Source organism: Cupriavidus sp. 05N38 (assembly GCF_056397345.1).
In genome coordinates this window covers 1-230,686 of the sequence record NZ_JBFTNF010000029.1, presented here as the reverse complement: position 1 = coordinate 230,686, position 230,686 = coordinate 1, and the positions used below count along the sequence as shown (strand labels likewise).

The following is a 230,686-nucleotide window of genomic DNA, read 5'->3' as shown; positions in this document are numbered from 1 at the left end:
CGCCCGCCGGCGTGGCCCCTTGCCGCGCCGGGCGGCCGGCTTTCCATTGCTTCCGTCCGTATCACAAAGGAACCCCGACATGCCCAAGAACGACATCCTCGACACCCTGTTCGGCAACGCCCGCAGCCAGAACGGCTGGCGCGACCGCTCCGTCTCCGACGCGCAGCTGCGCGAAATCTACGAGCAGATGAAATGGGGCCCGACCTCCGTCAACTGCTCGCCCGCGCGCATCGTGTTCGTGCGCACGCAGGACGCCAAGCTCAAGCTGAAGGACGCGCTCGCCCCCACCAACGTCGACAAGGTGATGAACGCACCGGTGGTGGCCATCGTCGGCTACGACACCAACTTCCACCAGGCGCTGCCCGAACTGTTCCCGCACAACCCGGCGGTCAAGGCCTGGTTCGAAGGCGAGGAAAAGAGCGCCTTCCGCGAGACCACTGCGTTCCGCAACGGCACGCTGCAGGGCGCCTACCTGATCCTGGCCGCGCGCGCGGTGGGGCTGGACTGCGGCCCGATGTCGGGCTTCAACAATGCCGCCGTGGACGCGGCCTTCTTTGCCGGCACCGCCATCAAGTCCAACTTCATCTGCGGCCTGGGCTACGGCGATCCCGCCAAGGTCTTCGCACGCAGCCCGCGGCTGTCGTTCGAGCAGGCCTGCACGCTTGCATGAGCGCGCAGTCCGGCCAATCGCTTCCTTACCGGTCCCCCAACGCAGGAGAAATAACCATGCGCAATCTCGACCAAGACACCATCACGCAGGCGGTACTCGCGCGCCTGACCGATACCCCGGATCCGCGCGTCAAGGAGATCGTGACCAGCCTGGTGCAGCACCTGCACAGCTTTGCGCGCGAGGTCAGGCTCACCGAGGCCGAATGGCTCAGGGGCATCCGCTTCCTCACCGACACCGGCCACAAGTGCGACGACAAGCGCCAGGAGTTCATCCTGCTGAGCGACGTGCTGGGGCTGTCGATGCTCACCGTGTGCATGAACAACCAGAAGCCGCCCGGCTGCACGGAGGCCACGGTGTTCGGCCCTTTCCATGTCGAAGGCGCGCCGCAGTTCGAGGATGGCGCCGACCTCGCCAACGGCGCCAAGGGCGATCCTTGCGACGTGCATTGCACGATCCGCGACCTGGATGGCAAGCCGGTGGCCGGCGCCACCATCGACGTCTGGCAAGCCGATGCCCAGGGCAACTATGACGTCCAGTACGAGGGGCTGGACGCGGCGCAGGCACGCGGCGTACTGCAAGGCGGAGACGACGGCAGGTTCAGCTTCAGCACCATCGTGGCGCAGGCCTACCCGATTCCGGACGACGGCCCGGTGGGAGAGCTGCTGCGTGCCACGGGCCGCCATCCGTGGCGTCCCGCCCACCTGCATTTCATGATCAAGGCACCCGGCTACGAAACCCTGGTCACGCATGTGTTCCGCAAGGGCGACCGCTACCTGGACTCCGACGCGGTGTTCGGCGTGCGCGAATCGCTCGTGGGCGAATGGGTGCCGCAGCCCGACGGCCGTCACCGGCTCGACTTCGACTTCGTGCTGCACCGCGCCGCCGCGGCATAGCCGCGGCCGCAGGCCGCCCGCCCGCGGCGCGCCGCACCGGCCGGTTCAAGTTGTTGTTCCCCTCTTGCAGACAACCAGGAAATCTTCATGGAAAAACGACTTGCCGGCGCCGGTACGGCGCCAGCCTGCGCGCGCGTGCACCGCTCCCCGGCGCTGCCCCGCCGCGGGGTGGACATCGCGCTGGCCGCCACGCTCGCGCTCGGCAGCGCAGCCGCGCTGGCCACCGAGGGCGGCGGCAGCTCATACCCCGTCGGCGTGGAGACCAACTACAACGGCATGATGCTGCCCGAGGGCTTGCACGCCTTCTTCTACTACTCGTACTACAAGGCCGCCCGCTCCAAGGACGACAACGGCCGCGACAACAGGCAACTCGCAGACTTCAGCCTGGAGGTCAATTCAGTCGCCGCGCGGGTGAGCTACGTATGGCACCTACGATGCCAGCGCGCGCGTCAACACCGGGCGCAACTACTACCAGTTCGCCCCCTTCTTCGCCGTGACCTGGTTCCCGCTGCCCAAGGTCGATGTGAACGCCAAGTTCCGCTACGGCTTCAACACCCGCAACAACGCCACCAACTACCAGTCCGGCGACGAAGCCACGATCGAATTCAGTGCCGGCTACCGGCCCGTCGCGCCACTGCAGTTCGGCATCAACGGCTACGTCTACCGCCAGACCACCGATGACCGCCAGAACGGCCAGGTCGTCAACGGCAACGGCAACCGCGGCCGCGTCAACGCACTGGGCCCTTACCTGAGCTACAACATCACGCCGGCCATGCCGCTGATCCTAAAGCTGCAGTTCGAGTTCGATGCCCACGACCGGCCCAAGGGCACGCGGCTGTGGCTGCAACTGAAGATTCCCCTGTAAGCGGCCGCGAACACCACCAGGATCGCCGCCCTCTCCTTCTCACCCGAAGCAACTCGAACCACACTGCCATGAGCATCGAATTCCGCCACGCCCAGCCACGCGGGCACGCCGACCACGGCTGGCTGCGCGCCCGTCATTCTTTCTCCTTCGGTTCGTACCACGATCCCCGCCATCTGCGCTTCGGCCCCATCGTGGTCCTCAACGAAGACCGCATCAGCCCCGGCATGGGCTTTGGCGAACACGCCCACCGGGACATGGAGATCATCTCCTATGTCATCAGCGGCGCCCTTGCGCATCGCGACAGCATGGGCAACGGCTCGGTGCTGCGCTATGGCGACGTGCAGCGTATGAGCGCCGGCCGCGGGATCGCGCACAGCGAATTCAATGCCTCGGCCAGCGAGGAGGTGCATTTCCTGCAGATCTGGATGGAGCCGCGCGAAAAAAGCCTGCCCGCAAGCTACCAGGAGCAGCACTTCGATGCGGCGTCCAAGCGCGGCGCGCTGCGCCTCATCGCCTCGCCCGATGGCCGCGACGGCTCCGTGCTGATCCATCAGGACGCCTGGCTGCGCGCGGCCATCCTCGACGGCGCCGACAGGGTGGAGTACCAGTGCGTCGCGGAGCGCCAGGCCTACCTGCAGGTGGCGCGCGGACACCTGCGCGCCAACGGGCACCAGCTTGACCAGGGGGACGCGCTGAAGATCGCCGGCCCGTGTGCGCTGACGCTGGACGAGGGCCGGGATGCGGAAGTGCTGCTGTTCGACGTGGCGCGCGTCTAGGAAAATGGGCCGCGACCGCCGCCTCCCGCCGCCGTCGCGGCTGCAACGCAGGCGGCAAGCGCGGCCGCGTGCCCGGCTAGGCGGGCTGGCCCAGCAGGAAGGATTCCAGCGCCGCGCTGGTGGCGGCCGGCGTTTCCAGCAATGGGTAGTGGCCCGCTCCGGCCAGCACCTGCACGGTCGCGTCGCGGTACCACTGGAGTGTAGTGGCGCGCGCGGCCGCCTCGGTGTTGACGGCGTCATGCTCGCCCACCAGCACCAGGATCGGGCGCTCGCTGCCTTCGACCTGCTGGCTGATGTCGGTACGGCTGGYATCGCGCGCATAGCTGGCGAAGGCGGCGGCATCGATGCTGTCCCAGCTGGCCTGGACCACGGCCCGCGCAAAAGCCGCGGCATAGCGATTCGCGGTGCCAGCCGCCACCAGTTCCGCGCGCCGCTGCGCCGACTCGGCCGCCGCCTGCAGCGTCTGCAGGCGCTGCGGATCGTTGCTGCCGCCGCGCGCGTTGAGCCCGGCGATCGACACGATCGCATCCACGCGCTGCGGCAGCGCCACCGCAAGCATCTGCGCGGTCAGCGCGCCCAGCGAGTGCCCCGCCACGGCGAACTGCCGCCAGCCCAGGAAATCGGCCAGCCGCGTGGCATCGATCACGGCCTCGCGCAGGGTCATCAGCCCGCGTTCCTTGCGTGCCTGCCCGTAGCCGCGATACTCCACCGCGACATACTGGAAGGCGTCGAGGTCGGCCCAGCGCAGCATGTCATCGAAGGCGTCGCGCGTGCCGAGCAGGCCGGGAAACAACATCACCTTGCGCGCGCCGGTGCCGGTCAGCTTGAACGACATCATGGCGTCACCTCCGAGGCCGCGCGCGGCAGCCATGCTTGCAGTCCTGCTTTGTTGCGATCAGACATGGATCGGGTCCTCCTTCTGCATTTGCTTGCGCAGGTCCTCGTGCGAGACGTTGAACTGCGGCGAGATCTTCAGCTCCGTGCCCAGCAGCGCCTCTTCCTCGTCCATCTTGAAGCCGAGCGACTTGGTCGCCTCGAACATCACGCCACCCGGGGTGCGCACGTAGACCGATTCGAAATAGCCACGGTTCTTGCGGTCCGAGAAATCGGTGAAGCCCATGCCCTCGGTGTCGAACTTCACGCGGGCCTGGCTATCGTAGTCCGCCACGTCGAAGGCGCCGTGGTGCACGATGCCTTCGGCCAGCGTCCAGGTGCCCTGGCGCAGGTCTGGCGCGTGCAGTACGTCGATGCGGCGCCCGGCGCCGCCCTCGCCCGCCTCGTAGCGCGTGAAGCTGCCGTCGTCCGCCGTCTTGCGGAAGTACCAGGCGCGCTCCATGAAGGTGTCCATGTCCTCCAGCTCGCGCACGGTCACGGTCCAGTTATGGAAGCCGCGCACCGCGTATTGCGCCGGCACGTGCCCGGAGCGCCACGGCTTGCGCGTATCGGCGGGATCCTCCACCACTTCGAAGTCGATGCCTGCATGCACCACGCGCAGGTACTTCTCGCCGAAGCGCTCCGACTCCTGCGCAATGGCGATGCCGTTGCGGCCGAAGTGCTCGCGCCAGAAATCCAGCGAGCCCGCCGGCACCGAGTAGGCAATGGCTGTGAACTGGCCCGATCCCTTGCGCCCGACGAGTTCCGTGCGTCGCATCGGGAAGGTGGTCATCACCGTGCCGGGGGTGCCATCCTCGTCGCTGAAGTAAAGGTGGTAGATGGGTATGCGGCCATCGTAAAAGAGCGTGCGCTTGATAAAACGCTGCCCCATCACCTTGACGAAGAAGTCGACATCGCCCTGGGCCGTGCTGGTGCACAGCGTGATGTGATGCAGACCACGAATGAGATTGCCTTGCGTATTGTCCATACCGTCTCCTTGACTGCCCGCGCAACCGGTGCATGCGGGCCTGGCAGAAGTATGGAAGGGCACCCGGCACGCGGCCATAGCCGCAAAGGCATAGACCGAATGCCAAAACGGCATCCGGGGGCGTCAGGCGGAGCGGGCCCCGTCGCCGCTTTCACCCCCATCGTCCGCGTGGCCGTGGTCGGCCAGCAGGGAGTGGATCAGGTCGCGGAACCACTTGTTGGCGGGATCCTTGTGGAAGCGCTCGTGCCAGAACTGGCGCACCACGAAGCCGGGGATGCGCACCGGCAGCTCCATCACATGGGCGCCGACCAGCCTGGCCACTTCCTCCCCGGCCCGGCGCGACATCGTGAACAAGGCGTCGGAGCTGGGCAGCGTGGTGAGCACGGTCAGGAAGTTCGGCAGCGTGACCACGAAGCGCTCGGCGCAAATGCTGTCCAGCAAGAAGCGCTCGAGCGCCTCGTAGCCGATTGGCAGCGGTGCCACCAGCGCATGCGAGGCATTGAGATAAGCCTGCTCGTCCAGCACGCCCTGCGCGGCCGGATGGCCGGCGCGCGCCAGGCAGACATAGTCCGAGGCGTAGAGCCGGCGCTGGTAGAACGGGGAGCGGCTGATCGCGAAGCTGCCCAGGGCAAGGTCCGCCTCGCCCTCCTCCAGCATCTCCTCCACGCCATGGCGCGGCGCTGCAATCGCCCGCACGCGGATGCCCGGGGCATGCTCCGCCAGGTGGCGCAGCAACCGCGGCAGCAGGAAGGCCGCGCCGAAATCGGTAGCGACGAAGCTGAAGCTGCGGTGCGACAGCGCCGGATCGAACTGGTCGGGGCTTTCTATCGCCTCCTGCATCAGCTGGATCACGGTGGCGATGCGCGGCGCCAGCTCACGCGCGCGCGGCGTGGGCGACATGCCGGCCGTGGTACGCACGAACAGCGGATCGCCGAAGTACTGGCGCAGCTTGCTCAGCGACTGGCTCATCAGCGGCTGGCTCAAGCCGAGGCTGTCTCCGGCCTGGGTCAGGCTGCGCTTGCGCAACACCGCGTCGAAGACAATCAGCAGCCGAAGGTCGAGCGAGGCGGCGAAACCGGCATTCTTTGCCATGAACAGAATTCCTGTGTGGACTGTGGCGCACTGCCTGGCGGGAGCGAACGCCAGCGCCGCGGCAGGCTTCCTTGTACCCGAACCGCGCGCGCCCGTGTGGCCGGCGCGCATTCAAGTTCCGAATGGCGCCGATGCGATTGTGCGTATCGACACCCGCCGGGCCGGCCGGTACCTTGCACACGGATTCTAGGCGACGCCGATCCAAACAAGGAACCGAACATGTCATACGATGAACGAATTGCGATTATCGGGGCCGGCCCCGTTGGCCTGACCACCGCACTGACGCTGGCGCGCCGCGGCGTGCCCTGCGTCGTGTTCGAGAGCGCGGACGAGATCGCGCGCGAGCAGCGCGGCGCAGCCTTCCATCCGCCCACGCTGGAGATCTTCCGCGAGCTCGGCGTCGAGGCGGCGCTGACGCGCATGGGCATCCGCATCCCGGTCTGGCAGATGCGCGACCGCACCGAAGGCGTCTATGCCGAGTTCGATCTCGGCACGCTGTCCGCGCTGACGGATTTCCCGTTTCGCTTCCACCTGCCCCAGCACTACCTGTCCAGCCTGCTGGTCGAAGAACTGCGCACCTTGCCCGGCGTGGAGCTGCGCTTCGGTGAAAGCCTCGAATCGGCCACCAGCGACGGCGAGCGCGCCACGCTCCGGCTGCGCAGCAAGGACGGCTCGCGCGCGTTGCAGGTGCCATGGGTGGTGGGCGCCGACGGCGCCCGCAGCATGGTGCGCAAGAGCGCCGGCTTCGCCTTCGAGGGCTTTACTTGGCAAGAGAAGTTCCTGGTGACCAATGTGGCCATGCCGATGGAGCCGCTGGGCTACACCGGCACCGCCTACGTCTCCGACCCGGACCACTGGGCGGTGGTGCTGAAGCTGTACGACGATGCCCGCCCCGACCTCTGGCGCGTCGCCATGCCGGCCGACCCCGACGTGGACGACGCGGTGCTGCTCGAACCCGCCAATGTGCAGGCCCGCCTGCGCGAGACGCTCGGCGTGGACATGCATTTTCCACTGGCTTACTCCGGCACCTACCGCGTGCACCAGCGCGTGGCGGACACCTTCGTCAAGGACCGCATCCTGCTGGCCGGCGACGCGGCCCATATCAACAACCCCATCGGCGGCTTCGGCCTGAACGGCGGCGTGCATGACGCCTTCAACCTCGGCAACAAGCTGGCCGAGGTATGGCACGGCCGCGCCGGCGCCGGGCTGCTGGACCTCTACTCGCGCCAGCGCCGCACCGTGGCGGTGGAGGTGGTGCAGAAGAACAGCATCCGCAACAAGAAGGCCATGGAAGAGCGCGACCCGCAGGTGCGCCGCCAGAACCAGCAGGCCATGCACGCGATCTCGCTCGACCCGCGCAAGACCCGTGAATTCCTGCTCGACAGCTCGATGATCGCTTCGATACGCCGCGCCGATGCCATCGCCTGAGGCGATGCCATGGGCGCGGCATGACCGCGGCTCCGGCCGCCACCACTGGGAGACACCACACATGATGCAAGACCGCTTTATCTACTCGCCCCTGCCCGCGCGCGTGGTGTTCGGCGCCGGCTCGCTCGCGGCGCTGCCGCGCGAGCTCGACCTGGTCGGCGCGAAGCGCGCGCTGGTGCTGTGCACGCCCGAGCAGACCGCGCTGGCGGACCAGGTCGCCGCGCTGCTGGGCGATCGCCATGGCGGCACGTTCCCGGGTGCGGTGATGCATGTGCCCATCGAGGTCGCGCGCCAGGCGCGCGCGCTGGCCGCGCGGCTGGGCGCCGACTGCGCGGTGGCGGTGGGCGGGGGGTCCACCATCGGCCTGGGCAAGGCGATCGCGCTGGAGTCGCCCATGCCCATCGTGGCGGTACCCACCACCTATGCCGGCTCGGAGATGACACCGATCTACGGCATCACCGAGAACGGCGAGAAGAAGACCGGGCGCTCGGTGCAGGTGCTGCCGCGCAGCGTGGTCTATGACCCGCGGCTCACGCTGAGCCTGCCGCCGGCGATGTCCGCCACCAGCGGCCTGAATGCCATCGCGCATTGCGTGGAAGCGATGTACGCAGCCGACGCCAACCCCGTCACCACGCTGATGGCCGAAGACGGCATCCGCGCCCTCGCCGGCGCGCTGCCCGATGTCATGGCACGCCCGCATGACCTGGCCGCGCGCACCGCCTGCCTGTATGGCGCCTGGCTCTCCGGTTCGGTGCTCGGCAGCTGCGTGGTGGCGCTGCACCACAAGCTCTGCCACACCCTGGGCGGCATGCTCAACCTCCCACATGCCGAGACCCACGCCATCATCCTGCCGCATGCCGTGCAGTACAACGCGGCCGCCGCGCCGCGGGTCATGGCGCGCATTGCCAGCGCGCTCGGCGGCGACGACGCCGCGCGCGGCCTGCACCGGCTGGCGCGCCGCCTGCAGGTGCCGCTGGCGCTGGAGCAACTTGGCGTACGGCACGCAGACCTGGCGCGCGTGGCCGACCAGGCCTTGCGCGCGCCCTACCCCAACCCGGCGCCGCTCACGCGCGAAGGCATCTTGCACTTGCTGGAGAACGCATTCGCGGGCGTGGAGCCGAACTGACCAGGCGCGCTGGCGGTTGCCTCCCGCAGCCGAAAGAAAAACGCGAAGGGCCGGCAGGAATTTCCGCCGGCCCTTCGTGCATCCGGCCAACCCGGTGCCGCAGCGATACCGGGGCCGGCGCAGTGCCATCAGAATACGTGCTTGATGCCCACCATGGCGCCGAGCTGGGTGGCRCCCGGCGCGGGATTCGCGCCAGGCTGGCCGTTGCTGACCGACAAGGCCGACTGCCCGCCGTTGTTGATATAGCCAGCGGTGGCGTAGACCGAACTGCGCTTGCTCAAGGCATAGGTGGCGCGTGCGGCGAACAGCCAGGCTTTGTTGCTGCTGTCATGGAAACGCAGGTAGAACGCTTCGCCGTCCACGCTGAAGGCCGGCGTCACCGCGTAGGAAACCCCGCCGTACCAGAGATCGCTGCGCGGCGTGGGGCTGCCCTTGTTGTCGCGCCGCACCAGCCCCAGGCCCGCCTTGGACTCGCCGAAACGCACGAAGCCGTTGAGCGAGAGGCGGTCGTCGCGCAGGCCGCTGCTGGTCAGTCCGCCGAAGGCGCCCGGCCCGCCGCGCAGCGAATCGTAGGCGGCGTTGACCACCCACGCCCTGGCGTCATACTGCAGCAACGCGGACCACTCGCGGCAGGCACGCGGGTCGGCCGGGTTTTCCCCGCCGCAGTTGGTGCCGGCCGGGCTGGGGCCGGCATTGGCGCCGTCACGCCCGAAGCTGTAGCTGGCGCCCATGGTGAAGCCGCCGAAGGTGCCCTTGTAGGTAATGGCGTTGTCGGCGCGCGAGTTGGCCATATAGCTGTCCAGCGAGGCCGAGCCGAAGGTGTTTGGGCCGAGCATGTCGGCTTCCAGGTTGGCCCAGAACGTCATGGTGTACTGGCGGCCGAGCCCGAGCTGGCCCCAGTTGCCCGCCAGCCCGACATAGGCCTGGCGCCCGAACAGCCGGCCGCCCTGGTTGGATACGCCGTTGTCGGGCGAGAAGCCGGACTCCAGCACGAACACGGCCTTCAGGCCATGGCCGAGGTCTTCGTTGCCGCGCAGGCCCCAGCGCGACGGCACGGTGCCAGTCAGGCCCGGCATGCGGGCTACGTGGTCGCTCGCCGCGCCGACGTGGTTGATGTACTCCACGCCGGTATCGACCACGCCGTACAGCGTGACGGCCTGTGCGGCCGCCACGCACGGCATGGCCGCCAGCACGGCCAGGGTGGCTTGCGTGGCTTGTGCGGCTATCGTGAGCTGGCTTGGTTTCATGGGATGTCTCCTCCGGTACTTGCTGTTGTTGTAGTGAGGCGCCGGCGCAATGCGCGGGCACGCGCGCGCAGGCAACGCGCGAGGCAGGCACCCGCAGGGATGGCGTCGGCGCAGAGTCTCGGCCGTAACCAGCCCCGCGCAGGGGCGCAGGGCAGCGCGCGCCGGCTGCTGCGGCGCGCGCGGCGCGGCGAATGCAGCCGGGCGCTATTCCACCGAGGCGCCGGTGGCGCGCGCGATGTCGGCCCACCGGGCCGCATCGCTGGCGATAAAGCGCTTGAACTGCTCGGGACTGGACGGCGCCAGGTCGACGTTGAGCGCGGCAAAGCGCGCCTTGACGTCGCTCGAACGCAGGGCCTTGAGCACTGCGTCGTTCAGCCGCGCGATGACCTGCGGCGGCGTATTGGCCGGCGCCAGCAGGCCAAGCCACGACATGCTGGCAAAACCCGGCAGGCCCGACTGAGCGATGGCGGGCAACTGCGGACGCGCGGGCGATGGCCGGGCGCTGCTCAGGCCCAGCGCGGTGAGCTTGCCGGCCTTGATGAAGCTGTCGGCCGCGGCCAGGTCGGCGAACATGACCTGGGCGTGCCCGGCCACGACATCGTTGAGGCCCTGCATGGTGCCCTTGTATGGCACGTGCTTCATGTGGATGTGCGCGAGCTGGTTGAAATGCTCGGCACCCAGGTGATTGGACGTGCCGGCGCCGGACGAAGCGTAGTTGACCTGCTCCGGATGGCGGCGCGCGTATTCGATCAGTTCGCCGGCGGTCCGCACCGGCAGGCCCGGGGTGGCCACCAGTACCTGCGGCACTTCTGCCACCAGCGAAATCGGCGCGAAGTCGCGCACCGGGTCGTACCGCACCCGCCCCTTGGGATACACGGCCGGCGCGATGGTCAGCGAAGACGCCGCCATCAGCAGCGTGTAACCGTCAGCATCGGCGCGCGCGACGTATTCCGAGGCGAGCATGGTACCGGCACCGGGCCGGTTCTCCACCACCACCGCCTGGCCGAGCGAATCCTTGAGCTTCTCGGCCAATACGCGGCTCATCACATCGGCGATGCCCCCGCTGGTCAGTGGCACCACCAGACGGATCGGGCGCGTGGGGAATGGCACGGTGGCCGTATCGGCACTGCGGGCGGCGCCGCACGCGAGCAGCGCGCAGGTGGACAGCAGCAAAGCGGGGCGCTTCATAGGGCATTGTCTCCATCATCGTTATCGGCAGCGGTGCCGGCCGGCCCGCTGCGCCTGGTTTTCGATGCATTAGACAATGCGTTGATGGCGGGCGACAGGCCCAATGGCTAATGGATGGCATAAGCGGCTTGCATGCGCGCGCATGCCTCGCATACCCTGGATGGGCGCCTTGCTAGACCGCGGGCTGATCCGCCTTGCCCGCGGCCCAGGCCAGCAGCCAGATGCCCAGCAGCCCGGAATAGATGGTCAGCCCCACGCCCGCGACGCGCTGGTCGGCCAGCAGGTAGCTGGCGCAAAGCCGCTGCTCGCTGTCGATGAACAGCAGCCCGATGGTGAGCCCCATCCAGACATAGTTGCCGCCGAAGAACAGCACCAGCGGCCATGCGCCGGCCCCCACGCCGATATGCGCCGCCATGCCGGCCGCCAGCACCAGCACGTACTTGGCAGCCAGCGTGGCCGGTTCCAGCCGGCTCAGGTCCAGCGCGATAGGCAGCATCCATGCGCCGTAGGCCAGCAGCGCAAACGCCAGCAGGCTCAGCAGATAGGGCCGCAAGGCCGCCGCGACGCGCTCGCGACGCGCGCACGGCAGCAGCCAGGGCAGCGCCCAGCCGGCGCCGGACAGGCCCGGCAGCAGCACCAGCATCTGTAGCGTCATCGAGCCTTCGAGCAGCGCATGCACGCGCGGGATGCACAGCGCACCGCCGGCCAGCGCCAGCGCGGCGGCGAGCCAGGCGCGGCCCGGCACGCGCGCGGCGAGCTGGCGCAGCCAGGGCACCTGGGCGACCGGCGCGGTCATCGCACCCTCCCGCGTGCGAAGTCGTAGGCTTGCTGGTAATCGGCCAGCGCGTAGACGGCCAGCACGCGGCCCCGGGCATCGGTCACGTGCAAGCCGCCGTTGTGCTCGAAGCCGCCCAGGCCATCCGGGATAGCGATGACATCGGCATCGTGCAGCAGCGCCCGCATGGCAGGCGCTGCGAGCGGGGCCGCTACCTGCCAGCCGGGCAGTCGCGCACGGTGTTCCCGCGCGTAGCCGGCCAGGCTGGCGGTATCGTCGCGCGCGGGATCGAATGAGAGCGAAACCAGTCCGATGCGGCCCTCCATGCCGTCGGCGCGGATGCGCGACTGCAGTTGCGCGAACTCTGAGCCGAGCGCGCGGCACACGCTCATGCAGCGTGTGTAGATGAAGTCGACCAGGTAGAGCTGCGCGCCCTGCCCTGGCTGCACGCCCGCGCCGAACAGCCGCGTGGTCTGGCCGAGCTGGTTGCGCGTATCGATGGCGGGCAGCGCCAGCGCGTGTTGTCCGATGCGCTCCGCGCGGCGGTCATCGAGCGTCCAGGCGGTGAAGCCGAAGGTGAGGTAGTGCAATCCCGCGACGGCCAGCGCCAGCACCAGCAACAATGCCAGTGCCGGCCCCGCGGCTGCCGGCCGTGCGGGCGACATCATGTCAGCCGCCCGGCGCGCCCAGCCCGGCGTCGCCGTCGAAGGGCGCTGTCATGGCGGCGGTTTCGGCGCGCGCGGCCTTGACCGTGTCTGCCGTCACCGGCGGCGCGCTGTTGCCCCACTGGCCGCGCACATGCGTGAGCACGGCGGCAATCTCGGCGTCGTTGAGCTGGTCGGCGAAGGCCGGCATGGCGCCGTTGTACGCGCTGCCCTTGACGGTCAGCTTGCCGGTGATGCCGCGCAGGACGATCGCGGCTGCCTTGGCATCCTTGCCGTTGACCCATTCCGAGCCGGCCAGCGGCGGGAACACGCCGGGCAAGCCCATCCCGGTGGCCTGGTGGCACGCCACGCAGCGCCCCTGGAAGATGGCGGCGCCGTCGACGCTGCCGCCGGCCGGCTTGCCGCTGCCCTGCAGGTCGGCGACGGTGCGGCGGTCACCAAACTCCGGCGGCTGGTCGATCGGCGCCACGGCGATATACCAGGCGCCCCAGGCCACCAGCCCCGCCACGATGGCCAGCACCACCTTGGGAATCGGCGTGCGGCTCTCGTGGGGATCAGGGTTCTCGCGCGAGCGGGCTGCCGCGGCCTGGCGCTTTTCCGATGGGTTGTCCATCTGTGTATTCTCCGGGACGCGGTTACTGGGCTGGCTTGGCGGGCGCCGGCGCCGGCAGCACGGCGCCGGTACGGTTGAGCGACTGCAGGTAGGCGACCAGGTCGAGCGCGGTCGCCGTGGCCACCACCACCTTGCCGGGCGGGTTGAAGGCTTCCGGCAGCGCGACCACCTTGTCGCCCTGCTCGGCCTTGTCCTTGATGTCGAACATGAAGGGATAGCTCGGCATGATGCTGCCCGGCACATAGGCGCGCGGCTGGTACAGGTGGCCCAGGTGCCAGTCGGCGCTGGGCTGGCGCGCGCCGATATTCATCAGGTCGGGCCCGGTGCGCATGGTGCCCAGCAGGTGCGGCTTGTCGTAGTAGTAGTCGCCGGCCACCGCCACGCGGCCCCAGCCGCGCTTGGCGTCCGGTGCGAACGAAGCGTCGCGCGGCTGCTGCGAATGGCAGTAGACGCAGCCGTTGGCGATATATACCTCACGCCCGCGCAGCTGCGCGGCGGAGTACGGCTTGACGCCTTCGGTGGGTTTCACATCCCTGAGCTGAAGGTAGGGAATCACGACCAGGGCGCTGGTTGCCAGGGCAAGCATGACCATGCCGCCGGCCAGCAGGGCTCGTTCATTGTTCACGTTTCAAGCTCCCAGTGCCCGCTTGCGGCCTTGATGGAACAGAGCGGGCCGGTCCCGGTTCGGTCCCAGGCCAAGAATTGCGCATACGAAATTGGTGACGAAGAAGAGATGGCCGAGCAGCATCATGCTGCCGCCGAGCGAGCGCACCTTCAGGTAGGGGATGGTGACGCTCACGGAATCCATGAATGGCCTGGCGGCGTCCAGCATGGCCGTGCCCTGCAGCCAGCCGCCGATGGACAGTCCCACGAAGTACACGCCGATGCCGCCCGCGGCCAGCCAGAAGTGAGCGTAGATCATCCAGCGGTATGGCCATTCGCGGCCGGTCACGCGCGGCACCATGAAGTAGATCGCGCCGAAGAAGGCAAAGCTGACGAAGGCGTACAGCCCCAGGTGGGCGTGCGCCACGGTGTAGTGCGTGAAGTGGGTCACGCGGTTGACCGAGCGCAGGGCCTCGAACGAGCCCTGGGCCGAGCTGAGCGTGTACATCATGCCCCCGAAGGTCATGAAGCGCAGCGTGGGCGAATCGATCAGGCGGTGGAAGTTGCCGCGCAGCGTCTGGTGCTGGTTGATCGAGAACGCGATCACCGGCACCAGCATCATCATGCTCTGCACGATGGACAGCGTGATCAGCCAGCCAGGCACCGGGCCGCCGATCAGGTGATGCCCGCCGACCTGGCCGTAGAAAAAGGCCAGCGCCCAGAAGCCCAGCAACGACAGGCCGTACGACTTGACCGGCTGGCCGATGATCTTGGGCAGGAAGTAATAGATCGAAGCCAGCGCCAGCGGCGTGTAGAACAGGCCCAGCACGTTGTGGCCGAACCACCAGTTCATGGTGGCCTGCTCCACGCCGAAGTGCAGGCCGGGGAAATTGGCCACCAGGAACAGCACCGGGAACCAGAACAGCGCACAGCCCATGTACCAGACCGAAACGTAGAGGTGGTCCACCTTGCGGTTGACCAGCGTCAGCACCAGGGGCATGCCGACCAGCGCGCCGCCCGCCACCAGCAGGATGTCGACCTGCCAGGGAATCTCCAGCCATTCCAGGCCGTCGGAGATGCCGGCGGCGATGCTGCCGATGCCGGCGATCAGGCCCGCGTTCCACAGCGCGGCGCCCAGCACCGCGTATTTCGCGCCCTGCAGGCGTGTCTTGAGCAGGCGCGGCAGCAGGAACAGCGCGATCGACAAGCCTGCCATCGGTGCCCAGCCGTAAGCCACGGCATTCAGGTGGATGGTGCGGATGCGGCCGAAGGACAGCCAGGGCACCTGCGCCAGCAGGTCGGGCTCGTGCAGCTTGACCGAGGCGGTCAGCCCCGCCATGGACGCGACCACCAGCCACACCATGGCGCAACAGATAAACAGGAAGACCACGGGTGCCGACGATTCATCGGCGATATCGCGCGACGAATCGTGCTCCGCCTCGTGGGCAGCCCTGTACGCGTGCGCGCCCGACTGGTCGGAGGCAGGGTCTTCCGACTGCCCCGCCTCCCCGCGGTCGAAGATCACGTTCGCCGCGGCCGGCGAGGTATCGAACAGGCCCTTCTRCATGCTCCAGATAAAGGCCGCGAGCGCGACCACCGAGAGCAAGAAGGCGGATAGCAGGATAGCGATGGTGTTCATGGGACGATCGGTTGCTGCCGCACTTAGCGTATGGCGACGGTTGCCGGGCATGCGGATGCGCCCGCCCTGTGGGTGGCAATATTGCGGACATGCAGGCGGCGCCCGGCGGCAGCCTGCCCTCCGTTAATTCATCCCGGCATGCAGGCATGCGCAGACGATGATCAAACTTGGTTCTTTTTTTGCGAAAGGGCTGGCACAGGCGGGAAACGGCTACGCCTGGGTGCGCCACAGGCCCCGTCCCGTGCAGATTAGGTCCTCGATGGCTTGGCCGCCATAGCCAGTTTTCGGATTTTTCTGGTAACCACCTGTGGGGCCGCTTCGCTGCAGTGCTTGCTGGCATTGCCGGGAATGGCTTGCCCGGCAATGCCGCGGCGGATCGTCGCGCCCGCTGCCTGCCAGTCCTTTTGCATGGCCCGATTCGCACGCCGTTTTTTATGTTGCATTTGAAATGCTTGTTTTATAGAATCGTTGTCAGGTTGCTGCGCCGCACGATGCAAAGACACCGCGTGAGCCCGCCGCAACCGCGATAAATACGACAAGGAAGAAGCGCAATGACCTCGCTGATCGACACCATGCTGGACGAGCACCAACGCATCTTCGCCATGCTCGACGAACTCCATGCCCTGGGCATCGGCTCGGATGCCGGCAAGAAGAAGCTCGTCGAGCTGCGCCAGCTGGTGGTAGCCCACCTGGCGCGCGAAGATCGCCGCCTCTATCCGCCCATGCACCGCCATGCGCAAACCCAGCCGATCGCGCAGGAATACGAGGCGGAGATGCATGTCATCTCGCGTGAGGTGCTGGCCTTCTTCGATAGCTACCGGCAAGGCGGCGACAAGCTCGAGTTCGCACGTGCGCTGGGTCGCACCGTGTCGCGCCTGCGGGCCCGCATGACGCGCGAGGAGATCCGCCTGTACCCGGCCTTCCGCAAGCATTGCGAGGAAGCCGCCACAGCCTGAGTTCCCCGGCATCCCACGGGGATACGTAACCCGACATTCTGCGAGGCGCCCATGCAGCCCCTGCTCCAGACCCAGCCACCCGCCAGCCGCTCCCCTGCCGGTCCCGGCGGCCATCCCGTGCTCGCTCTTGCTTTCCGGCCCTTCTACCTGCTCGCGGCTGCCTTCGCGGTGGTCTCGGTGGGCCTCTGGGCGGCCATCTACCTGGGCTGGTGGCCGGGCGGCGCCGCGCAACCGCCCATGGGCGGCATGCTCTGGCATGCCCATGAAATGGTGTTCGGCTTTGCGGCGGCGGTGGTGGTAGGTTTCCTGTTCACGGCGGGCAAGAACTGGACCGGGCTGCAAACACCGCGCGGCGCGCTGCTGGCCGCGCTGGCGGCCGTCTGGCTGGCGGCGCGCGTGCTGATGTGGACCGGACCGGCGCCGGCCGCGGTGGTGCTGGACCTGGCTTTCCTGCTGCTATGCGCGGCCAGCTTCCTGCATGTATTGGTGCGCGCCGGCAGCAAGCGTAACTACGGCCTGGCCGGCGCCATGTTCCTGCTGTGGGCGCTCAACCTGGCGTTCCATGTGGCCCTGGCGCGGGGTGCCGCGCACGTGGCGCTGCAAAGCGCCGACGCCGGCATCGGGCTGGTGGTGGTGTTCATCACGGTGATCGGGGGGCGCGTCATCCCCATGTTCACCGCCAATTCCGTACCCGGGGTACGGATCCGCCGCTCTTCGCTGGCCGAGCGTAGCGTGGTGCCGCTGACGCTGGCCGCGATGGCCGCCTGCGCGCTGGCCCCGCAAGGCATCGCCACCGCCGCGATCGCGCTGCTGGCGGCCCTGGCCCAGGCGGTACGCCTGGGCGGCTGGGGCTCGCGCCATACCCTGCGCACGCCGCTGACCGCCATCCTGCACCTGGCCTACGCCTGCCTGCCGCTTGGGCTGGCGCTGCTGGCCGCCGCCGCGCTGGGCTGGGCGGACCGCTCCACCGCGCTGCACGCGCTCACCGTGGGCGCCATCGGCTGCGCCATCATGGGCATGATCACGCGCACGGCGCTGGGCCACACCGGCCGCAAGCTCGAAGCGCGCGCCATGGAAACGGCCGCCTACGCTTGCATCGCCGCGGCGGCCCTGCTGCGCGTGGCCGGGCCGCTGCTCTTGCCGCAGTACAAGGCGTTCTGGATCGGCTCGGCGGCGGCAGCCTGGATGGCGGCATTCGCCCTCTACCTGTTCAAGTACGCGCCGTTCCTGACGCGGCCGCGCGCCGACGGGCGCGAGGGCTGACGCCTGCCCCACGGCCAGGGAATCTCCGCACTGGAAGTACGTCAGTACGCAAGCAAGCCGCCCCCATGTCCCACGAACCGCTCCACCCGCCAGCGGCCGGCATCGCGCCGGCCTGTGCCGCCAACGAACCCGCCGTCCCGCACGCTGCCGCCATGGCGCCGCCGTTGCCGGCCGCGGCCTTCAGCATCGTGCTGGGGCTGGCCGTGATCGGCCGCGCGTGGCGCCACGCCAGCACGCTGTGGCAGATGCCGCATGCCATCTCCGAGACGATCCTGGCCTGCGCGGCACTGCTGTGGGCGGGGCTGCTGGTGACCTATGCCGCGCAGCTCCTGCACCGGCGCGGCGCCCTGGAAGCAGAATTCGCGCATCCGGTACGGGGCAGCACGCCGGCCCTGCTGGCCATCGCCACGCTCCAGCTGGTGCCGGCGCTGCTGCCGTATTCGCCGGCCGGCGCGTGGCTGCTGGCCGTGGCCGGCATCGGCTGGCACCTGGCCTTCGCCCTCTGGCACACCGGCAGGCTGTGGCAAGGCGGCCGCGATCCGCGCGACACCACGCCTGCGCTCTACCTGCCCACGGTGGCCGCCAACCTGGCCAGCGGCGCCACGCTGGGCGTGCTCGGCCACGCGGACTGGGGCTGGTTGTTTGTCGGGGCGGGGACCTTGTCGTGGCTGGCGCTGGAATCGCAGGTGGTTGGCCGGCTGCTGCAGCACGAGGGCATGCCGGCCTCGCAGCGGGCGCTGCTGGGCATCCAGTTCGCGCCGCCCATGGTGTGCGCGGCCGCATGCCTGGCCGTAGCCCCGCAATCGGCCCACTCGCAGTGGATCCTCATGCTGCTGGGCTACGGCCTGTTCCAGATGCTGCTCGGCCTGCGCCTGTTTCGCTGGCTTGGCGAACAGCCCTTCCACCACTTCGGCTCGTGGTCGTACACCTTCGGGCTGGCCAGCGCCGCGGTCGGCGTGCTGCAGCTGGCCCTTGCCGGCGTGCCGGCGGCGCGCGCGCTGGCCGGGCCGTTCTTCCTGGCATGCAACCTGGTCATCGGCTACCTGGCGCTGCGTACGGCGGGCCGCTTCGCCGGCAGCCTGGCGCCGCGCGCCGCCGCGCCCGCCGGCGCGGGCAGCGCTGGATGAAGCACAAACGACGATGCCCGTCCGGGGCAAGTGGAAAGCGTCCGGACTGGCTCGTAGAATCTACGAAATTCCTTGCGCCTCAGGTAACCAGTAAATGGATGTCCATTTGAATATTCACGGCCGGCAAGGGCTGGCCGGCCAGCTCTACCGCCAGTTGCGCGCGGGCATCGTCGACGGCCGGCTGGCGCCGGGCGAACGGCTTCCGTCCACCCGGGATCTCGCTACCAGGCTCGGCGTTTCGCGCAAGACCACGCTCGATGTCTTCGAGCGCCTGATCGCCGAAGGCTACCTGCGCTCGCGCGCCGGCGACGGTACCTTCGTGGCGCCCGAGATGAGCCGGCTGGCGCATCCACCTTCGCCGGCATTCCCGAGCCCGGGCTCGGGCTCGATCTGGGAAGAACTGCCGGACGCCCTGCCGCACACGGCACCGGGCGCGGCGCCTGCCTTCGACTACGTCGGCGGCGTGACCGACAAAAGCCTGTTCCCCTTCGACAAATGGCGCAGCTGCGTGGGGCACGCACTGCGGGTACAGGCACGCGGACGAGGCGCCTACCGCGACCCCGCCGGCGAGCAGGAACTGCGCCTGGCGGTGTCGCGCTACCTGGCTTTCAGCCGCGCGGTGGTCAGCAACTGGCAGGATGTCATCGTCACGCATGGCGCGCAGCAGGCCATCGACCTGCTGGCCCGCGTGGTGAGCCGCCCGGGCGACGTGGTGGCCGTGGAAGACCCCGGCTACCCGCCCGCGCGCATCGTCTTCTCCGCCGTGGGCGCACGGCTGGCTTATGTGCCGGTGGACGCGGACGGGCTGGTCGTGGACGCGCTGCCGGACAATGCGCGCATCGTCTATGTGACGCCCTCGCACCAGTTCCCGCTCGGCATGGCGATGAGCCTGGAGCGCCGGATGGCGTTGCTGGAATGGGCCCAGCGGCGCGGCGCGCTGGTGGTGGAAGACGACTACGACGGCGAATTCCGCTTCATGGGCCGGCCGATGGAGTCGCTCAAGAGCCTGGACAACGCCGGCGTGGTGGCCTACGTGGGCAGCTTCTCCAAGACCATCTTCCCCGAGCTGCGGATCGGCTACGTGATCCCCCCGGCCCCGCTCGGCAACGCCATGCGCCGCGCCAAGCAGGCGGGCGACTGGCACAGCTGCACCATGACCCAGACGGCGCTGGCCAAGTTCATGCTCGACGGCTACTTCGCCAAGCACCTGCGACGCATGCACAAGGAATACGCCGCGCGCCGCGAGGCCCTGCTCGCGCACCTAAACGGCCCGCTGGCGCCGTGGTTCACGGCCCATGCGCCAGCCGCGGGGATCCACCTGRCCGCCCACCTGAAGACGGGCGAGGACGAGCGCGCGCTGATCGTGCGCGCCGCGGCGGCCTCGATCGGCCTGTACGGCATCTCCGGCATGTACGCCGGGCGCCAGGCCGAGCCGGGGCTGCTGTTCGGCTATGGCGGCATCGGCGTCGCCGACATCCATGCCGGCATGGAAAAGCTGGCCGGCGTGATGGCGGCGTGATGGCGGCGTGAGGGCGGCCGGCACGTGGTCCGTGTACCGCCCGGCCGCGCCACTGGTTACCTCAAATTACAGAAAACTGGCTCTTTTGAATAGCCAGTACGCGTCCTAATCTTGTTCCTGTCGCGCCCCATCCCGGCGGCGCAAACGAGGAGCAAAGCATGGAACAACGTCTCGACTTCTACAAAGCCAGCCCCGCCGCCATCAAGGCCCTGATCGGCCTGGAAGAGCGCATCGCCAAGAGCGGGCTGGAAAAACCGCTGGTGGAACTGGTGCGCCTGCGCGCCTCGCAGATCAACGGCTGCGCCTACTGCGTCGACCTGCATACCACCGACGCGCGCAAGGGCGGCGAAGACGACCGCCGCCTGGCCACCCTGTCGGTCTGGCGCGAAACCCCGTTCTTCAGCGAGCGCGAGAAGGCCGCGCTGGCCTGGACCGAGGCCGTCACGCTGGTCTCCGAAAGCCATGTGCCCGACGCTGCCTGGGACGCCGTGCGCCCGCACTTCGACGATGCCGAACTGGTCGACCTGACACTGCTGATCTCCGCCATCAATAGCTGGAACCGCTTCGCCATCTCGTTCCGCAAGCTGCCGGCCTGAGCGGGAGACGCCGATCATGACCCGTTCGAACAGCGGGCGGGCGATGCCCCGCCTCATCATCGCCGCCTTCGTGCCGGCCATGCTGGCCCTGGCCGGCGCCGGCCAGGCCCGCGCCCACACGCCGGACGGCAAGCCCGGCCACGCCGAGGAAAGCGTGCAGCCGGTAATGAAGCAGGCGATTCCGGAAGCAGGCGGCAAGAACGTGCTGCTGGCCACGGTCACCTTCGCGCCCGGCCAGGAATCCACGCCGCACGTCCATCCAGGCTCGATCTTCGCCTACGTGCTCGAAGGCTCAGTGGTGTCGCAGCTCGGCGGCGAGCCGGCCAAGACCTACGCCAGGGGCCAGAGCTGGTACGAGCCGCCCGGCGCGCAGCACCTCGTCACGCGCAACGCCAGCAAGACCAGGCCGGCCAGGTTGCTGGTATTCGCCATCGCCGCCGAAGGCGAGCCGATCAAGCGCCCGCTACCTCAGTAAGCCGCGGGAACGGGCTGCGCGCGGGGGAGCCGCCGTCCGGCCCATCACGCCCGCGCATCGCTTGCCTGCCGCCCTCGCCACGCCTAGGCGGGCGCGCGGCGGAACGCGATACCGAAGCGGTTCAGGCTATTGACCGCCGTGACCAGCAAGGTCAGGTCCACCATCTCCCGCTCGGAAAACTGCGGCCGCACCGCATCCCAGACCTCGTCCGGCACATGCGTGTCGGCCACGCGCGTCACCGCCTCGGCCCACGCCAGCGCCGCCCGCTCGCGGTCGGTATAGAGCGTCGTCTCGCGCCACACTTCCAGCAAATCGATCCGTATCGCCATCTCGCCGTCCTTGCGTGCTCGCGCGGAGTGCAGATCGATGCAATAGGGGCAGCCGTTGATCTGCGATACCCGCAGGCGCACCAGGTCCGCCAGCGAATGCTCGAGCCGGTAGCGCTCGCTGCGCCGGTCGAGGCGAAGCAATAGTTCGGTGCTGGTCCGGTTGGCCCGGTAACTGTCGAGGCGCAATGCCATCCCTGTCTCCCCTGCGCGGCCCGGCCGGACGGCCGGACCCATGGCACAGCCTAGTTTCGGCTGGCCGCGTCGACAATAGCCATTTGGTGGCCATTTGGTGGCCATTTGGGGTAGCCAGTGCCAGCTGCCCGCGGCACCGCCGCCCGGCAGGCGGCGCCGGCTAGGCGGGACCGTTCTCGCCGGGCACCGCCGCCCGGCAGGCGGCGCCGGCTAGGCGGGACCGTTCTCGCCGGGCACCGCCGGCGCGGCGCGCGCCTTGCGCGTCACGCTCTTGACGGGAATGCCGACCACCGTGTCCGCGCCGTCGGGGCCAAGCGCCCGGCTCAGCGCCGCGGGCTTCTCCACCAGGTCTTGCAGGCTATAGGAGTCCAGCACTTCGAAGTAGGCCCGCAGCGCCGCGGAAAGCACCCCGCGCAGGCCGCACACGCGCGTGATCACGCAATGGTTGTCGTCGCCCTGGAAGCACTCCACCAGGCTGAAGTCCGACTCCATGGTGCGGATCACCTCCCCCACGTTGATCTCGGCCGCGGGCCGGCCCAGCTCGATGCCGCCCGCGCGCCCGCGCACGGTGTGCAGGAAGCCAGCCTGCCCAAGCTTCTGCACGATCTTGATCAAGTGGTTCTTGGGAATGTCGAACGCATCGGCGATACGCTGGATGGTGACGAGCTCGCCCGGGTAGACCGCGACGTAGATCAGGGTCCGCAGACTGTAGTCGGTGTAGTCGGTCAGTCTCATGGAAAGTGCTCCTCCGCCGTGCGGATCGTGATGCGATTTGCGTGGCAGCCAGGAAGCGCCTGCTGCGGGCGTTGCGCCCTCGGGTGACGGCAGGCGCAGTCTAACATGGACACTTCATGCATCTTTTGCAATGCCGCAAATTTATGTTGCACAGCAAATGCATGTTTAATAAAATGGGTTCCAGGGCGTCGCGAACAGATCGAGATCGCACGCCACCACCGCCCAACGTTGCGGACCCATTCGTCTTATTTGTTGCATTAACTGTATATCTTTGGAGGTTGCCGTGCTGTCCGAAAAATCGAGACCCCTGATCGATGCGAGCGTACCCGTCCTGCGGGAACATGGCCTTGCCATTACCACCACGTTCTATCGCAATATGTTCGCCGACAGGCCCGAGCTGACCAACCTGTTCAACATGGGCAACCAGGCCAATGGTTCGCAGCAGCAATCGCTCGCCTCCGCCGTGTTCGCCTATGCCGCCAACTATGGCGACAACAGCGCGCTGGCCCCCGTGGTCAGCCGCATCGTGCACAAGCACGCCTCGGTCGGCATCAAGCCCAGCCACTACGCCGTCGTCGCCCGCCACCTGATCGGCGCCATCGGCGAAGTGCTTGGCGACGCCGCCACGCCCGAACTCGTCGCCGCCTGGGACGAAGCCTACTGGCTGCTCGCCGCCGAACTGATCGCCGCCGAGACCCGCCTGTACGAGCGCGCCAACACCGGCCCCGACCATCGCCAGCCGGTACGCATCATCGCCCGCGAAGAACAAAGCGCCGACATCACATCCTTCACCTTCGAAGCCGTCGGCGGCACCACGCTGGTCGACTTCCTGCCCGGCCAGTACATCTCCGTGGTGGTGGAACTGTCGCACGGCGTCTTCCAGCAGCGCCAGTACAGCCTGTCCGACGCGCCCAACGGCCGCACCTGGCGCATCTCCGTCAAGCGCGACCGCGGCGACGGTGCCGACCTGCCCGCCGGCGCGGTCTCCAGCTGGCTGCACGACAACGCCAAGGTAGGCGACGTCCTGATGGTCAGCCAGCCCTTCGGCGACTTTGCGCCCAGCATCGAGCCCAGCACCCCGATCGTGCTGCTCTCCGCCGGCGTCGGCGTCACGCCCATGATCTCGGCGCTCAACGCCGTCGCCCAGCGCAACCCCGCCCGCAAGGTCGTCTTCGGCCACGCCGCGCGCATGGTCTCGCACGTCGCCCATATCAAGGACGTCAGGCACGCCGCACGCCAGTTGCCCCAGTTGCGCACGCACTTCTTCCTGGAATCCGGAGAGCAAGCCGAGTTCCTGGCCCAGCCCGCCCTGCCCGGCCGCATGGACATCGACGCCATCTTCGCCGGCGACGACCTCGCCGACGCGGACTTCTACCTCTGCGGCCCGCTGCCCTTCATGCAGGCGCAACGCGCCGCGCTGGAAGCGCGCGGCGTGAAGGCCGAGCGCGTGCACCGCGAGGTGTTCGGGCCGGATCTGCTGGACGGGTTGTTGTAAGGGGATGGCCCGGGCCGATGCTGGCGATGGCCGGCTACGGCGCGCAGGCAATTTTCGGAACGATCCAGGCGGCGAATCAAAATTTTCCGACCATCTGCCCGGGGCATCCAGCATCTAATCGGGAGACCAGAGGACACCAAGCCAGATCTCCCGATGCGAACACTTACCAGACTTGAGAACTACCAGGACGACGCCGGCAACACAGTACGCTACGAGAAGACCTTGGATCGCGGCGTCAAGGTCCTGTTCAGGGGACAGCACAATACGCTGGTCGTCAAACCTGACGCCCTGCTGCCGGGTCTGACGATCATGTTTGACTGCGATCATGGGTACTGCGAAATAGGCAACAACGCATTCAAAGGAACAATCCGCGTCGGACACTACAGCAAGGTCGCCATAGGCGACCACGTCACGTGTACTTCGGACTGCTATATCTCGACCGCCGAGTATGCAACCGTTGCCATTGGCAATGACTGCATGCTCGCCTCCGGCATCGAGATCCGGGCCGACGACGCGCACCCCATCTTCGATGTCGATAGCGGCGAGCGTATCAACCTCCCGCGCCCCATCCACATAGGCGACCATGTGTGGCTGGGCGCGCGCTCCGTGGTTCTGGGCGGCGCGCAGATCGGAGACGGAAGCGTCATCGGGCTGGGTAGCGTGGTCAAGGGCACGATCCCGAACAACTGCGTGGCGGCGGGTATCCCCGCCAAGGTCATTCGCCGCAACTGCGCCTGGGAGCGACCCCACCTGACCCTAAGCAAGCCGTACTACAAGCCGAATGTGCATGCCGTCGACAAATCTCCATAGTGGCATCGCACCAAGGACGATTGAGGCGGGCGCCGTTGTCCTTCTTACGGCGTGCCGGCCAGCGGGGTCTTCACCAAATGAACCAGGCCCCCGCTCGTGAACAGGCGCAGCAAATGCGTACCGGCGGGTCCTTGCACATCGACCTGCGCAGCCGACATCATCGCGCTGGTTCGCGTCACGCCCTGGCAATGGATCCGCAGCGACACCCTGTATTCGCCCGCAGGCACCTCCGCCAAGTCCACGCCCTTGTGCTGGTAGGTGCAGAACCAGCCCTTGTCGTAGTTGACGAAGCCGCCATCATAGAGTTCGCGTGTCAAGCCCGGCCGATTGGCCTTGGCAAGCGGAATCTCGATGTCGCCAGGGCCGCCGTGGAGTATCAGAAAAGAAGATATGTCCTGGTACTCGCCACAGCTAAGGCCACGCAGCACGGCGACACCTTCGGGAAATAACCTGCCGCCCTCGATGCGGACGCGCCGCAGCGCGGCGATCGGCGTCACCTCCGGATACGTCGGTGGCCCGGCATCGTCTCCGATCATCTCCGTATAACCAAAGCGCGGTACGGCGCCCGCCGCCAGGCTGTAGAAGATGCCGAGCAGCAGCGGGACATTATGCTGGGTGACCTGGTTGTGCTCGCGCACCAGGCGCGAACGCGAGACCAGCAGGTTGAAGTTCGAGCATCTGACAAAGCCGCCCAGGTTCGGCACGATTTCCGCGGCGAACTGCGGGTCGGACGGCGAGGTCAGCAGGTAGACGTTCTTGTTGTCGCAGGCGGCGCCGGCGAGCGCCTCGGGCAGCAGGCGATCCAGCACCCGGACCTTCTCCTCATCCGCCTCCCCCATCATATGGGCGGCCACGACGGGCCAGTTGCGCGCGATATACGACCCGATCCGAAACTGCGGCACGGTGGCAACAATGTTGTCGAACCCGTGCTTCATGCCGAAGTACAGAGCGGCTGAGCCTCCCTTGGAAAATCCCGCCAGCGTGCACTGGTTCTTCGTGAGCCCAAGCTCGTCGAGCACGGCGTCGATCAGCGCGAATACCGCCGCCTCGATGCTGAAATCCATGTCCTTGCACACGTAGTACGCACAATGGCCGTCAAACTGGTCCTTGATCCACAATACGTCGGCCGGACAGTCCTGCAACGCGTGCTCGAAATCATAGGTGAACTCGCCAAGCCCGAAGCCGGAAAACACCACGATGAGATGCCTGGCATCGTACTTGCGGCGCTTGCGCCTGAAGGTGACCTCGATGCCGTCCACCATGCGCTTCTGCTCTTTCATGTCCTGTCCTCGCAAAGTTTCCAGTTCCTCCCACAATTCCACTACGCCGCCATCCCGGCTCGCACGCTCTGGCGGCCGCTGCCGGATCGAGTCATCCCGCGGCAGCGCCTCCCGGCTGCCGGACGCTTCCCGCCCCGGACTTGCGCCATGTCGCCTTCACGCCCGTTTCATCGCGCTCAACAGGTTGGAGGCGTTGAGCTGGTCCCAGCTGTGCGCGGGTGCCTCGTCGGCGTGAAACCTGAGCAAGGCAGACCAGCTTGCGGCCGCTTCGCTCCAGTTCCTCGTAAGCTGAGCGACTTCCGCGCGCAGCAGCCACTCCTGCGCGCAATTCGGTCCCCGCACTCCGCGCCGGCGCAGAACCTTCATGGCGTCCTCCACGCGACCGGTCATGCGGTATGCCCGCGCCAGCCGGTACGGTGCCACCTCGGGCCCGTCGAGCAGCGACTTCCAGACCGCGACCGCACGCTCCCAGTCACGGCGGGCGAGAGCGAGTTCGCCGTCCTCCATCTGCATCGCCGCGCTATCGGGATAGTGCGCCAGCAGAATCGACAGCACCGCCCGCGCCTTGTCGAACTGATTCTGATAACGCAGCGCCCGCAGATAGGCACAGGCAACGGCTTCCGGCATTACCGCCGCGTCCGGGAACGCTTGTTCGAATCCCGCGACGGCCTTCGACCATGACTTGCGGTCGAATGCCAGCATCGCGCTTTCCAGCTGGCACACGGCGTCGCCCGGGGACTGTCTCTCGCCCGCCAGCAGCTGTGCCTGTGCCGCGTCCGGATCCCCCATGTTGCGGTAAGCCCGCGCCAGCAGCCCACGCAAGCCGAACGATTTGATCTCTGCATCGGCAAGCCCGTCGATCTCATTGCGCAAGCACGCTATGAGCGCGGGCCAGCGCTGTTGCTGCGCAAGCACACCAGCCTGGTTGCCAATCCGGAACGCCAGCGGCAAGCTCTCTGCGATCCCTGGCTCCCCCATCAGGCACGCCCAGCGCTCGCCACCGGGCGGAGCCAGCCGTGCCACCAGCCGCCATTCGTCCAGCGTCCGAGCTCGCGTGGCCTGCGGCGCGGCCAGCGCCTTCCATGCCTGCTCCGGCTTCCCGCCGGCCTCGTACGCCTGCGCCAGCCTGCAGGCAACGTCTTCCACGTCCGACTGCACCGCTTGCCAGGCCTCGACCGCCTCGTCCCAACGCTGCGCCGCCATGGCCACCTCGGCATGTTCGACACGCAGTGCGGCACTGTCGCGGCGCCGCGGCAGCAAGAGCGCCACTGCTTCACGCGCGGAATTGATCTTGCTGCTCTTGCGCAATGCCTGGACGTAGCGCACGGCAAGGCTGAGCGGCATGTCAGCAATGTCGGGGAAAGCCAGGGCGATCTGACGGGCAGCTTTCTCCCAGTTGCCCCGCACGCTGGCCAGGCGGGCGATCTCGCAGCGGCAGGCCGGATCGCTCGCGGTATGCTTTTCGTAGGCGACCAATTGCTGATGCGCGCGGTCGAAGTTCTTCTCGTGCCGGTAGGCCTGCGCAAGCACCAGATGGGGTTTGTAGCGCCGGAGTTCCGTGAGCGAGAATGCCGGCATTGCCGATCGCAGGGCCTCGGCCGCCTGCCGCCAGTCACCGCCCGCCGCGTGGGCCAACGCGCGGCACAGCAATTGCATGTGTGCAGAAAGCTGGCCATAGGCCGGGGAAGACAGAAGCCGGGCCGCCTCATGCCCCCGGCGTTGCGGCACATGGCAGATCAACAATCCGGCCAGTGCCGATGCATCGTCTGCGACCAATGCCTGCCACGCCTGCGCGGCGGACGCCCAGTCGTGTTCGGCGGTAAGCAGTTCCGCCCGCTCGCGCCGCCCGGGCGCTGAATGGATGGCATCGCCGGCGGAATCGGCCTCGATAACCGCTCGTGCCCGGCCCAGCTTGCCTTGCTCCCTGAGCGCCTGCGCCAGCGCTAGCCGTGCGGCGGCGCGCATGCTGCCGCAGTCGTGCTGTAGCAACGCCGACCAGCGTTGCTCGGCCAACCGCCATCGCCTGCCTGCGCTGGCCTGCGCGGCATAGCCCCGCAACGTGTGCGGATCGGCCTGCGCTTCGTCATAGGGCTGGTCCAGCGCCACCACCGCCTGATAAGTCCGCTCGCAGTTGCGGCCGTCCCGAAACGGAAAGGTCGCGTCGATCCGGGCGCTGACCTCCGGATCCGGCCGGCATCCGCTGGCCAGCATCCGTCCCAGTGCCTCAAGCAGCGCCGCCTCGCTGACGGCCACCGGGCCGAAGCCGTCGCGCCGATAGTCGAAGTAGCCCGGCGCATAGGTATGCAGGCCGGAAAATATCTCATCCTCGTCGAACTGGTAGTAGATGGTGGGCTTGCCCTGTACCGCCATGTCGAACGCGACCGAGGAATAGTCGGTGATCATGAGCGACGCCGCACCAAGCAATGGCTGGATGCCGGCGGCCGCATGCCCGATCACCTTGACGAAGGCGGGTATGTGGAATTGCGCCATGTACGGCTGGATATTGGCATGCGGGAAAAACACCACGGCGTAGCCATACTGCTCGCTGAGCCGGCGCAGCGCCTCGCTGCGCAGCAGGCCGCCCCATGCCCTGGCAAAGCGTGTCTCGGAAAAATCGTGATTGAGGCCACGCGCGCTGCCGGCCACGGTGGACTGGCCCACGACGCTTTTGCGCCAGGTCGGCATGATCAAGATCATCTTGTCCTCGCGCGCGCAGGACAACAGCTTGTCATGGCGCGGCAGCCCGGTCAGCACCACTTCCTTGCGTCCGTACTTATAGCGAGAGCCATCCCCGGCGATGGACTCGTACTCGAAGCGGCTCGTGGTGACGAAGCAGTCGATCCTGCGCTTGCGGTTCAGCCAGCCCGACAGGTCGTCCTTGATGACACCGTGCTGGAGAAAGACGAAATGCTTGCCGTCCAGCGTCTTCGGCCCGAGGTAGTCGGTGACGTAGACATCCGCGTGGGAACTGATCAGCTTGGCGCAAGTGCGCAGCGCCCGCTTGTGTTCCTCGCTGCCGAAGGCCAGGAGCCGGAACCCGTCCTGCTGCAGGCGCCGCCAGTCGTGCGAGTCCTTGCGCAACACGAAATAGGCTTCGCGCTCCGGGCGCGCGTGCAACAGATAACGGTAGAAATGCTCGGCATTGTCATCGGCCTGAATGTCCCGGTCCATCACCAGCCAGGCCCCGGCATAGGCGTTGCCGCTATCCGGCTTCGCCGCAGCCGCCGCGAAATGCTCAACGATGGCGCTTGCCGGCACGCCGTCGCGGTGCTGCGCACCAGCCAGGTTGATGCGCGCCTGCTGGTCGCCCACATGCAGCCTGAGCGTACCCGTATCCCGAGGCAGGTGGATCCACAACCGCCGCTCGCAAACGAAACTGCTGTTCACGAAGTCGTGCCCGACGGACTTGGCGAAGGCCGGAATCCGCTCCACGCCGTCCAGCGTGACGATCTCGACATCCTGCGCATGGCAGAAGTAACGGATCTGGACCTGCCTCTTGGGGGCATCGAACGATTCGACATAGGCGATCTGTTGCTGGGGCGGCAAGCCCTTGAAGCACGCAAGCATGCCCACCTTGTGATAGAACCAGCAGCCGGCCAGCTCGAAATCCTGGATGGTCTTTCTGTCGATATGGCGAAATACTGCGCGGACCAGTTCCTCGAAGCGCGATTTCTGCTCGGGCGAGAGGAACCCGACGACGTCGGGTCGATCGACTATCTGGCGGACATACCAGACCATGTCGTAGACGATCGTCCTCTGCACATGGACCGGAACATGGCCCAGTTCCCGCATGCAGGTTTCCAGCAACTTGAGATAGCCGTTCTGGAGCACGGCTCCGTAGCGGCCGGGATGGGTCCACGAGGAATCCAGCGTGGAGCTGCCGTCCTCGCGCTTGCGATAGTAGTAGATCGCTTTCGGCAGGAATCCCACCGTTCCTTGTCGCAAGCTGGCGAGGAACAGCCCGATAAAGAGGCCGTCCTCGAAGTTCGGCCTGACGGACTCGTCGAACGCCAACCCGGCTTTCCTGATGTCCTGTACCGAAAAGATCGACGAGCTTGCCGACAACTGGAAATTCTTCTTCAGGTCATGGTGGTCCAGTATCTGCTCGCCTGCGGCGAAGCGGTAGCGCAGCGGATGCGTGTCGCTGTATTGCTTCCCGCTCTCGTGATAGAAAACCAGGTTGCACGCGACCATCTTCACGCGGCTGTTGCGATGGCGGTGCAGAAAATCATCGGCTTCGAGAAAGAAGCGAGAATCGACGAAATCATCCGGATCGAGAAACGTCACCCAGTCCGTCCGGACATGCTGAAGCCCAAGGTTGCGGGCCGAAGCCTGGCCGCCGTTTTCCTTGTGGATGTAGCGGATGTTGCCCGGATACCGCCTGCGCCATCTTTCGATGCTCGTGGCGGAGTCGTCGGTCGAGCCGTCGTCCACCACGACCACATCGATATGGCGGATGAAGTCGAGTTCCTGATTGACCAGGCTGGCGAAATACTCGTCCAGGTACTTGCCCACGTTGTAGACCGCCGACACAACGGTGTACCGGTCGTGCCCGGGCTGGCGCCTCGGCTGCACGAGCCCGAGGTCCCGCATGTACTTGCGCATGCCGCGCGCCCGCTTCAGATACATGTCGACGAAAAACAACCTCGGGTCCCGCCGCAACTTCCTCAGTTTCCTATTGATCATTTCTCTTACTCAAGTCTTTCTGGCTTCCCCGCCGATGCCGAGCCTCGCTCGGCTCCCCGTCCCGTTTCCAAATTCCCGTGCCGGGCCGCGCGGCTATCCGATGCCGGGCAGGATCTCCCTTGCCGGCCCGCTCAGCAGATCCAGTATCAGCAGGCTGGCCAGGCACCCCAACTGCGCGCCGAGCCGTCTCGTCCGGGCGGCGGGCACCGCGTATTCATCCAGCGTCGTGTCCGCGTAGAACGAGGAATTGATCTGCGAGGCATAGGCCACGTATCCGCGCAGCCGCTGGCAGGCGGCCACGTCGACCTGCCTGGACGCCGACCAGAACTGGTCCAGCGCGCCCTGGAAGGTCACGCCCTCTTTTGCATAGAAGCAGCGCCCCAGCGCGATCACCGGCACACCGTGGAAAAGCGCCTGCAAACCAGTGGTCGAGTTGATCGTCACCAGTCCCCGGCAACGCTGCAGCAACGTCGGCAAGTGCGCATCATGGACATAGCGCACCCGCCCTTCCACGCCAAAGCGGCGCGCGCAACTGCGGATCGTGCCCGCATAGTCCGTATGGCCACGATCCATCGGGTGATGCTTGAAGACGAGCACGCTGTCCCGCGGCGCATGCCTGGCGAACGAGAACATCGTCCACTCGATAAAATCGCCTACGCGCCGCCACGGACTGGCGGCGCGGATCTGGCTGTCGTTGTAGACCTGCAGTGCCACGACGAAGAATGGCTCCGGTTCGCCCGAAAACAGGTGTCGCACCTGAGGCCGCTCAAGCCACCGGTACGCATGCTTGCGGTATCCGGCCCTTATCCAGCAAGCCAGTTCCCTGATGCCAAACGGCTTGTGATGGCGGTAATGCGGATAATTCGCGGAGGCGACCACGCCGGCGGCGAAATACCAGAACGAGTACCAGGCCATCCAGGCGAAGGCATGGCGGAAGTGGCGTCCCGCAGCGGGCATCCGCACGGCCGGCATCTRCTGCGCCCGCATCGGCGCCAGCCCCGAGCGCGCGTTGACGCCACCGGCTTCGAGCGTGATGTGGTCCGGCCGGATATAGCCTTCTTCGAACACCCAGAAGGCAATGCCTGCCTGCGCGGCAGCGCGCGCGGCGATGCGGTGCGGACGCCGGCAGTCACCGAACGCTATGACGGCATCGATGCGCTTTTCCCGCAGCGTGGCTTGCAGGAAACCTGCCAGCGACGCCATGGCCCCGCGGAAGCGAAGGACGTTGCGGCCGCGGTAAAAGAGGTCGTCGCCACCGTTGAAATTGACTTTCCAGACTTCGCAGCCCGCAGCGGCGAGTTGATCCCGCAAGCGCGCGAAGAACGGCCCGTTCGGTCCCTGCAGCAGCAGGATGCGACGATACTGCGCCAGCCGCTGGAAGGCAGCCCGGGCGGGCTGCGCCTGCGCACCGCCTGAATATTCTCTCCCTGACCGAGATGCATACATAGCTTTACTCCCCATACTTGCTGCCACCGGAATCCCGCACCGGCTACCATCCACCGCGATAGGCAAACCTGAATGTCTTCGCCAGTTCACGTGCCTTGCGGCACTGCCGCCAAAGCCAGTGGCTGCCGATCGCCCGCGGGCCCCGCGAGCGCTCCGCCAGGTGTGCGACCACGTCCTCGGCCGCGCAGAAGCCGTCGATGCCGGGCAGGCGATAACGCGGATAGCAGCACAGCGCGACATAGACCAGATGCTCCACCGACAGGCGGCGAGACCGCCGGGATATCGCCAGCCTGTCCACCGTCAAGCCCCAGCCTGCATAGAACGGCTGCCCATGGCAATGCACCTCCTTGCCATGCAGCAGGGCTTCGAATCCGGCCAGCGATGTCATGACATGCACGGCGTCCGCTGCCTGGATGCAGGCATTGATGCTTGCCTGCGCGGCGGTCTGATCGGCCAGCGCGTGCAGTTCATCGGCATCGATGCGGCCCGGGCGATTCCCGGCCACCACATCGGGATGCGGCTTGTAGACAATCCACGCCTGCGGGTTTTCCGCGCGCACCGTGGCCAGCAGATCTCGATTGCGCTGGATCGCCGGCGATCCGTCCAGCAGCGATGCGTCGCCTTCCACCTGCCCGGCCACGAGCAGCACCTTGCGTCCGGCGCTCTGCGGGGTCAGGGAGAAGCCCCCGCCCACGTTGTACTTGCTGATACCTTGGCGCACCAGGCTTTCACGCAAGCGCATCGCCCGCAGCCACTCGGCCTCGCCGAGCGCGACCGTGGCCAGCATGGTTTCGAGCAGGCACGGCTCCCGCGGGTCGTAATGGATGCCCGGCCCGTCCAGCGCCAGCGATAGCGGGCCGTGCAGGTCGGAGCCGAGCCCGGCGGAACGGACGAAACCATCCTCCACGCGCAATACGGGAATGGCCGCCGCGGCCGCATATGCCCGCAGTGCGGGATTGCGGCTGCCCCACACCACAAGCCGCGCGCCGGCCGGCAAACGCGCAATCTGATCTTCTGCAAGATCCCGGGCAAACTTCAGCCGGCTCGACGGCGTATCCAGGAAGCGCCGGACCATGGCGCGCTTCCACGCGCTCATGCCGACGCAATAGAACGTGCCCCGGCACTGCTCGTTCGCAGCCTTGTTGCGCGCCAGCCATTCGATGGCGTCGAACAGCGTGGCGGGGCGGCCGCTGACAGGATGGGCATAACGCGCGTAGCGCAGGTAGGCCGCCAGGAACAAATGCGCGAGCGGACGCTGTCCGTCGCGGCCCGCGCGCCGCGCGCGCAATGCGGCGCCCTCCGGGTGCCGGTCGTCCGTGAGTCCCCAGCCCGCGTACCACGGCTTGCCGAAGCAGACGACGGATTTTCCGAGCATCAGGGCCTCGAAGCCCATATGCGATGTAACGACATAGACGCGGTCGAACTGCTCGATCAAGGAGAGCGGACAACAATCCCGCGCCAGCCAGCGTATCCGCGAATTCTCGCTGCTGCCTTGTGCGAGATAGCCTGCCTTGTGCCCGGAGACGACCTCCGGATGGGTCTTGACCCAAACCTCTGCCCCCGGGTCGTCGTCGAGCGCCGCCCGCAGCATGGCCGCAAACGTCTCGGCATCCGCGCCGCCCAGCAACACGGACATGTCGCCATGCGTCTGGTCCACCACCAGCACGCGCCGCGACACGCTGCGCGGTGGCAGGGAGAACACCGGCGCATGGTTGTACTTGGAAAGCCGGTGGCGCACCACCAGGGCAAGGCCGCGCTGCGCCTCGGCCAGCGCCGGCTGGTCTGGCGCGGTGTCGCGGATCAACAGTTCGAGTTGCGACGGCTGGCGAGCGTCGTAGTAAATGCCGGCCTCGTCCACCACCAGCGACAAGGGCGCCTCCCGGCTGCCCGGCGCGACCGAACGCAGGAAGCCATCCTCCAGCGCCAGGTATGGCAGCTCCAGTTCCCGCGCCAGCCGCACCGCCCGCTGCGCGCTGGGCCGCCTGCCCCAGCCCGCTACCGCGGCGAGCGCGCCGGTTTCGTGGCGCCGGCGCAGCACGGCACGGCATGGCTTGCCGAGAAAAGCCGCCAGGTGGGGAATCATGAGAATCCCGGGCGAAACGATGCCCACGCTCTCTCCAGCCCTGCCTTCCCATCCGCCAGTTCCGCCCATCGTTCCTCTCCCATCGGCGCGTCCACGCTGTCGGCGGCGCAGCTCGACATCCATCAGTGAAATCCCAGCAGGTACCTGGCCCGGTCCATCCAGCCGCCGAGCCGGTCCACATGCCCAGGGCGAGTGTCGAACAACACAAAAAAATCCTGTGCCGCGAGACCTCGCTCGCCGCAGCATGCAAAGAACTCCTCGATCAGGAAATGGCCCGCCGCCGTGTCGGTGACATTGCCGCCGCCCACCCACGCCCTCAGCTTGCCCAGCAGCCGTTCGGCATTCTCGGCGCGGGCGTGGTAGTAGGCGTCGCCGCGCGGCTTGTCGTGGTAGAGGTGAAACACCACCTGCCTGTCCAGCAGGCGCGGCAGGCTCAGCCTGCCAAGGTATTTGCGAAAGCCCTCTGCCAGCAGCGGCGCACGAAAGCTCTTGTTCTTCAGCAGATCCTCCGTGCGCGGAATCAGCTCGTGGCGCATCGCCAGGCGCAGCATGAAATCGAAATCCTCGTAGCCATGCCCGTGGAAGGCCTCGTCGAAGCCACCCAGGTCCCGGTAGTCCCTGGTACGCAGCACTACCACCGACGACGGATTGGCCATGTGCTGGAAATACCGCCGACGGAACGACAGATAGCCGTCCAGGATCGTGCCGGGCGTCTCTCTGCCGGCTTGCAGCCGGCTGCTCGCCCATTTCGTCAGGTACAGGCACGGCAACACCACCAGCTTCTCGGCCCCCGATGCGACGAGGCGGGCGCTATCGAGGAACAGGTCGGGAAGCGGATACAGATCGGCGTCGAGCAGCAACATCGTGGCCGAATCGACGTGCTCGGCGGCACGGTTGCGCAGCAGGCCGCTATTGACAGCGCCATCGTGGAAGGCGCGCGATACCAACGTGACATGAGGAAACGCCGCCAGCTTCCGGACCAGCGTCCGGTCGTGGCGACTGCCACGATCGTTATGCGCGACCACCATCCTCAGCTTTGCCATGCCCGGATGCCGGGCCAGGTCCAGCACCCTGCCCTTCAAGCTCGCGGGCCGGCGTAGCAGATCCACCGGTATCACCGCGGAGAGCAAGGAATCGGCGCTCTGATGCTTTTGCATGACCTCCATCACAACCCCAACACCACCTTGGCCGAAATCGCCAACTGATAAAGAATCTGGAACACATCCTTGGCAAACTGCCGCGTCTTCATGTCCACCCTCGGCAGCACCAGGATCTCGTCGCCGGAGCGCACCTGCGTGCCCCACTTGCTTTCCGTAAAGCTGCCGTCCCGGTGGGCGACGATCACGCGGGCGCTGTCGGCGTTCTGCGAGTAGCCGCCTGCCTGCTCGATATAGTCGGCCACGCTCATGCCGGAATCGAAGGCGACGGCGTTGGGGAACAGGACTTCGCCGTTGACGATGACGAGGCCGTCCCTGACCGGCACGCGCAGGATGTCGCCGTTCTCCAGCAGCAGCTGGTCACGCGTGCCGGACTTGGCGATCAGGGTCTGGCCGGTGGGTTCGATCTTGCGGGCGCGTTCCACCCATTGCAGCACGAGCGCGGCTTCTTCCTTGCGCAACTGGGCTTCGTCGGCGGTGCCGGAGCGGGCGGTGAGCACGCTGGACTCAAGGCTGCGCAGCGCGGTGCCGAGCAGCACTTTCTGGCGGGCTTTGACGCTGAGTCGGTAGAGCTGGATGCTGTCGGCGTCGGACTGCGGCGTGAAGGCGACCTGGCTGAGCAGCTCGCCCATGCGGCTGCCGTAGGGCAGCACGAATTCCTGCGGGCCGGCGTGCTCGCCTTCCACGCGCACGGTGATGGTGCCGGGGCGCTTGTCGGCGGTGAATTCGATTTCGTCGCCGTCGTGCAGGATGATTTCCTGGTCCTGGGAGATCGGGAAGTATTCGACATTGCGGATGGTGCCGGTGTTGCGCACCACGCGCACGTTGGTGGCCTGCGGCAGCGGCTTGGCCAGGCGGGCGATCTGGTCGAGCCGGGCCTGCTCGCCCTGGAATTCGAAGCGCTTGGCGTTCTCGGCCAGGCCGCCGACCTTGACGGTGCGCTTGCGCGGCTGGACGAAGATCACGTCGCCATTGTTGAGCTGGCGGGTGGCGAGTTCGCCCTTGAGAAGGAAGTCGTAGAGATTGACGACGGCGAGGGTCTGCGTGCCGCGCTTGATGGCGACGTCCAGGAAGGAGCCCCGCTCGGGGTCGATGCCGCCGGCCTGGTCGAGGTAGCGCAGCACGCTGTCGCTGGACGTGCCGTCGTACATGCCGGGTCGATAGACGGCGCCGGTGACGTAGACGCGCACCGGCTGCGCGGCCAGCAGGCTGGCGTAGATGGAAACGCGGCCGGCGAACACGCGGCGCAGCGCCGCGGTGACGGCGGCCTGCAGGTTGGCGTTGGTGATGCCCTGCACGCGGAACGGGCCGATCTCGGGCAGCAGGATGTTGCCGCCGGCATCCACCGCGAGCACGGTGTCGAGGTTGTAGCCGTTCCACATGCGCAGCTGGATGCGGTCGCCCACGGAGATGACGTGGCTGGGGTTGAAGACCGCTGCGCTCTCGCGGCTGAAGGCGCCGGTGAAGAGCTGCGCGCCGAAGGCGTCGCTGGCGAGGTTGGCACCGTAGTCGGCGTTCTGCGGCGCGCTGTCGGGCATGGCTTGCGCGGGATGCGCCGGTACCATGGGCGTGGCGGCTTGCACCGGCATGCCGGTGGCGCCCGCCGGCGGCAGGCCGCCCTGCGCGGCCATGGCGGCGAAGCCGGGCCCGGTGTCGACGCGCGTGCCGGACTGGGCGTGCGCGCCTTGCATGGCCGTGGCGAGCAGAAGGACAAGGAGGAAACGATGCATGGCTAGTCCCGGTGATCGCGAATGATGGCGCCGAGCAACTGGAGCACGCCGGCCAGCATCAGGGCGCCCAGCACGAACACGACGATGTTGTAGAGGCGGCGCGGCTGCAACGGGTATTCGGGCAGGGTGGGGTTTTGCACCACCGCCACGTTCTTGAGCTTGCGCGTGGATTCCATGCGCGCTTTCTCCAGCACGCTCAGCGCGGTCTTGTAGAGGTCCTCGCTGAACCCGGCCGCCGCCTGCAGGCGTTCCTGCTGCTCCGCTACCCGGTTGAGCGCCTTGCCGCTCGACGAGGTCATGCGCGCGCGCTGGGCACCGATCTGGGCCTGCACGGCGACGATCTGCGCGTCGAGCTGCTGGATGGCCGGCGACTGCGGGGTATAGACATCCTTGAGCGCGGCGCGCTTGACGCGCAGGTCCGCCAACTCGGACTCCGCGGCCGCCACCACGCCGGACAGGCTCTCCACGTCGCCGCGCGGGGAGACAATGCCGTTGGCGTTCTGGTACGCCAGCAGGGCCTGGCGGTCGGCCTTCATGCGCTCGCCCTGCGTGCGCGCCTGCCGCTCGATATAGACGACCTGTTCCTCTGCCACACGATGCGTGAGGTCGTTGATAAAGCGTTCGCCCTCCTCTACCAGCGCACGCGTCACTGCCTGCGCCATCGCCGGCGTGAAGGCCTGCGCGCGCACGACCAGGGTGCGCGAGTAGTCGTCATACTCGACGCTCACCCGGCCGAGGTAGTAATCGTGGAAGCGTTCGAGCGACGCATCCGCCGGCCACAGGCGAGACAGCGCGTCGCGGCGCGGATCGCTGTAGTGGCCCTTGAGCGCGAGCGTCGCATCGAGCTTGTTCAGCATGTCGACGGACAGCAGGTACTCGCGCAGCAGCAGGAGATCGCGCGGCGGCGCATTGGCGCCCAGCAGCGAAGCATAGAAGTCGGTCGTGGTGGCGCCTACCGCATCGCTGCGCTCGACCACCACCTTGGCTTCGGACACATAGCGGTCGGCGGCAACCACGCCCCAGTAGACGATCGCCAGGATGGATGCGGCGATGGCGATGCGCCACGGCCAGCCGCACTGCCTGATTTCCCTCAACAGCTTGTTCACCTTGTCATGCTCTTCTTGTATGCCCGCATGGCTTCGTCCACGCTGTCGAAGCGGTAGGCCTGGCCCTCGTGCAGCCAGATCGCGGAGTCGCAAAAGCCGCGCAAGGTCGATTCGCTGTGCGACACCATCACCAGGCCCGCGCGGCCCGCGAGCGCTTCGAAGGCCTTGCGGGACTTGGCGTTGAAAGCGGCGTCGCCGACCGCGGTCAGCTCGTCCACCAGGTACACGTCGAACTCGAACGCGATCGACAGCGCGAAAGCCAGCCGCGAACGCATTCCCGAGGAGTAGGTCTTGACCGGCGCATCGAATGCCGCGCCCAGCTCGGCAAAGTCCCGCACGAAGGCAAGCTTGTCTGCCAGGCCTGCCCGCCCGCCATGGATGCGGCAGACGAACTTGGCGTTCTGCCGCCCGCTCAGCGATCCCTGGAAGCCACCGGAAAGCCCGAGCGACCACGACACCCGGCAGCGCCGGTCGATCTCGCCGCGGCTGGGCGTGTCGGTCCCGCCGATCAGGCGCAGCAGCGTGGACTTGCCCGCGCCATTCCTGCCGATCAGCGCGACGCGGCTGGACCTGGCAATTTCCAGCGATACATCGTGCAGGACCCAGGCGTCCGCCGCCGCGCCGCGATAGCGCTTGTGCAAGCCGGATATCCTGATCATTGCGCCACCAGCCGCGCTGCGAAGCGGCGCTGCAACGCAAGCCCACACAGGACCGAGCACAGGGACCAGGCCGCGAGATAGGACAGGCTGGCGAAGTCCTGCCCCCGATAAGCCGAGAAAAAGCCGCCGCGCATGGCTTCGAGCCCGTGCAGGATGGGGTTCAGCAACAGCCAGTCGCGCACCGGACGCGGCACGCTGGCGACCGGGTACATCACCGCCGAAACGAAATACAGCGGCGCGAAGAACAGGCCGACGATGCGGCCGAACTCCGGCACCAGCGTGCCGAGCACCGACAGGCTCAATGCCAGCCCGGCGCCCAGCAGCCACAGCAGCGCGGCGGCCAGCAGCACTTGCAGCGGATCGCGCGGCAGCGCGTCCACCCCGGCCAGGCTGCACGCCGCCAGCAGCACGGCGAACACCAGTCCGTAGAGCAGGCCTTCGAGCGCGGTACGCACCAGCACCGTATCGACCGGCCTTACCTGCCGATACGCGAACAACGCGGCATTGGCCTTGACGGCCTCGGCGCCCCGACTGGCCACGTTGCGCACGAGGAAGAACCCCAGGATGCCGATCATGATGAACAGGCTGGCCGCGATACCCGGAATCAGCACGTGACGCACCACGCCGAACAGCAGCATCAGGAAGCCGATATGGATGACGGGCTCGAGCAGCAGCCACAGCCATGCGGCGCGGCCGGTGGCCAGGCGCGCATTGGCCTCGCGCAGGAACAGCGCGTGCCATACCGAGATGGCGACGGAAAACCGGGAACGAAGACGAATTGAAGGCATGCCGACTCAAGAATGACCCCGGACCGAATGGCGGCCAGGAAGGTTTCCCGGAAGAATGCCGCGGGAGCGCGCTAGCCTTCGGCGCAGGGGGACGGTGCGTCGGGAAATGCCTGCGGCGCGCGGCAAGCTGCCGGACGCCCGGTGGACTTCAGTAGCTAAGACGAAACGTTGCTTCAGCCTGGCGCAAGAGGCGCCCGGCTTCGTCACCGCGATCTTCCGGAAATTCGCCACGGCAATCACGCGATGGCGACCGAAGAAATGGTACAAGCGCGGAGGCCGTCTGAGGGGCGGAAACGTCCGAACGAGATATGGCAAGTTTCCCGCAGACCATACGGCATGGTCTGATAGGCAGGATCGCGCGAGAGCTGGTGGCGGCCCGGCGATGGCGCGGCAGGGAATGCGTCAGGGGCGCGCGGGAGGACGCATCAGGGACGCATCAGGGACGCATCAGGACGTCTCAGGACGTATCAAGGCCGCCCCGGGCCGGTCGGCAGCGGACTGGCGAACGACCGGTGCGGGAAAGGAACGCGAGATGCGCGCAGGGCCCGGCTGGCCCGCGGGAACGCGGAAAGCGCCTATGCGGTGGGCGAAGCGGGCGGGAAATGCAGCGCAAAGCGCAGGCGTCCCGGCGCGGGACAAGTCGCTTCGGCCTGGCCGCCGTGGAGGGTCATGATGGCCTTGACGATGGCGAGTCCGAGTCCGTTGGATTCGGCCACCTGGCTGCGTGCCACGTCGCCGCGGTAGAAGCGGTCGAACAGGCGGTGCAACTGCTCTTGCGGAATGTCGTCGCCCTGGTTCTCCACGGCAACGACGGTGCCACCGGCCTGGTGCACGCCGCTCAGACGGATGACGGTGCCCGGGGTGCCGTACCGCACGGCGTTGACCACCAGGTTGTTGATGGCCCGGCGGCACAGCAGCGGATTGGCCCAGAGCGTGCCCTCCGCCGCGATCTCGAAGCGCATGCCTTTTTCGTCGGCCGGGCCTTCGAAGTACTCCGCGATCTTGTTGAGTTCGGCCTGCAGCGGCACTGCTGCATGCTCGATGGTCAGGCGCGCGTGGTCCGCCTGCGCGAGGAACAGGATGTTCTCGGCGATATTGCCGAGGCGGCTCAGTTCTTCCAGGTTGGATTCGAGCAGTTCCTGGTATTCCTCGGGCCGGCGCGCCTTGCTCAGCGTGACCTGCGTCTGCCCGATCAGCGCGCCCACCGGCGTGCGGATCTCGTGCGCGAGGTCGGCGGAAAACTGGGAGAGGCGTTCGTAGCCTTCACCCAGCCGGTCCAGCATCGCGTTGAATGCCCGCACCAGGCCGTGCAGTTCCGCCGGCGCGCCGTGCTCGTCGAGACGAACGGTGAAGCTGGCGGGGCCGATCTCGGCGGCCCGCGCGGCAATGCTGCCCACCGGCCGCAGCCCGCGCCGGATGGCAACGACGGCCAGCGCCGTGGCCGCCAGCATGCCCACCAGCGTGCCCAGCAGCACGCGGTCGCGGTAGGCGGCGAGCATCTGCACTTCATTGCCCAGCGGATGCGCGGCGATCACCTCGACCACGCTGCCGTCTTCGTTCGAACGCGCGCGCGCCGCCGCCCAGTGGATCGGCACGCCGTTGGCCAGCCGCGTGCGCAGGATGCTGTCCGGCGTGAGGCCGACGCCGTCGCCCGGCATCAGCGGGCCCAGTTCCGCCGGCACTTCGAGCCCATCCGGGTTGACGTGGATGAACGGCGGCTCGCCCGGCTTGCGGAAGATCAGCACGTCGCGCTCGGCGCCGAGCATGGTCTCGAACAGCAGCGGACGGTCCTTGAGTTCCGAGACCGTATAGACGTTGCTGGCCAGCCGGCGGAAATGCGTGACACGCCCGATCAGCTGGAGATCGGCGCGCGCTTCCATCGAGGTCTTGACGGACTGGTAGAAATAGGCGCCCAGCGCGCCGATCACTACGCAGGCGATCAGCGCGAACGACAGCGTGGTGCGCGCCGTGAGCGACGGCGCCCGCCTGGGCCGGGCGTTCATGCGCTGTCGCCGAAGGTGTAGCCGATGCTGCGCACGGTATGGATCAGCTTCTTCTCGAAGGGCTGGTCCACCTTGGCGCGCAGCCGCTTGATCGCCACATCGACGACGTTGGTGTCGCTGTCGAAGTTCATGTCCCAGACTTCCGAGGCGATCAGCGTGCGCGACAGCGCCTCGCCCTGGCGCTTGACCAGCAGGTGCAGCAGCAGGAACTCCTTGTTGGTCAGCGCGATCTCGACGCCCTGGCGGGTGACCTTGCGGCGCATGACATCGAGCTTGAGGTCGGCGAACTCGAACAGCTCGGCTTCGCGCACCACGCCGCGCCGAAGCAGCGTGCGGATGCGCAGCACCAGCTCGATGAACGAAAACGGCTTGACGAGATAGTCGTCCGCGCCGAGCTCGAGGCCGTGGATGCGGTCATTGACATGATCGCGCGCGGTCAGAAAGATCACCGGCAGGTCGCGCCGCGCGCGCAAGGTGCGCATGATCTCCCAGCCATCGATGCCGGGCAGCATCACGTCGAGCACGATCAGGTCGTAGGCGTGCTCCAGCGCCATGTGCAGCCCGTCGGTGCCAGTGCGCGCGAGGTCCACGGCATAGCCACTTTCGCGCAGCCCTTTCCTGAGGTAGTCGCCGGTCTTGGGATCGTCTTCGATGACGAGGATGCTCATGATGCGCAAATCGGTTCGGCTGGTGTGCTGCCATTCTAGCCACCGCGAGCCCGCCGCTGATGACATTTTTGTCATCAAACGGTCACTCGGACGACCGCTTTCGAGCCCTAATCTGGCCCGCACCTTTCACTGCACGGAGTGCCAGAATGAAGATCGTTTCGAGCAAGTTGACGCGTACCGTACTGGCCGCCGCCATGCTGGCCGGCGCCGCGATTGCAGGCGCCCCCGCGGCGCTGGCCCAAGCGGCCCCGGCCGCCGCCCCGGCCAGCGCGCCCACCGGCGTGCGCGGCACCGTGACGGCCTTTGCCGGCGACACGCTGAAGGTGCGCACCCGCTCGGGCCAGGAGCTCGACATCGGCCTGGGCAAGGACACCGCGGTGCGCGGCGTGACCCTCGCCAAGATCGACGAGATCAAGGCCGGCAGCTATATCGGCTCGGCCGCGGTGCCACAGGCCGACGGTTCGCTCAAAGCGCTCGAAGTACACGTGTTCCCGCCCAGCATGCGCGGCAGCGGCGAAGGCCATCGCGCATGGGACCTGGGCAAGAACAGCAGCATGACCAACGGCACGGTCGGCAGCGTGGTGGTCAGCAACGGCCGCACCATTACCGTGAAGTATCCCGAAGGCGAAAAGCGCATCGTGATCCCGGTCGACGTGCCTATCGTCAATCTCGAACCCGGCGACCGCTCGCTGCTGGTGCCGGGCACGCATGTCGTGCTGTTCGCCGCCAAGGCACCGGACGGCGCGCTGACCGCGCGCTTCATCTCGGCCGGCAAGAACGGCGTCGTGCCGCCGATGTAAGGTCACCGGCCATGCACAAGCCAACCCCCGCCCGCGCCGCGCGGCGTGCCATCGTCCACCCGCTGGCCGTGCGCGCCGCGCACTGGATCAACGCCTTCGCCATGACGTGCATGGTGATGAGCGGCTGGGCCATCTACAACGCGTCGCCCTTGTTCGCCTTCCGCTTTCCTGCGTGGGCGACGGTGGGGGGGTGGCTGGGCGGCTCCATCGCCTGGCATTTCGCCGCGATGTGGCTGCTGTGCGCCAATGCCCTGCTCTACCTCGGCCATGGCTTCGCCACGCGGCACTTCCGCCGGCATTTCCTGCCCCTGAGCGCGCGCGCCGCGCTGCGCGACGCGGGCCTTGCGCTGCGCCTGCGCCTGCCGCACCGGCCCGGCGTGTACAACGCGGTGCAAAGGCTGATGTACGTGGCGGTGCTCCTGCTCGGCGCGCTGGTGGTGGCCTCCGGCCTGGCGATCTGGAAGCCCGTGCAGCTGTACTGGCTGGCGAACCTGTTCGGCGGCTTCGATACGGCCCGCTATGTGCACTTCGGCGCCATGGCCGGGATCGTCGCCTTTGTCGTGGTGCACCTGGTGCTCGTCATCGCGGTACCGTCGACCCTGTTGCCGATGTTCACGGGCCGCGCGGGGCGCGGTCATCATGGAGAAGCCGAAGCATGAGCGAGCCGTCCGGAAAGACGCGGATCGCGCGTCCCGTTACCCAGGATATCCCCGCCACCGCGCGCTCCGCAGGCGAACCGCGCGCGGCAGGCGCCGCCATCGCCACGCCCTCGCGGGAGCGCATCAGCGCGGCGGATTTCAAGCCGCGGCTGCAGCGGCGCATGTTCCTGCGCTCATCGCTTTCGCTCGGTGCCGTATCCATGCTGGCCGGCTGCACGCTGCAGGACGGCGACACCGTGGACAAGGTGCTATGGTCCATGTCGCGCTGGAACGACCGCGTGCAGGCCTGGCTGTTCAGCCGCGACCGGCTGGCGCCCACCTATGCGCGCAGCCAGATCACGCAGCCCTTCCCCTTCAACGCCTTCTACCAGGAGTTCGACGTACCCGAGGTAGACGGCAACGACTACCAGCTGGAAGTCTCCGGCCTGGTCGCCGACAAGCGCAGCTGGAGCCTGGCGCAATTGCGCGCGCTGCCGCAGGCTGGCCAGATCACCCGCCATATCTGCATCGAAGGCTGGAGCGCCGTCGGTGAATGGCGCGGCGTGCCGTTGCGGACCTTCTTGCAGCGTATCGGCGCGGACACCACCGCGCGCTATGTCGGCTTCAAGTGCGCGGACCGCTATTACTCCAGCCTCGACATGGAAACCGCACTGCACCCGCAGACCATGCTGGCGCTGGATTTCGGCAGCGAACCGTTGCCTGCCAGGTACGGCTATCCGCTCAAGCTGCGCGTGCCGACCAAGCTCGGTTTCAAGAACCCCAAGCATATCGCCGCGCTGTTCGTGACCAACGAGAATCCCGGCGGCTACTGGGAAGACCAGGGCTACAACTGGTTCAGCGGGATCTGAGAGAGCCTGGCCCAGGACCTGGCCCGGACCTGAAAAAGTGACTAGCGGCAGGTGACGCACAGGCGGTTCCCCGCGCCAGACAGCCACGCGCCCGCCGCCAAATATGGCGCTACGCACACATTTATCACCAAAGACACGCCGTCCGGGGCCAGCAAGGATTCCCAGCGCGGTCACTCGTGCGTAAGATCGAGAGCATCCGCCCGGCCGCCGCCGCTCGATGCGCGCACGGCCGCGCATGGCTCACACCCGCACATCACCTCCCGCCGCGGGCCCCGCAACAGACGAGGGAGACCATGGCATCAGGCAGCGCATCCCGGCAACTCTGGCATATGACTTCCGAAGGTTGGGGCTACTGTGCGCTCGGCACCTTCAGCCACGACGGCCTGCCGCCCGAGTGGCGGGCCGTGCTGCCCATGCTTCCGCTACGCGACCGCTACTCCCCCGTGAAGGCCGCGCGCATGGTGCTGGTCACCATGCAGCTACGCGGCGCCGCACCCGACGCGGCGCAACGCTCCGATCCGCAACGACCGCTCTACTACGTCTACCAGGCGTGGAGCACGCTGGCCGGATGATTGGCCGCCGGGAATGAAAAACGGGCCCCGAAGGGCCCGTTTTGCATGTCGTCGACGCGCGAGCGGATCACCCCACCCACTTGCGGGCATTCCTGAACATGCGCATCCAGGGGCTGCCGCCATCGGGGATCTGCTTCCACGCATCCGGCGCCCAGCTCATCGTGGCCGTGCGGAACACGCGTTCCGGGTGCGGCATCAGCACGGTGAAGCGGCCGTCCACGGTGGTCACCGAGGTAATGCCTTCGGGCGACCCGTTCGGGTTGAGCGGGTAGGTCTGGGTGGGCGCGCCGTGGTTGTCCACGAAGCGCAGCGCCACCTGGGCCTGCTTCTGGTCGCCCTGCTGGGAGAAGTCGGCAAAGCCCTCGCCATGCGCCACCACGATGGGGATGCGGCTGCCTTCCATGCCGGCGAAGAAGATCGACGGCGAGGACTGCACCTCCACGGTGACAAAGCGTGCTTCGTACTGCTCGGACTGGTTGCGCGTGAACTTCGGCCACGCGCCCGCGCCCGGGATGATCGGGGCGAGGTTGCTCATCATCTGGCAGCCATTGCACACGCCCAGCGCGAAGGTGTCCTGGCGGTTGAAGAAGGCGGCGAACTGCTCGGCCATCTGCGCGTTGAACAGGATGGTCTTGGCCCAGCCTTCGCCGGCGCCCAGCACGTCGCCGTAGCTGAAGCCGCCGCAGGCAACGAAGCCGCTGAAATCGGCCAGGCTGGCGCGCCCGGCGATCAGGTCGCTCATGTGGACGTCGTGCGCGTCGAAGCCCGCGCGGTCCATGCTGTAGGCCATCTCGATCTGCGAGTTGACGCCCTGCTCGCGCAGGATGGCCACACGCGGACGGGCGCCGGTGGCCACGAACGGCGCGGCGATGTCCTCGGCCGGGTCGAACGTCAGCACCGGCGAGATGCCGGGGTCGGCGGCGTCGAGCAGGCGGTCGTATTCGCTGTCGGCGCAGGCGGGGTTGTCGCGCAGGCGCGCGATGCGCCAGCTGACTTCGCTCCAGTTGCGCTGCAGCTCGCCGCGGGCGGCGCCAAACACCTTCTTGGCGTCGCGGTAGATCTCGATCTGGTCGGTCGTGTTGGGCTTGCCCACCACGTGGCTGCAGGCGGACAGGCCGGCTTCGCGCAGCACGCCGAACACGGCGTCGCGCTCTTCCAGGCGCACCTGGATCACCGCGCCGAGTTCTTCCGAGAACAGCGCGCGCAGGGTCTGGTCGTTGCGGCGCTCGCCGATCTGCTGGGCCCAGTTCTTGGCGTCGCCGTAGTCCTGCTCCTGCTGCGGGTCCAGCGCCAGCATGTCGACGTTGAGCGACAGGCCGCAGTGGCCGGCAAAGGCCATTTCCGCCAGCGCCGCCAGGAAGCCGCCGTCGGAGCGGTCATGGTAGGCCAGCAGCCTGCCTTCGCGGTTCAGGCGCTGGATGACGTTGAAGAAGTTCTTCAGGTCTTCGGCACTGTCCACGTCCGGCGCGGCGTCGCCCACCTGCTGCGTGACCTGCGCCAGGATGCTGCCGCCCAGGCGGTTCTTGCCGCGGCCCAGGTCGATGGCGATCAGCACGCTGTCGCCGGCATCGGTGCGCAGTTGCGGCGTCAGGGTGCGGTCGGTGTCGTCCACCGCGGCGAAGGCCGAGATGATCAGCGAGACCGGCGCCACCACTTCCCTGGCGATGCCGTTCTCTTCCCACTTGGTGCGCATGGACAGCGAATCCTTGCCCACCGGGATGCTGATGCCGAGCGCCGGGCACAGTTCCATGCCCACCGCGTGCACGGTGTCGTAGAGCTTGGCGTCCTCGCCGTCCACGCCGCACGCGGCCATCCAGTTGGCGGACAGCTTGACCTTGCCCAGGTCCATGACAGGCGCGGCGGCCAGGTTGGTCAGCGCCTCGCCGATGGCCATGCGGCCCGAGGCCGGGGCGTTGATCACGGCCAGCGGGGTGCGCTCGCCCATGGTCATGGCTTCGCCGGCGCGGCCCTTGTAGTCGAGCGTGGTCACGGCCACGTCGGCCACCGGCACCTGCCAGGGACCGACCATCTGGTCGCGCGCGTTCATGCCGCCCACGGTGCGGTCGCCGATGGAGATCAGGAAGGACTTGCTGGCCACGGTGGGGTGGCGCAGCACGTCGCGCACGGCTTGCTCCAGCGCGATGCCGGTCACGTCCACCGGCGGCAGCGCCTGCTCCACGTGACGGACGTCGCGGTGCATGCGCGGCGGCTTGCCGAGCAGCACTTCCATCGGCATGTCGACCGCGTAGTGTTCCTTGAGCGAGGCGTCGACGTGCGCGTCCACCAGCTGCAGCTGTTTCTCTTCGGTGGCCACGCCGACCACCGCGAACGGCGAGCGCTCGCGCTGGCACATGGCCTGGAACAGCGGGAAGGAATCCGGCGCGATGGCCAGCACGTAGCGCTCCTGCGATTCATTGCACCAGATCTCGGCCGGGCTCAGGCCGGACTCTTCCAGGTGCACCTGGCGCAGGTCGAAGCGCGCGCCGCGGCCGGCGCCGTCCACCAGTTCGGGGAAGGCATTGGAGATACCGCCCGCGCCGACGTCGTGGATCGACAGGATGGGGTTGTCGTCGCCGAGCTGCCAGCAGGCGTTGATGACTTCCTGCGCGCGCCGCTCCATTTCCGGGTTGCCGCGCTGGACCGAATCGAAGTCCAGGTCGGCGGTGTTGGTGCCGGTGGCCATCGAGCTGGCGGCGCTGCCGCCCATGCCGATGCGCATGCCCGGGCCGCCCAGCTGGATCAGCAGGGTGCCGGCGGGCAGCGGGTTCTTGTGGGTATGGCTGGCATCGATCGCGCCGATGCCGCCGGCGATCATGATCGGCTTGTGATAGCCGCGCACGGTACCGCCCACGTTCTGCTCGTAGACGCGGAAGTAGCCACCCAGGTTGGCACGGCCGAATTCGTTGTTGAAGGCGGCGCCGCCGAGCGGGCCTTCGGTCATGATCTGCAGCGGCGAGGCGATGCGGTCCGGCTTGCCGGTGACCGCGGGCTTGTCGTCGGGATTGCGGTGTGCCACCGGCTGGGCGGCATCGCGCGCGTTTTCCCAGCTTTCGACGGCATCCGGCAGCATCAGGTTGGAGACCGTGAAGCCGGTCAGGCCAGCCTTGGGCTTGCCGCCACGGCCCGTGGCGCCCTCGTCGCGGATCTCGCCGCCGGCACCGGTGGAGGCGCCGGGGAACGGCGAGATGGCGGTCGGGTGGTTGTGGGTCTCCACCTTCATCAGCGTGTGCGTGAGCGCCTCGTGGCGGCCGTACTTCTGCTCGCTGCCGCGCGGGAACCAGCGCTCCGCCACGCCGCCTTCCATCACCGCCGAATTGTCGGAGTACGCCACGATCGACCCTTGCGGGTTGAGCTGGTGCGTATTGCGGATCATGGCGAACAGGGACTTGTCCTGCTGCACGCCGTCGATGGTCCAGGTGGCGTTGAAGATCTTGTGGCGGCAGTGCTCGCTGTTGGCCTGCGCGAACATCATCAGCTCGACGTCGGTCGGGTTGCGGCCCAGCCGGGCGTAGGCGTCCACCAGGTAGTCGATCTCGTCTTCCGACAGCGCCAGGCCCATCTCGGTATTGGCCTGCGCCAGCGCGGCGCGGCCACCCGAGATGTCGATGAAGCGCAGCGGCTTGGCCGGCAGTTCCTGGAACAGGCCGGCCGCGTCTTCGCGCGCGGCCACCACGGCCTCGGTCATGCGGTCGAACAGATGGGCGGCCACGGCGGCGCGCGTGCCGGCGTCCAGCGTCTTGCGCCCGCGCAGCAGGCCCTTCTTGCAGATCACGGTGATCTCGATGCCGCGCTCGATGCGGTGCACGCTGGCGAAGCCGCAGTTATGCGCGATATCGGTCGCCTTGCTGGCCCACGGCGAGATCGTGCCGAAGCGCGGGATCACCACGAAGCGGTCGCCTTCGGCCTGTGGCTCGAACGGCGCGCCGTAGGTCAGCAGCGCGCCGATGCGGGCACTGTCGTCCTGCGACAGCGGCACATCGGAATCGACGAAGTGCAGGAACTGGCCGTGAACCGACTCGATGTCGGCGTCGATCTGCTTGAGGGCGGTGAGCAGGCGTTGCTGGCGGAAGGCAGAAAGGGCCAATGCGCCGGGGAAGCACGAGAAATGCGCCATGGTCTGAGCGGTCGGGAGGGCAGGAGGTAGGGGCTGCTACCGGCCGGCGCCGCTGGTTGGGGCGCCGTGCTGGCGGGAAACCGGCATTATACCTTGTCGGCGGACCTTTCCCGCGTTGCAGCAGAGCCGGCGACGCCCCGGCTACCCGGCTACCCGGCTACCCGGTTGATCTGGGCGCGAAGCGGCGCCGGGACCACTCACGGCCCGCGACACCACGCGCGGGCCGCTTCGGCGGCCCGCAACGCGGCACGCTCAGGCCTCGCCGAAGCCCCCGCCCCCGGGCGTTTCCACCACGAACAGGTCGCCCGCCTCCATCTCGCAGCGCCCGACGTGGCCGAGCGCCTCTTCCCGCCCGTCGCGCCGCACCACGTAGTTGCGCCCGGTGGCGCCGGGCGCGCCCCCGGCCATGCCGAACGGCGCGTGCAGGCGGTTGTTGGAGAGGATCGACGCGGTCATGGGCTCCAGGAAGCGCACCCGGCGGATGCCGCCGCTGCCACCGTGCCAGCGCCCCGCCCCGCCCGAGCCCGGGCGGATCTCGTAGCTTTCCAGCCGTACCGGGAAGCGCCATTCCAGCACTTCCGGGTCGGTCAGCCGCGAATTGGTCATATTGGTCTGCACCACGTCGCAGCCGTCGAAGCCGTCGCCGGCCCCGCTGCCGCCCGAGATGGTCTCGTAGTACTGGTAGCGCGCATTGCCGAAGGTGAAGTTGTTCATGGTGCCCTGGCTGGCCGCCACCACGCCCAGCGCGCCATACAGGGCGTTGGTGATGCAGGACGAGGTCTCCACATTGCCCGAGACCACCGAGGCCGGATAGCGCGGGTTGAGCATCGACCCCTCCGGGATGATGACCTTGATCGGCTTGAGGCAGCCGGCGTTGAGCGGGATGTCCTCGTCGACCAGCGTGCGGAACACGTAGAGCACTGCCGCCATGCACACCGCGCGCGGCGCGTTGAAGTTGTTGGGCAGTTGCGCCGAGGCGCCGGTGAAGTCCACCACGGCTTCGCGCCGGGCCTGGTCCACCGTCACCTTGACCTGGATGCGCGCGCCGTTGTCGAGCGGGTAGTCGTAGCTGCCGTCCTTGAGCGCGGTGATGACGCGGCGCACGGCTTCCTCGGCGTTGTCCTGCACGTGGCCCATATAGGCGCGCACCACCGGCAGGCCGAACTGCGCCACCATCTTGCGCAGCTCTTCCACGCCCTTGGCATTGGCCGCCACCTGGGCGCGCAGGTCCGCCATGTTCTGGTCGATATTGCGGGCCGGGTAGCGCCCGTCGGCCAGCAGCGCGCGCATGCCGGCGTCGTCCAGCACGCCGGCCGTGACCAGCGGGAAGTTGTCGATCAGCACGCCCTCTTCTTCCACCACGGTGGAGTCCGGCGGCATCGAGCCCGGCGTGATGCCGCCGATGTCGGCGTGATGCCCGCGCGAGCCCACGTAGAACAGGATCCCGGCGCCGGCCTCGTCGAATACCGGCGTGATCACCGTCACGTCGGGCAAATGCGTGCCGCCGTTGTAGGGATCGTTGAGCACGTAGACGTCGCCGTCGGCCATGCCGCCGGCATTGCGTGCGATCACGGTCTTGATGCTCTCGCCCATCGAGCCAAGATGCACCGGCATGTGCGGCGCGTTGGCGATCAGGTTGCCGTCGGCGTCGAAGATGGCGCAGGAGAAGTCGAGCCGCTCCTTGATGTTGACCGAGTAGGCGGTGTTCTGCAGCCGCTGYCCCATCTGCTCGGCGATCGACATGAACAGGTTGTTGAAGACCTCCAGCATGACCGGGTCGGCATCGGTACCCATGGCGCGGCGCTGCGGGCGCGGCACCGCGCGCGTCAGCACGAGGTGGTCGCGCGCGGTCAGCTCGGCCTGCCAGCCGGGCTCCACCACGGTGGTGGCGTTGCGCTCGGCGATGATGGCCGGGCCGGGCAGCACGTCGCCGGGGCGCAGCGCGTCGCGCGGGAACAAGCCCGTGTCGTGCCAGGAGCCGCCGCTGAACATGCGCACCTGCTCGGCCGGCACCGGTCCGCCGCTGCGCGGCAGCGGCTCGGGCAGTTTTTCCGCGGGCGGCTCGCTGCTGCCGATGGCTTCCACCGACACGGCTTCCACGATCAGCGGCTTGCCCTGCATCAGGAAGGCGTAGCGCTGGCGGTAGGCGGCGTCGAACGCGGCCTGCATGGCCGGCAAGGTGCCGAACGGCACCACCAGCGCGGAGTCCGTGCCCTCGTAGCGCAGGTGGGCGCGGCGCACCACGTCGATCTGCGCGTCGGCCACTTCCTGCTCCAGCAGTTCGTTGCGCGCTTGCTGGGCCAGTGCGTCGAGCGTGGCCTGCAGGGCCGGCAGGGCATCGGCGTCGAGCCGCGCTTCCACCGCGCGCTCGCGCATCGCGGTGCGGTCGGCCAGCCCCATGCCGTAGGCAGAAAGCACACCGGCCAGCGGGTGGACGAAGACGGTCTGCATGCCGAGCGCGTCCGCCACCAGGCAGGCATGCTGGCCGCCGGCGCCGCCGAAGGTGGTGAGCGTGTAGCCGGTCACGTCGTGGCCGCGCTGCACCGAGATCTGCTTGATCGCGTTGGCCATATTGCCCACCGCGATCTCGATAAAGCCTTCGGCCACCTGTTCGGGGCTGCGCGCGTCGCCGGTGGCGGCACTGACGGCCCGCGCCAGCTCGCCGAAGCGGGCCAGCACGGCGTCGCGGTCCAGCGGCGCGTCGGCGCGGGGCCCGAATACGCTCGGAAAATGGCGCGGCTGGATCTTGCCCAGCATGACGTTGCAGTCGGTCACGGCCAGCGGGCCGCCGCGCCGGTAGCTGGCCGGCCCCGGGTTGGCGCCGGCCGAATCCGGGCCCACGCGGAAGCGGCTGCCGTCGAAATGCAGGATCGAGCCGCCGCCGGCGGCCACCGTGTGGATGCTCATCATCGGCGCGCGCATGCGCACGCCCGCCACGCTGGTCTCGAACACGCGTTCGAAATCGTTGGGATGGCTGCCATTGAAATGCGACACGTCGGTGGAGGTGCCACCCATGTCGAAGCCGATGATGCGCCCGAAGCCGGCGCTCTGCGACGAGCGCACCATGCCGACGATGCCGCCGGCCGGGCCGGACAGGATGGCGTCCTTGCCCTGGAACCGGTGCGCGTCGGTCAGGCCGCCGCTGCTTTGCATGAACTGCAGCCGCACGCCCGGCATCTGCTGCTCGACCTGCTCCACGTAGCGGCGCAGGATCGGCGAGAGATAGGCGTCCACCACCGTGGTGTCGCCGCGCGAGACCAGCTTCATCAGCGGCGACACCTGGTGCGAGACCGAGATCTGCGTAAAGCCGGTCTCGCGCGCGATGCGCGCCGCGGCCCGCTCGTGCGCCGGCTCGCGGTAGCCGTGCAGGAACACGATGGCGATGGCGCGGGTGCCGCCGGCGAACACGCGCTGCATGTCCGCGCGCAGCGCGGCTTCATCGAGCGGCGTGACCATATTGCCCTGGGCATCGATCCGCTCGCCCACTTCCACCACCTCGCGGTAGAGCAGTTCGGGCAGCACGATGTTCAGGTCGAACAGGCGCGGCCGGTTCTGGTAGGCAATGCGCAGCGCATCGCGAAAGCCCCGCGTGATGAACAGCGCCAGCGGCTCGCCCTTGCGCTCGAGCAGCGCGTTGGTCGCCACCGTGGTGCCCATCTTCACCACCTCCACCAGCGCCGGCGTCACCGGCTCGCCGGGCGCCAGGCCCAGCAGGTGCCGGATGCCGGCCACGGCGGCGTCGCTGTACTGCTCCGGATTCTCGGACAGCAGCTTGTGCGTGACCACCGTGCCGTCGGGGCGCAGCCCGACCACGTCCGTGAAGGTGCCGCCACGGTCGATCCAGAATTGCCAGCGGCGGCGGTCCGGGACGAAGGCGGCGGAGGATGGCTGCGACATGCGGTGGCTTCCTTGTTTATCGTGGTGGAAATGTCGGGTACGCGGGCGGCACGCCGGCAGCGCAAGCCGCCGTGCGCGCAGGAGCGCTCGCTGGCGGCCGGGGCTACAGCGATGTGGCCGAGCGCGCGGCCTGCTCGTACAGGCCGGTAAGCACGCGCAGCAGCCGTGCCAGCTCGCCGATCTCGATGTTCTCCGCGCTGCCCGCCGTGAAGTTGCTGGTCAGGCATTGCTCGCGGATCTCGCGATAGCGGGCACAGGCCTGGGTGCCGGCCGGCGTGGTGGTGTAGGTCGCCTCTTTGCCGACCCGTTCGCCCTCGACCAGCCCGATGCCCTGCAGCTTTTTCAGCGCATAGGTCACCAGGTGCGTGTCTTCCACGTTCAGCACGAAGCAGATATCGGCCAGCCGCTTGGGCCGGGCGCGGTGGTTGACGTGATGCAGCACCAGCACGTCCAGAAAGGTCAGGTCGCGCACGCCGGAGGCGCCCATGCAGCGCACCACCCAGCGGCTGTAGGCGTTATAGGCCGTATTCAGGCCGAACTCGAACTCGGACAACTCGGGGCTGCGCTCGGACACCAGGTGCGAAGACGAGACGATATTGGGCCCGAGCGCGCGCGGCGGCGCGCCCGCTTCCGCCCTGGCGGCGCCCTGCTGCCCGGCATTGTCGTGCTCGGCCGGTACCTGGCCGGCGGCTGGCTTACGAGCCATGTCTTCACTCCTCTCTCGTTGTTGATTCCATGAGCCGGCGTGACACGGGCAATCCGGAGCGACTAGGTATATCCCCGATGGCCTCGCGCACAGATTTGGCTTGACAGTTTATTAACAAATTATGAGGATAAACGCCAAATAAATCCAAGCAAAACATCGGGGACGTGGCAGTGGATTCTGCACGAAGAGAGGGCAGGCAAAACCGTTTACGCACTATCGCGGGGACAACGGACAACCCTTGCGCAGCCTGGTTGCGCCGCGCCGGCGCACTGGCTAGACTCGATCCGAACCCTGCCAAGCGCAACTGATCGCGAGCCAAATGCCCACGGATATCCATACATTACAGACAAAACTTCGCGACGGCACCGCATCGCGTGCCGGCGTGATTGCCGAAGCCGCCCATCTGGCGCGGCAACCCGCGGCGCAAGCCGTCCTGCTCCACCCCACCTTCGACACCGCGGCCGAGACCGCGCGCGCGGCCGATGCCGCCGCGCAGGCCGGCCAGCCATTGCACCCGCTGGCCGGCCTGCCGGTGTCCGTCAAGGATCTGTTCGACGTCACCGGCCAGACCACCCGCGCCGGCTCCCCGGTGCGCGCCGACGCGGCCCCGGCCACGGCCGATGCGACCGTGGTGCGCCGCCTGCGCGAGGCCGGCGCGGCGCTGGTGGGGCGCACCAACATGACCGAGTTCGCCTTCTCCGGCGTCGGCATCAACCMGCATTTCGGCACGCCGGTGAATCCGGCCGATGCCGGCGTGGCGCGCATTCCCGGCGGCTCGTCGTCGGGCGCGGCGGTGTCGGTGGCGCTGGGCCTGGCGGTTGCCGGGCTGGGCAGCGACACGGGCGGCTCGATCCGCATTCCGGCGGCGCTCTGCGGGCTGACCGGCTTCAAGCCGACCGCCCGGCGGGTGCCGCTCGACGGGGCCTTCCCGCTGTCCTATACGCTCGACACGGCCTGCGCGATGGCCCGTTCGGTGCATGACTGCGCGCTGGTGGACAGCGTCATCGCGGACCAGGCCGTGGTGCCGGCCAGCAAGGCCCTGGCCGGCATTCGCCTGGCCGTGCCGCGCCAGTACCTGCTGGACGACCTGGACACCACCGTGGCGCGCGCCTTCGACCGGACCCTGGCCCGCCTTTCCGCGGCCGGCGTGCGGATCGAACAGATCGACCTGCCGGAGCTGGCCGAGCTGCCCGCGATCAACGCGGCCGGCGGCTTCACGGCTGCCGAGGCCTACGCCATCCATCGCGGCACGCTGGCCAGCCGGCGCGAACAATACGATCCGCGCGTGGCCATGCGCATCGAACGCGGCGCCGCCATGGGCGCGGCCGACTATGTGGACCTGATGCGCGTGCGCGCCGGCTGGATCGCGCGCGTGCTGGCGCGCATCGACGGTTTCGACGCGGTGGCCTGCCCCACGGTGCCGATGGTGGCGCCCGCGATCGCGCCGCTGGCGCAAGACGACGCGCTTTTCTTCCGCACCAACGCGCTGCTGTTGCGCAATACCTCGGCCTTCAATTTCCTCGACGGCTGCTCGATCTCCCTGCCCTGCCACCAGCCGGACGAACTGCCGGTCGGGCTCATGCTCTCGCACGGCGCGCTGCGCGACGCGCAGTTGCTGGGCACGGCAATTGCATTGGAGAACATCGTCAAGCCGGCCGCCTGAGGCGCCCGCACCGTGACAAGGCGCTTGCCCGCGTGGCCCCTGAGCCAGTCCGCGCGGGCAAGACAGAGACAGGACAACGGGAAGACAAGGCAAAGACAAGGAAAAGACAAAGGCCCTGCGCGCACGGGACTTGCGCGAGGCGCGCGCAGGACAAGGCAGCCCCCGAAGGCAGCACCCGAAGGCAGCACCCGAAAGCAGAACCGAAGCAGAGCCGAAGCAGAACCGAAGCAGAGCCAAAGCAGAACCCAGGTAGCACCGAAGCAGCAAAAAAACAGAACGAGCCGCAACGACAAACCAGGAGAGATCGATGCAAGGGAAGGCAACACTGAAGTACATGCTGCTGGGCGGGGTGCTCGCCACCGCGTCCATGCTGGCCCCCGTGGCGCAGGCGCAGACCAAGTGGGACTTGCCGACCGGCTACCCCACCAACAACCTGCACACCGAGAACCTGCAGCAGATGGCCAGCGATGTGGAGAAGGCCACCGGCGGCAAGCTCAAGATCGTGATCCATCCCAACGGCTCGCTGCTCAAGGCCAACGAGATCAAGCGCGGCGTGCAGACCGGCCAGGTGCAGATGGGCGAGATCCTGATGTCGCTGCTGGCCAACGAGAACCCGGTGTTCGGCGTGGACGCGGTGCCCTTCCTGGCCACCAGCTACCAGGACTCCTACAAGCTGTGGCAGGCGTCGCGCGCGGTCACCGACAAGGTGCTCGACAAGCAAGGCATGAAATTGCTCTACGCCGTGGCCTGGCCGCCGCAAGGCATCTACGCCAACAAGCCGATCAACGCCGCGGCCGACATGAAGGGCCTGAAGTGGCGCGCCTATAACCCCGCCACGTCCAAGATCGCCGAACTGGTGGGCGCGCAGCCGGTAACCATCCAGGCCGCCGACCTGGCGCAGGCGCTGGCCACCGGCACGGTCAACTCGTTCATGTCCTCCGGCGCCACCGGCGTCGACACCAAGGTGTGGGAGAGCGTGAAGTACTTCTATACGGTGGACGCCTGGCTGCCAAAGAACATGCTGGTGGTCAGCAAGAAGGCCTTCGCCGCGCTGGACAAGCCGACACAGGACGCCGTGCTCAAGACCGTGGCCGAGGCCGAGAAGCGCGGCTGGCAGGTCTCCGAGCAAAAGACGCGCGAATACCTGGCCGTGCTCGGCAAGAACGGCATGGCCGTGCAGCCGCCCTCGCCGCAGCTCAGGCAGGACATGCAGAAGGTTGGCCAGACGATGGTGGACGAATGGGCCAGGAGCGCCGGCGACGACGGCAAGGCCATCCTCGAAGCCTACAAGAAGTAAGCCGGCTTCCGGCGACAAACCAGCGGGCAGCGGCGCAACGGCAAGCGCCCCCCATGTAGCCGCGGCAGCGTTCCAGCCGCCGCGGCCCGCGTCTCTTTTCACCGCATCATCCCTCCTCACCCGCCATGGAAGCTCCTGCTGTCAACAAGCGCTGGCTGGACCGGCTGCTTGACCTGCTCGCCGTGCTCGGCGCGCTGTGCATCCTCGGGGTCTGCATCGTCATGATCCTGATGTCCTTCTCGCGCGAGACCACCATCATCTTCAAGGGCGGCGACGACATCGTCGCCTGGCTTTGCGCCGCCTCCGCCTTTCTCGTGCTCGGCCAGACCTTCCAGCACGGCGGCATCGTGCGCGTGGAAATGCTGCTCGAAGCCGTGAGCCCGCGCCAGCGCTGGTGGCTCGAACTGCTTTCGCTGACCATCTGCGCCGCCTTCGCGGCCTATGCCACCTGGGCCTTGTTCAGCTTCGCCTGGCAGAGCTGGGAAATCGGCGATGTCTCGCAGGGCCAGATCGTGGTGCCCCTGTGGATTCCGCAGAGCTTTGCCGTGCTGGGCTGCGCCGGCTTCACGCTGGCCGTGCTCGACGAGTGGCTGCGCGTGGCGCGCCGCCAGAAGCCCCGCTACCAGCTGGCGCAGGAAGCCAAGCTGGCCGCCGGCGATTTCGGGGAGACCGTCTGATGAGCACCATCCTTGTTTCCCTGGTCCTGCTGGTGGTGATGATCGTCTTCCTGGTGATCGGGGCGTGGATCCCGGTGGCCATCGCCGTCACCTCCTGGGTGGGCCTGGTGGTCTTCGCCGACCACGATGCGCTGGTCAACCTGGCCAACTCATGGTGGTCGTCGAGCGCCTCCTACACCCTGGCCTCGCTGCCGCTGTTCGTATGGATGGGCGAGATCCTGTTCCGCACCAAGCTGTCCGAGCAGATGTTCAACGGCCTGTCGCCATGGCTGAACTGGCTGCCCGGGCGACTGATGCACGTCAATATCCTGGGCTGCGGCATCTTCGGTTCCGTCTCGGGCTCGTCGGCGGCCACCTGCGCCACCATCGCCAAGTCCGCGCTGCCGGAACTGACGCGGCGCGGCTATGACGAGCGCGTGACGCTGGGCTCGCTGTCGTGCGCCGGCACGCTCGGCATCCTGATCCCGCCGTCGATCACCATGGTGGTCTATGCGGTGTCGGCCGACGTCTCCATCATCCGGGTGTTCCTGGCGGGTTTCCTGCCGGGCTTGCTGCTGATGCTGCTGTTCTCCGGCTATATCGTGGTGTGGGCGCTGTCCAACCCGGACAAGACACCGCCGGCCGAGCGCTTCGACTGGCGCTCGCGCCTGGCCTCGGTGCGCCAGCTGATGCCGTGCATGATCCTGATCGCCTTCATCACCTGGATCATGATCACCGGCTATTCCACCGCCACCGAGGCGGCCGCCTACGGCGTGGTGGCGTCGCTGGGACTGGCGTGGATGGGCGGCTCGCTGACGCGCAAGGCGTTCTGGGAAAGCCTCATGTCGGCCACGCGGCTGACCGCCATGATCATGTTCGTGCTGGGCGCCACCTCGTTCCTGTCGGTGACCATGAGCTTCACGGGGATCCCGCGCGCGCTGGCCGAATGGGTGGCTTCGATGCACCTGTCGCCGTGGTCGCTGATCGCCGTGCTGACGGTGATCTATATCCTGCTGGGCACCGCGCTGGACGGCATTTCCATGATCGCGCTGACCACCGCCACGGTGCTGCCGATGGTGCAGGCCGCGGGCTTCGATCTGGTATGGTTCGGGATATTCATCGTGCTGCTGGTCGAGATCGCCGAGGTCACGCCACCCGTGGGCTTCAACCTGTTCGTGCTGCAGAGCATGACGGGCAAGGACAGCAACTACATAGCGCGGGTATCGCTGCCGTTCTTCATGATGATGGTGGTAGCCATCGGCATCATCACCGTGTGGCCCGACCTGGTCACATGGCTGCCCGACGTGGTGATGCAGAAAGAACTGAAGTGACGGCCGCCCCGCGCTGCCGGCAGCATTGCAATGCAGCGGGGGCCGCGGCCCCCAACGGAGTGCCATGCATGTGATCGTCATCGGCGCCGGCGTGATCGGCGTCTGCTCGGCCTGGTACCTGCGCGAAGCGGGCTTCGAAGTGACCGTGGTGGAGCGGCGCGCCGCACCTGCGCAGGAGTCCAGCTTCGGCAATGCCGGCGTGATCGCGCCGGGCTATGTCACGCCATGGGCCGCGCCCGGAATGCCGGGCAAGGTGCTGCGCAACCTCTTCGCCAGCACCTCGCCGGTACTGTTCCGGCCCAGCGCCGATCCGGCCATGTGGCGCTGGATCCTGCGCTGGCTGGGCGAATGCACGCTGGAGCGCTACCGCGTCAACAAGGTGCGCATGCAGCGCCTGGCCTTCTACAGCCGCGAGTGCCTGCACAAGCTGCGCGGCCGGCTCGAGATCGACTACGAGCAATCGCAGGGTTATCTGCAACTGTTCCGTACCCGCCGCGACCTGGACCTGGCAGGGCCCGCCCTGGCGCTGCTGCGCGAGCACGAGGTCCCGCATCGCCTGGTCGATGCCGCGGGTTGCCGGGGCATCGAACCCGGGCTGACCACCGACACCCCGCTGGCCGGCGGCCTGCACCTGCCCGAGGACGAGTCGGGCAACTGCCCGATGTTCGTGCGCCGGCTGCGCGTGCTGGCCGAAGCCGCGGGCGTGCGCTTCGTCATGGACAGCGACGCCGCCGCCCTGCGGCCGCTGCCGGGCGGGCAGCTCGCGCTGGACTTGCGCGATGCCGGCGGCGGCGCCGGCAGCATCAAGGCCGGCGGCGTGCGCGAAACGCTTGCGGCGGACCGCGTGCTGGTGTGCGCGGGCGTCGCCAGCGCGGCGCTGCTGCGCCCGCTCGGCCTGCGCATTCCGCTCTATCCGGTCAAGGGCTACTCCGCCACGGTGCAGGTCAGCGACGAGCTGCAGGCACCGCTGGCCGCGCTGATGGACGAATCGTACAAGGTGGCCATCACGCGCATGGGCAACCGCCTGCGCATCGCCGGCACGGCCGAACTCGGTTCGCGCCGCCTCGACCTGCGCCCCGCCGCCATCAATACCTTGCTCAAGGTCGCGCGTGACTGGTTTCCCGTGGCCGGCCACTACGGCAGCGCCACGCTCTGGGCCGGCGCGCGGCCCATGCTGCCGGACGGCCCGCCGCTGATCGGCGCGACTGCCGTGCCCGGGCTCTTCCTCAATCTCGGCCACGGTTCGACCGGCTGGGCCATGGCCTGCGGCTCGGGCCGCGTCGCCGCCGACCTGATCGCCGGCAACCGCCCCGCCATCGACCTGGACGGCCTGACGCCGGCCCGCTACGGGCTCGGCCCGCGCTGATCATGCAGACACCTTTGCCATTGCCCTCCCGGCCGGCCGATGCCTGGCTGGCGCTTGACGCCGCAAGCCACGGCGAGATCCCGCTCTACGACGTGGCCGCCATCCGCCGCATCGAGGCCAGCGCCATGGCCACGCTGCCCGCATTCGAGCTGATGTCGCGCGCGGGCGCGGCCGCGGCGGACTGGCTGGCGCGGCAAGCGCCGGACGGCCCGCTGCTGATGCTGGCCGGCCCCGGCAACAACGGCGGCGACGCGCTGGTGGCCGCCACCCGCCTGCACCTGGCCGGCCGCAAGGTCCAGGCATGGCTGACAGCCGACCCGGACCGCCTGCCCGCCGATGCGGCACGCGCGTGGCTGGAGGCGCGCGCGGCCGGCGTGCCGCTGCATGCGGTGCCCGAATCCGCCTGCCGCGGCGGCTTGCCGCCGTTCCCCGCCGACACCCGCGCGCTGGTGGACGGCTTGCTCGGCATCGGCCTGAACCGCGCCGCCGACGGCTACATGGCGCAGTGGATCGTCCAGGCGAACGACGCTGGCTTGCCGGTATTCGCGCTCGACATCCCCAGCGGCCTGTTCGCCGATACCGGCGCCGGCGCGCCGGCGGTGCGGGCCTGCCGCACGCTGACCTTCATCGGCGCCAAGCCCGGCCTGCTCACGCTCGATGGCCGCGACTGCGCGGGCGAGGTCGACATCGCCCCGCTGGGCCTGCCCTACCCGCCGGCCGAAGCGCCCTGCGCCATGGTCGGCCTGCCGGCATCGTTCGCCGCAGCGCTGCCCGCGCGCCGGCACGCCACCAACAAGGGCAGCTTCGGCTCGCTGGCCGTGATCGGCGGCGGCATCGGCATGACGGGGGCGCCCTTGCTTGGCGCGCGCGCCGCGCAGCACCTCGGTGCCGGGCGCGTGCATATCGCCTTCCTGGCGCAACCGGCCCCGCTGCTCGATCCCGTGCACCCGGAGCTGATGCTGCACCCGCTCGCGGATATCGAGCTGGCGAACATGTCCGCGCTGGTGATCGGCCCCGGCATGGGCACCGGCGCCGCGGCCCGCAAGCAGTTCGCGCAACTGCTGCACGGCTGCGCCGCGGCCACCGGCGCGCCCGCGCTGGTGCTGGACGCAGACGCGCTCAATATGCTGGCCGCCGACCCCGCGCTGGCTGCCATGCTGGCGGCCAGCCAGCTGCCCCGCGTGATGACGCCGCACCCGCTGGAGGCGGCACGCCTGGCCGGCCTGAGCGTGGCCGAGATCCAGCGCGACCGCCTCGCGGCGGCGCGCTCGCTGGCGGCGCAATGGCAGGCGGTGGTGGTGCTCAAAGGCTCTGGCACGGTGATCGCGGCACCTCCCGACGCAGGGAGCACCCAGGCCCTGTCGATCAATCCGACCGGCAACGCCGGGCTGGCCACCGCCGGCACTGGCGACGTGCTGGCCGGCATGATCGGCGCCCTGCTGGCGCAGGGCATGCCGCCGCTGCAAGCCGCGCAGGCAGCCGTATGGCTGCACGGGCGTGCCGCCGATTTTCTGGTGGCCGAGGGCACCGGCCCCGCGGGACTGACCGCCAGCGAGCTTTACATACCGCTGCGCAGCCTGTTCAACGCCCTGCTGCGGGAGCCGCGCCGCGCATGAACAACGCCACCGATCGCGGCGCACGCCTGGCCCCGCCGGCTCCGGCGAACTCCCCGGCCCGGCGCCAGCTGCTCACCGGCGTTGCGCTGCTGGTGCTGGGCCAGTGGATACTGAGCCTGCTCGACGCCAGCAGCAAGACGCTGACCCATCAGGGCGTGCCGGTGGTCGGCGTGGCCTGGGTGCGCTACGTGGGGCATGTGGTTGCCATCTTCCTGCTGCTGGGGCCGGCACGCTTTCGCGCGCAATGGCGTCCGGTAAAGCCGGGCCTGCAATGGCTGCGCGGCGGGCTGATGCTGGTTTCCACGCTGGTGTTCTTCAGCGTGCTCAAGCTGATGCCGCTGGCCGAGGCCACCGCGCTGAACTTTTGCGCGCCGCTGTTCGTGGTGGCGTTGTCGCCGTGGCTGCTGGGCGAGCGCCCCGGCATCCATGCCCGCGCCAGCCGCTGGACCGGCGTGGCGATCGGCTTTGCCGGCATGCTGGTGGTGGTGCGCCCCGGTGGYGAGCTGAGCGCGACCGGCATTGCGCTGGGCCTGCTGTCCGCGCTGGTGTTTGCGCTGATGCAGATGCTCACGCGGCGCATCGCCGCGCATGACGCCCCCATGACCACGCTGATCCAGAGCGGCTTCACCGGCGCGGCCCTGACCACCGTGCTGGTGCCCTTCTTCTGGTTCGACGCCGCGCCCACGCCGCTGCAGGCGGTCTTGCTGCTGAGTACCGGCATCACCGGCTCGGTCGGACATTACTTCGTCATCCGCGCGTTCCAGTATGCGGATGCGTCGTTCCTCAGCCCCTTCCTGTACCTGCAGATCCTGTCGGCCACCACCATCGGCTACCTGGCCTTCGGCCAGCTGCCGGACTGGATCACGGCACTGGGCGTGGCGGTGATCTGCGTCGGCGGCGTCTGCGTGGCCGGCGGCGAATCGGCGCTGCGCGCGGTGGCGCGGCGGCTTGGACGCGCGCAGTGAGTGTCAGCCAGGCGCCGACAGCGCGCCATACCCCCATTTGGTAGTGTTTCCGAATCCGCAGCAATGCTGTCTATTCCCGCTATTTGCCAAAGCCGCGTCAAGCGGGAGCGCTATACTTGAAAGCGGCTTCCGCCGGCCGGTCTCCGTACTGCATACCCAAGAATCTCCAGAGAATCACGCACGCATGCCCACCGATCTCCACGCCTGGCACTCTCTCCTGCAGCATCATGAAGCGATCCGCGAAACACCGATGCGCGACTGGTTTGCGGCCGGCGATGCAGGCCAGCGTGTCGCCCAGTTCTCACTGGAAGCGGCCGGCCTGTATCTCGACTATTCCAAGAACCGCATCACGCCGCAGACCGTTGCCCTGCTGATGCAGCTGGCCGACGAGGCTGGCGTCCCCGGGCGCCGCGACGCCATGTTCGCAGGCGACCACATCAACGCCACCGAAGACCGCGCCGTGCTGCACATCGCGCTGCGCGCCGAATGCAACTCTGCGTTCAAGGTCGACGGCAAGCCGGTGATGTTCGCGATCCATGACGTACTCGAGCGCATGCGCGCCTTCTCCGGGCGCGTGCGCAGCGGCGAGTGGACCGGCGCCACCGGCAAGCGCATCACGGACGTGATCAACATCGGTATCGGCGGCTCGGACCTGGGCCCGCGCATGGTGTGCCGGGCGCTGTCGCACCTGGCCGGCGGCGGGCCGCGCATGCATTTCGTCTCCAACGTGGACGGCACCGAACTGGCCGAGACGCTGGAGCGCCTGGACCCGGAACAGACCCTGGTGATCGTCTGCTCGAAGACGTTCACCACGCTCGAGACCATGGCCAACGCCAACAGCGCGCGCGAGTGGTTCCTCGCGCGCGGCGTGAACCAGGCGCAACTGGCCAGCCATTTCGCCGCGGTGTCGACCAATGTGGAAGCGGTGCGCGCCTTCGGCATCGACCCGGCCCATATGTTCGAATTCTGGGACTGGATCGGCGGGCGTTTTTCGCTGTGGTCGTCGGTGGGGCTGTCGATCGCGCTGGCGGTCGGCTTCGACGCCTTCGCCGACCTGCTGGCCGGCGGCCGCGCCATGGACGCGCATTTCGCCAGCGCGCCGCTGGAACGCAATATGCCGGTGGTGCTGGGCATGCTCGGCATCTGGTACCGCAACTTCTTCGGCATGCCGACCAGTTGCATGGCGCCCTATTCCACTTCGCTGGAACTGTTCCCCGCCTTCCTGCAGCAACTGGAGATGGAGAGCAACGGCAAGTCGGTCCAGCTGGATGGGCGCAATGTGCGCGCGCATACCGCCCCCGTGGTCTGGGGTTCGGCCGGCACCAACGGCCAGCACGCGTATTTCCAGCTGATTCACCAGGGCTCGCAGATCGTGCCGGTGGATTTCGTGGCGCCGCTGCGGCCGCCGCGCGAGCTGCCCGGCCACCATGCCAAGCTGCTGGCCAACTGCTTCGCGCAAGGCGAGGCGCTGATGCGCGGGCGCAGCGCCGAGGAATTGCGCGCCGGCGGCATGCGCGACGAGCTGCGGATCGCGCATATGGTGTTCGAGGGCAACCGGCCCAGCAATACGCTGCTGATCGAAGACATCACGCCACATACGCTGGGCGCGCTGATCGCCCTCTATGAACACCGCACCTTCGTGCAGGGCGTGGTCTGGAACATCAACTCGTTCGACCAGTGGGGCGTGGAGCTTGGCAAGATCCTGGCCAAGCCGATCGAGGCAGAGCTGACAGGCACCGCGGCCGCGCCGGCGCAGCACGATGCCTCCACCAGCAACCTGATCGCTCGGGCGCGCGCCGCGCTGGGCCAGCCCTAGCCCGCGCCTGCCGGCCGGCCTGCGCGCGGCGCGGGGTCAGACCGGCGCGCTCATCCATTCGTCCCTGGCCACGCGCCCTGCCTCGATGGTCAGGATGCGCCCGCAGCGCGCCGCCACCGAGCGGTCGTGCGTCACCAGCACCAGGGTCGAGCCGGCGTCGCGGTTCAGCTCGAACATCAGGGCGATCACAGCCTCTCCGGTGGCCGTGTCGAGGCTGCCGGTGGGCTCGTCGGCGAACAGGATATCGGGCCGCGCGACGAAGGCGCGCGCAAGTGCAACGCGCTGCTGCTCGCCGCCGGACAGCGTGCGCGGATAATGGGAAAGCCGCCCGCCCAGGCCAACGCGTTCCAGCATGTCGGCGGCGCGTTCGCGCACGCTGGTGGTTTCCCCGCGCAGTTCGAGCGGCAGCATGACATTCTCCAGCGCGTTCAGGTGGCCGACCAGCTGGAACGACTGGAACACAAAGCCCACATGGCGTCCGCGCTGCGCCGCGCGCTGGTCTTCGTCGAGCTCGAACAGGTCCTGCCCGTTGAGCCTGACGGTGCCCGTGGTGGGCAGGTCCAGGCCAGCCAGCAGGCCCAGCAGGGTCGACTTGCCCGAGCCGGAAGCGCCGACGATGGCCAGCGTCTCCCCGGGCGTGACGGAAAACGTGACGTCATGCAAAATCGTCAGCGAACCGGTCGTGTCGGCAACGGTCTTTCCTAGTGACTCGACAGCAAGAATGGAAGAAGACATGAGCAAGAAGTTCTGGTGCGGTTGGCGCAAGCTGGCGCTGGCGCTATGTGCTGCCACGGTGTTGCCCGTCACCGCATCGGTGGCGCACGCGGCAACGCAGGCGCCGGCCATCCTGGTGCTGGGCGACAGCCTGTCCGCCGAATACGGCATCGCGCGCGATGCGGGCTGGGTCAAGCTGCTGGAAACGCGGCTGCGCACAGAGCGTCTCGATTATAGCGTCGTGAATGCCAGCATCAGCGGCGAGACCACCGTGGGCGGCAAGACCCGCCTGCCCGACCTGCTGGCCCGGCACCATCCGGCCGTGGTGATCGTCGAGCTCGGCGCCAACGATGCGCTGCGCGGCCTGCCGCTGCAGACCACCGAGGCCAACCTGCGCAGCATCGTCAGCGGCGCGCAGCAGGCCAAGGCCAGCGTGCTGCTGGTCGGCATGCGCATCCCGCCCAACTACGGGCCGGACTATACCGAGCGCTTCTTCGCGCTCTATCCCAGACTGGCCAGCGAGTACAAGACGCGGCTGGTGCCATTCCTGCTCGAGCACGTGGTGAGCAAGCCGGACTGGTTCCAGCAGGACCGCATCCATCCCACCGCGCAGGCCCAGGGCACCTTGCTCGATACGGTGTGGCCGCAGCTCAGGCCCCTGCTCAAAGGGCCCGCGGCGCGCACCGCCGGACGCTAGGGATTGCCGTGGCATCGGGCCTGCGCGCAGCGCCGGGCCGCCTGAAACGAGAAGAGGCGCCACATGGGCGCCTCTTCTCGTTTGCTGCGATGCCGGTGTTACTGCGCGGCGGCACCGCTGGCTGAACCTGCGTCCGCGGCCGCCGCGGGCTTGAGGACCTTCACCTTCGCACGGGCCTTCAGGCTGTCGTAGAAGGCTTCCAGTTCGGTCTGGCCGGCCATCTGGGCCAGTTGCTGGGCTTCGCCCTGGCGCTGCGCGGCGTCGGCCTGCGCGGGCTGGCTGATCTTGGTGATGCGGTAGATCGCATAGCCATCCGCGCCCAGGTCCACCCCGACCAGCGCGGGCAGCTTGGCGACATCGGCGCGCATCACGGCCTCCAGCGCCTTCGGCTGCAGGCCGCCGGCCTTGGCACGCGAGACCGTGACCGCGGCGCCGAAGCCCTCGGCGCTTGCGCTCTTCTTCAGCGCCTCGAGGCGGGCCGCGCCTTCCTTGTCGGCCAGCTCGGCTGCCTGCTGCGCGATATAGCCTTCGCGCACCTTGGCCTGCACCTCCTCGAACTTGCGCGTGGTGGCCGGACGGTAGTCGACGATGCGCGCCGCCACCAGGGTGTTGGGCGCCACCTGCACGGCTTCCGTATTGCGCTTGCTCTTGATCGAGTCGTCGCTGAACAGGGCCTTGAGCAGCTTCTCGTTGTTGAGCGGGCTCTGCGCACCCAGCGCCGGGTTGGGCTCGCGCGTCACGTTGTCGGCGCTCTGGATGGCCAGCTTGAACTTCTCGGCCGCCGGCTTGAAGCTGTCCGACTGTTCATAAACCGTGTTGCCGAACGAATCGGCCAGCTCGGTGAACTTCTTGGCGGCCAGTTGCTTGCGCAGTTCGGCTTCCAGTTCGGTGCGGACCTGGTCGAGCGGCTTGGTCTCGGCCGCCTTGATGCCGGTGAGCTTGATGATGTGGTAGCCGTAGTCGGTCTCCACCACGTCGCTGATCTGGCCGTCCTTGAGCGCGAACATGGCGTCCTCGAACGGCTTGACCAGCGCGCCGCGGCCCATGAAGCCGAGGTCGCCGCCCTTCTCCGCCGAGCCCGGGTCCTTCGATTCCTTGCGGGCCACGTCGGCGAAGGATTCGGGGTGCTTGCGCAGGTCGTCCAGCAGCTTGGTGGCCTTGTCCTTGGCGGCCTTGCGGTCCGCCGCCGGGGCATCCTTGGCGGCGGCGATCAGGATATGGCTGGCGCGGCGCTGCTCGTCGGTGCGAAAGCGCGCGATATTGCTGTCGTAGTAGGACTTGAGCTCATCGGGCGTGACCGCCAGCGACGCGGCCAGCGCATCGGCCGACAGCACGAGGTAGTCGACCTTGGCCTGCTCGGGCACGGCGAACTGGGCCTTGTGGCTTTCGTAGAACGCCTTCAGCGCGGCATCGTCCGGGTTGACCTTGGCGGCGAAGTCGGCGGGCTTGAACTGCAGCACCTGCACATCACGCTGCTGGTCGCGGATGGCGATCAGGCGGTCGAGCAGTGACTTGGGAACGAAGGCGGTACCGCCGATCGAGCCGCCCAGCTGCTGCGTGGCGAGATCGAAACGCATGCGCGCGTCGAACTGCTCGGGCGTCATGCCCTGCTGGGCCAGCAGCGCGACGTAAGCCTTGTCGTCGATGGTGCCGTCCTTCTTCTTCGGCAACTGCGCGATGGCCGGGATGCTGCTGATGCTCTCGAACAGGCGTTCGTTGGAGACGGTCAGGTGCTTGCTGGCGACCTCGTTGGCCACCACGCGTTGCAGGATCAGCTGGTCGAGCACCTGCTGGCGGGCCTGCGTGCCTTCGAACTGGCGCGGGTCATAGTTGGTGCCGAGCACCTGGCGCATGCGCTCGCTCTGGTCGCGCACCACGTTGTCGACTTCCTGCGTGGTGATCGCGCGGCCGTCGACCTTGGCTGCGTCGTGCGAGCTGTCCATGAAACGCGAGTAGCTCTCCACGCCGAAGAACACAAACGACGGGAAGACAAGCACCAGCAGCAGCAAAAGCATCAAGCGCCGGTTGTTGCGAACGAAATCAAGCATGCTGACTCAGGAAAAGGGTTGGTACGAACGGCAAACTCCGGGATTCTATCAGGAGCGGCAGGCTTCACGTGATTTGCGGGTGCCGCGCTCGCCTGGCGCATCACGGCAGCGCGCGGCGAATGGAGGTTTGCGCGAAGGCGGCAGGCGCAGAAAAGCAAAACGGGCCGCGAAGGGCCCGTTTTGCTGACTGCGTATATCTGGCGGAGTGGACGGGGCTCGAACCCGCGACCCCCGGCGTGACAGGCCGGTATTCTAACCAACTGAACTACCACTCCTGGATTCGGTGCGGCTGCATGCGCCGGTGGTGTGGCTTGTCTTGCGGCAGGAGCGATGGTGGGTGCTGAGGGGCTCGAACCCCCGACCTACGCCTTGTAAGGGCGCCGCTCTACCAACTGAGCTAAGCACCCGCTCGTACCGCAGCCACACTGCATGCTGCAAGCATCGCCGCGCACATATCAGAGCATTTACTGCTGTTTGCGTTGCGAGGCCGCAAGTGTAATACAGGCTTTGGCCTTTTGCCAAGCATTCTTCGCGCTAGCGTCGAACAGCGCGAAGGCCGCATGAATACCCCTGAAAACAGGGGTCGGCGCGCAATGAAAAAACGCCGCGGGCGTGACCCGCGGCGTCTTCCATTGCTGCCATCCTGCGAGGCCCCGAACGGCGAGCCCCGGCGATCCCGGTGAGATCTCAGTGGTGGATCATCTCGACTTTGGCAGCAGCCTTGTCCGCCACGTCGGCGGGCTTGGCCACATCTTCGGTCAGCGGCTCGGGCTTGCGCTCGAGCGCGAGTTCCAGGACCTTGTCGATCCAGCGCACCGGGACGATCTCGATGGCGTTCTTGACGTTGTCCGGAATCTCCGCGAGATCCTTCACATTCTCCTCGGGGATCAGCACCAGCTTGATGCCGCCGCGATGGGCCGCCAGCAGCTTCTCCTTGAGGCCGCCGATCGGCAGCACTTCGCCGCGCAGCGTGATCTCGCCGGTCATGGCCACGTCGGCACGCACGGGAATGCCCGTCAGTACCGATACCAGCGCCGTGGTCATCGCACCGCCGGCCGAAGGACCATCCTTGGGAGTGGCGCCTTCGGGCACGTGGATGTGGATGTCGCGCTTCTCGAACATCTCGTCCGTAATGCCCAGACGACGTGCCCGCGAGCGCACCACCGAGCGTGCTGCCTCGACCGATTCCTTCATCACGTCGCCCAGCGAGCCGGTGCGGGTGATGTTGCCCTTGCCCGGCATGATCGCGGCTTCGATGGTCAGCAGATCGCCGCCCACTTCCGTCCACGCCAGCCCGGTCACCTGGCCCACCTGGTTTTCCTTGCCGGCCAGGCCGAAGTCGTACTTGCGCACGCCGAGGAATTTGTCCAGGTTCTCCGAGGCTACCTTGACCGTGCCCGATTCCTTCTTGAGCAGCAGCAGCTTCACCACCTTGCGGGCGATCTTCGACACTTCACGCTCGAGCGAACGCACGCCCGCTTCCCGCGTGTAGTAGCGGATGATGTCGCGCAGGGCTTCTTCGCTGACTTCGATCTCGCCTGCCTTCAGACCATTGTTCTTGATCTGCTTGGGCAGCAGGTAGCGCTGGGCGATGTTGACCTTTTCCTCTTCGGTGTAGCCCGAGAGGCGGATCACTTCCATGCGGTCCAGCAGCGGCGGCGGGATGTTCAGCGAGTTGGAGGTCGCCACGAACATCACGTCCGACAAGTCGAAGTCCACTTCGATGTAGTGGTCCTGGAACGTGTGGTTCTGTTCCGGGTCCAGCACCTCGAGCAGCGCCGACGACGGGTCGCCGCGGAAGTCCATGCCCATCTTGTCGATTTCGTCGAGCAGGAAGAGCGGGTTGCGCACGCCGACCTTGGACAGGCTCTGCAGGATCTTGCCCGGCATCGAGCCGATGTAGGTACGGCGATGGCCGCGGATCTCGGCCTCGTCGCGCACGCCGCCGAGCGCCATGCGCACGAACTTGCGGTTCGTGGCGCGCGCCACCGACTGACCGAGCGAGGTCTTGCCCACGCCGGGAGGCCCGACCAGGCACAGGATCGGCGCCTTCACCTTGTCCACGCGCTGTTGCACTGCGAGGTACTCGAGAATGCGTTCCTTGACCTTCTCCAGGCCATAGTGGTCTTCGTCCAGCACGCGCTCGGCGTTGGCGAGGTCGTTGTTGACCTTGCTCTTCTTGCGCCACGGCAGGTTGACCAGCGTGTCGATGTAGTTGCGCACGACGGTGGCTTCGGCCGACATCGGCGACATCAGCTTGAGCTTCTTGAATTCGGCGTCGGCCTTCTTCTTGGCTTCCTTCGGCATGCGCGCAGCCTTGATGCGCTTGTCGAGTTCTTCCAGGTCGGCGCCTTCTTCGCCCTCGCCCAGTTCCTTCTGGATGGCCTTGACCTGCTCGTTCAGGTAGTACTCGCGCTGGCTCTTCTCCATCTGGCGCTTGACGCGGCCACGGATGCGCTTCTCGACCTGGAGGATGTCGATCTCGCCTTCGAGTTGCGACAGCAGGCTTTCCAGGCGTTCGGTGACGTTCACCATCTCCAGGATCTTCTGCTTCTGCTCGAGCTTGATCGGCAGGTGCGCGGCGATGGTGTCGGCCAGGCGGCCAGGCTCGTCGATGCCCGACAGCGAAGTCAGGATCTCGGGCGGGATCTTCTTGTTCAGCTTCACGTACTGGTCGAACTGCGACACGATGGCGCGACGCAGCGCCTCCGTCTCGGCGGTCTCGACCGGGCCCGGCGGCACGGGCACGGCTTCGCACATGAAGTGCGAGTCGTCTTCGCTCACTTCGCGGATATTCGCGCGCTGCGTGCCTTCCACCAGCACCTTGACGGTGCCGTCGGGCAGCTTGAGCATTTGCAGGATATTGGCGATGCAGCCTACCTCGTAGAGGTCGTCGGCGGTCGGCTCATCCTTGGCCGCCGTTTTCTGGGCTACAAGCATGATGCTCTTGCCCGACTCCATCGCAGTTTCAAGCGCCTTGATGGACTTCGGACGTCCCACGAACAGTGGGATCACCATGTGCGGAAACACCACCACGTCGCGCAACGGCAACAGTGGGAGGCGAATCGGCTCAGCCGGGAGGAGTTGTGTTCCGGACATCATTTTCCCCAGTCAGTCATTTAGGCGTAAATTGGGTCGCATGAATCGATTGCAAGACAGGCGTCGCCAACGATTCATGACCCCGTGCAAATGCTGCTTGCCTCACTTGCAGGACCCGTCCAAACAGCATACCCCCGTTTCCTCCCCTTCGTTTTACGAAAATGAAGAAAAAAAGCCGCTCGCTTTTCGCGAGCGGCCTTTCGGACTCGCTGCCGGCCTGTGATTCAACATCAAGCCGGCGTCCGCGTCAGTTCGAACCAGCCACCTTCGGCTGATCCTCGTACATCAGCAGCGGCGGAGCATCCCCGGTGATGGTGTTCTCGTCGATCACCACCTTCTGCACGCCCTTGTAGTTGGGCAGGTCATACATCACATCCATCAGCGACTGCTCGAGAATCGAACGCAGGCCGCGCGCACCGGTCTTGCGGCGGATGGCCTTGCGGGCGATCGCCGACAGCGCCGCCGGGCGGATTTCCAGCTCGACGCCTTCCATCGCCAGCAGCTTCTGGTATTGCTTGATCAGCGCATTCTTGGGCTCGACCAGGATCTGCATCAGCGCGGCCTCGTCCAGCTTGGCCAGCGTGGCGACCACCGGCAGGCGGCCGATCAGTTCCGGGATCAGGCCGAACTTGATCAGGTCTTCCGGCTCGGTCTGCGGCAGCACTTCGCTGGCGTCGCGTTCTTCCTTGCTCTGCACCTGCGCGGCAAAACCGATGCCRGTCTTGTCCGAGCGCTGCATGATGACCTTTTCCAGGCCATCGAATGCACCGCCGCAGATGAACAGGATATTGGTGGTATCCACCTGCAGGAAGTCCTGGTTCGGATGCTTGCGGCCACCCTGCGGCGGCACCGAGGCCATGGTGCCCTCGATCAGCTTGAGCAGCGCCTGCTGCACGCCCTCGCCCGACACATCGCGCGTGATGGACGGGTTGTCCGACTTGCGCGAGATCTTGTCGATCTCATCGATGTAGACGATGCCGCGCTGCGCCTTCTCCACCTCGTAGTTGCAGTTCTGCAGCAACTTCTGGATGATGTTTTCCACGTCCTCGCCGACATAGCCGGCCTCGGTCAGCGTGGTGGCGTCGGCGATCACGAACGGCACGTTGAGCAGGCGCGCCAGCGTCTGCGCCAGCAGCGTCTTGCCGGAGCCGGTCGGCCCGATCAGCAGGATATTGCTCTTGGACAGTTCGACGTCGTCTTTCTTGCCGAGATGCTTCAGGCGCTTGTAGTGGTTGTAGACCGCTACCGCCAGGATTTTCTTGGCTTGCTCCTGCCCGATCACGTATTGATCCAGGCTTTCGCGGATCTCGTGCGGCGTGGGGAGATCAGACTTGGCCGCGCCACCTGCATCCTTGTCGGATGYGGCTGCCTCGTCGCGGATGATCTCGTTGCACAGGTCGATGCATTCGTCGCAAATGAACACCGACGGGCCAGCGATGAGCTTCTTTACCTCGTGCTGGCTCTTGCCGCAGAACGAGCAGTAAAGGAGCTTCTCGCTCGATGAACCTTTTTTATCCGCCATAGGAATCAGTCACATTAGCAGTGTGCGTGCCGCAGGGCCAAGAGCGCTGCGGGGATACGCTTCAAACGCATCATACGCCAAAACAATTGGCGCGGCGGTGGAACCCCTACGCTGTGGGGCAAAAGCAAAAACGAGGCGCCAGGCCTCGTTTCTGCATAGCCTTCGTCATTCCGCCGGCCCCGGGTTCCCGAAGGTCCCGGTCCGGCACCGCCCGGCCGCCAGCGCGCCCGGGACGGCTTATCAGCTACGGCGGGCGATGACCTTGTCGATCAGGCCATAGTCCACCGCCTGGTCGCCGCTCATGAAGTTGTCGCGATCGGTATCGCGGGCAATCTTCTCGACAGACTGGCCAGTGACTTCCGACAGGATGCCGTTGAGCCGCTCGCGCAGGTACAGGATCTCGCGCGCCTGGATCTCGATATCCGAGGCCTGGCCGCGCGCGCCGCCCAGCGGCTGGTGGATCATGATGCGCGAGTTGGGCAGCGCCGAACGCTTGCCCTTGGCGCCCGCTGCGAGCAGGAAGGCGCCCATGCTGGCGGCCATGCCCATGCACAGCGTCGACACGTCGGGCTTCACGAACTGCATCGTGTCGTAGATGGCCAGGCCAGCCGACACCGAGCCACCCGGCGAGTTGATGTAGAGCGAGACGTCCTTGTCGGGGTTTTCGCTCTCCAGGAACAGCAGCTGTGCCACTACCAGGTTAGCGGTCTGGTCGTTGACTTCGCCCACCATGAAAATCACGCGCTCCTTCAGCAGGCGCGAGTAAATGTCATAGGCGCGCTCGCCCCGACCGGACTGCTCGACCACCATCGGCACCAGCCCGAGTCCCTGCGTTTCCAGGGCGGAGGCCTGCGTGGTGGCCAGACGGTCAAGCAAATCATTGCGGGTCATGCAAGTTCTCCTGGAGTTCGGTGAGAGACAAGGCCGCGGCCGGTGCGCACGCTGGAAGCGGCGCGCCGGCCATGGGCCAGGCTCAGGCCTGCTGGGGCTGGTTGCCTTCGGCAGTCAGTTCCTCGAAGGACACCGTCTTGTCGGTGACCTTGGCCTTGTCGCACACGAAATTTACCACGTTGTTTTCCAGCACGTAGGCCTCCATCTCGGCCAGGCGCTGCTGGTCGCCGTAGTACCAGCGCATGACTTCCTTCGGGTCTTCGTAGCTCTTCGCGAAGTCCTCGATCTCGGCCTTGATCTGGTCAGCCTTGGCGTCCAGGCCGTGGGCCTTGACGATCTCGGCCAGGATCAGGCCCAGCTTGACGCGGCGCTCGGCCTGCTGGGTGAACATCTCGGCCGGAATCGGCATGTCCTTGGCGTTCGGCATGCCGCGTTGTTCCAGGTCGCGGCGGGCCATTTCGACCAGGCGCTCCTGGTCTTGCTCGACCAGTGCCTTGGGCACGTCCAGCTCGCTGGCCTTGAGCAGCGCGTCCATCACCTGGTCCTTGAGCATGGCGTGGGTGCGGCGCTTGACTTCACGCTCCAGGTTTTCGCGGATGTCGGCACGCATCTTCTCGACGCTGCCGTCGGCGATGCCGAGCGTCTTGGCGAACTCGTCATTGACTTCCGGCAGGTGCGCCCACTCGATCTTCTTCAGCGTGACGGTGAACTCGGCGGTCTTGCCGGCCACTTCCTTGCCGTGGTAGTCCTCGGGGAAAGCCAGCGGGAAGGTCTTGCTTTCGCCGACCTTCAGGCCCAGCGCAGCAGCCTCGAACTCGGGCAGCATGCGGCCTTCGCCCAGCACGAAGGCGAAGTCGTCCGCCTTGCCGCCGGGGAATTCGACGCCGTCGATCTTGCCGATGAAGTCCAGCGTGACGCGGTCGCCGTTCTGGGCCGCCACTTCGCCGCCGCCGTCGCCGTGCTCGCCGGCTTCGCCGCGGGTGTGGTAGTGCACGCGCTGCTTGCGCAGGATGTCGATGGTCTTGTCGACTTCGGCATCGGYGATGTCGGTCTTGGTGCGGGTCACTTCGGCRKYCGMCAGGTCACCGAKCTTGACTTCCGGGTACACCTCGAAGGTGGCGTCGAAGGCCACCTGGTCTTCGGCGATGCCGTCGGTCTTGACTTCGAACTTGGGCTGGCCAGCGACCTTGACGTCCTGTTCCTTGGTGAGGTCGAAGAACTTGCGGGCAGCCTTGTCGTAGCGCACTTCGAACTCGACTTGCTGGCCGTATTGCTTTTCGACCATCTTCATCGGCACCTTGCCGGGACGGAAACCGGACATCTTCACCGTCTTCGACAGGCGAACCAGACGTTCCAGCTTTTCCTTTTCGACTTCGGCCTTGGGAATGGCCAGGGTCACCTTGCGGTCCAGTTTGCCAAGGTTTTCAATGACATTCGACATGGTCGTTGATCCAATCCAGAGATGTTGTTGTGTTCGTAAGCGCACTCCGCTCGCGTGCCCGGCATCACTTGGGCAATGCGCAGCGGCGAGCGCCGGTGCCAGTGCGAAGCTCTGCATGAAAACCGCCGGCACGCGCTGAGAACCGCGCCCCGGGAGCTTCCGGGCATAGGCCCCGCGCAAACGGAAAACGGGGATTATCGCACGGTTTTCGTTCGGTTCCGGCAGTTTTTACCCGGTAACGGGCTCGGAACCGCGCGTGCAGCCCGCGCCGGCGTCCGCCGCCAGCCCTTGCCGCAAGGCGCGAACCAGCAGCCGCGCCGGATCGACGGCCTCGGYCAGCTCGAGTTCGAGCGGCAATGGCTCCCCCTCGATCTGGCTGGCCAGCAATTCCGCCCCCAGTGCGGCCCATGTGAGGCCACGCGAGCCATATGCAAGGGCCGCATAGAGACCGGGCAGGCGCGGCACGTCGCGCAGGCGCGCGCCGCGCAAGGCGGATGCGTCGCGCGCAGCCCGGGCCTCGTCGGCAATGCGCCCGATCAGCGGCAGGCGATTGTGCGAAACGCTGCGCACGCCGACATAGCCCGCAAGCGCAGCCGGATCGAGCGCGGCCGCGGCCCCGGCCAGCCCGGGCAGCAGGACACCGAGCTTGGCCAGGTTCTCGGCATGCACTTCGGTGCGCTCGCGCAGATCGCCGGCATCCTCGCCGGCAGGTTCATAACTCGATCCGAAGCGCGCGCTCCCGTCCCCGGCGCGTGGCAGCAGGTAGCCGGTCCCGGTCACCACGCAGTCGGGCCAGGTGCCGAGCTGCGCCACCTGCGCCGGCGCGAGCGTGGTCAGCTGGCCGCGCACCCGGTCGATCGTCATATGGCGCAGCGGCAGCAGGCGCAGCGCCTCGTGGGCGTTGGCGAGCACCACCACCGGCGCCCGCGCCAATACCGCGCCGGCCTCGTCGAGGGCCTGCCAGCCATCGCCCTCGCGCGCCAGCCGCGCCACGCGGCAGCCGAAGCGCGGCGCCACCGCCGCGCCGGCTCGCGCCAGCTGCGCGCCGCAGATATCGGGCGGCGCCGCCCAGCCGCCCTGCTCGAACCATAGCCCGCCCAGGGGCACCCCCGCGCCATGCCGGCGCGCGGCCTCCCCGGCGGGCATCCAGCGCGCGAACGCCTCGGGAAACCCGAGCGCGGCGAGGGCCGCCTGCTGGATACGCGCATCCTCCGCGTCCGCGCCGGTCTGCAGCACACCGCAGCCGTGCCAGCGCGGTGCGTGCCCTGYCGCGGCCAGCGCCGCCCAGTTGCGCAGCGACTCCAGATTGCCGGCCCGCGACAGCCGCGACAGGATGCTGTCGTCCGAGGAAAGATGCGGATGCATGGCTGCCGCGCGGTGAGCCGAGGTCTGCCGCGCCGGGCCGTCATGCGTGTCGAACAGGGTCACCTGCCAGCCGCGCGCGGCCAGGCGCTCGGTCACCGCGCAGCCAGCCAGCCCGGCACCGATCACGATCGCATGGCGTTCGGGCCAGGCAGCCGGCGCGGGCGGCGGATGCCGGCGCTGGCCGCGTTCGGCGGGGAAGCGCGCCACCGTCATATGCCATTTGCTGCCGTAGCCCGTGGCACGCTTGGCCACGAAGCCGGCCGCCTGCAGTCCGCGCCGGAAAAAGCCGGCCGCGGCGTAGGTCGCCAGCGTGGCCTCCGGCCGTGCAAGGCGCGCCAGCCGCTTCATCAGCTGCGGCTGCCACATCTCCGGATTGCGGTCGGGCGCGAAGCCGTCCAGGTAGAACGCATCGACGCCCGCCACCAGCCGCGGCAGCATGCTGTCGACATCGCCGAAGGCAAGGGTCAGCACCACCGCGCCCTGCTCGAACTCCATCCGGTGCAGGCCCGGAAGCGCGAGCGGCCAGGCCTGGCGCAACTGCGCAGCCAGCGGACCCAGTTCGTCGGCGCCGGGCATCTTCTCGTGCACGGCAGCCAGGCCTTCGCGCGTAAACGGATGCTTCTCGATCGAAACGAAATGCAGCCGCCCGCAGCGCTGTGGATCGGCACGCCAGGCCTGCCACGTGGCCAGGAAATTCAGGCCCAGGCCGAAGCCCGTCTCCAGGATCACGAACTGATCGCGGCCATCCCAGGCCTGCGGCAGATGGTTTCCGGCGAGGAATACGTGGCGGGCCTGTGCGAGCCCGCCCTCGTCGCTGTGATAGACATCGCCATAGCGCGCCGAATAAGGCGGGCCGGTATCGGAAAAGACGGGCTCGGCGGGATCTAAGGCGCGGGACATGAAACGAAGGGACGTCGGCAATGGGAAGGAGAAGCGAGGATCCCGGGAGTACCGCCAGGGCAGGCAGGCGGCACCGGACGCGGGCGATGGTAGCATAGCGCCCTGCGCCGCCGGCCGGCAGCCGCACGCCACATTCCCGCCTTCCCCCCTTCTCATGTTCAGCTACCGTCACGCCTTCCACGCCGGCAACCACGCCGATGTCCTCAAACATGCCATCGTGGTCCAGTTGCTGGAGCAGATGACCCAGAAGGACAAGCCGTTCTGGTACATCGACACGCATGCCGGCGCCGGCCTGTATGCGCTGGACCATGCCTACGCGCAGAAAAAGGGCGAGTTTGAAACGGGCATCGCCCGCCTGTGGCAGGCCGCCGCCGCCAAGCGGCCCATGCCCACGCTACTCGAGGACTACCTGGAACAGGTGCGCACCCTCAATCCCGACGGCAACCTGCGGCACTACCCCGGCTCGCCCTGGCTTGCCTGGCAGATGCTGCGCGAGGCCGACCGCCTGCGCCTGTTCGAGATGCACAGCACGGAGATCCAGGTGCTGCGCGACAACTTCCGGGGCGCCGGCCGCCGCGTCATGCTGTACGACGGCGACGGCTTCACCGGCATCAATGCCATCCTGCCCCCTGCGCCGCGCCGCGCCGTGGTGCTGATCGACCCCTCCTACGAAGACAAGCAGGACTACGCCCGCGTGGTGCGGACCGTACAGGATGGCCTGCAGCGCTTTGCCACCGGCATCTATGCGGTCTGGTACCCCGAAGTGCAACGCCGCGAATCGGTGCAGTTGCCGGTGCAGCTGAAAAAACTGCCGCTCAAGAGCTGGCTGCATGTCTCCCTCACCGTGAAGCAGCCGGTCGCGGGCGGCCTGGGCCTGCACGGCAGCGGCATGTTTATCGTCAACCCGCCGTGGCGCCTCAAGGAAAACCTGGAAGCAGCCATGCCCACCCTGGTCACGCTGCTGGGCCAGGACGCCGGCGCCCGCTTCACGCTCGAAGCCCAGGAAAGCTGAGCCACCGTCCCGCCATTGCCTCCTGCGCCCGTGTGACCCCAACGGCATGGCGGCGGAGCCTGACCCCCTCCCCGCCCGCACTGTGCCGGTGTCAGCACCATGACAAGGGCAGCCGCGCCAAGGCCCGTAGACATTACGCGACATAGGCGCCGGGAAGACCAGATCTAAGCATCTTCTACTTGGCCCGGACGGGGTAAAACCGTACGATCTTTCCCCAAAACCTCGACGCAAGGCTGCCGGCTCAGATGCACCCAAGCGCACGAGGTTGCATCGGCATGGCAGGCCGCCAGGTCAGCGCGGCCACCATGCGCACGGACAGGACCGGAAACCACAGGACCGGCCGCCGGAAATCGATACAAGGGTCAAAGGGGTCATATGAAGACATTGAGCGGAGCCCGCGATGGCTGGGCAACGGACGCCGACACGTCCGACCGGGGTATCTGGAAGAACACCATCGCCGCCGCCAGCCATGCACTGGAAACCGTCGCGCTGATCGAGCACGGTGTCGGCATGACACTGAAATTGCAGCGCAAGGTACGGGACCTGCGCGAACGCCTGCGCACCACCCAGGCCGAACTCGATCGCTATCGCGACCTGCACGCCCATGCGCTCGAAGCGCTGCGCAATGTCGAGCGCCCCGCGCCGGAAGACACCAGCAAGCTCCGCGCCGACGGCGAGGCCCTGCGCATGCGACACCGCGCCTACAAGCTCCTGATCGAACACTACGCGCGCGCCGGGTCGCCCATCGACCTGGCGGTCTTCGCCGCGCAGCGCCGCCAGGTGCTGCAGCACATGCTGTTCCAGCAACGCCGGGGCGTGCCGGCAGCGCAGATCAGCGTCGACGATATCGGATTCCTGCTGCGGTAAGCGCCGCTCCGGCGCAGCCTCGGACCGCTGTCAGCGGGCGGTGGCGAGCCGCGCGCCGGCTGCCGCTGGCCGCTTGTGACAACCGACCGCCGGCCCGGCCGATGTCCGCGCGGGTGGCGCGCACCGTCTTGAGAATCGTCGCATTGCGCTTGCAGGCAAAATGAAAGCGCGTTCGCCGGCGGCATCGATGCCCGGCGCAGAGTTCGATATACTGTATATGCATACAGTTATCGCGACACCCCGCCCCGGCATGGCCGGATGGAGGCGTCGCCAATCCCTGCCAGCCGACAATGCCTTCCGCAACTCGCCGCATCGCCCACCTGGACATGGACGCGTTCTACGCTTCCGTCGAACTCCTGCGGTACCCGGAGCTGCGCGGCATGCCCGTGGTGATCGGCGGCGGACGCAACGCCGTGCCCGAAATCCTGCCGGACGGCAGCCGGCGCTTCGCCCGCCTGCGCGACTACGCCGGCCGCGGCGTCGTCACCACCTCCACCTATGAAGCACGCGCGCTCGGCGTCTTCTCGGCCATGGGCATGATGAAAGCCGCCCAACTCGCGCCCGACGCCATCCTGCTGCCCACCGACTTCGACTCCTACCGGCACTACTCCCGCCTCTTCAAGGCCGCCGTCCACACCTTCACCGACCAGATCGAAGACCGCGGCATCGACGAAATCTACATTGATCTCAGCGAAGTCGCCGGTGAACCGGCCGATCTCGGCGCGCGCATCAAGCAAGCCGTACGTGAAGCCACCCAGTTAAGCTGCTCGATCTGCATCGCCCCCAACAAGCTCCTGGCCAAGATCGGCTCCGAACTGGACAAGCCTGACGGCCTCACCCTGCTCGGCGCCGACGACATCCCCCGTCGCATCTGGCCGCTGCCCGTGCGCAAGGTCAACGGCATTGGCCCCAAGGCGACCGAAAAGCTCGCCGCGCTCGGCATCGCCACCGTCGGCGACCTCGCCAGCGCCGACCTTGGGCTGCTGCAAAGCCACTTCGGCCGCAGCTACTCAGCCTGGCTGGCGGAAATCGCCCAGGGCCAGGACGACCGTCCCGTCGTGGTCAGCTCCGAACCGAAGTCCATGAGCCGCGAAACCACCTTCGAACGCGACCTCCACCCCCGCCAGGACCGCCAGGCCCTCTCCGAAATCTTTACCGCCCTGTGCCAGCGCCTGGCCGAGGACCTCCGCCGCAAGGGGTACGTCGGCCGCACGATCGGGGTAAAGCTGCGCTACGACGACTTCCAGACCGTGACCCGCGACCTGAGCATGCCCGCGCCGACGGCCGACGCCGTATTGCTGCGGCGGGCGGCGACGGAATGCGTGAAGCGTGTCGCGCTGGACCGGAGGATCCGGCTGCTGGGCGTGCGCGTCAGCACCTTGACGATGGCCGGCGGGGAAGATCTTGCCGTGCTCCCGGTGCAGGGCGAGTTGCCGTTCGGGGATGGCGAATAGGCTGGGGACGATGGCGGCGGTGCGTACCCGTACCTAGTCGTAGGTTTCCCAGAAAAAGCCCCGGGCGAGGTCCCGCTCGAACTCGGCAGTCCAGGACGTGCCGCTTGCCGCGGGATAGGACTGGCGAGCGCCGGTCAGGTTGGCCTGGACCGCCACCTTGCGGGGAATGGGACCCACCGCATCCCGGGGAGGGGCCTCCTCATCAAGGACGACCGTGAATTCTTCGCGGGTCCGGCCATGCTTCCTGCAAGCGGCCTCGAAGTCTGCGCGCTCGTCCGCCGGCAATGCTTCGAAGAGCTTTCCCATGACATCCCCCACGACTCGCGCGATGCCAAGTATGCGCCCATTGCGTGCGAGTTCGCGCCGATGCCTGCCCGGGGTGCCCGCGCCCCGGGCCACATGGCCGCGCTTCAGGCGCGCTGGTGTGCCGGACAACTGCCGTTCCTGCCGCCAGGCGATGCGGGGATCCCGGGCGGATTGGCTGGACAGCCGGGACGGCCTGCCGGCCCGGGTCGCCGATGAGCGATTTCCTCCGACTGTCCGACCGGCAAGTACTCGGCAAGTACTCGGCAAGTACTCGGAAAATGGAGAAGTTTCCATTTCATCTTGGGATGTTTCCGCACCATCGAATCACTGCCGCGATGGATTCTGACTTGCCGGCCTCCATGGCTGGCACATACCAATCGGCTGTTTCGCAGAGACTCCATGCTGGAAATAAAATCGTCGGAAACTTCATCAGCGACACCCTTTTCCTTCATCGCCACGGGGCACTGGCTGCGCAAACACTGGATGTGGCTGCTTATCTTTGTGCCCGTCGTCTCAGGCATCTCGTTCTCCATCCTGTTCGCCGCCAGCGAAAATTACAGGAGCGAAGGCTTCCTCAGGGCAAGTCGAAAACTGACGGAGTACAACACCCAGCGCTCCGCATTCGCGGACAAAGGCGCGCTACGCCGCTTTCTCGGCCACGAACAACTGGGAGGTGACGCCAACGGGCAATATCTGGCAAATGCCTTGCAGGAGAGTTTTCTCCGCAAGCACGTGACACCCGTGCTGCCTTATTCAAAAGCGGAACTGGGATATCTCAACAACAGCAAGACGCCCATCGACATGGATATCCTTGGCTTCGCCATCTCCTTTGCCGCGCCATCGCCTGCGCAAGCGACAGCAAGGGTAAGAATCCTGGGAGACTTCCTCAAGGACACCATGCTGCGCCAGGAACTGACGGAGATCGTGCACACGAAGGCCGCCGAGTTCAAGGCCAAGAAGCAGAGAATCGACAACCAGCTCATTTCGAAACGGCTCGAACTCCGCCAGGAAACCGCGCGGATGAAGTCCCTGAAGATCATAGCCGGCAGGTACCCCGGCGCATCGAAGCTCGAATCCAGGCAACTGCTGTCATCCGATGCCGGAAGCTCGAAATATCTGTCGCCGGTGGCGCAGCTTGTCGGAACCGAATCCCTTATCGTCGATCTTCGCACGGCGATCGATTCGCTTGAGCGGGAAGCCGCCCAGAATACGCTGCGCGAAGCATTCTTCGCTCGCGCGGAGGCATCGAGGGACCCTGCCAACTCGGGCAAGGCCATGCTCGCCGTCTACCTTGCGCTGCAGAAAAACATGTTCGACGGCGCCGATCTGAAAGACGACGACATCCGGGAAGTCTTCAACGACATCGGCCTGATCGCAGAGGAACTCCGAACGAAGCACCTCGTCAATACGCACTTCGCCTCGGGGCCAACCGTGCCCGAGCGTCGCGCCGGGCACGGGACGCTGGCGATAGCGGCATTTTCCCTGCTGAGCGGATGCGTCATGACGGGGATGGCGCTTGTCGGTCTTGATTTCGTCAGGCGAACGAATGCCGACGGTATGAACCGATGATGGCGCGGGGTTGGATTCATTGATTGACCGACCGCCAGTTCGTCAGGCAGGAAGAGGCCAGAGACGGCCCGTCGCGAGCAAGCCTCCCCAGCTCGCAGGCCTATTCCTCGAATAGCATGAGGACCATGAACAATGCGTTCACCACCAGCAGGCCGCTCAGGATGAGCGTGGTCACAGGCATGCTGCGGATCCGTCGGTAAATGTCCGGCACGCCCGGGAACCGCTGGCCCAGCCTGCGCGTGAACAAGCAGGCCGAACCCACGCCGAGGATCCCTAGCCATGCCAACCCGCCAAGCGATCCCACGCGGTAGGCAGTCCGCTCTTGCGCGAGAGGCGCCTTGATCCACCTTGGCTCAGCCTCTGAAGGTGCACCGGACATGGGGGCCAGCACGGGCGGTTGCGCACTGGTCTGCGTGTAGATCCGTTGTGGAGGCGCGCTCGGTTCCCGCGTCGATGTCATCGACCACTTCGCCTCACCGCGTCTCGGCCTGCCTCGCGCCGCCTTATCCTCCGGCGTGTCACCCGCAGACGCGGCAAGCGGCTTTTTCGGCTGGACGGTATCTCGTGCTGCCTTCTTCTGGGCAGCATGCTGTTGCCAGCCGGCGAAAAGCTCGTCAAGGCATTTCACCGAACCACATGCATCCCGGGTCTTGCGCCAGGCAGTGATGTCTGCCTTGCGGATAAGACCCGCACGCAACATCCGAAGCTGGCTGGCGTAAATGCGCTCATACCCGATATTGAGCAACGCGTAGTCGCAGATCAGGTTCTCGGCATGCGGACGCTTGTTCGCCCGCTTCAGGCAGTTCTGGCCGCCCGCCATCGCATCCTCGCAATGGACGGAAGCCGCGCGCAGCGACGTCTTGCAGGCGATATCCGACGCCTGCGCACTGAAGGCGAAGAAAAGCCCCAAGGCAATGAGGGCGGCCAGATGGCTCATGAGCCTTTTCATCGTCTTCTCATGGAATTAGAGAATTCGGCGCCGGGATCCTATGCGGATCAGCCCTGTATTCTGCTACCGCGCCTCGCGAATGCGGAGTGCGATACCACACATATCCCGGTGCGCGCTCGGACAAAATGCAGTCCTGAACGGCCACGAGCGTGATCGCGACCATGCTGACGAGGATCCCCGATGACTGCGGAGTTCCGCGGCAGGCCGCCGCCGGCGATGGCCACCTCTGCCGACCTCTGCCGACCTCTGCCGACCTCTGCCGCTAGACTCTCCTGATTCCACCCACTACGCTGAGTTCACGACTGAAGCCGATTCCAGGGAGCCAGAATCCATGACGCCACGACCATTTGCGGTGACCCCGGACACGTACGCGCGCCCGCTCGATGTGGTGGGAGAAACCAGCCATACCGGCAATGCCGCTCAACTCTTTGCGGCGATCGACAAGGATATCCCCGCGGGAGCCCCGGACATTCCCGCGCTGATCGCGATTGCCGGGAAATGCGGAGTGACTGTCGCCGGTTGATGCTCCCGGGGGCGCCACCCTGCTTTCTTGGCATGGCGGCGTTTCCGTTCAGGGCCAGGCCGGGTCAACCCAGGTAAGCGCAGCACTGGCGCACCGGTCACCTGGCGAGGATAAAGATCAGAACGAGTCCGTTCGCAACCAGCAAGCCACTCAGGATAAGGAGCGGCACCGGTATCCTGCGTCTCGGCCGGTAGATGCTTCTGCGTCCGCGCCCGTAGATGCCTGGCGCCCCCGGAAACCGATGGCGCAACCTGCGGTCCCACAGGTAAGCCAGGCCGCCGCAAAAGATCCCCAACCATGCCAGCACGCCAAGCGATCCCCAGCCGCCGGCAGTCCGCTCTTGCCTGGGAGCGACGCTGACTCGATGAGGCTGCGCCACTGGCGGAGCGACAGCGATGGGCGCAAGCACTGCCGGCTGCGAGACCGTCGTGGCAATCACCTGTGGCGGCGCAGTTCGATCCTGCGTCGGCGTCACGACCCAACTCACATTGCCAAGTCTCGGCCTGCTGCGAGCGGACTTGACTGCCGGCGTGCGACGCAACGATGCGGCCAGCGGTTTGCCCGGCTGGGCGACGGCTTGCTCCGGCTGCGTCCTGGCCACGTCCTGCTGCCAATTGGCGAAGGCATCGTCAAGGCACTCCACCGACGTACAAGCATCCCGGTTCCTGCGCCACGCAAGAACACCTTCATGCTGGATGGCGCCCGCCAGCAGCATCCGATCCTGGTCTGCGTAGATGCGCTCATACTCGATATTGAGAATCGCGTAGTCACAGATCAGACTCTCGCCTCGCGGGCGCAGATCTTCCTGGCTCACGCACCGTTGGCCGGCTGCCAGCGGATCCTCCTCGCAGCGGATGAAGTCCGAGCGCAGCATGGTCTTGCAGGCGATTTCCGACGCCTGCACCCCGGCGGCGGAAAAAAGACCCAATGCAATGACGGCGGCCAGATCGCTCACGAGCCTTTTCATCGAGTCTTCCCCAAGGAGGTAGAGAATCCGGCGCTGTGGTCCCGGCGCGGATGCGATTTGTATTTTGCGATGACCTTGCAGGCGCGAGGCGTGCGATACCCCACTTATTCCCGCACGGTTTCGGACAGAGTACCGGCTTGATCCGCCGCTGACCGGGCCTTCATGGATGGCTGACGCGTGTTCGAACCGGGATTATCGCGGGCGGCTGCATGGGCAAATGAAGACCCACCGCGCCCGGGGCTGGACGCCGCTCGAATCGGAGCACCGGCGGGCTTTTTGCTGTTCGTCCTCCGAGTCCTACACTGAGTGTGTGGTCATCCCAAAAGGAGGCGCCATGACAGTAGCTATCGTATTCACCGTTGCAATTGTGCTCTTGTATGTACTCGCGGTGAGGGCCGAATTCTTCCACAAATCCCCTCTCTATCCCGAGCACGCGCACCCTCTCCACTACTGGTGGAATCGATTGATTCACCACAAGCGCTAGACGGCGCCACCCGCCCATCCGGCGGGTTTTTTATCGCCGTACGCGTCGCCCGGCTATGCGGCATCGAGCCGCAGCCAGGCAGGAAAGCGGCCGTCGAACTCCAGCGCCGAAATATCGCCCAGGTGCGAGCAGGCATCGGCTGGCAGAGCGATGCTGAGTTCCTTGTGCCAGACCACGAAGCCGGTGAGCCGGACTACACGCATGCGCTCTTCCCTGGGAACCGGGTATTGAGCGACATGCGTGGGCAAGGGCACCAGCGAAACGCGCCTGCGCACCTCATAGGTGAGCCATCCCGAGGACTCGCGCCGCACCAGCGCCAGGCCTGCCACCTGGTGGTGCAAGTAGAACGCCCGGAGGGCAGAGACGACCAGAATCAGCACCAAAATCTGCAGCATGGGTAGCCTCCCTTCCAGTGCAGCTACAACCATGGCCAGAACCGCTGGCCTCACAGCAAATGTGACAGATCGCACACCTTCCGTGCATCCGGTCTTCTACCGACAACCGCCACGCCTGGGTTCAGTGCCTGCCCAGCAACTGGACACAAAGATAGGCCGCGGCGGGGAGCAGCAAGCAAGCCGCCAGACGCAGGTAGTAGCCCTTGCCGTGGCGCGAATGGACGGAGTGGAAATCGTGGATCAACGGCTTCATGATGGCGCCCCCTTTGCGAATGCAGCGAAGAACCGATCCCCTGTCTGGATTGTAGGTCTCGGTACGCCGTTATGAAGCAAGGGATATGCCGAGTCTCTCAGGTCAGAAATCGGCTACGTCACTGCACGTTCATTGGCAGCAACACCATCTGCTTGCCCTGCAGGTGCAAGCGCTCTTGTATTTCGGCCGGGGTCTGGTTGTGGAGCCACGCTGTCAGGAAGTTGACGTGACGGAAAATCAGCTTGCTGGCAAAACAGACGCTATTGGGATACTCGGTCATCACACTGTCGACCAGCCGCATGAACTCGGCGACGGGATTGGTGCCGAATGCGGCCCGGGAGTCGGCCGCGGCCCCGTGCCGCTGGCACGTAGCCACGTAGTAGCGCAATGCCTCCCCGACGGTCGTCTGAAGGTGGCGCAGCGTTTCCTGCCCCTCGTAGCTCTGGGCATCGACTTCGCCCACGGCGACGAAAATGAAGTTCTTGAAGTGCCCGGGAAACAGTCGTTCCACCCAGAGCAGTGCGTGCATGCTGACGCCGCGATGTTTCCCGACCAGAACGACGGCTGTCGGCTGGGCCGGGTCGACCGGACGGATACGCGCGGGATCGACATGCGGAGGGGCGCCCGCGAACGTCTCGTCGACGCGTGCCAGCTCGGTCCGGGTAGCCGAGTAATGGCGCTTCACCAGCGCGCAGAGCGTGATGACAATACCGGTAACCAGGATGGTGAGCCAGCCACCTGAGGTGAACTTCTCGACCACGGTGATCACGAGTATCGTTGACGTCACGGACAGGCCCAGGAACGACAACCCAAAGCGGACGATCCAGCGCGCTTCGACCCRGTGCCGCCACCAGTAGATGCAAAGGCCGAGCAAGGAAAGGCTGAACGTCAGGAATACGTTGATGCTATAGAGCACCACCAGCAGCGCCACCTTGCCTTGCGTCCAAAGCAGGATCAGTGCGCTCGCCACACCCATCACGATAATCCCGTTCTGTCGTACCAGGCGGGCGGAGAGGTCCCTGAAATGTCGTGGCACCCAGTGATCCGCCGCCATGTTCGACAACACAGCCGGTCCATCAAGAAAGCCCGTCTGCGCGCCGACCAGGAGCAGGCCTGCCTCGAACGCCAGCACTGCCACCAGCAGGGCACCACTGGCAAGTGGCGAGCCTAGCCGGAGGCTGTCGATGATGTGGTTGAAAACCACCGCATTCAAGGTCTGGCCTTCCACGGGCGCGGCGTGCCAAAGCATGTAGAGGAGAATGATCCCGCCTGCCGTAAAGGCCAGGGAAGTTGCCATATAGAACATGGTCCACTTGCCATTCAGCACGCGCGGCTCGGCGAGCATGTTGACGTTGTTGGAGACGGCCTCCAATCCCGTGTACGTACCGCCGCCAAGGGAGAACGCACGCATCAGCAGCGCCATGACGACGACCGGTCCCATCGCGTGCGACATCGTCGATGCCTCGCCCGTTGCGGCCGGAACCACGCTGGCGAGATTGTCGGCATGCGCAACGATGCCATAGGTGATGAGCCCCAGATGCAGGACTACAAAGCCCATGAAGATTGGCAGCATCACCAGGATGGATTCCTTCATGCCGCGGAAATTGAGTGTCGTCATCATGACGACGATGGCAACTTCGGTTGCCAGCTTGTAGTGCTGCGCCGCCAGCGGGAGCAGACTGAAAAAGGCGTCGACGCCGCTCGCCAGCGAAGTGGCCACGGTCAACACGTAGTCCACCAGCAAGGCCGCGCCGGATACCAGGCCCGGGCGCGGCCCCAGCAGCGCGGTGGCGACACGATAGCCGCCACCGCCGGTGGGAAACAGCTCGATGACCTGGTTGTAGCCGACAGCAATGATGAACACCGTGCTGGCAGTCGCCATGGCCAGGAACAGCGCCAGCGGCGTATGGCTTCCAAGCGCCAGGAAGGCTTCCTCCGGGCCGTAACAGGACGACGACAGCCCGTCGGCGCCAAGTCCGACCCAAGCCAGCACAGGGGCGACCGCGATCGCATGGCGCGTCGCCGGCGCGAGCGGATCGAGTGGCTTCCCGGCCAGGTATCCCAACCACCTTGATCGCCCCGCCATAGTCATCCCCCTGCAGGCCACCCCCGTGTAGGGTGGCCTGCACCAGGTTCGTCGATAGTGCCCCCCCGGAAGCGGCACATCCGACCATGTGACTAATGTAGGCGCAGGCGAGAGGGGGAATCATCGCCACGAGAATTTTTATGCCTTTTTTATACGGCGCCGGCGGCTTTTTGATGCCCGCTGTATGTGGCACCGCATAGTCTTGAAGCGTGGGAACCTGAGCCGCGCGTCTCCGCGCGCATCGCCGCCTCAGCCACCATCCAGGGAAGCCATCAAGATGATCAGGATACTTGTGCCGGTAGATGATTCGGAGTGTGCTCTGGCGGCTGTCCGGCATGCAGCCTTTCTTTTCCGGGAGGGAAGCGCGTCGGAGGTCGTACTGCTGAACGTACAGCCCGCCCTTGAACGCAGCCGGGCCGGCGCATTCCATTCACTTGCCGAATTGCGGGAGCTTGAATCCAGGCTGGGAGAGTCCGCACTCTCAAGGGCGATGGAGATTCTCGATGATTCCGATGTGCGATACGTGGCCTTGATCGGGTTGGGCCGCACGGCGAGCACGATTGCCATTGCCGCAGATGCCAACCGTTGTGACGGCATTGTGCTCGGCGTTACGATCTGGTCGCAGTTCAAGGCCTGCTTCGGAGGCGGCATGCCCGCAAAGATCATGCGGCGATCAAGCGTGCCGGTGACCGCCGTCAAGGCCTCCAAGGCGCAGCCCGCAGGGAGCATGCCCGCACAGCCACAACCGCAGCGGACGCACCCTCACCCGCGGCTTGTGGTCTATTCGTCTGCATTCTGAGTGGCCGTTCTGGCTGTTGGCTGAGAGCGTTCATACATGCTCACCGCAGCTTTCCAGGATTTCATCGCGCTCACATGGGCGGGAAAAAGCGAAGAGCGTATCAGGCCAGTGGTGTGTCGTGCGCTCAGCAGTGACAACACCAGGTGCATGACCGTTCCACGCGCACGCGGCACGCTGGCGGCATGGACACCACCGGACTCATCCGCCGCCCAACCGTCAGCCGTTGCCCCTCTCGGCCCAGTCACCGCCAAACGTGCTCTCGGTCGTGGGCCGCGTCTCATCTGATCGCACCTTGCGAAGGCAGAAGTACCCCAAGGCCAGGAATACCCCGACAGCCAATACAGTGGCCACGCCAGCGACGCACGATGCCGCATCGCAACCCGCCTCTTCGTTTTCGGCCATCCTGGTCTCCTTGGACGTTGTCATAGGCAACTGCAAATGGATCTTAGCACCACCGGAGAAGCGGCCATCTCAAGGAGTCCGCGAGCGGGAGAAATACAAGACAACGGCTTCCGAAATCGCCCGGAAAGCCTTGCTGCACAAGGGAAAACGCATGCCATTGGGGTGACGCAGAAAAGTGGCCAAGCAGGACTCTGGCGCAATGAAGCGGAAACGCAAACGCCGAAAATCAAGAGCTTGCGCCACGCATTGGCAATGATGCGGGTAGCTATCCCTCATGGCGTTTCCTGACGCTAACTCCGCCACCCACGGCGAACGCCATACGCTCCACCCGCCTGCCTCGCCATCGCGAGTCCGACAAGGTTGGCGGTGCGAACCATCAACCTACGTCCTATAAATGAAGTTCGATGACCACCGTCGATATGGCACCGTACTCGCCGTACTCGCCAAAATGGGCAGCCGACGTCGGCGTGCCGCGCCAGAGTGGTGCGCCGCTTTCTCACTGATTGGCAAAAGGAGTTAGCCAAGATGGCCAAGAACACGATCTGCCTGTGGTACGAACACGATGCCGAAGAGGCCGCGCGCTTCTACGCCAAGACCTTTCCGCAAAGCAGCCTCGGCGCTGTCCACCGTGCGCCGGCCGACTATCCCGACGGCAAGACGGGCGACGCCCTGACTGTCGAATTCACCGTCGTGGGCGTACCCTGTATCGGTCTCAATGGCGGCCCGCGGTTCAAGCACAGCGAGGCCTTTTCCTTCCAGATCGCGACTGACGATCAGGAAGAGACCGACCGGTACTGGAACGCGATCGTCGGCAATGGCGGGCAGGAAAGCCATTGCGGCTGGTGCAAGGACAAATGGGGCATTAGCTGGCAAATCACCCCGCGCGTGCTGACCGATGCACTCGCCAAGGGTGGCGACGCGGCCAAGCGTGCGTTCGAGGCGATGATGCCGATGAAAAAGATCGACGTCGCCGCCATCGAAGCGGCCGTGCGCGGCTGAGCAATACCGTTCCCATTCGGCTGTCCACTGTGGCCAGCCGAATAATCGCGCATCTCAGCCTCGTCCGGGCCGTGGACCAGCGCAATCGCCTGGGGCGGCTTACTTGGCCACGGGCATCGCGAATTCCGCACCTTTGGCGATGCTGTCTGGCCAGCGCTGCATGACGCTCTTGTAGTGCGTGTAGAAGCGGACGGCCTCCTCGCCGTAGGCGTGATGATCGCCGAACAGCGATCGCTTCCAGCCCCCGAACGAATGCCATGCCGGCGGCACCGGACTCGGCACGTTGATGCCCACCATGCCGATCTGAATCTGCCGGGAAAATGCGCGCGCCGCGCTGCCGTCGGATGTGAAAAGCGATACGCAGTTCCCCAGTTCGTGCGCGTTGACGAGTGCGATCGCACTCGCGAGATCAGGCACGCGGACAACCGACAGGACCGGCCCGAAAATCTCTTCCCGATAGATGCTCATATCAGGCTTCACGTCATCGAAGAGCGAGCCGCCGAGAAAGAAGCCCTCTTCGTGGCCGGCCACGGTATGGCCGCGACCATCGACCACGAGCTTGGCACCTGCCGCGACGCCCGCCTCGATATAGCCCAGCACCTTGGCGCGATGCGCGGCGCTGATGAGCGGCCCCATGTCCAGGTCGGGCTCCATGCCGCCGCCGATCTTGAGCGAGCGCACGCGCGGCGCAAGACGCTCGATCAGCTCGTCGCCAATATGCCCCACCGCCACCGCGACCGAGGTCGCCATGCAGCGCTCGCCGGCCGAGCCATACGACGAGGCAATCAGCGCATCGACCGCTTGATCGAGATTGGCATCGGGCATGACGACCAGATGGTTCTTCGCACTGCCCAGGGCCTGCACGCGCTTGCCGCGCTTCGCGCTTTCGGTGTAGATGTATTCAGCGACCGGCGTCGAGCCGACGACGGATATCGCGGCCACATCGGGGTGCTCGATCAGCGCATCGACGACGGCCTTGTCGCCATGCACGACATTGAAGACGCCTTTGGGAAAGCCCGCCTCGAGGAACAGCTCGGCAAGCCGGATCGATGCCGACGGTGTGCGCTCCGAGGGCTTGAGCACGAAGGTGTTGCCGCACGCGGCCGCCATCACAAACATCCAGCACGGCACCACCATCGGGAAATTGAACGGGGTGACGCCCGCAGCCACACCGAGCGGCTGACGCAGATTCCAGTTGTCGATGCCGCCGCTGATCTGATCGGTGAAATCGGTCTTGAGCAGGTTCGGAATGCCACACGCGAATTCGACGATCTCGATACCGCGCACCACCTCGCCCTTCGCGTCCGAAAACAGCTTGCCGTGGTCGCGCGTAATGAGCTCGGCGAGTTCGTCCTGATGCGCCTCGAGCAGTTCCTTGAACTTGAACATCAGACGAGCGCGCTTCAGCGGCGCGGTTTCGCTCCAGGCCGGGAACGCGGCTTTCGCAGCGGCGACGGCGGCATCGACTTCAGCTGTGCTTGCGACCGGCACGCGGGACGTCACGCGGCCTAGCGCCGGATCGAATACATTGCCGAACCGCCCGCTCGCACCAGCGGCGCGTTCACCGTCGATGAAATGACTCAGCTCGCGCACAGCGCCTTGATTTGCTTCGCTCATACCTTCTCCTATGGGGGGATGCAGGTGCCGCCCGCGCCATGCCTCCTCATGTCTTCGAACATTGGTTTTTCGGCTTCAACGCCGATCGGCCCGACGGCTCCAATAGACGCAAATATAGGCGCTTTGCTCTAATTTCGAACACCCGCATCGGACACAACAGTCTTGCGCGTCGGGAACGAATCGCAATTTAACGAAAGGCTCTCCGCCTGCGCTCAACGGTGATTTTCCGCACATCGCAATGACCAAAGACGCGAAGCCGGATCCATGTACGAACGCACCGTGCACATCGAGAGCGGCAGGCAAGCATGGCGGCCAGGACAAGGCGATATCCGAGCGTATGACGCGGGCAAGAAGGTCGTCGGTCGCCGCGTCGTCGGCTTCATCGCCATGGATGCCGACGGCAACGGCATGGCGCGCGACGCCCACCTGCGCTCCTGAGGGATTCGTGCCCGCCCTCGCGCCCGCATTCCTGCAAAGAGGCTTCTTGCCAACGCCGGCAGCAAGGCGGTAGGTCGCCTTGCCCATGCACCGCCCCGGGAGCGCCTCAAGCGGCACTCTATTGTGATCGATTCAATCAAAACTAGGGTAAACATCGACTGCATCAGTCAATCCAAACCCTATAATGACCCAATCGATCAGATGAATCCGTCTATTTTGACTGATTCAGTCAGACAAAATCCCCGTCATCCAGATCGTCGGCCTCCATATGGGGGCGCCGCCGGGACGAGCGACCAGCAAGAAGGAGCAAAGCATGGCAGTGCAGTTCAAGGGCATCATCCCCGCCCTCATTACCCCGATGACCGCCGACGAAGGCGTAGACGAAGACGGCCTGCGCACGCTGGTCGACCGCTTGATCGACGCCGGCGTCCATGCGCTGTTCGTGCTCGGCACCAACGGCGAGTTCATCGCGCTGAACGAGGAAGAGAAGCTGCGCATTGCCCGCATCACGGTGGAACACGCGCGCGGCCGGGTACCGGTGATCGCCGGTACCGGCGCCTATGCCACCCGCGACGTCATTGCGCTGAACAGCAAGATGCTGGACCTGGGCGTGGATGCCGTCTCGGTCATCACGCCCTACTTCAACGGCGCCACCCAGGCCGAGCTGTTCACCCACTACAAGCAGATCGCCGAGTCCACGACGCTGCCGGTCATGCTCTACACGATCCCCGCGAAGGCCGGCATCACGCTGACCATCGACACCGTGCGCCGCCTGGMCGAGATCCCCAATATCCGCGGCATCAAGGACAGCGGCGGCGATTTCGACCGCCTGCTGCAACTGATCAACCTGCGCCGCGACGACTTCGCGGTGTTCACCGGCACCGACTCGATGATCCTGTGGACGCTGATCGCCGGTGGCGACGGCGCGGTGGCCGCCACCACCAATGCCGTGCCGCATGTGGTGATGTCGATCTGGAACGAGTTCCAGGCCGGCAACGTGCCCGCCGCGCGCGCCGCGCAGGAATCGCTGCGCGCACTGCGCGACGCCTTCGCGCTCGGCACCATGCCCGTGGTGCTGAAGACCGCCGCCGAAATGCTGGGCATGCCCGCCGGCCCGGCCCGCGCGCCCGCCAAACCGCTGGACCCCAAGACCCGCGAGCGGCTGGCCGAGGCGCTGTCCATCTACCGCGCCGCCGGGCAACAGTGACCGGCCGCCCCTCATCGACACCCCAAGCAAGCTGCCCATGACCAACACCTACCACTTCCAGACCGTCAAGCATATCGTCCACGGCGCCGGCAGCCTGGCCCTGCTGCCCGAGAAGCTGGCGCTGCTCGACCGTCCCGTGTCGCGCATCGCGCTGATCACCCAGCCCGTGATGGAAGAGAACGGCGTGATCGGCCGCGTGGTGGCCGCGCTGGCCGAGCGCGACGTGGAAGCGCGCATCGTGCGCGGCGTGGAGCCCGAGCCGACCATCGAGAACGTGGAGACCGTGTTCCGCGAGCAGATCGCGCCGTTTGCCCCGCAGGCGATCCTGTCGATCGGCGGCGGCAGCGTGCTCGACGCCGCCAAGCTGTTCGCGGTGCGGCTGACCAACGACCAGCCCCTGCGCGAATGGCTGGGCATCGACCTGATCAAGCAGCCCGGCGTGCCGATGATCCTGGTGCCCACCACGGCGGGCACCGGCTCCGAGGTGACGCCGAACGCCATCGTCACGCTGCCTGACGAGGAACTGAAGGTTGGCATTGTCAGCCGTCACCTGCTGCCGCAGCTGGTGATCCTGGATGCCGAGCTGACCTTCGGCCTGCCCCAGCCGATCACCGCCGCCACCGGCGTCGACGCGTTCGTCCACTCGCTCGAATCGTATATCTCGACCAAGGCCAATCCGGTCAGCGACATGTTCGCGATGGAATCGATGCGGCTGATCGGCGCCAACCTGGTCGAGGCGTACCGAAACGGCAGCTCGGTCAAGGCGCGCGAGGCCATGATGCTGGGCTCGATGTACGGCGGCCTCGCGCTGACCGCGGCCGGCACCGCCGCCGTCCACGCGCTGGCCTACCCGCTCGGCGGCATGTTCAATATCACGCACGGCGTGGCCAATGCCATGCTGCTGCCCCACGTGATGGCCTTCAACAAGGACGCCATCGTCGGCCGCCTTGCCACCGTGGCGCGCGCGCTCGACGTCTGCGGCCACGGCGACGATGACGAGTCCGCGGCGCAGAAGCTGATCGACCGCCTGGCCGAATGGACCGACGTGCTGCAGATCCCGCAGGACCTGCGCGCGTTCGGCGTGTCGGAAACGCACCTGGACGCGCTGGCCGAGGCCGCCGCCAAGGTCAAGCGGCTGCTCGGCAACAACCCGAAGCCGTTGAGCCTGGCGGATATCAAGGCGATCTACCAGCGCCTGCTGCCGTGAACACCGTCGTCCACCGCGGCCCCAGGCTGCTGATCCTCGCCGACGACCTGTCCGGCGCCGCCGACTGCGCCGTGGCCGGCGTGCGCGCAGGCCTGCGCAGCACCGTGATGCTGAGCGCGGACGCCGGCGCCCCCGGCACCGCCGATACCGCCGATGCCGCCGATGCCGCCGATGCCGGCTTGCTGGCGGTGGACACCGATTCCCGCCGCGCCAGCCCGGCCGATGCCGCCGCGCGGCAGGTTGCCGCCTGGCGCAGGCTGGCCGGGCCCGCCACGCGCCTGTACAAGAAGATCGATTCGACGCTGCGCGGCAACGTGGCAGCCGAAATTGCCGCCCTGGTGCCGCTTGCCGGGCTGGCCATCGTCGCGCCGGCCTTCCCTGCCGCCGGCCGCACGACACGCGACGGCCGCCAGTGGCTGCGCGGCGTGGCCGTGGAGGAAACCGAGGTCTGGCGCAACGAGTCCATCGCCGGACGCGCCGACCTGTGCCACATGCTATCGAGCCACGGCCTGGATACCGCCCTGCTGGCGCTGGCCGACGTGCGCGCCGGCGCCACCGCGCTGGCGGCCCGGCTTGCCGCGCTGCAGGCAGGCGGCACCCAGGCCGTGGTATGCGACTGCGAGACCGACGCCGACCTCGAACGTGTCGCCGACGCCTCGGCGCGGCTGGCGCACGCGTTCTGGGTCGGCTCGGCCGGCCTGGCGCCCGCGCTGCTGCACGCGCTCGGCCTGTGCGACGCCAATGCAACAACGACCGCCACGCCGTTGCCGGCCATTGCGCAAGCCAGCACGGGCGGCCCCGTGCTGACCGTGGTCGGCAGCATGTCCAGCGTGTCGCACCGCCAGGCCGAGCACCTGAAGGCCGCGGCGGGTCCCGCCCTGCTTGTCCTGGACCTGGACACTGCCACGCTGGGCACCGCGCAGCCAGTGCTCACGCGCACCGTCGCCGACGCCCTGCGCGACGGCCGCCACGTGCTGGTCACGCTGAGCCAGGCCACGCGCGGCGACAGCGCCGACGGGCTGCTGTTCTGCCAGCGCCTGGCCGCGCTGCTGGCCCCTGTCCTTCCCCACGCCGGCGGCCTGATCGCCACCGGCGGCGAAACGGCGCGCGCGCTGCTGGCAGCCGCCAGCGCCGGCGCGCTGCAACTGGTCGACGAGATCGAGACCGGCATGCCGCTGCTCCATGCCTCGCTTCCCGGCGGCATGCTGCCGGTCGTTACCAAGGCCGGCGGCTTCGGCACGCCCGGCTCCCTCCATGCCGCCTGGCAACGACTTGCCGGCGCCGCACCGCGCCATCTATCTAGAGGAATCCCTGCAATGTCCTATCGTCCTGTCATCGGCATCACCATGGGCGATGCCGCCGGTGTCGGTCCCGAGATCATCATGAAGGCGCTGACGCACCGCGACGTCTACGAACAATGCCGCCCGCTGGTGATCGGCGACACCGCGCGCCTGCGCGATGCCGGCAGCCGCGCCGGCGTCAAGCTGGAGGTGCGCTCCATCGCCCGGCCCGCCGAGGCCGAGTTCCGCTTCGGCGTGGTGGACTGCATCGACCTCGGCCTCATTCCCGCCGACCTGCCCTACGGCAAGCTGTCCCCGATCGCGGGCGACGCGGCCTACCAGTTCATTGCGCGCACCGTCGAGCTCGCGTCGGCCGGCGAGCTGGACGCGATCTGCACCGCGCCGCTGAACAAGGAAGCGCTGCACGCCGGCGGCCACATCTTCCCCGGCCACACCGAGATGCTGGCGCACCTGACCGGCATCGAAGAAGTCTCGATGATGCTGGTCGCACCCAACCTGCGCGTGATCCACGTGACCACGCACATCGGCCTGCTCGACGCCATCCGTCGCATCGAGCCTGGCCTGGTCCAGCGCACCATCGAGCGCGCGCACGCCACGCTGGTGCGCGCGGGCATCGCCAATCCGCGCATCGGCGTCTGCGGCATCAACCCGCATGCCGGCGAGAACGGACTGTTCGGCTACGGCGAGGAAGAGGAAAAGATCGTGCCCGCGGTCGAGCTGCTGCAGGCGCGCGGCTGGCAGGTGGAGGGACCCCTGCCCGCCGACACGCTGTTCTTCCGCGCCGGGCGCGGCGACTTCGACGTGGTGGTGGCCATGTACCACGACCAGGGCCACGGTCCGGTCAAGGTGATGGGGCTGGAAGCCGGCGTCAACGTCACGGTGGGCCTGCCGGTGATCCGCACCTCGGTCGACCACGGCACCGCCTTCGATATCGCGGGCAAGGGCATCGCCGACGAACGCAGCCTGCTCGAGGCCTTCCGGCAGGCGCGCGACCTCGCCGCCCACCGCGACGAACCGGCCGCGGCACGCGCCGCCTGACACCCACAAGGCAAAGCGCCACAGGCGCGGGCCGGACCGGGCGGATACACGCCGGGCTGGCCGCGGGCAATCACGCTCAAGCATCAGGAGACAAAGATGACTTCGTTCTCGTACTGGGACACCGTCACGATCATCGCCATGGTGGTGGTCTACATCATCGTGACCAGCATCGCCAGCATCCGGCTGCGCAGCCGCAATACCGAACAATTCATGGTCGCCGGCCGCTCGATGCCGGCGGTGGTGGTGGCGGTCCTGCTGATGTCCGAGTACATCGGCGCCAAATCGACGGTCGGTACGTCGCAGGAGGCCTTCAATGTGGGCATCGCTGCCTCGTGGTCGGTGATCTCGGCCGCGATCGGCTTCCTGCTCTTCGGGCTGTTCATGGCCAAGCGCCTGTATGCCTCGGGGGAGTTCACCATCTCCGGCTTCATCGCCAGGAAGTACGGCCCCACCACCAAGCTGGTGGTCTCGGCCATCATGATCTATGCGCTGCTCCTCGTGAACGTGGGCAACTACGTCAGCGGCGCCGCGGCGATCTCCACGGTGATGCACATCAACCTGACCACCGCGGCGGTCATCACGGCCATCATCAGCACGATCTACTTCGCCTGGGGCGGTCTCAAGAGCGTGGCCTGCCTGACCATCGTGCACAGCGCGGTCAAGCTGCTCGGCATCGGCATCCTGGTGGCGGTGGCGTGGAAGCTGTCCGGCGGCATCGCGCCGATGGTGCAGACCATGCCCGAGCACTATTTCACCTGGAAGGGCGCGCTCGGCGGCGGCACCATCGGCGCCTGGATCATCGGCTCGGCCGGCGCGATCTTCTCCACCCAGTTCATCATCCAGGCCATCTCCTCGACCAAGAGCCCGGCTGCCGCGCGCCAGGCCTCGCTGATCGCGGCGGCGCTCTGCGTGCCGATCTCGATCGCGCTCGGCTTCATCGGCGTGGCGGCGAAGTTCCTGTACCCGAACATCAAGAGCCTGTATGCGCTGCCGGTCTTCCTCGAGCACATGCACCCGCTGCTGGCGGGCGTGGTGACCACCTCGCTGGTGGCATCGATCTTCGTGAGCGTCTGCACGGTGGCGCTGGCCATCGCGTCGCTGGTCGTCAAGGACTTCTACGTGCCGCGCTACCAGCCGACTCCCGAGCAGGAATTGCGCGCCACGCGCTGGATCTCGCTGGCTGTGGGCGTCCTGCCACTGGTGTTCGTGCTGTTCGTGCCGCAGATCCTGGCGCTGTCGTTCTTCACCCGCGCGCTGCGCCTGTCGGTGTCCATCGTGGCGCTGATCGGTATCTACCTGCCGTTCTTCGGCAGCAACCGCGGCGCGGTCAGCGGCCTGATTGCGGCGGCGGTGGCCACCACGGCGTGGTACCTGCTGGGCAATCCGTTCGGCATCGACAACATGTACATCGCGCTGGTGACGCCGGCGCTGGTGCTGGTGGTCGACAAGCTGTGCTTCCGGTCCAGCACGCCCGCCAGCGGCACGCCGGCCGGCGGCGCACCGGCCAAGCACGCCGCGCACTGAATCAACCCGATTTCAAGAGACAAGACATGACCAGCACCCAACCGGCCCCCGCCAGCGACGCAGTGCAAATCGCCTTCGACCCGCACGTGTATCCCGCGCACACCGACGCCAGCCGCCGCGAAGCCTACCTGCCCACGCCCTGCGTGCAGAACCATGCCGCCAACCTGCATGTCCTGCCCAACGGCGACCTGCTGTGCGTGTGGTTCGGCGGCACGCAGGAAGGTATCCCCGACGTGTCCATCTACATGTCGCGGCTGCCCGCCGGCGGCGACGCGTGGCTGCCGGCCGTCAAGCTGTCCGATGACCCCACCCGCTCCGAGCAGAACCCCGTGCTGTTCAGCACGCCACAGGGCCAGTTGTGGCTGATCTACACGGCGCAGTTGTCCGGCCACCAGAACACGGCCATCGTGCGCCGCCGCATCTCCAGCGATGGCGGCCTCACCTGGGGGCCGATCGACACCCTGTTCGACCATGCCGGGACCTTCGTGCGCCAGCCGCTCGTGGTGTTGCCCGACGGCGCCTGGGCGTGCCCGGTGTTCCTGTGCCGCACCAGGCCAGGAGAGCGCTGGGTCGGCAACGACGACATCAGCGCGGTCATGGTCTCCAGCGACCAGGGCCTGACCTGGCAGGAGCACACGGTGCCCGACAGCGTCGGCTGCGTGCACATGAACGTGCAGACGCTGGCCGACGGCAGCCTGCTGGCGCTGTATCGCAGCCGCTGGGCGGACACGGTCTACGCCAGCCGCTCGCGCGACGGCCGCGACTGGAGCGCGCCGCAACCCACGGCGCTGCCGAACAACAACTCGTCGATCCAGTTCGTGGCGCTGCGCAACGGGCACCTGGCGCTGGTCTACAACGAAAGCGACGCCTCCCACAGCACCGGGCGGCGCACGTCGCTGTACGACGACATCGAAGACTCCGAAGACAGCGGCGAGCTGCGCGACCAGCCGGCGTCGGCGCGCGGCGCTGCGTTCTGGGGCGCGCCGCGCGCGCCGATGTCGCTGGCCATCTCCGAGGACGGCGGCAAGACCTGGCGCCGCCGCCGCAACCTGGAGATCGGCGACGGCTTCTGCATGACCAACAACTCCGCCGACCAGCGCAACCGGGAGTACTCCTACCCGTCCATCGTGCAGGGTGCGGACGGCGCGCTGCATATCGCCTTCACGTACTTCCGCCAGCGCATCAAGTACGTGACGGTGGACGAGTCCTGGGTGCGCGGCTGACGGGCCGGGCGGGCAAGCGCCAGATGCGTGGCATTCTTTGCTACATTTAGCGCTCGTTGCATGCCGCACCCTGGCATGCGCCCTGACACCGTCCCAGGACCAGCAGACATGAAAGTGACCAAGCGCCGCGAGGCAATGCACCAGGCCGTGCTGAGCGGCATGACCGATGTCGCCACGCTGTGCGAGCACTTCGGCATGTCCGAGGCCACCGTGCGGCGCGACCTGCGCGCGCTCGCGTCCGACCGCCGCATCCTCCGCACCTATGGCGGCGCGGCGGCAGTGGGCTCCCACGAGCCCGAGGCCCCGCTGGAGGAGCGGCGCGTGAGCGGCCGCGAACAGAAGGACGCCATTGCCCGCGTGGCCTGCACCCTGATCGCCGATGGCGACACCGTGTTCCTCGATGGCGGCACCACCACCGCGGCGCTGGCGCGCCATCTCCCCGGCAAGGCCGTGCAGGTGGTGACCAACAACCTGCTGGTGGTCGCGGCGCTGGCCGCGAGCGGCCTGCCGGTGACGCTGGTCGGCGGCGACGTGCGGCCCTCCAGCATGAGCACCCTGGGGCCGCTGGCCCAGCTGTCGCTGAGCCGGATCAGCGTGGACAAGGCCTTTCTCGGCGCGGACGGCGTGGTGGCGAGCAACGGCCTGTGCGAAGCCTCGGCGGACCAGGCCTACCTGAAGGAATGCGTGGTCAGGCAGTCGGCGCAGGTGTTCGTGCTGGTCACCGCCGACAAGGTCGGGCGGGCCAGCCAGCAGCACTGGACGCCGCTGGAGCGCGCATGGACGCTGATCACCGACGATGCCGTGACCCCGGACCAGTTGAGCGCCTTCACGGCGCATGGCGAAGTCACGGTGATGACGGCCTGACCGTCGCCCGCCCAGGGGCGAGGCCGAGCGCAAGGCCGGCGTGGTCGATAGCTAGATCGACGCCAGGGAAATCACGTCAGCCAGGTGCTGCTTCTCGCGAGCCAGCTCCCCCGCGACGATCTCCGCCATCGCCGCCAGGCTGGCCTGGACGATGGCCGCGGCATCGACCTCGAAATAGCGGCGCAGCGCCGCCCGCGAATCGCTTCGCCCGAAGCCATCGGTGCCCAGCGTCACATAGCGGCGCCCCGGCGGCACGAAGGCACGCACCAGCTCCGGCAGCGCGCGGACATAGTCGGTCGCGGCGACGATCGGACCGCTGCCCGCCCCGAGCTGCCGCCCGAACCAGCTATCGACTGCGGCAATGGTGCCATGGCGCCACAGGCGTTCGCGTTCCACCCCTTCGCGCGCCAGCTCGATATAGCTGGTCACGCTCCAGACATCGGCGGCAATGCCATGCACCTGCTCGAGCAGGCGCGCCGCCTTCAGGACTTCGCCCATGATTGCCCCGCTGCCGAACAACTGCACGCGGTGGTCGAACGCTGCGCCACGCCGCAGCAGGTACATGCCCCGCACCACGCCTTCATGCGCGTCGGCTGGCAGGCTCGGGTTCTCGACGCTTTCATTGGTGACGGTGACGTAATAGAACTCGTCGGCCTGTTCGCTGGCCATGCGCCGCATGCCATGGTCGACGATGACCGCCAGTTCCCCCGCAAAGGCCGGATCGTAGGCGCGGCAGTTGGGAATGGTCGATGCCGCCAGGTGGCTCGTGCCGTCCTGGTGCTGCAGGCCCTCGCCGCCCAGGGTGGTGCGCCCCGAGGTGGCGCCGATCAGGAACCCGCGTGCGCGCTGGTCGGCGGCGGCCCAGATCAGGTCACCCACGCGCTGGAAGCCGAACATGCTGTAGTAGATATAGAACGGCAGCATCGTGACGCCATGCGTGGAATAGCTGGTGGCCGCCGCCGTCCACGACGACAGCGCGCCGGCCTCCGTGATGCCCTCCTCCAGTATCTGCCCATCCTTGACCTCCCGGTACGACAGCATCGATGCCGAATCCTCCGGCTGGTAAAGCTGGCCGAACGGCGCGTAGATGCCGACCTGGCGGAACAGGTTCGCCATGCCGAACGTCCGCGCTTCGTCGGCGACGATCGGGACGATCCGCGGGCCCAGCACAGGATCCTTGAGCAAGGCGCCGAGGTACCGCACCAGCGCCATGGTGGAGCTCATGGCCTTGCCATTGGCATGCAGGGCGAACGCGGCGGTCTTGTCCAGCCCGGGCACCGGCAACGGGCCGGCGCCGGGATGGCGCGCGGGAAGATAGCCGCCGAGGGCGGCGCGCCTGGCTTGCAGGTAGCGAATCTCGGGGCTGTCCTGCGCCGGGCGGTAGAACGCGGCCTGGGCCACCTGTTCGTCGGTCAGCGGCAACTGGAAGCGGTCCCTGAACGCGAGCAGATCCTCGGGGCCGAGCTTCTTTTGCTGGTGCGTGGTCATCCGGCCTTGCGCGATGGCGCCCATGCCGTAGCCTTTCATGGTCTTGGCCAGTACCACGCAGGGACGCCCGTTGCGCCTGGCGGCGTCGGCAAATGCCGCGTAGATCTTCACCGGATCGTGCCCGCCCCGGCGCAGGCGGTCGATCTCGTCGTTGGACAGATGCGCCACCAGCGCGCGCAGCGCCGGCGTCTTGCTGAAGAAGTTCTCGCGATTGAACGCGCCATCGTTGGCCGAGAGCGTCTGGAATTCTCCATCCACGGTCTGCGCGAACGCGCGGCTGATGGCGTGATCGTGGTCACGCGCCAGCAGCGCGTCCCACTCCGACCCCCACAAGCACTTGACGACATGCCATCCTGCCCCCGCGAACAAGGCCTCGAGCTCATCGACAATGCGCCCGTTGCCGCGCACCGGCCCGTCCAGGCGCTGGAGATTGCAGTTGATGACGAACGTGCAGTTATCCAGCTTTTCCCGGGCGGCTAGCGTCAGTGCTGCGATCGACTCCGGCTCGTCCATTTCGCCATCGCCGAAGAAGCCCCAGACCCGGCGCTCGCTGGTCGCTTTCAAGCCCCGGTTTTCCAGGTAGCGCATGAAACGCGCCTGGTAGATGGCGTTGAGCGGGCCGATGCCCATCGACCCGGTCGGAAACTGCCAGAAGTCCGGCATCAGGTATGGATGCGGGTAAGAACTCAGGCCGCGAATCCCTTTGCCTTCTGCAACGATCTCTTGCCGGTAGTGGCACAGCGACGCTTCGTCCAGCCGGCCTTCCAGGAAAGCACGCGCATAGACGCCGGGCGCCGAATGCGGCTGGAAAAAGACGAGGTCCCCGCCTTGCGCGGCACCGGGGCCGCGGAAGAAATGCTGATAACCCACCTCGAACAGGTCTGCCGCCGAGGCATAGCTCGCGATGTGGCCGCCGAGCTCGCCATGCGCCTGGTTGGCGCGCACCACCATGGCAAGCGCGTTCCAGCGCAGGATCGCCGACAGGCGCCGCTCCATCGCCAGGTCGCCGGGATAGGCCGGTTGCGCTTCGACCGGGATCGTGTTCAGGTACGGCGTGGCCTGTTCCGGCCGCCACTGCAACCGATGCTTGCCGGCATGCGCCAGCAACGCATCCAGGATGGCGCAGGCGCGCTCCCTGCCCTGCTCCGGGCCCCAGGCCGACAACACGCCATCGAGCGCGTCGCACCACTCCTGCAGCTCCTGCGGATCCGCCTGCACAATCGGAGCGCTCGCCAGGATGGCGCCGAATCGGTTACGAGATGCCATCTTCAAACCCTCCCGCCGGCAACCGCCCGGCTCAATTTGCCTGGATGCCAGCCTTCTGGGCAATGGCCCGCATGCGCGGCAGGTCCTTGTCGATCATGGCGCTGACCTGCTCCGGCGTTGCATAGGAGGGCTCCAGGCCGTTGGCCACCAGTTTTTCCTGGATCTCGTGGTCTTTCATGGTCTGCGCCAGGGCCTTCTCCAGCCGTGACCTGACATCGGGCGGCAAGCCGCGCGGGGCCGCGATCGCCACCCATGAATCCGCATCGAAGCCCGGGAAGCCGGTTTCCGCGACGGTGGGCACCTCCGGCAGCAGCGTCGCGCGCCTGGCGCCCGCGACCGCGATCGCCTTGATCTTGCCGCTGCGGATATGTGGAAGCGATGCCGCGATGGTGTCGACCGAGAAGGGGATCTGGCCTCCGATCAGGTCGGCAATGGCCGGGGCGCTACCCTTGTAGGGGATGTGCTGGAGCTGCATGCCTGTGGCGCCCAGGATCATCTCGCCCGCGAAATGGCCGGTGGTGCCATTGCCGAACGAGCCGTAGGCGTATTTCCCCGGCGCGGCCTTCACCGTCGCCATCATCTGCTTGAGGTTGTCCACCGGGACATCGCGATTGGCCAGCAGGATCAAGGGCACCCGCGCGACCAGGCCGATCGGCTCGAAGCTTTTCACCGGATCGTATGGCAGATTCGCATTGATGGCGGGATTGACCGTGAAGGTCGAGCCTGAACTGATGAACAGCGTGTAGCCGTCGGGCGCGGCCTTTGCCACATAGCCGGCGCCAACGATGGTGCCGGCGCCCGCGCGGTTCTCGATGACCACGGGCTGGCCGAGGCGGTCGCCCAGCTTCTTGCCAACCAGTCGTCCCATGATGTCTACCGCCCCGCCCGGCGGAAACGGCACGACCAGCACGACAGGCCTGGCGGGATATCCCTGGGGCTGCGCATGCGCGGCGCACATGGCGATGCCCAACAGCGACAGCGCCTTCACCGCCATCGAAACGCTTCGTGAAACGACGTTCATGCGCTACTCCTGTGATTGAGCGACGGGGGGCAAACGGGGGGCAAACAGGAAGCTGACAGGGAGCAAGACGAGACCGGGGGCTTTGCCGGACAAGCGCCCCCTGATGCCGGCGTTGCACCACCGGCATCAGGGTGCAGCCATCGTGCCGGATCAGCCGTTCCGGAACAGGAAGCTGTAGGCGCTCAGCGCCGGAGCGCCACCCAGGTGGGCGTAGAGCACCTTGGAGCCTTCCGGGAATTCGCCGCGGCGGACCAGGTCGATCATGCCCTGCATCGATTTCCCTTCGTAGACCGGGTCGGTCATCATGCCTTCGAACTTGGCGCTCATCCGGATGGCTTCGAGCGTCTCTTCGGAGGGCAAGCCATACTCCGGCCCGCCGTAGCGCGTGTCGAGCACCACGTCGTCGTCGGTGATATCGCGGCCCAGGTCCACCAGGTGCGCGGTGTTCCTGGCAATGCGCAGGATCTGCGCCCGGGTCTGCTCCGGCTTGGCCGATGCGTCGATGCCGATCACGCGGTTGGCCCGGCCATCGGCGGCGAAGCCGACCACCATGCCGGCCTGCGTGCTGCCGGTCACCGAGCAGACCACGACGTAGTCGAACTTGAAGCCGAGTTCCGCTTCCTGCGCGCGCACTTCTTCCGCGAAGCCCACGAAACCCAGGCCGCCCAGCGGGTGCTCGGAACACCCCGCCGGAATCGGGTAGGGCTTGCCGCCCGCCTGGCGCACGCTTTCCATGGCCTCTTCCCAGCTCTTGCGGATCCCGATATCAAAGCCATCGCTGACCAGGCGCACGTCCGCGCCCATGATGCGAGACATCTGGATATTGCCAACGCGGTCATAGACGGCATCGGAGTAATTCACCCAGTCTTCCTGCACCAGCACGCACTTCAGGCCGAGATGCGCCGCCACGGCCGCCACCTGGCGCGTCTGGTTCGACTGGATGCCGCCGATGGAGACGAGCGTGTCGCAGCCCTGGGCAAGCGCGTCCGGAATGATGTACTCGAGCTTGCGCGTCTTGTTGCCGCCGAACGCCAGGCCGCTGTTGCAGTCTTCGCGCTTGGCATAGAGGTCGACCTTGCCGCCGAGATGCGCGCTCAGGCGCTTGAGCGGTTGGATGGGCGTGGGGCCGAACGTCAGTTGGTGGCGGGGAAAGCGCTTGAGATTCATGCTGGCAACTCCTTGGGTTTCTGGTTTTCCTGGGACAGGGGCGGGAATCCATGCATCAAGGCTGGCGAAGAACACGGGCATGTGGAACCACCTTTCGTTGATGCTGCGACGGACTCAATCCTAGAAAAAAATGCACGAAACGTGGTTGCAAAAATAGCCATATTTGTGCACGATAAAAAATATCAACAGCCGATTTTTGTCGCTTTATTTTTTGTAAACCATCATGGACGAAACAAAACTGCGCACCAAATCCGAGCATCTCGTGCCACTTTCCGAGGCATTGGATCGCACCGATAAAGCCATCCTGCGGGCACTTCAGCGCGACGCGTCCATCTCGAACGTGGCACTCGCGGCCAAGGTCAGCCTGAGCCCGCCGGCCTGCCTGCGTCGCGTGGAGCGGCTCAAGGAACTCGGCCTGATTCGCGGCATCGTGGCGCTGCTGAACCCGGCCGCGCTGGACGCCGGCATGCTGGTGATGATCGGCGTGGTGCTGGACCGCTCCACGCCGGAATCCTTCTCGGAGTTCGAGAAGGCTGCCCAGAAGGTGTCGGGATGCATGGAGTGTCATGTCGTCACGGGTGAGTTTGACTACTTCATGATGCTGCGCACCAAGGACAGCGAGAGCTTCAATCGCCTCCATGCGGAGCAGCTGCTTTACCTGCCGGGGGTCCGCCAGATCCGCTCGTTCATGGTGCTCAAGCAGGTGCTGTCGACAACGCAGTTTCCGATCTGAAGCGCCACGGGCGCGGCAAGGCGCGCACCGGCCGCCGCCGTCCCCTCACGCGCCGCGCGGCCGGCTGCCGGCAATGGCGCCGCCGCCTTCGGCAAGATCCCAGAACACCCCCGCCATGACCTGCAGCGCCTGCCTGGCCACGCTACCCAGCAGGTGCTCGTTGGGCGCATGCTGGCTGCAGGCGGGATACGAATGCGGGAACCAGAGCGTGGGCAAGCCCAGCACGTGCGCAAACACATCGTTGGGCAGCGACCCGCCGAAGTTCGGCAGCAACGCCGGCGGCTCGCCCGTGGTGCGCTGCACGGACGCCAGGGCCCACCGCACCCAGGCATCGTCCGGATCCAGGCGGGTTGCCTGCATCGGTTCGCCATCCGGCCGGACCTCCACATCCTGGAAGCCATGGGCGTCCAGGTGCTCGCGCAGGTGGTGCATGAAGCCGGCACTGTCGCTGCCCACCACAAAACGGATCTGGCACAGGGCGAACGCATGGCCGGGAATCGCCCCCACCGGGGCATCGGGATTCCCGGTCTTGAAGGCCAGCACTTCGAACGTGTTCCATCCATACACGCGTTCGGCAGGCGACAAGCCGGGCTCGCCCCAGCCGGGATCGATCCCGGGATCGGCCGGGCCACCACCAACCTCGATGGTGCACAGTGCCGCCCGGACGTTGTCCGGCAGCCCGTCGGGCAACAGCCCGCGCACCAGCACCCTGCCCTTGGCATCCACCACGCTGGCGATCGCATGCGCAAGCCGCGTGCCGGCGTTGCTCAGCAGGCCGCCCCAGTTGCCGGAGTGATGCGCGCCTTCGCGCAGGTTGACGGCAAGCCGGAAGTTGCAGAACCCGCGCGACCCCAGGAAGATCGTTGGCCGCCCGGCGGCCACGCGCGGCCCGTCCGAGGCGATGAACACGTCCGCCGCCAGTTCGTCCGCGTACGTTGCGCACACTTCCCGCAAGCCAGGCGAGCCGGTTTCCTCCCCCATCTCGAGGATCATCTTGACGTTGTAGCCGAGCCTGCCCTCGCGCAGCGCCAGCACCTGGGCCAGCGCGGCCAGGTTGATGGTGTGCTGGCCTTTGTTGTCGGCCGTGCCGCGGCCATACCAGCGGTCACCGTCAAGCGTCACCTCCCAGGGGGCAAGCCCGGGCCGCCATTGCGCATCCTGCCCGCGCACCACATCGCCGTGGCCGTAGGTCAGCATGGTGAAGGCGGCCTCGGGTTCCAGCCGGTGCGCCAGCATGAACGGCCCCCCGCCGGGGACGGGGTTGTCGACGAGCTTCCACGTGAAGCCAAGGCGATCGAGCTGCGGCCCGATCGCATCGGTCAGGTAGACCGCAAGGATGGCGGCACTGGCGGGATTCTGGCTTTCCGTGCGCATCGCCACGCGTTGGCGGAGCACCTGCTCGAAGCTGCCGTCGTCAAAGTAGCGGGCCGCGAGTTCGACGGCTTGTGTTCGGCTCATGTCTGTGCATTCCTTCCAACGTTGCGCGAATCGCTCGCACCGGGTGCCTTCCCGGGCGGCGACGTTGAATCCTAGTGCCTTGCAAACATTGCGAAAAGCATAGAATTCAGATGCCTGGTTTGCCTTTTTCGCAAACCATGCAAACCGCGCAAACCGTGCAAGCCGCGCAATCCCATCCATCCAGCCGGAGAACCCGTGCCCCAGTCCCATCGCTTGCAGAGCACTGCGCTGCGCTATTTCCTGGAAGTGGTCCGTTGCGGCTCGATCAGCGAGGCGGCGTCGCACCTGAATGTCGCGGGCTCCGCCGTCAGCCGCCAGATTGCCGGCCTGGAGGAAGCCCTGGAGGTGGTCCTGTTCGAGCGCCGGCCGCGGGGCATGGTCCTCAGCGCCGCGGGCGAGCTGCTGGCCGCGCATGCCCGCAAGGCCAGCTTCGAGGCAGAACGGGTCGTGGCCGACGTGCTGGCGTTGCAAGGACTGGGCTCCGGCCATGTCCGCATCGCCAGCTCGGAAGGCTTCGCCATCCAGTTCCTGCCGAGCGTCATCGAGGCGTTCCGCGCAAAGTATCGCGGCATCCGCTTCCAGCTCTCGGTGGATGCGCCGGCCGAAGTCACCCGCCGCGTGCGCCAGGGCGAATGCGATATTGGCATGGTCTTCAACTACAGCCGTATCGGGCAGAAGGATGTCAAGGTGGAGCATCGCCAGCCGGCCCCCGGCCTTGCCATCATGCGCGCCGACCATCCCCTGGCGAAGTCCAGGCAGGTCACMTTGTCCCAGCTGCAGGGTTATCCGATGGCCCTGCCCGACACGGATACCACCGTGCGCCAGGTGTTCGACATCGCCTGCATCCGGCAGCGCGTGACGGTCGACCCGATACTCACCAGCAACTACGTCGAGACCCTGCTGAACTTCGCGCGGCTCAACGATGCCGTCACGCTGGCGAGCGAAGTCTCGGTGCGCCTGCTGCTGGAGGAACGCGGCTTGTGCGCCATTCCCATCCGGGACCGGGCGATGAGCGAGCGCAGCATCGAAGTCCAGACCTTGCAGGGCAGGACCCACGCGGAAGTGGTGCGCGTGTTCCGGGATTTCCTGATCGCGATGCTATCGAGCCCCGGTGGCATCGGGTGCGAAGCCCTGGGTGCGTTGACAACCGGCAAAGCCGGATAAATGCGGCGAGCGCAGCGAATGATGAGAAGCCTCGGCCAGCAGGCRCCCCGTCACTTGCGCCAGCAGGAGGTCGCCGAAATTCCGGCGGTCGAAGACGCCGGACAGGATGGCGGGAGAATCGGTATTCATCGAGGCATAACCGGTGGTCGGCACGCGGTGGTCGGCACGCGGTGGTCGGCACGCCTTCTTTATTGGCCTCCCGCGGGGCCTGGCCTATCGCATCAGATAGAGGGAAAACTGCCCGCCGTTCATCGGGAAAGCCGCGGCAACATCATCCATCATCGCACTCGCGCCACCCATCGATATGCTGCCGGCACAGTCCACGCTCCTCCCGGCGTCAGTGCAGGCAGCGAGAAGCGCCAGGGCTGCGAGCCCCGCGCAAAACAGCTTGCTCATGAACATCTCCTCGCGATTCCGGCAGGCAAGGGAGCGGGAGTCGCCGGGAATCAGGGCGGCGAGTCCCACAATGCTTTCAGCAGTCGCAACCTTCGGCCCACCCTCAGGCGGGCCTGATGTTCTGGTTCACGCGGAACAGGTTTGCCGGGTCGTACTTGCGCTTGATCTCCGCCAGTCGCACATAGTTGTCGCGATAGGCCGCCTTCACGTTGTCGTTGCCTTCGTCCATCATCATGTTGATGTAGCCGCCGCCAGCCGAGTGCGGATGCAACGCCAGCCAGTAGTCCCTGGCCCACTGCACGATGCGGTCGTTGTTGGCCGGGTCGGGATCGACGCCGACGATCACGCTGGCGAAGCTCGCATCGCGGTAGCTGAACGCGGTGTCACCGGGGCCCGCGCGATGCGCCGCGCCGTTGATGGGATACAGGTGCATGGTCGAGTGCATGGACGGCAACTGGTGCCCGTACTTGATGTGCAGGTCGATGGCCTTGTCGCTGAGGTCGCTCACGAAGTCGGCTTTCCAGTACCACTGCAGGCCAGGCGGATACAGGGCGTCGAACAGGCTCTGCAAGACCGGCCATGGAATGGGCCCGGCAAAATCCACCGCCGGCGGCATGGCGTCGCGAATCGGCTTGAAGCGCGCTTCGGCCTGATCGAGCGGGCCCGTGTAGCACCACACCACGGCGCACATCTTCTGCAGGTGCACGGACTCGGGGAACGGCGGCCCGGGCGGCACCGTCACAAAGCCGAACCAGCCATTGATGTCCTGCGGCGCCGTCAGGATGAAATCGCGCCACCACTTCATCAACGCTCGCGCCTGGTCCATCGGCCACAGCATCGGGCCGCCGTAGACCGTGCCGACGGGATGGGCCTTGAACTCGAACGAGGTGACCACGCCGAAGTTGCCGCCACCGCCGCGCAGCGCCCAGAACAGGTCCGCGTTCTCGTCGCTGCTGGCGTTGACCAGTCGCCCGTCGGCCAGGACGACCTCGGCGCTGAGCAGGTTATCGATCGTCAGGCCGTAGGCGCGGCTAAGGTAGCCGATGCCCCCGCCGAGCGTCAGCCCGCCTACGCCCGTGGTCGAGATGAAGCCGCTCGGCGTCGCCAGTCCATAGGCGCTGGCGGCGTGGTCCACGTCACCCCAGGTGCAGCCGCCACCAACCCGGATGGTGTTGCGCTTCGGATCGACAAACACGCCTTTCATCGGCGAGAGGTCGACCACCAGTCCGCCATCGCATGTCCCGAGCCCCGCGCCATTGTGCGCACCGCCACGCACAGCCAGCAGCATTGCGCCGTCGCGCGCGGCGTTCACCGCCGCAATGACGTCCGCGACATCGGTGCAGCGCGCGATCAGTGCCGGACGCTTGTCGATCATGCCGTTGTACACCGCGCGTGCCTGCTCATAGGCCGCATCGCCAGGCTGAATCAGTTGCCCGCGGAAATGCGGCTTCAGCGCGGTGGCGACGGTTTCACTCAGAGCCCCTTCCATGGTTGCCTCCTGTCCGGTTGGTATGCAGGAGTTGTATCAACCTCGGCGTTTGGAGGGCGTTAGGCGCGCCGTTATATGCGCCAGTCTCCGGCGCGGCTGGCCCGGACCGGCCAGACCATGACTAACGCGCCAGTAACGCGCGCGCCCGCACGATGTCAGGCTGGTCGAAGCCTTCGGTGAACCGGGCGAGCGGCGACTCGACCACCCGGCGCGCGCCGATACCCTCCCGTGGCTCGCGCAACGCCGCCAGCGACAGCGCGGCGCGCAGCTCGAGCGGGCGCGCCCGCTGGGCGGCAGCGATCTCGACCGCCTTGATCAGCGACGATTCGGCTTCGCCCAGGTTGGCGCTGCGGTGCAACAGCAATTCGCCACGCAGGCGATAGAGCTCCGCGTCCAGCCAGTGCTCGCCAGTGTGCTGCGCATGGTCGAGTGCCTGATCCAACGCCGCAAGCGCGGCCTCAGTCTCGCCCACGTCACCCAGGCATTCCGCCAGCATGCCGAGATACAGCGGCAGCCGCAGGCGCGCGCCGGTGGCATGAAAGCCCTCGATCGCCACCTGCATGGCCGCCACGGCGTCGGCGCCGGGCGCCTGCTTTGCATTGGCCCAGGCGAGCAGCACGTCAGCCCAGGCGAGGTAGTAGCCGACGTGGTACTGAGCGGCGATCGAACGAGCCTGGCGGGCGTAGTGAAGCGTGAGCCCGTGCTCCCGGCGCAGGGCATGCTGCGTTGCAAGATAAGACAGCGCCAGCGCCTGGGAGAACGGATGTGCCAGCCGGTCTGCCACCTCCAGCGCTTCGCGCCCACGCCGCAGGGCTTGATCGGCGAGCCCGCCGAACCAGAATCCATGGGCCGACCACGCCGACGCCAGCACGCCGAAGTTGCCGCCCATCATCGACACATGCTCGGCGTGCTGGGTTTCGTCATAGGCGCCGAGCGCGCTTTGATACGCTGGCTCCGCCGCGACCCAGTCACCCTGCTGGATCAGGCTCCCCATGACGTTGGTCCATGCCATCGACGCGTAGGTACCCCACCCCGGCGTGCCCAATCCCGCGATGAGTTCCTCGCTCAGGCTCCGCGCCTGGGCAAGCTCCGCACTGACGACGAGAAAGAAGGCAAGGCTGACCTGGGCGCGCGCCTGCTGGCCGAGGTCGCCCGCCTGTTTGCTGAGCTCCACAGCACGCCGCAGCGGCGTGTCGAGCTCCGGTGCCGCCCAGCCACGGGAAATCCGGATCGGCGGCGCAAGGTCGAGTTGCAATGCCAGCGACTGCCGGGCGCGCTCCTGCGGATCGACGATCTGATCGGCTTGCGCCAGCCCGCGCTGCAACAGCGCAATCGCATCGTCATAGGCGTACACGCTCTGCGCAACGCCGGCCGCGCGCCGATAGAAAGCGGCCGAGTCGGTTGGCAGGCCGGCCTGCTCGTAATGCGCGGCAATCTGCGCGCTTGCGGCGTCGAGTTCATCGCCCGGCGCCTGTTCGAGCGCGCGTGCCACGCGCTGATGCAGGCCGCGGCGTTGTAGCGGACTGACCTCGGCGTACGCCACGTCACGGATCTTGTCGTGGCTGAAATCAAAGGCAAGGCCCCCGCTGTCCGGCTGGCGCACGATGCCTCGCTGCCAGAGTTCGTCCAGCGCTCCCGTGAGGGCATGCTCGCGCACGTCGCTCGCCTGGGCCAGCACATCGGCGGTGAACGCGCGCCCGATGATCGCCGCGACGCCGACGATATCGCGCGCGGCGGGCGACAGTTGCGCCAGCCGGTTCGAGATCACCGTGTACACCTTGGGCGGCAACTTCGCGACCGGGCCGTGCGGCGTCCCGCCAGCCGTCGCGGTATCGAACCGGGCGCGCATCATCTCGACCGTGAACAAGGGGTTGCCTTCGCTTTCCTCGAACAGGCGGGTTGCCTCCGCATCGGCCAGCGGCCGATTGATGATCTGCGCCGCGATCTTCGCCGTTTCGGCGGCATCCAGTGCGCCCAGCAGCATCTCCGTGAGCTGGTCGTCGCGCCGCAAGGCGTCAAGCAGCCGGCTCACGGCGTGCAATGGCGTGATGTCCTCATGCCGCGCCGTAGCGACAACGAGGAGCTTCGCGCTCACGTCGAAGCGCATCACTTCGAAGAAGCGCTGGCGCTGCCAGTATTCGGTGAGCGGGGAAGGCGGAGGCAGGCCGGGTTGCTGCGTCAGCAGTTCCGGCAACAGGCGCGCGACTTCGGTCAGCCATAGCCTGTCGAGTCCGCTCATCGCCTCGTGCAAGGCGGGGCTGCGCAGCCAGCCGGTGACCGGCGCGAACGCGACCTGCCCCTCGGCCGCGTACGCGCGCGAGTGCGCCGTGGTAAAGCCCTGGCCCGAAAGGTGCACGAGCAATTCCTCCGCCAGGCGCGACTTGCCGATGCCGGCCTCGCCCGAGATCAGCGCGAACTGCTTGTCGCCAAGCTGGCCGCGCTGCCACACTTCGAGAAGCCGCCGCCATTCGTCGTGGCGTCCGATCATCGATAGCATGGGGGCCCGTGGGCGTCGACGCTGGGTTGGCGCAGCCTGGGCAGCAAGACGCGCATAGGCCGCGCGCAAGGCTTCACCAGGCACGATGCCCAGCTCGCGCGCGAACGTTTCAACGCAGTTGCGATAGGCGCGCAGCGCGGATGCATGATCGTGATTCAGGGCATGCAGGCGCATCAACGCCATATAGGTGGGCTCGCGCAACGGGTCGAGCCGCTGCAACTGCTGCGAGTGCTTCAACGCCTTGGCGTAGTCGCGCCTGTCCTCGCTCAACTGGCTGAGCCGCGCGAGCGCCGCGATGCACGCTTCGCGTAACTGCTCGCGCTGCGGCGCGATCCATTCATCGTAACAACTGGCTAGCAGGTCGCCCCGATACAGTTCCGCGGCACGCACCAGGAACTCCTCCTCGGTGGCCGCGTCGTTGTTGCTTGCGGCCCGCGCCGCGGTGGCCAGGGCCGACTGAAACTGCGCAACATCGAGATCGAACGCGGAATCGGGCAACCATCGCACCATTTGCGCGTCGGCGTGGACGAAACTGGCTGCGTGCGGCCAAGACTTGCGTAGATGAAACAGGAGCTGACGCAATGCGTTGCGTGCCTGCGCCTGCGTGGAATCGGGCCAGAACAGGAAGGCGAGCTGCTGGCGCGACTGCGGCACGTCCCGATGCAAGATCAGATAGGCAAGCAGCGCCTGCAAGCGGGGAGAATTCGCGTCAGGCATCGGCGCGTCGGCGCCGTCGAGATGGAACTCGCCGAACAGGCGGACAGAGTAGCGAGTTTCAGGCGCCATGCTGGTCACCGGTGATCCAGGCGACTTCGGCGGCGTCGTGGAGGCCGGCCCACGCGTCACGGTACGCCGGGCTGCCGATGGCGGTGCGCACGCACCCGGCAAACGTGCGTAATCGCGCAGGCACGCACCGGACTTCCGCGTGGGCGATGTCGATGGACTCCGGAGGCGGAGGCGGCGCGCCATTCCGGGTAGGCGCCAGCCGTCGTGTCGTGCGTCTCAGCAGGGTCGCTCCCAAAGAATTTTTTCCCAGATGGCAGTTCTGCGTTCTTCAGTCTAGTGCGAACTACGCTCGCCGCCGAAGCTTGTCGCACCGGGACGAAAGCGATATCGGCCGATGAATTCGCGGCCTGACAGGTGCGCTAGACGCCTCAACCCCAACGCTGTGTGTGCGCCGCATCATGGGATCAGAATGGCGCGCAGCTCACGCTTCAAGATCTGCCCGCGCCGGATAGCGGCAGCGCCTCGCGGAACGCAACCGTCTTCGGACACCTGTAGCCTGTGATGTATTGCCGGCAATGTTCCCTGATCTCCCCACCCATATCGGGTTGCATGCTGCAGGAGCTTCCCCGGCCGGGGCCGACCGTTCCTATAATCACCCAGCCCCGCGCAGGGCAACACGTACCGCCGTCCGGCTTTCCCCGAGGATTTTCTGTCATGGCCCCAGCCGCATGCGTGACGGACACGCCGCCCCAGACGGCTCCCGTCCCGCCTCCCATTGCGCCAAGCAAGCTCACGCCACCGCGCAGTGCCCGCCCCCTGATGCCGCGTGCGCGTCTCACCGCGCGGCTGACCGAGGCGCGCGGCCTGCGTTGCGTGACAATCCAGGGGCCGGCGGGCAGCGCCAAGACCAGCAGCCTGGTCGCCTGGCGCCAGTCGCTTCTGTCACTGGACTACGATGTCGCATGGCTGTCGCTGACCCACGATGACGACGATGCGGTCAGCTTCTTCGATGCGTTGCTCGCCAGTCTGGCCGCGGTGGACCCAGTCCTCGTCAGCGATGCCCAGCTACTCGCGGGCCGCGACGGCACGCCAGGCGCCGCCGAGCATTGCGTGATCACGCTAGTACGCGCCATTGCCATGTACCGCCGCGAACTGGTGCTGATGCTGGACGACGCCCACGTTCTGCGCGATCCGGGCGCGCTGGCCGTACTGCGCTGGCTGCTCGACTATGCCCCGCCTCAATTGCATATCGCGCTGGCTTCACGGCTGCCGCTGCCGGAACCCGTGTCGCAGTCGCTGGCCCGACTGGAGGCGCGCGGGATGGCGGCGCGCTTCGACCTGCGTGACCTGCGCTTTTCCGGAGCCGAGTCAGCGCGATTCCTGCTTGACCAGCTTGGCGCCGTCACCCCGCAGGATGCCAGCAGGCTCCACGAGCTGACAGACGGCTGGCCCGCCGGCCTGCAACTGTTCGCGGTGGACATGCGGACGCGGCAGGGCGGCGCCTACGTACCGGTCCATGTGCGCGACGCCGAAGGCTTTGCCAGCTATTTCGAGCGCGAGGTGCTGGTGCGACTGGCCCCGGCCGACCGCCACCTGCTCACCTGCCTGGCCGCCTGCGACCGCTTCTGCGGCGCCCTTGGCGCGACGCTGCTCGACACGCCCGACACCGGGCCGGACATCGCCCGGCGTCTTGCCGGTCTCGCGCTGGACGGGCTGTTCCTGGTCCGTATCGGTGACGGCACCGGCGACGACGCGTGGTATCGCCTGCATCCCCTGCTGCGCGAAGTCCTGCATGCGCACGCCGCGGACCTGCCTGCGGAGGCGCGCGAGGCCATCCACACCGCCGCCTGGCACTGGTTTGCGGCAAAGGGACTGGTGGAAGAAGCGGTAGCCCATGCCGTTGGGGCGGGCGCCCTGGAAGCCGCGGCCGACATGGTGGAACGGCGCGCCATCGAACGGCTCAGGATTGGCGAACTGAGCCAGCTTGCCACGCTGCTGCGCCGCTTGCCGCCCGCCACCATCGCCGCCCGCTTCCGCCTGGAACTGGCGATGGCCTACCTGCACATGTACGCCGGTGAAGCGGATGCCCTGGAAGGCAGCCTGCGGCGGCTGGAAGCGTGGCCCGATCAGCCCGAGATGTCCAGGGCGCGCCGGGCCTACATGCTCGCCATCCTTCGTGGCGGCATCGCGCTTGTGCGCGATGACCCCGACGCCGTCGCCGCCCTCTTGCCCACGCTGCACCGCGTGCCCCGGGACGCCGACGATCTCACGCTCACCGGGCGCGGCAACATCCTGTCGTGGATGCACATCTATCGCGGCGAATACGGCGAGGCACGCCGGGTGATCGAGGATGGCGCTCCCTGCGGCGGCGCGCCGCGCGGCCTCCTGCTGGGCCGCTGCATGGCGGGCATGACGCACGCTGCCGAAGGCGAAGTCCTGCTGGCCGAGCGCATCCTGCGCGACGTGCTGGCCGAATCGGAGCAGCAGGGCCGCACCTACGCGGGTGTCGCATGCATGGCCGCAGCGTTGCTGGGCGAGGCGCAGTACGAGCTGAACGACTTCGACGCCGCGGCACAGATGCTCGCCGGGCGCATCGATGTGCTGGAGCGCATCTCCATTCCGGACACCGTATTGCGCGCGCTGCAGACACTGTCGTGCGCCGGGTGGCTGGCCGGACGCCGCCAGGAAGCGCTCGCCTGCCTCGATCGGCTCGAACGCTACGCGCAACGTCGCCAGACGGACCGCTTGCTGGCCACTGCCTGGTGGCTGCGCGTAAGGTTCCATCTGGAAGCCGGGAACATGCACGATGGCGCCACGGCATTGCGCGCCCTGGAGGCACTGGCAACCCGATACCGGGAGGCCACGCGCAGCACGGCGTGGGAAGTGCGTGTCTGCGCCGATCTGGCTGCCACCGCCATGCACCTGCATCAGAATGACTTCGACGCGGCGCTGGCACGTCTCACGCCGCTTCACCGCCTTTCGGAAGCCGGCGGCCGCTGGTGTCGCGTGGCAAGCCTGCACATGCTGATGGCCATCGCCGAGGCCGGACGGCTCAACACGGCGACCGCACGCACCCATGTGGTGGCCGCGCTTCGTCTCGGTCATCGCCTTGGGCTCGTTCGCAGCATGCTTGACGTCTCCCCGCGCGCTCCCGAAGCGATTGCAGACGTCGCCCACGATCCTGCGCTCGACCCCATCCTGGCCTTCTATGCGCAACGACTGCTCGACGAGGCGGAGCGAGACGTCCAGCCCGCCACGGCGCCACGGCCCGCGTTTCCCGGCACACTGGCCGCACTCACTGACCGTGAGAACGAAGTATTGGGGCTGCTCACGCAGGCCATGCCGAACAAGAAGATTGCCCGCGTGCTCAATGTTTCCCTCGACACGGTGAAGTACCACCTGCGCAATGTCTACGCCAAACTCGGCGTGACCGGCCGCGATGAAGCCGTGGCGCGGCTGCGTGAGATGCAGGCGCCTCGTCTGGGGTAAGCCGGGACGCCTTCCTACACCACGGGTGTAGGGATTCTTTTCGTCGCTCCGTCCACACTCTCTTCATCGCGGTGCCGCTCTGGTGCCGCCAACCGGATTGGGAGAGTCTGCAGTGGAGATCCAGCGCAGCGTCTATCGCGAAGACCATGAAATGTTCCGCGCCACTGCGCGCCGCTTCTTCGAACGCGAGTGTGCCCCGCGCCAGGCGGAATGGGACCAGGCCGGCCAGGCCGGCCGGGACATCTGGCTGAAGGCTGGCCGCGAAGGGCTGCTGGGCGTCACTGTCCCGACGGAATATGGCGGCGGCGGCGGTGACTTCGGCCACGCGGCGGTGCTCGCCGAGGAGTACCACCGCTCCAGCGTGTCGGGCCCGAGTTTCTCGGTTCACTCCGACATTACCGCGCCCTACATCGCCCGGCTTGGCACGGAAGAGCAAAAGCAACGCTGGCTGCCCCCCGTCTGCCGGGGCGAGAAGATCCTCGCCATCGCCATGACCGAGCCGGGCACCGGTTCCGACCTCAAGTCGATCCGCACCACGGCCGTGCGCGAAGGCGACGAATGGGTCATCAACGGCAGCAAGACCTTCATCTCCAACGGCCTGACCGCCGACTGGGTCGTCGTGGTCTGCAAGACCGATCCGGGCGCCGGCGCCAAGGGAGTGAGCCTGATCATGGTCGAGGCCGACCGCCCGGGCTTCCGCCGTGGACGCAAGCTGGAAAAGGTCGGGCAGCACGCGGCCGATACCGCCGAGCTGTTTTTCGATGACGTGCGGGTGCCGGCGAGCAACCTCCTCGGCGTGGAGAACAGCGGCTTCATCCACCTGATGGAAGAGCTGCCCCAGGAGCGCCTGATCATCGGCGTCTACAGTGCCGCCCGCCTGGAGCGTCAGCTCGAGTTGACGCTGGAGTATGTCAAGTCGCGCAAGGCCTTCAACCAGACCGTCTGGGATTTCCAGAACACCAAGTTCAAGCTGGCCGACGTCAAGGCACAGGCCATCGCCGTGCGCACGATGATCGACTACTACATCGGCCAGCACATGGCGCGCAAGCTCACGCTGCAGGAGGCAGCCATTGCCAAGCTCTTCGCCACCGAGACGCTGTGGAAGTGCCTCGACGAGATGGTGCAGTTGCACGGCGGATACGGCTACATGCTGGAATACCCCATCGCACGCTCGTTCGTCGACATGCGCGTGACGCGCATCTTCGGCGGCACCAGCGAGGTCCTGCGCGATCTCATCTCGCGCAAGCTCTGATTTCATCATTTTTCCCGAGGAACAATCACCATGAGCGAAAAAGTACTGGTTGCCGGCGTCGGCATGATTCCCTTTGCCAAGCCGGGCGCGTGCGCAAGCTACACCGAAATGGGCGCGGAGGCCGCACGCCGCGCGCTGGCCGACGCCGGCATTGCCTACAGCGACGTGCAGCAGGCGTTTGCCGGCTACGTCTACGGCGATTCCACGTGTGGCCAGACCGCCCTGTACGAGGTCGGCATGACCGGCATCCCCATCGTCAACGTCAACAACAACTGCTCGACCGGCTCGACCGCGCTGTACCTGGCACGCCAGGCAATCGCCACCGGCGACGCCGACTGCGTGCTGGCCCTCGGCTTCGAGCAGATGCAGGCCGGGGCGCTGAAATCGCACTGGGACGACCGTCCTGTCACGCGCGCCCGCTTCCAGCCCATCATGCATGGCCTGACCGCCGACATGGCCCATCTGCCGCAAGCGGTGCGCACCTTCGCCGGCGCCGGCCGCGAGCACATGCAACGCTACGGCACGAGCCTCGCGACCTTTGCCGCGGTGCGCGCCAAGGCCAGCCGCCACGCTGCCAACAATCCGCTGGCGCTGTTCCGCAAGGTGGTGACCACCGAGGACGTGCTGAACGACACCCCGCTGTTGCCCGGCGTGCTCACCCGCCTGATGGCATGCCCGCCCACCTGCGGCGGCGCGGCGGCCATCCTCGTTTCGGAGCGCTTCGCCCGCAAGCACGGCCTGCGCACCGACGTGCAGATCCTGGCGCAGGCGCTCACCACGGATCCGCTCGCCTCGTTCGACCCGCCGTCGATGCTGAACTACGTCGGCACGCATATGACCCGCTCCGCAGTCAACCGGGTCTATGAGAAGGCCGGTGTCGGCCCCGAGGATATCGATGTCTGCGAGCTGCATGACTGCTTCGCCCAGAACGAAGTCATCAGCTATGAAGCGCTCGGCTTCTGCCCGGAAGGCGGCGCGGAAAAATTCGTGCGCGACGGCGACAACACCTACGGTGGCAAGGTGGTGGTGGGTCCGTCCGGCGGGCTGCTGTCGAAGGGACACCCGCTCGGCGCAACCGGGCTGGCGCAGTGCTTCGAGCTGACGCACCAGTTGCGCGGCACGGCGGAGCAGCGCCAGGTGGAAGGCGCGCGGCTGGCCCTGCAGCACAACCTTGGACTGGGTGGCGCCTGCGTGGTCACGTTGTACGGCAAGAACTGAACGACACAAGAACGCAGGAGGAGACAAACATGAAGCGTGCACGACTCACCTGGCTGGCGGGCCTTGGGCTAACGTTCGCCATACTGCTGCCGGCACTGGCCGGCGCCGCCGACAGCTACCCTTCGCGGCCGCTGCGCTTTGTCGTTCCGCTCACGCAAGGCAGCGGTTCCGACACCGTAACCCGCTTCGTGGCGGAGCGCGCCGGCAAGTTGCTGGGGCAGCCGGCCGTGGTGGAAAACCGGCCTGGCGCCGACACCATCATCGCCACGCAGAGCGTCCTCACGGCACCGCCCGACGGCTACAGCGTGCTGATGATCTCGCCCAGCGCGATGGTCATCAACCCGCTGGTGCACGATCACCTGCCCTACGATCCCAGGCGCGACCTGCGTCCGCTCGCCGCCGCGATCCGCGCCACGTCGGTACTGGTGACGGGCCCGTCGTCGCCGTACAAGACGTTCGGCGACTTTCTGGCCGCCGCGAAGAAGGCGCCGAACTCGGTCAGCCTGGCGAACTACAGCTACCACTACCGGCTCGGCGCGCTGCAGATGCAGCAGATGTCCGGGGTCGAGTTCAACCACGTCCTCTACAAGGGCGCATCTCAGGCCCAGACCGACGTGATGGGGGGCGCCGTGGACGCGGCGCTGCTCGATCTCGGCGGCGCGCTGCCGCTCATCCGTGCCGGCAAGCTGCGCCCACTGGCTGTCACGACCCGCGCACGCCATCCCGAACTGCCCGATGTCCCGACGGTCGCCGAAAGTGGTCTGCCCGGCTACGAGCTGACGGTCTGGGTGGGCTTCGCGGTCAGCGCGAAAACGCCGGAGCCGGTCGTCGCCAGGCTGGAGGACGCATTGCTCAAGGCCATCGGCTCCGCCGAGTTCAAGAGCTTCGCCGCACAGACGCTGTACGCCGGCGTACTCGGCATGCCCGGGAAGGAAATGAGCCGGATGATCGATGCGGAGCGCGGGCGCTACGCATCGATCGTCAAGACCTACGACGTCAGCGCGCGCTAGTCACCGGCGCGGTCCTTCGCGGCGCCCCGCGAAGGACCATCGAGCATCCATCGGAATACTCAGAGAAGCAACCATGCAACAACAGATCTGCAAAAACCGCGTCGTCGTCACTGGCGCCGCCAGTGCGCCTGCGCAGGAAGTGGTCGCCGAGATTCCGGCACTGGTGCGCCAGGCCGCCGCCAACGCCGATGTTTCCGGCGAGATTCCGCAACGCTGATCGCGAGCCCAAGCCATGACGAAAACCCCGAAATACCTCGGCGACCACGCCGCGCAGACGCCCGACAAGCCCGCCGTCATCAACGGCACCACGGGAGATTTGCTCACATACCAAGAACTTGACGAACGCTCCAACCGCTTCGCCCAGTACCTCTACGCGCTTGGCCTGCGCCGTGGCGACCACCTTGCCATGGTGCTGGAGAACAATATCCGCTGCTTCGAGGTGTGCTGGGCCGCGTTGCGCTCCGGGCTGCTGATCACGCCGGTCAACCGCTACCTGACCGCCCCGGAGGCCGCCTATATCATCGAAGACAGCAATGCCCAGGTCGTCGTGACCTCTTGGGCCATGCGCGACCTGGCCACGGCCCTGCGCGACATCATGCCGACCTGCCGCAAGCGGCTGATGATCGATGGCACGATTCCTGGCTGGGACAGCTACGAAGCAGAAGTTGCTGCCTGCCCCGCCGAGCGCCTGGCCGACGAATGGCTCGGCGCCACGATGGTCTACAGCTCCGGCACAACGGGACGCCCGAAGGGTATCCTCCGCGCCCAGGCCGAAGGCAAGGTCACCGAGGGCTCCGGCTCCGCGCGCCGCCCGCAATTCGACCGCTACGGCTTCGACGCCAATACCGTGTACTTGTCCCCGGCGCCGCTGTACCACACGGCACCACTGGGCTACGGGCTGGAAACGCAGTTCGGCGGCGGTACCGTCATTTTCATGGAGAAGTTCGACGCCGAAGACGCGCTGCGCATGATCGAACGCCATCGAGTCACCCATAGCCAGTGGGTGCCGACCATGTTCATCCGCATGCTCAAGCTCGATGGCGCGGCGCGCGGCGCGTACGACCTGTCAAGCCATCGCGTGGCCATTCATGCGGCCGCTCCATGCCCGCAGGAAACCAAGCGCGACATGATCGCCTGGTGGGGACCGATCCTGTACGAGTACTACGCCGCCACCGAAGGCAACGGGTCGACCAGCCTCGACACGCAGGAATGGCTGGCCCACCCCGGATCAGTCGGCACGGCCCTGCTCGGCCGCATCCGCATCTGCGACGATGACGGCAACGAGTTGCCTGCCGGCAAGACCGGGACGGTGTACTTCGAGCGCGACACGCTGCCGTTCCACTACCACAACGATCCGGAAAAGACACGCGCCGCGCAGCACCCACGCCATCCGAGCTGGACCGCGGTGGGCGACGTGGGGCATGTCGATGCCGACGGCTATCTGTACCTGACCGACCGCAAGGCGTTCATGATCATTTCGGGCGGGGTCAACATCTATCCGCAGGCGATCGAGGATGCGCTGGTGATCCATCCCAGTGTGGGCGACGCCGCCGTCATCGGGGTGCCGAATCCGGAGATGGGCGAGGAGGTCAAGGCCATCGTGGAGCCGGCGGCAGGCGTCAGCCCGACCCCGGAACTGGCGGAGGAACTGCTCGCCTACCTGCGCACGAAGGTGGCGAAGTACATGGTCCCGCGCTCGCTCGACTTTATCGACGCGATGCCACGTCTGCCGACCGGCAAGCTCTACAAGACCTCGCTGCGCGAACGCTACTGGAAGCCGTCATGACGGCCGCGCGGTTCCGCACGCGCCTGACCGACCTGTTCGGCATCCGTCACCCGCTCCTGCTCGGCGGCATGCACCATCTCGGCGAATCCGGCGTGGTGGCGGCTGTCGTCAACGCCGGGGCGATGGGCTTCATCACGGCGCGCTCGTTCGCCACGCCTGACGCGCTGCGCCAGGACCTGCGCCGTTGCCGTGAACTGACCGGCGGCAAGCCGTTTGGCGTCAACCTGACGCTGGCGCGCCGCGCCGGCCACAACGCTGCCGTGCAGGACTGGGTCCGCATCGCGCTCGAAGAAGGCGTGCGGCATTTCGAAAGCGCCGGCAATTCGCCGGCGGAGCTGGTCGGCCCGATCCAGCGCGGCGGCGGCGTGCTGATCCACAAATGCCCGAGCGTGCGCCATGCGCTGTCGGCAGAGCGGCTGGGCGTGGATGCGGTGGCGCTGGTCGGACTGGAAGAAGGCGGCCATCCCGGCGCCAACAAGCTATCGGCGTTCGTCAACGGCGCCTTTGCGCTGGAACGCGTGCGCGTGCCGCTGGCGATCGGCGGCGGCATTGGCAGCGGCCGCCAGATTGCCGCTGCGCTTGCGATGGGCGCCGACGCCGTGGTGCTCGGCAGCCGCTTCATGGTGGCCGACGAGATCATCGCGCATCGGGCGCTAAAGGAACGCATCGCGGCGTCCGACGAACATTGCTCGGTCGCCATCCTCGATACGCTCGGCGACACCTGGCGCGTACTGGCGAACGACACCGCCCGCGCGGTGCAGCAACTCGAAGCGCAGGGTGCGCGCTCGCATGCCGAGTTCGGCGACCTGATTCTCTCGGCCCGCACGCGCGAGCGCGTGTACGAAGGCGGCGATGTCGAAGCGGGCATCGTGTCACTCGGACCGGCCGGCGGATTCGCCGATCGCATCGAGCCGGCCGGTGCCATCGTCGCACGGCTGATGGCCGACGCGCGGCAAGCCACCGCGCGCCTCGGTGCCACCATGTCGTGATGGCACTTTGTACAAAAGAAGCGATACAGGAGACCTCCATGCAATCTCATCAAGACTCCCGGGACATCGCCGTGCGCCATGACGGCCACGTGGCGATCGTCGAGCTGGTACGTCCCCCACACAACTATTTCGACGAGGCGTTGATCCATGACCTCGTTGCGATCTTCGAACGCCTCGACGACGATGCGTCGTGCCGCGCCATCGTGCTCGCCGCGCAAGGCAAGGCCTTCTGCGCCGGCGCCGATTTCTCGGGCGGCCCCACCGATCCGCAGATGCCGCGCCGGATCTACAAGCACGCCGTGCGCCTGTTTCGCACGCGCAAGCCGATCATCGCCGCGGTACATGGCCCGGCCATCGGCGGCGGCGTCGGACTCGCACTGGTGGCCGATTTCCGTGTGACCAGCGACGCCGCGCGCTTCGCGGTCAACTTCAACCGGCTCGGCATTCATCCGGGCTTCGGGCTGTCGGTCACGCTGCCTCGCCTGATCGGCATGCAGCAGGCTACGAAGCTGTTGTTCACCGGACGCCGGATCACCGGCCGCGAGGCGGTCGAGATCGGTCTGGCCGACGTGCTGGCGCCGGACGACGCCGTGCTCGAGCACGCCGTGATGCTCGCGCAGGAAATCGCGGCATCGGCGCCGCTGGCCGTGGTGTCGACCCGCGCCACGCTGCGCCAGGGCCTGGCCGACGCCGTGTCTGCCGCCGTGGACCGCGAGGCGTCGGAACAGGAATGGCAGGTGCAGACTGCCGATTTCGCCGAAGGCGTGGCCGCCACGGCCGCGCGCCGTGCCGCCGTATTCACGGGGAAATAGTGATGCTGAACCAGTTGCTGCAAACCTTCCGCCTCGCCGAGCTTCCGCCCGAGGCCGAGGCCTTCCGCGCCGAAGTCAGGCAATTCCTCGCAGATCACCAGCCGGCGGCGTCCGCCGAGCGCCGCGCGCGCTCGTGGATGGGCTTCGACGCCGATTTCAGCCGTCGCCTCGCCGCGCGCGGCTGGGTCGGGCTGACGCTGCCGCCCGCCTATGGCGGCGCGGGGATCGATGCGTTCCGCCGCTTCGTGCTCGTTGAGGAACTGCTGAGCGCGGGCGCACCCGTCGCCGCGCACTGGATCGCCGACCGCCAGAGCGGTCCGCAGATCCTGCGCTATGGCAGCGAAGCGCAGCGGCAGTTCTACCTGCCGCGCCTGTGCCGTGGCGAGGCATTCTTCTGCATCGGCATGAGCGAGCCCAATTCCGGCTCCGACCTCGCCAGCGTACGCAGCCGCGCCACGCCGACCGGGACGGGTTGGCGGCTGAACGGGCAGAAGATCTGGACGACCAATGCCCATCACTGCCAGTACATGATCGCACTGGTGCGCACGTCGGGCGCGCCGGAGGACAAACAGAAAGGGCTGTCCCAACTCATCGTCGATCTGTCGCTGCCGGGCGTCACGATCCGCCCGATCCACGACCTCACAGGCGACGCGCATTTCTGCGAAGTCGTCTTCGACAACGTCGAGCTTGCCGCCGACACGCTGATCGGCGAAGAAGGCAGCGGCTGGGAGCAGGTCAATGCCGAACTTGCTTTCGAGCGCAGCGGGCCGGAGCGCATCTACTCGAGCATCGTGCTGCTCGACCTGTGGGCGAACCACCTGCGCCGCCATGGCGCCACGCGCGAAGAGGCTGCCGCGCTCGGTCGATTCGTCACGCATATCGCCACGCTGCGCAATATGTCGGTCGCCGTGACGGCCAAGCTCGCACGCCACGAAAGCCCGGTGGTCGAAGCCGCGCTCGTGAAAGACCTCGGCACGGAGATCGAACAGGCCATTCCGGCCTATATCGAATCCGCGATGGCCGCCGACCCGGACTCGCCGCCCGACCCCGAGTTGTACCGCACGGTCGCATACCTGAGCCAGATTTCGCCGACCTTCTCGCTGCGCGGCGGCACGCGCGAAATCCTGCGCGGCATGATCGCGCGCGCGCTAGGCCTGCGCTGAGACGCCCCCGCAGGCCATATACGGGAGACCACCCATGTTCACAGAAGCCATTGAAGCCATCCTGCAGGACCAATTCACGCCGGCTGCCATTCGCGCGATCGAAGCCGGGGCCGATCCCGCGCCTGCGTGGAACGCGCTCGCCGACGCCGGATTTCTCGAACTGCTAGCCGCCGAAGACGCCGGCGGTGCGGGACTGTCGCTGTCCGACCTCTTTTCGATTTTCACCACCATCGGCAGCCACGCCGTGCCGGTGCCGCTCGCGCAAAGCATCGCCGCCCGCGCGCTGCTCGCACGCACCGATACCGCCGCGCCGGGCGGCATGATCACGCTGGCCCAGTCGTGCCGCCGCGAGGCCAACGGCGCGCTCGTGTGCGCATACACGCCGTTCGGTGCGGTCGCCGACTTCACCCTGGCCGGCACGGCTGACGGTTTGCATCTGCTCGACTGCCGCGGGGCCGAGCGCATCGGCACAGGCGTGCGCGGCAGCCAGCGCGCGACATTGCGCTGGCTGCCCGGCGATGTCGCCACGCCTCTGCCCGGTGCGACCTCCGCCGACGTCCAGGCATGGGGCGCCGCACTCCACGCCGCGCTGATCGCGGGGGCCGCCGCGCGCGTCGGCGCGATGACGCTCCAGTACTGCCAGGACCGCTCGCAGTTCGGCAAGTCGATTGGCAAGTACCAGGCGATCCAGCATCAACTGGCGGTCATGACCGAGCACATCGCCGCCGCCACGGTGGCCGCCGAGCTCGCCTTCGGCACCAACGGCACGCAGCCGCAGCGACTGACGGCGGCGATTGCGAAGGCACGCAGCAGCGAGGCGGCGCAACTGGTAGCCGCGAGCGCGCATGGTCTGCATGGGGCGATCGGGGTGACGCAGGAGTATGACCTGCAATTGCTGACGCGGCGGTTGCACGAATGGCGGGCCGCGCACGGATCGGAGGCGTGTTGGTCTGTCCAGGTCGGGGAAGCCCTCCTGGCCAGTGAAGCAGGCACCGTGGAGTTTGTGAGAAAAGCCACGCTATTGGAGGAGCAAGGCGGGAGGCGGGAGGTGGTAAGCGAAGCACTGCTGAAACTGCGCTTCGGCGCGTATGTCCCTTGTCGCGGCTAGCGTGGGCGTATCAGTTCCGAATCGGGCGCAATCAAGCCACCGATAGTGACAGGGATGCTCACTTCTTTCTCCTGATCGGTTCAAGGCCAATGCCGGATGTACCGTTCGAATTGGATTTCGTGCTACCACCGCCTTTCATGAACCTGCGCCCCCGCCCGTCCGCCCACACGATCATTGGACTGTGTGGGCGGCAGGTTCCTGGCGAAATTACGCCTGGAACACCTGGCGATTGGCCTGTACAAACGCAGCCACGGTCTGCGGCGCCTTGCCCGTGATTTCTTCGATAACGCCATCCGTACCGGAGAAGATTCCGTTCTGATAGTCGATGGCGGTTTCAAGGAAATGCTGGATCACGAACTCAGGCAGCTTGTACTTCTCCAGATGTTCGCGATATTGCTCGAGGGTCGATGGCACATAGGTGATCTCGCGTCCCAGCACCTTGCTGATCTCGCTGGCGATCTCCTGCTGATTCAGCTCGACGGGGCCGAATAGAGAGTAAGTCTTGCCAATATGGCCTGCGGGTTCCGCGAGAATGTTGGCGATCAGACGCGCCTGGTCCTCGGCTGCGATCGGCGCATGACGCCCTTCCCCGTAGGGCAGCGTGATCTTGCCTTCCTGCACCAAAGGATCGAGCACCCACGGAAATGTCAGCCATTCGGAGAAGTACGTCGGGCGAATATGGACTGCCGGAACGTCGGACCAGTCGAGAACGCGCTCGGCAATCCAGTGATCGCGCGCGGCATGGCTCCTGGAATCTTCCCGCGCCGAGATTTGCGACATCTCGACCACGACCTCGACGCCGGCACGCCGTGCGGCATCAGCGAAGTACGAGGTGGCCTGGATGTAGCCGGGACGAACCGGATAGCACAGGTACGCGCCGTCCACTCCGTCCATGGCGCGAATCACGTCGTCGTGCTCGAGGAGGTCGCCGACGAAAATCTCTGCCCCTTCTTCGCGCAGGGCTGCGCTCCGCTCATCCTCCTGGTGTACGAAGGCGCGAACCGCGTGCCCCGCCTTCAGCAGGAACCGGACGGTGTAGACGCCGGTCTTGCCCGTGGCGCCCGTGATGAGGAATTTGCGCTGTTCCATTAATTACTCCAATCTGTGAATGTGTCCGACAGGTTTACATCGCCCCGAGGTGTTGCTTCACATCCTCCAGAATCGCCGTTGAAGCGTCGGCATCTTCAACGACTCTTGACATCGTGACGGCCCCGATCATGGCTGCCAGCGCGAACACGGCAGACGACCTGGCTTCCTGCGGCGGCTTGTCCGCCAGTTGCTTCGCCAGTACGTCGACCAGATCATCAAAACCTTGCGCGGCGGCCGCGCGCGTTTGTTTATCGGCCCTGGCGAGTTCGCTTCCCATTGCCGCCAGAGGGCATCCGCCGGTCGGTGTGTCGCGGTGGGCCTGAGACACGTAGGCTTCCACCATGGCGGCGAAACCGCTGGCAGCCTGACTGTCGCGAGCGACCGTTGTCAGCCCCTCGATCACTTCAGTCATGGCCTGAGAACACGCTTCTGCAACCAACTGGTCCTTCGAGTCGAAATGCCGATAGAAGCCGCCCTGCGTAAGGTTCAACGGAGACATCACGTCGCTCAGCCCCGTCGCCTGGATGCCGTTCAGCCGGAATTCCCGCGCGGCAACCTCGACAATGCGTCGACGGGTTTCCGCCGTCTCGACCTTCGTCTTCCTCATCTCGCCGCTCCTGTTGTGTGTGGTCGCTAACAATCTTAAATAGATTGTAGGTACCATCTAAATGGAAGTCAAGAAGAGAAGCTTGCGCGAAGCGAGTGCGGATTAGTAGACCTGAAGCCAGGGGCCGTGGCGCCCTGGGCAGAGGCCTTGAGACCGTTGATCACGGCGGGTCGCATCGAGACGGTCTCAAACCAACGCGTAAGGGCAGATGATTTGCCCACACCCGACGCTCCCCCAATGCAGGCGTTTCCAGAACGCCCGGCACGGGACGGCGGTCAGACAGAAAGGCGACAAGCGAGCCAAAGAGCGGCACACCTCCCGCCCCTGTCTTCTGTTCTAACTGTGTGGGYCGAACGATCACGAAATACGGTCAGGCTGGCTCTTGCGTCCCGCTTGTGCGATGGCGCGCGGCATCTGCCTCGTAGGTGCGCGAGGCCAGGACGAAGAAGACCGCCGCCGCCAGCGCAAACACGGGCGCCAGCGTCAGTGCCGGCTTCAGGCCGAGAACGTCCGAGAACGCGCCGACGAGCAGGGGGCCCGGCGCGAGGCCAATCAGGTTGTTGGCCAGGGAGATGATCGCCGTCACCGTCGCGCGCACGCCGGGATGGGTGACATCGCAAACGATGGCCCCGGAACAGCCTCCGTGCGCGGCGGCGAACAATGCGCCAAGGAAGATCAGGCCCAGGGCCAGCGGACCGGGCGGCAGCGCGAATGCGGTAATCAGTACCAGAGCCGACAGCACCGCATAGGCGGCGGGCACCAGCGCCCGGCGTCGCGGATGCCTGGCGCTAAGCCGGTCCGCCAGACCGCCGCCAAAGATCATGCCGATGCCGGAAGCCAGCACGGCCACGCCGGCCATCAGCCCTGCCTGCTTCACGTCCATGCCCTGGTAGCGGCCGAGGTATGTCGGCAGCCATGCAATGAGGATCGCCGGTATTGCCATCTGCAATCCGCTCGCGACGTAGGTGAGATTGCCCGAGCGCGCGGCAAACACTTCGCGCGCGATCTGGCCGAGGCGCAGCCGGGCCGGCGCGGCATCCCCCTGCCCCTCGGCGCTCAACGCGGCGGTCTTGTAGTCGCGCACGACGAAGGGATAGATCAGGGCCAGCAGCAGGCCCGGCGCCCCCACGGCAAAGAAGGCCATGCGCCACCCCGCCTGGGCCGCCACGGCGCCCCCGACGACCACGCCGAGTACGGACCCGAACAAGCCGGCCGACAGGAATGCGCCCAGCACCGCGGCGCGCTGCCTGGCGGGAAACACATGGGCCAGCAACGCGGCCCCCGCTGCACCGTAAGCCGCCTCGCCGAGGCCGACGAACATCCGCGCCAGCAGCAACTGGCCATAGCTCTGCGCCAGGCCGCAGGCGATAGTCGCCAGGCACCACACGAAGGCCATCAGCGTGATGCTCTTGACTCGTCCCCAGCGGTCCGAGACCAGTGAAATCGGCACGCACAGCACGCCGACGGCAAGCGAGACCACGCTCACCAGCATCCCGAGTTGCGAGTCGGAGAGCGCCCATTCGGCTTTCAAGGCGGGAAATACCGCGCCGATGAGCTGGCGCGACAGATAGTCGGACAGCATCAGGCCAAAGGTGAGCGCGAACACGACCCACGCATGGGCACGCGACAGCCCGGCGGGCGCGTTCAGGGGGGTGTTGGCCGTTACGGCCGACAGGGTAGTGGTTTTCACGTCTGGCATCCCTTGGGTTAAGCCTACTGGTCGAAGTGCATTCAGATGTACGTCGGCCACGCGCGCATCTCGTGCTGGCCGATGCCGCCGTTACCTTCGCGGCGATGGGTGGCCAATGCTTCGATCAGCCAGGCGCGGGTCTGCTGCGGGGGAATCACGGCCTGTACGCCGAAGGCGCCGGCCAGTGCGTAGGCCGAGGTATCGCGCGCCAGTTCGGCCTTCAGTCGGTCAAAGCGCGCCGGGTCGTCCTCGCGCTTGATGCCGTGGAGCACGCTGACGCCGATCTGCGGGTCCATGAAGCTGGTGTCGGCGCTGGTCCAGGCCGCCACCTCGTCGCTGTTGCGGCCGCCGCCCATGTTGATGTAGGCCTGGCCGTAGCTCTTGCGCAGGATGACTGACAGCTTAGGCACGCTGCACAGTTGCACGGCGTGAATCATGTTCATGATATGCGCGGGTGCAGCCTTGCGCTCGCCCTCGATGCCGACCAGGAAGCCCGGCGTGTCGACCAGGAAGAGGATCGGTATGTTGAACGAATCGCACATCACCAGGAACGACGTGACCTTGCGGCAAGCCTCGKGGTCCATCGCGCCGCCCTTGAACATCGGATTCGAGGCGACGATGCCCACGCTCTCRCCATTCAGCCGCGCCAGGCCGGTCACCGCGGCACGACCGAAGCGATCCTTCAGGTTGAAGAAGCTGCCTTCGTCGACGATGCCGGCGATGACCTTGCGCATATCGTAGGTCTTGCTGCGCGCCGACGGCACGAGTTCGAGGAGCCTGTCCGCGTCGGGCGCGGTCGCCTTGGCAGCCGGGAGGCTCGGCGGGCGGACGCCGGCGTGCGACGGCAGGTAGCCGAGGAAGCGGCGGATTGCCGCCAGCGCTTCCTCGTCGCTGTCGACGATCACGTCCACCAGCCCGGTCTGCTCGGCATGCAGCTTCCAGCCGCCGAGTTCCCCGGGATCGACCGCTTCGCCGATGGCCAGCGACGTGACCCGCGCGCTCGACACCGCGAGGAACGCGCCCTTGCGCATGACCACGAAATCGGAAAGGCAGGTGTACCAGGTCGACGAGCCCAGGCAAGGCCCGAGCACCGCGCTCACCCAAGGAATTTCACGCCGGCGGCAGTACTGCTGCGGGTCCTGGCCGGCACCGGCCATCGCTTCCGCGCCCAGGCTGTCAGGCACACGCGAGCCGCTCGACTCGCCCAGGAAGATCAGCGGCATGCCGCTGCGCGTGGCCGTCTCCTTCAGGCGGGCGATCTTGCGCATGTTGACCGCCGAGGACGACGCGCCCATGACGGTCATGTCGTTCGACACCACCGCCACTCGCCGTCCGTCGACGCGCCCCGTGCCGGTGATCTTGGCGTCGGCCGGCGATGTGCCGCGGTCGGCGGGAAGCACCGAGACCGCCAGCATGCCAGTCTCGCTGAACGAGCCGTCGTCCAACAGTTGCGCGATGCGCTCGCGCGCGTTCAGATGGCCGCTGGCCCGGCGCCGGGCGAGCTTGGCTTCGCCTCCCATCGCCAGGGCCTCACGGATACGGGCGTCGAGCCGGGCGCGTTGTGCCTCGTAGCTGCCAGGGCCCGCTGCGGTATCCGTCACCGGGTCGGGAAGTTCGAGCGTGGTGTCCATGCCGGTGGTCCTCCCTTAGCGCATCGTGCGGCCGACCGGGCCGAGGCGGCGGGCGGTGGCCCGGTATGCGTCTTCGACCCAGGCGCAAAGCAGCGGTCGCGTGCTCGCCGGTTCGATGATGTCGAGCACACCGAAGCGTTCGGCGGTGCGCATCGGCGAGGAGATCGCGTGGTAGTGCGCCTCCAGGTCCAGGCGGTGTGCGACCGGGTCCGCGGCCGCGGCGATGTCCTGCTTGTAGGCCGCGGCAACGCCGCCTTCGACCGGGATCGAGCCCCAGCGTGCCGACGGCCACGCATAGCGGTTCGGCAGCGCGGTGCCCGACGGCCCGTGCCACGGGCTCAGCATGGCGCCGGCCAAGCCCACGCAACGCCGCAGCACGATCGCCAGCCAAGGCACGCCAGACTGCTCGATCGCATGCATGGCCTGCAGCGCGGCGGACAGCGTGCCTTCGCGCTCGGCGTCGGGGCCGGTCATCACGCCCGGTTGATCGGCCAGGTTGACGATGGGCAGGTGGAAGGTGTCGCACAGGTCGACGAAGCGCGCCATCTTCAGCGCGGCGGCGCGCGTCAGGGCGCCGCCCATCACCATCGGGTTGTTGGTCATCACGCCTACCGCATGGCCGTTCAGGCGCGCCAGGCAGGTGATGGTCGAGCCGCCGAAGTCCGGCGACATCTCGAACAGCGAGCCTTCATCGAAGATCGCCTTCAGGATCTTGCGCGCCTGGAACACCTTGCGCTTGTCGGCGGGGATCGCGCGGTTGAGCCACTCGTCGCAGCGATCGACCGGATCCTCGCAGGCCACGCGCGGCGGCTGTTCCCACACATTGCCGGGAAGGTACGAAAGGAAACGCCGCGTGGCCTCCAGGGCCTGCTCTTCGGTTTCGACGGCCAGGCTCACCGCGCCGCTGAATCGGTGCATCGCGTCGTAGCCGCCCAGCCCCTCCTTGTCGATGTCGAGGCCCAGCGCCTGCTTCACTACCGGCGGCCCGCCGGCGAAGACCTGGCTCTTGCCACGAATCATGATGGACAGGTGGGCGGAACCGACCCGCACCGCGCCAAGGCCCGCGCAGGCGCCCAGCGCGATACCAACGACCGGCACGGCGCCGAGCAGCTGCGTCATCGGCAACATGGCGTAGCCCTGGATCTTGGTGTGGCCGAGCTTGTCGAGCAGCTTGACGCTGCCGCCGGCGCTGTCGACCATGCGCACGATCGGCAGCTTGTACTCCCAGGCGTAACGGTCAGCGTAGATCCACTTTTCCGATACCGAGCCTTCGGACGAGCCGGCGCGGATCGTGAAGTCGTCGGCCGCCACCACCGTGCGCCGCGCGTCGATCTTGCCGATGCCGACGACCGCATTGCTGGGCGTGAACTGCTCGCGCTTGCGATCCGCGCCGTATTTGACGGAACCGGCCAGCACGCCGATCTCGGCGAAGCTGCCGGCGTCGAGCAAGTAATCGATACGTTCGCGCGCGGTGAGCTTGCCTTGTGCGTGATGGCGCGCGACCTGCTCCTCGCCGCCGAGTGCATGCGCGATGGCGCGGCGCTGTGTCAGCTCATGGAGCTCGTCCGTCCATTCGCCATTGGCAGGTTGGGTTGCAGGTTGGGTTGGAGACTGCGTTGCGGGCTGGGTTGCCTGAGTCGTGTTCATTTGGAAATCGCTCCTTCTGCATGGCGCGCCAGGTAGGCGTCGCGCAAGTCGTTCTTGGTCACCTTGCCGGCATGGTTGCGCGGCAGCGCGTCGACAAACTCGATCACGCGTGGCTTCTTGTAGCCGGCGATCAGCCCGGCGCAATGGCGGCCGAGCGCATCGGCGTCGCCGCCCTGTCCGGGCCGGCGCACCACGAATGCCGCGACCACCTCGCCCCACTCGGCGTCGGGCAGGCCCAGCACCGCCACCTCCGCTACAGCCGGATGCGCGTGCAGCGCGTCCTCGACTTCGCGCGCATAGACGTTGAAGCCGCCGCTGATCATCATGTCCTTGTTGCGGCCGACGATGTAGAGAAAGCCTTCGTCGTCGAAGCGGCCAAGGTCGCCGCTGTAATACCAGCCGTCACGGATGGATTCGCGCTCCAGGTCTGGCCGGCGCCAGAACGCCACGGCGCCGATGCCCTGGTGCGCCAGTGCGATCTCGCCCACCTCACCGGTCTGCAAGGCTTGCCCGTCGGCATCGCGCACCGTGATCCCGACATTCATGGTCGGCCGGCCGCACGAGGCGATGCGCGCCGAGGGCTGGCCGTGCTCCAGGTGCTCGTGCGGGTAGAGCACGGACAAGGGCTGGACCGCTTCGGTCATGCCGTATTGCTGGCGCAGGATCGGACCCAGCCGCTGCAGCGCCTCATGGATCGTGCTGGTTGGCGTCGGCGCGGTGCCGTAGTGCACGCGCCGCAGGGCAGACACGTCCGCGGCGGGGTTGGCGGCCAGCGCTTCAAGCAGGCGGCTCAGCATGGTAGGCACCACCATCAACTGGGTGATGCGATCGCTGGCGATCTGCGCCAGCACCTGCCCGGCATCGAAGCGGTCGGCCACGATATTGCGTGCCCCACGCAAGTAGCACGGCAGCAGGTGCACCCCGGCCGCGTGTGTGAGCGGGCCGGCGTGAAGCATCGCGTCATCGATGCCGAGGCCGTATTCCATGGCACCAAACTGGTTGGCCAGGCGTGCTTCCCAGCGCTCGATGCTATAGGCAACGCCCTTCGGCTGGCCGGTCGTCCCCGAGGTGTAGGCGATTCGCAGCAGCAGACCGGCCGGCACCTCAAGGCCCGGGAAACGGTCCGAAGCGCGGGCGAGCAGCGCATCGAACCCGAGCACGCCGGCGTCATGCCAGCCCACGCCGATCACGTGCCGCAGCGACGGCACGTGATGGCGCACCTGCTGCGCAATCTCGCGAAACTCGGCGCCGGCGATCAGCACCGAAGCCTCGGCGTCGTTGAGGATCGCCGCCTGCTCGCGCAAGGTGTGGCGCGCGTTCAGGGCCACGTAGGCCTGCGCCGCCTTTTCGGCGCCGAACTGGCTGTCGATGCTCTCCACCGAGTTGTTGAGCAGCACGGCAAGCCGTTCGCCGGGACGCAGTTCCAGGCCGATCAGCGCGTTGGCGAGCTGATTGCTGCGCCGTTCGATCTGCGTATAGCTGAAGCTGCGGTCGCGGAACACGACCGCGGGCCGGTCGCGAAACTGCGCTGCGGCCCATGACAGGGCATGGCCTGCGATTCTCTTTGCACTCATTGGAGCAAGTCCTTTGTTCGGAGGGCGGCACTCGCCCTTTCGTGTCCGGCGGCTTCGCGCCCGGCGCTCGCCGTGTCCGCCTCCAGTTGCCTCACGGCTTCGTGGCGCGAAGCGTCGATCAGTTGTTCGATGGCATTGGCCGCGCGGTTCGCGTCGCCGGCCTTCAGGTCGTTCAGCAGCGTCCGCCAGATGCGTGCCGATGCTTCGCGTCGCGCCGCGGTGGCCAGCCCGAGCCTGGCGTAGCGCCGCGTCTGCCGCGCCAGCGAGCCCAGGATTTCAGCGAGCCGCTCGTTGCCGGAACTGTCGGCCAGCATGCGGCCCAGGCGGTCGATGATGGCGAGATAGGCGTCGCCCGGGCCGCAGCCCTGCACCACCGTTTCAAGCTCGCGCACTTCGGCGTCGATCCAGGCAATGACCGCATCGTTGCGGCGGCCAAGCCGGCGGATCATCGCGGCCACCAGGTCGCGGCGGATATCGAAGAGGTCGCAGACCTCCTTGATGGAGAGCTGCGTGACGTGGGCGCCACGATTGGGCAGGATGCGCACGACCGAGTCCTTCTCCAGGATGCGCAACGCTTCGCGCACCGGTCCGCGGCTCACCGCGAACTGCTCGGCGAGCGTTTCTTCGCGGATGCGTTCGCCCGGCGCGTACTCGCCCCGTTCGATGGCCGCGAAGATGCGCTCTGCGATCTGCTCCGGCACCGTCTGCAAGTGATGGCTCGCGCCGGCGCGCATCGGCGCCCCTTGCGAGTCCCCTGCCGCGTCCGGGTGCTTCATGGCGCTCACTCTTCTTCGAAGACCGCGATTTCCTGCCCTTCGCGCACCGGCTCGCCCTCGGCGATCAGCAGCTTGAGGACCCTGCCGACTTCGGGCGCCAGCACCGGGATCTCCATCTTCATCGATTCGAGAATCATGATGGTGTCGTCGGCCTGCAGCGCGGTGCCTGGTTCCACCACTACCTTCCACACGGTGCCGGTGATCTCGGATCGAATCGTCTCTGTCGTCATGTCGAGTTCCTGAATTAGCCCGACCCCACGTCGGATGACTGGACTTTATTCTACATTACGATTGTTGACAATAGGAATGTGAGCATGATTTAATGAATCCATGCGCTGACGAAGACGCGCACACTTCCGTAGATGGAGACAAAGCCATGCCCCTTTCCCATACCGACGTACGTCGTATCCTCGAAATCCTCGACAGCGCTGAACACCTGGAATCGCTGGACGTGACGGTCGGCGAGTTCGCGCTGCATGCCCGCAAGCCCGGGGCCGCGGCGTTCGCGCCAGAGCGGGCACCGCAGTCCGCCGCCCCGCGCGCCGCCGTGCCTGCGGCGCAAGCCCCCGGCACCACCGGTGCGTCTGCCGCGCCACCCCCTCTTGAAGACGTGCCTGCGGGCCTGGTTGCGGTACGCGCGCCGATGGTCGGCACCTTCTATCTGCACCCCAGCCCCGACCAGCCGGCCTTTGTCGCGGTGGGCAGCACGGTCGATATCGGCGACACGGTGTGTCTGGTCGAGGTGATGAAGATGTTCAACTCGGTCAAGGCCGAAGTGGCAGGCACCGTCGAGCGCATCGTGGTCGAGGACGGCAAGCCGGTGCAGCACGGCCAGATCGTGATGCTGATGAAGCCGGCACAGGAGGGCTGAATATGAACAACAATGCACAAGCCCCCGTGGCAAAGCGCGATATCCGGCGCGTGTTCGTCGCCAACCGTGGCGAAATCGCCGTGCGCGTGATTCGCGCCTGCCGCACCCTGGGTATCGAGGCGGTGGCAGGTGTCTCCGAAGCGGACACCGATACGCTAGCCGCCAGGCTGGCCGACGAAATGGTCGTGCTCGGTCCCCCGCTCGCTGCCGAGAGCTACCTGCGTGCCGACAAGATCGTCGAGGCGGCTTTGCGCACTGGCTGCGACGCGGTGCATCCCGGCTACGGCTTCCTGTCCGAACGCTCGTCGTTCGTGCGCGCCTGCATCAAGGCCGGGCTGGTGTTCGTGGGGCCGTCTGCCGAAGCCATCGATGCGATGGGTGACAAGATCACCGCCGTGGGCCTGGCCGAGCAGGCTGGCGTACCGCGCGTACCCGGCTCCGGCGCGCTGGCCGATGTGGCGCATGCGCGCCACGTCGGGGCGCAGATCGGCTACCCGGTGCTGATCAAGGCCACCGCCGGCGGCGGCGGGCGCGGCATGCGGGTGGTCAGGGAAGAAAGCGAACTTGAATCGCTGATGAGCTCGGCCGCCAACGAGGCGCAGTCCGCGTTCGGCGACGCCACGCTGTATATGGAGAAATTCATCGAGCATGCGCGCCATATCGAGATCCAGGTGATGGCCGATGCGCACGGCAACGTGGTCTACCTTGGCGAACGCGAATGCTCGACGCAGCGCCGCCACCAGAAGCTGATCGAAGAGGCACCCTCCCCGGCGGTCGATGCGGCAATGCGCCAGGCCATGGGCGAGTGCGCGGTGAGCCTGACACGTAACGCCGGCTACTGCGGCGCGGGCACGATCGAGTTCGTGGTCGACCAGCGCGATAACAAGTACTTCTTCCTGGAGATGAACACGCGCATCCAGGTCGAGCACCCGGTGACGGAGATGATCACCGGCTTCGACCTGGTMGCCGAGCAGATCCGGGTTGCGGCCGGGCTGCCGCTGTCGTTCACGCAGGACGACGTCCAGCTGCAGGGACATGCCATCGAATGCCGCATCAACGCCGAGGACCCGGACCGCAACTTCCTGCCGCGTCCGGGGCTGATCTCGCGCTGGGACGTGCCAAGCGGCGAAGGCATCCGCGTCGATACGCATTGCTATGCCGGCTACACCGTGCCGCCCTACTACGATTCGCTGCTCGGCAAGCTGATCGTGCATGCGGCCACGCGCGAGCAAGCCATCGCGCGCATGCGCGCCGCACTGGAAGGCCTGCAGGTCGAAGGCCCGACCACGACCGCGCGCTTCCATGACGCCGTGCTGGCGCATGAAGACTTCGTCGGCGGCCGGGTCACGACGCGCTGGGTCGAAGATACCTTCCTGCCGCAGCGCAAGGCGGAGCAAAAGGCCGCTGCGCAGGCCGCCAAGCAGGCACTGGCTGCCGCCGAGGTGAAGTCATGAGCACGCCCGCCCTGCGTTACACCGACGTCAGCCTGACCGACGGCCAGAGCGCGCGCTGGGCCGGCGCCATGACGACCCCGATGATGCTTGCCGTCGCCGCGCGGCTGGCGGCGGCCGCCCCGGCGGCGATCGAAGTCGCCTCCCCGGCCACGCTGCAGCAATGCGTGACGAGGGGCGAAGACCCCTGGCAGCGCATCGCGCTGCTGCGCGAACGCTGCCCCGGCATTGCGCTGCGCGCCGCCATTGCGCTGCTGACGGAACATGGCAGGCGCGGCATCGATGTGCTACCGACCGAGGCCGTCACGCTGTGGTTGCGCGAACTGGCGCAGCGCGGCGTGTCCGAGATCGTGCTGCTCGACCCGATGGTGGAGATCGCGCGTATCGCGCCGGTGCTGAAGGCTGGCAAGGCGCTCGGCCTGACCATGATCGCGGCCCTGCCGTTCGCGCCCGGCTCCACGCACAGCGACGATGCGTTGCAGGAGCAGGCCGCGGCCCTGGCCGAGGCAGGCGCGGCCCGCGTGATGCTGCGCGACGAAGCCGGCCTGCTGACCCCGGACCGCCTGGCCACGCTGCTGCCCGCGCTGCGCGCGGGACTGGGCACGGGACCGGGCGCCACGCCGCTGGATCTGCATCTGCGCTGCCAGACCGCGCTCGGTCCCATGGTTGCGCTGGAGGCGATACGGCTGGGTATCGCCGGGCTCGACACCGCGTTCGCGCCGCTCGCCAACGGCGCCTCGGTGCCGGCGCTGGGCACGCTGCTGAAATCGCTGCGCATGCTGGCCCTGGGAACACCGGCGAGCGAGCAGACACTGCACGCCGTGGGCGACGCCGGCCGCCTGCTCGCGGAACTGGCCGATCGCCACGGCTTCGCGCCGCCCCGCCCGTGGGTCTTTGACCTCGCCCCCTACGCACACCAGTTGCCGGGCGAAGTCGCTGCGCAGTGCATGCAACGGCTGGCCGAACTGGGGCTGACGCACAAGCTGCACGCCTTTGCCAACGAGTGCGCGCTGGTCCGCAGCGAGATCGGCATGCCGCCGATGCTGGCGCCGTTCGCGCGGCCGATTGCGGAACAGGCGCTGCGGCACCTGCAGGGCCTGCCGCGCTATGCCGAGCTTCGGCCCGGCGTGCGCCGCGCCTTGCAGCAGGTTCACGGCGCGGCGGCAGGCAATGTCGACGCCGGGTTGCTCCAGCGTGTCGGTGCGGTGCCCAAGGCAGCGGCACCATCGCTCGCCGCATTGCGCGCGGCACATCCCACGTCGAATGACGCGGCGCTGGTGCTCTTCCTTGCCTGCGGCGTCGCACCGGAATCGCTTCCTGCACCGGCTTCACCAGACGCGCTGCGTTATGTACCCACCACGCCAGCGGATGCACTCCTGGCCGGACTCACGGCACGCGCCGCACCCTATGCGCAACTCAGCGTGCAGGGCCCCGGCGTTTCGATCCAACTCCAGGGCACGGAGGGCTGAACTCATGCTCGAAGACCTCAAGAAACTGGTCGCCGCGGAAACCGCGCGCACCGGCAAGCGCCGCACCATCCACCTGACCGACGACACGCTGCGCGACGGCCAGCAATGCCTGTGGGCCACCCGCATGCGCACCGAGCACATGCTGCCGATAGCGGAACGCATGGACCAGGCCGGCTTCCTGTCGCTGCAGGCGATCGCGCTGGTGCAGTTCGATGCCAGCGTGCTGTTCCTGAACCAGGACCCGTTCGAACGCATCCGCCTGCTGCGCGAGCGCTTCACGCGCACGCCGCTGCGCGCCGCCATCCGCAGCAACCTGATGCGCGGCTTCTTTCCGGTGGCCGACGACATCACCGAGCTCTTCGTCGAGCGGCAGATCGCCAACGGCGTCCGCGACATCGGCATCTTCGATGCGCTGATGTGCTCGGACAACCTCGCCCCCAGCATCGCCACGGCGCGCCGGCTCGGCGCCAACGTGACGCTCTTGCTCGGCTACAACATCGCGCCCGGCTATGACGACGCCTTGTATGCGCGCAAGGCGCGCGAGGCCGTCGAGCGCTTTGGCGTGCAGACCGTCACGCTGGCCGATGCGGCCGGCATCCTGACGATCGACCGCGTACGCACCCTGGTGCCGGCAATGAAGCAGGCCATCGGTGATCGAGCACGACTGGAATTCAACACCCACTGCCTGACCGGACTCGGGCCGCTGCTCGCACTCGAGGCCGCGGTGCACGGCGCCGACAGCATCCTGACGGCGGTGGACCCGATGGCCAATGGCAATTCGCTGCCGGCCAGCCAGATGATTGCGCGCAACCTGCGCGAGATCGGCTTCGACGTGGTGGTCAATGACGACTTGCTCGACGAAGTGGGCGCGTATCTTGGCGCGCTGGCCGAGCGGGAAGGCCATCCGGTCGGCGTGCCTGCCGAATACGAGCCCAGCCACTACATCACCCAGTACGCGGGCGGCGCGATGAGCAACCTGGAATCTCAGCTCAAGCTCGCCGGCATTTCCGACAAGCTGCCGGCGGTGCTGGAAGAGATCGGGCGGGTGCGGGTGGAGCTCGGCTCGCCGATCATGGTCACGCCCTATCCCGCGATCATCGGGGCGCAGGCGGTGATGAATGTCATCAACGGCGAGCGCTACAAGGCCGTCCCGGATGAAGTGAAGAAGTACGTCTGCGGGTATTTCGGCGCCCTGCCGCTGCCGGTCGACGCGAACGTGAAGGACAAGGTCATCGCCAACGGCTCGAAGGATGTGAGCCTGACGCCCCCCGTGATCGAACCGGTGCTGCCGGGCTTGCGCCAGCGCTACAAGAACATGGGCGACGACGAACTGCTGCTGCGCTATATGTACGGCGACGAGAAGGTAAACGGCCTGGCGCCGACGGGCACGGGCGACAGCTTCAGCGTCCACCACCCGGTCGTCGATCTCGTGGCCGGCCTGGCACAGCGCCAGAGCAAGGCGAAGGTGCAGGTCCGCGGCAGCGAGTTCTCGCTGAGCGCGAACTGAGGAGCGCCACATGAACGTTTCCCTCGCAAGGCCGCAGCCGATTCCCACCGCCGAGACCGCGCACTACTGGCAGGCGGCGCACGAAGGCCGGCTCGAAATACAGTATTGCCCGGCCTGTACGCGCCACCAGTTCTACCCGCGCCGCTTCTGCACGCAATGCCTGTCCGACCAGCTCGAATGGGTGCAGGCGAGCGGCCACGGGCGGATCTATACCTACACCGTGTGCCACGTCGCCGCGCATCCCGCCTTCGCGTCGGACGTGCCGTATGCGATCGGCATGATCGAGCTCGACGAGGGCGTGCGCATGCTGGCAGGCATTGTCGACGCCGACCCCGATTGCCTTGCCGTCGGCGCGCCGGTCGAGGTGTGCTTCGAACGCATCAGCGACGACGTCGCACTGCCGATGTTCCGGCTCACGGGCAGCGCCAATGCCCGGCCCGTTCCCGATACCAGAGACAAACCATGATCATCGATTCCTTCGACGCCGGCGCCACGGCATATCCCGACCGCATCTTCGTCCAGGGAGGCGACGTGCGCCTGAGCTACCAGGACGCGGCCGGCGCATCGCACGCGGTTGCCGCCGCGCTGGTGCGCGACGTGCAACCGGGCACGCACGTCGGCATGCTGTCGCCCAATCATCCGATGGTGCTGCCGGCGATGCTGGGCGTGATGCGCAGCGGTGCGGTCTTCGTGCCGCTCAACGCGCGCGATCCCATCGAGGACATCATCTGGTTCGCCAGTTTCTGCGAGATCACCGTGCTGATCTGCCATCCGCAGTACGCGCCGCACCTGGAACGCCTGAAGCAGGAGATCCCGACGCTCAGGCGCGTCATCGGGCTGACGGAGCCGCTGGAGCCGAACGGCCACTGCATCGCGCAATGGGTGAAGGACTTCGCCGGGACGCGCGTGACGGTGCGGCGCGAAGCGGACGACATCGCCATCATCAAGTCGTCCGGCGGCACCACGGGCCGTCCGAAGGCGATCATGCAGAGCCACCGCTCGCTCGAGACGGCCTACCGGATCAGCAACCAGTTCACGCCACCGCGCAAGGACCCCGTGCACCTGGTGGTGGCGCCGCTCACGCATGCCGCGGGCGCCACGATGGTGGCACTGGCACGCATCGGCGCGCGCAACGTGATCGCTGCGTCGGCCGATCCGGGCGTGATCCTCGAAGCGATCGAGCGCGAACGCGTGACGCATATCTTCCTGCCGCCGACCATGATCTATCGCCTGCTCGCCCACCCCGATGCGCGCACACGCGACTGCTCCTCGCTCGAGTACGTGCTGTATGGTGCCGCGCCGATGTCGGTCGACAAGCTGCGCGAAGGCATCGCCCTCTGGGGCCAGGTGTTCATGCAGAGCTACGGCCAGTCGGAAGTGCCCGGTGTCATCACCTGCCTGTCGCGCAAGGATCATTTCGTGCACGACGACCCCGAACTCGACAAGCACCTCGGCTCCGCCGGCCGCCCCTCGGGCGCCTGCGAGGTGGCGCTGATGGACGACGAGGGCAATATCGTGGGCACGGGCGAACGCGGCGAGATCGTGGCCCGCGGCGACCTCGTCTCGCCCGGCTACTACAACAACCCCGAAGCCACCGCCGAGGCGCGCGCCTTTGGCTGGCACCACACCGGCGACATCGGCGTGTTTGACGAGAACGGCTACCTGTATGTGGTCGATCGCAAGAAGGACATGGTCATCTCCGGCGGCTTCAACATCTACCCGAGCGAGATCGAGCAGGTGATCTGGGGCCACCCGGCGGTGCAGGACTGCGCCGTGGTCGGCATACCCGACGCCGACTGGGGCGAACGCCTGACCGCCGTGATCGAGCTCAAGCCCGGTTGCAATGCCACCGCCGACGAGATCGTCGAGCTGTGCCGCAAGCGCTTCGGCAGCCTGAAGACGCCCAAGCAGGTCGAGTTCTGGCCCACGCTGCCACGCAGCCCGGTCGGCAAGGTGCTGAAGAAGGATGTGCGAGCGCAGCTTACGGCTGCATCAAAGCCGGTTTGAAAGGATGGACATGGACCCGAAAGCACTGAGTGGCCGCTATGCCATCGCGGGCGTCGGCGAGGCCGGCATGGGCAAGGCCCTGCCGGGCGACACCGCGTTGTCGCTGCAATGCGACGCGGCGCGGCTCGCGATCCTGGACGCGGGGCTGAAGCCCTCCGACATCGACGCCGTCTTCGCGCACTGGGACGACCGCGCCGCCGGCTTGCTGGTGACCGAGCACATGGGGCTGCAACCGCGCTATGTCGACAGCACCGTGGTCGGCGGGCAATCCAACCTGACGCATATCGCCCATGCAATGGCGGCGATGGAGGCGGGACTGTGCAATGTGGCGCTGATCACCTATGGCAGCACGCAGCGCCTGGACCRCAGCCGCGCGCGCGGCGGCCATGCGCAGGATGCCCGCATGCCGAACGGCCAGTTCGTGCAGCCGTACGGCATGCTGAGCCCGATCGGCTTCTACGCGATGCAGGCACGCCTGCACATGCATCGCTACGGCACGCTTGCCGAAGACCTTGGGGAAGTCGCGATCGCGGCGAGGCGCTGGGCACAGCGCAATCCGAATGCGGTCGCGCGCGAGCCGCTGACCATGGCCGACTACCTGGCCTCGCCCATGGTCGCCGACCCGCTGCGCAAGCTCGATATCTGCCAGGTCACCGACAGCGCCGGCGCCATGGTGCTGGTGCGGACCGGGCGCGCGCGCGACTTGCGCCGTCCGCCGGTGCTGGTGCAAGGGTTCGCGGAGCAATATATCCAGCACGCCACGCCGTTTGGCATGGACGACTGGATCGACAATGGCGTGCTCGCGGAGATGGGCCGGCTGGCGCTGGAGCGCGCCAGCCTGAGCCGTAGCGAGATCGACATCGTGCAGATCTACGACGCGTTCACCAGCAACGTGCTGATCGGCCTGGAGGAGCTGGGATTCTGCGGGCGCGGCGAGAGCGGCGCCTTCGTGCGAGGCGGGCGCATTGCGCCGGGCGGGGCATTTCCGCTGAATACCTCGGGCGGCGGCCTGTCCTTCAATCACGGCGGCATGTTCGGCATGCCGCTGATGATCGAGTCGGTCCGTCAGCTACGCGGGGATTGCGGGGAGCGCCAGGTGCCTGGCGCCCGCAACTGCCTGGTGCAGGCGGGCGGCCTGGTGATGTCCGCGTATATGGTGATGGTGCTGGGAACGGCTTAGCCGATTCAGACGGTGCGCGGCGCGGCATCCCGCTGCGCTTCGAGCTGCCTGATCGCCTCGCGCATCGAATCGCCGATCAGCTTCTCGGCCGCTTCCGCCGCGGCATCGAGGTTGCCCGACTTGAGGCCCTTTTGCAGCGTGCGCCAGTTGCGGGCCGATTCCTTGCGCCGTGCCGGCGTGGACAGGCCAAGCTGGGTGTAACGCAGCGTCTGCCGCGCCAGCGAACCCAGGATCTCGGCCAGGCGCTCATTGGTGCAAGCCTCGCGCATGACGCGCCCGAGGCGGAACGAGGTTTCGATGAAGGCGACGGTGCTATCCGCCTCCTGCGCCAGCGTTTCCAGCGCGCGCACGTCGGCATCGATGGTCGCCGCAATCTGCGCCGCCTCTTCCGGGCTTAGCCGGCTTACCATGGTGCCGGAAAGCTTGCCGCGAATCTCGAAGATGTCTGCAACCTCCTTGATCGATAGCTGGGTGACGTGGGCGCCCTTGTTGGGCAGGATGTTCACCACCGAATCCTTCTCAAGGATGCGCAAGGCCTCGCGCACCGGTCCGCGGCTGACCGCGAACTGCTCGGCCAGCGCTTCTTCACGGATACGCTCGCCCGGGGCGTATTCGCCATTCGCGATGGCAGTGAAGATGCTGTCGGCGATCTGCTCGGGCAGTGTCCTCAGCTGGCGGCTGGCGGGACGATTGGATTGTGTGGTCATGTCGAAAGCTCGAAACTGCGCAATTATGAAACTACGATTGTAGACAAACGCAATGTAAGCACGAGATTAGACCACAACTGCGCGCGCAAGATCACGAGCCGTGAAGACAGACTGCGCTAAACCACGACGAATCACGACGAACCATCATGTCAAAGCCCCAGATCCTGACCTATATCGATGCCGGCACCTCCGACGGCACCGCGCGCCTGATGCGCACCATCGGGCAGCAGCTTCGTTCCGGTATGTACGAGATCCGCACGGTCATGGCCGATGACATCCGGCATGACGCATCGCTGTTCGATGACGCAGTGCTGTTCGTCATGCCGGGTGGCGCCGACCTGCCCTATTGCGCAGCGCTGAACGGCGCCCCCAACGCGCGCATCCGGCGCTTTGTCGAACAAGGCGGGGTCTACCTGGGCATCTGCGCGGGTGCGTACTACGCCTGCAGGGAACTCGCCTTTCACGCCGGCAGCGCGGGCGAGATCTGCGGCACGCGGGAGCTGAGCTTCGTGGACGCGGTTGCGGTGGGCTCCTTGCCCGAACTCACGGGAGGCGTCGCCTATGACGGCACGCCGCGCAGCACCGCCGCGGTGGAGATCCGGACGACGGAACGGCTGACCGCTGCGCCGGTGTCGCTCTACACGCACTACCACGGCGGCTGCCGCTTCGATTTCGGCGATGCGCCGGGGCCGGAGACCCAGGTCCTGGCCGTTTATACCGGCATCGAAGGCGACCCGCCCGCGATCGTGAGCTCACGCGTGGGCAAGGGCAGCGCGATCCTGACCGGCGTGCACCTGGAGATCTCGGAGCGCGAGTGCAAGGACGCCTTGCTAGGTCACAGCGACAGGACCGCGCACAYCCACGTCTGCCAGAGGCTGGCGCAGACGGGCGAGGCGCGACTGGCGGTGTTCCGCCAGTTACTGTTCCATGCCGGGCTCGCGCTGGGTTGACCGCTCAGGGCGTCCAGTACCAGATGGCGGAGTTGGAGATAAAGGTCTCCCACATGGCGTGCGGCTTGGCGGGATCATCGTCCTCGTAGCGACGGGCCAGTACCCATTGGGCCTCGATGCGCTCGCGCGATGGATCGCCCAGGCCATCCTGCTCGCCCGCGGCTAGGTAGCGACCGGCAAAGGTGGTCAGCGAGGCATGCTGCTCAGCTTGGTTCTTCCAGAGCACCGTGAATCCGATCAGCGCGCCGTCGGTCATGCCGTGCGTCTCGAACCAGGCGCTGGGATCGGGCTTCCCGACCTTGGTCTGGTAGCGCCCGGTAAAGTGGGCACCCGGCCCGATGGAGAGGATTTCGAGCCCGCCGCCGTTGCGGCTGAGCCATCGTCCGACCCGGATTGTCATGGTGTCTCCTTGGTATTGCCCAGCATGTTTGAACGGGGAGAACTGCGCACTTAGTTTAGGACAGCGGTTTGCCGGGGACAACTTTGTCGGGATTGCCCGGGCACCACGCGCTGGCCGCGATGTCGACCCGGGAGAGACGCTATCCCTCCTCGAAAGCGGCCGCCGGCAGGCGGTCCGCGCTCAGGATCGTGTGTGGTTTTCCGAGTACTGAAAGCCATCGCTTTTCCGGCGAGCCGCTCGCTGTGTGCTCCGGCAAAACAAGTACTGATATGCTTGGCAACCTGCCATAGCTCGCTCCGCGCGGGCTGGTGGCTCAACATAAAGTTCAGCCACACGGGGCGGACCCTATCTGGACGAAAATCAGCCAGGAGCGCTGCATTGAACGACGACCCGCTACACGGCCGCTTGTTATTGCCGCCAGAGCCGCCGACGCTTGCGCCCGGCATCGTGCACAGCAATTTCAGCGTGCAGGGCGACGCCCGTCAAAGCTTCCGGGCCTGGCAGGAGCGCATGAGCCCTGTCTACGACATACGGCCTTCGTCAAAGCAAGCCGAGGATAGGTTCGACGCATCGCTGTCTCGCTACACGATCGACAATCTGAGCCTCTTCGACTTCCGCACCGGGCCGAACCTGGCCGTGCGATCGTTGGGCCGGGTATCGACCGAGAGCATTCATGACATAAGCTTCAGCGTGTTCCTTGAAGGGCCGCCGGGGCAGTTCCTGAACGGCAAGCCACGGCTCGACGCGCCACAGATACCGCACGCGCCAAGTATCCTCGCGCTGGACATGGACCAGCCGTGCACAATCCGGAATTTTGATGGCCGGATACTGCTCCTTTTTGTGCCACGCGATCTGGTGGAAAGCTCGTTTCCCGATGCCGCCTCGCTGCATGGTCGCTCGATTCAAGCCACCACCCCCTTGACACGCCTGATCATTGAGCATCTCGTTGCATTAAACCGACAAATCAGCGGTCTCGACCGGCAGGAAGCGCGTCAGCGCTTTCTCACCACGGTAGAGCTACTCGCCACCGCTTTCAGCCGTCAGGCAGGGCTTTCCGGCAATCGGCGCGCAGCGGTACGCGCTGCCGTCTATGGACAGGTGCGGCGACATGTCGAGGCCAATCTGCACGATCCGGATTTGTCGCCTGACAGCGTGTTGGCATCGCTGCATCTCTCGCGCGCCAGCGTCTACCGTCTCTTTGAGCATGAAGGCGGCCTGGCCGCCTATATCCGCAGCCGCAGGCTGCGAATGGCGGCCGATGAGCTTGTGCGCTTTCCGCATATGGAGGTCCAGGATATTGCCCTGGGGTTGGGTTTCAATGATGCGTCGAGCTTTACGCGCGCATTCCGCCGCGCCTTCGACATCGCGCCACGGGAATTGCACGAGTACGCGCCGTTGCTCCAGCGCAAGCAGGCAGCACGGGAGCGCTTCACATAGCCGGGCCGTCACGGCCAACGCCGATCCCGTGCTCAGGAAGATTTCGGAAACTTCGAAACCCGCTCGCCCTTGACAAGGCATATACGGGAACCAGCCAACGCGTCCGCCGAACCCCTACAGGTAGGAAACGCCCAAATACTTTGCCGGGCCTCCGCCGAGTGGAGGAGACTCCGTTCACTTCCGTTCGCCAGAGGGCGCAGGCGAAATAAGTAAGACCGCCGCACATAACAGTTAATTCAGCTTCTGCCGCCTCTCTGCTAGCCTGATCTCGGTGCATCCACATCGTCTTGCGCGTATACATGTGAGGTACAGCATGCTCCAGGCACTCCAACGCTCGCGTTCAACTTGGGGCGCAGCGCTCCTCTTGCCGATTTTCTGCCTGTCACTGCTGATCGCCGGTCCTCCGGCCCAGGCCCAGGCCCAGGCCACCGGGAAGAAGCCCAACATTCTCATTATTTGGGGCGACGATATCGGCACCTGGAACATCAGTCGGAACAGCCACGGCATGATGGGCTACACGACGCCAAACATTGACCGCTTGGCCAAGGAAGGCGTGGGGTTCACCGATTACTACGGACAGCAGAGTTGCACCGCCGGGCGCGCGGCCTTTATCGGGGGCGCGGTCCCGGTGCGCACCGGGATGACAAAGGTCGGGCTGCCGGGGGCCAAGGAAGGCTGGCAGAAATCCGATCCCACAATTGCCGCACTGCTAAAAGCGCAGGGGTACGCTACCGGCCAGTTTGGCAAGAATCACTTTGGAGACCGTGACGAGCACCTGCCCACCATGCAAGGCTTTGACGAGTATTTTGGAAGCCTGTATCACTTGAACGCATCGGAGGAGCCCGAAAACCTCGATTACCCGAAGGATCCGGGATTTGCCAAGAAGTTTGGCCCGCGCGGCGTGATCCGGTCCAAGGCGGATGGAAAGGGCGGGCAGACGGTCGAGGACACCGGGCCACTCACAAAGAAGCGGATGGAGACAATTGATGAAGAGACGCTCGCCGCCGCCAAGGAGTTCATGGGCCGGCAGGCGAAAGCCGACAAGCCGTTCTTCATCTGGTGGAATGCGACTCGGATGCATTTCAGGACCCATGTGAAGGCCCAGAATCGCGGCATCTCGGGACAGGACGAATACAGCGACGGAATGGTCGAGCATGACCGCATGGTCGGGGACTTGCTTAAGGAGCTGGACAGCCTGGGGTTGACCAACGACACCATCGTCATGTATTCGACCGACAACGGGCCTCACTACAACACCTGGCCCGACGCGGGCACCACGCCGTTCCGCAGCGAGAAAAACTCCAATTGGGAAGGTGCCTACCGCGTCCCTGCTTTCGTCCGATGGCCGGGTCATTGGCAAGCCGACACGATACTCACCGGCATCGTCGCACATGAGGACTGGATGCCAACGCTGTTGGCGGCCGCCGGCATGCCAGACGTAAAGGAGCGCCTTCTGAAGGGAGCTACGTTTGCCGGCAGGAAATACCGGGCACATTGCGATGGTTACGACCTGAACGACTACCTGTCGGGCAAGGCAAAGGAATCGCCCCGCAAGGAGTTTTGGTATGTCAATGATGACGGCCAGGTCGTCGCCGCCCGGTATCAGGATTGGAAGGTAGTGTTCCTGGAGAATCGGGGGGAAGCGTTCGGTGTGTGGCGAGAGCCTTTTACGGAGCTGCGCGTCCCGCTGGTTTTCAACCTGCGTCGAGATCCATTCGAGAAATCCCAGCATAACTCCAACACCTATAACGACTGGCTCCTGGACAGGGTGTATGTCATCGTACCGATTCAGGCAATGGCTGCTCAGTTCCTGCAATCGATGAAAGAATACCCGCCAAGTCAGTCACCCGGCTCGTTCAATCTTACCAAGATAGAAGAGCAACTCAGGACGGGAGCGGGTTCACGCTGACCGTCCGCCGCAATCCGCGAACTCACCGACACGCAGCTACGCCCGCCTTCAAGCGGGTGTAGCTGCGTCGCGCGCCGGGCCCGCGCCATCTACGAACACTGCAGCGGCGGCGTCTCGCATGGGATGCCATCGTGGTCGCCGTCAATCTTCACGCTCGGGCAGTTGCGCAGGTAGAAACGAGCCTCCTCGCATGAAGTCATCTGGCTGCAGTGCTGCTTCCCCTGGCATTGAAAGACTGGCGAAGCCGCAGGAGGTGCTGTTTTTTCAATCATGGGCAAAGCAGCTTGGGCAGCTTGCTCAACCTTGGGTGATTGCTTGAAGTAGAACCAAGCGGCCGCCGCCGCGACGCAGAGCAATAGAAGCTTGTTCATGTGACCCCTTTTCTTTGTGCGAAGAATGCCACAACCGGACACCGAACGCTGACACTATTGAATGAACTCCGGCCCGAAGCCGCTGGCGTCAGCCTGCCGGGCCGAGCCAGTCGACGGCGCCGAGTGAGATACTGCAAGCCCAAGCCCACGAGAACCACCCATGTACAACAACTACGCCCCGGTGCAGCGCCAGCTGCTGCGTGACGTGTATTGCGTCGAGCCGCCTGCACTCGACGATCCCGCAGAGACCTGGCCGGACTATGCCGCGCCGATCATCGTGGGCAAGTTCGACACGACCAATGCCCGGTCGGAGCCGGTCGGCGAGAAGCGATCGTTCTCCGGCCCGTGGAAGACAATTCGATGCATCGCGCTGGCGGCCCTGCTCGGCAGTCCATCCCTTTCCCATGCCGAACCCAGCATTCAGGTCGGCTTCTCTCCGGAAGGCTCGGCGCGGATGCTGGTGCTGGAGACGATCGGTAGCGCGAAGCGCAGCATCCAGATGCTCGCCTACGCGTTCCAGGCCCCCGACATCATGCAGGCGCTGGTCGATGCCAGGAATCGCGGCGTGGATGTGCGCGTGGTGATCGACAAGAAGCGCAACCTGGGCAAAGTCAGCAATGCGGCCATGGACTTCGTGACCCGCAATGGTGTGGAACTGCGGACCAACGACCATTTCCACATCCATCACGACAAGACGATCATCGTCGACGGCAATACGGTAGAAACGGGCTCTTTCAATTTCGCGCCGTCCGCCGAGACGGCCAACTCCGAAAATGTGGTCGTCATTCGAGACATGCCGGAGGTTTCGCGCCAGTACATCGCGCACTGGCAGTCGCGCTGGGATCTCGGGAAGCCCTATCCCGCGCGCTGACCGGCACCCGCACACCGGAAATCATGAGGAACAAGACTGATGAATGTGTTCGAAGCGTTCACCGAAATTAAACACCTGCCGGCCAGAGAGCGGCTTCTGATCGGCGTGAGCCTGAACAACAGTTTCGCCTGGTCTGCTGGTCGCATCGATGACCCCAGCGTCTCAATCGGCTTTGAATCTGCCGTCACGCGGGCCATCGAAGAGTTCCAGGCTGGAGACAGGCTACTGAGCATCAGGATCATTCCGTCTGGCGGCGGCCATATCGTCGTGGCGATGGGCGCGGAATCGGCCGTAGCCATCATCGACGCCATGACCAAGGGCATAGACCTCATTTCCCAACGCGGCGGAAACTGAGAAACTGCCCGGCTACAGGCACGCGGCCATCGCCGCCATCGCCGCCATCGCCGCCATCGCCGCCCTCAGCCTGATTTCATACCCACTGAAAAATAAAACGAAACCTATGTCAATTAGCCTTCGAATATTGCTTGCTGCGACGCTCACCGCGACCGTTGCTGCCCCCGCGCACGCCGACATGACTGTCAAATTCTTCCGTGCAATGGCCGCAAATCCCGCCATGAACTCGCACACCGACGCCTTTCTGCAAGGCTTGACGGAAGGCGTAACCTGGAGTGCCTCTACCGCGCGGGTGATCAATGGCACGCCGCTATTCTGCATGCCGGGCAACTTGGCGCTGACCAATGACACCGCCAAACAGCTTATCTTGAACAGCCCCCCCGACGTCGACTACGTGACCCCCACATTGCTACGAGAGTTGAGGAAAGCCTTCCCCTGCAGGCCCTAGCATTGTTCTCCGGGTCCGCCAGCCGCGTCCCTTGCTCCGCTGCGTGCGCTCACTGACACGCCGCCACCGCCGCCGCCTTCAGCCTGACCTCATAGCCGGCGCGCAACAGCAACTCGGCCAGCGCGGCGCGGTACCACTCAACGTCGCTGGCCGTCCCCGGAACTTTCACCAGCGGACAGTCCGGCTCCGGGAGCTGATAACCGACGAACTGCTGCTCTCGACCCCAAGGCCAAACCTTCAAGCCGCGAATTCCAAGGCCTCCCCATCCGCGGGAATCCGCAACCTGTCGCCCACGCCTGCACGGGCTGCCGCGACCCTTAGTTCCGCCCGTTGTACGGGGCAATGACTCAGCGCTTCCAGATGATTGGCAACTACTATGCCTTTCAGGGCCTGGGTGAATTCAATCACGTCACCCGTGCCCATGATGATTTCGTCCCCGACGTCGAACTTGGCTCCTCCGGCCGGGATCAGGGAAACCTGGGGTTGAAGGCGCGCGATAAATTCGCGAATTGCGGGTGTAAAAATGGTATCGCCGGAGAGATACAGGCTAGGCTCCCCCGGCATCTCGATTAAGTAGCCGACGCCGTGCTCCATCAACAGTCCAACCATGCCTTTCCCATGCCGGCAAGCCATTGTCCTGATTTTCCCGCCGAGGAATGGTTGCGGTTCTTGATGATTCTCCGCCAGCGGATGTACGTTTAAGCCGCGTTGACGAAGATGCTCCGCATCGTGCGGCGTGCAGATAACGGGAATTTGCCTGCTGCGTAGCCAGTGCTTTCCCATGCGGTCGAGATGGTCGAAATGCCCTTTCTGGCAATGCGTAATCAGGCAATGCGTCACCGATTCCAGCAACGAATCGGTCACCGGCGGCAAATCAACGACGGGATTGCGCTCTCGCTGGCCGAGAAACCTCAGTGGCGGCAATGCGCCTCTTGGTGCCAGCATCGGATCAACCAGGATCGTATAAGCGCCAATCTCGACGACGGCCGTGGCATTGCGGAGTTGCGTTATTTTCATGATCTATCCTTCCTGATGGGAGGAATTCATTGTGTGCTGCGCGTCGCTCTCCTAAAATGGCCAGAACTGACATAAAACGATTATTTTCTGCCATGCCTCCGCCGGCTCCCTTCCGCATCGGTTTGCTGCTGTACCCGGAATGCTTGCCGGCAGGGCTGTTCGCGTTCGCGGATCTTGTTCATGCGGCGAACCGCCGGGCCGGGATGGTTCTCTTCGAGCCGGTGTTTGTAGCGGCCCAGGCGGGCCTTGTCGAATGCGCTCACGGCCATTCGCTGAAAGCCGCGTCCGCGGCTCAAGACGCCTGCCTCAATGCAATACTGATACCCGGGTTCTGGGCTGAATCAGCCTGGCAGATAGCCGGCGCCCTGGCGAAGAATGCGGGCATGATCACGGCTTTGGCCGGCCTGCAAAGAAGCGTGATGATGTGGAGCTACTGCACCGGCGTCTGCCTGGCTGCCGCCACGGGCAGGCTGAACGGGCAAAAGGCGACGGTCACATGGTGGCTGGCCGACATGATGCGAGAGCAGTTTCCCAAGGCCGTTTGGCAAACCGAACGAACCAGTGTTTACAACTTGCGTACTGCGACCGCGTCAGGGGTCAACGGTTATCTGCCGATCGCACAGTCTTTCATAGAAAAGCGGATCAGCAGGGAAGCCTACCGGGATCTGACGAAGCTTATGGTCTTGCCGCGTCCCGAGCGCACTCATCATGCCTTTCAGATGAGGAGTCTGATCGAGCAGCCGGATCGGTTACTGCGCAAGCTGCACATGATTGCGGAACAGATTTCTGCTACTGAGGCGACAGTTGCCCGCCTGGCCCAGGAACTGAACATGACAGAGCGAACCCTGGCCCGGAAAGTTGTTGCCGCGACCGGCTTGCCGGTCGCAAGCTATGTGCGCCGGATAAAGCTCAATCAAGTAAGCGAGCGCCTGATTCATACCTCTGCGCCGGCCAATACGATCAGCGCGGAACTCGGCTTTAGCAGCGACTCCGGGATGCGCCGGATGTTCAAGGACCTGACAGCGCTTACGCCGGCGCAATACCGGCAGGCATTTGGACGATCCTAAATCTCCCCGGAGGAGTGGGCTGCCTCAGTCGGCGGCTGTCGCCCTGGCCACTGCGCTTCACAGTGAAAATGCCCATCGTGGATGTCGAGCTGATTGGCTGCTGTGGCCGGCAGCGGCAGTCCGCCCGCCATCGCGGGCCTGTGGCGCGCTGATGGATGCCGCGCCCGCGCCGCGCGCGTCAGGAGTGAATGCGCTCGCAAAGCTATAGCCGCCGGACCGGCCTTCGGCATTCTGATTGCATGTCCAGTCAAACCCCTCCGAATGAGGGGTTTAGCGGCCACCACTCCGCCCGTTAAGTACCTTGCCGTCGGGATCCGGGGTCGTGGCTGGAATCGCGTCCCTCGCCGGTGGCTCGGCAGTTGCAGCAGCCGCGGCACCTGTTGCACTGGGCGCAGCGGCAGCCTATGGTGTGTACAAGTTCTTCGATTGGCTGACCGGCGACTAGTCTAGATTCCGTGGCCACCTGCGGCTCGTAGGCGCTCCGCCATATCGTGCCCTCGCGCGCATCGGCGCCGCAGCTGCCCGAATTCTCCCCCCATGCAACGCAAGGCCGCGCTCAAGAAGCTGCTGGCCGACGCGCCCCCTGGCCCGTTGTATTTGTCGTTCCCAACTTCGGTAGGGAAAGCCAGTCATTGGCTGGACAGCACAATGACCTCCTATCAGGTAATCAGCCTTACATCTACGAAGTGGAGCCTACAAATGAAACAGATACCCTGCTTGATTCTTGTGCTGTTGGCTGGGACAGCCCAGGCCGGGCCGCGTCTTGGTGCGGCCAGTTATGGCCAAGCCGGCGGCACGTCTGGCTACGGCCAGACTGCCACCATGGGCAGCTACGGTTCTGGCCAGACGCAGGGCTACTCCGCGGGTGGAGTGAACGCCGATCTTGGAAAGCGCTACAGCGCCGCAGGTGCCCGCTCTCGCTCTAAAGGAGACACCGCGACGAGCGATAGCGAAACATCATATTCCCAACCGTCTCTGTATCAGTCGTCGGCCGGCTCCACGCTCCAGCAGCCCAAGACCCAAAAATAACCCACCCCAAGGTGGCTGCGAGCGTCAATCCTTGGCAGGTCTGCCTATCGGGGCAGCACGGGTATCCGGCCTTTGGATGGAGGAATGCTAGAGGGTGCGGAGCACGCTAGTACCTCGGGGCGCCCTGCCATCGATCTCTGTCACCACTGTAGTCCCGATGATCCCCCCAATAGCGATCACCATGATCTGCTCGCCCATCTCCGCCGTAGTACCCCCCGCGGTGCTCGTCTCGATCGGGTGCGACAACGCACCCGCCAAGCAGCGCAACTGATGCGGCAATCAACACAAGAATGGTCTTCATGAGGCTCTCCTAAACACCCTTCGGCTTTTTCCAGCATACGCATCGATCGATCGGCAGAATGTAGGAACTACGTCCTCCCGCAGCGAGGCTTTCTCCTACAGCGAGGTGCTCGCACGATCCGCCGCGAGTACAAGACATTCGGCTTCTGCTGTGGCCTCCGTGGCGGCGCCAAGGGATTCAAACAGGCAGCCTCGCAGGTCGGCAACGTGATCGCCACCTGGAAGTGCATCGGCGGCATCGATGTCGGAGTGGTGGCTTGGAGAGGAGAAACGAATAGCGGCGCTCTAGGCGCCGCTACGGGGACGACCACAGGAAAGAGGCAAGTGGCACGGAGGAAAGCAGCAGGTCAGCCGCGGGGCAGCATGCGGTGGGACTTCGCGTAGGCGCGCAGTACTTCGTTGATACGCGTCTGCCAGCCATCTCCGGTTGCCTTGAATGCGTCGATCACATCGCGGTCGGCTCGCATGTTGAGCGATACCTTGCGCTGGTCTGCCGGCAGCGCCGGCCGGCCGCGCGGCTTGAGCAAGGGCTGCGCTGCCTTCTCACCGATCAGCTTGGGCAGCACTTCCCGCGCGGGTCGCATGCGCGCCAGTTCCTCATCGGTAAGCGGCGGGTTGTCGGGGTCGGATTCCGCCGCGAGTGTCAGCGCCCTGTCCTCGGCTTCGCTAGGGATATGGACACTACGTTTCGTCGACATAGTTCAACACCTGGCGGCGGTTGGCTTTGCGCAGGCTGATGACGCGCATCGTCTCGCCTCGCATTGTGTACACCAGCACATAGACACGCTCACCGATCATGCCTGTAGCGACAAAGCGCGTTTCACCGTACTCGAACCGACTTGCCACTGCCCAAATTCCTTAGGGCCCCGGAGCCAGAGCAAACGCGCTCATCCCGATATTGTGGTGCGCTTGGCACATGGCCATTGTACCGAGCAGGCCGCGCGCCGGCAGACCCGGACGTAGTGCTGGCGTAATTCAAGCGTAATGAGGCGTATTTTCGCGGGTTTTTGTGCGGCTTTCCCGACACGAAAGCGAGGACGTGCAAAATCCTAGAAACCCTTGTGGGGCTTAGGTTTGCGGTCTACTTTGGTGTGGATTTGTGTACTGCGGAAAGGGGTGGGTGGTGCGAGGGAGGGGAAGCAAAAGTGCAGAGAATTCAGTACCTTACGCTGCACTTGGGGAACCACAGGAAACTGGCGATTGAGGTCTTTTCTGACTCGAACCCCACTCCCGCGTCACACTCTCTCCAGTATCGCAGTGTTCCGACCTCGCCTCTACGCTGCGCCTTTCCGAGCCAGGGCCGAAACCTCCTCAACGGTTTTCCACAATCGAGAGGAATGCACCACGCGGTGACAGTTTGCGCAGAGCAGCGCGAGATCCTCAAGCCTTGTCTTTTCCCCTTCAACCAGAGTATGAACCGGCTTCGTGTGGTGAACGTCAATGAGCCCTTCGCCTGCAGGTCCGTACTTCGCTGCGAAATCGAAGCCACAGGCCTCGCAGAATAGGCGGCCGTGCTTCTTGCGCGCGGCCGCCTTCGCCGCCTCGACAAGCTTGCGGCTGCGCTCGCGCAATCTATGCACGCGCGTCAGCACTCGGCCTTCCGCGGCATCCTGGATGTCCGGCTCCTCGGGACCGGCGAGATCGACGCGTAGGGCCTTGTCCTGGACCGCGGCCCTTATGGCCTTGCACACAGATTCAAGCCTGGCCAGGTCCGTTGCATATTCCGACCAGACAACCTCCTCGTCCTTGTTTCCCCGAGTGAGCCCGACCTTCCCTGCCTTCGTGTAGTCGGCGTCGAACCGTCGGAAGTTCATCATCTTCATGTAGRCGCCGTTGGGGTTGCGGTAAGTCTCGGCGTTGGCCGAGCCCAGCACTCGGCCTACCTTATTGAGAAGCGCCGACAGCTCTGCCACCTCAGCACTCTCTTTGCCAGGCGGCGACGCCCTGTGCCTAAGGTAGAGCTGCAAAGCCAGAATGAGCTCGTCGCGCTCCCATCGCGGATTGCGCTTGATACTCGCCGCCCCAGAATCCCCGGATTCATTCGATCCCATAAGATCAATCCCATATCCCGTTTATTTTTCGGCAGTGTAACGCGGCAGACGCCGCCGGCAGCGCGGCCGAGCGCAGTGGGATCGCTCGCTTCGGATAAGGTCATCGAGCGTCGGGATTGGCACGATCCTCTCGATTCGTGCGCGCACGTGATCGCGATCGAGGCGTGAGGAAGCAAATGGATGGAGAGCTGCAGGGACACCGGGCCGACATGGGCAAATCTAAAGTCTGGCGGGGGTCCGGAAAAAGGTAACCTCGGTAACTGGATGCTCGAAAAGTCTCGGAAAGCCTTACCAGACAAGGGATTTCAGCTTTCTGGCTGAAGGTAACATCGGGGTAACTTGGAGGTAATCAGTTACCTTTTTCAAGAGTAACTTCCCTCCTGTCCAATCATCAATAAAATCAAGCACTTAGAAGTAGGTTACCTTTTTGGTTACCCCGAATTACCTTTCAGAGGTAACCATCCGCTCCTTTATAAATCAAGCACTTAGATACGATTTCTGGGGGTAGTTAGCGAAGTTACCTTTTTCCGGAGAGGCCCCCGTATCTCAATTTCGCGGTGCGGAGATGCCCGCGCCAACCTTGCTCATGTGTGCTCTTGGTGGAGCCCCGTCATGTGCCTTTATCCGCATAAATTCGCAAGGCTCCGTGAAGGTTGTCAGAGCGAGTTGCTTTCGCGCGGGCCAGTCCGGACGTTGCACTTGCACCTGCAGAAAAACCACTCGACAAAGCGGGCCGGCGAGGCGGGGTCTCAACCGCGCGGAATCGCAGGAAAAGAGCGAGTCGGCCCACGATGCGGCGCCTTAGGCACACGCCCTTTGACGCACACGGTGCTCGCTCCCACCGCGCCGAAATTCACCTAAGTGACAGCCTTCTCTTGGGGGGGTGACCTAATGTCAATGAGCTGATATGGTCGCTTCCGCTAGCAAAAGTCTTAAAATCAGCATCGCGAAAATAGCCACCTAGCCTCACCCTTTTGCGCGGATCATAATAATGGAGCACGATAACAATGCGGGTCTCTGAATATTTCGACCTTGGCAAGACACAACCATATTTAGATTTTGTCGATATTCGATTAGACACAGACATCGAAGTATTTATTGACCCAAGCGCGCTTCGCACCCTTAAATCCCCATGGGGTCACGAATGCGCCTCACTCGTGCAAAGTTATTTCGAGACCGTTTTACAACGAATTCGCGCCGGCAAAAACCAAGAAGCCCAAAAACTTCTTAGTAGTTTAAATGAACGAAACGAATTTCACCTCGGTTACTCCCGAGGAAAATCGAGGGGACATGCATTTGGTGCAAAATCTGCGGAATCAGTCTGGGGCGCACTATCCAAAAGCCAAGCATCGGTTTCTGGGTTATTGAAGGATCTTGAAGATACCTGCCTCCTCATCGAAGGAATAGGTAAAGATATGATATCCGATGCGGTTTGCAATATTCTTCGGGGCCCATTAATTAGCTACACACAGGATATGTGTGCTTATTATGGAATTCCATTGACACCCGGCGTAGCATCTGGCCCCATTTGGAACCCGCAAGAAGAAGTATGGGAGGATGCGTTCGTTGAACTCCCCACGACCTCAGAAGGAAAAATAATCTTAGTTCCAAAACTTCTTGTGCGGCATAAGCTAAGTTACCGGTATGCGGAATATTACTCGCAGTACCTCCTGCCGGAGATGCAAAAAGAGGAAATCGCAAAGCAATCAAGCCTTGTTTACTTTTTGAAGAACGGCACTCCAAGAGTAACAAAGAGAGCACTGCGGGCCAAGTATGGCGCTGACAAACTTGCTGTTGACCGCTAGAACACGGGGAGATTTCGGAGATCGAAGCGACCGCCCCTCTCGATTGGGATAGCCTAATTCTGGAGTTGAAGAACTGCCCGACTGGGCGCGATCATGCATCAGCTTACGAAAATCTCATCGAAAAAATTCTTTCAGCCATATTTTATCCCGTATTATGCAACCCCAAAAAACAGCATAACATCCATGAAGGCCGAAAACGGATTGATATAACATACACCAACGAAGCCAGAACGGGGTTTTTCCATTGGCTATTACTGCATTATCCTTCTGCCTTCATCTTTGTTGAATGCAAAAATTATGGGAAAGAGGTTGGCAATCCAGAGCTAGACCAATTATCGGGGCGATTCTCCCCAAGTCGGGGCCAGGTCGGCTTACTCGTCTGCCGCACCATCGCGGACGCGAAAAGACTAGCAAAGGGATGCAATGACACTGCCAAGGACCAACGAGGCTTTATAATTGCCTTGACAGACCAAGATATCGAAGCCCTACTATTAGATGCTAAAAACTCCTCCGTTGGGGCCCATAGCTTCCCTCTTCTCAAGGAAAAGTTCACCGCCTTGGTCTCCTAAAGATTAAGTTTCAAATTTTCAGCCAAGCCGGCGCGGTGCCGCTTGGATTGGCCGAACCACCACAAGAAAATCAGAGAACATTCCAGAACCTAGCTCAAGCAAGCTCATCAGTCGGCCAATGAATATGGGCCGAACTTTACAATTTCCACCCCGAGCCATTCGTTGCACTCCCTCAATCGCTCCTGTAGTGGCCCAATCTCATTCCGCGCAAACACCTCCGCCGCCTTCCCCACATCCCCAAAGCCGCCCGTGTTGCTGGGAATAATCCCCATCAACTGCGGCGGCACGCGGTGCGCTGATAGCTGGTCATCCCGCGTCACGTTCTTGATGTTCCAGAACTCATCCTTCGCCGCCACCTCCGACACCGGGATCAGCTGAATTCCCTCCTTCTTGCCCCCCGGCGCGTACATAAACAGATTCCGGAAATTCCCTGGCCCCTTGCTGTTCTTCATCGCCTCGCGCAGTGCATCCACGTCTTCCTGCTTCTGAGCGGCATCCGTCATGTACAGGATGAAGCCGGCATGGCTACCGTTCTTGTAATACCGCCGGCGGAATAGCGTGGCCGACTCATTCAACCAGGTCGCATTGAGTGCCGACAGATATTCCGGCAACCCATACACCTCCTGGTTGATATCCGGCTCCAGCAGATGGAAGACACTCCCCGACTTGAACTCATGCGGCGTCTGCCAGTTCTGCACGAACCAGTAGCGATTGAGGTCCACGCCACGCCGCACGTACTTGGCCAAGGCCGGCTCAAGGCTGACGGGCTTACCTAGCGCATTGTCTCGGCGCTCCAGGTAGGAATTGCCAAAGATCAGGAAGTCCAGCACCCACCGTGAAAACGCCGAGCGCGACAGCAGCTTGTGTGGCACAAAGGTAGACACCAGGATGTTCCGCTTCACATAGATCGGCGAACTGTGATGCACAGCCGCGCGGAACGACCGCGCCAACCCATCCCAGGACAGCGGTGGCTCGAACCACTTCCCCGAGCGCAAGCACTCCACATAGTCGAGCAGCTCGCGCCGGTCCAGCACGGCAACCGGATCGCCAAACGTGAAAGCCTCCACCGACGATGCCGGCGTGGCGTGCGATTCAACAGGCGCCGGGCGGCGTGCTTTCCTTCGACTCATGACAACTCCATAATGCTTGAATTGGTAGTAGTAACGCCTTCGAGCGGCTCGTGCGAAAGCGCATGCATGCAGGCCCACGCGAGATCCGCGTGGCTGGTTTCCTCTGAGCGGCCGGCCTGGTACGTGACCCTCCCGCCAGCGGCGGTGGTAGTTTTCTTGATGGACATGAAGGATGCGGCGAAGTCCGTCCAGCCGGCGTCGAACTCCAACCGGCCCTTGCTGATGACATCGTTCGCCTTGAGCACCAAGCCAGTCTTGACGTCGACCGAATACGTGAAGCCCTCGGCCCCGGGAAAGAACTTCTGCGCCAGCTTGAACACAGCATCGCCGATCCCAGTGCGGTCGATACCGATGTAGCTCACGTTGTAGCGCTCGGTAACACGCTGGATGGCGGCAGCCTGCTCTTCATAGTCGATGCCGCGGAACTGGTGCTTCTCCAGCACGCGGAACTTGCCGCCGGCCACCAGCGGGGGCGCCACGACCACCAGCGCGGCGCTGTCGCCACCGCCGCCATTCGGGTCATAGCCTACCCACACCTCGCGGTTGCCGAATGGCCGCGGCGACCAGTGTCGGAAGTCTTCCCACACCTCCCAGCTATCGACCATGCAGCGCATCATCACGGACAGCGGGAACACGGAGGCGTTGTCATCGATGAACCCGCACATCAGCAGGTTCTCGAAATCGGCATCGCTGTACTCGAGGCGGAGCTGGTCCAGGTCGAACAGATTGCAGCCACCGCGCACCGCGTCCTCGACGGTGACGATCTGACGCCACTGCCCATCGCCGCACCGCTTGCCATGCTGCAGCCTGGCGTGGTCGATATCGACCTGTACCCGGGTCTCCTTCTTCCGTCCACGATTGAAAAGCGCGCCGGACCAGAACGGATAGGCCTCGTGCGCCAGGCTGGATGGCGTGGAGAAATAGGTTTGCCTCCACCTGGCATGAATAGCCATCCCAGACGCTACCTTGCGCAGTTCCTGGAAGCGCTGAATCCAGAAGTACTCGTCCAGGTACAAGTTGCCGTGGTAGCTCTGTGCCGTGCGCGCATTGGTGCCAAGGAAATACAACGTGGCGCCATTCGGCAGCACAATGGGATCGCCCCGCAACTCCACGCCGGCGGCATCCCGCGCGAACTGGATGATGTACTGCTTAAAGACGTGCGCCTGCGCCTTGCTGGCGGAGAGGAAGACCTGGTTGCGCCCGGTGGTCAGCGCGTCGATGAACGCCTCCCGCGCAAAGTACCAGGTAGCGCCAATCTGCCGGCTCTTCAGGATGTTGCGGATACGCTCGGTTAGACCCGCCTCATACCAACCCTTCTGGTAGCCGAACAGCGAATCCATGAAGGCTTCGACCAGTTGAACCTGCTGTTCCTCGCTCACCGCATTGCGCTCGGGCGCTTTCCTTGGCGCCTTGTTCCGATTCGCTACTTTCGGGTTCAGATCCGCCTCGCTGCCACTGACCTCGTAGCGCCGGACGCGCGCAAGCCGCTCCATCTGCCGGCCCAGCAAGTCAATCTCCTTGAAGTCCTTCCCCTCCTTCGTTTCCTTGGCGATCAACTGCGCCATGCGCGCCTCAATGCAGGTGCTGACCCGCTCGACAGGGTCCGCCGAATCCCAAGCATCGCGCCGCTTCCAGCTGTAGACGGTGGCCGCGGTGATGCTCAGCATCTCGGCGATGCGCGCAATGCGATAGCCCTGCCAGTAAAGCGCCCGAGCGCGTCGGCGAGGGTCCATCACCGCTTCGGCAGGAACTATTGAGAGGGCTTGCGTATCCATGCCGCCACGCTACCTGCCGCGCGCACGCGTGCCACGTCGCTCATGTTGTGTAGGCCCCAGCCACAACGCATCGACATTGCCCGCGCGTGCCACGCCGCACAAGATGGCAGCACCACGACGCATCGCCAACACGAGGACACCATGGCCGCCAAGACCAAGTTTTTTCGCATCGCTACCGAAGGCGCAACCAGCGATGGCCGCACCATTGACCGCGACATGCTGGTGCAGATGGCTACCAGCTACGAGCCCAAGACCTATGGCGCGCGCGTCAACCTGGAGCACATCCGCGGCTACGACCCGAGCGGCCCGTTCAAGGCCTATGGCGACGTTGTCGCGCTGAAGACCGAGGAAGAAAATGGCAAGCTCGGCCTGTACGCCCAGATCGACCCAACCGCCGAGCTGGTGGCACTCAACAAGGCCCGCCAGAAAATCTACTGCTCCATGGAGGTCCGCCCCGACTTCGCCGACACAGGCGAGGCCTACCTGGTCGGCCTGGCTGTCACCGACAACCCCGCCAGCCTGGGCTGCGAGATGCTGCAATTCAGCGCCAAAGCCAAGCAGAGCCCGCTGACCGAGCGCAAGCAGGACCCGGACAACCTCTTCTCCGAGGCCGTGGAGATCGCTCTCGAATTCGAACCCGAGCAGACGCCTGTTGCGCTCAAGCCCGGCGTCGCGGCCAGCATCAAGAAGCTGTTCGCTAGGCAGCAGGACACCGACGCTAGCAACGCCGACATGCAGGAAGCGGTGCAAACCATCGCGCAGCAGTTGCAGGCACTCGGCGAGCAGTTCTCCGCCGCCGTCGACGGCATCAACCAGCAACTTGCCCAGCTCAAGACGGACCAGGACAAGGACAAGGAAGCCTTCTCCGCACTGAAGGGGTCGCTGGAAAAGACCGAAACCTTCGCCCGCCGCCCGGCCGCCACCGGCGGCAGCGGCGACACCATCAAGACCGACTGCTGACCCGGCCTCCGGCCAGCGCATTCCACCACATCCAACCGGAGCCACCACAATGCGTAACGACACCCGCGTCCTGTACGAGCAGTTTGCCGACACCATCGCCCAGCTCAACGGCGTGCAACGCGTCGACCGTAAGTTCTCGGTCGAGCCCAGCGTGCAGCAGACGCTTGAGGCCAAGATCCAGGAATCCAGCCAATTCCTCAACTCGATCAACGTCTACCCCGTCCTGGAACTCGAAGGCGAGAAGATCGGCCTGGGCGTGTCCGGCCCGGCCGCCAGCACCACAGACACGTCCAAGCGTGATCGCCAGACCAGCGACCTCACCACCCTCGACGACCGCCGGTACCGCTGCGAGAAGACCGACTCCGACACGCACATCACGTACCAGAAGCTGGACGCCTGGGCCAAATTCCCCGACTTCCAGACGCGCATCCGCGACGCCATCATCAAGCGGCAGGCACTCGACCGCATGATCATCGGCTTCAACGGCGTGCGCCGCGAAGCAGACTCCGATCGCGCCGCCAATCCGCTGCTGCAGGACGTCAACAAGGGCTGGCTGCAACACATGCGCGAGCAAGCACCGCAGCGCGTCATGAAGGAGGGCAAGAGCGCCGGCAAGATCGTCGTCGGCACCAAGGGCGACTACGCCAATCTGGACGCCCTGGTGTTCGACCTGGTCAACGAGATGCTGGAGCCCTGGTACCAGGAAGACCCCGACCTGGTGGTTATCTGCGGCCGCAAGCTGCTGGCCGACAAGTACTTCCCAGTGGTGAACAAGAACCGCGAACCCTCGGAGACCCTGGCCGCCGACCTCGTCATCGCGCAAAAGCGCATTGGCAACCTGCCAGCTGTACGCGTGCCCTACTTCCCTGCAGCTGGCCTGCTGGTGACCAAGCTGGAGAACCTCTCGATCTACTACCAGTCTGGCGCTCGCCGCCGCACCATCATCGACAACGCGCGCCGCGACCGGATCGAGAACTTCGAATCCAGCAACGACGCCTACGTCATGGAGGACCTTGGCTGCGCCACCATGGCCGAGAACATCGAGGTACTGGAATGAGCAGTCCGGCCCGCCATCACTTCCTGCGCGTCTCCGCGGCCAACGCAGAAGCCATCGAGCAGGCCGGGAATCCGCTGCGCCACGCCACCGGCCACGAGCTTATGCTGGCGCAGCTGGCGGACCACAAGCGCCAGCTCAAGCTGGTTCAGTCCATCGAACGCAAGGCCGAACTCAAGCGCGTGCTGCTGCCCGAGTACGCGGCCTGGATCGAAGGCGTGCTGGAAGCCGACACCGGCGCGCAGGACGAGGTCTTCATGACCGTCATGGTCTGGTTCATCGATATCGGCGATTTCGCCGGCGCCCTGCCGATGGCGATCTACGCCATCCGCCACCAGCTCGCGATGCCCGACCAGTACCAGCGCACCACCGCGTGCCTGATCGCCGAGGAGTACGCCACCATGGGGCTCAAGGCGGCCGAGGCCGGCCAGGCTGTCGACGTGGACACGCTAGTCGCGGTGCTGAACCTGACCGCCGACCAGGACATGCCAGATCAGGTGCGTGCCAAGCTGCAGAAGGCCGTCGGCTACGCACAGCTAAGCGTCATCGACGCCAGCCCGCTCGACGTACAGCGGCGCTACCGCGCTTTCGCTCTCAGCTCGCTCAAACGCGCCCTGGAACTCCACGACAAAGTCGGCGTAAAAAAAGACATCGAAAAGCTCGAGCGCGAGCTGAAGAACGCGGCCCCGGCCGACTCCCGAGAGGGAGTCGGCAAGGGCTGACCCCGAGCGTGACCCCGCGCACCAGGCGGCACGGGGCGGCCTCACGGCGCGCAGCGATGCGGGTCCGGCCCGGCCACCCCGTCCACCGCCTTCACCCTGCCAAGGCACACCATGTCTTCCTTCATCGCCACCGCGCCGGCCAAGGCCGGACAAGAGCGGATCCGCAACGATGGCTTCTTCCCCGACATCGATGTCGACCTCGCCATCGCCGCCACGCGCCTCGATGGCACCGTGACCCCTGAGCGGCTGCGTGGCGCGCTGGTGGAAGCCGCCCTGTCGGTCAACGAAGAACTGGCAGCCTGGAAGGCCGCACAGAGCGCGGCAGGCCACGCCACCCTGGACGCGGTACCCGCGCCGCGGATCGACGACACCTCCGCCCACATCCACCGCTACCTGCGCGCGGTGTTCTGCAGCGCCAGGGCCGCCCTGATCGAGCGCTACCGGGACTATGACGCCACCGCCGCCGGCGACAAGGCTGCGGAGGCGCTGATGCAGGCCGTCGAAGATTTGCGCCGCGACCGGCGCTGGGCCATCAGCGACCTGCTCGGCATCCCCCGCAGCACCATCGCGCTGATCTGATGCGCGTGCGAGCCATGCAGGGCGACACCGTCGACGTCATCTGCCAGCGCATCTACGGCCGCACCGCCGGCGTGACCGAGGCGGTGCTGGAAGCCAACCCGGGCCTGGCGGATCTGGGCGCCGTGCTGCCCCACGGCACCGAGATCGAGCTGCCCGACACCCCGCCGCAGCCCGCCATTGCGCGCGTGCAGCTATGGGACTGACCACAAGGACAAGACACCATGACCGAACCCATCGCCGCCAGCAGCACCGCCGCCGTCGCGGTGACCGCCGCCGGCGCCATCTCTCTCCTGCCCAGCGTCGACGCCGCCACCGTGCTGGGCGCATTCGCCGGCGCCGCCGTCTTCGCGCTCAATTCGGATGAGCTCTCGATCTCCAAGAAGCTAGCCTTCCTGGTGCTCTCCGTGGTCGCCGGCTGCCTCTCGGCGCCGCTGGCCGCGGCGCTGATCGCCAAGGTGCTGCCGGCGGATGCCGAGGTCGACCTCGGCGTGGGCGCCCTGGTGGCATCCACCGTGGTGGTCAAGCTGCTCCTGTCGCTGATCCGCCTAGCCGACCACTCCGACAAGATCCTCGCCCTGCTCCGGGGCGGCAAACAAGGAGAACCCAAGTGAAACTCCTCTTCGCCATGCAGGCCCTGCTCTGCGCCCTGATCGCCCTGCGGCTGCTGTTCTTCCAGCGCGACGGCGCCGAGCACCGGCCCTGGGCGGCGCGGCTGGCCTACGTCCTGATCGTGCTCGCCGGCACCGCCGTCATCGGCGTGCTGTTCGCCCGCTACGCATGGGCGATGCTCGCCCAGGTCGGCCTCAACCTGATCCTGTGCGCGGCCGTCTTCGCACAGCGCGGCAACGTGGTCGAGCTGTTCCGCATGGGCGCCGGCGACGGCTCCCGATTCGTTCGCTTTCTCCGGAGATCCTGCCATGACCGTCCTGCGGCGCGGTGACAACGGCGCCCAGGTGCGCGAACTGCAGCGCCTGCTGAACCTGCGCGGCGCTGCCCTGCCCATCACGGCGCATTTCGGCGTGGAGACCGATGCGGCGGTCCGCGCGGCCCAGCAGCGCTACGGCCTGGTGGTCGATGGCCTGGCCGGCCCGAAGACGATCCTGGCGCTCCAGGTCGACGGGCGCCAGCCCAGGCATCTGGCAGCAACCGACCTGGTGCGCGCAGCAGAAGCGCTCGGCGTACCGCTGGCCACCGTGCGCGCGGTCAACGAGGTCGAGAGCCGCGGCACCGGCTTCCTCGAAGACGGGCGCCCCGTCATCCTGTTCGAGCGCCACATCATGTACCGCCAGCTGCGCCAGACGGGGCGCGACGCGGATGCACTCGCACGTCAGTACCCGAACCTGGTCAATCCGGCGCGTGGCGGCTATGGCGGCGGCGCCAGCGAGCATGCGCGCCTGGCGCGCGCCATGGAGCTTGAGCCCGCCTGCGCGCTCGCCTCGGCAAGCTGGGGTCTGTTCCAGATCATGGGCTTTCACTGGGAACTGCTGGGCTACGCCAGCGTGCTGGTGTTCGCCGATGCCATGCGTTTGAGCGAAGCCGCCCAGCTCGACGCCTTCGTGCGCTTCATCCTCGCTGATCCGGCCCTTCACAAGGCCCTGAAAGCGCGAAAGTGGCCGACCTTCGCCAGCCTGTACAACGGGCCGGCCTACCGCGACAACCTGTACGACGTCAAGCTCGCCCGCGCCTTCGCCCGCTACGACGCCGAATCCAAGGAGGCGGCATGAACCGCACGCTCTCCGTCGCCCTCGCCTTGCTCGCCACGCTGGCCGCGGTCGCCACCCTCGGCGCCTGGGCCACGCAGCGCTACCAGCGCGCACAGCAACGCGCCGACGCAGCCGAGCGCACGGTGGCCAGCCTGCGCAGCCAGCTCGATAGCACCGCCACGGCCGCCGTCACGGTGACGCGCTATGTCGACCGTCTCGAGACTATCCGCATCAAGGGCGACACCCTCATCAAGGAGATCCCGCGCTATGTCACTCCCCAAGCTGATGCCGCTCGCACTGTGCCTGTCGGTTTTGTCCGCCTGCACGACGCTGCCGCCGCCGGCAGCCTGCTCGATCCAGGTGCCGGCGCTGCTGATGCGACCCCCTCGGGTCTTGCGCTCTCTGCCGTCGCCGGTACCGTCGCCGGCAACTACACAGCCAGCCTCGCAAACGCCGAGCAGTTGACGGAGCTGCAGGCGCTGCTGCGCAGCCAGGGTGCCGCCATCATCGGAGCCGCACCATGATGAAGCCCAACAACCTGCGGGCCGCCCTCACCGAATCCCTGCCCGAGCTGGCGCGCAACCCGGAGAAGCTGCACATCTTCGTGGACGAGGGCCGCATCGTGGCCACCGGTGGCAAGACGCTCTCGTTCGAGTACGTCTACACGCTGACCACCATCCTGACCGACTATGCCGGCGGCGCCGATACCGTAATAGTGCCGGTGCTGGCCTGGTTGCGCGTGAATCAATCGGAGCTGTTCTTCAACCCGGACCGGCGCGAGACCGGCTTCAAGTTCGAGGTGGACATCCTCAACCACACCACCGTCGACATCGCCATCAAGCTGGCCCTGACCGAGCGCGTGACGGTCCGGGTGGTGGACGGCCAGTACCAGATCGCGCACCAGCCGGAGCCGGTCAACGAGTACGACGATCCCGCCACCTGGCGCGCGGCGCCGCCCTCAGCATGAGCGACTTCCACGAGCTGGAGACCTGGGCCGGCGCCTTCCTGTCCAATCTCGACGCGCCGGCGCGCCGGGCGCTCACGCGCGCGGTGGCGGCCGAGCTGCGCCGCCGACAGGCGCGCCGCATCGCCGAGCAACGCAACCCTGACGGCTCGGCCTACGAGCCGCGCAAGCCGCAGCTCCGGCTGCGCCCCGGGCGCGTGCGGCGTGCCATGTTCGCGCGCCTGCGCACTACGCGCTTTCTCAAGACCGAATCCGATCCCAACACCGCGGTGGTGAGCTTCGCCGACCGCGCGCTGCGCATCGCCGCCGTCCACCAGTTCGGCCTGCGTGATCGCGTCAACAAGGCCGGCCTCGAAGTGCAGTACGCCAGGCGCGAGTTGCTGGGCTTCGATGCCTCGGACGTGTCGAGCATCACCGACCTGGTCATCGCTCACCTGACCCGCTGACTGCTGGCTGTTGTGCCGCACGCGCGCACAACACCGCGCGCGTGACCACCCCGCGCGCGCACGGCACGCTGCGGGTATGGACACCACTGAACTCGCCCGCCTCCTCGAAAACCTGCTGCGCCTCGGAAACGTCTCCGATGTGCAGCCCGGCTTGCCCCCCCGCGTCCGCGTGAGAAGCGGCGGCATCGAGACGGATTGGCTGCCGTGGATCGAGCGGCGCGCCGGCAAGACGCGCACGTGGAACCCGCCGACCATCGGTGAACAGGTCCTGCTGCTGTGCCCAAGCGGCGACCTGCGCAACGGCATCGTGCTCTGCGGCATTCCTACCGACGCCGGCGACGTGCCGAGCCACAGCCTGGATGAGACCGTCACGCTGTACCCCGATGGCGCCCGCACGCTCTACAACCATGTCACCGGCAACTTGACTGTCACTGGCATCAGGACCGCCGTGCTAGACGCGGCCGTCAGCGTCCTGGTGAAGTGCCCCGAGACGACCTTCGACGGCGCCGTGATCGTGAAGGGCCTGCTGTCTTACCAGAGCGGTATCGCCGGCACGGGCGGCGTCCACGGCAACAGGATCACCGGCGACTTCACCCACGAAGACGGCAAGCTGTCCTCCAACGGCGTGGTGGTGCACACGCACAAGCACGGCGGCGTCCGCCAGGGCAACGAAAGTTCGGGAGGCCCGCAATGAGCTACGTAGGCATGAGCGCCACGTCAGGCCGCAAGCTGGACGACCTCGCCCACATCAGGCAGTCCATCCGCGACATCCTGACTACGCCGGTCGGCTCGCGCGTGATGCGCCGCAACTACGGCTCCCTGGCTCCCCTGTTGATCGACCAACCGCTTAACGGCGCCACGCGCCTGCGCGTCATGTCTGCCGCAGTCACTGCGCTGGTGCGCTGGGAGCCACGCGTGCGTATTACCTCCACCACCGTCGAGCTTGGCGAGGCCGGGGAGCTTTATGTCGCCGTGGAAGCTGATCGCATCGACGGCCCCCGCCGTGAAGCCGCCGGCCCCATGAGAATCTCCCTGCGGGAAGGCCCCGTATGAGCAGCGTCATCGACCTTTCCCGCCTGCCGCCGCCGGACGTCATAGAGACGGTGGACTTCGAGGACATCCTCAGCGAGCGCAAGGCGTACTTCGTTGCCCTGCATCCCGCGGAGGAACAAGCCGACGTCACGGCGGCGCTGGCGCTTGAATCGGAGCCCATCGTCAAGCTGCTGCAGGACAACGCCTACCGGGAAATGGTGTGGCGGCAGCGTGTGAATGACGCCGCGCGCGCATTGATGCTCGCCTTTGCCAAGAAAAGCGACCTCGACCAGCTCGCAGCGAACTTTAGCGTGCAGCGGCTCACCATCAAGCCAGCAGACAACACCACGGTGCCGCCGACGCCGGCCGTGATGGAAAGCGACGAGGCGCTTCTGGAGCGCACGCAGATGGCCTTCGAGGGCCTGTCCGTGGCCGGCCCGCGCGAGGCATACAAGTTCCACGCGCGCTCGGCAGACGGCCGCGTTGCCGACGCCAGCGCCATCAGCCCCCAGCCGTGCGAGGCGGTGGTCACGATCCTGAGTACCGCCGAGGATGGCGCGGCCGAGGCCGACCTGCTGCCCATCGTCGAGGCCGCACTGAGCGATGAAGACGTGCGCCCGGTCGCCGACCGTCTCGCTGTGCAACTGGCGCACATGGTGCCGTACCGCATACGCGCCACCTTGTACCTGGAGCCCGGCCCGGAAGCCGAGCCCATCCTGCAGGCAGCCGGCGAGAACGCCGATGCCTACCGGAAGGCGCGGCGGCGGCTCGGCCGAGACATCAACCGCTCGGCCATCACCGCGGCGCTGCACGTTACCGGGGTCCAAAAGGTCGACCTCCTCGAGCCGGCCGAGGATATCGCGCTGGATGAAACGCAGGCGGGCTACTGCGAGAGCGTGGAGATCATCAACGGGGGCACGCGTGCGTAGCGGTTCCCTGCTGCCTCCGAACGCCACGGCGCTGGAGCGCAACGCTGCGCGCGCGACGGCGCGCATCGAGCGCGTGCCGGTGCCCCTGCGCACCCTGTGGAACCCGGCCACGTGCCCGGCCAACCTCCTGCCTTTCCTGGCATGGGCGTTCTCGGTGGATCGCTGGGACCCCGCCTGGCCACTCGCCACGAAGCGGGCCGTCACGGCCAACTCGTACTTCGTCCATCGCAAGAAGGGCACCATCGGCGCCCTGCGTCGAGTCGTGGAGCCGGTGGGCTATCTGATCCGCGTCATCGAATGGCATCAGACCACGCCGCCCGGAGTAAGGGGCACGTTTGCGCTTGACATTGGTGTGCTCGATACCGGCATCACCGAGGGCATGTACGACGAGCTAGAACGCCTGATCGACGACACGAAGCCGCTGACGCGACACCTGACCGGCCTGGCCATCGCGGTGAAATCCCGCGGCGCCGTGTGCCTGGTGGGCGCGGCCGCGCTGGCCGACGCGCTGACCGTCTACCCCTGCACCCCAACCGAAGTCACTGCTGGCGGTGCGATCCGCGCGGCCAGCGCCACGCACGCCATCGAAACGCTCACCGTACATCCCTGAAAGCCATGCCACAACAATACTTCTCGATTCTCACGGAAGCCGGAGAGGCCGCGCTCGCACGCGCCACTGCCAACGGCGAACAGGTGCGCTTTGTCGAATTGGCAGTCGGCGATGGTCTGGGCGACCTGCCCATTCCCCACCGCCAGCAAGACGCGCTTGTCAACGAGGTCTATCGCGCGGCGCTCAACAACCTCACGCAGGACCCGATAAATCCCTCGCAGTTCATCGCAGAGATGGTGCTCGGAGCGGACCTGGGGGGATGGTGGGTTCGAGAAATGGCGCTGATCGACGAACGGGGCATCGTGTGCGCTGTCGCCAACTGCCCGCCATCCTACAAACCGCGACCCATCGAGGGCGCGGCCCGCACCCTGCGGGTGCAGATGGTCTTCCTGGTGACCAGCGTTGAATCGGTGGCGTTGCACATTGACCCGAACGCGGTGCTAGTGACCCGCGAGTATCTCGACCAGGCGATCGACACACTGGCGTCCAGCGCAGTGCGCAAAGACGACCTGGCGAACATCGAAGACCCGGCCAAGGCGGACGCATTGATTGCGGTCCGCCAGCCGTTTTCCGGAGCGGTACCACGCACCCAGCACGACAAGAATGCGGAGTCCGTCAGCGCCGTGGATTTTGGTGCTGTAGGTGATGGCGTAACGAACGACACCGAGCGGTTCTTGCTGTTCGAGACGGGCACGACTGGCGCCTATGTCGATCTGCTCAACAGGGTGTATTGCGTAGACGAGCCGCCCACGGGGAATCACTACTTCAACGGGCGCTTCGTGCGCGCGGAGGACGGCTATGTCTTCGACTCGCACCAGGGCGACCAGGTCAGGGTCGGAAACCACAATGTACTGATCGGCGGAGGTGCCGGCGCCTTGATGCCGGTGTACGTGGAGTACAAGGGAGAGCAGCGCGCCTATGCGGTCGTGGCCATCGGACACGATGCGCTCGGTAGCAGCTTGCAGGGGATTTCCTGTATCGCCATCGGCCACGGCGCATTGCGCCATCTGCAATATGGCCGATACAACGTCGCCGTTGGGCTGGAATCACAGTTCTGCTGTGATAGCGATGACAACGCGAGCTCGCGCGGCACGCGCAACACGTCCATCGGCGACAACTCGCTGCGTTTCAACCGGGTGGGAAGATCGAACAATGCGTTCGGCCGCAATGCAGGACAGTCGATCACCGATGTCGACTACTCCTGTGCATTTGGCGCAGCAGCCCAGGCAGGCTACGCTCCGCTGGGCCTTGACGATCTGACCATCGAGAACCAGACACCGATCACGGCCGGCTCGCAAACGCATGTGGGCGTCAACGCGGGCATCTACTCCAACGCGGTGGGCAATACCTGCGTCGGCACCGACGCCGGGCGCAACGTTAAACAGGGCACGCTCGTCGCAGTGGGCTACCAGGCCGGCGCGTTGATTGAGACAAACGTCAGCCATGACGGGCGCCAGCTCGTCTACGGATCGCTGCATGGCAGCTATTCCTGGTCGGGCGGAGTCGTGGTCGTCGCCGTGCCGGGGCACGGTCTGGCGCCTGGGTGGCGGGTCAAGATCACGCTGGGCGCGCACGAGGCCAGCTACATGCATATTGCGACGGTGCCGGATGCCGATACGCTGACGTTTGTTACCGCGTATCGGCCCCGCGGCGACGGCGTTGAGGTTAGCGACGCCACGATCTCCGAGTGGATCACAGACACGCCGGTGACACCGGTGACTGGCGTCATCGCGATCGGGCGAAAGGCACTCGCACAGGGCGACAATTGCACGAACAGCATTGCCATCGGCGAGGTGTCCCAATTCCGCAGCCGGGGCGAATTCAACGTTTCAATGGGCAATCTGACTCTCTATCTCAACGAGACGGGAAGTCGGAATACGGCGATGGGCTATTACGCGCTGCGCGCCAATGTGAGCGGCAACGACAATGTCGCGCTCGGCGTGCATGCGGCGGAGGCCAACGTCACTGGTGCGCGGATCACGGCAGTTGGCGTGCGTGCACTCAAGTACGCCAGCGATGGCTCGTTGGCTACCGCATTCACCAACGTGGCCGGCCTCGGATCCGACACCCGGGTATCTGGTAACAACCAGGTCCAACTCGGAGATTCCGCCACCACCGTCTATGCCTTTGGCTCTGTACAAAATCGCTCCGATGGGCGTGACAAGGCAGATGTGCGAGACACGCTGCTCGGGCTGGCGTTCATTGAGGCACTGCGCCCCGTCGATTTCCGGTGGGACGCGCGAGACGACTACATCGAGACGTTTGAAGTACAAACCGGCGAAGACGCCGATGGCCTTCCCATCATCGTGTCCCGCGTGCGTCATCTAGCGAGGGACGGCAGCCGCAAGCGCGCACGCTACCACCATGGACTGATCGCGCAGGATGTCAAGGTGGCGGCAGACTCCCTGGGGGTGGACTTCGGCGGCTACCAGGATCACGCCGTCGGCGGGGGTAACGATGTGTTCTCCATCGGCTACGTGGAGCTGATACCCGTCCTGATCAAAGCTGTGCAGGAGCTCTCCGCGGAAATCAGGGAGTTGAAACAGCATGGCAAATAAGCGTACCTACTGCACCGGCTGGACGAATGCGCCAGAGGATGTCAATTCGTGCTGCCATCAGCATGACCGCGACTATGGGAGCCGCGGTACGGTGTCACGCGCGGAGGCTGACCGACGCCTTCGCCAGTGCGTCGCCGCGGGCGGTCGCCCCGCCCTGGCGTGGCTCCTGTGGGCGGCCCTGCGTATCGGCGGCTGGTATTGGTGGAAAGACAAAGCGGCCACCACTGGCGAAGCCGCGCCGATGGAGCAGGAATAGCCCGCCTGCTGTTGTCGCGCTCAACGGCACAACACTCCACACGCGACAGCGTCGCGCGCGCACACCATCCTACCGGGACGATCTCTCTTGTCGGCTACTCCCGGAGGACTACATGCCAACCGAATACCACCATGGCGTCCGCGTCATCGAAATCAACGACGGCACCCGGCCCATCCGGACCATCGAAACCGCCGTCTGCGGCATCGTCTGTACTGGCGACGACGCCGATGCGACGGCCTTTCCCCTCAACACCCCAGTCCTGCTGACCAATCCGCTGACGTCGCTCGGTAAGGCCGGCACCAAGGGCACGCTGGCGCCGACGCTCGACGCCATCACCGACCAGGCCAACCCGCTCACCGTTGCCGTGCGCGTACCCGTGGGCGCCACCCCGGAGGAGACCACCAGCAACCTGATCGGCACCGTCGACGCGCGCGGCCGCTTCACGGGCATGAAGGCGCTGCTGGCCGCCCGGAACCGCTTCGGCGTGACCCCGCGCATCCTGGCCGTGCCCGGCCTCGATAGCCTGCCGGTGGCCGCCGAGCTGGCCGGCATCGCGCAGAAGCTGCGCGCCTTCGCCTACGTCTCCGCCCACGGCTGCTTGACCAAGGAGGACGCCGTCCTCTACCGCGACAACTTCGGGCAACGCGAGCTGATGACCATCTGGCCCGACTTCATCGGCTGGGACACCGTCGCCAACGCCGAGCAGACCCTCTGGGCCACGGCGCGCGCCGTGGGCCTGCGCGCGAAGCTCGACAACGAAGTCGGCTGGCACAAGACCCTCTCCAACGTCACCGTCAACGGCGTCACCGGGCTGTCGCAAGACGTCTACTGGGATCTGCAGGATCCGGCAACCGATGCTGGCTACCTGAACAGCAACGAGGTCACAACCCTGGTCAACCTGCAGGGCTTCCGCTTCTGGGGCTCGCGCACCTGTTCCGCCGATCCGCTCTTCGCCTTCGAGAACTACACGCGCACGGCGCACGTGCTGGCGGACACCATGGCCGAGGCGCACGTCTGGGCCATGGACCTCCCGATGACACCCTCCCTGGTGCGCGACGTGCTCGAAGGCATCAACGCCAAGATGCGCGGCATGGTGCGCAGCGGCTACCTGCTGGGCGGCGCCGCCTGGTACGACCCGACGGCCAACACCAAGGACACCCTCAAGGACGGCCAGCTCGCCCTGGACTATGACTACACCCCGGTGCCGCCGCTGGAAAACCTCAAGCTGCGCCAGCGCATCACCGACCGCTACCTCATGCAATTTTCCCAAGCCGTTACCGCCTGATCGGCGCGACGCCACAACCTAAACGAGGAAGCGACATGGCACTGCCACGCACTCTCAAGAATTTCAACGTCTTCGCCGACGGCGTGAGCCACGCCGGGGAATGCGAGGAGATCACCCTGCCCAAGCTCACCCGCAAGCTGGAGGAATACCGGGCCGGCGGCATGAATGGTCCGGTCGACCTGGACATGGGCTCCGAGAAGCTCGAGCTGGATACCACCTATGGCGGCGTGATGCGCGAGATCCTGAAGCAGTACGGCGTCACCAGCGTCGATGCGGCGCTGGTGCGCTTCGCTGGCGCCTACCAGCGCGACGACACCGGCGACGTAGATGCCGTGGAGGTCATCGTGCGCGGCCGCCACACCGAGATCGACTTCGGCAGCGGCAAGGCCGGCGACAAGAGCCCGTTCAAGGTCAAGTCCTCGCTGTCCTATTTCAAGCTGACCGTGAACGGCGAGGTCTGGATCGAGGTCGATCACGTGAACTTCGTGGAGATCGTCTTCGGCGTCGACCGCCTGGCCGAGCAGCGCCGCGCCATCGGCCTGTAACCCTCTCCTGGCCGGCCGCTCGCCGGCCCATCCCCCTCCCACCTGAAGGAATATCGTCATGACCGAGCAAACTGTTGAAACCGTCGACCTGGACACCCCCATCCAGCGCGGCAACGAGAAAATCACCCGCATCACCGTGCGCAAGCCGGGCTCGGGCGAGCTGCGCGGATGCAGCCTGATCGACCTGATGCGCATGGAAGTCACGGCACTACATACCGTGCTGCCGCGCATCACTACCCCCACCCTCACCCAGCACGACGTCAGCTCGCTGGACCCGGCCGACCTGACGCAGCTCGCCACCAAGGTGAGCAATTTTTTGCTGCCGAAGGCAACCAAGGACGAGGCATACCCGCCCGAGTCGAAGACGCCGCCGCAGACGTTGCAGTGATCTTTGGCTTTCGCCTGGAAGAGCTGTATGCCATGGGTCTGGGCGAACTGATGGAGTGGCGCGAAAGAGCGCGCGAACGTAGCGGGGTGGATAAATGAGCGCGGACCGCAACTTGCGGCTGCAGGTGATCCTGGGTGCGGTGGACCGCGTGACGCGCCCATTCCGCACGATGATGGGCAGCGGCTCGGAGCTGGCGCGCACGGTGAAGGCCACCCGCGATCAGCTCCGCGAGCTGAACCGCACGCAGGTGAACATCGACAGTTTTCGGAAGCTGTCGAAGGACGCCGCTATTGCGGAGAACCAGCTGCGCACAACGCAGGCCCGCGTCAAAGGGCTCGCGCAGGAGATGGCCGCCGCGGACCGGCCCACGACGGCCATGTCGCGCAGCTTCCAGGCGGCGGTGCGCGAGGCACAGTCGCTCAAGCAGCGCGGTGCCGAGCTGCAGCAGAACCTGCAAGGCGTGCGCGGCCGGCTGGAAGCCGCGGGTGTCAGCACAAGCAACCTGACCCAGGCGCAGCGCGAGCTACGCGGCCAGATCGGCAACGTGAGCCAGTCGCTGGCGCAGCAGGAGGCGCGCCTGCGCGCTGTCGGCGAGCGCCAGCGGCAGGTGGCGGCCGCGCGCGCGCAGTACGAAAAAGGCATGGGCGCGCGCAACGCCATGCTGGGCGCCGGCGCCACCAGCATGGCGGCAGGCGGGGCCATGCTCACACCCGTCGCCAAGGCGGTGAAGGACTACGTGACGTTCGAGGACGCCATGCTCGGCATCGCCCGCCAGGTAGACGGCGCGCGCGACGACGCCGGCAATCTCACCGCCGTCTATTACGACATGGCGCGCCAGATCAAGCTGCTCGGCGAAGAGTTGCCCATCCCCACCACTGCCATTGCCGAGATGGTCACCGCCGGCGCCCGCATGGAAGTGCCGCGCGAAGAGCTGATCGACTACACGCGCACGGTAGCCATGATGGCCACCGCCTTCGACGCCGTGCCCGACGAGATCGCCGAGAGCATGGGCAAGGTGGCAAAGAACTTCCGCATCCCCACCGCCGGGATCCAGGCGCTGGCCGACTCCATCAACTACCTGGACGATAACGCCATCAGCAAGGGCAGCGACATCATCAACGTGCTCAACCGGATTTCCGGTGTGGTCTCCACGGTGAAGATGTCGTCTTCGGATGCGGCGGCCCTCGCCTCCACGCTGCTCACCCTGGGCGAGCGCACCGAGACTGCCGGCACGGCCATCAATGCCATCACCCAACGCTTTGCCGCGGCGGAGAAAGGCACGAAGCGCTTTCAATCCGCCGCGGCTGAAATTGGCCTCACCACGCAGGAAATCCAGAAGGGCATGTCCGAGGACGCCACCGGCACCATCTTCAAGGTGGTGGAAGCGGTGCGCCGGCTGCCCAAGGACAAGCGGATCGGCGTCATGGTGGAGCTGGTCGGTATGGAGCACTCGGACACGCTGGCTAAGCTGGTCGACAAACCGGAGGAGTTCCAGCGACAGCTTGAGCTGGCGAACGGCGCCAAGGCGAAGGGCTCCATGGGGCGGGAGTTCTCCGCGCGCCAGAAGACTATCTCTGCTGCCTGGGCTCGCCTGCAGAACAAGCTGTTCAACACCAGCACCGACGGCGGCGAGGTGCTGCGGCCTGAGCTTGCGGACCTGATGGAGACCATCAGCAATCTGGTGGATCGCTTCAACGCTTTTGCCAAGGCCAACCCGGCAGTTGTAGCGTGGCTGATCAAGGGAGCCGCTGCAGCCGGCGCCCTCTTGGTGGTCATGGGCGGCCTGACGCTCACCCTAGCCGCCATACTTGGGCCGCTGGTAATTGCCAAATACGGCCTCGCCATGCTCAGGATCCAGATGGGGGCTGGCGCGGGTATCGCCGCGCGCCTGGCGGGCGCCTTCAATTTCGTCATGAAGGCGGTAGGCATGCTTAGCCGTGTCCTCCTGATGAACCCCATCGGCCTGGCTGTGACGGCCATCGGCGTGGCCGCATACCTGATCTACAAGTACTGGGAGCCGATCAAGGATTTCTTCACCGGCCTGTGGTCCGAGGTGCGTGGCGCCTTTCAGGGCGGCCTGAGTGGCGTGCTGGCGCTGATCGCCGATTGGTCCCTGCTCGGCGCCCTCTATCGCATTGTCGCGCCGGCGCTGAAGTACCTCGGACTTGATCTGCCGGCCAAGTTCAGCGAATTCGGCGCCAACCTGCTGCAGGGTCTGGTCAACGGCATYACCAGCAAGCTCGGTGCCGTCCGGGACGCCGTGGTGGGCGCCGGAGCGAGCGTTGCGGCATGGTTCAAGGAAAAGCTGGGCATTCATTCTCCCAGCCGCGTCTTTGCCCAACTGGGCGGCTTCACCATGGCCGGGCTCGAGCAGGGTCTTGCGCAGGGCCAGGTTGGTCCCCTGCAGGCCATGGGACGCATCGCCGAGGCCGTGACGGCTGCCGGTGCCGCGGGCCTTGCCGGGGGTGCCACTGCAGCCTCGCGCACCGCGGCGAACGTCGCGCGCACCCTCGCCGGCCTGGGCGCGGGCGTGGCCATCGGTGCTGGCGCGCCGGCTGTAGCCGCGGTGCCGATAGACACCCGTCCTCCCCTCGCCACGCAGGGCGCAGCTGGCGCTGGCGCGGGACCGGCGACGGTGATCTTCAACATCCATCCGCCGGCGGGCGCAGACGAGCAGCTGATCGCGCGCCTGGTGGAAGAGAAGCTCCGCGACCTGGAGCGCCAGCGCGGCGCTCGGGAGCGCTCGCGGCTCACCGACAGGGACTGACCATGATGATGGCACTCGGGCAGTTCGTCTTCAGCCTGGAGACGGCGCCCTACCAGGACTTCCAGCAGCAGATGGGCTGGCAGCACCCCTCCAACAATCGGATCGGCCGCCGGCCCGCGCGGCAGTTCCTCGGCTCCGACGATGAGACCGTTACGCTGGCGGGCCTGCTTGTCCCCGAGTTGACTGGCGGCGACGTGACCGTCGACCAGCTGCGCAAGATGGGCGATGCCGGCGCGGCGTATGTGCTGATCGAGGGCACAGGCCGCTACTATGGGCTCTTCGTGATCGAGGGGCTAAGCCTCACCCGCACCCTCTTCTTCCAGGATGGCAAGGCGCGACGGATCGAGTTTTCCCTGAAGCTAGTGCGTGTGGACGATGAAGCCGAGGCGCTAATTGGCCCCGGACTGGTGGAGGATGGACTCGCATGATCCGCGCCAATGCGAACACCGAGCCGCGGGAGATCACCGGGCGCGAACCCAAGCCAATCTACCGACTCACGCACAACGGCAAGAACATTACCGCTCGCTTCCAGGGGCGGCTGATGAGCCTCACGCTGACGGACAACCGCGGCTTCGAGGCCGACCAGCTGGATATCGAACTGGACGACCATGACGGCATGCTGGATCTGCCGGAGAAGGGAACCCGGTTATCCCTCGCGCTCGGCTGGGCCGATACCGGCGTGGTGGACAAGGGCACCTACAAGGTGGACGAGATCGAACATAGCGGCCCGCCCGACCGGCTGACCATCCGCGCACGCAGCGCGGACCTGGGGAGCGACCTGACCACCCGGAAAGAGCGTTCCTTCCGTGACCGGACCGTGGGCGCAGTGGTGCGCGCCATCGCCCAAGAACGAGCTGGCGGCCGTGATCGCGCAGCAGCTCGCCGACCTGGTCATCGACCACCTGGACCAGACTGGCGAGTCCGACGCCAACTTGCTCACGCGCCTGGCGAAGGACTACGACGCTATTGCCGCCGTCAAACAGGGCAAGCTGCTGTTCATCAAGGCGGGCGAGGCATTGAGCGCATCCGGCATACCCCTGCCCATTGTCACCATCACCCGCGCCTCGGGTGATAAGCACACTTTTAACATTGCCGACCGGGAGAACTACAACGGGGTCAAGGCTAGCTACCAGGACACGCGCTCGGCGAAGAAGGGCGAAGTGGTAATTGACGCGTCGAACTCGGTGGCGGTCAAGGAGAAGGCCAGCAAAGACAAGAAGAAAGTGACTGTCACCACCTACCCTAACCCAGACAATGTAAAGGTGCTACGGCACACCTATGCCAACAAGACCAATGCGGAGCGTGCGGCGCGCGCCGAGTGGCAGCGGATCCAGCGCGGCGTGGCCACCTTTGGCATCACGCTAGCGCGCGGCCGGCCCGAGCTATTTCCCGAGCTCCCCGCGGTCGTGCGCGGATGGAAACCGCAGATTGACAACACAAGTTGGACCGTAGCCAGGGTGACTCACAGCCTTAGCAACCATGGCTACACGACGGCGCTGGAGCTGGAGATCAAGTCAACGGACTTCGATGCCGATCCAACACAATCCGCCGACGACGGAACGTCAATAAGCTGATCCTTGCATGTTGCCCTCGAATCCATTAGCGTCTCCCCGTTACTCGATGTAATGTATTCGGGCGCACCGCGCAGGACACGGGGCAAGTAAATGGCGCAGTTTTGGAAGCTAAATGAGCGACTCGGAAATCCAGGCATCTGTCGGCGAAGCCCTCAAGAACGACGGGAAGACTAAGAAGAGCTTCGCTGAGCAAGCGCCAGTCCTATTGGCATTTGTCACCAGCGTACTCTACGGGATGGGCTTCCTCGTGTGGACGAGCTATCTGGCCAGCAAGGGGATATCAGACCAGTCATTGCTGAGCACCAAGTATGTCTTGGCTGGAGCGCTTCTGGCCATTGTGGCGGTCGCTTATTATTTTTTTGTATGGCGGCACATGGCAAAAAGGGCTGTGCGCGGATACGGTTCGCCGAAGGATATGGGCAAGGTATTCCGTGTCTTCCTGGACACATATTTTGTCGGCGAGGACGCCTTTGCATGCTGCTTCGTATCCGCTTGGTTGACCGGATTTCTGTGCCCTGATGTCTTTGCTGAACCAGCACAGATAGTTCTGCTTCTCGGCTTCACTTTGGATAGGTTTCTATTTGGCTCTAAAATTGTCAACAAGCGACCGCGACTTACTTTCGCAATCAGCTTTCTCCTTCAGGGTGCCTGCATGGCATTCTTTTTCCTTTTTGCAGCGCTTTACCCGCCACTCCTTTCCCTATTTTTTACCCTCCTAAGCGTTACCATTGTTGGTCAGTTTATTTTAACTTCGTCGGTCTGGAAGAGCAAAGAAGATCATGGTTATTCGATATTTTACCTGGGGTTTATGATGCTCGTGGGAGTTGTTGCTTTCGGCGCAACGTTCTATGAGCACGTGAGCCCAAAGTATGGCGGTGCTGCACCAGCAAGAGTTTCGGTAACGCTCGCTCCTGATGCAGAAAAAATGATTCGGGATGCCTTTTCCCAGGCCAAGAGCGATCTTTTTCTTATTGTCGATTCGGATTCTGCGACTGTCTTTCGGCTCGGATCAGCCCAAACTCAAACGAAGGTCGTTAGACTTGATCACAAGTTAATCCAGGCCATTTTTGTTGAGCCGCCCCCTCAGAAAACGGCAGCCTCATTGCGCTTCGGTGAGGCAATCGGAAACCTTCTCAAAGGAAGGCATACTGCGCCGACCGAAAAAGGCGCCGCATCGGGCGCAGAGGCACGTCGGTAATAAGGCGCCAACGCGAAAATCCGGCTGCGATCTAAAGTTGGCCGATTGATGTTGTGCCATGTCGACTGACAACATGCCGCGCGCGCATTCTTTGCGCGCGACGGGCATTCTAACGCCACCCCCGTGAAACTAACGCTGCCCGCTCAGTCAGTGGAGAGCAAGCGGAAGCGTGGGAAGTTTCGCAATGGGTATGCCGGAGCAATGCCGGCGGAGGAAAAGACGCGGCGACGTGGCAAGTGTTAGCGCACCTGCCACGACCCGCACTAGCAGATCGGACCTGCCAGTTCGGCCAGGGCCGCGCCACCTCGCGAGGCGCAGGCATCCTAGCACAACGCAGGAAAGCCACTCTCAATGCAGGACATCCGATGCGGTAGTTGCAGTCGCAAACTCGGCGTAGGCGAATACACCCGGCTCGCCATAAAATGCCCGCGATGCGGGGCCATGAATGTCATGAGGGCCGAGCGCCCCGCACCAGAAAGCCGCCGAGCTTCGCATAGTGGAGAACCCATCCATGAATACGACCACTCGCGTGCCGGCCCAACTCAATCACCTCTATCGTGAAAACGCGCTCGATGTGCTGGCCGGCTTGCCCGACCAGTCCGTCGACCTATTCTTTACCGATCCGCCCTATTCCTCTGGTGGCCTGCATACGACGACAAGAGTGCMGGCTCCTGGCAAGAAGTACATTCGCGCCGACACGAAGACCAAGTACGCCGAATTCGGGCATGACAACAAAGACCAGCGGTCTTGGACATTCTGGTGCATGGCATGGCTCGCAGAGGCATACCGGGTCGCAAAGGACGGAAGCTATCTGGTGTGCTTTATCGACTGGCGCCAGCTTCCGAGCTTGACTGACGCCATCCAAGGCGCCGGATTCGTGTGGCGAGGCACTGCCGTGTGGGACAAAACCGCAGGCCGGACCCGGCCGCGTATGGGCGGGTTCTCGCAGCAAGCAGAATTCATGGTGTGGGCGACCAAGGGCTCGGTGCCGACCGCCAGCGGCGTGTGTCTCCCTGGCGTATTTGCGGAGCGCCTGCCGTTCCCGAAGCGGCACATGACGGAAAAGCCAATCGGGCTCGCCCGCGAGGTCATGCGCCTGGTGCCACCTGGTAGCGTGGTCTGCGATCCGTTCGCCGRCTCAGGTACATTTCTGGTGGCAGCGAAGGAAGCCGGTCACTACTGGATCGCTTGCGAACTAGAGCCTGCCTACCACGATGCAGCGAACGACCGCTTAGCTGCAGTTGGCGCACGGGCAGCCTAGCAATCTCGGCTGCGTGTTGGAGCGCCGCCGAGATGCTTGCGGCGTCTGCCGTCTTAGATCTTCTCCATCGGCTCAACGGTGATGAAGAAGATGCCGAGGCTCGGCACGGCCGAATAGTTGACACGCAACCCGTCTCGCTCCATGACTACGGGTTCGGGTTCGTCCTTATTCCTTTTGATATTTGAGCTGAGCTTCTTGGTCGCGTCACCGATCCAGGTCATGGCGTTGTCACCCTCTTTCTTTCCCCAACTCGGAAACGTATTGGCAAGCACAACTGCGGCCGTCAGCCCTGTCTCGACGCTTCCAACTTTGTCGTCGCTCGGTAGCCCGAACATCAAGCTATAGCGCAGCAGGTCTGCCTTGTTACCTATGGTTTCAAGATGGAGGTATTTGGTAAGCTTAATTGACTCACGCAGCGTCCCATCCTTGAGCGGGTTCGAGGTGCGCTCAGCTGTAGGGAGGTCGCCCAAAATTGTGGCTGTGCTACGACCTATGGTCGGCCTTGACGACTCCGGAAGCGGTTTTTCCGCTTGTGCCGTGGCGGGCGCGCTTGCGGCAGCTTTAGCTTCTGCTGGGTCCTTGGTCTTCGACTCGCCACCAACACACTGGCTAAGAATCCAGGCGCCGATGATAACCACTACCAGTCCAGCGAGGACATCGCGTACTCTCGTGCCCGGATTCTTAGCCCCACAATGCGGGCATGCCGCAGCCTTGTTGGATATTTCCTTCTTGCATTCCTTGCAGTTGACCATTGCCATAGGTTTCTCCGTTATTGGTTTGCCGCTTCGTGCCTGGCACCACTACTGGCGGGGCTTGCCGCCGCCTACGCTCCGGGAAGGTATCCAGCTTGCCATGTCTCCGTTGGTAGCCAGAACAGCGCATTCGTAAATGTTGGTGTCCGGCATGCGTACCATGCCGCCAATGGTGTGTTCCTTTCCATCGTAGCGGCATGAGTGGGGAGTCGAGGAGCCAACTGCTTCCACTGCGGGTCGCAAAGCGCTGGCGTAAAGGCTATAGGCGGCTAGCCCCAGCGCTGCTATGGCACTGCCTTTAAGAATGCGGAGCGTCTGGCGGGTGCTGTCATGACCCGCAGAAAGCGCGGCACAACCTGCGCACTGGGAACGCTCGGCCGTAACTGCTTCCGGTTGCCTATTGGGGGAGCCGGGCAGTTCGCCTCTCGCTTCCAGGATCCAGTTGTCGAGCATCTCCATCACGCTCCTAAACTGGCCACAAGGCAAGTCGAGGATTTTCTCGATGCCGAAATCGGTCAGAACGACCGAGTAGACATCAAGCTGGCGCTCGATGCCTGCGACCTGCATGACTTCCTTGACCTTGGCCGCGATGCGCTTGCGCTGCAAGTCCGTAATCGTCCTGACCGGAGGTAATGGCTCGCCGGTACTAATCGTGATGACGTTGCTTGTGTGGTTGCTGGCGCTGGCACCTTCGTGAATCACGTTTCGAGCGACAAACTGACCCACGTCGCCGTCGATTGCTATGTCCTTGCTATTCATCGATCCGTCAAAAAATGCATTCCTGAGTGGCCCCGGTTGCATTCCCGATATCGGCTTGCGTCTTTGCGCTAGCTCTCTGTGTTTCGATGACTTCTTCGACGTTCAGAGCGGTCCAGACCGCATCACCTCAGTCCTTCTTGCGTTTGCCCATTTCGATGGTGAATGGCGCGGTGACGTTGCCCTCAACGTATTGGCCAACTTTGCCTTTCACACGAACACTGCCGCTTCCCTCATCTGGCTGCATGCCGCCGATCAATGCGAGCACACCGGCTCGGCCGCGCGCATCGAGTAGACGATAACCCGCCAGGATGGCCGCTTCCTCAGCGGCTAGAGAGGCCGAACTGGGCACGCCAGTTAGAACATAAAGAACGTCAACGCCCGCGCCTGCTATGGCTGCCAGGTAGTTTGCGTCCGGGACGCGCTCGGCCTTCTCGTAGAGAACCTGAGTCTTGACTGAGACGCCGCCAATGGCCGCGAAAGCGGCCTGATTGCAGCCTTTCCGCTTTCGCTCCTCGGCCAGTCGGCCCCCAATACTCACCGCTTGGTTCATTTTAGTGTTGTAAAATGCACCGTTTGGTGCATATAATTTGTTGTGCAACGCTAACTTACACAAGTATATCCGCCATGCCTAAAGCCAAAGCTCCGGCGACTCGTTCGCCGCGCGGCGTCCTGACTGACAAGCCCATCGCCCTGCGGCTGATGCCATCAGAAATGAAGGCAGTTAAGGACCTGTCAGCAGCAGAAGGCCGCTCGCTCGCGGGTATGGCTCGGCTGCTAGTGCTGGCGAGCCTGCCTGTGAAGAAGAGCCGCTCTTCTTGAGCGTCGTGATCATTCCCATTTCTCCAGAGACTGGCATGTATCCCGATCCGAAACGAGTACGAGATAACCGACTGACCCTGCGCTTCGATGACCTGGAGTACGACGTCATCACCGCATTGGCTCGCTATCAAGGCGAACAGCCGGCGGCGTTGGTTCGCCAGCTTGCATTGCTCGCGGCCGAACACCTGCTCGGCCTTGAGGCAACTGTAAATGAGGGCTCCGCGTAAGCGAAGCCGCCGAAGAGCCGCTCAAAAGATGCCCGAATTCGAAACCAGCTGGACTGAAGAACAGCTCGCAGTGCTGGAGCGTGTACGCGCACAGCAAGGGCTCGAATCCGTGCACCAGGCCGCCGAGTGGCTTGTGAAGATGCACCTGCGGCGCAGTGCAAAGTCAATCACCGGGCGAGGGCGTGCGCTGTACCCGGTCAAACCAGTGAGATCGAAATGAGGATGAACTGCCCACATTGCGGAACGCTCATGGTCTTCCGCACCAGCCGCACGGTGTCGCTGCTGTCGAAAGAGGGATACGCGCAGTGTCCTAACGTCGAGTGTGCCCATACCTGCAAGGTCATCCAGACAGCGGTCCACACCATCGCCCCCAGCATGAAGCCCAACCCGAAGGCGTATCTGCCGATGGGCAAGCCTCGCCCGGGCATGAGCGACGGGCGGCAGATGGATCTGCTGCCGACCTAGCGGCCTAGCCCGCTTTCTTTTCGATTGCCTGCTTCATGCCCCCTCCGGGGCGTGAGGGAATCCTTTTGCCCCGAGACTCATGAACCCATCACTCCACGCCGACGTCACCAGCCGCCTGCTGCGCGACTACGGCTTCAAGCAAAAACGCACCGCCGCCGGCGACAAGCTGGAGGACGGCAAGTGCCCGGCCTGCGGCCGCAAGGCGCTCTGGGGCTTTGGAGACAGGCCGTGGGTCATCCGCTGCAACCGGCAGAACCATTGCGGCGCCGAGCTGCATATCCGGGATCTGTACCCGGACCTGTTCGACAACTGGAGCGACCGCTTCCAGGCCACGCCGGAGAACCCCAAGGCGGCGGCCGATGCCTATATGCGCGACGGCCGCGGCTTCGACCTGGACAAGGTCAGCACCTGGTACACGCAGGAGAGCTATTACAGCCACGAGCTCAAGATCGGCAGCGCCACCGTGCGCTTCTCGCTCGGCGCAGGCGCGCACTGGGAGCGGATCATCGACCAGGCGCACCGCTTCGGCTCGCGCAAGGCCAACTTCCACGGCAGCTACGGCGGCACCTGGTGGCAGCCGCCCGTCCTGAACACGGCCGCCGTGGACGAACTCTGGATCGTGGAGGGCATCTTCGATGCCATCGCGCTGTGGCTCAACGGCATTCCCGCCGTCGCCGCCCTGTCGTGCAACAACTATCCGGCCAAGGCCCTGGCCGCGTTGCTCGAGCAGCTCGCCGCGCTGGAGCGCAAGCGGCCCACGCTGGTGTGGGCGCTGGACAGCGACAAGGCCGGGCGGCGCTTCACCCGGCAATGGCTGGCCCGCAGCCGCGATGAAGGCTGGACCGCGACCGCCGCGCAAACGAAGTCGGCCGGCAGCAGGAAGCTCGACTGGAACGACATGCACCAGCGCGGGCTGCTGCGTGCCACGGACCTGGACGAGTATCGCCACCTGGGCGCCCTGCTGACGGCGGAATCGCCGGCGGAGAAGGCGCGGCTGATCTACGGCCGCGGCAGCGCGAGCCAGTTCGCTTTCGAATTCGACAACCGCCTCTACTGGTTCAAGCTCGACATCGAGGCGCTCAACCGCGAGGCCTACGCCATCCGCGAGGCGCACGGCGACATGCCGGAGCACGAAGTGCGCGAGCAAGCCATGCTCAAGGCCGGCGTGGTGGTCAACATCGCCACTTGCCTGCCCACGGCACTCTACTACCAGGCCAACACGCTCACCGACGAGAGCTGGTACTACTTCCGCGTCGCCTTCCCGCACGATGCGGCGCCGATCAAGAACACCTTTACCAGCGCGCAGATCGCCTCCGCCGGCGAGTTCAAGAAGCGCCTGCTGGCCGTGGCGCCGGGCGCCTTCTATACAGGCTCCAACGGCCAGCTCGACGAGTATCTCAAGGGTCAGATGCAGCGCATCAAGAGCGTGCAGACCATCGACTTCGTGGGCTATAGCAAGGAGCACGGATGCTACGTGTTTGCGGATGTGGCGGTGAAGGACGGCACGCTCCACCTGCTCAACGACGAGGACTTCTTCGACGTGGGCCGCCTGTCCATCAAGACCATCAGCGGCTCCGCCGGCCTCACGCTGAACGCCACGCTCAAGGAGTTCAGGCAAGACTGGCTGGACCTGCTATGGCGCGCCTTCGGCGCCAAGGCGCTGGTGGCGCTGGCCTTCTGGCTGGGCAGCCTGTTTGCCGAGCAAATCCGCGAGGGCGACGGCATCAAGCACAAGAGCTATCCGTTCCTGGAAGTGGTCGGCGAGCCGGGCGCAGGCAAGACCACGCTGATCGAATTCCTGTGGAAGCTGTGCGGCCGGCGCGACTACGAGGGCTTCGATCCTTCGAAGTCATCCCTGGCGGCGCGCGCGCGCAACTTTGCCCAGGTGGCCAACCTGCCGGTGGTGCTGATCGAGGGCGACCGTGGCGACGATGGCGCCAAGGCGCGTGGCTTCGACTGGGACGAGCTCAAGACCGCGTACAACGGCCGCAGCGTGCGCGCCCGCGGCATCAAGAACGGCGGCAACGAAACCTACGAGCCGCCCTTCCGCGGCGCCGTGGTCATCAGCCAGAACGCGGAGGTGAACGCCAGCGAGGCCGTGCTGCAGCGGATCGTCCATCTGTACTTCGACCGCGCCGGCCAGAACCCTGACACGCTGGAGGCCGCCAAGGCCATCGAGCAGATCCCCGTCGAGGACGTATCCGGCTTCCTGCTGACCGCTGCGATGAAGGAGCGCGAAATCCTGCAGGACTTCGCGGAGCGCACGCCGGTGTACCAGGAGCACCTAGCGAAGCACCCGGACGTGAAGCACCCGCGCCTGGTCAAGAACCATGCGCAGCTGATGGCGCTGGTGGACTGCCTCGGGCATGTCTTGCCCCTGCGCAAGGAGTACCGCGACGCCACGCTGCGCCAGATCACCACCATGGCGGCCGAGCGCCAGCAGGCTATCGGCGCCGATCACCCGCTGGTGCAGGAATTCTGGGAAATCTACGACCACATCGAATCGGCCGACGACGACCGGCCGGTGCTCAACCATGCCCGCGGCGATGGCGTCATCGCCGTCAGCCTGCGGCACTTCGAACAGGTGGCGAACGACCGCCGCCTCCACATCCCCCCGCTTGCCGACTTGAAGCGCGTGCTCAAGACATCGCGGCATCGCAAGTTTGTCGACCTGCGGGTGGTCAACAGCGCTATCAACGCGCACCACAACGCCGAGTATCCGATGTCGCCGAAGAAGCCCGCCACTGTGAAGTGCTGGGTCTTCGAGGGCGACCGGTCGGCACACAAAGGAGCTTGAGCATGTTGTCCATTGAAACCAGCCTTTGCGCCGCGGCCAAGATCGTCGCGAAACCAGTCCGGTTCCGGAAGAGCGGTGGCAGCAATGGCATGCCGGCGTGCATGTTCGCCACTCAGAGACTGGAATTCACGCTGCACGATGGCAACCACTACACGCTGGTGATCCATCTGGAAGAAGGCTGTCACACCCTGACGGCGAGCGAGCCGGTGGTCCTGCCCCCAGTTCCTGAATCCGACGGAGAGCCGGCATGAGTGCGTATCTCGTCTACATCGTGTCACACGCTGGCGTGCGCATGCAGTTCACCGCCATTGCGCGCACGCGCCTGGATGCCCAGCTCGGCGCGCTAGACCACCTGACCGAACCGCCTCGCTTCTGCCGCGCCCGCGCGATCGGGAGGACTGCCTGATGCTGGCTTTGCTCAACCTATGGATGATCGTTACCGCGCTGGTGTCCGTGTTCCTGTTCAACGCCGGCCCTTCGCGGGCACGCTGGGCGGCCCTGGCCGGCCTGCTCGGCCAGCCTGCCTGGCTGTACCTGACCCACGCCACCGGCGAGGCCGGCATGTTCGCGGTAAGCCTGTTCTTCACGCTCTGCTATGGCCGAGGCGTTTGGAGCGGCTTCCTCCGCCCTGGAGACCACGATGGCTAAGCCCGAGCTCACCGAAGCCGATCTGCGCCGAGCGCACCGCGCCATGCGCATCGCTACCCCGTTCGAAGCCATGTCCGACCTGGTGCGCCGGGCGCTGACGGCAGCGGCTGGCGCCATGGCGGCGCGGGACCGTCAGCGGACGGCCCGGCGGCCGGCGGATATGAAGCGCCGCGCTGGCGGCGATTTTGAGGATTGATATTGCAGGAGGGTCAACCCATGAAGCACGAGATCACCATCACTATCGATGAACACCGGCTCGCTCAGCAGAGCGACGAGCGCCTCGCCACGCTGTGGTACGTCGCACAGGCCAACCCCGCGCCGTTCGGCGATCCGGCCGCGTGCCACCTGGCGGAGCAGATCGGCCGGGAGATCATCTGCCGGTGGCTGCGGATGACGCCGGCGCCGCTGTGGAACTGGCAGGGTGGGCATGTTCAGCACGCGTCGTTCCATGCGGCGAGGGAGAATGCTGCGCGGTACCTGAAGCTGCGCGATGTGCCTGTGGAGCAGCTCGGCGCCGCCGGTGTGCCTTGCATCGCCGTGCCGTCTGGGCTGCAGAGCGAGGACTATGTGAGTGGCGAGGAAGCGGACGCGGCTGTGGATTCCGTTGCGAGGCCTGCCGAGTATGGGAGACAGCAATGAGCGACGCAGATTTGATTGATCGCATTGCTGCCGCCGTCGCCGAGCGCGTCTTGCCGGCGGTACCGTTTAACGTCCAGTTGTGGAGCACCGAAGCGATTGCCGCCTACCTACAGCGGCCCGCGCAGGTGGTACGCGAGCGAGTCGTTTGCTTACCCGGCTTCCCGCGGCCAATTCGCCTCCCCACGGCTGCGGGAAGCAAGGCCACCGCCCATCCCCGCTGGAAAGCGGCCGAAGTGATCGCCTGGACTGAATCACATCGAGAAGTTTCCGCGGGAAGGCGTCGCAGGACGGGCTAGGTTGGCAAACCTACAGGGTGGGCGCGACAACGTTCAGGAGTTTGCTTCCTGCTTGAGCGCTGCCCGCACGCGATTTAGCGCTGATCTAGAAAGATCGGCGCTTCCAAAAAGCTCAGCGTAAGACGTTGAAATCGTTGATCCCCCGTTCAGCCTGACGACAGGCCCTGCCTCGGTAGTCTCGATAGCGAATAGACCAGCATCGAACATTTTGTGTAAATCGGCTCTCAGAAGAATAGCGTTACCAAGATGCTCAGCGCCTTCATTCTTAACTGCACGGATATGAGCAACCTCTAACGCTTCTAATTGGGTCTCTCCCGAAATCGCGCAGCGGCCATCCACGCTTACCAATATTTTTCGCAGCATCGCCTGATCTGGGCGACTAAATCTGGAGATAACTTCAAGATTGCGCTTCTTCGACTCGTTCCCATAAAGGAGATCGATAGCGACCTCTCCATTGTAGTAGCTGTCGCCGTCGTCTTTCCACGTGGCCTTTCCGCTTGATGCGCCAGCCGTCCACTCAATGGTAGAAGCGCCCCATCTTGCGTATTCTTTTGCCTTGGGATCTTCCTGCTCCGCTTGCTCATATCGCAATCGCAGAACCATCTTCTCCCCCTGCTTCTTGGCCGATCCGTTAGATTTATAGGACGCCCAGTCCTGCCGCCCGCCCTTTCGACTCCAACTCTCTATCGATTCAACTGAAATGGGACCATCATCAATATCATTTGGATTGATAAAAATCAGTTCGTCTCCAGAAGTCCAATGGACTACTATTCCCGTCTCGATCATGGCTGCAATGTCCCGGATTTATATATACCAGTAGTAATCTTTGTGCTCCCGTTACCTAGATCACGGGCGCGTGCCAAGAATGTACTACGAACTCGATATGCATGGTTCCCCCTACACCAACAGCCGCGCAATCTCCGCCGCGCTAGCGTTGTAATAGGTCATCAGTTCATTCAGATTGGTATGCCCAGTCATCCGCGCCAGGTCGAGCACCGGGATCTTCTTGGCAAGCCTGGTGATCGCCTCATGCCTCGTATCGTGAAAAGTCACATCCCCCACCGCCGCCCTATCCCGTCCCACCCGATAAAGCGCGTCCCGACTGCTGTTCGTCAGGTTGAAAAGCGGTTTGCCCTCCCCGACCGCCGGCAACAACTGCAGCAGCTCGATAGCACGGCTCGATAGCGGCACGTCGCGCGCACCGCCGTTCTTGGTGAGGGGAAGATGGGCCACCCGGGCTGCCAGGTCGACCGCTTGACTGGTCAGCCCCAGGATCTCGCCTGAGCGCATAGCCGTCTCGATGGCGAACAGAAAGGCCACTGCAACGCGTTGCTTGGGCAAGACGACGGGCAGCCCCTCCTGATAGCCCAAGGCCGCCGTGATCGCGGCAACCTCAGCCTCGGAGATGCGTCGCGCCCTGGGCCGGCTGTCTGGCGGCCGGCGCACCGGCTTCATGGGGTCGGTAATCAGCCAGCCCCATTCGTCCCGGGCCACCTTGAGTGCATGAGAGAGGAGGCACATCTCGCGGGACACGGATGCCCCCGATACTTCGCGCAATCGGGCGTCGCGCCAGGCGGTGATGTGCTGAACCTTCAGGTCGGCGAGCCGGATCGAGCGAAACGGCTTGCCGTCGATCTCTTTCTTGCCAATGAGCTCGAGCCGGTAGATCTCCCAGCGCTTGCCCCGCTTCTGGGGGCTGACTTCGCGTTGGTAGCGGTCGAGTACGTCACCGACGGTATGCGTCTGACTGCCTAGACCATCGGCCAGCGAGTGCAGTTCCGCTTCCCGCTGGATGGCCCAAGCCTGGGCCGATGCCTTGGTGCTAAAGGCCCGACTTTCTCGTTTGCCTTTGACATACACCGACGCTATCCACCCTGCGCCACTTTTCCTCAGACTTGCCATTGCACAAACACTCCGTAGCCCCCGGAGCCAGAGCAGGCGCGCTCAGAAATCCCGATATTGTGGTGTGTTCAGCATGCAGGAGTGTACCCGGCACGCGTAGTGCGCGCGTAATTTACACGTAGTCACGCGTAGTTTCGTGGGTTTTTGTGCGGCTTTCCCGACACGAAAGCGAGGACGTGCAAAACCCTAGAAACCCTTGTGGGGCTTAGGTTTGCGGTCTACTTTGGTGTGGATTTGTGTACTGCGGAAAGGGGTGGGTGGTGCGAGGGAGGGGACTCGAACCCCTACACCATTGCTGGCGTCAGGACCTAAACCTGGTGCGTCTACCAATTTCGCCACCCTCGCAGTCCCTGCGGGCGCATCCCTGGCGGGAGGCCGCTGTGCTCGCTGGCGTTGCAGGCGGGCCGGGCAGCGTGTGAGGTCACAGAAGCGGCGGGCAAGACTGCCCGCCTGGCTTGTGTTTCCTGTGCTGCCGGCGCACTTTGCGCATGCAGCGCAACGAGGCTGCGGATTCTAGCGCAAAGCGCGCGGGGAATCCAGCCCCTTGCCTGCATCGGCGCAATCAACGTGCGCTGCCCACGGTTTCAGCGCTTGCCCTTGATGCAGGAGAGTACAAGGACGGTGGCGCAGGCTTCGAGGGCGGCGACGAAGTACAGGCCGGAGGATAGCTGGCCGGTGCTGGTCTTGAACCAGCCGATCATGTACGGGGCGACGAATCCGGCCAGGTTGCCGATGGAGTTGATCAGGGCGATGCCGCCGGCGGCCGCGGTGCCGGCGAGGAAGGCGGACGGCAGGGACCAGAATACGGGGAAGGCGGCGAGGATGCCTACGGAGGCGATGGTCAGGGCGACGAGCGCGAGCACGGCGCTGTGCAGCCACATGCCGGTGAGCACGAGGCCGGCGGCGGCCATGAGTGTCGCCAGGGCGCAGTGCAGGCGGCGTTCGCCGGTGCGGTCGGAGTGGATGCCGTTCCAGACCATGGCGATGGTGCCGGCGATGAAGGGGATGGCGGAGACCAGGCCGATCTGGAGATTGCCCTGCACACCGAGCTCTTTGATGATGGACGGCGACCAGAAGGCGATGGTGGCGTTGCCGCTGACCACGCAGAAGTAGATGGCGGCGCAGATCCAGACGCGGGCGTTGGCGAAGGCGTCGCGCAGGGATGAGTGCTTGGCGGGGTCGCGGTTCTCGGCTTCGATCTCGCGGCTGACGAGATCGCGCTCGCCCTGGGTGAGCCAGTTGGCGCTGGCGGGCTTTTCTGGCAGGAACATGAGCACGGCGATGCCGGCGAGCACCGAGGGGATGCCTTCGATGACGAACAGCCATTGCCAGTTGGCAAGGCCTTCGACGCCTTCCATGCGGCTCATGATGAAGCCGGCAAGCGGGCCGCCGATCACGCCGGCGATGGCGAACGAGGTCATGAACAGGCCGTTGATGCGGGCGCGGCGCTGGGCGGGGAACCAGTAGGTGAGATAGAGCACSACGCCGGGGAAGAARCCSGCGTCGAAKATGCCGAGCAGGAAGCGCAGCGCGTAGAACTGCATGGGAGTCTTGACGAAGATCATCGCCATCGACGCCAGGCCCCACAGGATGGTGATGCGCGCGAGCGTGCGGCGCGCGCCGATCTTTTCCAGCAGCAGGTTGCTGGGGACTTCGAAGAGGAAATAACCGATGAAGAAGATGCCGGCGCCGAAGCCGTACACGGCTTCGCTGAACTGCAGGTCTTGCAGCATCTGCAGCTTGGCGAAGCCGACGTTGACGCGGTCGATCCAGGCCAGCACGAACAGGAAGACGAGGAAGGGAATCAGCCGCACCGCGATCTTGCGGTAGGCGTGGTCGCGCTCGGCGGCGCTGGGCGCGGCGGCGGGCGCCATCGCGTCGGGGGCTCCGGTCATCACGGTGGTCATCGGTGTAACTCCTTGGGTGTGGATGGCGGGGCCGCGCTGCGTGGCTGCGGCCCTCGGTTCGTTCCTGGATTACTGAAGCACGGTCTCGATGGCGCCCGCTACCTGCAGCACGCGCGCGTCCTGCCCGTTGAGGCCGCACACGCCAAGGCCGATGCCCTGCCCGGCCACCGGCAGCGGCAGCGAGACGGCGCAGCCGTCGAGGAAATTGATCACGCTGGCGTTGCGCAGCACGAGGCCGTTGGTGGCGAAGAAGGCTTCGTCGCTTTGCAGCGCATCCAGCCGTGGCGGGCGTACGGCCACGGTGGGCATCAGCCAGGCGTCGGCCTCGCGCAGCAGCCCGGCGGCGCGCGCTTGCATGGCGCGGCGCGCGGCCAGCAGGTCGAGGTAGTCGGCGGCGCCGAGCTGCTCGCCGCGGCGGATGCGCATGGCGACGCGCGGGTCATAATCGCCGCCGCGTTCGGCCAGCAGTTGCTTGTGCCAGTGCCACGCCTCGGCCGCGGTCAGGCCGCCGCCGGCGTTGATGTCCGGCAGGCGCTTGAGTTCGGGGAAATTGAACGGCACGATGCGCGCGCCAAGGCGCGCGAGCATGTCGAGCGTGGCGTCGAAGGCCTGGGCGACCTCGGCGTCGAGGCTGTCGCAGACGAAATCGCGCGTAACCAGCAGGCGCAATCCGGCCAGCGGCGCGGGCCTGCTGTCCAGGGCCTCGCCGCTGACGATGGCGTCGAACGCCGCGCAGCAGGCCACCGAGCGTGCCAGCGGGCCGGCGGAGTCGAGCGAGGTGGAGAGCGGTACGCCGCCATCCAGCGGCACGCGGCGCGCGCTGGGCTTGAAGCCGGTCAGGCCGCAGAATGCGCTGGGGATGCGGATGGAGCCGCCAGTATCGGTGCCGAGCGCCGCGGCTGCCATGCCGAGCGCCACGCTGACGGCGCCGCCCGAGGTGGAGCCGCCGGCGATGCGGGCTTCGTCGAACGGCGTGCGCGGCGTGCCGTAGTGCGGGTTCAGCCCAAGGCCGGAGAAGGCGAACTCGCTCATATTGGTACGCCCGATCAGCACGGCGCCCGCTGCGCGCAGGCGCGCCACGGCGACTGCGTCTGCGCTGGCGGGCGCGCCGGCAAGCGCCTTCGATCCGGCCCGCGTCACCTGCCCTTTTACGTCGAACAGGTCCTTGATGGAAATCGGCAGGCCGGCCAGCGGCGACGCCACCAGGCCGGCCGCGCGGGCCTGGTCGGCGGCACGCGCGGCGGCCAGCGCGCCGGCCGCGTCCACCTCCAGGAAGGCGACGCCGCCCTTAGCGCGATGGTCTTCGATGCGCGCCAGCGCCTGCTCGGTCAGCGCCACGCTGGTGGTGCGCCCCGCGCCGAGTTCGGCGGCGAGCGCGGCGATGGTCGGTTGCGCGGCGCTCATGGTGCCACCGCCAGGCAGGCCACGCGATAGGCATGGCGCAGGGTGCGCTTGCGTACCGGGTCGTGCAGCTCCACTTCGAAGGCTTCGCCACTGCCGAGTTCGCCGATCACCGCCTGCGTGCCGCAGAACATGGCGGTGCCGGGCGGCAGCGTGTCTTCACCGGTGAGGCGCCGGATCAGGTCACGCGGATCGAGCAGGCGCGTCACCAGGCCTTCCTGGTACAGCTCGCGCTGGCCGTTGCGGGTGCGCCAGCAGCGCATCTGCAGCTGGTCCCAGTGATCCGCCACGTCGGCAAAGCGCCAGAGTTCGGTGCCGAGCGGCTTGGCGCACATCTGCTTGGAGACGGTGACGTCGTAGGCCTCGACCTTGCGGTCGGTGTGGTCGGAGCCGACGCCGATGTACATGGCGTCCTGGCCGGCCAGCAGCACGAACTCGATCTCGCCCGAGGAATCCTCGCGCGGCACTTCGAGCAGCGTCTCGGTGGTCAGCAGCGAGGCGGCCAGCGGGTAGAAGCAAGGCACGGTCGAGGGCGGCCTGACGCCGATCTCTTCGAGCTCGCGGATGTGATGGTTGACGGCGTCGGCGTCGCGGCCGGTCCAGCCGGCGATGATGAGGCGCTGGATGTCGAGGGCGAGTGCGCCCTCGCCGGCGACCTGGAATTGCAGTGTCGGCATGTCGTACTACCTGTTGCGGAGAAAAACGGTCAGTGGGTCAGATGGTCCGGATGATGTTCTTCCGGAATTCGTCGATGTGTTCCCGGATGGCCTCGCGCACCGCCGGGATGTCGCGCCGCTCGAGCGCGTCGACGATCAGCAGGTGCTCCTGGTAGACGTTCTCCAGGTGCTGCGGATCGGATAGCGAGAGGAACCAGAAACGGGCCTGCTTCTCGTGCAGGTTGCGCAGCAGGTCGGCCAGCACGCGGTTGCGCGAGGCGGCCGACATGGCGGTATGGAACTTGAGGTCGAGCGAGGCCAGGCCGGCAATGTCACGCCGCGCGATCAGCTCCGGCGAACGGCCGAGGATCTCGCGCATGGCCTTGAAATCGCTTTCGTGGCCGCGCTCGGCGGCGAGCGTGGCGCACAGGACCTCGTTGGTCGCGCGCACTTCGATCATGTCGAGCACTTCATTGAGCGACAGCGGCGAGACCAGCACGCCCTTGCGCGGCATGATCGAGACCAGCCCTTCCACCTCGAGCCGGTGCAGCGCCTGGTGGACAGGCGTGCGGCCCAGCCCGAGCAGGCCCGCGACCTGGGCCTCGTTGAGCGGCTCGCCCGGGCGGAACTCGCAGGCGATGATGCGGCGCTTGATCTCGGCGTAGGCCTGCTCGCGCATGGCGGCGCCGGTCGCGGCGCGGCTTGCGGCGCCACTCTCGGCGGCGGGTTCGCCGGCACTGGCAACGAGCCTGATCGGGTTCGCCATGATGCGTTCCTGCGGTGTTGAAGTTGTTGTGATACTAGTCTGATATTTCACTGATCGTCAACACGATGAAGCGCAGGGTAAACGCTAGGCTGCGGCACCGCCAGGCGACGGGAATCCACGCAGCGCCGCCCTTGCATCGCTTCGCCGCATGGCGAGAGCTCCCCGCAAACCCATGCTGGGCAAAGCTTTCCGGTGCGCCATCAAAAGCGTTCCCGCATGATGCGCAATACCGTGCCCGCTATCGCTATTCCCAAAAACTCGCAGCCCTTCTATCATGTCCACATCGACCTAGAATCGATAATCGATTCAGTCGTATATTGGTGCAATATGCATTCATCGTGGTGCAAGACCTCCCAGCGATGGTGCCCAGACCTGCATGCGACCTCGACGGAAAATGCGAACATGACCGGGCAGTACAAAAAAAACGAGGACGCCGACACGCCGGCGGCCACCGCAGAAAGCAGCGAGGACACCACCCGCCCGGACCCGCTTTTCAACCAGTCGCTCGAGAAGGGCCTGGAGGTCCTGCGCGCCTTCAGTGCGGTGCATCGCACGCTCACCCTGGCGGAGTTGGCCGGGCTCACCGGCATGACCAAGAGTTCGGCGCAGCGCACCGTGCATACGCTGGAGAAGCTCGGCTACGTCGCCAAGCATCCGCAGACGCGGCGCTTTCGCCTGACCCCGAAGGTGATGGAGATTGGCTACAACTACCTGTCCGCGGACGCGCTGATCCAGGCCGCCAGCCCTTATCTGTCGCAGCTCGCCAATGCCAGCGGCGAAACCGCCAACCTGACCGAGCCGGTCGGCCTGGACATGGTCTACGTGGCGCAGCTCATGACGTCGAAGTACATCCCGGTGCTGACCCCGGTTGGCATGCGCATCCCCATGTATTGCACCAGCAGCGGCCGGGCCTACCTCAGCACGCTGCCGGACGAGCAAGTGATGGCGATGCTGGAAAGCTCCGCGCGCGTTGCGCGCACGCCGGCCACGCTGACCGATGTGGCGGCGATCTTCGAGACCGTGGCGGCCTGCCGCAAGGTGGGCTATGCCTGCAACAACGAGGAACTGTTCCTGGGCGACATGGGCATTGGCGCGGCCATCGTCAACAGCCAGGGCCAGGCGGTGGGCGCGGTCCATGTATCGCCGCCCGCCAGCCGCTGGAGCATGGCCGAGGCGCAGAAGAAGCTGGCGCCGATGGTGATCGAGTGCGCATGGGCAATCTCCCGCTCCATCGCCCACTGAGAGGCTGCTTCGCCGTGCCCTGAAACAGCCGCGCGGGGCGGAATGAAGCGGGGCGGAAGGAAGCGGGAAAGGCCGGGCTAGCGGGCGTGCTCCAGCATGGCCTGCAGCAGCACGTTGGCGCCGGCCTCGACATGCTCGGGCAGCGCGTCTTCCAGTTCGTTGTGGCTGATGCCGTCCTTGCAAGGCACGAAGATCATGCCGGTCGGCGCGCGCTGGGCCACGTAGACGGCGTCATGGCCTGCGCCGCTGACCACGTCCATATGCGGCAGCCCCAGCGCCGCGGCCGCGCGCCGCACGCTGTCCACGCAGGCGGGCGCGAACGCGCAGGGCTCGAACTTCACCACCTGGCGGATCTCCACTTGCACCGCGCCGTCGCGCGCGATCCGGGCGAACTGCGCGCGCATGGCCGCGTCCATGCGGTCAAGCCCCTCCTGCGAGAGATTGCGCAAGTCCACCGAGAAGTCCACGTGGCCCGGGATCACGTTGCGCGAGTTGGGCGCCACGTGCACGTAGCCGACCGTGCCGCGGCCATGCGGGGCCTCGGCCACGGCAATGCGGTTGACCTCGTCGATCATGCGCGCGGCCGCCAGCATGGCGTCGTGGCGCAGCGCCAGCGGCGTGGGGCCGGCATGCGCGTCCTGCCCGGTCACGGTCACGTCGTACCACTGCTGGCCGAGCGCGCCGGAGACCACGCCGATCGGCAGCCCGGCGGCTTCGAGCACCGGCCCCTGCTCGATATGCGCCTCGAAATAGGCAGCGAACATGCCGCCGGGCACCTCGCCCACCGCATGCTCGCCGCGGTAGCCGATCTGCGCCAGCGCCTCGCCCACGCTGATGCCATCGAGGTCGCGCTGGGCGCGCACGAACCCGGCCTCGAACACGCCGGCAAAGGCGCCCGAGCCCATCATCACCGGCGTGAAGCGGGTGCCCTCCTCGTTGGTCCAGAAGGCCAGTTCCAGCGGCGCGCGGGTGACGATGCCGAGGTCGTTGAGCGTGCGCATGACCTCCAGCCCGGCCAGCACGCCGAAGTTGCCGTCGAACTTGCCCCCCGAGGGCTGGGTGTCGATATGGCTGCCGGTGGCCACGGCGGCCGCATCGGGATCGCTGCCCGCGCGCCGCGCGAACACATTGCCCACTTCGTCGGTGCGCACCTCGAGCCCGGCCTCGCGGCACCAGCCCACCACCAGGTCGCGACCCTGGCGGTCCAACTCGGTCAGGGCGATGCGGCACACGCCGCCCTTGGGCGTGGCGCCGATCTGCGCCAGGTCCATCAGCGATTGCCACAGGCGGGTTGCGTTGATGCGGGGAAGGTGTTGCTGGTCCATGTCGGGAAGCCGGTTGGTTGGAAAACGAAAGGACAGGCCAGCAAAAAGCAGGCCATGGGCAAGGCAGGCACAAGCCATGAAGCGGACGCCCCCCTTGCGCCTGCGTGACACCGGTCGCCGCAACGCCTCTGCCTCGGCCGGGTGCCGCGGCAACTGGCACATGACTTGCTTGAAGGGATGCGTCCGCCCTTCCCCCCACCCAGGAGCACTGCCCGTGACCGTTTTTTCTTCCCCCGCCGCCGGAAGCACGAAACCCAGCCTGAAAGCCGTCGCCGCTGCCGCCGCGCTCACTTCGCTTTCCCTGCTCGCCCTGCCCGGCGCCGCCCATGCCGAGAAGGTGCTGCGCGTGGGCATGACCGCCGCCGACATCCCGCGCACGCTGGGCCAGCCCGACCAGGGCTTCGAAGGCAACCGGTTCACCGGCATCCCGATGTACGACGGCCTGACCCAGTGGGATCTCTCCAAGGGCAACGGCCCGAGCCTGCTGATCCCCGACCTGGCCACGGAATGGAAGGTGGATGCCAAGGACAAGACCAGGTGGGTCTTCAAGCTGCGCCCCGGCGTGAAGTTCCACGACGGCTCGGCGTTCAACGCCGACGCCGTGGTGTGGAACGTGAACAAGGTGCTCGACAAGACTGCCAGGCAGTTCGACCCCAGCCAGGTCGGCGTGACCGCCTCGCGCATGCCGACGCTGCGCTCGGCCAAGAAGATCGACGACCTCACGGTGGAGCTGGTCACCTCCGAGCCCGACTCCTTCCTGCCCTACAACCTGAGCAACCTGTTCATGGCCTCCCCCGCGCAGTGGGAGAAAAAGCTCGCCGCGGTGCCGGCCTCGGTCACCGATACGGCCGAACGCAGCAAGCAGGCATGGGTGGCCTTCGCCGCCGACGCCTCCGGCACCGGCCCGTTCAAGATGAGCCGCTTCGTGCCGCGCGAGCGGCTCGAGGTGGTGAAGAACGCGCAGTACTGGGACAGCAAGCGCGTGCCCAGGATCGACAAGGTGGTGATGCTGCCGATGCCGGAAGCCAATGCGCGCACCGCCGCGCTGCTGTCCGGCCAGGTGGACTGGATCGAGGCGCCGGCGCCTGACGCCGTGGCGCAGATCAAGAGCCGCGGCTTCGAGGTCTACGCCAATGCGCAGCCGCATATGTGGCCGTGGCAGCTGTCCTTCGCGCCCGGCTCGCCCTGGCTCGACAAGCGCGTGCGCGAGGCGGCCAACCTGTGCGTCAACCGCTCGGGCCTGAAGACGCTGCTGGGCGGCTACATGGCCGAGGCCAAGGGCATCGTCGAGCCGGGCAGCCCGTGGTGGGGCAATCCCAAGTTCGATGTCAAGTACGACGCCAGCGCCGCGCGCAAGCTGATGACGGAAGCCGGCTACTCGGCAGCCAAGCCGCTCAAGGTCAAGGTGCAGGTGTCTGCCTCGGGCTCGGGCCAGATGCAGCCGCTGCCGATGAACGAGTATGTGCAGCAGAACCTGAAGGAGTGCTTCTTCGACGTGGACTTCGACGTGGTCGAGTGGAACACGCTGTTTACCAACTGGCGCGTCGGCAGCAAGGACCCGAGCGCGCACGGCGCCAACGCCATCAACGTGAGCTTCGCGGCGATGGACCCGTTCTTCGCCATGGTCCGCTTCGTCAGCACCAAGACGCAGCCACCGGTCTCCAACAACTGGGGCTACTTCGGCAACGCCGAGTTCGACAAGTTGATCGAGACCGCGCGCACCTCCTTCGATGACAAGGCGCGCGACACCGCGCTGGCCAGGTTGCACGCGCGCATCGTGGAAGAATCGCCTTTCGTGCTGATTGCGCATGACGTGGGCCCGCGCGCCATCTCGAAGAAGGTCAAGGGCGTGGTGCAGCCGCAAAGCTGGTTCATCGACCTGGCCACGATGTCGATGGACTGAGCCGTGTTGCCGGTGCGGGCGCAAGGGGGAGATGCGCCGCGCCGGCTTGGCCCCCCGCTCCCTCGCCCACAAGCGGGATTGGGGGAAACAACAAGCGCATCGCCTTGCATTGCCCTGCCCCACTCTTTCCTTTTCTCTAGCCGGCCAAGCCCATGACTTACCTGCTCCGCCGCATCGTCTATGCGATCCCCATCCTGCTCGGGGTCGCCCTGCTGTGCTTCTCGCTGGTCCATATCGCGCCGGGCGATCCGCTGGTGTCGGTGCTGCCGCCCGACGCCTCGGAGGACCTGCGCCGCCAGCTCACCGCGCTGTACGGCTTCGACAAGCCCTTCCTCGAGCAATTCCTGCACTGGCTCGCCCGTGCGCTGCACGGCGACCTGGGCACCTCCATCGCCACCAACCGGCCGGTCATGAGCGAAGTGATGACCGCGGTGGTCAACTCGGTGCGCCTGGCCGCCGTGGCCACGTTGATCGGCTTTACCTTCGGCTGCCTGTTCGGCTTCGTGGCGGGCTACTTCCGCGATTCCGTGGCCGACCGCACCGCATCCTTCCTGTCGGTGTTCGGCGTCAGCATGCCGCACTACTGGCTGGGCATGGTGCTGGTGATCGTATTCTCGGTCTTCCTCGGCTGGCTGCCCGCCACCGGCGCGGGGCCGGGCGGCTCCGCCGACTGGCAATGGGACTGGGAACATCTGCAGTACATGCTGCTGCCGGCGATCACGATGTCGGTGATTCCGATGGGCATCGTCGCGCGCACCATCCGCGCGCTGGTCGCGGAGATCCTCTCCAACGAGTTCATCGTCGGCCTCAAGGCGCGCGGGCTGTCCGAGCTCGCGGTGTTCCGCCACGTGCTCAAGAACGTGGCGCCGACCGCGCTGTCGGTGATGGGCCTGCAGCTCGGCTACCTGCTGGGCGGCTCGATCCTGATCGAGACCGTGTTCTCCTGGCCCGGCACCGGCTTCCTGCTCAATTCGGCGATCTTCCAGCGCGACTTCCCGCTGCTGCAGGGGACCATCCTCGTGCTGGCCGTGTTCTTCGTGCTGCTGAACCTGCTGGTGGACGCGCTGCAGACGCTGTTCGATCCCCGCATCCAGCGCAACTGACCCAGCAAGCCAACCGGAAGCCATCATGGAAATGACTTTGAAGAAGCCCGCCGTCGCGCCGCTCGTGCAGCGCTCGCCCGGCTACTGGACCACGGTCGGCCGGCGCCTGCTGCGCAACAAGCTGGCCATGCTGGCCGCGCTGATCCTGCTGGCGCTGGTGCTGATGGCGCTCTTCGCGCCGGCGCTGATGCCGGCCGATCCCTACGCCGCGTCGATCCTCAAGCGCCTCAAGCCCGTCGGCACCGAGCACTACCTGCTTGGCACCGACGAACTCGGGCGCGACATGCTCTCGCGCCTGATGCTGGGCGCGCGCCTGTCGCTGTTCATGGGCATCACGCCGGTGCTGATCGCCTTCGTGGTCGGCAGCGCGCTGGGCATCGTGGCGGGCTACGCCGGCGGCTGGACCAATACCGTGATCATGCGCCTGGTCGACATCCTCTACGCCTTCCCCTCCGTGCTGCTGGCCATTGCGCTGTCGGGCACGCTGGGCGCGGGCGTGGGCAATGCGCTGCTGTCGCTCACCATCGTGTTCGTGCCGCAGATCGTGCGCGTGGCCGAGAGCGTGACCACCCAGGTGCGCAACCGCGAATTCGTCGACGCGGCGCGCGCCTCGGGCGCGTCGTCGCTCACCATCGTGCGCGCGCACGTGCTCAACAACGTGCTGGGCCCGATCTTCGTCTACGCCACCAGCCTGATCTCGGTGTCGATGATCCTGGCCTCGGGGCTGTCCTTCCTCGGCCTCGGCGTCAAGCCGCCCGAGCCGGAATGGGGCCTGATGCTCAACACGCTGCGCACCGCCATCTACACGCAGCCGTGGGTGGCCGCACTGCCCGGCGCGATGATCTTCCTGACCTCGATCTCCTTCAACCTGCTCGCCGACGGCATCCGCTCGGCGATGGAAATCAAGGACTGACGCCATGACCGAAACCACTTTGCCGCAAGCCCTGCGCAACGCCGACGTCGGCGGCCCGGCCCAGCCGCTGGTGATCGCCCGCGAGCTGGTCAAGCATTTCCCGCTCAAGTCGAAGATCCCCGGGCGCCGCGCCGGCGTGGTACGCGCCGTCGACGGCGTCGGCTTCGAGGTCCTCAAGGGCGAGACGCTCGGCGTGGTGGGCGAATCGGGCKGCGGCAAGTCCACCACCGCGCGCCTGCTGATGCAGCTCATCGAGCAGGACAGCGGCGAGCTGATCTTCGACGCGCAGGGCGTGGGCTCGGCGCAGTTGCCGATGAAGCGCTTTCGCAGCCAGGTGCAGATGGTGTTCCAGGACAGCTACTCCTCGCTCAACCCGCGCCTGACCATCGAGGAATCGATCGCCTTCACCGCGCGCGTGCACGGCATCGGCGCGGCCGAGGCCAGCGCGCGGGCGCGCGCCCTGCTCGACCGCGTGGGCCTGGAGCCGGCGCGCTTCGCCGGGCGCTATCCGCACGAGCTGTCCGGCGGCCAGCGCCAGCGCGTGAACATCGCCCGGGCGCTGGTGCTGCGCCCGCGCCTGGTGATCCTGGACGAGGCCGTCTCGGCGCTCGACAAGTCGGTCGAAGCGCAGGTGCTGAACCTGCTGCTGGAGCTCAAGGCCGAGTTCGACCTCACCTACGTCTTCATCAGCCACGACCTCAACGTGATCCGCTACCTGTGCGACCGCGTGATGGTGATGTACCTGGGCAAGGTGGTCGAAGTGGGCGACACCGAGACGCTCTACGCCAACCCTTCCCACCCATACACGCGCGCGCTGCTGGCCTCGATGCCGGCCACCGACCCGGACCACCGCACCCTGGTCGCGCCGCTGGCGGGCGATCCGCCCAACCCGATCAACCCRCCATCCGGCTGCAGCTTCCACCCGCGCTGCGCCATGGCCGAGGCGGTCTGTGCGCGCCGCGCGCCGGTGCTGTCCGACGCGCTGGCCGGGCATCCCGTGGCCTGCCTGATGGCCAATGCGGACGGCGGCCACAGCCGCCATCTGGCTGCAAGGATCTGAGCGAGGCTTATCGTGACCCCACAAGTGACCCCACAAGTGACCCCACAAGACAACAACACCGAACAGCAAGCCTCCACGGCCCCGATGGTATCGGTGCGCGACCTGCGCGTGACTTTCTCCGGCAGCGGCAAGACCATCCGCGCCGTCAACGGCGTGTCGCTGGACGTGGCGCCGGGCGAGGCGCTGGCCCTGATCGGCGAGTCCGGCTCGGGCAAGAGCGTGACCCTGCGCGCGCTGATGCGCCTGCACCCGCCGCGCCGCACGCGCATGGAAGGCAGCATCCGCATCGACGGCGCCGACGTCATGGCGCTCGATGCGCGCGCGCTGCAGCGCCTGCGCGGTGGCACGGTGGCGATGGTGTTCCAGGAGCCGCTGCTGGCGCTGGACCCGGTCTACACGGTGGGCCAGCAGATCATCGAGTGCATCCGCACCCATGCGCGCGTGTCCGCCGCCGAGGCGCGCCAGCGCGCGCTGCGCGCGCTGGAGTCGGTGCGCATTCCCAGCCCCGAGCGGCGCCTGGCGGCCTACCCGCACGAGATGTCCGGCGGCATGCGCCAGCGCGCCATGATCGCGCTGGCGCTGTCGGCCAGCCCCAAGGTGCTGCTGGCCGACGAACCCACCACCGCGCTCGACGCCACCGTGCAGATCCAGGTGCTGATCCTGCTGCGCGAGCTGCAGCGCGAGCTGGGCCTGTCGATCGTGTTCGTCACGCACGACATCGGCGCGGCGGTGGAGATCGCCGACCGCGTGGCGGTGATGTACGGCGGGCGCATCGTCGAGGAAGGGCCGATCCGCACGCTGCTGCGCGCCGCCCGCCACCCTTACACCATCGCGCTGCTGCAAAGCCGCCAGCACGGCATGGACCGCGGCCAGYGGCTGCAGACCATTGCCGGCTCGCCGCCCGACCTGGCCGCGCTGCCGCCCGGCTGCACCTTTGCGCCGCGCTGCGCCCATGCGCGCCCGTCCTGCCTGGCCCAGGTGCCCGCCGCCACCGATCTTGGCCACGGACACCGCGTGAGCTGTATGCTGGTGTCCGAGCCCGCCGTTGCAGAAGTTGCCGCCTGAGAATCCCGATACTAGGAACCCGACCGATATGTCCCTGGCCACCCATCCCGCCCGCGCCTTCATGCCGTATCCCGCCGCCGACGTCCCCAATGCGCCGTCGGGCCCGCTCCACGGCCTCACCTTCGCGGCCAAGGACCTGTTCGACGTGGCCGGCTACCCCACCGGCGGCGGCAATCCGCATGTGCTGGCGCTGTCCGGCATCAAGACCGGCACCGCACCCGCCGTGCAGCGCCTGCTGGACGCCGGCGCGGCCTTCGTCGGCAAGACCCATACCGACGAACTGGCCTTCTCGATGAACGGCAAGAACGCCCACTACGGCTCGCCGGTCAACGGCGCTGCGCCCGGGCGCATCACCGGCGGCTCCTCGTCCGGCTCGGCCTCGGCGGTATCCAACCGGCTGTGCGACTTCGCGCTCGGCAGCGACACCGGCGGCTCGGTGCGCGCGCCGGCCAGCCATTGCGGCCTGTACGGCATCCGCCCCACCCACGGCCGCATCTCGCTGGAGCGCACCCTGGCGCTGGCCGAGAGCCTCGACACCTGCGGCTTCTTCGCGCGCGATATCGGCACCTTCTCGCGCGTGGCCGACGTCCTGTTGGGCACCGACAGCCGCCCCCTGCCGTCGGCCCCGCGCCTGCTGCTGGCCGAAGACCTGTTCCGCCTGCCCACCGCGCCCGCGCTGGATGCGCTGCTACCGGTGGTCGGCCGCATCGAAGCCGCCCTCGGCAAGGCCGCGCCGGTCGCCGTGGCGGACCGGCCGATCGAGGATATCTGGTGGGCCTTCCGCTACGTGCAGGGCTGGGAAGCCTGGCAGGCCGACGGCGAGCTGATCGAGCAATACGGCCTGCAGCTCGGCCCCGACGTGGCCGGGCGCTTTGCCTTTTCCAAGGGGGTCACGGCGGCGCAGTTCGAGGCCTCGAGCGCGCTCCGCCGCGCCGTCACCGCGCACATCGGCGCCCTGCTCGGCGACGACGGCGTCCTGCTGATGCCGAGCATGCCCGACATCGCGCCGCTCTCGGACGCCGACGGCGACACGCTCGAGGATTACCGCAACCGCTCGTCCCAGATCCTCTGCCTGGCGCCGCTGACCGGCTTCCCGCAGATGAGCCTGCCGCTGTCGGGCCGCGCCGGCGCGCCGCTCGGCCTGTCCCTGATGGGCCCCGCCGGCAGCGACCGCAGCCTGATCGCATTTGCGCAAAGCCTGGTGAAGGCACTAGGCTAAGCTACATTGCGCCTGCTTTTCCCGCGCGCCGCCGGCCAACCCGGCGGCGCGCGCATTTCTGCCCGATTTTCCGACAAGACAAGGAGAGCCTCAATGGCCCGCATCCGCATCGCCGCCGGCGGCTATCAGTTCGTCGCCGAGACCAACCCCGACGCCCCGCTGACCGTGGCGGCCTTCACCAAGCTGCTGCCCTACCGGCAAAAACTGATCCATGTGCGCTGGAGCGGCGAAGGCTGCTGGATCCCGCTGGGCGAGTTCAGGCTCGGCGTGGACTTCGAGAACCACACCAGCCACCCGTCGGTGGGCGACATCCTGTTCTACCCGGGTGGCTACAGCGAGACCGAGATCATCCTGGCCTACGGCAGCTGCTGCTTCGCCAGCAAGATGGGCCAGCTTGCCGGCAACCACTTCCTGACCATCGTGGAAGGCAAGGAAAACCTGCGGGCGCTCGGCACCAAGGTGCTGTGGGAAGGCGCGCAGGACGTGGTGTTCGAAGCGATGTGAGTCGCGGGGCGCGCCGGCAGCGCCCCGCATCCGGCGCTCAGCGCGCCACCAGGGCGGATCCTGCCTCCGGCGCCCTGACCCGGAACCAGGCCGCATAGAGCGCCGGCAGGAACAGCAGCGTCAGCGCCGTGGCCACGATCAGCCCGCCCATGATGGCCACGGCCATCGGCCCCCAGAACACCGAGCGCGACAGCGGGATCATGGCCAGCACGGCCGCCGCCGCGGTCAGGATGATGGGGCGGCAGCGGCGCACCGCCGATTCCACGATCGCATCCCATACCGCCGCGCCGCCGCGCACGTCCTGCTCGATCTGGTCGACCAGGATGACCGAGTTGCGGATGATCATGCCGAGCAGCGCGGTGATGCCGAGCTGGGCCACGAAGCCCATCGGCGCGCACAGCAGCAGCAGCGTGGCGGCCGCGCCGATCARCCCCAGCGGKCCGGTCAGGAACACCATCAGCGCGCGCGAGAAGCTGTGCAGCTGCAGCATCAGCAGCGTGAAGATAAGGAAGATGCACAGCGGCAACTGCGCGGCGATGGAAGCGCCGGCCTTGCCGCTTTCTTCCTCGGCGCCGGCGATGGTGATGCGGTAGCCGGCCGGCAGCTGCGCCCGCAGCGGATCGAGCTTGGGATTGATCTGCGCGGTCACGGTGGGTCCCTGGATGCCCTCCACCACGTCGGACTGCACGGTCACGCCGAAGTCGCGGTTCTCGCGCCAGATCACGCCGGGCTCGGAGCGGAAGGCAATGCGCGCCACCTGCGTCAGCGGCACCACGCGGCCATTGGCCGTGGGCACCTGCACGTTCTGCAGGTCCGACATGGCATCGCGCTCGTTGCGCGGGGCGCGCATCAGGATATCGATCAGCTTGTCGCCGTCGCGATACTGGCCGACCGCCACGCCGGTGAGCACGGTCTGGGTCACGCGGGCGATGGCGGTGCTGCTGACGCCGAGCGCGCGCGCCTTGTCCTGGTCGATATCCAGGCGCAGCACCTTGACGCTCTCGTTCCAGTTATCGTTGACGCCCTGCGTGTTGGGGTTGGCGCTCATCACGGCCTTGACCTGGTCGGCCAGCTTGCGCACGCCGGCGGCGTCCGGGCCGATCACGCGGAACTGCACCGGGTAAGGCACGGGCGGGCCGTTCGGCAGCAGCTTGACACGTCCGCGCAGCTGCGGGAAATCGGTCGCCAGCAGGCTGGTGACGCGCTGGCGCACGCGGTCGCGCAACGCCACGTCGGCGGGCAGCACGATCACCTGGGCCACGTTGCTCTGCGGGAAGATCTGGTCCAGCGGCAGGTAGAAGCGCGGCGCGCCGCTGCCGACGAAGCTGGTCAGGCTGGCGATCTCGCGGTCCGCGCGCAGCGCGCGCTCGAAGCGCTTGGTCTCGGCCTCGGTCTGGGCGAAGCTGCTGCCTTCGGGCAGCCACAGCTCCACCATCAGCTCGGGGCGGCTGGAATCCGGGAAGAACTGCTTCTCGACGAACTTGAAGGCGTACAAGCCGAGCCCGAAGGCCACCAGGGTGACGGCGATCACGGTCTTGCGCCAGGTGACGCACCAGTTCACCAGCTGGCGGAAGCGATTGTAGAACGGCGTGTCGAAGACTTCGTGATGGGCGCCCTCGCCGGCCGGCCTGGCCTTGAGCAGCAGGTAGCCCAGGTAGGGCGTGAAGTAGACCGCGGCCAGCCACGACAGCACCAGCGCCAGCGCCGTCACGGCGAAGATGGCGAAGGTGTACTCGCCCACGGTGGAGCGTGCCAGCCCCACCGGCAGGAAGCCGGCGGCGGTGATCAGCGTGCCGGTCAGCATCGGCATCGCGGTGGAGGTGTAGGCGAAGGTGGCCGCCTCCATCTTGGAGAAGCCCTCTTCAAGCTTGCGCACCATCATCTCCACCGCGATGATGGCGTCGTCCACCAGCAGGCCGAGCGCCACGATCAGCGCGCCGAGCGAGATCTTGTGCAGGCCGATGCCGAACATGTTCATGAACAGGAAGGTGACGGCCAGCACCAGCGGGATGGTCAATGCGACCACCAGCCCCGGGCGCACGTCCAGCCGCAACGGCCTGGTGTGCAGGCCGAGCGAAACGAAGCTGACACCCAGCACGATCACCACCGCCTCGATCAGCACGTGCACGAACTCGCCCACCGAGCGCTCCACCGCCTCGGGCTGGTTCTGCACCTGGTCCAGCTCGATGCCGACCGGCAGCTGCCCGCGCATGCCGTCCATGGCGGCGCGCAGGTTCTTGCCCAGCGCGATGATGTCGCCGCCCTTCTCCATCGAGATGCCGAGGCCGATCACTTCCTTGCCCTGGAAGCGCATCTTGCTCTGCGGCGGGTCTACATAGCCGCGGTAGACGTGGGCGATGTCACCCAGGCGGATATTGGCCGCGCCGCTGGGCCCGCGCAGTACCAGGTTCTCCAGGTCGGCCACCTTGGCGAACTGGCCCGACAGGCGCACCTGCAGGTTGTCGCCCGGCGTCACCAGCACGCCGCTGGCGTTCATGCTGTTCTGCTGCGAGATCTGGTCGGCGATGGCGTTGATATCGAGGCCGAGCTGGGCGAAGCGGGCCTGGTTGAACTCGATGAAGATCTTCTCGTCCTGCAGCCCGATCAGCGCCACCTTGGCCACCGAGGGCACGCGCAGCAGCTGCTGGCGCACCAGGTCGGCGTACTCGCGCAGCTCCTTGTAGTTGAAACCGTCGGCGGAGAGCGCGTAGATCGAGCCGTACACGTCACCGAACTCGTCGTTGAAGTATGGCCCGCGCACGCCCGCCGGCAGCGTCTGCGCGATGTCGCCGACCTTCTTCCGCACCGTGTACCAGATCTGCGCGGTGTCCCTGGCCGGCGAGGTGTCCTTGAGCTGGAAGATCACCGTGGTCTCGCCGGGCTTGGAGAAGCTGCGGATCTTGTCGGCGTACGGCACTTCCTGCAACTGGCGCTCGATCTTGTCGGTCACCTGCACCGCGATCTGCTCGGCGGTGGCGCCGGGCCAGAAGGCTTGCACCACCATCACGCGGAAGGTGAAGGGCGGATCCTCGTCCTGCCCGAGCTGGAAGAACGCGAAGAGCCCGCCCAGCAGCAGCACCACCAGCAGGTAGCGGGTCAGCGGCTGGTGCTCGAGCGCCCAGCGCGAAAGATTGAAGCGGGAATGTTCCATGCAGCGCGCCTCAGTTGCGCGCGGTGGCTGGCGCCACGGATTGCAGCGGCTTGACCTTCTGGCCCGGCTTGAGCAGGTGCACGCCGGCCGTGACGATGGTCTGCCCCGGCACCAGCCCCTTGGTGACCTGCACTTCGTTGCCCTGCAGCTCGCCCAGCGTCACGCTGACCGGGCTTACCGTGCCGGCAGCGCTTTCGTATACCCAGACCTGGTTGCTGCCGTCCTGCTGCAGCAAGGCGGACAGCGGCACGCGCAGCGCCGTGCTGTCGCCGGTACGGGTGAAGGTCACCACCGCGGTCATGCCGAACTTGAAGTCGGCCGGCGGGTTGGGCACGCTGATGCGCGCGGCGTAGGTCCGCGTGACCGGGTCCGCCATCGGCGCGATCTCGCGAACATGGCCGGGCAGCGCACGAGCCGGCCCGGCCCAGGTCCGCACCGTCACGTCGGAAATGCCGCGCAGGCGTTCCACCTGATCCTCGGGCAGGCCCACCGCCACTTCTTTCTCGGCGGTCTGCGCCACCCGCACCACCGATTGCCCGGCCGTGACTACCTGGCCGACTTCGGCATCGATCGCAGTGACCACGCCGTCGGCATCGGCGGGCAGCACCGCATAGGCGGTCTGGTTGGACTGGTTGCGCAGCCCCGCCTCGGCCTGGCGCAGGCGCGACGCGGCAGCGTCCAGCGTGGCCTGGCGGCGCTGCTGCTCCGCGGCGCTGATAAAGCCCTTGGCGAACAGGTCGTTGTAACGCTTGAGGTCTGCCGCGGCGAGATCGCGGTCGGTCCTGGCCGCATCGAACTGCGCGCGCGAACTGGCTTCGGCCAGACCCAGGTCGGTCGGATCGAGACGCGCCAGCGGCTGCCCCTTGCGCACCGTGGCGCCCACGTCCACCAGCCGGGCGGCAATCTTGCCCCCGACGCGGAATCCCAGCCGCGACTCGATGCGGGGCCGGACATCGCCGGAGAACTCCAGATCGGTCTTGCCCGCGCCCGCCTGCAGGTGCATCAGGCGCACCGGGCGGATCTCCGGCGCACGCGCGGCCTTGGGGCCGCAGCCGGCCAGCAGGCAAAGCAGGCAGGCCAGCGCCAGCGTGGTGACCCGTCCGGGCATGCGCAGCCCGCCAGTCCCGGAAGCGGGCCTGGCAACATCAGGAAGCGATGGGAAAAGCACATCGACGGCCGCAACATCCGGCCTGGGACAAGGCACTGGCATGAGTTAAGCGTGAGATCGGTGGGACTGCGCGGTGGGACTGCGGGCTATGCACGGGACGATGGCGAATTTAATAACTCGTCGGTCAGTAATATAGCGGGGCTGACCCGGATGCGTCAAATTGCCATCCGCGACGGACACAGCCAAAAGCGCCCGCGGACCGGCCGGCCGGGCGCAGAAAGCACAGGCGCCAGGCCGCAGCCTGGCTCCAGTGGCGAAATGCCGCAGCCGTGTCCGGGCGAGACCTTGCGCGCGTTCCGGCCCCTCGCTGCATCCGCTGCACCCGCGGCGGCGGCGGCGCGGGCCGCGCGAGCGCAGTGCTACAATCCGCCGCGTCGCCCGCGCGGACCCCGCCGCGCACCGCGGAATGCCCCACTTCACCGACCCGAGAACGGCGTGACGCCCGATCAGTATTGCCAAGAAAAAGCCGCCGCGAGCGGCTCCAGCCTGTACTACAGCCTCCTGTTCCTGCCCCCCGCGCGGCGGCAGGCGATGACCGCGCTCTTTGCCTGGTGCAAGGAACTCAGCCTGGTCGTCGATGACACCCACGATGAAAGCGTGGCGCACCAGCAGCTTGCCTGGTGGCGCAACGAACTCGGCCAGATGTTCAGGGGCGCCCCCACCCACCCGGTGACCAAGGCGCTGCAGCCGCACCTGCAGGCCAGCGGCCTGACGCAGGCCATGTTCGGCGAGGTGCTCGAAGGCATGGAGATGGACCTGACCCAGTCCCGCTACCTCGACGACATCGCGCTGGCGCGCTATTGCCATTGCGTGGCCGGCGTGGTCGGGACCATGAGCGCGCGCATGCTCGGCTACCAGGATCCGCGCACGCTCGAATTCGCCGAAAAGCTCGGCTTGTCGCTGCAGATGGTCGATATCCTGCGCGACGTGGGCGAGGACGCGCGCCGCGGCCGCATCTACCTGCCGGTAAACACGCTGCAGCGCTTCCAGGTGCCTGCCTCGGAGATCACCCAGGGCACGCATTCGGACCGCTTCGTGGCGTTGATGCGCGAACGGGCCGGCCAGGCGCGCACGCTGTACCGCGAGGCGCTGGCCCTGCTGCCGCGCACCGACCGCCGTGCCCAGCGCGCCGGCCTGGTGATGGGCGCGCTCTGCCAGACGCTGCTCGACGAACTCGAGGCCAGCGACTTCCAGGTGCTCGGCCAGCGCATCTCGCTCACCCCCATGCGCAAGCTGTGGATTGCATGGAAGACGTGGATGCTCAACCGCTAGGCACCGCCCCCGGCGCGCCGGCGCTATCATCCTGAATCTGATTGTCCTGATCCGCGCTGCCCGCCCAAGGGCGTGCGGCCATTTGCGCTTCCCCCTGCCCTGCCTGCCATGACCCCATCGGCCCAACCCAGCCAATCCGCCCAATCCGCCCAATCCCCGCAAGCCAGCCTGTCGCTCGGCCAGGCCATCCTCGACCAGGCCGCCGCGCTGGCGCGCTTCTCGGACATGGAAGGCGGCCTGACCTGCGCCTACCTGACCACGGCCCACCGCGCCGCGCAAGCCCAGCTGGCTGACTGGATGCGCGAAGCCGGCATGGCGGTGCGCATCGACGCCATTGGCAACGTGATCGGCCGCTACGCCGCCGATCCCGCCGCGGGCGAAGCGGCCCGCGTGCTGATGACGGGTTCGCACTTCGACACGGTGCGCAACGGCGGCCGCTACGACGGCCGGCTCGGCATCCTGCTGCCGGTCGCCGTGGCGGGTGCGCTCAACGCGGCCGGCATCCGCCTGCCCTACCACTTCGACGTGGTGGCCTTTGCCGAGGAGGAAGGGCTGCGCTTCAAGACCAGCTTCCTGGCCAGCAGCGTGCTGGCCGGCCGCTTCGACCCGGCCCTGCCGGAGCGCAGCGATACCGATGGGGTAACGATGCGCGAAGCGCTGGCCACCTCCGGCCTGCCGGGCGCGGGCGACCCCGATGCCTTGCGGGCTGCTGCGGTCGACCCTGCCACCCTGCACGGCTTCGTCGAAGTCCATATCGAACAGGGGCCGGTCCTGCTCCACCACGAACTGCCGCTCGGCGTGGTGACGCAGATCGCCGGCAGCAGCCGTTTCCAGGTGCGCGTGCAGGGCCTCGCCAGCCACGCCGGCACCACGCCCATGACCATGCGCAAGGATGCCGCCGCCGCCGCCGCCGAGATGGTGCTGCTGGTGGAGCGGCGCTGCGGCGAGGCGCCGACGCTGGTGGGTACCGTCGGCCAGTTGCAGGTGCCGAACGGGTCCAGCAACGTCATTCCCGCCGAATGCGTGTTCTCGATGGACATCCGTGCCGGCGAGGACGCCATCCGCGAAGCCGCCATCGCCGACATCCTGGCCGGCATCCAGGCCATCGCGGCGCGCCGCGGCCTGGCCGCCGAGGTCGAACGGGTGACGCCGGTCAACAATGCGCCCTGCGCGCGCTGGCTGATGGACCAGTTCGGCGCCGTGCTCAGGAAGCGCGGGCTGGACGCGTTCGAGCTGCCCTCGGGCGCCGGCCACGACGCCATGATGATGCAGCGCATCACCGATGTGGCCATGCTGTTCGTGCGCTGCGGCAACGGTGGCATCAGCCACAATCCGCTGGAGACCATCACCGCCGAAGACGCCCAGCTCGCGGCCGAGGTGTTCGTCGATTTCCTGCGGCATTTCCAGCCGCGCGCCTGATCCCGCTTTGCTGTCCGGGCGCGGTGCGCTTGCGGTCTCCCCGTAAATCGTATTGGATGAAAGGCACACCAATCACAAGATCGAAAGATCACAAAGGAGACGCGCATGGCGCAACGCAGACTGTCGGTGCTGACGGAGGGCCACACCTTCCTGGAAGGCCCACGCTGGCATGAGGACCGGCTCTGGCTCTCGGACTTCTATAGCCAGCGGGTGATCGCGGTGAGCCTGGACGGCAGCGTGGAGCAGATCGCCGAGGTGCCGCAGCAGCCGTCCGGCCTTGGCTGGCTGCCGGACGGGCGCCTGCTGATCGTCTCCATGCGCGACCGCAAGCTGCTGCGGCGCGAGCCCGATGGCAGCCTGGCGGTGCACGCCGACCTCTCGGCCGTCGCCACCGGGCACGTCAACGACATGGTGGTCGACCGGCACGGCCGCGCTTACGTCGGCAATTTCGGCTTCGACCTGATGGCCGGCGCGCCGATGCGCACCGCCAGCCTGGCGCGCGTCGACCCGGACGGCACGGTGTCGGTGGTGGCGGATGGCCTGTTCTTCCCCAATGGCTCGGTGATCACGCCGGACGGCAAGACGCTGGTGGTGGGCGAGACCCTGGGCAACCGCATATCGGCCTTCGACCTGCACGACGATGGCTCGCTGGGCCCGCGGCGCGACTGGGCGCTGTTCGGCAGCCAGCCTGCCGGGACCGAACTGGCGCAGGTCCTGGGCGGCGCCAGGGTCGCACCGGACGGCTGCGCGCAGGATGCCGAAGGCGCGCTGTGGGTGGCGGATGCGATCGGCAACCGCGTGCTGCGGGTCATGCCGGGCGGCCATATCGCCGAGGAAATCGCCTGCGGCACGGGCGTCTTTGCCGCCGCGCTGGGTGGCCCGCACGGCAGGACCCTGTTCCTCGCCGCGGCGCCGAACTTCGACGAGGCGCAGCGGCGTGCCTCCCACCTTGGCCATGTCCTGATGACCGAGGTGGAAGTGCCGCACGCCGGCCTGCCCTGAGCGCGTTGCGCCGCCGGGGCCGGCAGCCACGTGCAAGCCCGGACCCGGCCAAGTAGGACGGACGCCGATATCCCCGCTGCCACGAATGGTGGCAAGCTCATGCCAGAGTGGCGTCAGCCGCCCTGGTACATCTCCCTGCCGAGGTCGTAGAGGCTCTGGCGCAGCTTGCGTCGCTCGTCGGGCGACAGCTTGTCGTTGGGCAAGGTGCGCGGAAGGCGGTCATTGAGGCTGCGCTCGGCGCGGGCCTTGCCGGCGTGCGCGCGCGCCTCGTCCTGGTTCAGGCGCTCGCGGTCGTTGCGGGGAAACCCGTCGCGGGCGCCGAGGCCATTGGGAGTGCCCGCGGGCATGGGAGCGACGGGGGAAGCCGCCCGGCCCGGTGCCGGCAGCAGATGTGCGATGCCGGGCGACTGGGGGAGCGCTGCGCCGGCGGCAAGCAGCAGTACTGCCGTCGCGCCGGCATGATAAAGGAGTTGCCCGGCGCGCTTGCGGGTGACTTTCATTGATAATAGCGGTTTTAGCTTCTGAAACAGCGGCCGTCTGGCCGCCGGAAGCCGGAAATCCCGTTATCCAGCCGCACGCCGTCGGGGCTTGCCTGCCAGCCTGGCAGGCAACCGCGAAATGCGCTGACAAAGCACGCGAACAGAGCAGAAAAAGCGCGCGCGGAGGCAGCTGCGGAAACGGTATGCGGCAGTGGTTACCTTGGCGAACAGGGCTTCACGGTACTGGTAGCGGAAAACGCCACCGCGATGAACAAGCTGTGGTTGCGCGAGCGCTTCGACCTGCTGGTCCTCGACCTGATGATGCCCGGCGAGGACGGCCTGTCGATCTGCCGCCGCCTGCGCGGCGCCAATGACCAGACGCCCATCATCATGCTCACCGCCAAGGGCGAGGACGTCGACCGCATCGTCGGGCTCGAAATGGGCGCCGACGACTACCTCCCCAAGCCGTTCAACCCGCGCGAGCTGATCGCACGCATCCATGCGGTGCTGCGCCGCAAGGGCCCGGCCGAAGTGCCCGGCGCACCGTCGGAGACGCCGGAAACGTTCGCCTTCGGCGACTTCGTGCTCAACCTCGCCACGCGCACGCTGACCAAGAACGACGAAGAAATCACCCTGACCACCGGCGAATTCTCGGTGCTCAAGGTATTTGCCCGCCATCCGCGCCAGCCGCTGTCGCGCGAAAAGCTCATGGAAATGGCGCGCGGCCGCGAGTATGAAGTCTTCGACCGCAGCCTCGACGTGCAGATCTCCCGCCTGCGCAAGCTCATCGAGCCCGACCCGGGCAACCCGCGCTTCATCCAGACGGTCTGGGGCCTCGGCTACGTATTCATCCCCGATGGCGTGAAGTAAGGCGCCGGGGATCGTGGCGACTGTTTTCAGCCGCACGGCTACGCGCCTGTTCGGTTCGCTATTCTGGCGAACCTTCATGCTGATCGCCCTCCTGCTGGCCCTCTCGCTGGGTATCTGGTTCCAGAGCTACCGGCTCTTCGAACGCGCGCCGCGCGCCCAGCAGATTGCCATGCAGGTGGTCAGCGTGGTCAAGCTCACGCGCGCTGCCCTGCTCTATTCCGACCCCGCGCGGCGGCGCTTCCTGCTGCTCGACCTGGTGCAGAACGAAGGCATCAAGGTCTACCCGCGCGAGAAAGACGACGACTTCTCGGTACCGACCACGAACCCCTTCCTGACCCAGCTGGTGCAGCAGGAGATCCGCGGCCGGCTCGGCGAGGACACCGTCCTCGCCACCACCGTCAACGATATTCCCGGCGTGTGGGTCAGCTTCGAGATCGAGGGCGATGACTACTGGGTAGCGATCAGCCCCGAGCGCTTCGAACGCGTGCCAGGCATCCAGTGGCTATGGTGGAGTATCGCCGCGCTGCTGCTGTCGATCATCGGCGCCGCCTTCATCACCTCGCTGGTCAACCACCCGCTCAAGCGGCTGGCCAACGCGGCGCGCGCCATCGGCGGCGGCGGCGACCCGCCCACGTTGCCCGAGCACGGCGCCAGCGAAGTGGCGCTGGCCAATCACAGCTTCAACCAGATGGTGCACGACCTGCGCCAGCTCGACGACGATCGCGTGGTCATGCTGGCCGGCATCTCGCACGATCTGCGCACCCCGCTCACGCGGCTGCGGCTGGAGACCGAGATGTCGCCCGTGGACGACTCCACGCGCGAGGCCATGATCGCGGACATCGAGCAGATGGACGCCATCATCGGCCAGTTCCTCAACTATGCGCGGCCGGCGCTGGAAACCGTGGAGCCGGTGGACCTGTCGGCGCTGGTGCAGGACGCGGTGGGCGTCTACGGCGCGCACGACGACGTGCGCGTGCATGTGCGCGCCGGCGAGCCGGTCATGGCCGTCRCCAACCGCATGGAAGTGCAGCGCATCCTGGACAACCTGGTGGAAAACGCCCGGCGCTATGCCAAGGACGAGGATAACGGCGTGGCCGTGGTCGAGATCAGCACGCGCATCGAGGACAAGGAAGCGGTGCTGACCGTGGCCGACAATGGCAGCGGCGTGCCGGAGGCGCAACTGCCGCTGCTGACCCGGCCGTTCTACCGGCTCGACGGCGCGCGCAGCGAAGCCAAGGGTGCAGGCCTGGGGATGTCGATCGTCAACCGGATACTGCAACGCAACGGCGGCAGGCTGATGCTGGCCAACCGCCCGCCCCCGCGCACCGGGCTGGTGGTCAGCGCCTTCTTCAAGCGGGCCTAGGCGCTCGTTCCCGCCACTTCGCGCCAACGTTCCGGCGCGCATATCGAAGGCCATCGCGCGGCGCCCGCCTGGGCACCGCGCGATGGCCTTTCGCTTTTGCGGGCGCGCACGGGCTTGCGAAGCCGACTCCTGTGGCACCCGACAAGTGGCGCTCCCCACACCCCGCTCTCGCATTGACAGGTTTTCGACAGCCATTGATATCTGTTTGAAAGCCCTTTGACAGCGGAATGACAGCGCCCCGGCGCACACTCCCGCCATCAGCCGGAGGCCGCCCCAGGACAAGGCAAAAGCCCGGGAACGGTGCCTCCGCCACGCTGACCGTCATCACCACAATCAAGCCACCGGGACCAACCGGCGGCGTCTGCGAGAGACAGCCACATGTCAAGCTCCCCATCCCAGCAGCACGGGTTCCGTACCGTGTTCCGTGTCGTCAGCGGCAACTTCCTGGAAATGTACGACTTYATGGTGTACGGCTTCTACGCCGCCGCCATCGCCAAGACGTTCTTCCCCAGCGGCAATGAGTTCGCTTCGCTCATGCTTTCGCTCGCGACCTTCGGCGCGGGCTTCCTGATGCGCCCGCTCGGCGCCATCGTGCTGGGCGCCTATATCGATCATCACGGCCGCCGCAAAGGCCTGATCCTGACGCTGGTGCTGATGGCGCTGGGTACCTTGCTGATCGCCTGCGTGCCGGGCTATGCCTCGATCGGCGTGGCCGCGCCGCTGCTGGTGCTGGCGGGCCGCCTGCTGCAGGGCTTTTCGGCCGGCGTGGAACTGGGCGGCGTCTCGGTCTACCTGGCCGAAATCGCCAAGCCCGGCAAGAAGGGCTTCTACGTGGCCTGGCAATCGGCCAGCCAGCAGGTGGCGGTGATCTTCGCCGGCCTGCTCGGCGTGATACTGCACTCGCTGCTGTCGCCCGAGCAGATGGGCGAATGGGGCTGGCGCGTGCCGTTCCTGATCGGCTGCCTGATCGTGCCTTTCCTGTTCCTGATCCGCCGTTCGCTGGAGGAAACCGAGGAGTTCAAGACGCGCAAGCATCGCCCCAGCATCAGCGAGATCTACCGCTCGATGGCCGAGAACTGGCGCATCATCGTTGCCGGCTGCTTGCTGGTGGTGATGACCACCGTGTCGTTCTACATGATCACGGCCTATACGCCGACCTTCGGCAAGACCGTGCTCAAGCTCGACGATGTCGACAACCTGGTCGTGACCATCTGCATCGGCCTGTCCAACTTCATCTGGCTGCCGCTGATGGGTGCCGTGTCGGACCGCGTGGGCCGCAAGCCCCTGCTGATCATCTTCACCATCGCCACGCTGGTCACGRCCTACCCGGCGGTGTCGTGGCTGGTGGCAGAACCGTCGTTCAGCCGCCTGCTGATGGTGGAGCTGTGGCTGTCCTTCCTCTACGGCAGCTATAACGGCGCCATGGTGGTGACGCTGACCGAAGTGATGCCGCCCGCGGTGCGCACGGCAGGCTTTTCGCTCGCGTACAGCCTGGCCACGGCCCTGTTCGGCGGCTTCACGCCGGCGATCTCCACCTACCTGATCCACAGCACCGGCAACAAGGCCGCGCCCGGCTTGTGGCTGATGTTCGCCGCGGCGTGCGGGCTGGTCGCCACGCTGGTGATCTTCCGCGCCGGCCGGCAGCACGTCTATGCGGCGCCGGCGGGCAAGACCGCCTGAACCGCCGCGCGCGCCGGTGGAGTAGACTTCCGGTTCCGGCACGCCGCCCCTGGCKGGCGGGTCGATGCGACGCGTGCGGCGCGCCCCCGCCCTGGCTGACACGGGGCCGCAATATCAGGCGGCCACTATCGTCTGCCGGCATTCGTGGCATTCGTCGTCAGCCGGCACTCGCCTGGCACGCACTGCCGGTCGCGCGGACTTCCCGCGCTGGCTATCGGGCTCTTTGAGAATATCAATTAGCCCAGCCTGCGGGGATGACGCATAATCCATGTTCGTTGCGCTGCGGCCCGCCCCCCCGGCTGGCCGGCAGCGCGAGCGTCTCTCTTCAACCGTATCCAGGAGCAGTCTATGAAGACCGTTGGTGACAAGATCGAAGCCTTCCACGTCGTCGGTGTCAAGCCGGGTTTCAACAACCATGAAGAGAATGGCCAGTCGGCCTTTGAAGACATCACCGAGAAGTCGTTCGAAGGCAAGTGGAAGATCATTTACTTCTACCCGAAGGATTTCACCTTCGTGTGCCCGACCGAAATCGTTGCCTTCGCCAAGCTCAACGGCGACTTCGCCGACCGCGACGCGATCGTGCTGGGCGGCTCGACCGACAACGAATTCGTGAAGCTGGCATGGCGCCGCGAACACAAGGACCTGAGCAAGCTGGACCAGTGGCAATTCGCCGACGTGACCGGCTCGCTGATCGACCAGCTGGGCGTGCGTGACCACGCTGCCGGCGTCGCCCTGCGCGCTACCTTCATCGTCGACCCCGACAATGTCATCCAGCACGTCTCGGTGAACAACCTGAACGTCGGCCGCAACCCGGACGAAGTCCTGCGTATCCTGGACGGCCTGCAAACGGACGAACTGTGCCCGTGCAACCGCGCCGTTGGTGGCGCCACGCTGTAAGCAGCCGCACCGCTTGCATGCTGCGCAGGCTGCCGGTGATGCATTGCCGGCGGCCTGCGGCGATCTGCGCGCGGGCTTCGGCCCGCGCCTCGAAACCCGCCATGGCGGGTTTTTTGAGCCCGTACCGATAGGAGATTTGTATGGAATTCATCAGCACGATTAAGGGCCTGATTCCTGACTACGCCAAGGATATCCGCCTGAACCTCGACGGCACCATCGTGCGCTCCTCGCTCGAGGGCAATGATGCCGTGGCCGTGGCCCTGGCCGCCGCCTTCGCCGCCAAGAGCCGCGTGCTCGTCGATGCGATCCGCAACGCCGGCGTGCTCTCGCCCGAGGAAACCAACGCGGTGCTGACCGCCGCCGCGCTGATGGGCATGAACAATGTCTGGTATCCGTACATCGAGATGGCCGACGATCCCGACCTGGCCAGCCAGCCCGCGGGCCTGCGCATGAACGCGTACGCCACGCACGGCGGCGTGGACAAGCGCCGCTTCGAAATGTACGCGCTGGCGGCGTCCATCGTCGGCAAGTGCCAGTTCTGCGTGAAGTCGCACTACCATCTGCTCAAGAACGAGCAAGGCATGACGGCGCAGCAACTGCGTGACGTGGGCCGCATCGCCGCCGTGATCGTGGCAGCCGCCAATGTGATCGCTGCAGAGTAAGCATCCACGGGCGGGACGGCGCTAGCCGTCCCGCCGCGCCGGCTTTTGTTGCCGACGCGCCAAGTCGGTAATTCACTGACTGCATTTGTGCTCCGAAGGGCCTACAATCCAGCAAGGTCACAGCCTTCGCCCCCCTTCGCCATGAGCACCCTCCCCTCGCATACCTCCCCGCGCTTTCGCTACCGGCTTGCCGCCGTGCATGACTGGGGCGACATCGCCGCCGTGACCCAGCAGGCTTACGGGCAGTACGAGCTGGATATCATGGAGGATTGCCGTGCATCGTTCCAGCAGGGCATGAAATCCGTACTGGCGGCAAACACATCGGAAATGGAATGGTGGGTGGCCGAGACCGATCACGGCGTCAGCGGCGCGGTGCTGTTCTGCCACCCGGGCGCCACCCTGCAGGCGCTGGACGGCAGCACCATCACGCTGGCCCTGCCCGAGGCACGCCTGCTGGCGGTCAGCCCGCAGGCCCGCGGACTCGGCCTGGGCCGCACGCTGATGCAGGTATGCATCCAGCGCGCGCGCGACATCGGCGCCGGTGCGCTGCTGGTGCGTACCATGCCGGAGATGAAATCGGCCAACCAGCTGTGCCAGCAGATGGGCTTCGTCAAGCGCACCGAGGCCGGTGCGCGCTCGGGGCCGATGGCCGGGCTGATCGACTACATCTACGCCGTGCCGCCCGAAGGCGCCGCCGCGCCCGCGGGCTGAACGCCGCCACTACCCGCGCGCCCCTGGAGGCGACCTCCCCCGAGCCGCGTCTTCAGTCCTGCGAAGGCGTGATCGCGCCGCGCCAGATCAGCACCACGGCCTGCGCCACGATCCCTTCCTGACGGCCTTCGAAACCGAGCTTCTCGTTGGTCTTGGCCTTGACGTTGCAACTCGACGCGGGCAGTTCGAGATCCTCGGCCAGGTTAGCTACCATGCCGCCGATATGCGGCGCCAGCTTGGGCGCCTGCGCAATCACCGTCGCATCCACGTTACCGATCTCGTAGCCGGCCTCGCGCACGCGCCTGGCCGCCTCGCGCAGCAGCGCGCGGCTGTCCGCGCCGGCAAAGCGCGCATCGGTATCGGGGAAATGACGGCCGATATCGCCCAGGCCGGCCGCGCCGAACAGCGCATCGGTGATGGCATGGAGCAGCGCGTCCGCGTCGGAATGCCCCAGCAGGCCGCGGTCGTGGGGAATGTCCACGCCACCCAGGATGAGCTTGCGGCCGGGCACCAGTGCGTGCACGTCGTAGCCTTGGCCGACGCGGATATCGAATGGGGTCATGGAAGCGTCACTCCTTGAGGAAAAAGACGAGTTCGGGATTCGGGATCAGGCAATGCAGTTCAGGACTTGACCGCGGCGGCATCGCCCAGCAGCAGTTCGGCCAGCGCGAAATCTTCCGGATAGGTCACCTTGAAGTTGCGCAGCGAACCGTTCACCAGGCGCGGATGCAGGCCCAGCCGCTCGATGGCGCTGGCCTCGTCGGTCACCACCGCGCCGGCCGCCAGCGCCTCCTGCAGGGCCTGGCGCAGCACGCCGATGCGGAACATCTGCGGAGTCTGCGCCTGCCAGAGGCCTTCGCGCGAGACTGTGCCGCCGATGCGCACCACCGCACTCTGGCCGGGCGCCGGGTTGGCGCGCTTGAGCGTGTCGGGCACCGGCACGGCCAGGATGCCGCCGATGGCGGCGTCGGGGCCGTCTTCCTCGCCGCCCTCGCCCTCCACCGCGCGCACCAGCGCGTGAATCATGGCGGGCGTGAGTCCGGGACGCGCGGCATCGTGCACCAGCACCCAGTCGCGATCGGTCGCGCCAAGCTGCGCCAGGTGATGCAGGCCAGCCAGCACCGACGCGTGGCGCGTATCGCCACCCACGAAGGCGGTATCGAAGCGCAGGCCGGCAAAGGCATCGGCGCCGAAGCGCGACTCCAGCGGCATGTCGTCGGGCGCCAGCACCAGCGCGGTGGCGCTGATGGCGTCACAGGCAGCAAAGGCGGCGAGTGCGTACCAGATCATCGGCCTGCCGGCCACGGTCTGGTATTGCTTGGGCAGGCTTCCGCCGGCGCGGCTGCCGGTACCGGCACAGGGAATCAGGGCAAAACGGCGGGCAGACACGGATAGCGCAAGGAGCAAGGTGGGTGCGGGGCACAGGACGCGCTGCAAGGCCGGCGGATTCCGCCCCCTCGGGGGGCAGGCAGGCGCGGCCGTGGAAACGCGGCGATGGAAACGTGCTTCTTGAAACGTGGATTCGGTGCGCATTCTATAATACGGCCTTCGCCCGCGGACAAGCGGGCGATAAAAGCCGATGAAAGCGTGCGGCCCGTTTGTCTTTTGCGGGCGGCGCATGCACCGCCCACCCCCCGCCCGCGACGCCGGCGGGGCGTTGCCGTTGCGTGGCCGCGCATTCATGCCTGGTCTCTTTCGTGCGCGCCTTTTTCGCATGATTGCGTGCGGTTTTCCGTCCAGGCCCAAACACCTACAGCGCGCGCAGCACGCCAACCGCCAGTCCGTACCCGATGCCCGAAGCCATTCGCCCCGCCCCCTTCGCCAACCTGCCCCTGGTCAAGGCAGGCCAGCGCAATACCGTCGCCGGCCTGCCTGGCTCCGCCGATGCGCTGGCGCTGGCCGCCTACGCCCGCCAGCACCGCGAGCGCGTGCCCATGCTGGCCGTGGTGTGCGCCAACGCGACCGATGCCCAGCGCCTGGCCGAAGAAATCCCCTGGTTCGCGCCGGAACTGCGCGTGCGGCTGCTGCCGGACTGGGAAACCTTGCCGTACGACAGCTTTTCGCCGCACCAGGACCTGGTCTCCGAGCGCCTGGCGACCTTGCACGATATCCAGGGCGGCCAGTGCGACATCATGCTGGTGCCGGCGCAGACCGTGCTCTACCGGCTGGCGCCACCTGCCTTCCTGGCGGCCTATACCTTCTTCTTCAAGCAGGGCGAGCGGCTTGACGAAAACGCGCTCAAGGCCCAGTTCACGCTGGCCGGCTACGAGCACGTGAGCGCGGTGATGCGGCCCGGCGAATACAGCGTGCGCGGCGGGCTGATCGACCTCTACCCGATGGGCTCGGCGCTGCCTTACCGCATCGACCTGTTCGGCGACGAGATCGAGACCATCCGCGCGTTCGACCCGGACACGCAGCGCAGCCTGTATCCGGTCAAGGAAGTGCGCCTGCTGCCGGGCCGGGAATTCCCGCTCGACGAGGCCGCGCGCACCGCGTTCCGCGGCCGCTGGCGCGAGATATTCGAGGGCGACCCGACCAAGTCGCCGATCTACAAGGACATCGGCAACGGCGTACCGTCGGCCGGCATCGAGTACTACCTGCCGCTGTTCTTCGAGCAAACCGCGACCGCGTTCGACTACCTGCCCGAGGGCAGCCAGCTCGCCTTCGTAGGCGACGTGCCCGACGCCATCCGCCGCTTCTGGGCCGACACCACGCAGCGCTACAACTTCATGCGGCATGACCGCGAGCGCCCGCTGCTCGCACCCGCGGCCCTGTTCCTCTCCGACGAGCAGTTCTTCGCCGCCGCCAAGCCGCTGGCGCGCCTGGTGCTGCAGGCCGGCGCCACCGACGCCGCGCCGCTGGCCGAGGCATTGCCCGATGTGTCGGTCAACCGGCGCGCGGAAGATCCGCTGGTCAACCTCGAAGCGCTGCTGCTGAAGAAAGACCGGCGCGTGCTGATGTGCGCCGATTCCGCCGGCCGCCGCGAGACCTTGCTGCAACTGTTCGGCGAAAGCGGCCTGCGCCCGCTGCCGGTGGATGACTTCGCCGCCTTCCTGGCCGGCGATTCTCCCTTCTCCATCGCGGTGGCGCCGCTGCAGAGCGGCTTCGCCCTGCCCGCGGCCGATGGCGGCATGCCGCTGGTCTTCGTCACCGAAGCCGAGCTCTACGCGGGCGTGGCGCGCCGCACCGGGCGGCGCAAGCAGGAACAGGCCAGCGCGGTCGACTCGATGGTGCGCGACCTCGCCGAGCTCAAGATCGGCGACCCGGTGGTGCACAGCGAGCACGGCATCGGCCGCTACCAGGGCCTGGTGACGCTCGACCTGGGCCAGGGCAACGAAGAGTTCCTGCACCTGGACTATGAGAAGGGCAGCAAGCTCTATGTGCCGGTGCACCAGCTGCACGTGATCTCGCGCTATTCCGGCGCCGATCCCGACACCGCGCCGCTGCACTCGCTCGGCTCCGGCCAGTGGGACCGCGCCAAGCGCCGCGCCGCGCAGCAGATCCGCGATACGGCGGCCGAGCTGCTCAACCTGTACGCGCGCCGCGCCTTGCGCGAAGGCCACGCCTTCCCGCTCTCGCCCAGGGACTACGAGAAGTTCGCCGAGAGCTTCGGCTTCGAGGAAACGCCCGACCAGGCCGCGGCCATTTCCGCGGTGATCGCCGACATGACCTCGGGCAAGCCGATGGACCGCCTGGTGTGCGGCGACGTGGGCTTCGGCAAGACCGAGGTGGCGCTGCGCGCGGCCTTCGTCGCGGTGATGGGCGGCAAGCAGGTGGCCATGCTGGCGCCCACCACGCTGCTGGCCGAGCAGCACTTCCAGAACCTCTCCGACCGCTTCGCCGAATGGCCGGTGCGCATCGTGGAGCTGTCGCGCTTCAAGACCAAGAAGGAGATCGACGGCGCCATCAAGATGATCAACGACGGCACCGCCGACATCGTGATCGGCACCCACAAGATGCTGTCCGACGACGTGCGCTTCCAGCGCCTGGGCCTGGTCATCATCGACGAGGAACACCGCTTCGGCGTGCGCCAGAAGGAAGCGCTCAAGACCCTGCGCGCCGAGGTGGACGTGCTGACGCTCACCGCCACGCCGATCCCGCGCACGCTGGGCATGGCRCTSGARGGCCTGCGCGACTTCTCCGTGATCGCCACCGCGCCGCAGAAGCGCCTGGCCATCAAGACCTTCGTGCGGCGCGAGGAAGACGGCGTGCTGCGCGAGGCCATCCTGCGCGAGCTCAAGCGCGGCGGCCAGGTCTACTTCCTGCACAACGAGGTCGAGACCATCGAGAACAAGCGCGCCAAGCTGGCCGAGCTGGTGCCGGAGGCACGTATCGCCGTGGCGCACGGGCAGATGCACGAGCGCGAGCTGGAGCGCGTGATGCGCGATTTCGTCGCGCGGCGCGACAACATCCTGCTGTGCACCACCATCATCGAGACCGGCATCGACGTGCCGACCGCCAATACCATCCTGATCCATCGCTCGGACAAGTTCGGCCTGGCGCAGCTGCACCAGCTGCGCGGGCGCGTCGGCCGCTCGCACCACCAGGCCTACGCCTATATGCTGGTGCACGACGTGGACGGCCTGAGCAAGCTGGCGCAGCGCCGGCTCGAAGCCATCCAGCAGATGGAAGAACTGGGCTCGGGCTTCTACCTGGCCATGCACGACCTGGAGATCCGCGGCGCGGGCGAAGTGCTGGGCGACAAGCAGTCGGGCGAGATCCACGAGATCGGCTTCCAGCTCTATACCGACATGCTCAACGCGGCCGTGAAAGCGCTCAAGGCGGGCAAGGAGCCTGACCTGATGGCGCCGCTGGCGGCCACCACCGAGATCAACCTCGGCACGCCGGCGCTGCTGCCCAACGACTACTGCACCGACGTGCACGAACGCCTGTCGCTGTACAAGCGCCTGGCCAACTGCGAGACGGCCGAGCGCGTGGACGATATCCAGGAAGAGCTGATCGACCGCTTCGGCCGCCTGCCGGCGCAGGCGCAGGCGCTGATCGAGACCCACCGGCTGCGCATTGCCGCGGTGCCGCTGGGCGTGCGCAAGATCGACGCCAGCGAGACAGCCATCAGCATGCAGTTCCTGCCGAATCCGCCGATCGACGCCATGAAGATCATCGACCTGGTGCAGAAGAACCGCCATATCAAGCTGGCCGGGCAGGACAAGCTACGCATCGAAGCCAAGATGGCCGACGTGGCGGTGCGCGCGCAGACCATCAAGCATACGTTGCGCCAGCTGGCCTGATCATTGCTCGCCGCATGGCTTCCCGCCCGCGCAACGCGGGCGGCGGCGCCACGATGGTGCAACGCGCATGGACCCGCGGGCCGGCACGGTGTAGCATCGTTTGCTTAACACGTTACCCATAGCCTCACCTAAGGCCACAAGCCATGCAAGCCGACACTCTCAGCAAGCCTGCGGAAGCCGCCACCCGCGGCAGCGCCCTCGACTGGACCCAGCGCCTGGTCAGCTACGACACCACCAGCCGCCACTCCAACCTCGGCCTGATCGAGGCCGTGCGCGACCACTTCCTGGCCAAGGGCCTGCGCCCCCACCTGAGCTACAACCCGCAGAACGACAAGGCCAACCTGTTCGTCACCGTGCCCGCCGCCGACGGCAGCACCGATGGCGGCATCGTGTTGTCCGGCCACACCGACGTGGTGCCGGTGGACGGCCAGAACTGGACCACCGACCCGTTCAAGGCGGTCGTGCGCGACGGCCGCCTGTACGGCCGCGGCACCTGCGACATGAAAGGCTTCATCGGTACCAGCCTGGCGCTGCTGCCCACCATCCTGCAGGCCAGGCTGCGCGAGCCGGTGCATTACGCGCTCTCGTTCGACGAGGAAATCGGCTGCATGGGCGCGCCCTACCTGCTGGCCGAGCTGCGCGAGCGCGGCGTGCGCCCGGCCGGCTGCATCGTGGGCGAGCCCACCAGCATGCGCGTGATCGTGGCGCACAAGGGCATCAATGCATATCGCTGCTGCGTCAAGGGACAGGCCGCGCATTCCTCGCTCACGCCCAAGGGCGTCAACGCCATCGAATACGCCGCGCGCCTGATCTGCTTCATCCGCGACATCGCCGACGAGTTCAAGGCCAAGGGGCCCTACGACCAGGCCTTCGACGTGCCGTTCACCACCGCCTCCACCGGCACCATCCAGGGTGGCATCGCGCTCAACACCATCCCGGCACTGTGCGAGTTCGTGTTCGAGTTCCGCAACCTGCCGGGGGTCGATCCCGAAGCCATCTTCGCCCGCGTCCAGGCCTATGCCAACGACGTGCTGCTGCCGAAGATGCGCGCCGAACATGCCGACGCCGGCCTCGCCATCAGCAAGATCGCCGCGGCGCCCTCGCTCGACGCCGCCGAGCAGGATGCCATCACGCAGCTGGTGCGCGCGCTGACCGCCGACCGCGATGTCAACAAGGTGGCCTACGGCACCGAGGCCGGCCTGTTCCAGCGCGCCGGCATCCCGGCCGTGGTGTGCGGCCCCGGCGATATCCAGCAGGCGCACAAGCCCGACGAATACGTCGAAATCGAACAGCTCGCGGCCTGCGAGTCGTTCCTGCACAAGGTGGTCGACAGCCTGCGCGTGAACTGAGCCGCGCCCTGGCCATTTTCCGGCCATTTTCCGGCCATTTGCGGCCATTTGCGGCCATTTGCGGCTGCTCCCTGCCATTCCCGGCCTGCCCCCCCGCGGGCAGGCCGCCGCGCCATGCCTTGGCATGCGCTAGGGCGCCCTGTCGTTTCCGCGCGCCGCCCGCCCGCTTTTCGCACCCCCGTCTTTCACAAAACAATATCGATGGCAACACCACAGAGAGGAGACCTCATGGCAGCATCCCAAGCCCGTTTTTCCCGACCTTCCAGCCGCCACGCGCTGCGCGCGACGGTGTCGGCCCTGTCGCTGGCCGCCGGCCTGCTGTGCCTGGCGCCCGCCGCGCATGCGCAGTCCGCCGACAGCCTGCAGGCGCAGATCGACACCCGCGCCAAGGCCGTCGAGGCGCAGCTCATCGCATGGCGCCGGGATATCCACCAGCACCCCGAGCTCGGCAACTACGAGGTGCGCACCAGCAAGCTGGTGGCCGACCACCTGCGCAAGCTGGGCATGGAAGTGAAGACGGGCGTGGCCAGGACCGGTGTGGTGGGCGTGCTCAAGGGCGGCAAGCCTGGCCCGGTAGTGGCACTGCGCGCCGACATGGATGCGCTGCCGGTGAAGGAGCGCGTCGACGTGCCCTTCGCTTCGAAGGCAAAGGGCCAGTACCTCGGCAAGGAAGTGGACGTCATGCACGCATGCGGGCATGACACCCACGTGGCGATACTGATGGCGACGGCCGAGGTGCTGGCCGGCATGAAGGACCAGTTGCCGGGCACGGTCAAGTTCATCTTCCAGCCGGCCGAGGAAAGCCCGGCGGATTTCGAGCCCAACGGCAGCAATACGTGGGGCGCCAAGCAGATGGTGGCCGAGGGCGTGCTGGACAACCCCAAGGTGGACGCCATTTTCGGCCTGCACGTGAGCAGCGGCATCGAGTCCGGCAAGCTGGCCTGGCGCAGCGGCCCGTCGATGGCCGCCGCCGACCAGTTCTGGATCGACGTCAAGGGCCGCCAGACCCACGGCGCGCGACCCTGGGGCGGGATCGACCCGATCGTGGTGGCGTCGCAGATCGTGATGGGCCTGCAGACCATCCAGAGCCGCCAGGTCAACGCCATGCTGGAGCCTTCGGTGATCACCGTGGGCACCATCCACGGCGGCAACCGCATGAATATCGTGCCGGAGAAGGTCGAGATGATGGGCACGGTGCGCACCTATGACGAAGGCATGAAGAAAGACATCCATGCCCACGGTGCGCACCTATGACGAAGGCATGAAGAAAGACATCCATGCCC

At 66.3% G+C, this 230,686-nt stretch carries 206 protein-coding genes, 3 tRNA genes and 3 pseudogenes; 127 read left to right on the top strand and 85 right to left on the bottom strand.

Annotated elements, in window-relative coordinates; all coding sequences use genetic code 11:
• Positions 1-79 precede the first annotated feature (79 nt).
• The 4 genes and pseudogenes from AC1DK4_RS21560 to AC1DK4_RS21545 all read left to right on the top strand — a co-directional run bounded on the left by AC1DK4_RS21560 (position 80) and on the right by AC1DK4_RS21545 (position 3,204).
• Complete coding sequence (locus tag AC1DK4_RS21560) at positions 80-670, top strand: malonic semialdehyde reductase (protein ID WP_441623599.1); 591 nt, start codon at positions 80-82, stop codon at positions 668-670.
• 56 nt (positions 671-726) lie between these two features.
• Entirely contained in the window at positions 727-1,563 is an 837-nt protein-coding gene (locus AC1DK4_RS21555; protein ID WP_441623601.1) for an intradiol ring-cleavage dioxygenase, read from the top strand.
• A 484-nt stretch (positions 1,564-2,047) separates the two neighbouring features.
• Positions 2,048-2,428: pseudogene (locus tag AC1DK4_RS21550) on the top strand (SphA family protein); the annotation flags it as partial.
• A gap of 68 nt (positions 2,429-2,496) precedes the next feature.
• The gene (locus AC1DK4_RS21545; protein ID WP_441623602.1) at positions 2,497-3,204 is read left to right on the top strand and encodes a pirin family protein; all 708 of its coding nucleotides are present in this window, start codon (positions 2,497-2,499) and stop codon (positions 3,202-3,204) included.
• 76 nt (positions 3,205-3,280) lie between these two features.
• Here the strand turns inward: AC1DK4_RS21545 and AC1DK4_RS21540 are convergent, their stop codons facing one another.
• The 3 genes from AC1DK4_RS21540 to AC1DK4_RS21530 form a co-directional block, all read right to left on the bottom strand.
• Positions 3,281-4,075, bottom strand: a complete 795-nt coding sequence (locus tag AC1DK4_RS21540; protein ID WP_477131774.1) for an alpha/beta fold hydrolase — start codon at positions 4,073-4,075, stop codon at positions 3,281-3,283.
• Positions 4,076-4,099: 24 nt separating this feature from the next.
• Positions 4,100-5,065 (bottom strand): VOC family protein, encoded by a 966-nt coding sequence (locus AC1DK4_RS21535; protein ID WP_441643258.1) that lies wholly within the window; start codon positions 5,063-5,065, stop codon positions 4,100-4,102.
• Between the two features lie 123 nt (positions 5,066-5,188).
• Positions 5,189-6,157, bottom strand: a complete 969-nt coding sequence (locus tag AC1DK4_RS21530) for a LysR family transcriptional regulator (protein ID WP_441623607.1) — start codon at positions 6,155-6,157, stop codon at positions 5,189-5,191.
• A gap of 219 nt (positions 6,158-6,376) precedes the next feature.
• Between AC1DK4_RS21530 and AC1DK4_RS21525 the strand changes: the two genes are divergently transcribed.
• Positions 6,377-7,585, top strand: a complete 1,209-nt coding sequence (locus AC1DK4_RS21525) for an FAD-dependent oxidoreductase (RefSeq protein ID WP_441623609.1) — start codon at positions 6,377-6,379, stop codon at positions 7,583-7,585.
• A gap of 61 nt (positions 7,586-7,646) precedes the next feature.
• Positions 7,647-8,711: a maleylacetate reductase gene (locus AC1DK4_RS21520; protein WP_441623611.1), complete on the top strand. Its 1,065-nt coding sequence runs from the start codon at positions 7,647-7,649 to the stop codon at positions 8,709-8,711.
• 128 nt (positions 8,712-8,839) lie between these two features.
• On the opposite strand, the gene AC1DK4_RS21515 is transcribed toward AC1DK4_RS21520, so the two are convergent.
• The 8 genes from AC1DK4_RS21515 to AC1DK4_RS21480 all read right to left on the bottom strand — a co-directional run bounded on the left by AC1DK4_RS21515 (position 8,840) and on the right by AC1DK4_RS21480 (position 15,851).
• Positions 8,840-9,958 (bottom strand): porin, encoded by a 1,119-nt coding sequence (locus AC1DK4_RS21515; protein ID WP_441623612.1) that lies wholly within the window; start codon positions 9,956-9,958, stop codon positions 8,840-8,842.
• A gap of 204 nt (positions 9,959-10,162) precedes the next feature.
• Positions 10,163-11,146, bottom strand: coding sequence for a tripartite tricarboxylate transporter substrate binding protein (locus AC1DK4_RS21510; RefSeq protein WP_441623614.1), 984 nt, complete (start codon positions 11,144-11,146; stop codon positions 10,163-10,165).
• A 172-nt stretch (positions 11,147-11,318) separates the two neighbouring features.
• Positions 11,319-11,942, bottom strand: a complete 624-nt coding sequence (locus AC1DK4_RS21505) for a hypothetical protein (RefSeq protein ID WP_441623616.1) — start codon at positions 11,940-11,942, stop codon at positions 11,319-11,321.
• On the bottom strand, positions 11,939-12,589 hold the full coding sequence (locus AC1DK4_RS21500) for an SCO family protein (RefSeq protein ID WP_441649676.1): 651 nt from the start codon (positions 12,587-12,589) through the stop codon (positions 11,939-11,941). Before AC1DK4_RS21500 ends, AC1DK4_RS21505 begins: the two co-directional genes overlap by 4 nt.
• Position 12,590: 1 nt before the next feature.
• Positions 12,591-13,199 (bottom strand): c-type cytochrome, encoded by a 609-nt coding sequence (locus AC1DK4_RS21495; protein ID WP_441623620.1) that lies wholly within the window; start codon positions 13,197-13,199, stop codon positions 12,591-12,593.
• Positions 13,200-13,221: 22 nt separating this feature from the next.
• Positions 13,222-13,824, bottom strand: a complete 603-nt coding sequence (locus AC1DK4_RS21490) for a cbb3-type cytochrome c oxidase subunit II (protein WP_441623622.1) — start codon at positions 13,822-13,824, stop codon at positions 13,222-13,224.
• A 3-nt stretch (positions 13,825-13,827) separates the two neighbouring features.
• Positions 13,828-15,441 (bottom strand): cbb3-type cytochrome c oxidase subunit I, encoded by a 1,614-nt coding sequence (locus AC1DK4_RS21485; RefSeq protein ID WP_477131773.1) that lies wholly within the window; start codon positions 15,439-15,441, stop codon positions 13,828-13,830.
• A gap of 248 nt (positions 15,442-15,689) precedes the next feature.
• Positions 15,690-15,851 (bottom strand): hypothetical protein, encoded by a 162-nt coding sequence (locus tag AC1DK4_RS21480; protein WP_441623626.1) that lies wholly within the window; start codon positions 15,849-15,851, stop codon positions 15,690-15,692.
• Between the two features lie 141 nt (positions 15,852-15,992).
• On the opposite strand from AC1DK4_RS21480, the gene AC1DK4_RS21475 reads away from it, so the two are divergent.
• The 6 genes from AC1DK4_RS21475 (at position 15,993) to AC1DK4_RS21450 (ending at position 21,377) form a co-directional block, all read left to right on the top strand.
• Complete coding sequence (locus tag AC1DK4_RS21475; protein WP_441623628.1) at positions 15,993-16,397, top strand: hemerythrin domain-containing protein; 405 nt, start codon at positions 15,993-15,995, stop codon at positions 16,395-16,397.
• Positions 16,398-16,448: 51 nt separating this feature from the next.
• Positions 16,449-17,660 carry an NnrS family protein gene (locus AC1DK4_RS21470; RefSeq protein WP_441623630.1) on the top strand — a complete coding sequence of 404 codons (1,212 nt, stop codon included), beginning with the start codon at positions 16,449-16,451 and terminating at the stop codon, positions 17,658-17,660.
• Positions 17,661-17,725: 65 nt separating this feature from the next.
• Positions 17,726-18,787, top strand: coding sequence for an SLAC1 family transporter (locus AC1DK4_RS21465; RefSeq protein WP_441623632.1), 1,062 nt, complete (start codon positions 17,726-17,728; stop codon positions 18,785-18,787).
• A gap of 94 nt (positions 18,788-18,881) precedes the next feature.
• A complete protein-coding gene (gene pdxR, locus AC1DK4_RS21460) occupies positions 18,882-20,306 on the top strand; it encodes a MocR-like pyridoxine biosynthesis transcription factor PdxR (protein WP_477131772.1) in 1,425 nt (474 codons plus the stop codon).
• A gap of 158 nt (positions 20,307-20,464) precedes the next feature.
• Complete coding sequence (locus tag AC1DK4_RS21455; RefSeq protein WP_441615752.1) at positions 20,465-20,902, top strand: carboxymuconolactone decarboxylase family protein; 438 nt, start codon at positions 20,465-20,467, stop codon at positions 20,900-20,902.
• A 16-nt stretch (positions 20,903-20,918) separates the two neighbouring features.
• Positions 20,919-21,377 (top strand): cupin domain-containing protein, encoded by a 459-nt coding sequence (locus tag AC1DK4_RS21450; RefSeq protein ID WP_441615754.1) that lies wholly within the window; start codon positions 20,919-20,921, stop codon positions 21,375-21,377.
• Positions 21,378-21,460: 83 nt separating this feature from the next.
• Here the strand turns inward: AC1DK4_RS21450 and AC1DK4_RS21445 are convergent, their stop codons facing one another.
• Positions 21,461-21,898: a carboxymuconolactone decarboxylase family protein gene (locus AC1DK4_RS21445; protein WP_441615755.1), complete on the bottom strand. Its 438-nt coding sequence runs from the start codon at positions 21,896-21,898 to the stop codon at positions 21,461-21,463.
• A gap of 210 nt (positions 21,899-22,108) precedes the next feature.
• Positions 22,109-22,633, bottom strand: a complete 525-nt coding sequence (locus tag AC1DK4_RS21440; RefSeq protein ID WP_441615757.1) for an RrF2 family transcriptional regulator — start codon at positions 22,631-22,633, stop codon at positions 22,109-22,111.
• 283 nt (positions 22,634-22,916) lie between these two features.
• On the opposite strand from AC1DK4_RS21440, the gene AC1DK4_RS21435 reads away from it, so the two are divergent.
• Together AC1DK4_RS21435 and AC1DK4_RS21430 are read left to right on the top strand one after the other, a co-directional pair.
• Positions 22,917-24,128 (top strand): globin domain-containing protein, encoded by a 1,212-nt coding sequence (locus AC1DK4_RS21435; RefSeq protein WP_441615759.1) that lies wholly within the window; start codon positions 22,917-22,919, stop codon positions 24,126-24,128.
• A 153-nt stretch (positions 24,129-24,281) separates the two neighbouring features.
• Positions 24,282-24,938: an acyltransferase gene (locus AC1DK4_RS21430; RefSeq protein WP_441615761.1), complete on the top strand. Its 657-nt coding sequence runs from the start codon at positions 24,282-24,284 to the stop codon at positions 24,936-24,938.
• A 44-nt stretch (positions 24,939-24,982) separates the two neighbouring features.
• Here AC1DK4_RS21430 and AC1DK4_RS21425 read toward each other — a convergent pair whose 3' ends face one another.
• The 11 genes from AC1DK4_RS21425 to AC1DK4_RS21375 form a co-directional block, all read right to left on the bottom strand.
• A complete protein-coding gene (locus AC1DK4_RS21425) occupies positions 24,983-26,218 on the bottom strand; it encodes a hypothetical protein (RefSeq protein WP_441615763.1) in 1,236 nt (411 codons plus the stop codon).
• A gap of 156 nt (positions 26,219-26,374) precedes the next feature.
• Complete coding sequence (locus tag AC1DK4_RS21420; protein ID WP_477131771.1) at positions 26,375-30,880, bottom strand: CDP-glycerol glycerophosphotransferase family protein; 4,506 nt, start codon at positions 30,878-30,880, stop codon at positions 26,375-26,377.
• Positions 30,881-30,997: 117 nt separating this feature from the next.
• On the bottom strand, positions 30,998-32,416 hold the full coding sequence (locus tag AC1DK4_RS21415) for a capsule biosynthesis protein (protein ID WP_477131770.1): 1,419 nt from the start codon (positions 32,414-32,416) through the stop codon (positions 30,998-31,000).
• Positions 32,394-34,460 carry a capsular polysaccharide biosynthesis protein gene (locus AC1DK4_RS21410; protein WP_441615768.1) on the bottom strand — a complete coding sequence of 689 codons (2,067 nt, stop codon included), beginning with the start codon at positions 34,458-34,460 and terminating at the stop codon, positions 32,394-32,396. Before AC1DK4_RS21410 ends, AC1DK4_RS21415 begins: the two co-directional genes overlap by 23 nt.
• Positions 34,461-34,555: 95 nt before the next feature.
• A complete protein-coding gene (locus tag AC1DK4_RS21405) occupies positions 34,556-35,590 on the bottom strand; it encodes a galactosyltransferase-related protein (RefSeq protein WP_441615770.1) in 1,035 nt (344 codons plus the stop codon).
• A gap of 8 nt (positions 35,591-35,598) precedes the next feature.
• Positions 35,599-37,320: an SLBB domain-containing protein gene (locus AC1DK4_RS21400; RefSeq protein ID WP_441615772.1), complete on the bottom strand. Its 1,722-nt coding sequence runs from the start codon at positions 37,318-37,320 to the stop codon at positions 35,599-35,601.
• Between the two features lie 2 nt (positions 37,321-37,322).
• Positions 37,323-38,426 carry a KpsE/RkpR family capsule polysaccharide export protein gene (locus AC1DK4_RS21395; RefSeq protein WP_441615774.1) on the bottom strand — a complete coding sequence of 368 codons (1,104 nt, stop codon included), beginning with the start codon at positions 38,424-38,426 and terminating at the stop codon, positions 37,323-37,325.
• Positions 38,423-39,085 carry an ABC transporter ATP-binding protein gene (locus AC1DK4_RS21390; protein WP_441615776.1) on the bottom strand — a complete coding sequence of 221 codons (663 nt, stop codon included), beginning with the start codon at positions 39,083-39,085 and terminating at the stop codon, positions 38,423-38,425. Before AC1DK4_RS21390 ends, AC1DK4_RS21395 begins: the two co-directional genes overlap by 4 nt.
• Positions 39,082-39,873: an ABC transporter permease gene (locus AC1DK4_RS21385; protein ID WP_441615778.1), complete on the bottom strand. Its 792-nt coding sequence runs from the start codon at positions 39,871-39,873 to the stop codon at positions 39,082-39,084. The genes AC1DK4_RS21390 and AC1DK4_RS21385 overlap by 4 nt, the downstream gene beginning before the upstream one ends.
• 575 nt (positions 39,874-40,448) lie before the next feature.
• Positions 40,449-41,876, bottom strand: a complete 1,428-nt coding sequence (locus tag AC1DK4_RS21380) for a heavy metal sensor histidine kinase (RefSeq protein ID WP_441615780.1) — start codon at positions 41,874-41,876, stop codon at positions 40,449-40,451.
• The gene (locus AC1DK4_RS21375) at positions 41,873-42,544 is read right to left on the bottom strand and encodes a heavy metal response regulator transcription factor (RefSeq protein WP_441615782.1); all 672 of its coding nucleotides are present in this window, start codon (positions 42,542-42,544) and stop codon (positions 41,873-41,875) included. The genes AC1DK4_RS21380 and AC1DK4_RS21375 overlap by 4 nt, the downstream gene beginning before the upstream one ends.
• Before the next feature lie 146 nt (positions 42,545-42,690).
• Here AC1DK4_RS21375 and AC1DK4_RS21370 point away from each other — a divergent pair, with 146 nt between their 5' ends.
• The 4 genes from AC1DK4_RS21370 to AC1DK4_RS21355 all read left to right on the top strand — a co-directional run bounded on the left by AC1DK4_RS21370 (position 42,691) and on the right by AC1DK4_RS21355 (position 45,423).
• Positions 42,691-43,344, top strand: a complete 654-nt coding sequence (locus AC1DK4_RS21370) for a hypothetical protein (RefSeq protein WP_441615784.1) — start codon at positions 42,691-42,693, stop codon at positions 43,342-43,344.
• An 11-nt stretch (positions 43,345-43,355) separates the two neighbouring features.
• On the top strand, positions 43,356-44,003 hold the full coding sequence (locus tag AC1DK4_RS21365; RefSeq protein ID WP_441615786.1) for a cytochrome b/b6 domain-containing protein: 648 nt from the start codon (positions 43,356-43,358) through the stop codon (positions 44,001-44,003).
• Positions 44,000-44,851 carry a molybdopterin-dependent oxidoreductase gene (locus AC1DK4_RS21360; RefSeq protein WP_441615788.1) on the top strand — a complete coding sequence of 284 codons (852 nt, stop codon included), beginning with the start codon at positions 44,000-44,002 and terminating at the stop codon, positions 44,849-44,851. The genes AC1DK4_RS21365 and AC1DK4_RS21360 overlap by 4 nt, the downstream gene beginning before the upstream one ends.
• A gap of 329 nt (positions 44,852-45,180) precedes the next feature.
• Positions 45,181-45,423: a hypothetical protein gene (locus AC1DK4_RS21355; protein WP_441615789.1), complete on the top strand. Its 243-nt coding sequence runs from the start codon at positions 45,181-45,183 to the stop codon at positions 45,421-45,423.
• Positions 45,424-45,490: 67 nt separating this feature from the next.
• Here AC1DK4_RS21355 and purL read toward each other — a convergent pair whose 3' ends face one another.
• From purL to AC1DK4_RS21340, 3 genes are all read right to left on the bottom strand, one after another.
• Positions 45,491-49,537 (bottom strand): phosphoribosylformylglycinamidine synthase, encoded by a 4,047-nt coding sequence (gene purL, locus AC1DK4_RS21350; protein ID WP_441615791.1) that lies wholly within the window; start codon positions 49,535-49,537, stop codon positions 45,491-45,493.
• A gap of 252 nt (positions 49,538-49,789) precedes the next feature.
• Positions 49,790-53,434 carry a hydantoinase B/oxoprolinase family protein gene (locus AC1DK4_RS21345; protein ID WP_441615793.1) on the bottom strand — a complete coding sequence of 1,215 codons (3,645 nt, stop codon included), beginning with the start codon at positions 53,432-53,434 and terminating at the stop codon, positions 49,790-49,792.
• Positions 53,435-53,537: 103 nt separating this feature from the next.
• Positions 53,538-54,140: a winged helix DNA-binding protein gene (locus AC1DK4_RS21340; protein WP_441615795.1), complete on the bottom strand. Its 603-nt coding sequence runs from the start codon at positions 54,138-54,140 to the stop codon at positions 53,538-53,540.
• Positions 54,141-54,459: 319 nt separating this feature from the next.
• Here AC1DK4_RS21340 and AC1DK4_RS21335 point away from each other — a divergent pair, with 319 nt between their 5' ends.
• The 8 genes from AC1DK4_RS21335 to pgi all read left to right on the top strand — a co-directional run bounded on the left by AC1DK4_RS21335 (position 54,460) and on the right by pgi (position 64,850).
• Positions 54,460-55,803 carry an amidase gene (locus tag AC1DK4_RS21335; protein ID WP_477131769.1) on the top strand — a complete coding sequence of 448 codons (1,344 nt, stop codon included), beginning with the start codon at positions 54,460-54,462 and terminating at the stop codon, positions 55,801-55,803.
• Between the two features lie 334 nt (positions 55,804-56,137).
• Positions 56,138-57,100 carry a TRAP transporter substrate-binding protein gene (locus AC1DK4_RS21330; RefSeq protein ID WP_441616494.1) on the top strand — a complete coding sequence of 321 codons (963 nt, stop codon included), beginning with the start codon at positions 56,138-56,140 and terminating at the stop codon, positions 57,098-57,100.
• A 125-nt stretch (positions 57,101-57,225) separates the two neighbouring features.
• On the top strand, positions 57,226-57,777 hold the full coding sequence (locus tag AC1DK4_RS21325; RefSeq protein ID WP_441615799.1) for a TRAP transporter small permease subunit: 552 nt from the start codon (positions 57,226-57,228) through the stop codon (positions 57,775-57,777).
• Positions 57,777-59,087: a TRAP transporter large permease gene (locus tag AC1DK4_RS21320; RefSeq protein WP_441615801.1), complete on the top strand. Its 1,311-nt coding sequence runs from the start codon at positions 57,777-57,779 to the stop codon at positions 59,085-59,087. The genes AC1DK4_RS21325 and AC1DK4_RS21320 overlap by 1 nt, the downstream gene beginning before the upstream one ends.
• A gap of 64 nt (positions 59,088-59,151) precedes the next feature.
• Positions 59,152-60,453, top strand: a complete 1,302-nt coding sequence (locus AC1DK4_RS21315; RefSeq protein WP_441615803.1) for a D-amino acid dehydrogenase — start codon at positions 59,152-59,154, stop codon at positions 60,451-60,453.
• Between the two features lie 2 nt (positions 60,454-60,455).
• Positions 60,456-62,069: an NAD(P)H-hydrate dehydratase gene (locus AC1DK4_RS21310; RefSeq protein WP_441615805.1), complete on the top strand. Its 1,614-nt coding sequence runs from the start codon at positions 60,456-60,458 to the stop codon at positions 62,067-62,069.
• Positions 62,066-63,034 (top strand): DMT family transporter, encoded by a 969-nt coding sequence (locus AC1DK4_RS21305; protein ID WP_441615807.1) that lies wholly within the window; start codon positions 62,066-62,068, stop codon positions 63,032-63,034. The genes AC1DK4_RS21310 and AC1DK4_RS21305 overlap by 4 nt, the downstream gene beginning before the upstream one ends.
• A 184-nt stretch (positions 63,035-63,218) precedes the next feature.
• The gene (pgi, locus tag AC1DK4_RS21300; protein WP_441615809.1) at positions 63,219-64,850 is read left to right on the top strand and encodes a glucose-6-phosphate isomerase; all 1,632 of its coding nucleotides are present in this window, start codon (positions 63,219-63,221) and stop codon (positions 64,848-64,850) included.
• 36 nt (positions 64,851-64,886) lie between these two features.
• On the opposite strand, the gene AC1DK4_RS21295 is transcribed toward pgi, so the two are convergent.
• A complete protein-coding gene (locus AC1DK4_RS21295) occupies positions 64,887-65,585 on the bottom strand; it encodes an ABC transporter ATP-binding protein (RefSeq protein ID WP_441615811.1) in 699 nt (232 codons plus the stop codon).
• On the opposite strand from AC1DK4_RS21295, the gene AC1DK4_RS21290 reads away from it, so the two are divergent.
• On the top strand, positions 65,584-66,261 hold the full coding sequence (locus AC1DK4_RS21290; RefSeq protein ID WP_441615813.1) for an arylesterase: 678 nt from the start codon (positions 65,584-65,586) through the stop codon (positions 66,259-66,261). The two genes, AC1DK4_RS21295 and AC1DK4_RS21290, sit on opposite strands and share 2 nt — an antisense overlap.
• A gap of 98 nt (positions 66,262-66,359) precedes the next feature.
• On the opposite strand, the gene AC1DK4_RS21285 is transcribed toward AC1DK4_RS21290, so the two are convergent.
• The 8 genes from AC1DK4_RS21285 to mnmC all read right to left on the bottom strand — a co-directional run bounded on the left by AC1DK4_RS21285 (position 66,360) and on the right by mnmC (position 77,527).
• Positions 66,360-68,309 carry a SurA N-terminal domain-containing protein gene (locus AC1DK4_RS21285; RefSeq protein ID WP_441649678.1) on the bottom strand — a complete coding sequence of 650 codons (1,950 nt, stop codon included), beginning with the start codon at positions 68,307-68,309 and terminating at the stop codon, positions 66,360-66,362.
• Between the two features lie 198 nt (positions 68,310-68,507).
• Positions 68,508-68,584, bottom strand: a tRNA-Asp gene (locus AC1DK4_RS21280).
• A 56-nt stretch (positions 68,585-68,640) separates the two neighbouring features.
• Positions 68,641-68,716: transfer RNA gene (locus AC1DK4_RS21275), tRNA-Val, on the bottom strand.
• A 280-nt stretch (positions 68,717-68,996) separates the two neighbouring features.
• Complete coding sequence (lon, locus tag AC1DK4_RS21270) at positions 68,997-71,408, bottom strand: endopeptidase La (RefSeq protein WP_441616496.1); 2,412 nt, start codon at positions 71,406-71,408, stop codon at positions 68,997-68,999.
• A gap of 247 nt (positions 71,409-71,655) precedes the next feature.
• On the bottom strand, positions 71,656-72,930 hold the full coding sequence (clpX, locus tag AC1DK4_RS21265; protein ID WP_477131768.1) for an ATP-dependent Clp protease ATP-binding subunit ClpX: 1,275 nt from the start codon (positions 72,928-72,930) through the stop codon (positions 71,656-71,658).
• Positions 72,931-73,170: 240 nt separating this feature from the next.
• Positions 73,171-73,821, bottom strand: coding sequence for an ATP-dependent Clp endopeptidase proteolytic subunit ClpP (clpP, locus tag AC1DK4_RS21260; protein ID WP_441615818.1), 651 nt, complete (start codon positions 73,819-73,821; stop codon positions 73,171-73,173).
• An 82-nt stretch (positions 73,822-73,903) separates the two neighbouring features.
• Positions 73,904-75,262, bottom strand: coding sequence for a trigger factor (tig, locus tag AC1DK4_RS21255; RefSeq protein WP_477131767.1), 1,359 nt, complete (start codon positions 75,260-75,262; stop codon positions 73,904-73,906).
• Positions 75,263-75,490: 228 nt separating this feature from the next.
• Complete coding sequence (gene mnmC, locus AC1DK4_RS21250) at positions 75,491-77,527, bottom strand: bifunctional tRNA (5-methylaminomethyl-2-thiouridine)(34)-methyltransferase MnmC2/FAD-dependent 5-carboxymethylaminomethyl-2-thiouridine(34) oxidoreductase MnmC1 (protein WP_477131766.1); 2,037 nt, start codon at positions 77,525-77,527, stop codon at positions 75,491-75,493.
• 154 nt (positions 77,528-77,681) lie between these two features.
• On the opposite strand from mnmC, the gene AC1DK4_RS21245 reads away from it, so the two are divergent.
• From AC1DK4_RS21245 to dinB, 3 genes are all read left to right on the top strand, one after another.
• A complete protein-coding gene (locus AC1DK4_RS21245; RefSeq protein WP_441615824.1) occupies positions 77,682-78,539 on the top strand; it encodes a 23S rRNA (adenine(2030)-N(6))-methyltransferase RlmJ in 858 nt (285 codons plus the stop codon).
• Positions 78,540-78,914: 375 nt separating this feature from the next.
• Positions 78,915-79,406, top strand: coding sequence for a hypothetical protein (locus AC1DK4_RS21240; RefSeq protein ID WP_441615826.1), 492 nt, complete (start codon positions 78,915-78,917; stop codon positions 79,404-79,406).
• 290 nt (positions 79,407-79,696) lie between these two features.
• Positions 79,697-80,860, top strand: coding sequence for a DNA polymerase IV (gene dinB / locus AC1DK4_RS21235; RefSeq protein ID WP_441615828.1), 1,164 nt, complete (start codon positions 79,697-79,699; stop codon positions 80,858-80,860).
• Positions 80,861-80,893: 33 nt separating this feature from the next.
• On the opposite strand, the gene AC1DK4_RS21230 is transcribed toward dinB, so the two are convergent.
• Positions 80,894-81,166, bottom strand: coding sequence for a hypothetical protein (locus tag AC1DK4_RS21230; RefSeq protein ID WP_441615829.1), 273 nt, complete (start codon positions 81,164-81,166; stop codon positions 80,894-80,896).
• Positions 81,167-81,565: 399 nt separating this feature from the next.
• Here AC1DK4_RS21230 and AC1DK4_RS21225 point away from each other — a divergent pair, with 399 nt between their 5' ends.
• On the top strand, positions 81,566-82,735 hold the full coding sequence (locus tag AC1DK4_RS21225; protein ID WP_441615831.1) for a hypothetical protein: 1,170 nt from the start codon (positions 81,566-81,568) through the stop codon (positions 82,733-82,735).
• A 100-nt stretch (positions 82,736-82,835) separates the two neighbouring features.
• On the opposite strand, the gene AC1DK4_RS21220 is transcribed toward AC1DK4_RS21225, so the two are convergent.
• The gene (locus AC1DK4_RS21220; protein WP_441615833.1) at positions 82,836-83,672 is read right to left on the bottom strand and encodes a hypothetical protein; all 837 of its coding nucleotides are present in this window, start codon (positions 83,670-83,672) and stop codon (positions 82,836-82,838) included.
• Between the two features lie 343 nt (positions 83,673-84,015).
• Between AC1DK4_RS21220 and AC1DK4_RS21215 the strand changes: the two genes are divergently transcribed.
• Positions 84,016-84,207 carry a hypothetical protein gene (locus AC1DK4_RS21215; protein ID WP_477131765.1) on the top strand — a complete coding sequence of 64 codons (192 nt, stop codon included), beginning with the start codon at positions 84,016-84,018 and terminating at the stop codon, positions 84,205-84,207.
• A gap of 97 nt (positions 84,208-84,304) precedes the next feature.
• Here the strand turns inward: AC1DK4_RS21215 and AC1DK4_RS21210 are convergent, their stop codons facing one another.
• The 4 genes from AC1DK4_RS21210 to AC1DK4_RS21195 form a co-directional block, all read right to left on the bottom strand.
• Positions 84,305-85,162 carry a hypothetical protein gene (locus tag AC1DK4_RS21210; RefSeq protein ID WP_441615836.1) on the bottom strand — a complete coding sequence of 286 codons (858 nt, stop codon included), beginning with the start codon at positions 85,160-85,162 and terminating at the stop codon, positions 84,305-84,307.
• A gap of 549 nt (positions 85,163-85,711) precedes the next feature.
• Positions 85,712-86,053 (bottom strand): hypothetical protein, encoded by a 342-nt coding sequence (locus AC1DK4_RS21205; RefSeq protein WP_441615838.1) that lies wholly within the window; start codon positions 86,051-86,053, stop codon positions 85,712-85,714.
• Between the two features lie 121 nt (positions 86,054-86,174).
• On the bottom strand, positions 86,175-86,306 hold the full coding sequence (locus tag AC1DK4_RS21200; protein ID WP_441615840.1) for a hypothetical protein: 132 nt from the start codon (positions 86,304-86,306) through the stop codon (positions 86,175-86,177).
• A gap of 118 nt (positions 86,307-86,424) precedes the next feature.
• Entirely contained in the window at positions 86,425-88,392 is a 1,968-nt protein-coding gene (locus AC1DK4_RS21195; RefSeq protein ID WP_477131764.1) for an APC family permease, read from the bottom strand.
• Between the two features lie 277 nt (positions 88,393-88,669).
• On the opposite strand from AC1DK4_RS21195, the gene AC1DK4_RS21190 reads away from it, so the two are divergent.
• Positions 88,670-89,191 carry a universal stress protein gene (locus AC1DK4_RS21190; RefSeq protein WP_441615844.1) on the top strand — a complete coding sequence of 174 codons (522 nt, stop codon included), beginning with the start codon at positions 88,670-88,672 and terminating at the stop codon, positions 89,189-89,191.
• A 216-nt stretch (positions 89,192-89,407) separates the two neighbouring features.
• Here AC1DK4_RS21190 and AC1DK4_RS21185 read toward each other — a convergent pair whose 3' ends face one another.
• Positions 89,408-89,593, bottom strand: coding sequence for a hypothetical protein (locus AC1DK4_RS21185; protein WP_441615846.1), 186 nt, complete (start codon positions 89,591-89,593; stop codon positions 89,408-89,410).
• Positions 89,594-89,629: 36 nt separating this feature from the next.
• Here AC1DK4_RS21185 and AC1DK4_RS21180 point away from each other — a divergent pair, with 36 nt between their 5' ends.
• Positions 89,630-89,881, top strand: a complete 252-nt coding sequence (locus tag AC1DK4_RS21180; RefSeq protein WP_441615848.1) for a hypothetical protein — start codon at positions 89,630-89,632, stop codon at positions 89,879-89,881.
• 237 nt (positions 89,882-90,118) lie between these two features.
• Positions 90,119-90,592 (top strand): VOC family protein, encoded by a 474-nt coding sequence (locus AC1DK4_RS21175; RefSeq protein WP_441615849.1) that lies wholly within the window; start codon positions 90,119-90,121, stop codon positions 90,590-90,592.
• Between the two features lie 99 nt (positions 90,593-90,691).
• On the opposite strand, the gene AC1DK4_RS21170 is transcribed toward AC1DK4_RS21175, so the two are convergent.
• Positions 90,692-92,209, bottom strand: coding sequence for a CoA-acylating methylmalonate-semialdehyde dehydrogenase (locus AC1DK4_RS21170; protein WP_441615851.1), 1,518 nt, complete (start codon positions 92,207-92,209; stop codon positions 90,692-90,694).
• A 264-nt stretch (positions 92,210-92,473) separates the two neighbouring features.
• Here AC1DK4_RS21170 and AC1DK4_RS21165 point away from each other — a divergent pair, with 264 nt between their 5' ends.
• From AC1DK4_RS21165 to AC1DK4_RS21135, 7 genes are all read left to right on the top strand, one after another.
• Positions 92,474-92,647 (top strand): hypothetical protein, encoded by a 174-nt coding sequence (locus tag AC1DK4_RS21165; RefSeq protein ID WP_441615853.1) that lies wholly within the window; start codon positions 92,474-92,476, stop codon positions 92,645-92,647.
• 313 nt (positions 92,648-92,960) lie between these two features.
• Complete coding sequence (gene dapA, locus AC1DK4_RS21160) at positions 92,961-93,854, top strand: 4-hydroxy-tetrahydrodipicolinate synthase (RefSeq protein ID WP_477131763.1); 894 nt, start codon at positions 92,961-92,963, stop codon at positions 93,852-93,854.
• A gap of 37 nt (positions 93,855-93,891) precedes the next feature.
• Positions 93,892-95,061, top strand: coding sequence for an iron-containing alcohol dehydrogenase (locus tag AC1DK4_RS21155; RefSeq protein WP_441615857.1), 1,170 nt, complete (start codon positions 93,892-93,894; stop codon positions 95,059-95,061).
• The gene (gene pdxA, locus AC1DK4_RS21150) at positions 95,058-97,400 is read left to right on the top strand and encodes a 4-hydroxythreonine-4-phosphate dehydrogenase PdxA (protein ID WP_441615859.1); all 2,343 of its coding nucleotides are present in this window, start codon (positions 95,058-95,060) and stop codon (positions 97,398-97,400) included. Before AC1DK4_RS21155 ends, pdxA begins: the two co-directional genes overlap by 4 nt.
• A gap of 96 nt (positions 97,401-97,496) precedes the next feature.
• Entirely contained in the window at positions 97,497-98,924 is a 1,428-nt protein-coding gene (locus tag AC1DK4_RS21145) for a sodium:solute symporter family protein (protein ID WP_441615861.1), read from the top strand.
• Between the two features lie 26 nt (positions 98,925-98,950).
• Positions 98,951-100,147 (top strand): sialidase family protein, encoded by a 1,197-nt coding sequence (locus tag AC1DK4_RS21140; RefSeq protein ID WP_441615863.1) that lies wholly within the window; start codon positions 98,951-98,953, stop codon positions 100,145-100,147.
• Between the two features lie 108 nt (positions 100,148-100,255).
• A complete protein-coding gene (locus AC1DK4_RS21135) occupies positions 100,256-101,011 on the top strand; it encodes a DeoR/GlpR family DNA-binding transcription regulator (protein WP_441615865.1) in 756 nt (251 codons plus the stop codon).
• 51 nt (positions 101,012-101,062) lie between these two features.
• On the opposite strand, the gene mdeB is transcribed toward AC1DK4_RS21135, so the two are convergent.
• The 3 genes from mdeB to AC1DK4_RS21120 all read right to left on the bottom strand — a co-directional run bounded on the left by mdeB (position 101,063) and on the right by AC1DK4_RS21120 (position 105,953).
• Positions 101,063-103,765: an alpha-ketoglutarate dehydrogenase gene (gene mdeB / locus AC1DK4_RS21130; protein WP_441615867.1), complete on the bottom strand. Its 2,703-nt coding sequence runs from the start codon at positions 103,763-103,765 to the stop codon at positions 101,063-101,065.
• A gap of 31 nt (positions 103,766-103,796) precedes the next feature.
• Complete coding sequence (locus AC1DK4_RS21125; RefSeq protein WP_441615869.1) at positions 103,797-104,786, bottom strand: Bug family tripartite tricarboxylate transporter substrate binding protein; 990 nt, start codon at positions 104,784-104,786, stop codon at positions 103,797-103,799.
• 150 nt (positions 104,787-104,936) lie between these two features.
• Positions 104,937-105,953: a 1-aminocyclopropane-1-carboxylate deaminase gene (locus AC1DK4_RS21120; RefSeq protein WP_441615874.1), complete on the bottom strand. Its 1,017-nt coding sequence runs from the start codon at positions 105,951-105,953 to the stop codon at positions 104,937-104,939.
• 223 nt (positions 105,954-106,176) lie between these two features.
• Between AC1DK4_RS21120 and AC1DK4_RS21115 the strand changes: the two genes are divergently transcribed.
• A complete protein-coding gene (locus AC1DK4_RS21115; protein ID WP_441615876.1) occupies positions 106,177-106,686 on the top strand; it encodes an Lrp/AsnC family transcriptional regulator in 510 nt (169 codons plus the stop codon).
• A gap of 45 nt (positions 106,687-106,731) precedes the next feature.
• Here AC1DK4_RS21115 and AC1DK4_RS21110 read toward each other — a convergent pair whose 3' ends face one another.
• The gene (locus AC1DK4_RS21110) at positions 106,732-108,144 is read right to left on the bottom strand and encodes a M20 family metallopeptidase (protein WP_441615878.1); all 1,413 of its coding nucleotides are present in this window, start codon (positions 108,142-108,144) and stop codon (positions 106,732-106,734) included.
• 195 nt (positions 108,145-108,339) lie between these two features.
• On the opposite strand from AC1DK4_RS21110, the gene AC1DK4_RS21105 reads away from it, so the two are divergent.
• On the top strand, positions 108,340-109,308 hold the full coding sequence (locus AC1DK4_RS21105; RefSeq protein WP_441615880.1) for a LysR family transcriptional regulator: 969 nt from the start codon (positions 108,340-108,342) through the stop codon (positions 109,306-109,308).
• 213 nt (positions 109,309-109,521) lie between these two features.
• Here the strand turns inward: AC1DK4_RS21105 and AC1DK4_RS21100 are convergent, their stop codons facing one another.
• The 3 genes from AC1DK4_RS21100 to AC1DK4_RS21090 all read right to left on the bottom strand — a co-directional run bounded on the left by AC1DK4_RS21100 (position 109,522) and on the right by AC1DK4_RS21090 (position 114,476).
• The gene (locus AC1DK4_RS21100; protein ID WP_441615882.1) at positions 109,522-109,704 is read right to left on the bottom strand and encodes a hypothetical protein; all 183 of its coding nucleotides are present in this window, start codon (positions 109,702-109,704) and stop codon (positions 109,522-109,524) included.
• A 103-nt stretch (positions 109,705-109,807) separates the two neighbouring features.
• Complete coding sequence (locus AC1DK4_RS21095) at positions 109,808-111,193, bottom strand: FAD-binding oxidoreductase (RefSeq protein WP_441615884.1); 1,386 nt, start codon at positions 111,191-111,193, stop codon at positions 109,808-109,810.
• A gap of 121 nt (positions 111,194-111,314) precedes the next feature.
• Positions 111,315-114,476 (bottom strand): ATP-binding protein, encoded by a 3,162-nt coding sequence (locus AC1DK4_RS21090; RefSeq protein WP_477131762.1) that lies wholly within the window; start codon positions 114,474-114,476, stop codon positions 111,315-111,317.
• 759 nt (positions 114,477-115,235) lie between these two features.
• Between AC1DK4_RS21090 and AC1DK4_RS21085 the strand changes: the two genes are divergently transcribed.
• From AC1DK4_RS21085 to AC1DK4_RS21040, 10 genes are all read left to right on the top strand, one after another.
• Positions 115,236-117,905, top strand: a complete 2,670-nt coding sequence (locus AC1DK4_RS21085) for a LuxR C-terminal-related transcriptional regulator (RefSeq protein WP_441615888.1) — start codon at positions 115,236-115,238, stop codon at positions 117,903-117,905.
• Between the two features lie 112 nt (positions 117,906-118,017).
• A complete protein-coding gene (locus AC1DK4_RS21080) occupies positions 118,018-119,157 on the top strand; it encodes an acyl-CoA dehydrogenase family protein (protein WP_441615890.1) in 1,140 nt (379 codons plus the stop codon).
• 30 nt (positions 119,158-119,187) lie between these two features.
• A complete protein-coding gene (locus AC1DK4_RS21075; RefSeq protein WP_441615892.1) occupies positions 119,188-120,375 on the top strand; it encodes a lipid-transfer protein in 1,188 nt (395 codons plus the stop codon).
• A 29-nt stretch (positions 120,376-120,404) separates the two neighbouring features.
• The gene (locus AC1DK4_RS21070; protein WP_441615894.1) at positions 120,405-121,385 is read left to right on the top strand and encodes a Bug family tripartite tricarboxylate transporter substrate binding protein; all 981 of its coding nucleotides are present in this window, start codon (positions 120,405-120,407) and stop codon (positions 121,383-121,385) included.
• Positions 121,386-121,458: 73 nt separating this feature from the next.
• Positions 121,459-121,602: a hypothetical protein gene (locus AC1DK4_RS21065; protein ID WP_441615896.1), complete on the top strand. Its 144-nt coding sequence runs from the start codon at positions 121,459-121,461 to the stop codon at positions 121,600-121,602.
• A gap of 15 nt (positions 121,603-121,617) precedes the next feature.
• A complete protein-coding gene (locus AC1DK4_RS21060; RefSeq protein WP_441615898.1) occupies positions 121,618-123,171 on the top strand; it encodes an acyl-CoA synthetase in 1,554 nt (517 codons plus the stop codon).
• A complete protein-coding gene (locus tag AC1DK4_RS21055; protein ID WP_441615900.1) occupies positions 123,168-124,160 on the top strand; it encodes an NAD(P)H-dependent flavin oxidoreductase in 993 nt (330 codons plus the stop codon). The genes AC1DK4_RS21060 and AC1DK4_RS21055 overlap by 4 nt, the downstream gene beginning before the upstream one ends.
• Positions 124,161-124,198: 38 nt before the next feature.
• Positions 124,199-124,972, top strand: coding sequence for an enoyl-CoA hydratase/isomerase family protein (locus tag AC1DK4_RS21050; RefSeq protein ID WP_441615901.1), 774 nt, complete (start codon positions 124,199-124,201; stop codon positions 124,970-124,972).
• Positions 124,973-124,977: 5 nt separating this feature from the next.
• Positions 124,978-126,135: an acyl-CoA dehydrogenase family protein gene (locus AC1DK4_RS21045; RefSeq protein WP_441616498.1), complete on the top strand. Its 1,158-nt coding sequence runs from the start codon at positions 124,978-124,980 to the stop codon at positions 126,133-126,135.
• 34 nt (positions 126,136-126,169) lie between these two features.
• The gene (locus AC1DK4_RS21040; RefSeq protein WP_441615903.1) at positions 126,170-127,243 is read left to right on the top strand and encodes an acyl-CoA dehydrogenase family protein; all 1,074 of its coding nucleotides are present in this window, start codon (positions 126,170-126,172) and stop codon (positions 127,241-127,243) included.
• Between the two features lie 207 nt (positions 127,244-127,450).
• Here the strand turns inward: AC1DK4_RS21040 and AC1DK4_RS21035 are convergent, their stop codons facing one another.
• The 8 genes from AC1DK4_RS21035 to AC1DK4_RS21000 form a co-directional block, all read right to left on the bottom strand.
• Positions 127,451-128,332, bottom strand: coding sequence for an NmrA family NAD(P)-binding protein (locus AC1DK4_RS21035; protein ID WP_441615905.1), 882 nt, complete (start codon positions 128,330-128,332; stop codon positions 127,451-127,453).
• 34 nt (positions 128,333-128,366) lie between these two features.
• A complete protein-coding gene (locus tag AC1DK4_RS21030) occupies positions 128,367-128,939 on the bottom strand; it encodes a TetR/AcrR family transcriptional regulator (RefSeq protein WP_441615907.1) in 573 nt (190 codons plus the stop codon).
• Positions 128,940-129,309: 370 nt separating this feature from the next.
• Positions 129,310-130,629 carry an MFS transporter gene (locus AC1DK4_RS21025; RefSeq protein WP_441615909.1) on the bottom strand — a complete coding sequence of 440 codons (1,320 nt, stop codon included), beginning with the start codon at positions 130,627-130,629 and terminating at the stop codon, positions 129,310-129,312.
• Positions 130,630-130,670: 41 nt separating this feature from the next.
• Positions 130,671-132,260 (bottom strand): acyl-CoA carboxylase subunit beta, encoded by a 1,590-nt coding sequence (locus tag AC1DK4_RS21020; protein ID WP_477131761.1) that lies wholly within the window; start codon positions 132,258-132,260, stop codon positions 130,671-130,673.
• A 15-nt stretch (positions 132,261-132,275) separates the two neighbouring features.
• Positions 132,276-133,907 (bottom strand): acyl-CoA carboxylase subunit beta, encoded by a 1,632-nt coding sequence (locus AC1DK4_RS21015; RefSeq protein ID WP_477116622.1) that lies wholly within the window; start codon positions 133,905-133,907, stop codon positions 132,276-132,278.
• Positions 133,904-135,481, bottom strand: a complete 1,578-nt coding sequence (locus AC1DK4_RS21010) for a class I adenylate-forming enzyme family protein (RefSeq protein ID WP_441615915.1) — start codon at positions 135,479-135,481, stop codon at positions 133,904-133,906. Before AC1DK4_RS21010 ends, AC1DK4_RS21015 begins: the two co-directional genes overlap by 4 nt.
• Complete coding sequence (locus AC1DK4_RS21005) at positions 135,478-136,257, bottom strand: GntR family transcriptional regulator (protein WP_441615917.1); 780 nt, start codon at positions 136,255-136,257, stop codon at positions 135,478-135,480. Before AC1DK4_RS21005 ends, AC1DK4_RS21010 begins: the two co-directional genes overlap by 4 nt.
• Positions 136,258-136,262: 5 nt before the next feature.
• The gene (locus tag AC1DK4_RS21000; protein WP_441615919.1) at positions 136,263-136,487 is read right to left on the bottom strand and encodes a biotin/lipoyl-binding carrier protein; all 225 of its coding nucleotides are present in this window, start codon (positions 136,485-136,487) and stop codon (positions 136,263-136,265) included.
• 146 nt (positions 136,488-136,633) lie between these two features.
• Between AC1DK4_RS21000 and accB the strand changes: the two genes are divergently transcribed.
• The 7 genes from accB to AC1DK4_RS20965 are packed head-to-tail and all read left to right on the top strand — an operon-like array spanning position 136,634 to position 144,742.
• Positions 136,634-137,128 carry an acetyl-CoA carboxylase biotin carboxyl carrier protein gene (accB, locus tag AC1DK4_RS20995; protein ID WP_441615921.1) on the top strand — a complete coding sequence of 165 codons (495 nt, stop codon included), beginning with the start codon at positions 136,634-136,636 and terminating at the stop codon, positions 137,126-137,128.
• A 2-nt stretch (positions 137,129-137,130) separates the two neighbouring features.
• Entirely contained in the window at positions 137,131-138,582 is a 1,452-nt protein-coding gene (gene accC, locus AC1DK4_RS20990) for an acetyl-CoA carboxylase biotin carboxylase subunit (RefSeq protein ID WP_441615922.1), read from the top strand.
• Positions 138,579-140,048 carry a beta/alpha barrel domain-containing protein gene (locus tag AC1DK4_RS20985; RefSeq protein WP_477131760.1) on the top strand — a complete coding sequence of 490 codons (1,470 nt, stop codon included), beginning with the start codon at positions 138,579-138,581 and terminating at the stop codon, positions 140,046-140,048. Before accC ends, AC1DK4_RS20985 begins: the two co-directional genes overlap by 4 nt.
• Positions 140,049-140,052: 4 nt before the next feature.
• Positions 140,053-141,555: a carboxylase gene (locus AC1DK4_RS20980; RefSeq protein WP_441615926.1), complete on the top strand. Its 1,503-nt coding sequence runs from the start codon at positions 140,053-140,055 to the stop codon at positions 141,553-141,555.
• 10 nt (positions 141,556-141,565) lie between these two features.
• Positions 141,566-142,021: a Zn-ribbon domain-containing OB-fold protein gene (locus tag AC1DK4_RS20975; protein ID WP_441615928.1), complete on the top strand. Its 456-nt coding sequence runs from the start codon at positions 141,566-141,568 to the stop codon at positions 142,019-142,021.
• Positions 142,018-143,562, top strand: a complete 1,545-nt coding sequence (locus tag AC1DK4_RS20970; RefSeq protein ID WP_441615930.1) for an AMP-binding protein — start codon at positions 142,018-142,020, stop codon at positions 143,560-143,562. The genes AC1DK4_RS20975 and AC1DK4_RS20970 overlap by 4 nt, the downstream gene beginning before the upstream one ends.
• Before the next feature lie 10 nt (positions 143,563-143,572).
• Positions 143,573-144,742, top strand: a complete 1,170-nt coding sequence (locus tag AC1DK4_RS20965; protein WP_477131759.1) for a thiolase C-terminal domain-containing protein — start codon at positions 143,573-143,575, stop codon at positions 144,740-144,742.
• Between the two features lie 5 nt (positions 144,743-144,747).
• On the opposite strand, the gene AC1DK4_RS20960 is transcribed toward AC1DK4_RS20965, so the two are convergent.
• Complete coding sequence (locus AC1DK4_RS20960; protein ID WP_441615934.1) at positions 144,748-145,449, bottom strand: GntR family transcriptional regulator; 702 nt, start codon at positions 145,447-145,449, stop codon at positions 144,748-144,750.
• A gap of 146 nt (positions 145,450-145,595) precedes the next feature.
• On the opposite strand from AC1DK4_RS20960, the gene AC1DK4_RS20955 reads away from it, so the two are divergent.
• On the top strand, positions 145,596-146,399 hold the full coding sequence (locus tag AC1DK4_RS20955) for a BPL-N domain-containing protein (protein ID WP_477131758.1): 804 nt from the start codon (positions 145,596-145,598) through the stop codon (positions 146,397-146,399).
• Positions 146,400-146,403: 4 nt separating this feature from the next.
• Here the strand turns inward: AC1DK4_RS20955 and AC1DK4_RS20950 are convergent, their stop codons facing one another.
• Positions 146,404-146,799: an avidin/streptavidin family protein gene (locus AC1DK4_RS20950; protein WP_441615938.1), complete on the bottom strand. Its 396-nt coding sequence runs from the start codon at positions 146,797-146,799 to the stop codon at positions 146,404-146,406.
• A gap of 378 nt (positions 146,800-147,177) precedes the next feature.
• On the opposite strand from AC1DK4_RS20950, the gene AC1DK4_RS20945 reads away from it, so the two are divergent.
• Both AC1DK4_RS20945 and AC1DK4_RS20940 read left to right on the top strand, forming a co-directional pair.
• On the top strand, positions 147,178-148,236 hold the full coding sequence (locus AC1DK4_RS20945) for a helix-turn-helix domain-containing protein (protein ID WP_441615939.1): 1,059 nt from the start codon (positions 147,178-147,180) through the stop codon (positions 148,234-148,236).
• 313 nt (positions 148,237-148,549) lie between these two features.
• Positions 148,550-150,145 (top strand): arylsulfatase, encoded by a 1,596-nt coding sequence (locus AC1DK4_RS20940; protein ID WP_441649680.1) that lies wholly within the window; start codon positions 148,550-148,552, stop codon positions 150,143-150,145.
• Positions 150,146-150,234: 89 nt separating this feature from the next.
• On the opposite strand, the gene AC1DK4_RS20935 is transcribed toward AC1DK4_RS20940, so the two are convergent.
• A complete protein-coding gene (locus tag AC1DK4_RS20935; RefSeq protein WP_441615943.1) occupies positions 150,235-150,516 on the bottom strand; it encodes an excalibur calcium-binding domain-containing protein in 282 nt (93 codons plus the stop codon).
• Positions 150,517-150,676: 160 nt separating this feature from the next.
• On the opposite strand from AC1DK4_RS20935, the gene AC1DK4_RS20930 reads away from it, so the two are divergent.
• Entirely contained in the window at positions 150,677-151,387 is a 711-nt protein-coding gene (locus AC1DK4_RS20930) for a phospholipase D family nuclease (RefSeq protein WP_441615945.1), read from the top strand.
• A gap of 39 nt (positions 151,388-151,426) precedes the next feature.
• The gene (locus tag AC1DK4_RS20925) at positions 151,427-151,741 is read left to right on the top strand and encodes a hypothetical protein (RefSeq protein ID WP_477131757.1); all 315 of its coding nucleotides are present in this window, start codon (positions 151,427-151,429) and stop codon (positions 151,739-151,741) included.
• 12 nt (positions 151,742-151,753) lie between these two features.
• Here the strand turns inward: AC1DK4_RS20925 and AC1DK4_RS20920 are convergent, their stop codons facing one another.
• Together AC1DK4_RS20920 and AC1DK4_RS20915 are read right to left on the bottom strand one after the other, a co-directional pair.
• Positions 151,754-152,098, bottom strand: a complete 345-nt coding sequence (locus tag AC1DK4_RS20920) for a hypothetical protein (protein WP_441649681.1) — start codon at positions 152,096-152,098, stop codon at positions 151,754-151,756.
• 328 nt (positions 152,099-152,426) lie between these two features.
• Positions 152,427-153,206, bottom strand: coding sequence for an MBL fold metallo-hydrolase (locus AC1DK4_RS20915; RefSeq protein ID WP_441615951.1), 780 nt, complete (start codon positions 153,204-153,206; stop codon positions 152,427-152,429).
• A 56-nt stretch (positions 153,207-153,262) separates the two neighbouring features.
• On the opposite strand from AC1DK4_RS20915, the gene AC1DK4_RS20910 reads away from it, so the two are divergent.
• Both AC1DK4_RS20910 and AC1DK4_RS20905 read left to right on the top strand, forming a co-directional pair.
• A complete protein-coding gene (locus tag AC1DK4_RS20910; RefSeq protein WP_441615953.1) occupies positions 153,263-154,273 on the top strand; it encodes a GlxA family transcriptional regulator in 1,011 nt (336 codons plus the stop codon).
• 537 nt (positions 154,274-154,810) lie between these two features.
• Complete coding sequence (locus AC1DK4_RS20905) at positions 154,811-155,302, top strand: hypothetical protein (RefSeq protein ID WP_441615955.1); 492 nt, start codon at positions 154,811-154,813, stop codon at positions 155,300-155,302.
• Between the two features lie 647 nt (positions 155,303-155,949).
• Here the strand turns inward: AC1DK4_RS20905 and AC1DK4_RS20900 are convergent.
• The 3 genes from AC1DK4_RS20900 to AC1DK4_RS20890 all read right to left on the bottom strand — a co-directional run bounded on the left by AC1DK4_RS20900 (position 155,950) and on the right by AC1DK4_RS20890 (position 157,653).
• Positions 155,950-156,300 (bottom strand): BrnA antitoxin family protein, encoded by a 351-nt coding sequence (locus AC1DK4_RS20900; protein ID WP_441615956.1) that lies wholly within the window; start codon positions 156,298-156,300, stop codon positions 155,950-155,952.
• Positions 156,284-156,448: a BrnT family toxin gene (locus tag AC1DK4_RS20895; protein WP_441615958.1), complete on the bottom strand. Its 165-nt coding sequence runs from the start codon at positions 156,446-156,448 to the stop codon at positions 156,284-156,286. Before AC1DK4_RS20895 ends, AC1DK4_RS20900 begins: the two co-directional genes overlap by 17 nt.
• Before the next feature lie 428 nt (positions 156,449-156,876).
• Positions 156,877-157,653 carry an HNH endonuclease gene (locus AC1DK4_RS20890; RefSeq protein WP_477131756.1) on the bottom strand — a complete coding sequence of 259 codons (777 nt, stop codon included), beginning with the start codon at positions 157,651-157,653 and terminating at the stop codon, positions 156,877-156,879.
• Positions 157,654-158,660: 1,007 nt separating this feature from the next.
• On the opposite strand from AC1DK4_RS20890, the gene AC1DK4_RS20885 reads away from it, so the two are divergent.
• Together AC1DK4_RS20885 and AC1DK4_RS20880 are read left to right on the top strand one after the other, a co-directional pair.
• The gene (locus AC1DK4_RS20885; protein WP_477131755.1) at positions 158,661-159,458 is read left to right on the top strand and encodes a hypothetical protein; all 798 of its coding nucleotides are present in this window, start codon (positions 158,661-158,663) and stop codon (positions 159,456-159,458) included.
• Positions 159,459-159,523: 65 nt separating this feature from the next.
• Positions 159,524-160,027 carry a hypothetical protein gene (locus tag AC1DK4_RS20880; protein ID WP_477131754.1) on the top strand — a complete coding sequence of 168 codons (504 nt, stop codon included), beginning with the start codon at positions 159,524-159,526 and terminating at the stop codon, positions 160,025-160,027.
• Between the two features lie 107 nt (positions 160,028-160,134).
• Here the strand turns inward: AC1DK4_RS20880 and AC1DK4_RS20875 are convergent, their stop codons facing one another.
• Together AC1DK4_RS20875 and AC1DK4_RS20870 are read right to left on the bottom strand one after the other, a co-directional pair.
• Entirely contained in the window at positions 160,135-161,157 is a 1,023-nt protein-coding gene (locus AC1DK4_RS20875; RefSeq protein WP_477117110.1) for a phage portal protein, read from the bottom strand.
• On the bottom strand, positions 161,154-162,932 hold the full coding sequence (locus AC1DK4_RS20870) for a terminase ATPase subunit family protein (RefSeq protein ID WP_477117111.1): 1,779 nt from the start codon (positions 162,930-162,932) through the stop codon (positions 161,154-161,156). Before AC1DK4_RS20870 ends, AC1DK4_RS20875 begins: the two co-directional genes overlap by 4 nt.
• Positions 162,933-163,073: 141 nt before the next feature.
• On the opposite strand from AC1DK4_RS20870, the gene AC1DK4_RS20865 reads away from it, so the two are divergent.
• The 26 genes and pseudogenes from AC1DK4_RS20865 to AC1DK4_RS20740 all read left to right on the top strand — a co-directional run bounded on the left by AC1DK4_RS20865 (position 163,074) and on the right by AC1DK4_RS20740 (position 183,763).
• Positions 163,074-163,892, top strand: coding sequence for a GPO family capsid scaffolding protein (locus tag AC1DK4_RS20865; RefSeq protein WP_477131753.1), 819 nt, complete (start codon positions 163,074-163,076; stop codon positions 163,890-163,892).
• A gap of 49 nt (positions 163,893-163,941) precedes the next feature.
• Positions 163,942-164,949: a phage major capsid protein, P2 family gene (locus tag AC1DK4_RS20860; protein WP_477131752.1), complete on the top strand. Its 1,008-nt coding sequence runs from the start codon at positions 163,942-163,944 to the stop codon at positions 164,947-164,949.
• Positions 164,946-165,668: a phage terminase small subunit gene (locus AC1DK4_RS20855; RefSeq protein ID WP_477117113.1), complete on the top strand. Its 723-nt coding sequence runs from the start codon at positions 164,946-164,948 to the stop codon at positions 165,666-165,668. Before AC1DK4_RS20860 ends, AC1DK4_RS20855 begins: the two co-directional genes overlap by 4 nt.
• A 111-nt stretch (positions 165,669-165,779) precedes the next feature.
• Positions 165,780-166,247 carry a head completion/stabilization protein gene (locus tag AC1DK4_RS20850; RefSeq protein ID WP_477117114.1) on the top strand — a complete coding sequence of 156 codons (468 nt, stop codon included), beginning with the start codon at positions 165,780-165,782 and terminating at the stop codon, positions 166,245-166,247.
• Complete coding sequence (locus AC1DK4_RS20845) at positions 166,247-166,450, top strand: tail protein X (protein ID WP_477117115.1); 204 nt, start codon at positions 166,247-166,249, stop codon at positions 166,448-166,450. Before AC1DK4_RS20850 ends, AC1DK4_RS20845 begins: the two co-directional genes overlap by 1 nt.
• A gap of 18 nt (positions 166,451-166,468) precedes the next feature.
• Positions 166,469-166,858, top strand: a complete 390-nt coding sequence (locus tag AC1DK4_RS20840) for a putative holin (RefSeq protein ID WP_477117116.1) — start codon at positions 166,469-166,471, stop codon at positions 166,856-166,858.
• Positions 166,855-167,187 (top strand): phage holin family protein, encoded by a 333-nt coding sequence (locus AC1DK4_RS20835; protein WP_477117117.1) that lies wholly within the window; start codon positions 166,855-166,857, stop codon positions 167,185-167,187. Before AC1DK4_RS20840 ends, AC1DK4_RS20835 begins: the two co-directional genes overlap by 4 nt.
• Positions 167,165-167,971 (top strand): N-acetylmuramidase domain-containing protein, encoded by an 807-nt coding sequence (locus AC1DK4_RS20830; RefSeq protein ID WP_477117118.1) that lies wholly within the window; start codon positions 167,165-167,167, stop codon positions 167,969-167,971. Before AC1DK4_RS20835 ends, AC1DK4_RS20830 begins: the two co-directional genes overlap by 23 nt.
• Complete coding sequence (locus tag AC1DK4_RS20825) at positions 167,968-168,474, top strand: hypothetical protein (protein ID WP_477131751.1); 507 nt, start codon at positions 167,968-167,970, stop codon at positions 168,472-168,474. Before AC1DK4_RS20830 ends, AC1DK4_RS20825 begins: the two co-directional genes overlap by 4 nt.
• Positions 168,471-168,917: a phage tail protein gene (locus AC1DK4_RS20820; protein ID WP_477116154.1), complete on the top strand. Its 447-nt coding sequence runs from the start codon at positions 168,471-168,473 to the stop codon at positions 168,915-168,917. Before AC1DK4_RS20825 ends, AC1DK4_RS20820 begins: the two co-directional genes overlap by 4 nt.
• Positions 168,914-169,360 (top strand): phage virion morphogenesis protein, encoded by a 447-nt coding sequence (locus tag AC1DK4_RS20815; protein WP_477116153.1) that lies wholly within the window; start codon positions 168,914-168,916, stop codon positions 169,358-169,360. The genes AC1DK4_RS20820 and AC1DK4_RS20815 overlap by 4 nt, the downstream gene beginning before the upstream one ends.
• A 76-nt stretch (positions 169,361-169,436) precedes the next feature.
• The gene (locus AC1DK4_RS20810) at positions 169,437-170,054 is read left to right on the top strand and encodes a phage baseplate assembly protein V (RefSeq protein WP_477116152.1); all 618 of its coding nucleotides are present in this window, start codon (positions 169,437-169,439) and stop codon (positions 170,052-170,054) included.
• On the top strand, positions 170,051-170,413 hold the full coding sequence (locus AC1DK4_RS20805) for a GPW/gp25 family protein (RefSeq protein WP_477131750.1): 363 nt from the start codon (positions 170,051-170,053) through the stop codon (positions 170,411-170,413). Before AC1DK4_RS20810 ends, AC1DK4_RS20805 begins: the two co-directional genes overlap by 4 nt.
• On the top strand, positions 170,410-171,321 hold the full coding sequence (locus tag AC1DK4_RS20800; RefSeq protein WP_477116150.1) for a baseplate assembly protein: 912 nt from the start codon (positions 170,410-170,412) through the stop codon (positions 171,319-171,321). Before AC1DK4_RS20805 ends, AC1DK4_RS20800 begins: the two co-directional genes overlap by 4 nt.
• On the top strand, positions 171,314-171,931 hold the full coding sequence (locus AC1DK4_RS20795; protein WP_477116149.1) for a phage tail protein I: 618 nt from the start codon (positions 171,314-171,316) through the stop codon (positions 171,929-171,931). The genes AC1DK4_RS20800 and AC1DK4_RS20795 overlap by 8 nt, the downstream gene beginning before the upstream one ends.
• Positions 171,932-171,936: 5 nt before the next feature.
• Positions 171,937-174,489, top strand: a complete 2,553-nt coding sequence (locus AC1DK4_RS20790) for a phage tail-collar fiber domain-containing protein (protein ID WP_477131749.1) — start codon at positions 171,937-171,939, stop codon at positions 174,487-174,489.
• Positions 174,490-174,857: 368 nt separating this feature from the next.
• A complete protein-coding gene (locus AC1DK4_RS20785; protein WP_477116147.1) occupies positions 174,858-176,030 on the top strand; it encodes a phage tail sheath protein in 1,173 nt (390 codons plus the stop codon).
• Positions 176,031-176,065: 35 nt separating this feature from the next.
• On the top strand, positions 176,066-176,575 hold the full coding sequence (locus tag AC1DK4_RS20780; RefSeq protein WP_477131748.1) for a phage major tail tube protein: 510 nt from the start codon (positions 176,066-176,068) through the stop codon (positions 176,573-176,575).
• A gap of 58 nt (positions 176,576-176,633) precedes the next feature.
• A complete protein-coding gene (locus AC1DK4_RS20775; RefSeq protein WP_477116146.1) occupies positions 176,634-176,963 on the top strand; it encodes a phage tail assembly protein in 330 nt (109 codons plus the stop codon).
• A gap of 32 nt (positions 176,964-176,995) precedes the next feature.
• A complete protein-coding gene (locus tag AC1DK4_RS20770) occupies positions 176,996-177,061 on the top strand; it encodes a GpE family phage tail protein (protein ID WP_477116158.1) in 66 nt (21 codons plus the stop codon).
• Entirely contained in the window at positions 177,058-179,730 is a 2,673-nt protein-coding gene (locus AC1DK4_RS20765; RefSeq protein ID WP_477116145.1) for a phage tail tape measure protein, read from the top strand. The genes AC1DK4_RS20770 and AC1DK4_RS20765 overlap by 4 nt, the downstream gene beginning before the upstream one ends.
• Before the next feature lie 2 nt (positions 179,731-179,732).
• The gene (locus tag AC1DK4_RS20760) at positions 179,733-180,158 is read left to right on the top strand and encodes a phage tail protein (RefSeq protein WP_477116144.1); all 426 of its coding nucleotides are present in this window, start codon (positions 179,733-179,735) and stop codon (positions 180,156-180,158) included.
• A pseudogene (locus AC1DK4_RS20755) lies at positions 180,155-181,304 on the top strand (phage late control D family protein). Before AC1DK4_RS20760 ends, AC1DK4_RS20755 begins: the two are co-directional and overlap by 4 nt.
• Positions 181,305-181,416: 112 nt before the next feature.
• Complete coding sequence (locus AC1DK4_RS20750; protein WP_477116143.1) at positions 181,417-182,502, top strand: hypothetical protein; 1,086 nt, start codon at positions 181,417-181,419, stop codon at positions 182,500-182,502.
• 351 nt (positions 182,503-182,853) lie between these two features.
• Positions 182,854-183,063 (top strand): Com family DNA-binding transcriptional regulator, encoded by a 210-nt coding sequence (locus AC1DK4_RS20745; protein WP_477116142.1) that lies wholly within the window; start codon positions 182,854-182,856, stop codon positions 183,061-183,063.
• On the top strand, positions 183,014-183,763 hold the full coding sequence (locus AC1DK4_RS20740) for a DNA-methyltransferase (protein WP_477131747.1): 750 nt from the start codon (positions 183,014-183,016) through the stop codon (positions 183,761-183,763). The genes AC1DK4_RS20745 and AC1DK4_RS20740 overlap by 50 nt, the downstream gene beginning before the upstream one ends.
• 53 nt (positions 183,764-183,816) lie before the next feature.
• Here the strand turns inward: AC1DK4_RS20740 and AC1DK4_RS20735 are convergent, their stop codons facing one another.
• The 3 genes from AC1DK4_RS20735 to AC1DK4_RS20725 all read right to left on the bottom strand — a co-directional run bounded on the left by AC1DK4_RS20735 (position 183,817) and on the right by AC1DK4_RS20725 (position 185,824).
• Complete coding sequence (locus AC1DK4_RS20735; protein WP_477116140.1) at positions 183,817-184,521, bottom strand: hypothetical protein; 705 nt, start codon at positions 184,519-184,521, stop codon at positions 183,817-183,819.
• A 42-nt stretch (positions 184,522-184,563) separates the two neighbouring features.
• Positions 184,564-185,274 (bottom strand): hypothetical protein, encoded by a 711-nt coding sequence (locus AC1DK4_RS20730; protein ID WP_477116139.1) that lies wholly within the window; start codon positions 185,272-185,274, stop codon positions 184,564-184,566.
• Positions 185,275-185,401: 127 nt separating this feature from the next.
• The gene (locus AC1DK4_RS20725) at positions 185,402-185,824 is read right to left on the bottom strand and encodes a helix-turn-helix domain-containing protein (RefSeq protein WP_477116138.1); all 423 of its coding nucleotides are present in this window, start codon (positions 185,822-185,824) and stop codon (positions 185,402-185,404) included.
• Positions 185,825-185,898: 74 nt separating this feature from the next.
• Here AC1DK4_RS20725 and AC1DK4_RS20720 point away from each other — a divergent pair, with 74 nt between their 5' ends.
• The 11 genes from AC1DK4_RS20720 to AC1DK4_RS20670 all read left to right on the top strand — a co-directional run bounded on the left by AC1DK4_RS20720 (position 185,899) and on the right by AC1DK4_RS20670 (position 191,165).
• The gene (locus AC1DK4_RS20720; RefSeq protein WP_477116137.1) at positions 185,899-186,093 is read left to right on the top strand and encodes a hypothetical protein; all 195 of its coding nucleotides are present in this window, start codon (positions 185,899-185,901) and stop codon (positions 186,091-186,093) included.
• Between the two features lie 35 nt (positions 186,094-186,128).
• Entirely contained in the window at positions 186,129-186,320 is a 192-nt protein-coding gene (locus AC1DK4_RS20715; RefSeq protein ID WP_477116157.1) for a hypothetical protein, read from the top strand.
• Between the two features lie 28 nt (positions 186,321-186,348).
• Complete coding sequence (locus AC1DK4_RS20710; RefSeq protein WP_477116136.1) at positions 186,349-186,540, top strand: hypothetical protein; 192 nt, start codon at positions 186,349-186,351, stop codon at positions 186,538-186,540.
• On the top strand, positions 186,537-186,785 hold the full coding sequence (locus AC1DK4_RS20705) for an Ogr/Delta-like zinc finger protein (protein ID WP_477116135.1): 249 nt from the start codon (positions 186,537-186,539) through the stop codon (positions 186,783-186,785). Before AC1DK4_RS20710 ends, AC1DK4_RS20705 begins: the two co-directional genes overlap by 4 nt.
• Positions 186,786-186,864: 79 nt before the next feature.
• The gene (locus tag AC1DK4_RS20700; RefSeq protein WP_477131746.1) at positions 186,865-189,582 is read left to right on the top strand and encodes a toprim domain-containing protein; all 2,718 of its coding nucleotides are present in this window, start codon (positions 186,865-186,867) and stop codon (positions 189,580-189,582) included.
• Positions 189,583-189,584: 2 nt separating this feature from the next.
• The gene (locus tag AC1DK4_RS20695; protein WP_477116133.1) at positions 189,585-189,833 is read left to right on the top strand and encodes a hypothetical protein; all 249 of its coding nucleotides are present in this window, start codon (positions 189,585-189,587) and stop codon (positions 189,831-189,833) included.
• Positions 189,830-189,988 (top strand): hypothetical protein, encoded by a 159-nt coding sequence (locus tag AC1DK4_RS20690; RefSeq protein ID WP_477116132.1) that lies wholly within the window; start codon positions 189,830-189,832, stop codon positions 189,986-189,988. Before AC1DK4_RS20695 ends, AC1DK4_RS20690 begins: the two co-directional genes overlap by 4 nt.
• Positions 189,988-190,230, top strand: a complete 243-nt coding sequence (locus tag AC1DK4_RS20685) for a hypothetical protein (protein WP_477131745.1) — start codon at positions 189,988-189,990, stop codon at positions 190,228-190,230. The genes AC1DK4_RS20690 and AC1DK4_RS20685 overlap by 1 nt, the downstream gene beginning before the upstream one ends.
• A complete protein-coding gene (locus tag AC1DK4_RS20680) occupies positions 190,223-190,426 on the top strand; it encodes a hypothetical protein (RefSeq protein ID WP_477116130.1) in 204 nt (67 codons plus the stop codon). Before AC1DK4_RS20685 ends, AC1DK4_RS20680 begins: the two co-directional genes overlap by 8 nt.
• A gap of 20 nt (positions 190,427-190,446) precedes the next feature.
• The gene (locus AC1DK4_RS20675; protein ID WP_477131744.1) at positions 190,447-190,869 is read left to right on the top strand and encodes a hypothetical protein; all 423 of its coding nucleotides are present in this window, start codon (positions 190,447-190,449) and stop codon (positions 190,867-190,869) included.
• The gene (locus AC1DK4_RS20670) at positions 190,866-191,165 is read left to right on the top strand and encodes a hypothetical protein (RefSeq protein WP_477116128.1); all 300 of its coding nucleotides are present in this window, start codon (positions 190,866-190,868) and stop codon (positions 191,163-191,165) included. Before AC1DK4_RS20675 ends, AC1DK4_RS20670 begins: the two co-directional genes overlap by 4 nt.
• A 33-nt stretch (positions 191,166-191,198) precedes the next feature.
• Here the strand turns inward: AC1DK4_RS20670 and AC1DK4_RS20665 are convergent, their stop codons facing one another.
• The 7 genes from AC1DK4_RS20665 to AC1DK4_RS20635 form a co-directional block, all read right to left on the bottom strand.
• Complete coding sequence (locus tag AC1DK4_RS20665; RefSeq protein ID WP_477116127.1) at positions 191,199-191,951, bottom strand: HNH endonuclease; 753 nt, start codon at positions 191,949-191,951, stop codon at positions 191,199-191,201.
• 111 nt (positions 191,952-192,062) lie between these two features.
• Positions 192,063-193,025, bottom strand: a complete 963-nt coding sequence (locus tag AC1DK4_RS20660; protein ID WP_477131743.1) for a tyrosine-type recombinase/integrase — start codon at positions 193,023-193,025, stop codon at positions 192,063-192,065.
• A 300-nt stretch (positions 193,026-193,325) separates the two neighbouring features.
• Positions 193,326-193,412 (bottom strand) — tRNA-Leu (locus AC1DK4_RS20655).
• A gap of 239 nt (positions 193,413-193,651) precedes the next feature.
• Positions 193,652-194,941, bottom strand: a complete 1,290-nt coding sequence (locus tag AC1DK4_RS20650; protein WP_477131778.1) for an MFS transporter — start codon at positions 194,939-194,941, stop codon at positions 193,652-193,654.
• A 102-nt stretch (positions 194,942-195,043) separates the two neighbouring features.
• Positions 195,044-196,378, bottom strand: coding sequence for an amidase (locus tag AC1DK4_RS20645; RefSeq protein WP_441615959.1), 1,335 nt, complete (start codon positions 196,376-196,378; stop codon positions 195,044-195,046).
• The gene (locus tag AC1DK4_RS20640) at positions 196,375-197,052 is read right to left on the bottom strand and encodes a DUF2848 domain-containing protein (protein ID WP_441615961.1); all 678 of its coding nucleotides are present in this window, start codon (positions 197,050-197,052) and stop codon (positions 196,375-196,377) included. The genes AC1DK4_RS20645 and AC1DK4_RS20640 overlap by 4 nt, the downstream gene beginning before the upstream one ends.
• Before the next feature lie 37 nt (positions 197,053-197,089).
• The gene (locus AC1DK4_RS20635; protein WP_441615963.1) at positions 197,090-197,797 is read right to left on the bottom strand and encodes a GntR family transcriptional regulator; all 708 of its coding nucleotides are present in this window, start codon (positions 197,795-197,797) and stop codon (positions 197,090-197,092) included.
• Positions 197,798-198,199: 402 nt separating this feature from the next.
• Between AC1DK4_RS20635 and AC1DK4_RS20630 the strand changes: the two genes are divergently transcribed.
• Complete coding sequence (locus AC1DK4_RS20630; protein ID WP_441615965.1) at positions 198,200-199,039, top strand: IclR family transcriptional regulator; 840 nt, start codon at positions 198,200-198,202, stop codon at positions 199,037-199,039.
• A gap of 77 nt (positions 199,040-199,116) precedes the next feature.
• Here AC1DK4_RS20630 and AC1DK4_RS20625 read toward each other — a convergent pair whose 3' ends face one another.
• Positions 199,117-200,364 carry a Zn-dependent hydrolase gene (locus tag AC1DK4_RS20625; RefSeq protein WP_441615967.1) on the bottom strand — a complete coding sequence of 416 codons (1,248 nt, stop codon included), beginning with the start codon at positions 200,362-200,364 and terminating at the stop codon, positions 199,117-199,119.
• A gap of 214 nt (positions 200,365-200,578) precedes the next feature.
• Between AC1DK4_RS20625 and AC1DK4_RS20620 the strand changes: the two genes are divergently transcribed.
• From AC1DK4_RS20620 to AC1DK4_RS20590, 7 genes are all read left to right on the top strand, one after another.
• Positions 200,579-202,267 (top strand): ABC transporter substrate-binding protein, encoded by a 1,689-nt coding sequence (locus AC1DK4_RS20620; RefSeq protein WP_441615969.1) that lies wholly within the window; start codon positions 200,579-200,581, stop codon positions 202,265-202,267.
• Between the two features lie 152 nt (positions 202,268-202,419).
• Positions 202,420-203,370: an ABC transporter permease gene (locus AC1DK4_RS20615; RefSeq protein ID WP_441615971.1), complete on the top strand. Its 951-nt coding sequence runs from the start codon at positions 202,420-202,422 to the stop codon at positions 203,368-203,370.
• A 25-nt stretch (positions 203,371-203,395) separates the two neighbouring features.
• Positions 203,396-204,283 carry an ABC transporter permease gene (locus tag AC1DK4_RS20610; protein ID WP_441615973.1) on the top strand — a complete coding sequence of 296 codons (888 nt, stop codon included), beginning with the start codon at positions 203,396-203,398 and terminating at the stop codon, positions 204,281-204,283.
• Positions 204,284-204,287: 4 nt separating this feature from the next.
• Complete coding sequence (locus AC1DK4_RS20605) at positions 204,288-205,343, top strand: ABC transporter ATP-binding protein (protein ID WP_477131742.1); 1,056 nt, start codon at positions 204,288-204,290, stop codon at positions 205,341-205,343.
• An 84-nt stretch (positions 205,344-205,427) separates the two neighbouring features.
• Positions 205,428-206,408, top strand: coding sequence for an ABC transporter ATP-binding protein (locus AC1DK4_RS20600; protein WP_477131777.1), 981 nt, complete (start codon positions 205,428-205,430; stop codon positions 206,406-206,408).
• Between the two features lie 28 nt (positions 206,409-206,436).
• On the top strand, positions 206,437-207,627 hold the full coding sequence (locus AC1DK4_RS20595) for an amidase (RefSeq protein WP_441615977.1): 1,191 nt from the start codon (positions 206,437-206,439) through the stop codon (positions 207,625-207,627).
• Between the two features lie 93 nt (positions 207,628-207,720).
• Complete coding sequence (locus AC1DK4_RS20590; RefSeq protein WP_441615979.1) at positions 207,721-208,131, top strand: DUF3830 family protein; 411 nt, start codon at positions 207,721-207,723, stop codon at positions 208,129-208,131.
• Between the two features lie 37 nt (positions 208,132-208,168).
• Here AC1DK4_RS20590 and AC1DK4_RS20585 read toward each other — a convergent pair whose 3' ends face one another.
• On the bottom strand, positions 208,169-211,282 hold the full coding sequence (locus AC1DK4_RS20585; RefSeq protein WP_477131741.1) for an efflux RND transporter permease subunit: 3,114 nt from the start codon (positions 211,280-211,282) through the stop codon (positions 208,169-208,171).
• A gap of 10 nt (positions 211,283-211,292) precedes the next feature.
• Complete coding sequence (locus AC1DK4_RS20580; RefSeq protein WP_441615983.1) at positions 211,293-212,390, bottom strand: efflux RND transporter periplasmic adaptor subunit; 1,098 nt, start codon at positions 212,388-212,390, stop codon at positions 211,293-211,295.
• A 495-nt stretch (positions 212,391-212,885) separates the two neighbouring features.
• Here AC1DK4_RS20580 and hpnD point away from each other — a divergent pair, with 495 nt between their 5' ends.
• The 3 genes from hpnD (at position 212,886) to AC1DK4_RS20565 (ending at position 216,143) form a co-directional block, all read left to right on the top strand.
• Positions 212,886-213,722 (top strand): presqualene diphosphate synthase HpnD, encoded by an 837-nt coding sequence (hpnD, locus tag AC1DK4_RS20575; RefSeq protein WP_441615985.1) that lies wholly within the window; start codon positions 212,886-212,888, stop codon positions 213,720-213,722.
• A 108-nt stretch (positions 213,723-213,830) separates the two neighbouring features.
• Positions 213,831-215,141 (top strand): Zn-dependent hydrolase, encoded by a 1,311-nt coding sequence (locus tag AC1DK4_RS20570; protein WP_441615987.1) that lies wholly within the window; start codon positions 213,831-213,833, stop codon positions 215,139-215,141.
• Positions 215,142-215,246: 105 nt separating this feature from the next.
• The gene (locus AC1DK4_RS20565) at positions 215,247-216,143 is read left to right on the top strand and encodes an SMP-30/gluconolactonase/LRE family protein (RefSeq protein ID WP_441615989.1); all 897 of its coding nucleotides are present in this window, start codon (positions 215,247-215,249) and stop codon (positions 216,141-216,143) included.
• A gap of 113 nt (positions 216,144-216,256) precedes the next feature.
• On the opposite strand, the gene AC1DK4_RS20560 is transcribed toward AC1DK4_RS20565, so the two are convergent.
• Positions 216,257-216,643 (bottom strand): hypothetical protein, encoded by a 387-nt coding sequence (locus AC1DK4_RS20560; protein WP_441615991.1) that lies wholly within the window; start codon positions 216,641-216,643, stop codon positions 216,257-216,259.
• 21 nt (positions 216,644-216,664) lie between these two features.
• Between AC1DK4_RS20560 and ompR the strand changes: the two genes are divergently transcribed.
• The 6 genes from ompR (at position 216,665) to AC1DK4_RS20530 (ending at position 222,805) form a co-directional block, all read left to right on the top strand.
• Positions 216,665-217,492: an osmolarity response regulator transcription factor OmpR gene (ompR, locus tag AC1DK4_RS20555; RefSeq protein WP_477131776.1), complete on the top strand. Its 828-nt coding sequence runs from the start codon at positions 216,665-216,667 to the stop codon at positions 217,490-217,492.
• Positions 217,493-217,505: 13 nt separating this feature from the next.
• On the top strand, positions 217,506-218,855 hold the full coding sequence (locus AC1DK4_RS20550; protein ID WP_477131740.1) for an ATP-binding protein: 1,350 nt from the start codon (positions 217,506-217,508) through the stop codon (positions 218,853-218,855).
• Between the two features lie 378 nt (positions 218,856-219,233).
• A complete protein-coding gene (gene tcuC / locus AC1DK4_RS20545; protein ID WP_477131739.1) occupies positions 219,234-220,535 on the top strand; it encodes a tricarballylate/proton symporter TcuC in 1,302 nt (433 codons plus the stop codon).
• A 348-nt stretch (positions 220,536-220,883) separates the two neighbouring features.
• The gene (locus AC1DK4_RS20540) at positions 220,884-221,432 is read left to right on the top strand and encodes a peroxiredoxin (RefSeq protein WP_441615997.1); all 549 of its coding nucleotides are present in this window, start codon (positions 220,884-220,886) and stop codon (positions 221,430-221,432) included.
• 140 nt (positions 221,433-221,572) lie between these two features.
• Complete coding sequence (locus AC1DK4_RS20535) at positions 221,573-222,094, top strand: carboxymuconolactone decarboxylase family protein (protein ID WP_441615999.1); 522 nt, start codon at positions 221,573-221,575, stop codon at positions 222,092-222,094.
• 141 nt (positions 222,095-222,235) lie between these two features.
• On the top strand, positions 222,236-222,805 hold the full coding sequence (locus AC1DK4_RS20530) for a GNAT family N-acetyltransferase (protein WP_441616000.1): 570 nt from the start codon (positions 222,236-222,238) through the stop codon (positions 222,803-222,805).
• Positions 222,806-222,857: 52 nt separating this feature from the next.
• Here the strand turns inward: AC1DK4_RS20530 and ispF are convergent, their stop codons facing one another.
• Together ispF and ispD are read right to left on the bottom strand one after the other, a co-directional pair.
• On the bottom strand, positions 222,858-223,367 hold the full coding sequence (gene ispF / locus AC1DK4_RS20525; protein WP_441616002.1) for a 2-C-methyl-D-erythritol 2,4-cyclodiphosphate synthase: 510 nt from the start codon (positions 223,365-223,367) through the stop codon (positions 222,858-222,860).
• 59 nt (positions 223,368-223,426) lie between these two features.
• Entirely contained in the window at positions 223,427-224,194 is a 768-nt protein-coding gene (gene ispD, locus AC1DK4_RS20520) for a 2-C-methyl-D-erythritol 4-phosphate cytidylyltransferase (RefSeq protein WP_477131738.1), read from the bottom strand.
• A 401-nt stretch (positions 224,195-224,595) separates the two neighbouring features.
• On the opposite strand from ispD, the gene mfd reads away from it, so the two are divergent.
• The 3 genes and pseudogenes from mfd to AC1DK4_RS20505 form a co-directional block, all read left to right on the top strand.
• Positions 224,596-228,054, top strand: a complete 3,459-nt coding sequence (gene mfd, locus AC1DK4_RS20515) for a transcription-repair coupling factor (protein WP_441616006.1) — start codon at positions 224,596-224,598, stop codon at positions 228,052-228,054.
• A 143-nt stretch (positions 228,055-228,197) separates the two neighbouring features.
• A complete protein-coding gene (gene argE, locus AC1DK4_RS20510; RefSeq protein WP_441616008.1) occupies positions 228,198-229,403 on the top strand; it encodes an acetylornithine deacetylase in 1,206 nt (401 codons plus the stop codon).
• 228 nt (positions 229,404-229,631) lie between these two features.
• Positions 229,632-230,639 (top strand): annotated as a pseudogene (locus tag AC1DK4_RS20505) (amidohydrolase); the annotation flags it as partial.
• Positions 230,640-230,686 lie beyond the last annotated feature (47 nt).

Coding starts and splice junctions, on each gene's coding strand:
- AC1DK4_RS21560 (WP_441623599.1), top strand. CDS start 80: ATGCCCAAGAACGACATCCTCGACACCCTGTTCGGCAACGCCCGCAGC.
- AC1DK4_RS21555 (WP_441623601.1), top strand. CDS start 727: ATGCGCAATCTCGACCAAGACACCATCACGCAGGCGGTACTCGCGCGC.
- AC1DK4_RS21545 (WP_441623602.1), top strand. CDS start 2,497: ATGAGCATCGAATTCCGCCACGCCCAGCCACGCGGGCACGCCGACCAC.
- AC1DK4_RS21535 (WP_441643258.1), bottom strand. CDS start 5,065: ATGGACAATACGCAAGGCAATCTCATTCGTGGTCTGCATCACATCACG.
- AC1DK4_RS21530 (WP_441623607.1), bottom strand. CDS start 6,157: ATGGCAAAGAATGCCGGTTTCGCCGCCTCGCTCGACCTTCGGCTGCTG.
- AC1DK4_RS21525 (WP_441623609.1), top strand. CDS start 6,377: ATGTCATACGATGAACGAATTGCGATTATCGGGGCCGGCCCCGTTGGC.
- AC1DK4_RS21520 (WP_441623611.1), top strand. CDS start 7,647: ATGATGCAAGACCGCTTTATCTACTCGCCCCTGCCCGCGCGCGTGGTG.
- AC1DK4_RS21510 (WP_441623614.1), bottom strand. CDS start 11,146: ATGAAGCGCCCCGCTTTGCTGCTGTCCACCTGCGCGCTGCTCGCGTGC.
- AC1DK4_RS21505 (WP_441623616.1), bottom strand. CDS start 11,942: ATGACCGCGCCGGTCGCCCAGGTGCCCTGGCTGCGCCAGCTCGCCGCG.
- AC1DK4_RS21500 (WP_441649676.1), bottom strand. CDS start 12,589: ATGATGTCGCCCGCACGGCCGGCAGCCGCGGGGCCGGCACTGGCATTG.
- AC1DK4_RS21495 (WP_441623620.1), bottom strand. CDS start 13,199: ATGGACAACCCATCGGAAAAGCGCCAGGCCGCGGCAGCCCGCTCGCGC.
- AC1DK4_RS21480 (WP_441623626.1), bottom strand. CDS start 15,851: ATGCAAAAGGACTGGCAGGCAGCGGGCGCGACGATCCGCCGCGGCATT.
- AC1DK4_RS21475 (WP_441623628.1), top strand. CDS start 15,993: ATGACCTCGCTGATCGACACCATGCTGGACGAGCACCAACGCATCTTC.
- AC1DK4_RS21470 (WP_441623630.1), top strand. CDS start 16,449: ATGCAGCCCCTGCTCCAGACCCAGCCACCCGCCAGCCGCTCCCCTGCC.
- AC1DK4_RS21465 (WP_441623632.1), top strand. CDS start 17,726: ATGTCCCACGAACCGCTCCACCCGCCAGCGGCCGGCATCGCGCCGGCC.
- AC1DK4_RS21455 (WP_441615752.1), top strand. CDS start 20,465: ATGGAACAACGTCTCGACTTCTACAAAGCCAGCCCCGCCGCCATCAAG.
- AC1DK4_RS21450 (WP_441615754.1), top strand. CDS start 20,919: ATGACCCGTTCGAACAGCGGGCGGGCGATGCCCCGCCTCATCATCGCC.
- AC1DK4_RS21445 (WP_441615755.1), bottom strand. CDS start 21,898: ATGGCATTGCGCCTCGACAGTTACCGGGCCAACCGGACCAGCACCGAA.
- AC1DK4_RS21440 (WP_441615757.1), bottom strand. CDS start 22,633: ATGAGACTGACCGACTACACCGACTACAGTCTGCGGACCCTGATCTAC.
- AC1DK4_RS21430 (WP_441615761.1), top strand. CDS start 24,282: ATGCGAACACTTACCAGACTTGAGAACTACCAGGACGACGCCGGCAAC.
- AC1DK4_RS21425 (WP_441615763.1), bottom strand. CDS start 26,218: ATGAAAGAGCAGAAGCGCATGGTGGACGGCATCGAGGTCACCTTCAGG.
- AC1DK4_RS21405 (WP_441615770.1), bottom strand. CDS start 35,590: ATGCAAAAGCATCAGAGCGCCGATTCCTTGCTCTCCGCGGTGATACCG.
- AC1DK4_RS21400 (WP_441615772.1), bottom strand. CDS start 37,320: ATGCATCGTTTCCTCCTTGTCCTTCTGCTCGCCACGGCCATGCAAGGC.
- AC1DK4_RS21390 (WP_441615776.1), bottom strand. CDS start 39,085: ATGATCAGGATATCCGGCTTGCACAAGCGCTATCGCGGCGCGGCGGCG.
- AC1DK4_RS21385 (WP_441615778.1), bottom strand. CDS start 39,873: ATGCCTTCAATTCGTCTTCGTTCCCGGTTTTCCGTCGCCATCTCGGTA.
- AC1DK4_RS21380 (WP_441615780.1), bottom strand. CDS start 41,876: ATGAACGCCCGGCCCAGGCGGGCGCCGTCGCTCACGGCGCGCACCACG.
- AC1DK4_RS21375 (WP_441615782.1), bottom strand. CDS start 42,544: ATGAGCATCCTCGTCATCGAAGACGATCCCAAGACCGGCGACTACCTC.
- AC1DK4_RS21370 (WP_441615784.1), top strand. CDS start 42,691: ATGAAGATCGTTTCGAGCAAGTTGACGCGTACCGTACTGGCCGCCGCC.
- AC1DK4_RS21365 (WP_441615786.1), top strand. CDS start 43,356: ATGCACAAGCCAACCCCCGCCCGCGCCGCGCGGCGTGCCATCGTCCAC.
- AC1DK4_RS21360 (WP_441615788.1), top strand. CDS start 44,000: ATGAGCGAGCCGTCCGGAAAGACGCGGATCGCGCGTCCCGTTACCCAG.
- AC1DK4_RS21355 (WP_441615789.1), top strand. CDS start 45,181: ATGACTTCCGAAGGTTGGGGCTACTGTGCGCTCGGCACCTTCAGCCAC.
- purL (WP_441615791.1), bottom strand. CDS start 49,537: ATGGCGCATTTCTCGTGCTTCCCCGGCGCATTGGCCCTTTCTGCCTTC.
- AC1DK4_RS21340 (WP_441615795.1), bottom strand. CDS start 54,140: ATGGCTCGTAAGCCAGCCGCCGGCCAGGTACCGGCCGAGCACGACAAT.
- AC1DK4_RS21330 (WP_441616494.1), top strand. CDS start 56,138: ATGCTGCTGGGCGGGGTGCTCGCCACCGCGTCCATGCTGGCCCCCGTG.
- AC1DK4_RS21325 (WP_441615799.1), top strand. CDS start 57,226: ATGGAAGCTCCTGCTGTCAACAAGCGCTGGCTGGACCGGCTGCTTGAC.
- AC1DK4_RS21320 (WP_441615801.1), top strand. CDS start 57,777: ATGAGCACCATCCTTGTTTCCCTGGTCCTGCTGGTGGTGATGATCGTC.
- AC1DK4_RS21315 (WP_441615803.1), top strand. CDS start 59,152: ATGCATGTGATCGTCATCGGCGCCGGCGTGATCGGCGTCTGCTCGGCC.
- AC1DK4_RS21310 (WP_441615805.1), top strand. CDS start 60,456: ATGCAGACACCTTTGCCATTGCCCTCCCGGCCGGCCGATGCCTGGCTG.
- pgi (WP_441615809.1), top strand. CDS start 63,219: ATGCCCACCGATCTCCACGCCTGGCACTCTCTCCTGCAGCATCATGAA.
- AC1DK4_RS21290 (WP_441615813.1), top strand. CDS start 65,584: ATGAGCAAGAAGTTCTGGTGCGGTTGGCGCAAGCTGGCGCTGGCGCTA.
- AC1DK4_RS21295 (WP_441615811.1), bottom strand. CDS start 65,585: ATGTCTTCTTCCATTCTTGCTGTCGAGTCACTAGGAAAGACCGTTGCC.
- AC1DK4_RS21285 (WP_441649678.1), bottom strand. CDS start 68,309: ATGCTTGATTTCGTTCGCAACAACCGGCGCTTGATGCTTTTGCTGCTG.
- lon (WP_441616496.1), bottom strand. CDS start 71,408: ATGTCCGGAACACAACTCCTCCCGGCTGAGCCGATTCGCCTCCCACTG.
- clpP (WP_441615818.1), bottom strand. CDS start 73,821: ATGACCCGCAATGATTTGCTTGACCGTCTGGCCACCACGCAGGCCTCC.
- AC1DK4_RS21245 (WP_441615824.1), top strand. CDS start 77,682: ATGTTCAGCTACCGTCACGCCTTCCACGCCGGCAACCACGCCGATGTC.
- AC1DK4_RS21240 (WP_441615826.1), top strand. CDS start 78,915: ATGAAGACATTGAGCGGAGCCCGCGATGGCTGGGCAACGGACGCCGAC.
- dinB (WP_441615828.1), top strand. CDS start 79,697: ATGCCTTCCGCAACTCGCCGCATCGCCCACCTGGACATGGACGCGTTC.
- AC1DK4_RS21230 (WP_441615829.1), bottom strand. CDS start 81,166: ATGGGAAAGCTCTTCGAAGCATTGCCGGCGGACGAGCGCGCAGACTTC.
- AC1DK4_RS21225 (WP_441615831.1), top strand. CDS start 81,566: ATGCTGGAAATAAAATCGTCGGAAACTTCATCAGCGACACCCTTTTCC.
- AC1DK4_RS21220 (WP_441615833.1), bottom strand. CDS start 83,672: ATGAGCCATCTGGCCGCCCTCATTGCCTTGGGGCTTTTCTTCGCCTTC.
- AC1DK4_RS21215 (WP_477131765.1), top strand. CDS start 84,016: ATGACGCCACGACCATTTGCGGTGACCCCGGACACGTACGCGCGCCCG.
- AC1DK4_RS21205 (WP_441615838.1), bottom strand. CDS start 86,053: ATGCTGCAGATTTTGGTGCTGATTCTGGTCGTCTCTGCCCTCCGGGCG.
- AC1DK4_RS21200 (WP_441615840.1), bottom strand. CDS start 86,306: ATGAAGCCGTTGATCCACGATTTCCACTCCGTCCATTCGCGCCACGGC.
- AC1DK4_RS21190 (WP_441615844.1), top strand. CDS start 88,670: ATGATCAGGATACTTGTGCCGGTAGATGATTCGGAGTGTGCTCTGGCG.
- AC1DK4_RS21185 (WP_441615846.1), bottom strand. CDS start 89,593: ATGGCCGAAAACGAAGAGGCGGGTTGCGATGCGGCATCGTGCGTCGCT.
- AC1DK4_RS21180 (WP_441615848.1), top strand. CDS start 89,630: ATGGATCTTAGCACCACCGGAGAAGCGGCCATCTCAAGGAGTCCGCGA.
- AC1DK4_RS21175 (WP_441615849.1), top strand. CDS start 90,119: ATGGCCAAGAACACGATCTGCCTGTGGTACGAACACGATGCCGAAGAG.
- AC1DK4_RS21170 (WP_441615851.1), bottom strand. CDS start 92,209: ATGAGCGAAGCAAATCAAGGCGCTGTGCGCGAGCTGAGTCATTTCATC.
- AC1DK4_RS21165 (WP_441615853.1), top strand. CDS start 92,474: ATGTACGAACGCACCGTGCACATCGAGAGCGGCAGGCAAGCATGGCGG.
- AC1DK4_RS21155 (WP_441615857.1), top strand. CDS start 93,892: ATGACCAACACCTACCACTTCCAGACCGTCAAGCATATCGTCCACGGC.
- AC1DK4_RS21145 (WP_441615861.1), top strand. CDS start 97,497: ATGACTTCGTTCTCGTACTGGGACACCGTCACGATCATCGCCATGGTG.
- AC1DK4_RS21140 (WP_441615863.1), top strand. CDS start 98,951: ATGACCAGCACCCAACCGGCCCCCGCCAGCGACGCAGTGCAAATCGCC.
- AC1DK4_RS21135 (WP_441615865.1), top strand. CDS start 100,256: ATGAAAGTGACCAAGCGCCGCGAGGCAATGCACCAGGCCGTGCTGAGC.
- mdeB (WP_441615867.1), bottom strand. CDS start 103,765: ATGGCATCTCGTAACCGATTCGGCGCCATCCTGGCGAGCGCTCCGATT.
- AC1DK4_RS21125 (WP_441615869.1), bottom strand. CDS start 104,786: ATGAACGTCGTTTCACGAAGCGTTTCGATGGCGGTGAAGGCGCTGTCG.
- AC1DK4_RS21120 (WP_441615874.1), bottom strand. CDS start 105,953: ATGAATCTCAAGCGCTTTCCCCGCCACCAACTGACGTTCGGCCCCACG.
- AC1DK4_RS21115 (WP_441615876.1), top strand. CDS start 106,177: ATGGACGAAACAAAACTGCGCACCAAATCCGAGCATCTCGTGCCACTT.
- AC1DK4_RS21110 (WP_441615878.1), bottom strand. CDS start 108,144: ATGAGCCGAACACAAGCCGTCGAACTCGCGGCCCGCTACTTTGACGAC.
- AC1DK4_RS21100 (WP_441615882.1), bottom strand. CDS start 109,704: ATGAGCAAGCTGTTTTGCGCGGGGCTCGCAGCCCTGGCGCTTCTCGCT.
- AC1DK4_RS21095 (WP_441615884.1), bottom strand. CDS start 111,193: ATGGAAGGGGCTCTGAGTGAAACCGTCGCCACCGCGCTGAAGCCGCAT.
- AC1DK4_RS21090 (WP_477131762.1), bottom strand. CDS start 114,476: ATGGCGCCTGAAACTCGCTACTCTGTCCGCCTGTTCGGCGAGTTCCAT.
- AC1DK4_RS21085 (WP_441615888.1), top strand. CDS start 115,236: ATGCCGCGTGCGCGTCTCACCGCGCGGCTGACCGAGGCGCGCGGCCTG.
- AC1DK4_RS21075 (WP_441615892.1), top strand. CDS start 119,188: ATGAGCGAAAAAGTACTGGTTGCCGGCGTCGGCATGATTCCCTTTGCC.
- AC1DK4_RS21070 (WP_441615894.1), top strand. CDS start 120,405: ATGAAGCGTGCACGACTCACCTGGCTGGCGGGCCTTGGGCTAACGTTC.
- AC1DK4_RS21065 (WP_441615896.1), top strand. CDS start 121,459: ATGCAACAACAGATCTGCAAAAACCGCGTCGTCGTCACTGGCGCCGCC.
- AC1DK4_RS21060 (WP_441615898.1), top strand. CDS start 121,618: ATGACGAAAACCCCGAAATACCTCGGCGACCACGCCGCGCAGACGCCC.
- AC1DK4_RS21055 (WP_441615900.1), top strand. CDS start 123,168: ATGACGGCCGCGCGGTTCCGCACGCGCCTGACCGACCTGTTCGGCATC.
- AC1DK4_RS21050 (WP_441615901.1), top strand. CDS start 124,199: ATGCAATCTCATCAAGACTCCCGGGACATCGCCGTGCGCCATGACGGC.
- AC1DK4_RS21040 (WP_441615903.1), top strand. CDS start 126,170: ATGTTCACAGAAGCCATTGAAGCCATCCTGCAGGACCAATTCACGCCG.
- AC1DK4_RS21035 (WP_441615905.1), bottom strand. CDS start 128,332: ATGGAACAGCGCAAATTCCTCATCACGGGCGCCACGGGCAAGACCGGC.
- AC1DK4_RS21030 (WP_441615907.1), bottom strand. CDS start 128,939: ATGAGGAAGACGAAGGTCGAGACGGCGGAAACCCGTCGACGCATTGTC.
- AC1DK4_RS21015 (WP_477116622.1), bottom strand. CDS start 133,907: ATGAACACGACTCAGGCAACCCAGCCCGCAACGCAGTCTCCAACCCAA.
- AC1DK4_RS21010 (WP_441615915.1), bottom strand. CDS start 135,481: ATGAGTGCAAAGAGAATCGCAGGCCATGCCCTGTCATGGGCCGCAGCG.
- AC1DK4_RS21005 (WP_441615917.1), bottom strand. CDS start 136,257: ATGAAGCACCCGGACGCGGCAGGGGACTCGCAAGGGGCGCCGATGCGC.
- AC1DK4_RS21000 (WP_441615919.1), bottom strand. CDS start 136,487: ATGACGACAGAGACGATTCGATCCGAGATCACCGGCACCGTGTGGAAG.
- accB (WP_441615921.1), top strand. CDS start 136,634: ATGCCCCTTTCCCATACCGACGTACGTCGTATCCTCGAAATCCTCGAC.
- AC1DK4_RS20985 (WP_477131760.1), top strand. CDS start 138,579: ATGAGCACGCCCGCCCTGCGTTACACCGACGTCAGCCTGACCGACGGC.
- AC1DK4_RS20980 (WP_441615926.1), top strand. CDS start 140,053: ATGCTCGAAGACCTCAAGAAACTGGTCGCCGCGGAAACCGCGCGCACC.
- AC1DK4_RS20975 (WP_441615928.1), top strand. CDS start 141,566: ATGAACGTTTCCCTCGCAAGGCCGCAGCCGATTCCCACCGCCGAGACC.
- AC1DK4_RS20970 (WP_441615930.1), top strand. CDS start 142,018: ATGATCATCGATTCCTTCGACGCCGGCGCCACGGCATATCCCGACCGC.
- AC1DK4_RS20960 (WP_441615934.1), bottom strand. CDS start 145,449: ATGACCACACAATCCAATCGTCCCGCCAGCCGCCAGCTGAGGACACTG.
- AC1DK4_RS20950 (WP_441615938.1), bottom strand. CDS start 146,799: ATGACAATCCGGGTCGGACGATGGCTCAGCCGCAACGGCGGCGGGCTC.
- AC1DK4_RS20940 (WP_441649680.1), top strand. CDS start 148,550: ATGCTCCAGGCACTCCAACGCTCGCGTTCAACTTGGGGCGCAGCGCTC.
- AC1DK4_RS20935 (WP_441615943.1), bottom strand. CDS start 150,516: ATGAACAAGCTTCTATTGCTCTGCGTCGCGGCGGCGGCCGCTTGGTTC.
- AC1DK4_RS20930 (WP_441615945.1), top strand. CDS start 150,677: ATGTACAACAACTACGCCCCGGTGCAGCGCCAGCTGCTGCGTGACGTG.
- AC1DK4_RS20925 (WP_477131757.1), top strand. CDS start 151,427: ATGAATGTGTTCGAAGCGTTCACCGAAATTAAACACCTGCCGGCCAGA.
- AC1DK4_RS20915 (WP_441615951.1), bottom strand. CDS start 153,206: ATGAAAATAACGCAACTCCGCAATGCCACGGCCGTCGTCGAGATTGGC.
- AC1DK4_RS20910 (WP_441615953.1), top strand. CDS start 153,263: ATGGCCAGAACTGACATAAAACGATTATTTTCTGCCATGCCTCCGCCG.
- AC1DK4_RS20905 (WP_441615955.1), top strand. CDS start 154,811: ATGCAACGCAAGGCCGCGCTCAAGAAGCTGCTGGCCGACGCGCCCCCT.
- AC1DK4_RS20900 (WP_441615956.1), bottom strand. CDS start 156,300: ATGTCGACGAAACGTAGTGTCCATATCCCTAGCGAAGCCGAGGACAGG.
- AC1DK4_RS20885 (WP_477131755.1), top strand. CDS start 158,661: ATGCGGGTCTCTGAATATTTCGACCTTGGCAAGACACAACCATATTTA.
- AC1DK4_RS20875 (WP_477117110.1), bottom strand. CDS start 161,157: ATGAGTCGAAGGAAAGCACGCCGCCCGGCGCCTGTTGAATCGCACGCC.
- AC1DK4_RS20870 (WP_477117111.1), bottom strand. CDS start 162,932: ATGGATACGCAAGCCCTCTCAATAGTTCCTGCCGAAGCGGTGATGGAC.
- AC1DK4_RS20865 (WP_477131753.1), top strand. CDS start 163,074: ATGGCCGCCAAGACCAAGTTTTTTCGCATCGCTACCGAAGGCGCAACC.
- AC1DK4_RS20860 (WP_477131752.1), top strand. CDS start 163,942: ATGCGTAACGACACCCGCGTCCTGTACGAGCAGTTTGCCGACACCATC.
- AC1DK4_RS20855 (WP_477117113.1), top strand. CDS start 164,946: ATGAGCAGTCCGGCCCGCCATCACTTCCTGCGCGTCTCCGCGGCCAAC.
- AC1DK4_RS20850 (WP_477117114.1), top strand. CDS start 165,780: ATGTCTTCCTTCATCGCCACCGCGCCGGCCAAGGCCGGACAAGAGCGG.
- AC1DK4_RS20845 (WP_477117115.1), top strand. CDS start 166,247: ATGCGCGTGCGAGCCATGCAGGGCGACACCGTCGACGTCATCTGCCAG.
- AC1DK4_RS20840 (WP_477117116.1), top strand. CDS start 166,469: ATGACCGAACCCATCGCCGCCAGCAGCACCGCCGCCGTCGCGGTGACC.
- AC1DK4_RS20830 (WP_477117118.1), top strand. CDS start 167,165: ATGACCGTCCTGCGGCGCGGTGACAACGGCGCCCAGGTGCGCGAACTG.
- AC1DK4_RS20825 (WP_477131751.1), top strand. CDS start 167,968: ATGAACCGCACGCTCTCCGTCGCCCTCGCCTTGCTCGCCACGCTGGCC.
- AC1DK4_RS20820 (WP_477116154.1), top strand. CDS start 168,471: ATGATGAAGCCCAACAACCTGCGGGCCGCCCTCACCGAATCCCTGCCC.
- AC1DK4_RS20815 (WP_477116153.1), top strand. CDS start 168,914: ATGAGCGACTTCCACGAGCTGGAGACCTGGGCCGGCGCCTTCCTGTCC.
- AC1DK4_RS20810 (WP_477116152.1), top strand. CDS start 169,437: ATGGACACCACTGAACTCGCCCGCCTCCTCGAAAACCTGCTGCGCCTC.
- AC1DK4_RS20805 (WP_477131750.1), top strand. CDS start 170,051: ATGAGCTACGTAGGCATGAGCGCCACGTCAGGCCGCAAGCTGGACGAC.
- AC1DK4_RS20800 (WP_477116150.1), top strand. CDS start 170,410: ATGAGCAGCGTCATCGACCTTTCCCGCCTGCCGCCGCCGGACGTCATA.
- AC1DK4_RS20790 (WP_477131749.1), top strand. CDS start 171,937: ATGCCACAACAATACTTCTCGATTCTCACGGAAGCCGGAGAGGCCGCG.
- AC1DK4_RS20785 (WP_477116147.1), top strand. CDS start 174,858: ATGCCAACCGAATACCACCATGGCGTCCGCGTCATCGAAATCAACGAC.
- AC1DK4_RS20780 (WP_477131748.1), top strand. CDS start 176,066: ATGGCACTGCCACGCACTCTCAAGAATTTCAACGTCTTCGCCGACGGC.
- AC1DK4_RS20775 (WP_477116146.1), top strand. CDS start 176,634: ATGACCGAGCAAACTGTTGAAACCGTCGACCTGGACACCCCCATCCAG.
- AC1DK4_RS20760 (WP_477116144.1), top strand. CDS start 179,733: ATGATGATGGCACTCGGGCAGTTCGTCTTCAGCCTGGAGACGGCGCCC.
- AC1DK4_RS20750 (WP_477116143.1), top strand. CDS start 181,417: ATGAGCGACTCGGAAATCCAGGCATCTGTCGGCGAAGCCCTCAAGAAC.
- AC1DK4_RS20745 (WP_477116142.1), top strand. CDS start 182,854: ATGCAGGACATCCGATGCGGTAGTTGCAGTCGCAAACTCGGCGTAGGC.
- AC1DK4_RS20735 (WP_477116140.1), bottom strand. CDS start 184,521: ATGGCAATGGTCAACTGCAAGGAATGCAAGAAGGAAATATCCAACAAG.
- AC1DK4_RS20730 (WP_477116139.1), bottom strand. CDS start 185,274: ATGAATAGCAAGGACATAGCAATCGACGGCGACGTGGGTCAGTTTGTC.
- AC1DK4_RS20725 (WP_477116138.1), bottom strand. CDS start 185,824: ATGAACCAAGCGGTGAGTATTGGGGGCCGACTGGCCGAGGAGCGAAAG.
- AC1DK4_RS20720 (WP_477116137.1), top strand. CDS start 185,899: ATGCCTAAAGCCAAAGCTCCGGCGACTCGTTCGCCGCGCGGCGTCCTG.
- AC1DK4_RS20715 (WP_477116157.1), top strand. CDS start 186,129: ATGTATCCCGATCCGAAACGAGTACGAGATAACCGACTGACCCTGCGC.
- AC1DK4_RS20710 (WP_477116136.1), top strand. CDS start 186,349: ATGCCCGAATTCGAAACCAGCTGGACTGAAGAACAGCTCGCAGTGCTG.
- AC1DK4_RS20705 (WP_477116135.1), top strand. CDS start 186,537: ATGAGGATGAACTGCCCACATTGCGGAACGCTCATGGTCTTCCGCACC.
- AC1DK4_RS20700 (WP_477131746.1), top strand. CDS start 186,865: ATGAACCCATCACTCCACGCCGACGTCACCAGCCGCCTGCTGCGCGAC.
- AC1DK4_RS20695 (WP_477116133.1), top strand. CDS start 189,585: ATGTTGTCCATTGAAACCAGCCTTTGCGCCGCGGCCAAGATCGTCGCG.
- AC1DK4_RS20690 (WP_477116132.1), top strand. CDS start 189,830: ATGAGTGCGTATCTCGTCTACATCGTGTCACACGCTGGCGTGCGCATG.
- AC1DK4_RS20685 (WP_477131745.1), top strand. CDS start 189,988: ATGCTGGCTTTGCTCAACCTATGGATGATCGTTACCGCGCTGGTGTCC.
- AC1DK4_RS20680 (WP_477116130.1), top strand. CDS start 190,223: ATGGCTAAGCCCGAGCTCACCGAAGCCGATCTGCGCCGAGCGCACCGC.
- AC1DK4_RS20675 (WP_477131744.1), top strand. CDS start 190,447: ATGAAGCACGAGATCACCATCACTATCGATGAACACCGGCTCGCTCAG.
- AC1DK4_RS20670 (WP_477116128.1), top strand. CDS start 190,866: ATGAGCGACGCAGATTTGATTGATCGCATTGCTGCCGCCGTCGCCGAG.
- AC1DK4_RS20665 (WP_477116127.1), bottom strand. CDS start 191,951: ATGATCGAGACGGGAATAGTAGTCCATTGGACTTCTGGAGACGAACTG.
- AC1DK4_RS20645 (WP_441615959.1), bottom strand. CDS start 196,378: ATGAGCGCCGCGCAACCGACCATCGCCGCGCTCGCCGCCGAACTCGGC.
- AC1DK4_RS20640 (WP_441615961.1), bottom strand. CDS start 197,052: ATGCCGACACTGCAATTCCAGGTCGCCGGCGAGGGCGCACTCGCCCTC.
- AC1DK4_RS20635 (WP_441615963.1), bottom strand. CDS start 197,797: ATGGCGAACCCGATCAGGCTCGTTGCCAGTGCCGGCGAACCCGCCGCC.
- AC1DK4_RS20630 (WP_441615965.1), top strand. CDS start 198,200: ATGACCGGGCAGTACAAAAAAAACGAGGACGCCGACACGCCGGCGGCC.
- AC1DK4_RS20625 (WP_441615967.1), bottom strand. CDS start 200,364: ATGGACCAGCAACACCTTCCCCGCATCAACGCAACCCGCCTGTGGCAA.
- AC1DK4_RS20615 (WP_441615971.1), top strand. CDS start 202,420: ATGACTTACCTGCTCCGCCGCATCGTCTATGCGATCCCCATCCTGCTC.
- AC1DK4_RS20610 (WP_441615973.1), top strand. CDS start 203,396: ATGGAAATGACTTTGAAGAAGCCCGCCGTCGCGCCGCTCGTGCAGCGC.
- AC1DK4_RS20595 (WP_441615977.1), top strand. CDS start 206,437: ATGTCCCTGGCCACCCATCCCGCCCGCGCCTTCATGCCGTATCCCGCC.
- AC1DK4_RS20590 (WP_441615979.1), top strand. CDS start 207,721: ATGGCCCGCATCCGCATCGCCGCCGGCGGCTATCAGTTCGTCGCCGAG.
- AC1DK4_RS20580 (WP_441615983.1), bottom strand. CDS start 212,390: ATGCCCGGACGGGTCACCACGCTGGCGCTGGCCTGCCTGCTTTGCCTG.
- AC1DK4_RS20570 (WP_441615987.1), top strand. CDS start 213,831: ATGACCCCATCGGCCCAACCCAGCCAATCCGCCCAATCCGCCCAATCC.
- AC1DK4_RS20565 (WP_441615989.1), top strand. CDS start 215,247: ATGGCGCAACGCAGACTGTCGGTGCTGACGGAGGGCCACACCTTCCTG.
- AC1DK4_RS20560 (WP_441615991.1), bottom strand. CDS start 216,643: ATGAAAGTCACCCGCAAGCGCGCCGGGCAACTCCTTTATCATGCCGGC.
- AC1DK4_RS20540 (WP_441615997.1), top strand. CDS start 220,884: ATGAAGACCGTTGGTGACAAGATCGAAGCCTTCCACGTCGTCGGTGTC.
- AC1DK4_RS20535 (WP_441615999.1), top strand. CDS start 221,573: ATGGAATTCATCAGCACGATTAAGGGCCTGATTCCTGACTACGCCAAG.
- AC1DK4_RS20530 (WP_441616000.1), top strand. CDS start 222,236: ATGAGCACCCTCCCCTCGCATACCTCCCCGCGCTTTCGCTACCGGCTT.
- ispF (WP_441616002.1), bottom strand. CDS start 223,367: ATGACCCCATTCGATATCCGCGTCGGCCAAGGCTACGACGTGCACGCA.
- argE (WP_441616008.1), top strand. CDS start 228,198: ATGCAAGCCGACACTCTCAGCAAGCCTGCGGAAGCCGCCACCCGCGGC.